The organism is Streptomyces sp. NPDC033229, assembly GCF_055576875.1.
Genome location: NZ_JBVIQR010000001.1, coordinates 313,572 through 486,794, shown reverse-complemented (window position 1 = coordinate 486,794; position 173,223 = coordinate 313,572). Strand labels below are relative to the sequence as shown.

Below are 173,223 nucleotides of genomic sequence, written 5' to 3'. Positions count from 1 at the left end.
ACGGCCGCGCTGAATGTCGCCACCGCGACGCCGCACCAACGCGACCAGCCTGGTGAACTGCGACTCGGTCAGACCGGAGAACGGCTCGATCCACTACGGATCATCCGCTGAGATCACCCCACCCATGCCCAACCAACGCACCAACCACCCCACCAGTTACGGGACAACCTCTAGCCCGGAGCGGGTTACCGTGGCGCGAGACCACACTTCGCGGCGGTCGGCACAGCTGGGCACGCAGACCACATCCGACAGCATGCCCTGGGCTGTGGCCGTGGGCTCTCCCCAACCGCTCCAGGTGAGGTCGTGAAGCGTGGTCTTGCCGTCCCCACAGGTGAGCGTCAGCGCAACGGGCTCGCTCAGCGGCTAGCCCCTGCAGTCGGCGATCGCGCCGGGCTTTCTACTCGGCTCCGTGGTGACCGGGGCCGGGGCCTGGCTGGTGGACGGCTCCACTTCCCCGGACTGCTCCAGAGCGGGCGGTTGTGACGCCTCACCGGGTGTGTCGTGGGTCGGATGCCACAGCGTCGGCCGGGTGGCCAGGGGCGCTTCGGCGGTGCGGGTGCCGTCGTGGTGACCCGGGACCAAGACTAGGGCCGTGACGATCGCGCTACCGACGGCTATGGCCACGGCGAAGACGGTGGCTAGAACGACACGCCGCAGCCGGCCACGCCCGGGCTCCGGTATCGCTGTCTCCTCGGCAGCAGGGGGCTGTTCGGCCGGTTCTTCCCGCTCGGTGGCGATCAACTCGGCCACCTCGGGCGGCCAGGCGTGTGGCCCGCGCGACAATGCGGGGATGGGGTCGGTGGCCGGGCTCCAGGCTCCGTGGCCAGGCACACGGCGACGACCTGGCGCAGCCGTACGGGGAGCGTACTAATGTCCGGGGTCCGACCACATGCCGGAGTTGCACTGGGTGGGCGGATACCCCTTCGCGATCGCCCTGATGGCGGTTGTCTGCACCAGTTTGTACTTCATCTTCAAGCGGCGTGACTGGCTCTGAGTAACCAGCCCAGGGGCAGAGTCCGCGCGCCCTCACGCGGCAGCTGCGGCACGTCCTGAACGGCAGATCCGGCCGCTGGGGAGAATCTGGGGAGAATCGAACGCGGCTCGGCACTCGTCGCCTCCCGGGCGGGGAACGTTGAGCACGCCGGCCGGGGCGCCGCACGCCACTGCCGACGACCGGATGACGTAACGGAGAGTGACAGCAGGCGGCATGAGCAACGGGTGGGGCGCTCCGTGCGGCCAGGAGAATCCCGAGCGCGCTTCCAGCCTCAGGGATCATCCCTGCCTGAACGGACTGCACGGCCGTCTCCAGTGGGAGCCACTTCACGGTCATGTCCACCTCGGTGGCGTCGCACCGTGGCCGGCTTTCGTTCAGGTCGCGCCGGGTGCGATAACGCCGCCAGGCAGAGGGGACAGGGCGTCCTTGAAGACAGCAGCCGTCCTCGACGAAGGCGATTTCGCCCTGGGTGTTGACGGCGACGACGCTGACGCCGTCCGCTACGGTCACATGCTCGTAGGTGCCCAGCTTCCCGTCAGGCTGGCTGACCCGACCGGAGTGGAGGGTGAGGAACGCTCAGGTACGCCTAAACCGCCTGGGCAGCGGCTGCGTGTTCCGCGTCGCTGCAAGGGCGGGGCCCCCTCGCGAGGCAGCTTGCCATATCGGCAGGTGCGCTCACGGGGTGCGGCTGGTCAGCTTGTACTGGCTGTCGAACGGCCGGGCCAGGTGGTTCGGGGGCCCACGGCGTGGGCGCGGGCCTCCAGCCAGAACGCGTACGCGACGGAGTCCAACTGTGGGTCGGTGAGGTGCAGCCGCCGGCCACTGCCCGAGCCGGCACGCTGTGCTGCCCGTACGGCATCGGCCAGGCCGGGCGGGGGAGGCCGGTGAAGGTCGTCGGTCAAGGCAAGGCAGAGATGCACCGCCTCCAGAGCCTCCGGGCGGAGTCCCACCTCCCGGGCCTTCTCTGGAACCTCGCGCCGGGGCGGGGCAAGGGGATCACGGACCGGCAGGCGGGGAGGTAGACGGGGGTGACGTCTTCCCCGAAGGCATCACCGACCACTGGGGGGTGGCAGGGCCCGGGAATTCCACTGGCCGCGGAAGAGACCAGCCACCGGGTGGAGCTGGCGGTGGCGGAGTGCACCTCCACGTGCTGCGGCGCTGTCTCAGTAACGTCAACGGCCCGGGGCTGAACCAGGCTCTCAGCGGCTACTGAGGATTCCGGTTCGGGGTGACGTTACGGCGGGGCCGGGATGAGGCCGGTCTCGGCGCTGAATCCGTCGAGCAGGCCGGGGCGGCACCGCATCCGTTCCAGGCGCGGGCGGGCCAGCGCGGCGTGTTCGTCGGTGCTGACTCTTCACAGGGCAATCCAAGGGACCCGGCAGGCATGGGGGGGCATTCCCCTCGGGGCACATCTCCCTGAGCATCGTCTTGCGCAGCGCCCGCCAGACCCGCAAGGAGCACACGACGCCGACGCGCAGCTCAACCGGCTCCCTCCCGCCGGGCGCGTCGCCGGGGTGCTCGTAGGCCCACTGTTGCGCGAGGAAGCCGTATGCCGGAGGTATCCCTCGAGGGGCCGGGGGTGAAGCCGCTCCCTTGCCAGCAGGGGCGGAGGCGGTTGGGGCCGAGGTGGGCGCTGATCTCGCGCATGCAGGCGCGGGTCTGTCCGCTGACAAGATCCGTGGGCATCTCTTGATCCTCGCGGGCCCAGCAAGGTTGCACCAGGGGCAGGGTCAGGACAACGCGCCAGGGTGATTGAGCCAGGAGGCGGGGGTCGGGAACACACAAGTCGCAATCTACCTGGCGGCGATGGCCGCCAGCGGATTGCTCGGCTGGACAGCGCCCAGCCTCAGGCCGGGGCTGGAGCACGCGATCAACCCGGTCCTCGTCGCGCTGCTGTTCGTCACCTTCCTCCGGGTCCCGGCCGCCGAGCTGGTCCGCTGCCTACGTGACGGCCGGTTCCTGTCCGCCGCAGTGGTGGTGAACTTCGTCGTGGTCCCGCTGGTGGTCGCCGCGATGTTCACCTCCCTGCTCGCCGCACGCGCGGCCAAACGTTCGGGGCGCCGCTTGCGGATCTTCCGGCTCACACCGGCCTGACCCCTCATCCGGCGAGTGCTGACGGGGACGCTGCGGCTGTGGTCACCGACATGGATGCTCAGCCGGGGTCGCTCCGACCGACACCGTGGTGGCCGGGTTCACCGTTCCCGCCGATGTCCACCGATTCGAAGACGACTTCCACCGACTCTGCGAACAGCTTCGCGCCCGGGCACCAGGACACAGCGACGACATCGCCGCGTACCTGGACGCCCTCAGATGGATGAGCGCCGGGAACCTCGAATGGTCCAACATCACTCCCCAGCACAACGGGAAGGGCCATCGCCTGGGCGGCCCCCTCGCCCCACCGTCATCCTCACATCCGATCGCACCCACTACGTTCCCGCAAGCATCGCCCCGGGCCAAGACCTCCCGTAGAAGGAGGTCCAGGAGGTCGTGTTCGCCTCCGCTCACCGGCCAGCGCCCGCATCCTCACCGGCAGTAGCCCAGGTCCGTGCTGTGGGCGCCCAGCGGTTCACCGACACGGAATATCTCGTGCTCCCCTGTGGCGCGAGGTGGCTGAGCCCGGCCGGTTGCCCTGATCAACAGGAGACCGAGGATCCCCCGGTCGCTGGCTGGGGAAACTACGTGGGGCGTTCACAGGGAAGGCACGCTGCGTCACTACTGTCGGCTGTTCGAGTGAGTTAACTCCAGGTCGTTACATCCCTTGGATGGATCAACACTGTGGGCAGTGCATCCTGAGCCCCTCCGGAGAAAGGGCTCCCATGCGTCGTCGTGCCGTGGTGCTTTCTGTATTCGCTTTCGGGGCTGCTGCTGTTGCGGCCGCGTCGATTGCCGGGGCCGTGGGAGTCGAGGTTCCTGTAAAGGGTGTTGCCACGTGGTGTCTGTCGCCTGCTGCTGCGGAGCAGTTGAAGGCGAGCGGAGTGGCGGTGTCGGCCGCTGCGCCGGCGAGCCTTGATTCCTCGCGGGCGACGCCCTGCGTGCGGATGCCGACCGCAGGGAGGATCAGTCTTGATGCGTCCTCGAGGAAGGGGACGTTCGACGGTGGTATCACCTTCACGCGGACATCGGACGGTCGGGCGCTGCGCATGACGAAGCTGGCGGGTGACCTGACCGCCCGCAGGTTCTCCGCCGACCTGGTAACGGGGGATGAAGTACTTCAGAACGTCAACATGACCACCTACACCATGAACGTAAGCGATTTCACCGTCATCCCTCCTTCACCCGGTTATGCCGGGGGTGTCGAGGGGCGGCCTTTCGACACACGGCTCACCGACGGCGGGGCGGCCGCTTTCACCCGGGCGTTCGGTGCTGCGCCGGTATCCAGCGGGAACGCTCTGGCCACACTCGAGGGCCGCGTCGATGCGACTTCGGTGCTTGGCTGAGGCGGAACGCAGCCCATGGATGACGGCGCAGTGTGCCCCCAGATGCCGAACAGCACCCTGAGACGGGGGTCGCCGGCGCACCGAGCTACCCCCGCCGCCGTCAGCACCGGCCGGGAAGCGGTGTACGCGGCCCTCACAAGCCGCTGACAGCCCCGCGCCGGCCCTCCGATTCCAATGGGCGGTGGTGGCGGACCGAGCCACTTGCATCTGCACAGGCCCGCGGCCTCACCTGCATCACTGCGGACGTGGGGCGGGCCTGATCCGGCCTGCTGTCCACGCTGGTTGAGCGCCCGGGTCAGCTCACGATCGGCTTCCCGGGCCGCCGCCAGATCGGCCTGGCTCTCCTGCAGAGCCCCAGTCAACTCGACGTTGCGCTGCTCGAGCCGAGTGATCGTTTGCTGAAGCTCCTCGATGTCGGTGGGCGCGCCGAGGCCCGACTACCGCCAGGCCTGCTCGCCCAGCTCGCGGGACAGGCGCTTCTCCAACTGACTGATTCCTAAGGCCGTCTGTCAAGCTGCGACAGCGATGGGCGGCGTGGGTTCGTAGCATCGGCCGTCGCGCAGGAGGGTTCAAACGTCTGGTGGTCGCGAAAGCGTTCTTCGATGCGTTTGTCGATCTCAGCAATCTGCTGGTTGAGGGCCATCACCTCCTTCGCCAACGTGTGCACCATCTGTGCGGTGAGCCTTTCGCCGGGCAGGCTTGTGTGCTGACGTCCGGCGGTCTGGACGGCTGTCTCGGCGATCCGATCGGCCCGGACGACCTGGCGGTGGCGGAGCCAGGTCTCAAGCCGCTTCTTTCCGATCCGGCGGATGGTCCAGGGGGTCTGGTAGCCGGTCAGCAAAACGAGAGGCCCGGTGTTGGTCAGGTCCAGCGAGCGCTCCAGGCCTGGAAAGATGCCGGTGAGCTGGGCGCGGAGGCGGTTGACGGTGCGAGTGCGCAGCAGGAACGAGGCGCGGGCGTGGGTGAAGACCGTTTCCCGGTCCAGTAGCCGGGATCGGGTGACGGCGGCCTGGCCGAGCGCGTCGAATTCGTAGGCAAGCAGGTCGGGTGCGGTGTCATGGCGCAATTCGCCCGCCCGGACCGCGTCCTGCACAAGAGGAACCAACGGGTCTGCCCATTCCCGAAGTTGGGCGCTCAGACAGTCCTGGACCGGGCCCGGCCGGTCGTCGAATTCGGTCTGTGCGGCGACGAAGAAACAGCCGCCGGGGAGAGTCCCCCTGGCGTAGAAGTCCAGCCTGTGTTCGTGCAGTGCCCACAGCGCGCGTACTCCGCCGCGTCCGCCGAGGGCGGGGCTCACCACGTGCTCGGCCCACTGCCTGCGGGCGCGGTCGATCACTGCCAGCTGGAGGGTTTCCTTGTCGGGCCAGTGGGCGAACAGCCCGGATTTGCTCACCCCCAGCCGGTCGGCGAGGCGCCCCAGCGTCAGCCCGTCCAGCCCATCAGTGGAGGCCATCTCGACGGCGGCGTCGAGCACCGGTGCGCTGACACGTTGCGTAACCGCTGGAGGGAGGATGCGGCGACGAAGCTTCTCCGTGTGTGCTGGGCCGAGTTCGCCGTGCCGGGCGTGACCCCGGAGCCGGCCGGGCGGCGCAACCGCTGCACGGTCAGATGGTTCCGAAAGAATCGGTCCAGGTCACAACCGCCGGCGGCAGCCGGACCGGCGGGGGCAGCGGCGGGAGGGCCGGCTCTGCCCGCAGGCCCTGGATCAGCAGCGCGGCGAAGCGCCGTGAGGCGGTCACTGCGGCGGCCGGTGAGGTGGTCCGGATGCCGCTGTTGGCCATGAGTACCATGACCAGGTCGTCCAGGAGGAAGTCCGGGCGCAGCCTGCCGGCCGCCTTGGCCCGGCGGGCGAGTTCGGCGGCCTTGCCCAGTGCCCGCTCCCGGTCCGCGGCGAAATCGATCGCGCGGGGGAAGGCCGAGGCGAACGCCGCGGTGAACCCCCGGTCCCGGGCACGCATTTCACACACCGCCTCGATCACCAGGCAGAAGCCGCGCCAAGGTTCAGGGTTGGCCAGTCCCACGTCGACGACGGCCGTGCAGGCCGTCATCTGCTCGCGGAAGGCCTCGGTGACCAGCCCCTCCTTGGTCGGAAAGTGCCGGTAGACGGTCGCGGGGCCGACCTCGGCACGCCGTGCGATCTCGCGCATCGCCACGTCCAGCCCCTGCTCCGCGAAGGTCGTGCGGGCCACAGCCAGGATGCGCTCCCGGTTGTCCCGGGCATCGGAGCGCAGGGGGCGAGGCAAAGGGGTCGTCACCGCTCTCACTTTAGCCAAACGGACGGGGGGTTCCGGATAGCGTCCGACGCCATGAGAGCGCTGATGAGAGCACTGACATTCTCCGAGTACGGCCCCGCGAACGTCCTGGAAGTCGCCGAAGTACCGAAACCACACCCGGGACCAGGCCACATCCGGGTGCGCGTACGGGTATCGGGCCTCACTCCCGCCGACTGCCGCCTCCGTTCAGGCCGGTTCCGCGACATGGTGCCGCTGCGCCTGCCCCACGTGCTCGGCATGGACGCCGCGGGGGTGGTCGACGAGGTCGGCACAGGGGTAACCGGTGTCCGGCCGGGCGACGAGGTCTTCGGCATCGTCGACGTCGCGGAGCTCGGCGGTGCGAACGCCGAGTACGCCGTCTTGGCGGCATGGGCGATGAAGCCGGACGCGCTGAGCTGGGAGCAGGCCGGCGGCGCGGCCGGGAACGTCGAGACCGCCACGCGGGCCCTCGACCGGCTGAAGGTCGACACAGGCACGACCTTGCTGATCGAGGGCGCTGCCGGCGGGGTCGGCACGGTCGCCGTCCAACTCGCGGCGGCCCGCGGCGCGACCGTCATCGGGACAGCCGGCGCGCACAACCACCAGTTCGTCGCGGGGCTGGGCGCGGCGCCGATCACCTACGGCCCCGGGCTGGGCGAGCGAATAACCACCGTGGCACGCAACGGAGTCGACGTCGCCCTGGACTGCGCCGGATCCGGCTCGCTGCCCGACCTGGTGGACCTGACCGGAAGTCCGGAGCGGGTGGTGACCATCGCCGACATGAACGCCGCCCAGTACGGAGTCCATCACTCGCGCTCGGCGGGCCCGGGAGCGGACCCGCAGGCGATCGAAGGACTTGCCGTGGCCGCCGCTCTCGCCGGTCAGGGCCGCTTTACCGTGCCGGTCGCGGCCACCTTCCCCATCGAGAACGCGGCTGCAGCACACCAGTTGAGCGAGACCGGCCACGCCCGGGGCAAGATCGTGCTCACCCTTTAGGGCCTGTATTGAGTCGTGATCAGTGAGTGGTTCGGGTGAGGTCTTCGATCCGATCATGGAGGCGCGGAGGTGGAGGCCGGCGAGGTAGCACTCGGGGGTCTTGTCGTAGCGGGTGGGTGCGCCACGATGCGCCATGGAGTCGAGTGAGGTGAGAGACCTTACCGCCGGGTTGTCGCAGCAATCCGGTTGAAGCAGGGAATAGTTCGCCTCGGGGGATACCGAGACGAGCGGTAAGCAGCCCCGACAACGTCGGGACGGGCTGGTACTGCCAGACGGCTCGGGTCCGGCTGGTGAGACGGGAAGGTGTACGCGAGGAACCAGCGCCTGACGCCCCGTAATTACGACACCGACTCCAACCTGGCGGATGCGGGTCGGACGCACTGCGCGACCACCGGCGTGCTCGGTGGTCGACTCCGAAGCCGACGCGGAACTGAAGCCGGTATAGCGTGAGAACTGCCGTCCGGAGGATGCAGCAACCGCCTGTCCGCTGGGGGGAATCCGGGGAGTTCCCGCAGGCGCTGGGGAGCGCGGTGCGGGCGGCCGCCACACCGGGTGGGTGCGGCGGCCGTGGGTGGGATCGGCTCGTGGTTCGAGTCGGTCGGCAGAGCGGCGGATCAGCCCGGCGTCACCGCACCCTCCGGCACTCCGAACCACTCCTCCAGCGCCTCCGCCAGCCCGGCCGTCGACGTCGGCCCTTGCGCCCCCGCGTCGGCCGCCCAGGCCGTGAAGCCATCCGGCCGGACGAGCACCGCCGCCAGTTCCGGGCGGGACGGGCAGCCGGCCGTCAGGGTGTCGACGCGGTCGGCGTACCCCGCGGCGAGGGCTCGGAGCTCCGGGTCGTCGGTCAGGTCGAGCAGGAGCGCCCGGCCGCCGTGGAGGTGGTCCGCGAGGCGGGTGCCGTCGGTGAATTCGAGGTCCGGAGCGCTACGGCCGGTCAGCGGGTGTTCGCCCGGCAGCTCGTACCGCACCCCGGCACTGTTGAGCCGCGCGGTGAGGTACGTGGTGCCCGTGACCGTCTCCGCCAGGTCGCTGACGATCTCGCGCAGGGCCCTCGACTGCGGGTCCGGGCGCATGGCCGCGACTTGGGAGCGGGTCCAGTCCAGGATCTGCGCGCCGACCGGGTGCCGCTCGGAGGTGTAGGTGTCCAGCAGCCCTTCCGGCATCCGGCCGGAGATCACCGCGGCGAGCTTCCAGCCGAGGTTCATCGCGTCCCCGATCCCCAGGCTCAGCCCCTGGCTCCCGAACGCGGAGTGCACGTGCGCCGCGTCGCCCGCCAGCAGCACCCGGCCCTTGCGGTAGTCGGTGACCTGGCGGGCGTGGTCGGTGAAGCGGGTCGCGGTCCGCACCTCGGTGATCGTGACGTCCACGCCGGATACGCGGCGCAGCCGCGCCTGAAGGTCCTCGGTCGTGATCGGCGCCTCCCGGTCGGCCGGCGGGCCCTCGAACTCCACGGTGACGATGCGGCCCGGCATCGGCCCGTGGGCGTACACCCCGGTGTCCGTGGCGGCCCAACCGACCTCCAGATCCTCGGCGCCGGTCATCTCCACGACTGCCTGATGACAGGTGATCTCCGGGTCCGTGCCGGGAAATTCGAATCCGGCAAGCTTGCGGACCGTGCTGCGGCCGCCGTCGCAGCCCACGAGCCAGCCGGCGCGCATGTCCCCATCGCTCGTCCGCACGGTGACGGCCCCGTCGTCCGCTTCGAAGCCGGTCAACTCCACTCCCCGGCGCACATCGACGCCGAGCTCGACCGCCCGCTCGCCGAGCAGCCGCTCGATGTCCTGCTGCGCCACGAGAGCGATATCGGCGGCGGGTCCGGCGTCGCCGAGGCCCGGCTCCGTACGGTCAACCAGGTCGGCGCGCAGCATGATCCCGGCGAAGTGTCCGACGAACCCCAGCCCTTGGTTCGCAGTCCTGCCTCCGTCCCCGCCGCTGCGCTCGCGCATGAACGCGTAAAAGCGGTCCATCGATTGCTGCTGCACCTCGGCCAGCGCGGGCAGCATGCCCCGGCGGTAGAGCGCCTCGGCGCTGGGCGTGGTGATCGCCCCGCCCTTGATCGTCGGATTCACTTCGGTGAGGCGCTCCAGGACGGCCACCCGCGCGCCTCCGAGCCGGAGCTCACAGGCCAGCATCAGTCCGACCGGGCCGCCGCCGGCCACCACTACGTCATAGTTCATGGCGCCCACTATGACGGAGGGTCAAAAAGGCCCTTCCACCGCCCTGACCAGCCACAACAGGCACCGCGATGTCAAGGGACCGGCCCCGCGAGGATGGACGGGAAACGGGCCGTCCGCGCCCTTGCTCGGCTACCTCACCCCGCCTCCCGCCGGTGTCCCGGCCGGTCCTCGATCCGCTCGGTCGTAACCGACAGGGTCCCGTCACTCCCCATGCCCGGGTGAGGGCGCCTTCGCCGTGGCAGCGTGGTGATAGAGGGTGCGGTGTGGCGTGAGGATGGCGGTGGCGGTCGTGTGGCCGGTCCAGATGTGACCGTGACCGTTGTAGCGGGGAGTGATGTAGGACCACTCGAGGTTCCCGGCGATCATCCATCGCAGTGCTTCCACGTACCGCGTCACCGCGGGATTCCGACTGGCTACCGTGCCCAGTAGGCGGGCGCTGAGGGCACAGAACGTGTCTTCGGTCTGTCTGACGGTGTCGGCGACGCGGTCGACCGCGGCTTGGAGGTTGCCGCCGTTGGCGGCGAGGGTGAGGGTGATCTCGTTGATGGTGTCGCCGCTGTAGAGCTCTTTGCGGTACGAGAAGATGTCGTTGATGCCGATCCAGTGGCGGGCCACCAGGTGGTTGAGCCGGCCCAGTTCGGGCATGGCGGCGAGGTGGGGCGTGAGGTCGATGTCGAGCCCGTACTCCAGGAGCGGGAAACAGCATTCGCCCACGCTCTTGATCCGCGATCCTTCGTAGGCGGCCAGGTCAACAGACGTGCCGTCCCGCAGCCAACCCCGCTCCGTGCGGCAGGCTGCGAAGAATCCCTTCATCTCATGAGCGAACCGGCCCCACAAGGCGGGTGACATGCCGGCACGGAGACGTTCCTTCAACGCTGCCAGCACTCGCGGGTAGACAGTCCGCGGAGCGGCCAGGTCATCGTCGAAGAGGACGTCCAGTTGGTGCAGGCCCAGGCGTTCCAGGCGGGAGTCGGGGGCATGGACGAAGAGGTCGTCGATGCTGAACAGGACGTCGATCCAGTGGCAAATGACCTTCGTGCGGGCAGTGCCGGTGGTGGCGTAGGCCAGCAGGTTCCACAGGGTGGTCCGCTGGCCGAGGAAGTGCTCGAAGGCGTGGGGGCAGTCGTCGTGGGCCTGGCGCAGGCTGTCGTCCAGCCAGGCGCGGCAGGAGGCTTCGAGGCGGTCGATGCCGGGGCGGTGCAGCGCGGGTTGGAAGCGGGGGAAGGAGGGCAGTAGGAAGCTGGGGTACGAGCCTGGTTCCGCGGCCTCGTCCGGGCCCCTGCCGGGGGCGGGGAGTGTGGTCAACGCCGGCTTCCTCGCGGCTGGCGCCGGTGCAGCAGGAGAGGTTGTTCGGCGGGAACGAGCAGGAACCGCGGAAGGGGGCGGACGGGACCCGGCTCGGTGGGGCGCAGTTGCCAGGTCTGGGCGATGGTGGCCAGGGCCAAGGTGGTTTCGGTCATGCCGAAGAACTCGCCCATGCACCGGCGGCGTCCGGCGCCGAAGGCCAGAAAGGACTGCCGCTGTGCGGTGGTGAGGCGTTCGGGCAGCCATCGGTCCGGGGCGAGCCGTCCGGGGTCGGGAAAGACCTCGGGGTTGCGCTGCAGGGCGTAGGGGCTGATGAGGACATCGGCGCCCTTGGGCAGGCGGTATCCGCGGACCTCGGTGGGCTCGACCACGATGCGGCTGAGCAGCCAGGTGGGCGGGTACAGGCGCAGGACCTCGGTCAGCACTCGCTTGGTGTACGGCAGCGAGGGCAGGTCGTCGAAGGTGACCGGGCGGTCGCCCAGAGCGCCGTCGACTTCTTCCCACAGCCTCGTCTCGATCTCGGGGTGGTGTGCGAGGAGTTGGAAGGTCCAGGCGAGCAGCGAGGCGGAGGTCTCGACGCCCGCGGCCAGCACCGACATGACCTGGTCGCGCACCTCGGCGTCATCGGGGCGGCGCCCGCTGTCCTCGTCACCGGCCATGATCTGCGACAACAGGTCCTGCCGGCTCTCCTCTTGCTGCCGGTACTGGGTGATGACCTGGTCGATGGCTTGGTTCAGGCGGGCGCGGGCCTGGTCGAAGCGCCGGTTCGCCGGGGTGGGGACGCGATGGACCCAGCCGACCGGGATCAGCATCCGGCGCAGCAGGCCGCGCAGCAGCTGCGGCAGGGCGCCCGCCATCACCTCCGCCGCCTGCTGCCCGGCCGGTGCCGACACCAGCGTCCGCGCGACCACCAGCGCAGCCACCTGGTACATCGCGGCACCGACATCGAGCACCTGACCCGCCCGCCACGGCGAGATGGCCTCCACCACGCACTCACGCATCACTTCCGCGTAGCCCGCGACCCGGCTGCGATGGAACGCCGGCTTCATCACCGGCCGCTGCACCTGGTGATCCTCGGCGTTGCAGGTGATCACACCGTTCCCGACCAGTTGCCGAGCCGCCTCCATGAACGGGCCGCCCTTGTCGAAACGCTCCTGTCGGGAGACCAGTACGTCCATCGCCGCCTCGGCACTGTTCACCAGGAAGCACTCCCGGCCCACCAATCGCAAAGCAACCACCGGATCCGAGGCGCGCTGCTGCTCCAGGAAACCCAGCGGATCCACCGCCAGCCGCCCCGCATGCCCGAGCAGCGGGAGCCCTACCGGGGACCTCCGGACCGTCTGCTGCATAGCCTTCTCCCCCGGTGATCGCCGATCATCATCGCGCGGAGAATACAACCATGAGTACCTGCTGCGCGACTCTCAGTGACGGGCGCGCCGGTCTCCGCCTGCTCGCGCACGCATGCCGCGCCGGACCAGGACAGGGGAAGAGCGCGGGAGGGGTGGGTGCGGGAGGGGCGTGCCCGGTGGCGGTGGGCGTCATCCATAGCCGTGTATGTAACAGGCACGTATGAGGCGGTGGTTGGGCGGAACGGTTCGCCGGGCCAGACGCATCCTGGTGATCGGAAACGTTCGCTCGTACCGACGCGTACCGAGCGGCCGGCGCCCCACCCCAACCGATATTGAGGCAGAAGCGATGCGCGTTCACAAGCTCCCCTTAACCGCCCTGGCCATTGCCGCGGGTCTTTCGCTCACGGCCTGCCAGAACGGCGATGCCGACACGGGTCGGAACGGCCCCTCGTCCGCGTCCTCCGTGTCTTCTTCGTCCGGCGGTTCGGGCTCGGGCGGTTCGGATCAAGGCGGCGGGAAGGACTCCGCCGGACAGGGCTCCCCTGGGAAGGGCTCTGCCGGGAAGGGCTCCGGCGGGCAGGGCGCGGCCGCCGGGGCCGGCTCCAAGGAGAGCGGCAAGGTTGCCAAGTGCCGCACTGATGAGCTGGCGATCACGGCGAAGGACGGCACCATCGACGGTGACCCCGATGGCACCGTCGTGGTGGAGCTGAAGAACAGGAGCGGCCGCAGCTGTGCGATATCCGGGTACGCGGGCGTCGACCTGAAGACCACCGCGGGGTCGCTGTCCGCGAAGCGCACTGGGGAGCAGGCCCCCTCGGCCATCCTCAGGAACGGGCAGTCGACGGCCTTCGGTATCAACTATCCGTTCAACAAGTCGGGTGGCTCCGGAGTCCGCGTCACGGGGCTTCTGGTGACCCCGCCGAGCGAGACGAAGACGGTCTCCCTCCCCTGGCCGGGCGCCGCCACGTTGCCCGTCACGGATGGCTCCGGCTCCCCGGTGAAGGTCGGCCCGATCGGAAGCGCCGGTCAGGGCGGCTGATCCGCACGCCCTTGAGGGATGGCGGCACGCGCTCCTTCGGACACGCCGGTTGGCACCCCTACCGGACCGGGGAACCAGGCCCGTCCGGAGGGAACTCGGCGCGGTGCGCGACAGCTCGCGTCGGCAAGCATCGTGTCCGAGGTGTGTCGCGTCCGCTCCGGGCGGCCGGGCGTACTGACCGCCGCCGCGCCCGCACCGGTGCTCGGCAGCGGCCTCCTGGAAGCGGCGCGTCGACGGCCTTGCGCGGCCTACGGCCGTCGCCGCGCCGACGCGCTCTGGCCCACGCCGATCACCCCGTGCTACGAAGAGTCATGCCCACAGCCGCATCGTTCAGCCGAGCTGTGTACGACGCCGTCATCGTCGGCGGTGGCCACAACGGACTGGTCGCCGCCGCCTACCTTGCCCGCGCAGGCCGCTCCGTCCTCGTCCTGGAGCGCCTCGGGGACACCGGAGGCGCCGCCGTCTCGACCCGCCCCTTCGCCGGGATCGACGCCCGGCTCTCCCGCTACTCGTACCTGGTGTCCTTGCTGCCCGACACGATCGTGCGCGACTTGGGGCTGCGCTTCGCCGTACGCAAGCGCACCGTCTCCAGCTACACGCCGACGGTCCGCGGGGGCAGGCACACCGGTCTACTGGTGGGCGGCGGACCTGACCGCACCCGTGCGTCGTTCGCCGGCCTCACGGGCTCGGAGCGCGAGTACGCGTCGTGGCAGCGCTTCCACGAGCGGACCCGCCGCACGGCCGAGCGCGTCTTCCCGACCCTGACCGAACCGCTGCCGACCCGCTCCGAGTTGCGCGCCAGAATCGGCGACGACGCGACCTGGCGGATGCTGTTCGAGGAGCCCATCGGCGTCGCCATCGAGGAGAACTTCACGGACGACCTGGTCCGTGGCGTCGTCCTCACGGACGCGCTGATCGGCACCTTCGCCGACGCCCACGACCCGTCCCTGGTGCAGAACCGGTGTTTCCTCTACCACGTGATCGGCGGCGGCACCGGAGACTGGGACGTGCCCGTGGGCGGGATGGGCGCGCTCACCGACGCCCTCGCGGACGCGGCACGCGCCGCCGGTGCGGAGATCGCCACCGGCCATGAGGCCATCCGCGTCGACACCGACGGGACGTCGGCCGAGGTCGCCTACCGCACCCCCTTCCGCGAAGGCACCGTCGCCGCCGGCAAGGTGCTGGTGAACGCCTCCCCGCACGCCCTCGCCGCGCTGCTCGGAGAGGAACCCCCGGCTTCCGCGGAGGGAGCGCAGCTCAAGATCAACATGCTGCTGCGACGCCTGCCGCGGTTGCGCGATCACACCGTCGATTCGCGCGAGGCGTTCGCGGGCACCTTCCACATCGCCGAGGGATACGGCCAACTGGCGACGGCCTACGCGCAGGCCGCCGCCGGACGACTGCCCGAGACACCGCCGTCCGAGATTTACTGCCACTCGCTGACCGACCCCTCCGTCCTCGGACCCGAACTCGCCGCCCAGGGCTTCCAGACGCTGACCCTCTTCGGCCTGCACGCCCCCGCGCGCCTCTTCACGAAGCACCACGAGGCGGCACGCGACGCCCTGCTGAGGGCCACGCTCACCGAGCTCGACGCCCACGTGGAAGAGCCGATCGAGGACTGCCTGGCCGTCGACGAGGAAGGCCGGCCCTGCATCGAGGTCAAGACCCCCCAGGACCTGGAACGCGACCTGAGACTGCCCGGTGGCCACATCTTCCACGGAGATATGGCCTACCCCCACGCAGACGGGACCACCGGCCGCTGGGGCGTCGAAACCGCCCACCCCAACGTGCTTCTGTGCGGGGCGGGCGCGATCCGAGGCGGCGGCGTCAGCGGAATCCCGGGCCACAACGCGGCAATGGCCGCACTGGGGCGGTGACCACCGTCAGGGTGCACTGTCTCCGACACCCCGCAGGTCCGGAACACAATGACGCGCCCGGAGCGCTGCCCCGCTCGTCGACGACCGGCAGGGCGATATGGCACGCATCAAGGAATTCTCGCGGAGGAGCAGCGCGGGGAATCACAAGAAGGGGACGAACGGAATACGAAGTGGGCTACGCCATGCGGGCAGGAAATCCAAGCCGCCGACGGGCTCGAATACAAAAAGGCCCGCATTCCAGGATATTCCTTGGGGGATTCCTGGAGCGGGATCCACAGATGACCTCGTCGGCCCGCGAGGGAATTCTCGGGGAATGCCCGCAGCTGGGGCCCGCACCCCGAGGGATGCGGGCCCCAGCTACGAAGCGCGCGTGAGCGATCAGGCGGGAACGATGTTCTCGGCCGTCGGGCCCTTCTGGCTCGGCACGATGTCGAAGGTGACCTGCTGACCTTCGAGCAGCTCACGGAAGCCCTGGGCGGCGATGTTCGAGAAGTGGGCGAACACGTCAGCGCCGCCACCGTCCTGCTCGATGAAGCCGAAACCCTTGGCCGCGTTGAACCACTTCACAGTGCCGGATGCCATGTCATATCTCCTTTGGGGCAGTACGCCGGACCCGCAATTCACGGCTACCGGTCGCCGCGATGATGCCCCGCCCGGAGAACGACCGGAAATACAGAACGCTTCCTGCGGCTGAAAATACCCACGAAGACGTCGAAGTTTTGGGAGCCACGACTGCAACTGAGACCGACAGTAGCATGCGGTGGCGACCTGTGTACGGTTAATAATTCTGCTCTGTTCATCGGGGTGAATACACTGCCCGCGCGGTGCATTAAACCCTCATCCAGCGGTCATAGATATTGATCCGCCCGGAGCGCGGCGTGCCGCACCTCAGGCCGTGGCCGGCGGGTTCGCCGATGCGGCGGCGCGGCGGTATTCGGCGTTGATGCGCTGGGCTTCTTCGAGCTGGTCCTCGAGGATGATGATGCGGCAGGCGGCCTCGATGGGGGTGCCCTGGTCTACGAGTTCCCGGGCCCGGGCGGCGATGCGCAGCTGGTAACGGGAGTAGCGGCGGTGGCCGCCCGCGGAGCGGAGCGGGGTGATGAGGCGGGCTTCGCCGATGGCGCGGAGGAAGCCCTGGGTGGTGCCGAGCATCTCGGCTGCCCTGCCCATGGTGTAGGCGGGGTAGTCGTCGTCGTCGAGACGGCCGTACGAGTCATCTGCTGTCATTTGCACCTCTCTGTGGAACGCATGGAGGGGCCCTGGTGCCGTATGGCACCAGGGCCCCGAAGGAACTACAACACCATCTGCCGACCTTACTGCGTCGGCCTTCTGTGTCCGCGGACCCGACCGGAATACTGTCGGGGGTGCGGGGATCGCGGTTGCCTGACCGGAGACCACCTCACTATCGATGTCCTGCGGTACCCGGGCTCATCGCTCCTGCCCGGGCGATCCTGATGGCGCCTGGCTCCTCCGTTTCTTCCCTCTGGGATTACTCACTTACCTACTGCTGGTGATGCGTACTGCTCTGCGGCCTGTGACAGCGCCGCTCTTCGGCAGCCAGCCCCGTCGCCCGTCCTGCGCTCTGCTCTGGCTTGGAACCCCACTGCCGAACCTCCCGGTGCGCGCGCCCGCAGCCGACGCCTTCACCGAGGTACTGCTCACCGACTTCACTGCTGTGCACTGCGAACTGCACTTACGGGTACTGCTACTGCGTGAACTGCGGTACTGCTCACGGCGGCCCCTGATCACTGCGGGCCCCCCGGTCCGGTCGTCAGTCCCGTCGCCGTCCTGCAAACAACGCTGGCTTCGAGACTCCACCACCGAACCGTCCTGCGCACTGCAACTTCGGGTACTGCTGCCCGGCAGTTCATCTCTGCCGGGCCTTGCTCGATCTCGGCTACGAGAGAAACCATAACCACACCACCGCCCAATGTCTACCCTGACCGACATAGATTTCCGTGAGCCAGGCAGGGAGATAGTCGACCTCGACCGCCGAATGGGTGTACGGCGCCCCCTCTGCCCACCTACCCATGGGCTTCAGCGGGCGCCCCGGGCGATGAGGTCATGCAGCGCAGGGGGCAGGCCCCCGTAGAGCCTGCCCAGAGGGGTCACCTCGCTGAACTCTCCGGACCCTCTGGGGCGGGGAGCGCACCCGGGGTGGCGTGCAGGGCCCCGTGCAGATGCACCAGGCTGCCCCCCGGGGAACCGATCCGTACGTGCTCCACGACGCAGACGACCAATTCGTGGTCACCGAGCCTGAGTTGGCGGTGGCGCGTGCCTACCAGCCACGCGGCACAGTCGTCGAGCAGCGGCACCCCGTGCGGGCCGGTGTGCCAGCGGGTGGGCGGCGCGAACCGGTCGACGCCGACGGCCGCGAACCGCTCGGCCACGTCGCGCTGGGCGGCACCGAGCAGCTGGATCCCGAACCTCTGGCAGTCCTTGATCCTGGCCCAGGTCGAGGACGTCTCGGCGAGCGCGAAGGACACCAGCGCCGGTTCGGCGCTCACCGAGGTGAACGAGGTGATCGTCACCCCGGCGGGGCCGGAGGGCGTGGCCGCGGTGAGCACCGCGACGCCGGATGCGTGCCCCCGCAGCGCGGTGCGCAGCTGATCGGCGCCGACCGTGGCCGCCACGGTGGTCACGAGCCCGCCTCTGAGGGCGTGGTGCCGATCAGCCGTTCGGGCCGGGGGGCCACGGCCGCGATGGAGCGCGGTGTGCCCGCCGCCGTGTCGGGTCGGGTCTTGATGGTGATCCGGGCGGCCAGTTCGTGGGCGAGGGCACGCGCTTCGTCGGCCGACTCGCCACGGACGATGAGCAGCCCGGACCGGTCGTACGACCAGGCGATGGGGGCCACCGTGTCACCGGGCGCGACGGAGAGCTGCAGGGTCACCACTCGCGGATCGGCGCGCACCTCGTCGGCTCCGGTGACGGACTCGACGATGCCCGGCTCCGCGGTCAGGAAACGGATGGCGCCGCCGCCCCTGGCCGGGCCCGGCGTGATGGGCGCGGTACGGTCCGCGTACCAGAGGAAGCCCAGCGCGTCGATGTCGGTCCCGTACACCTCGTGGGTCAGATCGGTGATGCGGTCGCCGCCGCGCCGGTTGTGGGACTCCACCAGGCGGGGGCCGTCGGAGGTGAGGATCACCTCGCTGTGCGAGGGGCCGTCCTTGACCCCCACGGCGTCCAGCATCCTGCTGACCAGCGAGTCGATCCGGGCCGTGGTGTCCGCGTCGAGGCCCGCCGGCTGTACGTGCCCGACCTCGACGAACGAGTCCAGCTTCTCCTTGGCCGTGCACGCGACGACCACGTGCTCGCCCGCGAAGCTGAACGCCTCCACGCTGAACTCGGGGCCCTGCAGATACTGCTCCATCAGGAACGTGTGCAGTCCGAACTCCGCTGCCCAGGCCGCGACGTCCGTGACCGCGTCGAGGCCCTCCACCAGCCGCACGCCGAGGCTGCCGGACCCGTACCTCGGCTTGATCACCGCGGGTCCGAACTCGGTGACGAAGGCGCGGATGTCGGCCTCGTCGTGCCCCAGGCGGGCGGCGACCCCTTCGATGCCCCGCTCGGCGAGCAGTTCCCGGAAGGCCAGCTTGTCCTGCAGCACGCGGACGGTCTCGAGGCCGGTGCCCGGCAGTCCGAGCGCCGTCGTCGCGGCCGCCGCCGACTCCAGGCCGTCTTCGATGATCGAGACGACCCGGGCCAGCGGCCGGTGCCGGTGCACGGCGGCGAGGAGATCGGCGACGGCCTGCGGGTCGCGGTAGTCCGTGAGGTGGGCCTCGGCCACCAGCTCCAGGCCCGACGGGTCGAGTTCGTGCGGGCCGTGCACCCAGACGATGTCGAAGCCGGCCTTCCGTGCCTTCTTCAGGGCGGCGACCTGGCCGCCGATGACCGCGATCCGCGGTGTGTTCTCGTGCGTCATGCGCGCAGCTCCCGTCCCGATGCGTTCTCCAGCCAGCGCACGACCTCGACGTTGTCGGCGCCCGCCGGCAGTTCGTCGTGCGCCTTCTCCCACAGCTCCCGGCAGGCGTGGCCGAAGGCGGCGGGGCCGCCCGCGGAGTCGAGCAGCGACGTGCCGATGCGGATGTCCTTGAGCATCAGGCGCAGCGCGAAGCCCGAGTCGAAGGTACCGGGCAGCACATGGTCGGGGAGCTTGGTCTGCGAGGCGTGGTTGCGGCCGGTGGACGCGTTGATCACCTCCAGCATCGCCGCGGGTTCGAGACCGAACGCCCGCCCGGCGAGCATGACCTCGGCGACCGCGGCGAGATTGATCGCGGAGAGCAGGTTGTTGAGCGCCTTCAGCGCGTGGCCCGCGCCCGCGGGACCTACCCGGTACACCGTGCCGAGTGCGCCGAGTACGTGCTCGGCCCGTGCCATGTGCTCGGGTGCGCCCGCGGCCATCAGCGTCAGCTCACCCGCGCGCGCGGCGGCCGGGGAGCCGGAGACCGGCGCGTCCACCACGAACACCTCGTGCGCGGCGGCCGCGCGGCCGAGGGCCAGCGTGTCCTCGGGTGCGGAGGAGCCCGTGTCGACGATCAAGGAGCCCGCGGCGAGGTGCGGGAGCAGCTCGTCGGCCACCTGCCGGACTGCCGCTCCGTCGGGGAGCATGGTGACCACCACCGGCGCGGCCAGGTCCGCGATGCCCTCCGCCGTGCGCACGCCCGGGTGCTCACCGGCCGCCGCGGCGACGCTCGGATCGGCGTCGTACGCGACCACGTCGAACCCGCGCTCCGCGAGGCGACGGCACATCCCTCCGCCCATGGACCCCAGTCCCGCAAATCCCACCCGCATGATCCGATCCGTTCCTTTCTCGGTACTTGTTGCTCGCGCGTCCCAGCGGACGCGCTCGTGCCGTTCCGGCGCGCTCATGCTGTTCCGGCGCGCTCGTGGCGTGGCGCCGCGCTCATCCCGTCACGATGGCGGCCAGCCCCCGGACGAGGAGGACGAGCGCCGCGACGACCGCGAGGGCGAGCACCGCGCCACGCATCCTGCCGCCGCCGTCCACCCGCCGCCGGAGGGGTCCCGACAGCGCGAACCCGGCCACCACCGCGGGCAGCAGCATGGCCCCGAAGGCCAGTTGCCGGCCCGGCAGACGGCCTACGGCGGTGAGGGATCCGAGCGAGAGCAGCGTCCCCGCCGTGTAGAAGACGCTGAGGGTGCCGCGGACCGTGGGCCCGGGCTCCCGGTGGTAGACGAGCGCGATGAACGGCCCGCCGATGGACGACGTCGTGCCGGTGAGTCCCGCCACGGCGCCGGAGGCGATCAGCGTGCCCCGGCTCCTGGGCAGCCTGGCCGGGTCGAAGGCGAGCAGCGAGACGACGGCCAGGGTGATGCCCGCGGAGAGCAGGTCGAGCGTCGGCACCGAGACCACGAGGATCACGTACGAGGCCGCCACGGTGCCCGCGATGCGTCCCGCCATTGCCCAGGAGACGCCGTACCAATCGGTGTGGGAGATCTCCCGGACCGCCCCGAGCGCGGCCAGGACGGCGGCGACCAGGAGCAGTGACCCCGGCATGAGGCTCGGCGCGGCGATCTGCACCACCGGCGCCGACACCAGGGCGAGACCCACTCCCAGGCTGCCCTGGACCAGCGCGCCGACGAACACCGCGACGGACGCGAAGGCCAGGACGGACAGGTCAGGCATGGGCGGGTGCCCCTGCTCGCATCCGCTCCCCGGCCGCGCGGGCGACCCGCTCGGCCGCGAAGCCCGCCACCACGAGCACCGCCGCGGCCACCACCCAGCCGAGCGAACCCGAGCCGAGCAACAGCCCGGTGACCATCACGGGGCCGAGGACCCGCTGTCCGGCCACGCTCAGATTGAAGACGGACAGATAGCGTCCGCGCTGCTCCTCCGGGGCGAGGGCGATGGACAGGTCCCACACCGCGGAGTTGGCGATCACCTCGGCCAGGGACAACGTCACCACGGCGGCGGCCAGCCACGCCACCGCGGGCCCGCCCGCGACGGAGCCGGACGCGGCGAAGCACAGACTGCTCACCGCGAGCACGGCACCCGTCCACGTCAGCATCCGGGTGGTGCGCCGCTGGCCGGTCGCCAGCTTGCTGACCGGGATCTGCAGCACCACGACGAGCACGGTGTTCAGCGCGAACAGCACGGACACGGTGGCCCGCGGGGCGTCCGTGTGCTCCAGGATCCACACGGGCATCGCGACCAGCAGCATCGTGTCGAAGAAGAACAGCAGGAAGTTGAGCCCGGTCAGCGTCAGATAGCGCGCGTCGGGCAGCACCCGGCCCTTGACCGGCCGGTTTGCCGCGCCCTCCGGGGCCTCGGTCATGGGCACGGCCAGCTCGGACACCCGCAGCACAAGCACCGCACCGCCGAGGAAGGCGAGCCCGATGGCGACCAGCGTGACCCGGTAGGCGGCCTGGGTGTCGCTGGCGAGCGCCACCCCGGCCGCCATCGCGCCGACCCCGAGTCCGCAGTTGCGTACGACATTGACCACCGCGAGCAGGCGAGTGCGCTCCTGGCGCTCGGGCACGGCCACGGCGACCAGTGCCTGGAGCACCGGGGGCCCCGCCCTGTCGCACGCCACCGCGCACAGCGTCACCACCATGAACTGCCAGAAGTCCGTGACGAAGACGTACGCCGCACAGCACACGCCCCGCCCCAGATACACCGCGGCGAGTACCCGACGTGCCCCGTACCGGTCGGCGAGGACCCCGCCGAGCAGCGAGATCCCCAGGGCCACGACACCGGCGAGGGCGAGCCCGGAGGCCACCTGGTTCGCCGAGAGGTCCACTTGCCGGGTGAAGTACGCCATGGAGCTCGCCATGAACAGGCCGATGCCGAGCGACTGGACGAGGGCTGCGGCGGCGAGCCTGCGCCCGCCCGCGGTGAGCTTCACGTCACTCGGTCCCGAAGTCGAAGTCGACCTGGTCCTCGAGCTCCATCTCGCGCACGATGCGCCGTACCCCGGAGAAGTCGCGCACCAGCAGGCCGGTGCCGGCCTGACGGCGGCAGTCCTCGACGATCTCGTCGGCCTGCTCGAACCCGGCCGCCCGCAGGATGCCGGGCCACACCGCGAAGTCCTGCTCCACGAAGGCATGCAGCGCCTTGGGCAGCGAGTCGACGAAGGTGCGGCGCTGTTCGGCGTTCATGTGCACGTACAGCGCCTTGGCGACCTCGACCATGACGGAGGAGTGCGCGGACTCGTCACGGGCGTGCAGCCGGGGCACCAGGGCGTGCAGCGGCTGTACGGTCTTGTCGCGGGAGAGCAGCTCCAGATAGGCGTTGACGCTGATCTCCGAGACGGTCGTCCACACCAGCTTCAGCAGGTCGCGCTCCCAGCGCTCCGACGCCTTCGCGTCGGCCTCGAGGAGCCGGCGGTAGGTGACCGTGTGCGGGTAGGCGGGCTCGCCGGTGATCTGCCGGACCTCGCGGGTGCGTTGCATCGCGATCATGTGCATGTAGGTGTGCCAGACCTCGTCCACATGCGTCTGCTGGACGGCGCGCTTGAGCTGGATGCCGTCGGCACCGGGAAAGGCGCCGTGCATGATCATGGCGAAGGTCGGGTTGGCGACGTACTCCTCGGCCGCGATGACCCGCTCGTTGTAGACCAGCCAGGCCATGGTGAGGACCTTCTGGCGCTGCTCGGGCGTGGCCGCGAGGTACAGGGGGTGCTCGGCGAACGGCAGCAGGTGCTCCGGGTAGTCCGGCAGCCGCTCGTCGTACTCCTCCGGCTCCGATATCTGGTCCAGATCGGTGCGGATCGTGGCGCGCCGCGGCCAGGAGTCGGCGATCCGGCGCAGCACGGTCTCGTCGATGCCGTGCGCGTGGCCGTCCTCGTGACCGTCTTCGGTGCCGCCCTCGATGGTCTGCTCGTGCTCGGCGATGCTCAACTCAAGTCCCCTTCGGATACGTGCTCGTGTGCGGCCGACGCGATGGAGTCGGCGAGGAGGGCGAGGCCGGGCGCCAGCTCTTCGGCGTCCGCCACGATCGGCGGCATGATCTTGAGGACCTGGCCGCGGGCGCCGGACGTCTCCACCAGGAGCCCGCGCGCGAAGGCGGCCCGTGACACCCGGTCCGCGAGCGTCGGGTCGGTGAAGCCGAGCCCGCGGATCAGGCCGCGCCCCAGCACGGCGGCGCCGAGGTCACCGAACGTGGCCGCCAGTTCGGTGAGTCGGTCCTCCAGGGCGGCGGCGTTGCGCCGCACCTGCTGGGCGAATTCCGGGTCCGCCCAGCGGTCCAGGCAGGCCGTGGCGGTGACGAAGGCCAGGTTGTTGCCGCGGAAGGTGCCGCTGTGCTCGCCGGGGCCCAGTTGGTCGAGCTCGGGGCGGACCAGGACGAGGGCCATCGGCAGGCCGAAGCCGCTGATGGACTTGGACAGGCAGATCAGGTCGGGGACGATGCCCGCCTCTTCGAAGCTGAAGAAGGTGCCGGTGCGCCCGCATCCCGCCTGGATGTCGTCGACGATCAGCAGGATGTCCCGCTCGCGCGCCACCTCGGCGAGCCTGCGCAGCCACGGCGCGCTCGCCGCCGCGAGGCCGCCCTCGCCCTGTACGGTCTCCACCACGAAGGCCGCGGGCAGGTCGATGCCGCTGCCCGGGTCGTCGAGCATGCGGGTGAGGTAGTCGATGGTGTCGACGCCTTCGCCCGCGTACCCCTCGTACGGCATCCGTGTGACGTGACCGAGCGGCACCCCGGCCGCCCCGCGCTTGAACGAGGTGGCGGACGCGGCGAGCGCGCCGAGCGAGAGCCCGTGGAAGCCGCCGGTGAAGGCGATGATGTCGGTGCGTCCGGTGACCCGGCGGGCCGTCTTGAACGCCGCCTCGACGGCGTTGGTGCCGGTCGGCCCGGTGAACTGCACCCGGTAGTCGAGCCCGCGCGGCGCGAGGACCACCTCGCGGAAGCGGTGCAGGAACGCGGCCTTGGCGCCGGTGTGCAGGTCGAGGCCGTGGACCGGCCCGTCGGCCTGCAGATACTCGATGAGGGCGGCGCGCACCTCGGGCGGGTTGTGGCCGTAGTTCAGCGCACCGGCGCCCGACAGGAAGTCGATGTACTCGCGGCCGTCCGCGTCCCACATGCGGTGTCCCGCCGCACGCGTGAAGACGGCGGGAAAGCGCCGGCAGTAGGTGCGTACGGCCGATTCGAGCTCGTCGAAGACGGCCGTGTCCGAGCCGGGGGCCGCCCGCTCCGCGGTGACCGGTTCAGCGGTGGTCATGAGGCACTCCAAGGGTCGATGCCGGTGATCTCGGCCGTCTCACGGGACGTCAGGGCGGTGCGTGGGGAGAGCGGGAACCAGCCGGCGACACTGAGCCGCAGCAGTTCGCGCATGCGGTCGGCGATCAGCTCCGGGGTGTACCGCTCGGGCACCTCGGCCGCGTCGATCACCGGGGTCGGCGGGAAGTAGCGGCCACCCGGAACGGGGCGTACGACGGCGTCCCACAGGTTGAGGCTCTGGCCGCCCCAGCGGGCCCGGCCACTGAAGACGGAGTACAGCGGGAGGCCTTCGGGGTGCGGCCGGCTGAGCGCCTGGTTCACGGCCTCGCTGACCATCTCGATGATCAGCCCGCAGCCGCCCGCGGCCCGGGCCCTGCGGGCCTGCGCGAAGAGCGCGAGCGCGCCGTCCAGGGCGTCGCCGTGCCGGGCCAGACCGCCGCTCTGCGGGGTGTAGCCGAGGTGCGCCAGGGTGGGCGTGCCGGTCGCGGCCACCGCCTCGATGCAGTCGAACTCGCGCTCGCCCGCCACCTCGATCTTGACGGCGTCCGCGCCGGCCGCGACGAACCGGTCGGCGGCGGCCCGGGCCGCGGCAGGGCTGCGCGTCGCCCCGTCCGGCAGGTCGGCGAGCAGGAACGGCCGCCTGGCGGCCGGGAATTCGGCGTCCAGCGCCGTGCGCACCTCGGCCACCAGGCCGGTGAGGGTGGCAAGGCCCCACTCCTGCTCGGCGTCGCCGCTCAGCGTGGTGCCGTCGCGGCCCAGGTGTGTCATGAAGTACGAGTCGCCGACCATCACGCATTCGACGGGGGCGTCGTGCAGGTCCGGTGCGCGCAGCGCCTCGGCGAGGCCCTCCACCTCGTAACCCCGATACGCGTTGATCTTGAGTCCGAGTTGTGCCGGGCTGTCGTACCGGTGCAGATACGGAGCCAGCGCGGCAGCCGCCGCCGGCCTGGCCACGGTGGTGTCAACGGTCACGGCCGCCCTCCCAGTAGATCTTGTTGATACGGCCGATGGCGTCCGTGACGACCTCTTCGGGTGCCGCGGTGAAGCAGAGCCGGGCCCTGCCGTCGCAGTGGGCGCCGAACACCCGGCCCGGCGCCAGTCCCACGCCCGCCTCGGCGCAGCGACGCACGAACTCCGCGCCGTCGCCGTACCGGCTCAGGTCGAGGAAGGTGTAGAGCCCGCCCTTGATGCGGGTGTGCGGGATCTCCAGGGCGGCGTCGGCGAGTCGCCATGCGCGCTCGGCCGCCGACCGGCGCCGCGCGAGCTCGTCGGCGGGTGTGGCGAGCGCCCGGAACGCGGTGTACTGCGCGGCCGTGGAGACCGAGTACAGCGTGTGCAGCGACCACTTGGTGAGGATCTCCTCCGCGCCGGGCGGCGAGATGAGGTGGCCCACGCGGGCGCCGGGCATCGCGTACGTCTTGCTGCAGCTGTGCACCGAGAAGGTGCGCTCCGCCGCGCCGGGGACGGTCGCCGTGTCGAGGAATCCGCCGCCGCTGAAGTCGTAGTTCTCGTACGCGTTGTCGGCGATCAGCCACAGGTCGTGCCGCTCGGCGAGCTCGGCGAGCGCGCCGAGGGCACGCTCGTCCAGGCGGAAGCCCGTCGGATTGTTGGGGTTGTTGAAGTAGATCGCCCGGGTACGCGGTCCCACGGCCCGCTCGATCACGGAGATGAAGTCGAAGTCGGGGTCCTCGCTGAGCTCCAGGAAGACCGGCACCTCGCGCGGCGTCCCGCCGGCCGCCCACACGAGGCCGGTCGCGAACAGCCACTGCGGGGACAGGATGAGGACCTCGTCGCCCGCGCCCAGGATGGCGTGCAGGGTCACCGCGATGGCGTGGGTGGCGCCGCTCGTCACCAGGACCTGCCCGGGGTCGACGGGGGTGCCCCGGCGTCGGCTCGCCGCTTCGGCAAACGCCGAGCGCAGCGCGGGGACTCCGGCGGGCGGCGCGTGTTCGTGGGCCGCGATCCCGAACTCGGCGCGCTCCCAGGTGGTCGGCCGCGCGCAGGGCTCGAAGACGGTCTTGCCCTGCTGCAACGGCACCGGTTCGGTGTGCGCGCCGGAGCGCAGCAGCCGGTCGACGGTCACCAGCGGGGAGGGCGGTATCTCGTTGAGGGGTCTGGCAAAGGAAGGCATGGGGGGTGCTCACTCCTGAACTTAAAACGTGCCCTTACTGAGCGGGAGTTCGGCTGCGGCGCCGCGGGCGGGCCGGTCGATGCCGAGGTTTCCGCGCAGGGTGGTGCTCTCGTACTCGGTGCGGAACAGGCCCCGGCGCTGCAGCTCGGGCACCACGAGGTCGACGAAGTCGTCCAGGCCCTCGGGGACCACGGGCGGCATGACGTTGAAGCCGTCGGCGGCCTCCCCGGTGAACCACTCCTCCATGAGGTCGGCGACGTCCTGGGGGGTGCCGATGACGACGCGGTGCCCGCGGCCCCCGGTCAGGGACTGGTACAGCTCCCTGACCGTCAGACCCTCGCGGCGCGCCTTGTCGTAGACGAGCTGCTGGCGGCTGGTGCTGCCCTGGGTGGGCGGCAGTTCGGGCAGCGGCTCGTCCAGTGGGAAGCCCGAGATGTCGATGTCGCCGAGGAGCTGGGTGAGCAGCCCCAGTCCGACCACCGGGTCGACCAGGTCCTGGAGCACCGCGTACTTGTCCTCGGCCTCGGCGCGGGTGCGGCCGATCACCGGGAAGAGACCGGGCATCACCTTCATCTGGTCGGCGTCGCGCCCGTAGGCGGCGGCCTGCTGCTTGATGCCGCGGTAGAACGTCCGGCCCTCGTCCAGGGTCTGGGCGGCGGTGAACACCACCTCCGCCCAGCGGGCGGCGAAGTCCTGACCGTCCGCGGAGGCGCCCGCCTGGATGAGCACGGGGTAGCCCTGAGGCGGGCGGGCCACGTTGAGCGGACCGCGCACCGAGAAGTGCTCGCCCTTGTGGTCGAGGATGTGCAGCCCGTCGGGATCGAAGTAGCGCCCGGACTCCTTGTCGTACGTGAACGCGTCGTCGTCCCAGCTGTCCCACAGGCCGGTGACGACCTCCATGAACTCCCTGGCCCGGTGGTAGCGCGACGCGTGGTCGGGCTGGGAGTCGCGGTTGAAGTTCTTCGCCTCGGCGTCCGTCACCGAGGTGACGATGTTCCAGGCGGACCGGCCGGCGCTGAGGTGGTCGATCGAGGCGAACTTCCGCGCGATGTGGAACGGTTCGTTATACGTTGTCGACGCGGTCGCCGCGAGGCCGATGTGCGTGGTGTGCACGGCGAGGGCGGACAGGAGCGTCAGCGGGTCGAACTGGAGGAAGCGGCCCCATCGGCTCAGCTCGTCGGCGTTGCGGTACGGGGTGCGGATGCCCACCCCGTCGGCGACGAAGAACATGTCGAACTTGCCACGCTCGGCGGTGTGCAGGAGATCGCGGTAGTGCGCGAAGTCCAGGCCGCCGTTCGCGCGGGCCGTGGGGTGACGCCAGGAGGCGACGTGGTAGCCGGGGGCCAGGAGAAAGGCTCCAAGACGGAGCGTACGGCGTGTCACGCCCATAGCAGGTCTCCGGTGTCCTTGCAGGTGAGGAACTTTGGATCAAGACGGACACTAGATCAGGCGCCGAGAGGGTGACACGTTTCTGCGGGCACTGTGGCTTTACTGCGGAAATCCCCTTCTGCTTCTTTTGCTTACCGTGCGGTAACGCCCCGATGACACCGGCGGAACGGCGCGGGCCCCGCACCTTTCGGGGTGGGGGCCCGGTGACACCCGGGGGGCGCCCTCGTGGAGTGCGCTCAGCGGGGTCGCGCGCGGGAGGCACCGTGCGCGGGCTCGTAGTGATGCTCGGGGCGGCCGGCGCCCCCGTATTTCAGGGCGAGTTGGATACTGCCGCGCTCCTGCAGGTGCTTGAGGTACCGCTGCGCGGTGGAGCGGCTCACCCCGGTGAGGTCGGCGACCTCCTGCGCGGACAGCGCCTTGCCGGCCCGGCGCAGCACGTCGCGGATGTGCTCGGTGGTCGCCGCCGAGTACCCCTTGGGCGGCGCTTCCGCCTGGACCGGTGCGTGGAGCGTACCGAAGATCTCGTCCACCTCGCCCTGGCCCAGGGAATCCAACCGGTCGAGGCGGTCACGCATCTGGGCGTAGGACGTCAACTTGGCCCGCAGGGCCGCGAAACTGAACGGTTTGACCAGGTACTGCAGGACGCCGTTGCGCAGCGCCGAGCTGACCTGCTCCGCACCGTGGGCGGCCGAGACCATGATGACGTCGGTCTCGTGGCCGAGCCGACGGAGCCTGCGCACTAACTGCAGCCCGTCCTCGTCGGGAAGGTAGTGGTCGAGCAGCACCAGATCGACGTTGCCGCGTTCGACGGCCATCAGCGCCTCGGCGGCCGTGCGGGCCCGGCCCGTGACGCGGAATCCCGGGACGCGGGATACCAAGCGGGAGTTGATGTCGGCGACGTAGAAGTCGTCGTCCACGACCAGCACGTCGATCACGGTGCCGCTCCCGCCGTCACGGGGGGATTCCGGGGCAGTCGGCCGGTCGACGCGGCACCACCGGGTGGCGCGTCGTCGTCGACAACGTTGTCGGCGAGATTGCCGAGGGGATTGCCGAGCACCGTCACCGGGGCGCGCGTAGCGACGGCGGGGCGGGGCGGTGGCGGCCTCTCGGTGAGCCGGAGAATGACACCCCGTTCGGCCGCGGGTGCCCGCTTACCGGCGAGAATTCGTTGAATGTTCAACTTCGCCCCAGTGTGTGTGCCAGATCAAAATCGTCGGTCCCCCCGGTTCTTCCTACACTGTCAGAATGAGCAGAACAATCTTTCCGGGGTAAAGCTGAGGTATCTACCAGGACGGCCCTGACCTGGGGTCACGCCCCTAGCGTTGAGGCCGCATGCAGCCGATGCGTGCTCTTTCGGAGTCCTGGGAGGTGCCGGTGAGATCTGGAGCAGAACGCAGTGTTCTGGCTTTCGTGGACAGCGACTATGCGGACACTCCGTACGACAAGTGGGCGGCCGATACGGGCGTACGGCCGCACCTCCTGGTCTCCGCGGCCAAGTTCCCGCAGTACAGCCACATTCCGGGCGCTGTGTCCCTCCCCGACTACCGCCAGGGCGGCGAGGCGGAGCGGACGGCCCTCGACCTCGCCGAGCGCACGCCACCCAGTGCGGTGATCGCGCGCATGGAGGGCGACTTGCTGCGCGCGGCGCGGCTGCGGGAGCTGCTCGGCGTGCCGGGCCAGGACTTCGCCAGCACCCTCGCGTTCCGCGACAAGGTCCATATGAAGTCCCTGGTGCGCCAAAGCGGCCTCGAGGTACCGGAGTTCGCCCCGGTACGCGTGGACTTCGACCTCTTCGGCTTCGTCCGCGAGCACGGCTACCCCGTGGTGGTGAAACCGGCCCTCGGTTCCGGCTCCACCGGCACCCAGGTACTGCGCGGCCCCGCTGACCTGGCCCGGCTCCTCGCCGAAGGCCTGCCCGAACACGCCGAGGTGGAGCGGTTCGTGGAGGGGCAGATGTATGTGGTGGACGGGCTGGTGGCGGCCGGCACACCGGTGGCTACGTTCGTCTCGCGCTACCTCAACGACTGTCTGTCCTTCCATGAGGGCCTCTACCTGGGTTCGGCACAGCTCAACCGTGACCACCCGCTGGCGGACCGGCTCATCGGCTATGCGCGAAAGGTCCTCGACGCGCTGCCCACCCCCGAGTGCGCCACCTTCCACCTGGAGGTCTTCCACACGCCCGACGACCGCCTCGTGCTGTGCGAGATCGGCAGCAGGACCGGCGGCGCGCTGACCGCCCCCGCCATCCACGCCGCCACCGGCTTCAACCTCGACGAACAGTGGTTCCGGGCCCAGGTCGCCCCACAGACCCTGACCGACGCCAGGATCCACGGCGTCGCGCCCGGACGGAGCGCGGGCTGGGTCGTCTTCTATCCCGAACGGGGCACACTCGCGGCCCTGCCCGAGGACCCCCCGCCCTTCGTGGTGGAGGAACGCCTGCGGGCCACGGTGGGCGCGGCCTACGAGGGGGGCGTGAAGTCCGCGCACTATCTGGCGGCCTACGTCCTGACCGGTGCCGACGACCAGGAGGTCGAGCGGCGCGCCGAGGAACTCGCCCAGTGGTACGCCGCGGGGGTCCGGTGGACCGGACGCCACGGCGAGGACGGCCAAATGTCACGCACGCGCCGGAGCTGACGTGGGTGTTCGGCTATCCGTTCGCTATCGCCCTGATGGCGATCGGCTACGTGCGCCTGTACTTCGTCGTGCGGGTGAGTCAGGCGAACATGCGAGCGTTGGCACCGCCGAGCCATGCCCTGACTGGCCGTCGGTAGCTGTGCGGGACTCCAGCGCGAGGTCAGGATGTAATCCGGGTTCGCAGGCTGTGGACGACGTACGTCATGTGCTGAACGCTACTGACCCACAACCAAGTGCTGAAGCTGCCGGTGCCAACGCTCCCGCTCCCCTGCGCGCAGTCACGGATCCACGCCTCACCGGCGCTCGTACTCGGCGCCCGAAAATCACCCGATTCGAACAACCTCCGCGCCATGGCCCGGTTATTGGCTGTTCGCTCCTCGCCGCGCGCAAGCATCTTCACGACGACAAAGGACCGTTCAGTGGTGTATCGCAGTACTCCCCAAGGCGGGCCGCCCCTGCCCGATGATGGAACGCGAGCCAGGTCGGACACAGCCTGAATCCCGTAGTCGCCGTAGGTCAACAGGCTGACGTAGGGCCGCCCGCTGTCGGCGGTCTCGCACCACACGGTCCAATCCGTGCGCGGTTCGTCGCGCAGGCCCTGAACCACCATGTCAGCAGTCATCGACGGCATCCCGCCACCAATTGTGGCGACAGTCCGCCACGGCGCGAGGGGTATGAGGGCATCCAGTGCCCTCAACGCCTCCTTGCTCGCTTCGGGACGGCTGGCCGGAACAGCGGCCAGGTCGAGGAGAAGATCCACCTGCACGCCGGAATCCGTACGTGCCAGCAGGGCGCGTACGCTTTCGGCAAGTCCACCACCCCACTCCTCCGCCATCCGCACCCGAATGCCGAGCCCGTCACCGGAACGCTGGGCCGTCTCCAGTGCGCATGCCTGCTGTGCCTTGGACCGCTCCGGCCCCGTTACAGGCCGCAGAGGAGCCACAGTGGCAACGCCCCGTAAAAGAGGTTCGAGCACCGGCAACTGGATCTCATCCGCGAAAGGTGCGTCCAGCCAGGCCGGGAAGTAGCGCTGGACTTTGGTCACCACGCCCAGATCGCCCCGCCATGCGGCGCCGAGCTCCGAAGATGGCAGGCCGGTACGGAGCGGGAGACTCCACAGGGGTGCCACAGCCCCCTGGATGTCGGGCCGCAGACGGCTATAGGCGTCCGCGGCATGAGGTCGAGCCGGAAGCGCTGGAACGTACAGCGGTTCGAACATAGCGGCTTTCCCCCTCTGCACCGCTTGCTCCTCGTCCCTGGTCACCAGGGTGAGCGGCACTGGTTCGCCAGGAAAGAGGGCGTTCTCGGCCATGTGGGCTGCGCCGAGCGTGCGACACGATGCAGGCCGCGGCCGAAGTCCTCGCCCTACGAGCCTCCGACGTCATCCTCGACACTCCCGACGGCCTTCTCGCGTCCAACTCTCCGCCAGTTTCACCCTGGAGGACGTCCCCGCTGCCCCATGCGCCGTCTTCGCTGACGTACGGACGATTCCCCTCTCGGGAGTCATCGAGGTGACCGACCCCGGGATCGAGCACCCCCGGAAAACTCCCCGCAGGACTTGTGTCGGCATGAGTCCTGGCGGTACGACGATCACATGCACCGTTGGTCACCCCTCAACGATCGCCAGTTCGCCCTGCTGACCCGTATCGGGGAGGGCGTCGAACCTGTCACGTCAGACAGCCCCGAACTCGCCGTCACCGCCAGGGCTCTGAAGGGGCGGGGGCATATCGCCATGCCCAAGGAGGGCGGGAAGTGGCGGGCGGAGATCACGGATATCGGGCGCTTCTATCTCCAGCACGGCCATCACCCAGACCGGCCCGAGGCGACACCGCGGAGGTCCCGACCAGCAGCGACGTCCGACCCCAAGAAGCCGGAATCGGACAGCCCTGAGCAGAAGGCACCTGCCGAGCAGAAGTCCCCTTCGCAACGCGTCGCCAAGGCCCCACTGCCCTCTCCTGCGGAAGTCGGCGCAGCCTTGATCGCAGAGGTCCAGCGGGCAGGGCGCTTCCTCCGCATTCCCGATCCGGACACAGCGGAGCGAGCCCGCTACCGTAGGGCCTTCGACGCGGCCCGCCAATGTGCGCCCGCCGGGTACCACCTGAAGTACAGCGGGCGGGCCAAAGGCGACTTCTTCCTGGGGCTGCTCCGGGTGACCGGTGAGGACGACACGGAGTGGAATCGGATCCGGCTGGCGCGAAGCCGGGTGATCACCGATGTGGACGATGTCCTCGCGGCCGTAACCGCAGACCCCAGCGCGTTCGAGATCTCCGATGAGGTGCTTCCTCGGGTGCTGTCGCTGATCAGGCTCATCGCCGAGCGGGCCCTCCCCCTCCACGGCGAGATCGCGGTGTCCAAGAAGCGCAAGCAGCCGAGACCACTGCTCACGGTCCACGGCAGTACGTACGAGATCAACTTCAAGGAACAGCAGAAGCAGGTCCGGTACGTGCCCAAGCAAGAGGGCCGCCGCACGTACGACTGGCAGCGGGTTGTCCCGGCACAGCGGTTCGAGCCGTCCGGGGAGCTGGAATTGCGCGTTACGCAGCAGCTCGGATACGCCCGCGCCTGGGAAAGAGAATGGGCCGACAGCTCCAGGAAGCTTCTTGAGGAGCAGATCGGTTCGATCTTCCGGGCGTTGCGGGAACGCGCTGATGATCAAGCGCGATTGCAGCGGGAACGTGAAGCGGAGCAGTGTCGGCAGCAGGAGGAGCGGAAACGGCAGGAAGCTGAGCGGCGTCGGTTGGAGGCCGAGCAGCGGGAGCGCACTCAACGGGAGTGGGAAGCCGCGGTCGGTGTGGCTTCGATCAAAGCCGTGGACGCCGCTCGGGCCGAGCACTTCGGGACGGCGCTGGAACAGTGGCGAGCCGCCGGAGAGATCCGGTCCTTCTGCACCGCGCTGGACGGGGCTGCTGCACAGGTGGAGGATCCCTTCGAGGCTGGCCGGCTTCGGGAGTGGTCGGCATGGGGCAGGGCGGAGGCCGACCGGCTGGACCCCACCTTGAACGGGAAGGGGCTCGGTGCCCGCAATTTCCACGCGGAGCCGACGGGAGACGACTTGCGGCCGTTCCTGGACGGCTGGCACCCGCACCGCCCGGAAAAGGTGAAGCCACCGGCGGAGCCCGCACCGCCCGAGCCGGAGCCTGGGCGGTGGCGTGACGGGTTCAACGACGTACGTCAGGACCAAGGGTGGAGATATGGACGCCAAGGCCGCGCTCAATGGTGGAGGCGATGACGCCATGTCCACGGTCACGGAGCGCCTTTACGGCCTGCTCGACCAGTTCACCGAGGCGCAGCACCTCGGCGCGTAGGGCCACGAGCTCGTCGTAGCGCTCGGTCTTCTCCTCCCCGCACCACTCCCGGACCGTGCGCAGAGCGGCCTCCTCCACATCCAGCTTGTGGTTGTCCAGGCGCTGGTACGAGTGCCAGGCGGGCCTGGCGCGCTCCTCGTCCATCGCATGCTGCCGCCGATCGACCTCCGGCAGGATCTCCTCGGCCAGGAGCTGAGCGGCGTGCCGCGCGATCCGCTCGGTGATCGGCCAGCCGGTCATGCAAAGGCCGTTGCGGTCCTCGTGAATCATGGCGTTGCCCCGTAGCTCGGCAGGGTCCATGCCCACCAGTGGCGCAGTCTCGTCGAGGTGGCCGAACTCCAGCACGCCCGCATCGGCCACCGCCTTGCGAAGACGCAGTCGCCCCTTGGGACGGACGAAGCCCAGGATCATCCGGGCCGCCTCGAACTCGGCGCTCCCCCGTACCTTCCTCGACGCGTCGGCCAGGGCGAGCTCCGCCGCGTCATCCGCACGGAAAGCTTCGACGTGATCCCAGAGCGCAACCAGACATCCGGCGCTCACCCACTCCTGTAGTCCGGCCTCGTCACCGTCCAGGAATCTCACGTGGGTCCTTCCGGACCTGCCGGAGGCACCCACCCGGACGATCTCGACCTGGCGCAGGGCGCCACCCAGCTCCTTCGGCTTGGCCCGATAGGCCCAGCACTCCCCGATCTCCATGCCCCCATTGAGCCAGGTCGACGGGGGTGTCGGATACCCATTTCCGTGATCGGCTGTGCATGGACGACGCCTTGGCCCGACGCCCCCCGGTGGCCCGCATCGCCTGGTCCCGAGCAAACCGTCCAGGTCCGATCCCGAATCACCTGCTTGGCCACGTTTCCCCTTCCCTTACCGGGTCACTCGGGTAGTTACGCGTCACATCCAGGCGCCGCCGCACAGTGAGTGGAAGGAAACGGACACCCCCATGGCCGATCCGAAGCAGGAGCAGCGGGACACCTTTCGCGCGGAGGACCCGGCAGCAGGCCCCTTGACCACCGATCAAGGTGTCGTCGTCGATCACACCGACGATTCACTCCAGGCCGGTGAGCGCGGGCCTACCCTCATGGAGGATTTCCACTTCCGGGAGAAGATCACCCGTTTCGACCACGAGCGCATCCCGGAGCGGGTGGTGCACGCCCGTGGCGCGGGCGCGTACGGCTATTTCGAGCCGTACGCGTCGTGCGCCGAGTTCACTCGGGCCGCGTTTTTGCAGGATCCGTCCGTCCGGACGCCCGTGTTCGTGCGGTTCTCCACCGTCCAGGGGCCGCGTGGGTCCGCCGATACCGTGCGTGACGTCCGCGGGTTCGCGACGAAGTTCTATACGACCGAGGGCAACTACGACCTGGTCGGCAACAACTTTCCCGTCTTCTTCATCCAGGACGGGATCAAGTTCCCCGACTTCGTGCACGCGGTGAAGCCCGAGCCGCACAACGAGATTCCCACCGGCGCCTCGGCCCACGACACCCTCTGGGATTTTGTCTCCCTCCAGCCCGAGACGCTGCACACCATCATGTGGCTGATGTCCGACCGGGCGATCCCCCGCAGCTACCGGACGATGCAGGGGTTCGGGGTCCACACCTTCCGGTTCGTCGACGCCGCGGGCAAGGGCACCTTTGTGAAGTTCCACTGGAAGCCCCTGCTCGGGGTGCATTCCCTGGTGTGGGACGAGGCGCAGGAGACGCAGGGGCGGGATCCGGACTTCAACCGGCGGGACCTGTGGGACTCGATCGAGGCCGGCAACTACCCGGAGTACGAGCTGGGGGTGCAGCTCGTGCCGGAGGAGGACGAGCATTCCTTCGACTTCGACCTGCTGGACGCCACGAAGATCATTCCGGAGGAGCGGGTGCCGGTCCGGCCCATCGGCAAGATGGTCCTCAACCGCAACCCCGACAACTTCTTCGCCGAGACCGAGCAGGTCGCCTTCCACACGGCGAATGTCGTGCCGGGCATCGACTTCACCAACGACCCGCTGCTCCAGGCCCGGAACTTCTCCTACCTGGACACCCAGCTCCTGCGCCTCGGCGGCCCGAACTTCTCCCAGATCCCGGTCAACCGGCCCGTCGCCCCGGTGCGCACCAATCAGCGGGACGGCTTCCACCAGAACCAGATCCACCGGGGCACCAGCTACAGCCCCAACTCGCTGGGCGGCGGCTGCCCGGCCCTCGCCGATCCGGACTCCCCCGCGTTCCGGCACCTGACCGAGCGCGTCGACGGGCAGAAGATCCGTCGGCGCAGCCCCAGCTTCGACGACCACTACACGCAGCCGGCGATGTTCTGGCACAGCATGTCCGCCTGGGAGCAGAAGCACATCGTCGATGCCTTCCGCTTCGAGTTGGGCAAGGTCGGGGCGCGAGCCGTGCGCGAGCGCACCGTGGAGCAGCTCGCGCGGGTGGATCACGAGCTCGCGGTGGCGGTCGCCCAGGGTGTCGGTGTCGCCGAACCGCGGCGGCAGGAGACCCCGCAGCCCACCCCGTCGCCGGCGCTGAGCCTGGAGAACAACAAGGGCGACGGTTCCATCAGTACCCGGCAGGTCGCGGTGCTGGTCTCCGACGGTGTGGACGCCGGACAGGCACGGGCGGTGCGGGACGCGCTGACGGAAGGTGGTGCGATCGTGGAGTTCATCGCGCCGCGCGACGGTGAGGTGCGGGCCGCCGACGGTGGCGCCCTCGCGGTGGACCGTGCGCTGCCGACGGTCGCCTCGGTGCTCTACGACGCCGTGGTGCTGCCCGGAGCCGGCCTGGGCGCCGGTGACCCCGTTTCCGACGACCTCGCGCGGCGGTTCGTACGCGGCGCCTACCGGCATGGCAAACCGATCGGCGCGCTCGGTGCGTCGGTGGCGGAGCTCGCCGCGCTCCTGCCCGACAGCGTGCGCATGGCCGGCGCCGACGGCGCCCCGGCCGTCGATCAGGGGGTGGTCACCGCCGACACCGTGAGCGATGACTTCCTGCGGGCTGTCACCGAGTCCCTCGGCGCGCACCGGCACTGGGAACGGACACCACTGAGCGGCTGACACGCCGTGAGAGGGAGCGATGCGCCCTCGCCAACTCCTCCATTCCTTCGGCGAAGCCGACCGGCGGAACGAATCCGAGGTCCCGCTGGGCGGCCGTGAGGTCGAACCAGTGCGGATGGACGAGTTCCGCCACCGGAAAGCGGCTCGGTTGCCGTGTGCCACCCCGGCCCGTGAGGCGGGCGGTCACGTCGCGGGCCGCATCCGGCTGTGAGCCGGGCCGGGGTCAGCTCAGCTGTCGCCGCACCAGTTCGTGGAACAGCCCGCCCTCGTCGGCGAGCAGTTCCGCCGGGGTTCCCTGTTGGACGACTCGGCCTTCCGACATGGCTATCACCCGGTCCGCGCCCATGACCGTGGACAGCCGGTGGGCTATCACCACGCGGGTGGCGCGCAGGGTGCGGGTGGATTCGATGACCACGCGCTGGGCTTCGTTGTCCAGCGCGCTGGTGGCCTCGTCGAAGAAGAGGACGCGTGGCTTGCGGATGAGGGCCTGGGCGATCATCAGGCGTTGGCGCTGGCCGCCTGAGACCGTGCCGCCGCCGTCGGAGAGCATGGTGTGCATGCCCATGGGCATGGCCTTGATGTCCTCGGCCAGGCCCGCCATCGTGGCCGCCTCCCACGCCTCCTCCAGCGGGTAGGTCTCGGCGCCGCAGATGCAGTCGAGGATCGAGCCGGAGAAGGGCTGGGCGTTCTGGAGGACGACGCCGCACTGGCGGCGGACGGCCGACTGGTCGAGGGCCGCCAGGTCCTGGCCGTCGTAGAGCACGCTGCCGGAGAGAGGCTTGTCGAAGCCGATGAGCAGGCGCAGCAGGGTCGACTTGCCGCAGCCGCTGGCGCCGACGATCGCGACGAACTCTCCCGGCCGCACCTGGAACGACACGTCGTCGAGGACCAGCGGGCCGTCGTCGGTGTACCGGTAGGAGACGTTTCTGGTCTCGACGGCGCCGGTCAGCTCGCCCGGTGGGGTGCTGGAGGCGCGTACTTCCGGGGTTTCCGCGAGGAGTGGTTTGAGCTGCTCGAACATCGGCTGTACGGCGGCGGCCGAGAGGAGCGCGCCGGTCAGCTGGGTGACGGAGGACAGCATCATCGTCACGGCGGTGCTGAAGGTGAGGAACTCGCCGACGGACATGGTGCCCCGGGCCGGGCCGGCCAGCAGCATGAACATCACGAGCGTGCACAGTGGCAGACAGACCGCGTTGAGCACCGTGATGACGTTCTTGACCCGGCCGATGCGCTGCTGCAGTTCGCGGGTGCGGGCGAACTCCCGGGCCCAGGCGGCGTAGGCGAAGCTCTCGGCCGCGGCGACGCGCAGCTTGGGCAGGCCCCGCAGGGTCTGGAACGCCTGGTTGTTGAGTTTGTTGCCGAGCTTGATCAGCTGCCGTTGATAGCGCAGTTGCCACAGTCCGAGGCCGAGGAAGACCGCGGCGATGACGAGCAGCATGGCGAGGGCAGCCATCGCCAGCGGCACGCTGTAGACGAGCAGCAGCACGAGGTTCATCGTGCCGACGGTGCCCGCCTGTACGGACACGGAGCCGATGCCGGACAACACGCGGCGGATGGCGCTGATGCCCATGGCGGCGCCGGCCAGTTCGCCGGTGGAGCGGCCGGCGAAGAACGTCGTCGGCAGCCGTAGCAGTCGGTCCCAGACGGCCGGCTGCAAGGTGGCCTCGATCCGGCCCTCCATGCGCAGGATGGAGATGTTCTGCAGCAGCATGAACGCGGCGGAGACGACGCTGGTCGCGATGAGCGCCAGGGTGGTCGCCACGATGAGGTCGTTCTCGGCGTTGGGCACGTACTCGCCGAGGACCCTGCCGGTGGCGATGGGGACGAGTGCGCCCAGGCCGACGGCGACCAGCCCGCCCAGGACGAGGCCGCGCAGCTCGCCACGGGTGCCGCGCACGCTGAAGCGCAGCAGCCTCAGCAAGCTCGGTTTTCCGTCGGGCAACGGGCGGTAGAGCATGACGGCGCGCGGGGCGAAGTCCTCCGCTTCGGCCTTGCCGATCCGCGTCGGCCTGCCGAGGGCGGGGTCCACCGCCTCGTACGCGCCCCGGCGCCACAGGAGCGCGACCGGAGCCCCGGTGTCGGCCCGGTGCCCGACCAGGGGCCCGCTGTTCTCCCTCCACCAGCGCCCGTCGAGCTTGACGACGCGGGTGCGGATCCGGGAGGCGAGGGCGATGCGTTCGACGGGGTCCAGGCGCGGGTTCGTGGCGGCCGTCCCGGCCGGTTCGGCCAGGGTGATGCCCGCGGCGTCGGCGACCAGGCGGCACACGGCGAAGGTCGCGTCGGCGCTCGCGCCGCGGCGGGAGGTCGTTCCGGTGCGGTCGATCGAGGCCAGCAGCGCCTGGTCCGCCTGGGTGCGGGCGGCCTCGCCCGCTTGGATGCCGGCGGCCGTGCGGTCCTCGTGGGCGCGCTCGAGCTGCTCGATCCAGTCGTCCAGGGCGTACAGCAGCCGGTACTGCTGGTCGACCATGCCCTGCCACATCACCGGGTCGATCAGGAGCGTGCCGATCGCCTCCGCCGCGTACGCGGCGCCGTACTGCACGCTGCCGGGAGTGATGTGCATCCACAGGATGTCGTCGTCGGCCCCGCCGTGGCCGGTGGTGGGGCGGCCGTCCAGCGGTGCCTGGTAGAGCACGCGCAGGCCGCGGCCGATGCCGCGCGCGAAGGCGTCCTCCAGGGGGCTCGGGGCGGCGTCGGCGGGGGTGTATCCCCACGGGTCGCCGTGGTCCGGCCGGTACAGCTCGCGCAGTTCGACGCGGCGCAGCAGGCAGCCCCGCAGCGGCCGGCCGACCAGGGTGTGTCCGGGGCCCTCGGCCGGGCCCAGCAGCAGGGTGCCCGCCTCCAGGCGGCCCAGGAAGTGCCAGTGCCCGGCCTGCGCGGCGTCGACCGCGAACAGGTCCAGCGCACCGTCCACGACGAGCCACAGCACGAGCGGGCCCTCCAGGGACAGGCTGCTGACGCCGGTGCAGTCCACCGCCGAGCCGAGTCCGCCGAGGGCCGCCACGACCGGGTCGGGGCTGCCGGAGGGATGAGGGATGGTGGTGTGGTGCGGGGTCGTCACCTCACGTCTCCTTGATCAATTCGGCGTACGCGCCCTGCGCGGCGGCCAGGTGCTCGTGGCGTCCGCGTTCCACGACAGTGCCGCGGTCGAGGACGACGATCTCGTCGCTGTCGCGCACCGTGCTCAGCCGGTGGGCGATGACGACGCAGGCGCAGCCGCGGCGGCGCAGGTTGTCGATGACGATCCGCTCGGTCACCGCGTCCAGGGCGCTGGTCACCTCGTCGAGGACCATGACGCTGGGGCGGCGCACCAGCGCGCGGGCGATCTCCAGGCGTTGGCGCTGACCGCCGGAGAAGTTACGGCCGTCCTGCTCGACGCGGCTGTGGATGCCGCCGGGGCGCCGGGCGACCACGTCGTGGACGGCGGCATCCTCCAGGGCGGCGACGACGGCCTCGTCGGTGATGGAGGGGTCCCACAGCGCGATGTTGTCGCGGACGGTGCCCTCGAAGAGGAAGACATCCTGGTCGACGAAGGAGACGGAGGCGGCCAGCGCGCCGCGCGGGATGTCCTCCAGACGCATCCCGTCGATGCGGATGGCACCTTCCCAGGGGGTGTAGAGGCCGGATATCAGCCGGGAGACGGTGGACTTGCCGCTGCCGGAGCCGCCGACGAGGGCGACCTGCTGCCCGGGGCCGACCGAGAGCGAGAAGCCCTTCAGCAGCGGGGCGTCCAGGGGGCTGTAGCCGAAGGTGATGTGGTCCAGCTCCACATGGCCCTTGAGGCGGCGGGTGCCGGCAGCGGGCTCGCGCCGTGAGTAGAGCGGATCGACGGGGAAGTTCTCGACGTCCTTGAGCCGGGCGACGTCGGCCGCGAAGTCCTGGATCCGGCCGGCCACGCCGTTGAGGCGGGTGATCGGCGCGGTGAAGCTGGTCACGAGGGCCTGGAAGGCGACGAGCAGACCGACCGACAGATGCCCCTCCACCGCCCGCAGTCCGCCGATCATCAGGATGAGGGCGCTGTTGAGCGCGGCCAGGGTGGGCGCGACGACGGCCAGCCACGCGCTGGGCACGCCGAGCCGCTGCTGTACGTCGAGGGTGATCGCGTGCTGTCCTGCCCAGCGGCGGAAGAAGCCGTTCTCGCCGCCGGTGGCCTTCATCGTCTCGATGAGCGTCAGACCGCTGTAGGAGGTGTTGGTGAGCCGGGCGCTCTCGGCGCGCAGCTGCTGGGTGCCGGTGGCCCTCAGCCGGATCACGATCCGCATGGCCGCCACGTTGAGCAGCGCGATGCCGATGCCGACGACGGTGAGCTGCGGGTCGTAGGTCCACAGCAGCAGCGCGTAGAGCACCACGACGACGGCGTCCACGCCCGCGGCGGCCAGGTCGCGGGCGAGGGTTTCCGCGACCGCGTCATTGGACTGCAGGCGTTGGACGAGGTCGGCCGGGTTGCGTTGGGAGAAGAACGTGACCGGGAGCCGGAGCAGGTGCCGCAGGAAGCGGGCGCTGCCCAGCGTGGAGGAGATGATGCGCCCGCGCAGCAGATTGGCCTGCTGCAGAGCGGTGAGCGTCGCGGTGAGCACCAAGGTGGCCGCCATCGACGCGAAGAGAACGCCCAGCAGGGACGTCTGCTCGCCGATCAGGAACATGTCGATGTACGTACGGCTCAGCGCGGGCACGGCCGCGCCGACGAGCACCAGCAGGAGGCTGGAGAGCACGGCGGCGAGCATGGTGCCCGAGGTGCCGCGCAGCCGGGCGGGCACGGCGCCCAGCACGCCGGGCTTACGGCCGGCGCGGCGGAAGCCCTCGTCGGGTTCGAAGGTGAGCACCACGCCGGTGAAGCTGGTGTCGAACTCGTCCATGGGGACGAACCGGCGGCCCTTGCCGGGGTCGTTGATGTACACGCCCCGGCGGCCGAGGTGGCGGCCCATGCCGTCGTGGACGACGTAGTGGTTGAACTCCCAGAAGAGGATGGCCGGGGGGCTCACCTCGGCGAGCGCGGCCAGGTCCATCTGCATGCCCTTGGCCTTGAGGCCGTAACCGCGGGCGGCCTTGAGGAGGTTGCCGGCGCGGGAGCCGTCGCGGGAGACGCCACAGGCGATGCGCAGCTCTTCGAGGGGGACGAAACGGCCGTAGTGGCCGAGCACCATGGCGAGCGCGGCGGCGCCGCACTCCACCGCCTCCATCTGCAGCACGGTGGGGGTGCGTACGGCCTTACGCGTTCTGCCCCGGGGGGCGGGCGCGGGCCTGCGGCGCCTGCTGTTCGCCCGCGCCGGTTCGGGGCGGCGGCGGCGCGCGCCGTGGGAGCCGGTGGAAACAGTCATGGGAGCAGCCAGTCGACGGGGTGCCGCGCGGAGAGGTGGACGGCGCCGGTGACCGGTGTCGCGGAGTCGACGGCGTAGGGGGGGCCGCTCGTTACGGACCACCGGTAGCCCGACTTGGTGGTGGCGGAGCGTTCCAGTTCCACGAGCACCGCGACGGGGTTGCCGTGCCGGGAGAACTCGGCGGCGAGCCGGTTGTCGCCGAGGAAGCCGCCGATCTGCTCCGGTGTCCGGGGTGCGCGGCCGACCGCCTTGACGTGGCCGCGCAGCACACCGAACTGCCGCTGGGGGGCGGACTGGACGGTCAGGTCGACGGGGGCTCCCACGGGAATCGTTCCGGCGCTGCCGGCGGGCACGTACAGCATGGCCACCAGCGGGTCGTTGGGGTCCTTCACGCGTTCCACGGTCGCCACGTCCGCGCCGGTGGTGAGGACCGCACCCGTCTTGGCGGCCAGGGTCGTCACCCGTCCCCCGGCCACCGCGCGCACGGTGCGGTCTCCGCGGTCCGTACTGAGCTTGAGCAGCGGGGCACCGGGGGGCAGCATTTGGCCCTCTTCGGCGTAGATTCCGGTGACCTGCCCGGCATAGGGGCTCTGCAGCAGGTAACTGCCCTCGGCGTGGGTGAGGACGCCGGGTGCGCTCTGCTTGGAGGACACGGATCCGGTGAATGCCCAGAAGCTCGACACGGCCATGACGAGTACCGTCACGGCCAGGACGAGTCGGCCCTGTGGGCGCGCGAAGCGTACGGGCAGATCGAGCTCTTCGGGCGATTGCAGCTTGGCCAGCGCCTTTTGGCGGAACTGCACGGACTATTCCTTCGACTGCATTCGTGGCAAGGGTGCTGAATTACGCGGCGAAGCCCGCCGCCCGGGCGGCGGGCAGGCCTGAACCCCGGAATGACGGAATTCCGGGGTTCGGGTGCCGGCTATCGCAATCAGAGACCGGCGACACCGACGTGCACGCCGGCGATGCCCTCGACCTGGCCGGGCAGGGCCTGGGCGGCCTGGACCGTCTGCAGGGAGGTGACGGTGCCGAGCACGGTGTTGACGTCGCCGGTCACGGCGCCGAGGAGGCCGCCGGAGATGGCGACACCGCCGGAAACGGCGTCCAGCTCGTTGTCGGCGATCTCACGGGTCTCGATGTTGTTACGCATGATGTGCGCACCCTTCCTTCATTTGTCCGGCTGTTTATCGATGACATGGTGCGGGCCGCAACAAAACGGTCCGACCGCTACCGCGGCGGCCCGGTCGAAATCGACCGCCGTTCTGAGAACCGCTGCGGTGCGCAGATAAAAGCACGTGAACGGGTGACGCGGCCAACCCGGCTGACGGTCACGAGCACGCGGAACGCCCCGCAGGGCATCAGGCTTTCAGATTCCTCCACTGAATCATTACAAGTCCTTCACAGGATCGAGTAACAGATATCGGGGGTCCGACTTCCTCGCTGGACATAGGTGGACACACGCCCATCAAGCGCTGCGGGCATAACCGGCATATCGAGGGGCGGCGAAAGGGAGTTACCCGCGGTCTTCCCGCGATGTGGAGATTTCCCGGAGCGACGCCCGGTGACGGATGGATCACGCCGGGTTGCGATCGGGCCCGCGCGGGTAGCGATCCCTGGATCGCGTGCCACTGCGAGGCTGAACGGGAGGCCCCTCATGGCGGATTCCGCGCACCGGTGGATCGTTCCCTTGGCCGACCGGCCGGCCGCGGGGATCAGGCTCTACCTCTTTCCCGTACCCGGCGCCGACGCATCCTTCTTCACGCCCTTGGTGCCCGAACTGCCCCCGCACATCGAGCCGTTGACCTTCGAACTGCCGGGGCGCGGGAGCCGTCGCCGGGAGCGGCCCGTCCATCTGTTCCGCACCTTGGTCCGGGAGACAACCGAAGGCATCCGCCGTACCACCGACGCGCGTCCCGCCGTGTTCTTCGGTCACTGCGTGGGCGGCATCGTCGCCTTCGAAACGGCCCGCGCCCTCGTCGCCGCCGGGCTGCCCGGGCCGCGGCTGCTCGTGGCGTCCGCGTCCCCCGCCCCTCCCGAGGCATGGCGGCTCCTGCGCCGCAAATCCCGCCCGGACCGCACGGTCACCAGCCTGTTGAGGGAGCGCCGGGAGACGTCCGACCTGTGGTTGCTGGCTCTGAGGCTCGCACGGGACGTCCCCCTGATCGTCTCCTACCGCTACCGCCCCGGCGGTCGGCTCGGTTGTCCCGTGTCCCTGTGCGTCGCGGACCGCGACCGCCTCATCCCGCGAGCGTGTGTGGAGGGCTGGCGGAGTTGCACCACCGCCACGACCGTGACGCGCGTGTACCCCGGGGGGCATATGTACCTTCGGCACCAATGGCCCGAGCTGGCACGGCACCTGACGACCGATACGGCGGGGCTCATTGGCTGAGAGTCACCCGTCGGCAGCTCCGTCGGGAGCGGTGGCGCGGGCCAGACAGGCGGCGGTGACCGGCGGGGGATCGGGAAGGCCGCCGACCGCCCGCAGAAGGTGCGCGCGGTCGTAGGTGCGGCGGTGGGAGCTGTAGGCCGGCAGGCCCCCCAGCCGCCCGGCCAGGTCGGCCTCGTCGGGGGTGGGCGTAAAGAGGTCCGGCACCAACTCCAGCACGACCCCGGGGTAGGGGGCGGCCAAGGCGCCCAGGAGCGTCTCCACGGGGGCGTTGTGGGGGTGCGTGACGTGCAGGGTCCAGACCCCGGGCGCGGGCGGGGCCGCGGCGGCACGCACCATGGCCGCGGCCGCGTAACCGGCCTGGAGCACATTGACGGTGCCGGCGGGGTCACCGGGCAGCCGGTACCGCTGGGTCAGGGAACCGCCGTTCAGCAACCGGGCAGCCGTGACGTCCTCCCGGGCCTTCGCCCGCAGCATCCCGGCGACCAGCCGGGACAGGACGCCGACCGGGTGATCGGGGAGCCCTTCGGGGACCCTGCGATCGGCGACGAGAAGGCTGGGGCGCAGGACGGTCGCGGTGCGCCCGGTACGCCGGGCCCAGGCGCGCACCAGGCGCTCGGCCGTGAACTTGCTCTCCTCGTACGGGACGTGGAACCCCCACGCGTCACTGAGATCGGTCTCCAGGACGTGGCCGGTGGAGCGGCGACCGGCGACGAAGGCGGTGCTGATGTGGATCGGACGGGCCCGCGGTGCCCGGTCCGCCAGCTCCAGAACGCCGCGGGTGCCCAGGACGTTGGCCCTGTACAGGGAGGCCGGATCGCCTTGGAGGTTCACCATGGCGGCGCAGTGCCAGAGTGAGGTCAGCCCGTCGGTCAACCGGTCGCATTCGTACGGGGTGAGCCCCAGCACGGGCCGGGCGAGGTCGACGGTGGCGTAGCGCAGCCGGTCGAGGGCACCGGGGGGAAGGGGCGGGCCTTCCAGCCAGCCCATCGCCGCCTCCACCCGGGTCCGCAGGGTCCCTGCGTCGCCGCGACCGAGCACCGTGACGACCTCGTCGGTGTCCCGCGCGAGGAGTTCACGCACGAGGCGACAGCCGAGGAATCCGGTGGCACCGGTGAACGCGACGGACATGACGGCTCCTTCGCGGATACGGAACGGACCCCCACCTGACCGGCGGTCCCTCCGGGGCAACAGCGCTCCCATGGTGGTCCGGCCCGGGGAACATGCGACCGGCCCCGCATCGACGTTCACCCTGATGAGTGACCTATCTTCAGATAGTTCACGGGTATACAAGAAGTATCACCGTGGGTGCCCTGATATCCGGACAGGGTCAGGCGCCGCCATCGAGGGGAGCCGACTCGCATGGGGACAAACGGGGTTCGAGGGCAGGGACAGGCGATCGCCATCGTCGGGATCTCCTGCCGACTACCGGGCGGCATCCACGACCTCGACGGGCTGTGGCACGCCCTCCGGGACGGCCGGGACATGGTCGGCCGGGTGCCGGAAGACCGCTTCGACATCGACCGGTTCGTCGACCCGGCGGGCCCTCGCATCGGGAAGAGCTATACGGCCGCGGGAGGGTTCCTCGACGACATCGCCCAATTCGACGCCGCATACTTCGGGATCTCCCCGAAGGAGGCGGCGCACATGGACCCGCAGCACCGGCTGCTGCTGGAGCTGGCCGCCGAGGCCCTGGACGACGCCGCCATCGCCCCGGCGGCCCTGGCCGGGTCCGACACCTCGGTCTACGTCGGTATCTCCGACGCCTCCTACGGCGCCCTGCAGATGACGTCCGTACGCAGCCTGGGTCCCTACACCCTGTCGGGCTTCGCCTCCTCGATCGCCGCGAACCGGCTGTCGTACGCCTTCGATCTGCGTGGACCCAGCATGGCCGTCGACACCGCCTGTTCCTCCTCTCTGGTCGCGCTGGACCGCGCGTGCCGGACCCTGTGGGAGGGCGGCTGCTCCATGGCGCTGTGCGGCGGCGTCAACATCCTGCTCAGCCCCTTCCATTACGTCGGCTTCTCCCAGGCGTCGATGCTGTCGGTGCGCGGGCACTGCGCCGCCTTCTCCGCGCACGCCGACGGTTTCGTCCGGGCCGAGGGTGGCGGTGTGGTGGTGCTCAAGCCGCTGGCCGGGGCCCTGGCCGACGGCGACCGGGTCCACGGGGTGATCCTGGGCACGGGCTCCAACTGCGACGGCCGGACCATGGGGCTGGCGCTGCCCAACCCGGAGGCGCAGGAGGAGCTGTTGCGTGCGGTGTACGCCGAAGCGGGCGTCGATCCTGACGAGTTGGTCTACTTCGAGGCACACGGGACCGGCACCCCGGCGGGCGACCCGGCGGAGGCGACCGCCATCGGCCGGGCCCTGGGCGTCCGCCGGATCAGCGGAGAGCTGCCCATCGGGTCGGTCAAGACCAACCTGGGGCATCTGGAGCCCGCTTCCGGCATGGCCGGGCTCTGCAAGGCACTGCTGGTGCTGAAGCACGGCGTGGTGCCCGCCTCGCTGCACGCCGATCCGCCCAGCCCGCACATCGACTTCACCGGCCTCGGCCTCGCCACGGTTCCCGAGAGCCGCCCGGTGGCACCCACCGAGCGGCCCGTCGTCGGCATCAATTCCTTCGGCTTCGGCGGCGCCAACGCGCACACCATCGTCTCCTGTGCCCCGCAGCCGACCGAAACCGGTGACGTCCCGCCGACCGGTTCGCCACTGCCGCTGATGGTCTCCGCCGGCTCATCCGCCGCGCTGGCACAGGCGGCGGGGCGGCTGGCCGAGCGGCTGGCCACGGCCGCCGACGGGGAGTTCTACGACCTCGCCTACACCTCGTGTGTACGACGGGGGCGGCACGAGCACCGCGCCGTAGTTCTGGCGCGCACGGCCAAGGAGGCGGCCGCCGAGTTCTCGGCACTGGCCGGAGTCGACTCCGTGGCGGGGGACGCGCCACCGGCCCCAAGCCCCGGGCCGGTGGCGGCGGCGGGGACGGGCCGGGCGGTGCGCAGGGGCCGGGTCGCCTTCGTCTTCTCCGGGAACGGCTCGCAGTGGGCGGGGATGGCCACCGATCTGCTGGGCCGTCCGGTCTTCCGGGAGACGGTGGCACGGGTGGACGCGGAGCTGGCGCCGAGGCTCGGATGGTCGGTCGTCGAGGCCCTGGCCGCGCCGCCCGAGCGGTGGCGGCTGGAGGCCACCGAGATCGCCCAGCCGCTGCTGTTCGCCGTGCAGCTCGGCGTGGTGGCCGAGCTGCGTGAGCACGGGATCGAGCCGTCGATGGTCCTCGGCCACAGCGTCGGCGAGGTCGCCGCCGCCCACGTCGGCGGGGCGCTGCCCCTGGACCGGGCGGCCCGTGTGATCGCCGCGCGCAGCCGGGCGCAGGGCGCGACGGCGGGCCGGGGGCGCATGGCCGCGGTCGGGCTGTCGCCGGACCGCGCGGCGAGGGAACTGGAGGCCTACGCGCCGTCGTTGGAGATCGCCGGCCTCAACAGCCCCCGTGACGTGACGGTCTCCGGCCCCGCCGAGGGCCTGGCCGCTCTGGGCCGCGAGCTCGGCCGGCGCGGGGTGTTCTTCCGTGACCTGGGGCTGGACTACGCCTTTCACAGCCGGGCGATGGACCCGCAGCGAGAGACCTTCACCGAGGCGCTGGAAGGGCTGCGACCCGCCACACTCGCCGTCCCGCTCCTGTCCACCGTCACCGGGGACCTGGTGAGCGGAGCCGAGCTGGACGCGACGTATTGGTGGCGCAACATGCGGGAGCCCGTACGGTTCGCTGCGGCCACCCGGCGGGCGATCGCCTCCGGCGCCGACATCCTCGTCGAGATCGGACCGCACCCGGTGCTGCGCACCTATCTGCGGCGGATCTCCGCCGACTGCGCGCACCATACCGTCGTCTGTGTCTCCACCCTCCGCCGCGACGGTAACGGTCCGCGCGACCTCACGGCCGCGCCGGCGACGGTGATCGCCTCGGATCCCGACACCCACTGCCGTCGCTACTTCCCGCGCCGCGGCCGGGTGGCCGAGCTGCCGGCTTATCCCTGGCAGCGGCAGCGGCACTGGGTCGGCAGCCCCGACTGGTGGGTGGTTTCCAGGGGAGCCGGCCGGATCGATCACCCCCTGCTGGGGGAGCGGGTGCCCGCTCCCCTGCCGGTCTGGGTGAACACCGTCGAGCCCGTTCTGGCCCCGTGGCTGCCCGACCACCGGATCGGCGGTTTGGTGGTCCTGCCCGCCACCGCGTTCGCCGAGATGGCGCTGGCGGCGGGCCGGTGCGCGCTGGGCAGCCCGGTGGAGGTCGAGTTCCTGGACATCCACAGCGCCCTGGTGGTGTCCCGTACGGACCCCGCCGCCGTCCGCACGCAGGTCTCGCTGAACCCGGCGGACGGCGCGGTGACGATCACCAGCACGGACGAGAACAGCGAGGGGCTGCGCACCCACGCCCGTGCCCGGGTGCGTACGCTGCTGCGCCCCCGACCGGGCCGGATCGACCTCGACGCGGTGCGCGCGCGGTGCCCCCGGCGGGTGGCGGCCGAGGACTTCTACCGGGCGTGTGCCGACGTCGGACTGGTGTACGGGCCGGGCTTCCACGTGTTGACGGAGCTCGCGGAGGGCGAGGACGAGGTGGTGGCCCGCTATCACCACGACGCCCCCGCAGACCCTTACGTGGTGCATCCGGCCCTGTTGGACGGGGCGTTGCAGGCGGGGGTGCAGTTGCTGGCCGGCCGCCTGGCGCAGGGCTCCACCCACCTGCCGGCGAGCATCGGCGCGGTCCGGGTCTGGGAGCCCCTGCCGCCGTCGGGCGTCATCCGGGCCCTCGAACGCTCCCGCACGGACGACGAGGTGTGCTGGGACCTCCTGTTCACCGACGAGCGGGGCTCCGTCATGGTCGAGCTCGAATCCTGCCGGCTGCGCCGGGTTCAGGTGGCCGGCCGGACGCAGGTGACCACGCACCACTGCGTGCTGCGTGCCGCCCCACGGGCCGGGGAGCCGTGCGCGCCTTCACCGCTGCCGGGCTCCGCCCGCCTCGTCGCGGCCGTCCAGGACCGGGTCGCCGCGTTGCGCCAGGCATGGCCGGGCGAGCCGTACGAGAGGCTGACATCGCTTCTCAAGCTGGGGATCGGGCGCGGCGTGGCCGGCGCGCTCGCCGCCGCACTGCCCGAGCCGACGGCTCCCTGGTCCCTCGACGACTTGGTCGCCGCGGGGGTGGGCGACCGGCTCCGCCGGCTGCTGATTCTGCTGACGCCCCTGATGGAACGGCACGGGCTGCTGACCTCCCAGGGTGTGGGCCGGGGGAGCCTGATGCCGGCGGACACCGACACGGACGCGTTGTTGCGTACGGCCCTCAACACCTCCCCCGCGTCGGTCGCCGAGATCGCTCTCAGCTCCCACACCCTCGCCTCTCTGACGAGGCAGGCAGGGGAGACAAAGGAGACGGAGGAAGCCCTCGACGAAGGCGGTACCGGGGCGCACCGGGCCCCGGGCGCCGCAGCATTGTTCCGGGCGCAGTTCTACGACACGTCCCCGGTGTGCCGCTTCCATCACCGGCTCGCCCAGGCGCTGCTGGCGGAGATGGTCCGTCTCTGGCCGGCCGGCCGCACCCTGAACGTCCTGGAGATCGGTGGTGGTGCCGGTGGCGCCGCGGCGGCGGTGCTGCCGCTGCTGCCCGCCGACCGGACCCGCTACTGCTTCACCGACGCCTTTGAGGGCTCGCTGCGGGCGGCCCGCAAGCGGTTCGCCGCGTACGACTTCGTCGACTACCGGCTCTTCGATCCGGACGCCGAACCGGCCGCCCAGGGCTACCACCCGCACGGCTTCGATCTGGTGATCGCCGCCCATAGCCTGCACACGGCCCGGGACCTGGAGCGTTCGCTACGCCAGGTGGCCACCCTGCTGGCACCGGGAGGCCGGCTGCTGGGTGTCGAGGCACACGACGCGGAGCTGGAGGCGGCGATCTTCGGGGCGTCGGGCGGCCTCTTCGGCCACACCGACACCGCACTGCGGCCCGCCTCCCGGTTGCTGCCCCGCGACGCGTGGGCCCGTCTGCTGGAAGGGTGCGGCTACACCGACGTCGTCCAGCTCGGCCACGATCGGGCACCGGCCCGGGATCACTATTCCCTCTTTCTCGCCACCGGCCCGGCCGGGTACGCCGAGGGGGAGGTGGGGCCGGACCCGCTGCCCGATGCCCGGGCCGGTGCGGTGTTCGTGGTGGCGAGCGAACTCCCCCAGGACCAGGCACTGGCACGCACCACGGCCGAACTCCTCGACCGGGCCGGGACCCGCTCGGCGAGGGCCGTGGTCGCGAGCACCTCGGCCGACGAGTGGGGTTCCCTGCTCGCCGCCGTGCCGGACGACGACAGGGCTTCCGTCGAGACGGTGACCCTCGCCCTCGTCCTCAGCGACACCCCCGACGGCTGCGACGTCCTGGTCACGCCGGAGACCGGCGCGGCCCGGGCCACCCGGCGGGCCGCGCTGCTCCGCGCGGCGGCCGCCACCTGCGAGCGGCTGCCCGAGGGCGTCCACGCCGACCTGTGGCTGGTGACGTCGCCCTGCGGGGCCGTGCCCACCCCCGACGCGATCACTCGTCCCGAGGACGCGGCCGCGTGGGGCGCGGCCAGGAGCCTGGCCAACGAGCGCCCCGAGTTCACCGGGCGCCGGGTGAGCCTGCACCGCGGCGACACAGCTCGTGACGCGTGGCGGCTGGCCCGTGAACTGCTGGAACCGACCGACGAGGACGAGGTCGTGCTCACCTCCGCCGGCCGGTTCGTGGCGCGGGAGAGGCACTGGAGCCCGGCGCGGCCGGCCGATGGCATGGGGACGTACACCCTGCGGGTACGGAACCCCGGGCTGTCCTACCAGCTGGTGTGGGAAGAGGTCGAACCACCGGAGCCCGGCCCGGAGGACGTCGTCGTCTCCGTAGGGGCCATCGCCTTGAACTACCGGGACACCGTGCAGGCCGCCGGGCTGCTGCCGACCGAGGCCTTCGAGGGCACACCGTCGGAGAAGGGGCCGGGCTTCGAGTGCGCCGGGGTCGTCACGGCCTGCGGCGCGAACGTGACCGGCTTCGCGCCGGGGGACAGGGTGGCGGGGTTCGCCCACGCCGCCCTCGCCTCGCACATCGTCGCCGAGGCGGCCCTCATCTGGCATATCCCGGAGCACGTCACCTTCGCCCAGGCCGCCTCGATGCCCATGGCTCTCGCCACCGCCTACTACGGCCTGAGCCATCTGGCACGGCTCCGGCCCGGCGAGACCGTGCTGGTGCACGGCGCGGCCGGTGGTGTGGGCCTGGCCGCTGTCCGGCACGCCCAGAGCCTCGGCGCGCGGGTCATCGCCACCGCCGGGAGCGAGCTGAAGCGGGACTTCGTCCGCGCCTGCGGCGTCCAGCACGTCCTGGACTCCCGGTCACTGGAGTTCACCACCCAGGTCATGGAGATCACGGACGGTCGCGGCGTCGACGTCGTGTTCAATTCCCTGGCCGGCGAGGCCATCGCGCGCGGTCTGGAGCTGCTCGCTTCCGGAGGCCGCTTCCTCGAACTCGGCAAGCGCGACATCTTCGCGAACAGTCCGCTGGCCTTGCGCCCCTTCGGCAACGACATCGCCTTCTTCGGGGTGGACGTCTCCAAGGTCCTCACCGACAGCCACCGTGTCGAGGCGGCGGAGGACGTGAGGCGCCGCCTGGTCCAGGGCGTCATCGACTGTGACGGTCTGCCGCACACCGTCTTCCCCGCGGCCCGGGTGGAGGAGGCCTTCCATCTGCTGCAGCACTCCCGCCACATCGGCAAGGTCGTCGTCGCCTTCGATCCGCTCGACGAACCCCCACTGGTCGAGCCGCTCCCCAGGCCCCCGCGGCTGGACGCCGAGGCCACCTATCTCGTCACCGGCGGCACCGGCGGTTTCGGAGCCGCGACCGCGCAGTGGTTCGCCTCGCTCGGAGCCCGCCATCTGGCCCTCGTCAGCCGCCGGGGCCCCGAGGCCCCGGGCGTCGCCGAGCTGGTGAAAGGGCTCACCGCCCAGGGGGTTCACGCCACCGTCTACGCGGCGGACGTCACCGACCCAGACTGCATGCGGGCCGTCGCCGAACGCATCGACGCCGGCGGCCGTCCGCTGCGCGGAGTGGCCCACTGCGCGATGCACCTCGACGACGCGTCCCTGGCCGAACTCGACGACGCCCGGTTCACGGCCGTCCTGGCACCCAAGATGACCGGGGCGATGGTACTCGACGCGCTGACCCGGGAGCGGGAGTGCGACGTGTTCCTGCTCCACTCCTCCATCACGGGACTGCTCGGGCAGATCCAGCAGACCCCGTACTCCGCCGGGAACGTCTTCCTCGAAGCGCTGGCACGCGAGCGGCGCCAGGCGGGCCTGCCGGGCGACGCCGTCCAGTGGGGTGTCATCGGCGAGGTCGGCTATGCCGCCCGCAACGACCTGCTCCGCTCCCTCACCGCGTTCGGCATCGAACCGCTGGCGCCTTCCGAGGCGTTCGCCGCCGCGGAAGCGCTGCTCACCGCCCGTGTCGGCGTCGCCGGCATCGCCCGGTGCAACTGGGCCAGGCTCGGCGGCATGCTGCCCTCCCTCGCCACACCGCGCTTCGGCATGCTCGTCCCGAGCCAGGGCAAGGGCGGTGCCACTCGCGAGGACCTGCTGCGGGAGCTGAGCCAGGTGTCCACGTCCGAGGCACTGGCCCGCATCACCGAGAGCCTGACCGGGCTCATCGCCCACGCATTGCACATGGATCCCGGGCAACTGGACCCCCACCGACGGCTCGACGAGTACGGCCTCGACTCCCTGATGGCCGCTGAATTCCTGGTTGCCCTCCAGCAGCGTTACGGCATCGACATCCCGCCGCTGGAGCTGTTGCGCAGCCAGCAGACCGTCGCCGACATCGCCCGCCTCACCCACCAGCGCCTCGGGCTCGGTTGAGCCGCCTCAGATCACGGCCGCCGCCGGCACCGGCCGGGAGTGCAGCCGGTGCAGAAACTCGTGGGCCCCCGGGAGGGTCTCCAGCAGGATCCGCTGCTGTCGTCGGATCCGGGAGAACTCGGCGTCCGCCGTGCGACGGGCCGCCGGCCGGTGGGCGAGGGCGGCGGGCGGCGCGGCCCGACGGGGGGCGAGCGCCGCGAGCAGGGCGTCGTACGGAGCCTCGCCGCTGCCCGGGGACAGGCCCGCGCGATGGCCGACGAGGTATTCCTCCAGCGTGTCCGAGAGCGGCAGTTCGCGCTGGGCACGCCAGAACGGCGTGTCCGCGCGGGGCGCCGCGAAGTACAACAACTGCGCGAAGTCCCGGGCCCGGGCGTAACGGGCCTGTGCGGCGCGGTTGAAGCGGGCCGCCGGTGCCTCCGCGTCGTCCCGCGACGGGAAGTCGCGCACCAGCCGGTCCACCATGTGCAAAACGTCCGCCAGGCCCTCGTCGGCCAGAGGCTCCACGAACGACGCGGCCGGTCCCAGTGCGACGCAGTTCTTCACCCAGGCGCGGCGGCTGCGCCCGGTGCGGTGGGCGAGGTGCCGCACGGTGGCGTGGTCCGGGCGCAGGCCCCAGAGCGCGCAGAGCCGGTCGGCGGCCTCCTGTGGATCCGTCAGGTCGCGCGCGTGGACGAGCCCCGCCCCGAACCGTCCGGGGAGCGGCATCCGCCAGGCCCAGCCGTCGGGCATGGCCGTAGCCGTGGTGAAGGGGTCGATGCCGTGCGCGGCGTCGTCGTGGGGGACGGTGACGGTCACCGCGCTGTCGCACAGCAGCCGGTCCCGGGCGGCGAGGAACGGCTCCTCTAGGACCCCGGCCAGCAGAAGGCTCTCGGCCCCCGTGCAGTCGAGGAAGAGGTCACCGACGACGGAGACGCCCTCCACGGTGTGCAGGGCGGTCAGCATTCCGCGTTCGTCCCGTTCGGCGCGGAGGAGTTCGCCGCGGACGGACCGTACGCCGAACTCCCGCATCGCGGTCTTCCGCAGGTACTGCGTGAACATGCGGACGTCGACGTGCCAGCCGTACGGGACGGCCGTGCGGCCGTCCAGCCAGCGCGGTGACTTCCTCGCGTCCAGCAGCGGCGGCTCGCGGAAGCACGCGTAGTCGTACGGCTCGGTGGTCCTCCCACCGTGCCTGCGGTGCCGCCAGAAGTCCGACAGCGGGAGATCCGCGCACCGCGGCATGTCCGCGCAGGGGCGGTAGAAGTGGTCCACGCCGCCGTTGCCGGTGATCCGCACCGCGGTTTCGGCCGCGCCTTCGGTACGCCAATTGACATATCGCACGGCAATTTTGAAGGACGCACAGCAGGCTCGCATCCATTCCTCTTCCGGAACGCCGATGCGGTCGAAGAGTCCCCGCTGCAATTCGGACGCGACGGCGGCCGTCTGCCCGGTCGCCGATACCGCGGCGGCTCGCTGCGGCGTTTCGAGTACGGCGACGGAAAGCGTGCCGTGGAAGGCGGATGCGAGCCGGGCAGCGGCGACCCAGCCGGAGGCCGTTCCGCCCACGACAACGACGCGCCTGACGTGACTGTCCATACGGGACACGGTGGACGCTTTCTCTGTACGCGGCCTATAACCGGTCTGTATTCCTCTGGATCGCCGCCCGGAGACGGCACGGGGAATTCCCATACGAGTGCGGCCGAACCTGTTGGTGCGGGGCCTGAGCGGGACCCGACTCACTGACAGGAGCAGAAGTGTTGAATGATCAGACTTCCCCGTCCCAGGTCCAGCACCCTCTGGAGGTTCTCGCGGAAATCGAGTGGGCGGGAACGGTGAATCAGGAAGTGGCGCCGCTGTCGGAGCCCGAGAGTTCCTGGGCGGGAATGGCCACCTTCGGCCTGGACGAAGGGCACGCGGGCGGCTGCGGCTGACCTTGTGAGCGAGGCCCACGGGGCCGCCGGGCCGCAGACGAGGTCGGCCCGCTGCTTCGCCTCGTGGGCGGAGAAGCGAACGATGGAGCAGGGCACCGGGAACGGCCTGGTGGGCCGGCCGCAGGACGGCAGGCCCACCAGGCCGGGAACCCGAAGACGTCGGGGAGCGGTAAGAGGAGGAGTCGTTCAGGAGACGAGGTCGGGTACGCGTTGCTCCTGGGCGAACAGCCGGACCAGCGGCATGAAGCGGTACCGCAGCCACGCGTCACCGTCCGCCCCGCACACCTCCACAAGCCGTGCGTCGGCGAGCCGTTCCAGCAGTTCCTCCGCGTCGTCGGGGCCGGTGTCGAGCAGCGCCGCCGCGTCGGACGCGGTCAGCGCGCGCATTCCGGCCGCCGCGAGCGTGCCGAAGCCGTTCCGCGCGGCGGGGTCGAGCTGGGCAAGTGCCGCGCTCAGCCCGGTCCGTATGTCGAGGCTGCCGATGCGCAGTTCGTCGAGCCGGCGGCCGGCGGGTGCCAGCCGGTCCGCGAACCGGGCCGCTGACCAGTGCGGACGCGCCGCCAGCCGGGTCGCGGCGATCCGCAGGGCGAGGGGCAGCCGGTCGCAGAGCTCCGCGATGCGCGAGAGCGCGTCGGGCGCCGCCGGGTCCGGCCGTGGGGGGCCCGCGATCGTGGTGAGCAGCCCGAGGGCCTCCTCCGCCGGCATGGGCCCGAGCCGCACCAGCCGGGTGCCTTCCAGCGAGGCCAGGGGGGACCGGACCCCGGTGACGACGGTCCGGCTCTCTCCACCGCCCGGCAGCAGGGGCCGTACCTGGCTGTCGTCGTGGGCGTTGTCGAGGACGACGAGCGCGCGACGCCCGGCCAGCAGCGTCCGGTAGAGCTGGACGCGCTCGTCGAGGGTGGCGGGCACCTGGTCGGGAGTGGTGCCGAGGGCGCGCAGGAACCAGCCGAGCACCTCCGCCGGGTCGCGCGGTGCCCCGTTGTCGGTCCGCAGATCGGCGTAGAGCCCGCCGTGGGGGAAGTCGGCACGGCAGCGTTCGGCCGCCCACAGGGCGAGCGCGGACTTCCCTGTGCCGGGGGCGCCGGTGATCACGGCGTCCTGGTGCGCGCGCAGGGCGGTCAGTACCTCGTCGGTCTCGGCCTGCCGGCCGGTGAAGTCGCCGGGGGCGGCGGGCAGCATCGCGGGGACGAGCCCCTGCCAGCCTCCAGGGGCCACGGGCTCCGGGTGCGGGGCCCGGACAGCGGTCGCCGCCGGGGGCGCGGACGGGGCGGCCGGGGTGACCCGCTCGCGTTCCGGTGCCGGTGGCGGCGGCAGGGTCCCGGTCAGCACGTCCTGGTGGAGGGCGCGCAGCCCCGGTCCCGGGTCGATGCCGAGGTCGTCGGCGAGGACCCGGCGTCCGGCCTCGTACACGGCGAGCGCGTCGGCCTGGCGGCCGCAGCGGAACAGCGCGGTCATCAGCTGGCCGCGCAACCGCTCCCGTACCGGATGCAGGGTCACCTGCCGGGTCAGGGCGGGGACCAGGTCGTTGTGACGGCCGAGGGCGAGTGCGGCCTCGGTGTGGTTCTCCAGTGCCGACAGCCGGGCCTCTTCCATGCGGGGGCCCTCGGCCCGCGCGAGGTGTTCGGTGACGTCGGTGAGGGCCGGGCCCCACCACAGCGCGAGGGCTCGGCCGAGCCGGTCCTCGGCGTCGGCGTAGCGGGCCGCGAGGAGGTCGGCGCGGCCCGCGTCGGCGAGGGAGCGGAAGGCGTCCCAGTCGAAGCCCGCGTCACCGATGTCCATGCGGTAGCCGGCGCCGCGGCGCTGCAGGCCGTGCCGGGGACCGAGGCGGGTGCGCAGCCTCGACACGTAGGTGTAGAGCTGGTTGGTGCTGGTGGCCGGTGGGTCCCAGCCCCACAGCAGGGTGGTCAGCCGTTCGTCGGTGACGATCTGGCCGTGGGCGAGCAGCAGGGTCGCGAGCGCGGTGCGCTGCTTGCCGCCGTCGAGTGCGACCGGGTGGCCGTCCCGCTCGGCCGACACCGGGCCGAGGATCTTGAAGTCCATGAGGTCCTCCCCCGTTCGCGGGCCCGCTCCGATCCCCCGGGCCGTCTGCCGCGAAACGCTACGGAGGTGGGGTTCCACACCGGCATCGGCTCGGTTTCACGGCTGGGAAAGCGATACGAAAGAGCCTTGAAAAGAGGTTCGCCTAGCGTGGGCGGCAGTGCCGCGGGGAAACGCTCCACGGCACGGTCACGGGCGCGGTGGAAGGCAGTTCAAGTTTTCCTATGGTCGCGCCCGTCGGCCTGTTTGCGCGGAACCGGACGACATCCCGGACCAAAGGCAGGAGGAAGACATCAAACATCATCCGCAGGTAGCCGGGCAGGTGGAGGACCCGCTGGACTTCATGGACCGGGTCGCGGACATGTCGGCGGCCGATCAGGAACTCATGCTGCAGCAGTCCGGAATCCCTTGGTCGGATTTGCTGGTCGCCTACGCGGACCGCTTGACGGAACAGGTGGCGCGAGGACCGGAAAACACCGGCCAGGCACCGCAGTAGGACATCGTCCGGCATCGGTCCGGCGTGCTGGTTTCCCGGCTCCATCGGGTCGATGTCGGGTCGATTTCGTGGCGGCGAAACAGATTCGAAAGGGCGTGAAAAGCAGGCGTCCCTAATGTTCTCGGCATACCGCAGGAAGCGGGCCGCGAAGGCCCCGGACACGAGGTCCGGCAGCCCGGCCCCGAGACGTCCGGGAGGACACCATGAACCGCGCCAAGCGCACCGCCTACACCGCCGTCGCCCTCGCTCCGCTCAGCCGGCTGGCGGTCGGCGGGACCATGGTCCTGGCGGCGCTCGGTGTCTTCGGGGTGGCGGCGCAGGCCCAGGGCGACGACCCGTGGGTCAAGATCGACGCGGTGGCCGCGGCCGACGCCCGGACGCCGGTCGCGGCGTCGAGTGCGGCAGCGATGGATGACCCGTGGGTGTGACGCGGGCCGCGTTCACCTCCGCTGCGCGGCGGTGCCCTCAAACGCCGGACAGGCTTGATTCGGCTGAGCTCAGCCGCCAAGCCCGTCCGGCGATTGAGGACACAGCACAGCAGCCCGTCCGGCGTTTGAGGACACGCCCGCAGGGCGCTAGCGCTGGAAGAGCGCGAACAACTCCCGGGAGTCCGGCTCCTCGCCCCGGTCGAGCACCGTCCGCAGGCGGTTCGTCCGCTCCTGCCAGGGCACCGCTCCCACCTCGGTGAACTGCCGGGCAGCGTCGGCGAAGAGGCCGGCCGCCCCGGCCCGGTCGGACCGGAGGGCGAGCAGGCACCCCAGGGCGAGACCCGCCCTGCCTTCGAGGAACCGGTCCTGGACCTTGACGGCCGTCGCCAGCGCGTCGCGCAGGACGGCCTCGGCGTCCTCCCACTGCTCCCGGCACCACAGTGCCTCGCCCAGCGCGCGCAGCGCGTGGGCCTCACCGCGGCGGTCACCACTGGTCCGCACGAGTTCGAGGGCCCGTCGGCAGACGTCCTCGGCGCCCGCCCCGTCCCCTTGGTGGACGAGGGCTCCGGCGAGCCGGACCATGCCTTGTGCCTCGCCTCTCACACTTCCCAGTTCGCGGGTCCTGGCGATCGCCTCGTGCGAGAGCTCGACGCACGTGCGGGCGTCACCCCGCTCCAGTTCGATCTGCGCCATCAGGCCCAGCATGTGGGCCTCCGCGTAGGGGTCACCGGCGGTGCGGAACCCCGCCAGCGACTGGTGACCGAGCTCCCTGGCCCGTTCCAGATCACCGCGGTGCCGTTCGCACAGCGCCAGGTTCCGGAGCACCAGGGCGCACCCCTCGACCTGGTGCTGCTCCTCGAACAGGCGCAGCGCCAGGCCGAGCCGGGTGAAGGCCTCGTCGTACTTCCACTGGATGATCTCCAGGGTGCCGAGCGAGTGCAGCATCGCCGCCTCCCCCAGCCGGTCGCCGGCGCGGCGGACGGCGGCGAGGGCCCGCTCGCCGCAGTGCCGCCAGTCCTCCAGGTAGTTGCGGTTCTGGAAGAGGGTGACGCTGGTCATCGTGAGGTCCCAGGCGTACGCGGCTTCGCCGTCCTGGGCGGCCTGGTCGACGATCCTGGTGATCGGGACGCGTTCGCTCTCGAACCATTCCATGGGGTTCTCCAGCAGATGGCCCACCAGGTGGGCCGGGAGCCGGTGCGGCGGCGCCTGGCTGTGGACGAGGGTGTAGTCACCGCCGTAGAGCCGGTGGTGGGCCTCCACGGCCAGCGCCAGCCAGGCGCCGTAGGCCCGGCGGGTGGCCTCGCGGCGCTCGGCCGCGTCCTCCTCGGCCAGGGCGCATTCGTGGGCGAAGAGCCGCAGGAGGTTCTGGAAGCGGTAGCGGACCGGTCCGAGGGTGGCGCTGAGCGGCTCCAGCAGTTGGGCATCGACCAGTTGCTCGATGAGGTCCTCGGCGTCGAGCGGATCGATGTCGAGGAGGGCGGCGCCCGCCCAGGCGGCGAAGTCCGGTGCGTCGACCATGGCGAGCAGCCGGAACATCCGGGCGGCGTCGGGTGACAGATCGCGGTAGCTGAGCCGCAGCCCGGCCCGTACGCCGCGTTCGTCCAGGCTCAGTTCGTCGAGCCTGCGGTGCTGGTCCTCGAGCCGGGCGACCAGGGTCCGTACCGACCAGTGCGGTTTGGCGGCGAGCCGGGCGGCGGCGATGCGCAGGGCGAGCGGCAGCCGGTCGCACAGTTCACCGAGCCGGGCGGCGCCGACCGGGTCGGCGGCGATCCGGTCGTCCCCGGCGACCCTGGACAGCAGTGCGGTGGCCTCGTCCTGCTGGAGCGCGCCGAGCACCAGCGGTACGTAGACGTAGTCGCCGGCGAGGGCGCCGCCCATGGGGTCGCGGCTGGTGACGAGGACGCAGCAGCGGCCGTCGCCGGGCAGCAGCGGCCGGATCTGCTGGAAGGACCGGGCGTTGTCCAGCACGATCAGGACCCGGCGGCCCTGCAGGGCGCCGCGGAGGAGGGCTGTGCGCTCGTGCTGGTCGGCGGGGATCTGGGGGCCCTTGATACCGAGGGCCCGCAGCAGGTGGTCCAGGACGGCGCCGGGCCGGCGGGGTGCCTCCTCGTCGTATCCGCGCATGTCGGCGAAGAACAGGCCGTCGGGGAAGCGGCTCGCGACCTGGCGGGCCCAGTGGACGGCCAGGGCGGTTTTGCCGACCCCTCCGATGCCGGTGATGGAACCCACGGGCAGCACGTCGCCGCCCACGTGCTCCAGCAGCCGGTCGAGGACGGCGAGTTCCTTCTTGCGGCCGGTGAAGGAGGCGACGTCGGGCGGGAACTGTTCCGGGACGGCCGGCGGGGCGGCGGGGGCCTCGGTGGCCTGGTGCGGGTTGAGTTCAGGGAGGTCGTTGAGCACGGCCTCGTGGAGGTCCCGCAGGACCGGGCCGGGGGAGATGCCGAGTTCGTCGGCGAGGATGCGGTGTCCCTCGCGGTAGGTCTCCAGAGCCTCGGCGCGCCGGCCCGAGCGGTAGTGGGCCAGCATGAGGTGGGCGATGGACTGCTCGCGCAGCGGGTTCTCCCGGATGAACGCGCTGAGTTCGCCGATGAGGTCCTGGTGGCGGCCCAGCTCCAGCCGCAGCCCCACGAACTCCTCGTACACGTCGAGGCGCGTTTCGGTGAGCCGGGCGGCGTCCTTCTCGATGCGCTCGGCCGTGATGCCTTCCAGGGCCGGGCCGCGCCACATGGCCAGGGCTTCCTCGAAGCACGCGCTGGCTTCCTCCAGCCGGCCGCTGCGGGCGGCCTGGCGTCCCTGGGCGACCCGTTCCTCGAACTCGACGGCGTCGATGCGGTGTTCGCCGGATGCCAGCAGATATCCGGGGTGGCTGGTGACGAGCAGGTTCTCGGCGCCGGCCGCCTTGAAGGTCTTGCGCAGCGCGGAGACGCAGATGGCGATCTGATTGCGGGCGGTGGCCGGGGGGCGGCCGTCCCAGACGGCGTCGGCGAGCGTGTCGACGGAGACCACGTGGTTCGGGGTGAGCAACAGCAGCGACATGATCGTGCGTTGGCGGGCGCCTTGCAGGGCGACGGGGCGGCCGTCCACGCTGATGTCCAACGGCCCCAGGATTCGGAACACTACCTGAAGCACGCTGCCTCCTGACGTCGGCCGCGGCCGCGTTTGCGGGCGGCCGGGCTTGTGCTGTTTTTACGTGGGTGGCGGGGCCTCCCACCACCCGGGACGAAGGTGGCAGGAAGCTGCCGGGCTCAGCTCCGGGGCACCCGGGCCCCGGGCGGGCGGCCGCGGGCCCCGGCGCGCTGCCACCGGGCGGCGGCGGGCGCGCCCGCCGCGGCCGGCTGACGCTCCTGGCGCGCGGACAGCGCGAGGAGTACGGCGGTGACCGCCGCGAGCTCCTCCTGGGTGGGGTTTCCGCCGATGACCTTCAGCAGAGAGGGCCCCAGGGGGCCTCGCAGTGCGGTCGGTGCCTTCTCCTGTGACACAGGGCTGCTCCTTCTCGCTTCTCGCGTCGGGGGGGCGTACTCACCGCGGGGTTTGCGCAGCGGGATCCGGTATCGAGGCCCGGCTTTGGGGTCCGGCCTCGGGGGTGTCGCTCACATCGGGGGGTTGCCGTGTTTGCGGTCCGGCAGCGAGGCGTGCTTCGTGCGCAGCATGGCCAGCGAGCCGATCAGCAGGGAGCGGGTGTCGGCGGGGTCGATGACGTCGTCGACGAGGCCCCGCTCGGCCGCGTAGTAGGGGTGCATCAGCTCCGCCTTGTACTCCTTGACCATGCGGGCGCGCATCGCCTCCGGGTCGTCGGCCGCCGCGATCTGCCGCCGGAAGACGACATTCGCGGCGCCCTCGGCGCCCATCACTGCGATCTCGTTGGCGGGCCAGGCGAAGGAGAGGTCCGCGCCGATGGAGCGGGAGTCCATGACGATGTAGGCGCCGCCGTACGCCTTGCGCAGGATCAGGGAGATCCGCGGGACGGTGGCGTTGCAGTACGCGTAGAGCAGCTTGGCGCCGTGGCGGATGATGCCGCCGTGCTCCTGGTCGACACCGGGCAGGAAGCCGGGCACGTCGACGAGGGTCACGAGGGGGATGTTGAAGGCGTCGCAGAGCTGGACGAAGCGCGCGGCCTTCTCCGAGGAGTGGATGTCGAGGACACCGGCCAGCGACTGGGGCTGGTTGGCGACGATGCCCACCACCTCGCCGCCGATCCGGGCGAGGGTGCAGATGACGCTGGTGGCCCAGCGCTCGTGCACCTCCATGTGCTCTCCGTCGTCGACGATCTCGGTGATGACGTCGTGCATGTCGTAGGGCCGGGTCCCGTCCGCGGGGACCATCTCGCGCAGCGCCTCGCAGGTGCGGTCGGCCGGATCGTCGGTGGCCGAACCGGGTGGCATCTCGCGGTTGTTCTGCGGGAGGAGGGAGAGGAGGTAGCGGACCTCTTCGAGGCAGGTCTCCTCGTCGTCGTAGGCGAAGTGCGCGACGCCGGAGGTCTCGGCGTGCACATCGGCGCCACCGAGGCCGTTCTGGGTGATCTCCTCGCCCGTCACGGCCCGCACCACATCGGGACCGGTGATGAACATCTGCGAGGTCTCACGGACCATGAACACGAAGTCCGTCAGCGCCGGACTGTAGGCCGCACCACCCGCGCACGGGCCGAGCATCACACTGATCTGCGGGATGACACCCGACGCCTTCGTATTGCGCTGGAAGATCCCGCCGTACCCGGCCAGCGCCGAAACGCCCTCCTGGATACGCGCACCCGCACCGTCGTTCAACGACACCAGCGGAGCACCCGCCGAGATCGCCATGTCCATAATCTTATGAATCTTCGTCGCATGGGCCTCACCCAACGCACCACCGAAGATCCGGAAATCATGCGCGTACACAAAAACCGTACGCCCGTGCACCGTCCCCCACCCGGTGATCACACCATCGGTATAGGGCTTCTTCGCCTCCAGCCCGAAGCCGGTCGCCCGGTGCCGCCTCAGTTGCTCCACTTCCGTGAACGACCCCTCATCGAGGAGGAGTTCGATGCGTTCACGGGCGGTCAGCTTGCCCTTGGCGTGTTGTGCCTCGGTGGCTCGGGGTTCTCCCCGGACCGCCTCCGCACGGACGCGGGACAGCTCTCCGATCCCGTCCATGACGGTCGGGTGTGCGGCCTGCTGCGGCACGGCCGGCTCCTTTCTGCTGCGGACTCGGCGGTCAGCCGGTCCGGTCGGCCACGAAGTCGCAGAGGGCTTCGAGGGCGGTGCGCGCGGGTATCGACGGCAGCACCGAGAGCGCGGCACGGGCGCGGGCGAGACGGTCGCGCATGATGGCCTCGGCCTCGGCGAAGGCCGGTGAGCGGGGGAAGAGTCGCAGGGCGCGGTGGTGCGCCGCTGGGGTCTGGATGGGGCCGTCCGCGAGCAGGCCGCGCAGTTCGGCGCCCTGCGGGCTGCGGTCCGCGCGGGCGAGGATCACGGGCAGGCTCGGCACCCCGGCCAGCAGGTCCTTGCCCTGTTCCTTGCCGGTCTGGTCGGCCGGCCCGGAGAGGTCCAGCAGATCGTCGGCGATCTGGAAGGCGGCACCGAGGTAGGCGCCGTACGCGCCCAGGGCGTCGGCGTACGGTTCCGGGGCGCCCGCCTGCCGGGCGCCGATGCTCAGCGCCATGGTCAGCAGTGACGCGGTCTTGCCCGCGGCCACCTGGAAGTAGTGCTCGACGGGGTCCTGGCCGGTCGCGGGGCCGACCAGTTCGCGCACCTGCCCGTCGACGAGCCTGCTCGCCGTATCGGCGTTGAGGCGCACGGCCTCGGGGCCGAGGTCGGCGGCGAGGTAGGCGGCGCGGGCGAGCAGCCAGTCGCCGCCACGGACGGTCTGCCGGTTGCCCCAGCGGACGTTGGCGCTGGGCACGCCATGCCGGGTGCTCGCCTCGTCCATCACGTCGTCGTGGTAGAGCGAGGCGACATGCACCAGTTCCACGATGACCGCGGCCTGCGCGACCCCCTCCCGCCACGGTTCGCCGAACTCGCCGGCGAGCAGCACCAGCAGGGGCCTCATCCGCTTTCCGCCGGCCGCGGTGACGTGCCCGGTGAGCTCGGCGACCCGGGGGTCGACGGCGTCCGTCGCGGTGTCCTGCAGCCGCTTCTCGACCTCTTCCAGGGTGGCGCGCAGCCGTGCCTCGGCGGCCGGGTCGTCGAGGCGGAACCGGAACTTCGGGGCGCCGCGGCGGGCGGCCGCCCCGGCTTCGCGGCCCCGGCCGGTGACGACCGCGCGGACGGCGCGGACGGCATCGGAGGCTTGGGCGGCGCGGGCGGCGCGGGCGGTCCGGACGAACGACGTGCCGTTACGGGTCATCGGAAGTCCCCGGCCGCCGTGCGTATCGACGGATCGAACACAGCCTTCTCGGCCATGGCTGAACCCCTTTTGGGCAAGGAATGAGGAGAATCTGAGGCTTTTCGAGGATGTCCAATGCCCCTGGGCCGGAACAACAACGGTGACAGGTTGCTGCCATCGGACCGGTCTTGCGCTTTCACCGGTGTCCGTGCTGGGACGCGCGGGACAATGGCGGAGCAGACGGGGCGATATACGACGGAAGCCCCGGCAATGGAGGTTGCGGGGGCTTCACTGCGTTCGAGGCGACAGAGACCGACGGACCGTTCAGGCTTCCGGGCGGCAGCGGCGCCGGTAGTAGCCGTACGTCAGGGCGAGCAACAACGGTCCCCACAGGGTCAACAGGCCACTGACAATCATCGCCAGGGTGTCCCACCCCTCGGCATAGGGGAATCCGGTCGAGCCGCCGAGGTGGAGGGCGGTGAGCAACCAGTGCACCATCAAACCGACGAATGCGAGACCGCCGAGTGTCGCGGGGACGATGGCCACCATGGGCGGGATGCGCTTGCCCGCCAATCGGGGTACCCACTCGGGTACGACCTCTCCCCAGTGGCGGACCAGGCCGAAGCTGAGCAGTGCGAACGCCTCGGAGACCACGCTGAGTCCGATGACATAGGGGGCGTTCCAGACCGACGGCGGCGAGGGCTCCCCGCCCATGCCGTAGCCGAATCCGATGGGCAGCCGCCAGATGCATACCGGTAAGGCCACCAAGGGGATGAGGTGGGCCACGATCTCCGCCCAGCGCGGCACCGGGCGCTCGGTCGTCGGAGTCGACTTGGTCACTGTCTGACGCACCGTGTTGATTGCCATGCCCTCATTGTTTCCGGTGTTCGACGGGTCGGGATCATGCATCGGCACGACTCCGCTCCCCCATATGGCGGAGGCGCGTCGCCGGAACGTCCTCCGTACGCCCGACCGTTGTCCGCGGGGCCGGTCGACGGTCCGGGCCCCGCGTTCCCGTCACCGGGTCACCCGCCGCAGGATCTCCTCGGTGATCCGCTCCGGTGCCTGCTCCGGCTGCCAGTGTGTGACGCCCTCCAGAAGCACGAAGCGGTACGGGCCGGTGACATGCCGCGCCGTCCGGTCGACGGCGACCCGGCCGGCCGCCATGTCACCGTCGCTCGATATGTAGGTGGTCGGCACCGGGACCGGTCCGAGCCCCTCGTGCTCGGCGAGGAGACTGCCGGACCGGTACCAGTTCAAGGTCGCGTCCAGCACGCCGGGCCGGGTGTGCAGGTCGAGGTAGTGCTTCACCTGGTCGGGCTCGACCGTGTCGCCGAACAAGGACCGGAGCTGCGCCGCGTCGTCGGCCAGCATCCCGGCCGTGCTGTCCGGCGACACGAAGTAGGCGATGTACTGCGAGAGTTCCCGCTGTCGCGGATCATGGCGCAGCGCGTACCAGTACGCCTCCAGGTGCGGGAAGGACACGGCGGTCAGGGTCCGGACCCGCTCGGAGTGGCGCGCGGCCAGGTACCAGGCCACCACCGATCCCCAGTCGTGTCCCACCACATGGGCGGACTCGATACCGAGGGCGTCCAGGATGCCCATGGCATCACTCGCCAACAGTGGCAGCGCGTACGCGTCGGCACCCGCGGGCCGAGCGCCGTCCGAGTATCCGCGCTGGTCGGGCGCGATGGTCCGCAGGCCCGCCGCGTTGAGGGCCGGTACGACCCCGTCCCAGGCTCTTCGGCTCTGCGGGAAGCCGTGCAGGAGCAGAACCGGATCGCCGTCCTGTGGGCCCGTCACCTCGACGTCGAATACCAGATCACCAGCCGGAACCCGCATACCTATTCCTTTTCACCGTTCGTGCCGGAAGTCAGCGCATCGGCAATGGGATTCCCGGGACCCATCACCCTGGCGCGGCGGACACCGGCCGGCTCCCGCACCGAACCGCCGCGCCCTTGGGACCGTATCGAACGGGCCTCGTTCCGGCAGCGCGTGTGACAGCCAACTGCTGCCCCCATCAGGGCCTGGAGCTCCGGCCGCCGGATCCTGGCAGCTTGTTGCAGCCTCGGTTGCCGCCCCACCGGGGCAACTGTTGAGTGGCCACTGAAATGCGCCGATATGAATCTGGGCGCGGACACCCTGTGCGTATATGGAGTGGGAGTAATTCACGTGAATAGCCGTGGGGTCGAGGACATTCTTCCGCTGTCGCCGCTGCAGCAGGGCCTTTTGTTCCACGCGGTGTATGACGAGGGTTCTGCCGACATTTACGCCGTTCAGTTGGTGCTCGAAATCGAAGGTCCGCTGAATGCCGAGTCGATGCGTCTGGCCGCGGCGGCCCTGCTGCGTCGGCACGCCAACCTCCGGGCGGCGTTCCTGCACGAGAAGTTCGACGAGCCGGTGCAGCTGATCCCTCGCGAAGTGACCTTGCCCTGGGCCGAGACGGACCTCAGCGGGCTGCCCGTCGACGAGCGCGAGGCCGCGTGGGAGCGCTGGCTGGCCACGGATCGCGCCCGGCGTTTCGATCTCGCCAAGCCGCCGCTGATCCGGTTCACCCTCGTCACCATGGCGCCCGGCCGCTACCGACTGGTGGTCTCCAACCACCACATCCTCCTCGACGGCTGGTCGATGCCCGTCCTGCTGCGCGAGCTGTTCGAGCTCTACGGCACCGAGGGCGACGCGACGGCGCTGCCCCGGGTGACCCCGTATCGCGACTATCTCGCCTGGCTCGCCAAGCAGGACCGGGCGGCCGCCGAGGCCGCCTGGTCGCGGGCGTTCAGCGGGCTGGAGGAACCGAGCCTCATTGCCCCCGTCGACCGGGGCCGCGGCCACGGGCTTCCGGAGCGGGTGTCCGTCGACCTGTCCGCCTCCCTCACCGAGGCTCTCGCTGGGCAGGCCCGCTCGGCCGGCCGCACCCTCAATTCCCTTCTCCAGGCCGTCTGGGCCTCCGTGCTCGGACAACTCACGGGGCGTTCCGACGTCGTGCTCGGCACCGTGGTCTCCGGCCGGCCCCCGCACATCGCCGGCATCGAGTCGATGGTGGGGCTCTTCATCAACACCCTGCCCGTGCGCGTGACCCTCGACCCCGCCGAAACGTTCGGTGCCCTCGTCGACCGGCTCCAGGCCGAGCAGGCCGCCCTGACGCAGTACCACCACATGGGCCTGACCGATTTGCAGCAGCTGGCAGGGGTGGGCGACCTGTTCGACAGCTGCGTCGTGGTGGAGAACTACCCCGTCGACACCCGTGACTTGAAGCTGCCGGGCGACGGGGTCCGCATCACCGGATTCGACGGCCGCGACGCCACGCACTATTCGGCGGTGCTCACCGCGATCCCGGGCGATCGTCTGCATCTGCGGCTGGACTACCAGACGGATGTCTTCGACCGTGCCACCGCCGAGTCGGTCCTGAGCCGGGTCCTCCTGGTGCTGGAGCAGATCGCCGTGGGAGACACCACCCCGGTCGGGCGGCTGGAGCTGCTGTCGGCGCGGGAGCGCGAGCAGGTCCTCGTCGAGTGGAACCCCGAGGCGCGGACCGCGCCCGAGGCGACGCTTGTGGCGTTGTTCGAGGCCCAGGCCGCACGGACTCCGCAGGCCGTCGCGGTCACCGGCGAGGAGGCCGCCCTCTCCTACGCGGAACTGGACGCGGCCTCGAACCGGCTGGCGCGCCGGCTGATCGCGCGAGGTGTGGGTCCGGAGCAGCTGGTCGCCCTGGCGCTGCCCCGGACCGAGCAGATGATCGTCGCCCTGCTCGCCGTCCTCAAGGCCGGTGCCGGCTACCTCCCGGTCGACCCCGACTACCCGGCCGACCGCATCGCCTACATGCTCCAGGACGCACGTCCGGTGCTCGTGCTGTCCTCCAAGGCGGCCGCCTCGGTCCTCGACTCGCTGGACGCCGACTCCACATCACGTCTGGTGCTGGACGATCCGGCCGTGGCCCGCGAGCTGGCTGGGCTGTCGGGTGAACCGGTATCCGACGCGGAGCGGGCCACACCGCTCTCACCGTGGCACCCGGCATACGTCATCTATACCTCGGGCTCCACCGGCCGTCCCAAGGGGGTGGTGATCCCGCACCAGAACGTCACCCGCCTCTTCGCCTCGACCGACCACTGGTTCGGCTTCGGTGCCGACGACGTGTGGACCATGTTCCACTCGTACGCCTTCGACTTCTCGGTCTGGGAGATCTGGGGTCCGCTGCTGCACGGCGGTCGGCTCGTCGTGGTCCCGTACGCCACCAGCCGCTCTCCGCAGGAGTTCCGCGCGCTGCTCGCGGAGAACGGGGTGACGGTCCTCAACCAGACACCGTCGGCGTTCTACCGGCTCATCCAGGAGGAGCGCGAGAACCCGGACGCCGGTCCGCTGGCGCTGCGTACCGTGATCTTCGGCGGTGAGGCACTGGATCTGCGCCGCCTGGAGGACTGGTACCGGATCCACCCGGACGACGCCCCCGCCCTGGTCAACATGTACGGCATCACCGAGACCACCGTGCATGTCACCTACCGCGCGCTGGACCGGCAGAGCGCCTCGGCACTCGGCGGCAGCGTCATCGGCGAAGCCATCCCCGACCTCGGGGTGTACGTCCTGGACGCGGGGCTGCGCCCGGTGCCGCCCGGCGTCCCCGGCGAGCTCTACGTCACCGGTGCCGGCCTGGCACGTGGCTATCTGGGCCGGCCGGGGCTGTCGGCCGAACGCTTCGTCGCCTCCCCCTTCGGTGCGCCCGGCACCCGCATGTACCGCACCGGCGATGTCGTGCGCTGGACCGCCGACGGCGAGCTGGAGTACCACGGCCGCGCCGACGACCAGGTCAAGATCCGCGGCTTCCGTATCGAGCTGGGCGAGATCGAGGCCGCGCTGACCGGCTGCGAGCCGGTCGCGGACGCCACCGTGCTGGTGCGCGAGGACGCGCCCGGCGACCAGCGCCTGGTGGCCTACGTCGTGCCGGTCACCGGCCGGACCGTCGACACGGACCTGCTGCGCGAGCACGTGGCCGAGGTCCTGCCGGACTACATGGTCCCCGCCGCGTTCGTCACCCTCCCGGGCCTGCCGCTGACCGCGAACGGCAAGCTCGATCGCAAGGCCCTGCCCGCACCCGACTTCAACAACCGGGTCGGCGGCCGAGGTCCCCGCAACGCACTCGAGAAATCCCTCTGCGCGCTGTTCGCCGGCGTTCTCGGCCTGGAGCAGATCGGCATCGAGGACAGCTTCTTCAACCTCGGCGGCCACTCCCTGACCGCCACGCGTCTGGTCAGCCGCATCCGTGCGGAGCTCGAGGTCGAACTGTCGGTACGGAACCTCTTCCAGGCGCCGACCGTGGCGGGAATCGCCGCGCTGATCGGCTCGGCCGATGAGGCCCGCACGCCGCTTCGCGCCGTGGAACGCCCCGCCGAGATCCCCCTGTCGCCGTCCCAGAACCGGCTCTGGTTCCTCAACCGGCTGGAGGACGCGGGCGGCAATTACAACCTGCCCGTGGCACTGCGGATCGACGGGGCCCTGAACGTGGCGGCTCTGCAGCTCGCCTTCACCGACGTGATCTCACGCCATGAGAGTCTGCGCACCGTCTTCCCGGAGACGGACGGCATGCCGCGCCAGGAGATCGTGCCCGGACCCGACGTCCGGCTCGAGCTGCACACCACAGCGGTCGCCGAGGAGGACCTGGAGCGGGAACTCACCCGGGCGGCGTCGGCCCCCTTCGACCTCGCCACGCACATCCCGATCCGCGTACACCTCTTCCGGATCGCGCCCGAGGCGCACGTTCTGCTGATGACGCTGCATCACATCGCGGGCGACGGCTGGTCGATGACCCCGCTCGCCCGTGACCTGTCCGCCGCGTACGCCGCCCGCTGCGCGGGGACGGCTCCCGAGTGGCAGCCGCTTCCGGTGCAGTACGCCGACTACACCCTGTGGCAGCGGGAGGTGCTCGGCGACGAGGACGACCCGGACAGCGTGGTGGCGCGGCAGATCGCCTATTGGCGGGAGAACCTCGCGGACTGCCCCGAGGAACTGCCGCTGCCGACCGACCGGGCCCGGTCGGCCCGGCCGACCCGTAGCGGCGCCGACGTGCCCGTCAGGCTCGACGCCGCCACGCACCAGCGACTGCTCACGATCTCCCAGGAGAGCGGCAGCAGTCTCTTCATGACGCTCCAGGCCGGCGTGGCGGCGCTGCTGACCCGCTATGGCGCGGGCACGGATGTCCCGATCGGCTCCCCCATCGCGGGGCGGACCGACGCGGCACTGGACGACCTGGTCGGCTTCTTCGTCAACACGCTGGTGCTGCGGACCGACACGTCCGGCGACCCGTCGTTCCGCGAACTGCTGGACCGGGTCCGGGAGACCGACCTCGCCGCCTACGCGCATCAGGACCTCGCCTTCGAGCGGCTGGTGGAACTCCTCAACCCGTCCCGGTCGCTGGCCCGCCACCCCCTGTTCCAGGTCTTCCTGTCGCTGCACAACGACGCGCGGTCCACGCTGGACCTCAACGGCGTGCGCGCCACCGACCATGCGGTGCCGCTCCACGACGCCCGGTTCGACCTCATGTTCGAGCTTGTCGAGACCGTGGACGACCGGGGCGCCCCCGCCGGCGTCGAGGGCCGCTTGGAGTACGCACGGGACCTGTTCGACGAGGTCACGGCGCGGCGGCTGGCGGAGGGGCTGGTGCGACTGCTGAAGGCGGCCGCGGACGATCCCGACGTGTCGATCAACACGGTCGCGGTGCAGTCGGCGGCTGACCGTGAGCGGCTGCTCCAGGGGTGGAACGACACCACGCGTGAGATCGCGGCAGGCACCTTGCCGGAGATGTTCGAGGCGCAGGTCGCCCGGACGCCGGACGCCACTGCGGTCGTGTTCGAAGGCCGGTCCCTGTCGTACGCGGAGCTCAACGCGCGGTCGAACCGGCTGGCGCACGCGCTCATCGAGCGCGGCGTGCGCACCGGTGACTTCGTGGCGGTGGCCGCGCCCCGTTCGCTGGAGCTGGTGACCGCTCTCCACGCCGTCCTCAAGGCGGGCGCGGCGTACGTTCCGGTCGATCCCGACTACCCGGCCGAGCGGATCTCCTGCATCCTCGAGGACGCCCGTCCGGCCATGGTCCTGACCACCACCGCCGTCGCGGACCGCCTCCCGGGCGGCCGGGCGCGGACCGTGCTGCTGGACACCCCAGAGGGCGCGGCCACCGGTCTGCCGGACACGAACCCCACCCGTGACCTGCCGACGAACGCGCCGGCCTACGTCATCTTCACCTCCGGCTCCACCGGCCGGCCCAAGGGTGTCGTGGTCGGGCACGAGGGCATCCACAACCGCCTCGCCTGGGGACAGGGCACCTTCCCCCTCGACGCCACCGACCGGGTGCTGCAGAAGACCCCGTCCGGGTTCGACATCTCGGTGTGGGAGTTCTTCTGGCCCCTGCGCACCGGTGCCACCCTCGTCCTCGCCCGCCCCGAGGGGCACAAGGACCCGGCCTACCTGGCGGACCTCATCCAGGACGAGCGCATCACCACCGCCCACTTCGTGCCTTCCATGCTGCAGGCATTCCTCGCCGAACCGGCAGCCGGTGACTGCACCGGTCTGCGCCGGGTCATCTGCTCCGGCGAGGCCCTGCCCGCGGACACCGTCCAGCGCTTCCACCGGCTGCTTCCCGGCGTGGAGCTGCACAACCTCTACGGGCCCACCGAAGCCTCCGTCGAGGTCACCGCACACACCTGCGCACCCGGTGGGATCAGCGCGTCGGTGCCGATCGGCCGACCCGTCTGGAACACCCGCGCCTACGTCCTGGACGCGGCCCTGCGCCCGGCACCTATCGGTGTGCCCGGTGAGCTGTACCTCGCGGGTGTTCAGCTCGCCCACGGCTACACCGGCCGCCCCGGCCTCACCGCGGAACGCTTCACCGCCGACCCCTACAGCACCACCGGCGAGCGCATGTACCGCACCGGTGACATCGTCCGCTGGACGGCCGACGGTGTCCTGGAGTACCAGGGCCGGGCCGACGACCAGGTCAAACTCCGCGGCTTCCGCATCGAGCTCGGCGAGATCGAGAACGCCCTCACCACGCACGGGAGCGTTGCCCAGGCCACCGTCATCGTCCGCGACGAACGTCTGGTCGCCTACGTGGTCCCGGCCGGTGACGGCCTCGACACCGACACCCTGCGCGCCCACGTCGCCGGTGCCCTGCCCGAGTACATGGTCCCGGCCGCGTTCGTCACCCTCACCGAACTCCCCCTGACCGCCAACGGCAAGCTCGACCGCAAGGCCCTCCCCGCCCCCGGCCTCGTCCACACCACCGGCCGTGCCCCCCGCAACAGGACCGAGGAGAGGCTTTGCGCCCTCTTCGCGGACATCCTCGGCGTCGACACCGTCGGCATCGACGACAGCTTCTTCGAACTCGGCGGGCACTCCCTCCTGGCGACCCGCCTCATCAGCCGTATCCGGACCGCCTTCAGCGCGGAACTGGCGGTGCGTGCGGTCTTCGAGGAGCCCACGGTCGCGGGTCTGGCGCTGCGGCTCACCGGCGCGACCGGCGCCCGGCAGGCACTGACCGTGAGGGAACGCCCGGAAGAGATCCCGCTGTCCGCGGCGCAACGCCGTCTGTGGTTCATCAACCGTCTCGACGGCCCCAACGCGACCTACAACATGCCGCTTTCCGTCCGTCTGCTGGGGACAGTCGACACTGCCGCCCTGCAGGCCGCCCTGGCCGACGTGGTGACCCGCCACGAGAGCCTGCGCACCGTCTTTCCCGACACCGACGGACGACCGCGGCAGGACATCCGCTCCGCCGAACAGGCGGTACCCGAGCTGGCCGTCGTGGATGTGACGGCAGACACTCTCGATGAGCACGTCAATGCCGTCGCGCAGCAGGGCTTCGACCTCGCGCACGATCTGCCGCTGCGTGCCCGGCTGTTCCGCGTCGATGCCGAGGACCACGTGCTGCTGCTCGTCGTCCACCACATCGCGGGTGACGGCTGGTCCATGGCGCCGCTGTCCCGGGACCTGTCCACCGCCTATGCCGCACGCAGCACCGGTACGGCTCCCGACTGGCAGCCGCTGCCGGTCCAGTACGCCGACTACACCCTCTGGCAACAAGACGTACTCGGCGACGAGAAGGACCCGGGCAGTGCCCTCGCCGGTCAGGTGGACTACTGGCGCGACACGCTGTCCGGCATCCCCGAAGAGCTCTCGCTGCCCACCGACCGGCCGCGCCCCACCGTCGCCTCCAATCTGGGCCGGACTCTTCCCCTGCATCTGTCGCCGAAGATCCACCAGCAGGCCTTGAACATGGCGCACGCCCATGGCGCGAGCGTGTTCATGGTGGTGCAGGCCGCGGTCGCGGCCCTGCTGGGCAAGCTCGACGCCGGCGAGGACATCCCCATCGGCACCGTGATCGCCGGACGCACCGACGAAGCCCTCGACGACCTCGTCGGCTTCTTCATCAACACCCTCGTCCTGCGCACCGACCTCTCCGGCAACCCCACCTTCCGCGAACTCCTCGAACGCGTGAAGGAAACCGACCTCGCCGCCTACGCCAACCAGGACGTCCCCTTCGAGCGCCTGGTCGACGAACTCAACCCGGCCCGGTCCATGGCCCGGCACCCCCTCTTCCAGGTCATGCTCTCCTTCCAGAACAACGCCGCGGAGGAGGCCGAGATCCCCGGTGCGCGGATGATCCCGTACCACGTGGGACTGGGCAGCTCGCAATTCGACCTCTCCTTCGAGCTGGGTGAACGCTTCGACGACGACGGCGCTCCCGCGGGTATCGAGGGCGGCATCGAGTTCGCCACCGACCTCTTCGACCAGCCCGGCATCGAGGCACTGGCGCGCCGGCTGGAGCAGCTCATGGAGGACGTGCTGGACGCCCCGGACACACCGGTGGGATCCATCGACGTCCTGTCGGCACTCGAACGTGAGCACATGCTCACCGAGTGGAGCCCCGACGTACCGCCGGTCCCCGATATGACGCTGGTGGACATCTTCGAGACGCAGGCCCTGCGGACGCCGGACAAGGTGGCCCTCAACGCGGCGGGCACCACGCTCTCGTACGCGGAGCTGGACACACGCGCGAACCGCCTGGCCCGGTACTTGATCGCCCAGGGTGTGGGGCCGGAGCAGCTGGTGGCGCTGGTTCTGCCGCGCACCGAGCACATGGTCATCGCGCTGTTGGCCGTGCTGAAGGCCGGGGCCGGGTACCTTCCGGTGGACCCGGAGTATCCGACGGACCGGATCGCCTACCTGCTCCAGGACGCACGGCCCGTGCTCGCCCTGTCCACCGTCGAAACCGCTTCGGCACTCGACGCCGTGGAACCGCTGGGTGAGACCCGTCTGGTGCTGGACTCCCCCGCGATGGTGGACGCCCTGTCCCGGCAGTCCGGTGACGCCGTCACCGACGAGGACCGCGGGAGCGCGCTCTCGCCCTGGCACCCCGCCTACGTCATCTACACCTCCGGCTCGACCGGGCGGCCCAAGGGCGTCGTGATCCCCCACCGCAATGGCGTTCAGCTCTTCCGCAGCCATGAGGTCGGCCTGTTCGGACCGGAGGAGCGGGCTGCCGGAGGGCGCCGGCTGCGGGTCGGGCTGGTGAGTTCCTTCACCTTCGACGCGTCGGTGGACGATCTCATGTGGATGCTGGCCGGGCACGAGCTGCATGTCATCAGTGACGACGTGCGGCGGGACGCCGAGCAGCTGACCCGGTACGTCGCACAGGAACTCATCGACGTCCTCGTCATCACTCCCACGCATCTCCGGCATGTGCTGGCCGCCGGGTTGATGCGGAACACCGAGCACCGGCCCCGGGTGCTGCAGGTCGGCGGTGAGGCGACCGGCGAGGCTCTGTGGAAGGAGCTGCGGGCCCTGCCGGGTACCACCTCGTACAACCAGTACGGGCCCACCGAGACCACCGTGGACGCACTGCAGTCCCGGTTCGCCGACAGCCCGCGGCCACTGGTCGGACGTCCGCTGCGGCATACACGGGCGTACGTCGTGGACGCGCGGCTGCGGCTGTTGCCGCCGGGTGTGGCGGGCGAGCTCTACCTCGCGGGCCCGAGTCTGGCCCGCGGCTACCTGGGCCGCCCCGATCTGACCGCCGAGCGGTTCGTCGCCGACCCGTTCGGTGGTCCGGGAGAGCGGATGTACCGCTCGGGCGACGTGGTGCGCTGGACCACCGAGGGTCAGCTCGAGTACCTGGGGCGCGCGGACGACCAGGTCAAGATCCGCGGCTTCCGTATCGAACTCGGCGAGATCGACGCGGTGCTGGCCGATCACGAGGCCGTCGTGCACAGCACGGTCGTGGTCCGCGAGGACCGGCCCGGCAACAAGCGCCTGGTCGCCTATTTCGTCCCGGCGGACGAGACCCCGGACATCGACGCGCTGCGCGAGCACATGGCCGCCGCCCTGCCCGAGTACATGGTCCCGGGAGCCTTCGTCCCCGTGGACGCCATTCCCCTGACCGCCAACGGCAAGCTCGATCACAAGGCCCTGCCCGCCCCCGACTTCAACGCCCAGGTCAGCGACAGCGGACCGCGCAACTCTCGCGAAGAGATCCTGTGCGGCCTCTTCGCCGACGTCCTCGACCTCGAAAGGGTCGGCGTCGCCGACAGCTTCTTCGAGCTCGGCGGCGACAGCATCGTCTCCATCCAGCTCGTCAGCCGGGCCCGCGCCGCGGGACTCCTACTCTCTCCCAAGGACGTTTTCCAGCACCGCACCGTGGAGGCCCTGGCGGCCATCGCACAGACCACCGGCGACGACGAGGGACGAGCACCGCACGACCCCGACGCCGGGATCGGCGACGTGCCCGCGACACCGATCATCCACTGGCTCGCCGGGACCGGTGGTCCCATCAACGGCTTCAACCAGGCCATGGCCGTCCAGACGCCGGGCAGCGCGACCCTGGAGACGCTGACCGCGGCCCTCCAGGCGATCCTCGACCACCACGACGTCCTACGCCTGCGGACCACCCGCCCCCAGAACTCCCCCTGGTCCCTCACCATCCGACCGCAGGGGGCGATCGACGCCGACGACATCCTCCGCCGCGTCGACACCGCCCACACCCACGGCGACGACCGGCGCGCCCTCATGGCCGACGAGACCCGTTCGGCACAGGGCGCGCTCGACCCCGACGCCGGCGTCATGCTGCAGGCCGTCTGGTTCGACGCCGGGCCCCACGAGCCCGGCCGCCTCCTCCTCATGGCCCACCACCTCGTCGTCGACGGCGTCTCCTGGCGCATCCTCCTCCCCGACCTCGCCACGGCCTACGCCGCGGCCGAGGCAGGAGAGCGGCCCCGGCTCGAAGCGGTCACCACCTCGTTCCGCACCTGGGCCGAGGGACTGGTGGCGGCGGCCACCTCCGAGGCCCGTACCGCCGAGCTGGACATCTGGACCTCCATGCTCCAGGTGGACGACCCGCACCTGGGCAACCACCCGCTCGCCCCGGAGCGTGACACCGCGGCCACCGCGCGGACCCTGTCCGTCAGCCTCCCCGCCCGGACAACCGACCCCCTGCTCCGGACCGTTCCCGCCGCGTTCCACGCGGGTGTCAACGACGTGCTCCTGACCGGCTTCGCACTCGCCGTCACCGACTGGAAACGCCGCCGCGGCCTCAACACCACCGGCACCCTCATCGACCTCGAAGGCCACGGCCGCGAAGAACTCGTCCCCGGCGCCGACATCTCCCGCACCATCGGCTGGTTCACCAGCCTCTTCCCCGTCAACCTCGACCCCGGCATCACCGACACCGACTGGCCCGACATCTGGACCGGCGGCCCCACCCTCGGCAACGCCATCAAAACCATCAAGGAACAACTCCGCGCCCTCCCCGACAACGGCGCCGGATACGGCCTCCTCCGCCACCTCAACCCCCGAACCGCCACCACCCTCGCCACCCTCCCCACCCCACAAATCAGCTTCAACTACCTCGGACGCTTCGATTTCGCGGACGCCGACGGCGCGAAGGCCGCGGACTGGGAGCTGTGCTCGGACGTGGCGACCGGCAATGGCCAGGACCCCGAGGGGCTGCTGAGCCACGCTCTGTCCGTGGACGCGGTGACGCTGGACAGCCCCGAAGGCGGTTCGCTCGTCGCCAACTGGACGTGGCCGGACGCCCTGTTCGACGAGGGCGAGGTGCGCGACCTGGCCGAGACCTGGTTCCGCGCCCTGGAGGCCATCGCCGCTCATGCCGAGGACTCCGGTGCCGGTGGCCACACCCCGTCCGACTTCCCTCTCGTGAAGCTGACGCAGGGCGACGTCGACGATCTGGTGGTTCGGCAACCGGACCTGGCGGACGTGCTGCCGCTGGCTCCGTTGCAGCAGGGCCTGCTCTTCCACGCCCTGTACGACAACCAGGACTCCGACATCTACACCGCTCAGACGTCCTTCGTGCTCCAGGGCCGCCTCGACACCGAGGCGATGAAGCAGGCCGTCGCCGGTCTGCTGGAGCGGCACGCCAACCTGCGGGCCGGTTTCCACCCGCTCAAGAGCGGTGAACCGGTCCAGGTGATCCACCGCCAGGTGGAGCTGCCGTGGACCGAGGTGGACCTCAGCGTCCTGCCCGAGGAGGAGCGCGAGCCGGCGCTGATTCTGCTCAGCGACGAAGAGCGCCTTCGTCGCTTCGATCTCACCGCCGCCCCGCTCATCCGGTTCACCCTGATCACCATGGGCGCGGACCGCTACCAGCTGCTCATCACCAACCATCACATCCTGCTGGACGGCTGGTCGACCCCGATCCTGACCAACGAACTGTTCACGCTGTACGCCGCGGGCCGCGACCACGCCGAGCTGCCCCGGGTGACGCCCTACCGCGACTACCTGGCCTGGCTCACCGAGCAGGACCGAACGGAGGCCGAGGCCGTCTGGGCGCGCGAGTTCGCGGGCCTGGAGGAGCCGACGCTGCTGACCGGTTCGACGAAGCGCCAGGAGTCCGCACTGCCGGACGGGTTGATGGTCGCGATGTCCGAGGAGGCCACGGCAAGACTCCTCACTCGGGCCCGCCGGATCGGCGTGACGGCCAACACGGTGGTGCAGGCGGCCTGGGCGATGCTGCTCGGGCACCTGACGGGACGAGACGATGTGGTGTTCGGCGCCACGGTCTCGGGCCGCCCGACAGAGATACCGGGTATCGAGTCCATGGTGGGCCTGTTCATCAACACCCTTCCGGTACGGATTCGTCTGAACTCCGCGGAGACCCTGAGCGATCTGCTGGTCCGAGTCCAGGAACAGCAGACCGGATTGCTGCCCTATCACCACACCAGGCTGAGCGATGTGCAGCGGATGGCCGGTCACAGCGAGCTGTTCGACACTCTCGTCGTCTACGAGAACTACCCGGACGCCGGACAGCCGCAAGAGGACGACGGCAACCGGGTGCGCGTTCTCTCCAGCATCGGCCGGGACGCCACCCACTACCCCATCAGCCTCGTCGCCGCGCAGACCAGCACCCAGTTGATGCTGCGCCTGGACTACCGCCCCGACGTCTTCACCTCGGACGACGTGGCGGCCATGGGTGAGCGACTGCGTCGGCTGCTGATCGCGCTGACCGATGAGAGCGACCTGCCTGCCGGCCGGGCGACGCCCATGCCCGAGGCGGAGCGGAACCTCGTGGTGTCGTCGTGGAACGCCACCACACGTGAGATGTCCGCGGGGTCGTTGCCGGATGTGTTCGAGGCGCAGGTGGGGCGGACGCCGGACGCGACGGCTGTGGTGTTCGAGGGTGAGTCGCTGTCGTATGCGGAGCTGGATGCGCGGGCGAACCGGTTGGCGCATGAGCTGGTGGCCCGTGGGGTTCGGGTTGGTGACTTCGTCGCCGTGGCCGCTCCGAGGTCGCTGGAACTCATCGTCGCGCTGTATGCGGTGGTGAAGGCGGGTGCGGCGTATGTGCCGGTGGACCCGGACTACCCGGCCGAGCGCATCGGCTGGATCCTCGAGGACGCCAAGCCGGCGTTGCTGCTGACGACGACGGCTGTTGCGGACCGACTGCCGGACAGGGGTGTCCCGGTGCTGCTGCTGGACTCCCCCGCGGGTGTGGCTGCGGAGCACCCGGACACGGCCCCCGTGCGGGTGTTGCCGGAGAACGCGGCGGCGTATGTCATCTTCACATCGGGTTCGACCGGGCGCCCGAAGGGTGTCGTGGTCGGACACGAAGGCATTCACAACCGGCTGGAGTGGATGCAGGACACCTACCAGCTCGATGCGAGCGACCGGGTGTTGCAGAAGACCCCGTCGGGGTTCGACGTATCGGTGTGGGAGTTCTTCTGGGCCCTGCGCACCGGCGCCACCCTGGTCCTCGCCCGCCCGGAGGGGCACAAGGACCCCGCCTACATGGCACGCCTGATCCAGGACGAGAACATCACCACCGTCCACTTCGTACCGTCGATGCTGCAGGCGTTCCTGGCCGACCCGGCAGCCGGTGAGTGCACTGGTCTGCGGCGGGTGATCTGCTCGGGTGAGGCCCTGCCCGCCGACGCGGTCCAGCGCTTCCATGCCCTTCTGCCGGGTGTGGAGCTGCACAACCTCTACGGGCCCACCGAGGCCTCCGTAGACGTCACCGCGCATGCCTGCACGCCGGACGCGGACAGCGCTTCGGTGCCGATCGGCCGCCCGATCTGGAACACCCGCACCTACGTCCTGGACGCGGCCCTGCGCCCGGCACCCATCGGTGTCCCCGGCGAGCTCTACCTCGCGGGTGTTCAGCTCGCTCACGGCTACACCGGCCGCCCCGGCCTCACCTCCGAACGCTTCACCGCCGACCCCTACAGCACCACCGGCGAACGCATGTACCGCACCGGCGACATCGCCCGCTGGACTGCGGACGGGGTCCTCGAATACCAGGGCCGCGCCGACGACCAGGTCAAGCTCCGCGGCTTCCGCATCGAACTCGGCGAAATCGAGCACACCCTCACCACCCACGACACCGTCGCCCAAGCCACCGTCATCGTCCGCGAGGACCAGCCCGGCACCAAGCGCCTCGTTGCCTACATCGTCCCCGCCCATGGCGAGACGGCGGACACGCAGGCAATACGCGAACACCTCACCGCGCAACTGCCCGAATACATGGTCCCTGCTGCCATCCTCACGCTCGACGACCTCCCTCTGACCGCGAACGGCAAGCTCGACCGCAAGGCCCTGCCCGCACCCGACTTCACCACCCAGGCCACCGGACGCGCACCTCGCAACGAGATCGAACGGACCCTCTGCGCTCTCTTCGCCGACGTCCTCGGCCTCGACACCATCGGCATCGACGACAGCTTCTTCAACCTCGGCGGCGACAGCATCGTCTCCATCCAGCTCGTCAGCCGCGCCCGCACCGCAGGGCTGCTCCTCACACCCAAGGACATCTTCCAGCACCGCACCGTCGAAGCCCTCGCGGGTGTCGCGCGGGCTGTCGACGCCACCGCCGGGACACTCCCCCACGACCCCGACGCGGGTATCGGTGACCTGCCGGCGACGCCGATCATCCACTGGCTCGCCGAGACCGGCGGCTCCATCGACGGCTTCCACCAGGCCATGGTCGTCCAGGCCCCGGCCACAGCGACCCTGGAAGCCCTCACCACCACCCTTCAGACGCTCCTCGACCACCACGACGTCCTGCGCCTGCGGACCACCCGAACCGACGACGGCGCACCCTGGGCCCTCACCATCCGGCCCAAGGGCTCCGTCGACGCCCGGGACATCCTGCGTCGCGTCGACACCACCGGCATCCACGGGGACGCGCTACGCACGCTGATGGCCGAAGAGACCCGGCCCGCGCAGAAGGCACTCGACCCCGACAACGGCGTCATGTTCCAAGCCGTATGGTTCGACGCCGGTCAGGGCTCCACCGGCCGACTGCTGCTCATGGCCCACCATCTCGTCGTCGACGGTGTCTCCTGGCGCATCCTGCTGCCCGACCTCGCCACCTCGTACGACGCGGCCGTCGCGGGCCGCGCGGCGGACTTCGGGCCGGCCGGGACGTCGTTCCGCGCCTGGGCGCAGGGACTGGTGGAGGCCGCCTCCTCCGAGGCCCGGTCCGCCGAACTGGACCTCTGGACCTCGATCCTGGAGGACGCGGATCCGCGACTCGGAGGCCGCCCGCTCGATCCCGGGCGCGACATCGCGGCCACCGCCCGCACGCTGGCCGTCAGCCTCCCGCCGCATATCACCGATCCCCTGCTCACCACCGTGCCGGCCGCGTTCCACGCCGGTGTCAACGACGTGCTGCTCTCCGGCTTCGCGCTCGCTGTCGCCGACTGGCGCAACCGTCGCGGGCAGCACGCCGGGCGCACCCTGGTGGATCTCGAGGGGCACGGTCGCGAGGAGCTCGTACGGGGGGCGGATATCTCCAGGACCGTCGGCTGGTTCACCAGTCTCTTCCCCGTCAGCCTCGACCCCGGTGTGGCCGAGGCCGAGTGGCCGGAGATCTGGGCGGGCGGCCCCGCGGTGGGCAACGCCATCAAGGCGGTCAAGGAACAACTGCGCGCCCTGCCGGACAACGGCGCCGGATACGGGCTGCTGCGCTACCTCAACGAGAAGACCGCGCCCGTCCTCGCCGCCCTCCCCACCCCGCAGATCAGCTTCAACTACCTCGGCCGGTTCGACCTCGCCGAGCAGGAGAACGCATCGGGTACGGCGTCCGCCTGGTCACCCGCGCCGGAGGCCGACAGCGGTGTGAGCGGCGGCAGCGACGACGACATGCGGCTCGGCTACGCGTTCGTGCTGAGCGCCGCGACGGTCGACGGGCCGGACGGGCCTTCACTGATGGCCGACTGGACGTGGCCCGGGGAGCTGTTCGACGAGGCCGAGGTCCGGGACCTGGCGGACACCTGGTTCCGCGCCCTCGCGGCCATCGCCGGCCACGCCGAAGGGCCGGGAGCGGGCGGCCACACACCCTCCGACCTGTCTCTCGGCGGGTTGTCGCAGGACGAAATCGACGAGTTCGAAGACGAGCTCGGGCTCTGAGCAGGAATCACGAGATGACGAAGGAAAACGCGATGAAGAAGTCAGGGCTCGAAGACGTCCTCCCGCTGTCGCCGATGCAGCAGGGTCTGCTGTTCCATTCGATGTACGACGACGAGGGCGCCTCCGACGTCTACACGATCCAGCTCAGTCTCACCATCGAGGGCAAGCTGGACCCGGAGACGCTTCGACACGCCGCCGCGGGTGTGCTCCGCCGACACGCCAATCTGAGGGCCGGCTTCCGGTCCCGCAAGAGCGGCGAGCCGGTCCAGGTGATCCCCCGCGAGGTGGAGCTGCCGTGGATCGATGTCGATCTCAGCGCCCTGCCCGACGCGGAGCGCGAGCGGGAGCTGGCCCGGCTGATCGCCGATGACCGTGCCCGCCGCTTCGACCTGGCCCGCCCCCCGCTCGTACGGTTCTCTCTCATCACCCTGGGGCCCGACCGCTACCGGTTCCTGATCACCCACCATCACATCCTGCTCGACGGCTGGTCCTTCACGCACGTGCTGGGTGAGCTGTTCGCGCTGTACGACACGAAGGGCGACGACTCGGCCCTGTCCCGGGTGACGCCCTACCGCGAGTACCTCGCCTGGCTGGACCGTCAGGACCGTCCGGCCGCCCAGGCGGCCTGGCGGCGATCGCTGGAAGGGCTCGCGGAACCCTCCTTGATCGCTTCCGCCGGCCGGCCGGCGTCGAACCGGCGCGGGCTGCACAAAGTACAGCTGTCCGCCCGGCAGACGGCGGAGCTCAACCAGGCCGCCAGGCGGGCGGGCGTGACGGTCAACACCGTGGTACAGGCCTCCTGGGCCATGGTGCTGAGCCAGCTCACGGGACGCGGCGACGTGGTGTTCGGCGCCACGGTCTCGGGTCGTCCGGCGGACATCCCGGGCATCGAGTCCATGGTCGGGCTGTTCATCAACACGTTGCCGGTGCGGGTCGCGCTCGACCCCGCCGAGAGCCTGAACGATCTGCTGACCCGACTGCAGCACGAGCAGTCCGAGCTCATGCAGCACCAGCATCTGGGCCTGAACGAGGTACAGCGGCTGGGCGGACACAGCGAACTGTTCGACACGATCGTCGTCTTCGAGAACTACCCGGTCGACGAGCAGAGCCTCCAGAAGTCGTCGGGCGCCCTGGGCATCGTCGCCAGCGAGACCGCCGACGAGACGCACTACCCGCTCACGATCGCCGTTCTCGTCGGCGACACCATGGAATTCCAGCTGGCCTATCAGCCGGACGTCCTCGAGCCGGCGCTGGCGGAGGCTGTCGCCGACAGCCTGGTGCGCCTGCTGACCACGGTCGACGAGGACGCCGATCGGGCCGTGGGGCTGCGTCAGCTGCTGACGCCGGAGGACACCGGACGTCTGCTCACCGCCGGCAAGGGTGCCGAGCTGGCGCTGCCGCGCGAGCAGACGCTGCACGACGCGCTGGAGCTGCAAGCCGCCCGCATCCCGGACGAGATCGCGCTGGTGTGCGGCGGGGAGCGGCTGACCTTCGCGGAGCTCAACGGCCGTGCCAACAAACTGGCCCGGCTGCTCGTCGAGCAGGGTGCGGGCCCGGACCGGCTCGTCGCCCTGGCACTGCCCCGCTCCGCGGACCTGGTCGTGGCGCTGTTCGCGGCGATCAAGTCCGGGGCCGGGTATCTGCCGCTGGACCCGGAGTACCCGGCCGAGCGGATGGCCTACCTCTTCGAGGACGCCTCCCCGGCGAGCGTGATCACCCTGGCCGGGATCGCGAAGGGACTGCCGGACGCGGTCGCCGACGTGCCCCGGATCGCCCTGGACGACCCCGAGGTGGAGCGGCGCCTCGCCGCCCTGCCCGACCGGGACCTGACCCAGTCCGAGCGCCGCGCCCCGGTGACGGCCGACAGCCTCGCATACGTGATCTACACCTCGGGTTCGACGGGCCGGCCCAAGGGCGTCATGGTCTCGCACCACAACGCCATGAGCCTCTTCTGCAGCCTGCAGGCGGATCTCTTCCGGCGAGGCCCGCAGGCTGTCGGCGGACGACGCCTGAAGGCCGCGCTCACCGCCGCGTTCACCTTCGACGCCTCGGTCGACGGAATGATGTGGATGCTGGACGGTCACGAGCTGCACGTCATAGGTGACGAGGTGCGGCGCGACCCCGAGCTGATGATCCGCTATGTCCGCGAGGAGTTGCTCGACTTCGTCTACTTCACACCGATCGCCATGGAGCAGCTCCTGGCTGCCGGGCTGATGCGGACCACCGGGCACCGTCCTCACATGCTGCAGTGCGGCGCCGAGGCCATAAGCGAGGCGCTGTGGCAGGAGATGCGCTCCATGCCCGACGTCATCGGGCACAACTTCTACGGGCCCACCGAGACCACCGTGGTGGCGATGTGCTGCCCGTTCGACAAGAGTCCGGTCCCCTCGATCGGCAAGCCGCTGGGGAACGTCCGGGCCTACGTTCTGGACGCACAGCTGCGCGTGCTGCCGCCCGGCGTGGCCGGCGAGCTCTACATCGCGGGGCCGTCCGTCACCCGCGGCTATCTGGGACGGCCGGCCCTGACCGCCGAGCGTTTCGTGGCCGACCCGTTCGGCGGCCCGGGCGAGCGGATGTACCGCACGGGTGACGTGGTGCGCCGGAACGCGGGCGGCCTGGTCGAATACCTGGGGCGCTCGGACGACCAGGTGAAGATCCGCGGCTTCCGTATCGAGCTGGGCGAGATCGGCGCGGTCCTGACGGATCACGAGTCGGTCGCACACGGTGTGGTGGTGGTCCGCGAGGACCGGCCCGGCAACAAGCGCCTGGTCGCCTATGTCGTCCCGGCGGCGGGCGGGGTCGCGGACCCCGACACCCTGCGCGAACACGTCGCGGGCCTGCTGCCGGACTACATGGTGCCGTCGGCGTTCGTGACCCTCGACGCGCTGCCGACGACCGTCAACGGAAAGCTGGACCGCAAGGCCCTGCCCGCCCCCGACCTGAACGGGCAGGTCTCCGGCCGCGGCCCGCGCAACTCGCGTGAGGAGGCCCTCTGCGCACTGTTCGCTGAGGTTCTCGGCCTGCAGCAGGTCGGCATCGACGACAGCTTCTTCGAGCTCGGTGGCGACAGCATCGTCTCCATCCAGCTCGTCAGCCGGGCCCGCCGCGCCGGGCTGGTGTTCACGCCGCGCGATGTCTTCCAGCAGCGGACCGTGGAGGCACTGGCGGCGACCATCCAGGACACCGACGGGACGGCAGACGCCGGACGGGTGACCTCGGACAGCGGCACCGGCACGGTACCGCTGACGCCGATCATCCACCATCTGCGGGAGACCGGCGGCCCTGTCGACGGCTTCAACCAGGCCATGGTGATGCAGGTGCCGGGGGACTACGACCTCGATGCCCTGACCAAGGCGCTGCAGGCCGTGCTGGACCACCACGACGCCCTGCGGCTGCGGCTGTCGCGGCCCGCGGGCGGCACCTGGGCGCTGGAGGTCACCCCGCCGGGTTCCGTTCACGCGCGGGACCTCGTGCACCGGATCGACGCGGCCACGACCCGGCTGGGCGAGGCGGCCCAGGCGGCCCAGGAGCGGCTGGCCCCGGAAGCGGGGGTCATGCTCCAGGCGGTGTGGCACGACGCCGGCCCGGACTCCCCGGGGCAGCTGGTGCTGATGGCACATCACCTCGTCGTGGACGGGGTGTCCTGGCGGATCCTGCTGCCGGATCTCTCCGCGGCCTACGAGGCGGTCGTCACCGGCCGCGAGCCGGACCTGGATCCGGTGGGTACCTCCTTCCGCACGTGGGCCGAGGGACTGGTGGCGGCAGCCACCTCCGAGGCCCGTACCGCCGAGCTGGACATCTGGACCTCCATGCTCCAGGTCGAGGACCCCCTGCTCGGCGCCCGCCCGCTGGACCCGCGGCGCGATGTGGTGGCGACGTCCGGGAGTCTGTCCGTCTCGCTGCCCGCCGATGTCACCGGGCCGCTGCTGGCGCGGGTGCCCGCCGCGTTCCACGCGGGTGTCAACGACGTGCTCCTGACCGGCTTCGCACTCGCCGTCACCGACTGGAAACGCCGCCGCGGCCTCAACACCACCGGCACCCTCATCGACCTCGAAGGCCACGGCCGCGAAGAACTCGTCCCCGGCGCCGACATCTCCCGCACCATCGGCTGGTTCACCAGCCTCTTCCCCGTCAACCTCGACCCCGGCATCACCGACACCGACTGGCCCGACATCTGGACCGGCGGCCCCACCCTCGGCAACGCCATCAAAACCATCAAGGAACAACTCCGCGCCCTCCCCGACAACGGCGCCGGATACGGCCTCCTCCGCCACCTCAACCCCCGAACCGCCACCACCCTCGCCACCCTCCCCACCCCACAAATCAGCTTCAACTACCTCGGACGGCTCGGTGGTTCGGCAGCCGACGAGGCCGGTGGGGACGAGGCGGACCTCGGTGGCGGTGCCGATCCGCAGATGCCTGCCACCCACGCCCTGGAGCTCAACTCGATAGCCCGGGAGACCCCCGAAGGCCCGTCCCTGGTGGCCACGTGGGCGTGGCCGCGGGAGCTGTTCGGCGAGGACGAGGTGCGGGATCTTGCGGAGACCTGGTTCCGTGCCCTGCGCGCCATCGTCACCCACGCCGAAGGTCCGGCCGCCGGGGGCCACACGCCCTCCGACCTGTCCCTGGTCAGGCTGGCGCAGAGCGAGATCGACGCGCTGGAGACCCGGCAGCCGCAGCTGGCGGACGTGCTGCCGCTGGCCCCGCTGCAGGAGGGTCTGCTCTTCCACGCGCTGTACGACCAGCAGGGCTATGACGTCTATACCGTCCAGTTCTGCTACGAGATCGAGGGCGATCTGGACAGCGCCGCGCTCCGGGCGTCCGTGACCACCCTGCTCAAGCGCCACGCCAATCTGCGGGCGGGCTTCCACACCCTGGACAACGGCGAGACCGTGCAGGTGATCCCGTCCGAGGTGACGGTGCCGTGGTCCGAGCTCGACCTCAGCGACTTGTCACCGGCCCGCCGCGAGGCCGAACTCGCCCGCCACCTGGACGAGGACCGCAACCGCCGCTTCGACCTGAGCGCTCCCCCGCTGATGCGGTTCGCCCTGGCCAAGCTCGGACCCGGCCGGCATGTCTTCACGATCACCAATCACCACATCCTGCTGGACGGGTGGTCGTTCCCGGTCCTCCTGGGTGAGCTGTTCGAGCTGTACAACCGTAAGGGCGACGACTCCGGCCTGCCCCGTGTCACTCCGTACCGCGACTACTTGGTCTGGTTGGCCCGGCAGGACCGCCCTGCGGCCAAGGCCGCATGGGCCCGGGCACTCGGTGGTCTCGAGGAGCCGACCTTGCTGGCACCGGTGGACCCCACACGCAAGCCCGTCGTGCCGGAGCGCGTCTCCGAGGAGTTGCCCGCGGAGTTCGCGGCGGCGCTGCGCGACCGGGCCCGGGAACACGGTGTCACCCTGAACACCCTGATGAGGCTGGCCTGGGCCATCACGCTGGGGCAGCTGACCGGCCGGGACGACGTGGTGTTCGGCACCACGGTGTCCGGCCGTCCCGCGGAGATCCCGGGCATCGAGTCCATGGTGGGCCTGTTCATCAACACCCTGCCGGTACGGGTCGAGCTCGACCCCACGGCGACCGTGGGCAGTCTGCTGACCCGGCTCCAGGACCGGCAGTCCGAGCTCATGCCACACGAGCACGTGGGTCTCACCGACCTTCGGGAGGTGACCGGGCTGGGCGAACTGTTCGACACGATCATGGTGTACGAGAACTACCCCGTCGACGAGGACGCGCTCGCGCAGTCGCTGGGCGATCTCTCCGTCATGGGCACCGAGCCCCTCGACGCCACCCACTATCCGATCGGCCTCACCGTGATCCCCCTCGGTGAACGGCTCCTGGTGCGAGCCGACTACCGGGGTGACGTGTTCGACCGTGCGGCGGCCGAGCGGATCGTCGGCCACCTGCTGCGGGTGGCGGCGGCGATGACGGACCCGTCACTGGTCGTCGGCGAACTGGACCCGCTCTCCGAGCAGGAGCGCCGACAGCAGCTCGTCGAGTGGAACGACACGGCGCACGAGGTGCCCGCGGCGACATTGCCGGAGCTCTTCGAGGCCCAGGCCGCCGCGACACCCGACGCCGACGCCGTGGTCGTCGACGACGCCCGCTTGTCGTACGCGGAACTGAACGAACGGGCGAACCGGCTGGCCCGTCGGCTGCTCACCCACGGGGTCGGCCCGGAGAGCTACGTGGGAGTGGCGCTGTCCCGGACCGTGGACCTCCCGGTGGCCCTTCTCGCGGTCAGCAAGGCCGGCGCCGCCTATGTGCCGGTCGATCCGGACTACCCCGCCGACCGCATCGCGTACATCCTCTCGAACACCGGGCCCGTCTGTGTGCTCGCCGACTCCGACACGCTGCCGAAGCTGCCCGTGGACGCCGCTTCCCTGGTGGTCGTCGACGACGCGGCCGTGCGGGACGCGGTGGCGACCTTGCCGGGCACGAACCTGACCGACGAGGACCGGGCGGCGCCCCTCTCGCCGGCCCACCCGGTGTATGTCATCTACACGTCGGGATCGACCGGCCGCCCCAAGGGCGTGGTGGTCGAGCACCGGTCGCTCAACCTCTACCTCGCGTGGACCCGCGCCCGCTTCCCGGCGGTTTCCGGCCGTGCCCTGGTCCACTCCCCCGTCTCCTTCGACCTGACCGTCACCGGTCTGCTCGGCACCCTCACCGCGGGCGGCTGCGTCCATCTGACCGCGCTGGACGAGGACGCCGCCCGGGAGGACTTCGAGCGGCCCGGCTTCGTCAAGGCGACCCCCTCCCACCTCGGCCTGCTCATGGCGCTGCCGGAGCGGTTCTCTCCCTCCGGGGAGCTCGTGCTGGGCGGCGAGGCGTTGCTGGGCGAGGTGCTGGACGAGTGGCGCCGCCACCACCCCGGTGTCACCGTCATCAACGAATACGGTCCTACCGAGGCCACCGTCGGGTGCACCGAGTACCGCGTCGAGCCCGGCGACAGCGCCCCTGCGGGCGCCGTGCCCATGGGACGCCCGATCTGGAACACCCAGCTGTACGTCCTGGACGCCCGGCTGCGCCCCGTCCCCGTGGGTGTCGGGGGCGAGCTCTACATCGGCGGCGACCTGCTGGCCCGTGGCTATCTGGGCCGCCCCGACCTCACCGCGGGTCGCTTCGTCGCCAACCCCTTCGGCGGCGCGGGCGGGCGCATGTACCGCACGGGTGACATCGTCAAGTGGCGTGCCGACGGGCAGTTGGAGTTCGTCAGCCGCGTCGACGACCAGGTGAAGGTGCGGGGCTTCAGGATCGAGCTGGGGGAGATCGAGGCCGCCGCGGCCTCGCACCCGGCCGTCGGCCAGGTGCTGGTCGTGGTCCGCGAGGACCGGCCGGGCGACAAGCGCATCGTGGCCTACGTCGTCCCGGGCGAGGGCGCCGACGGGCCGGACACGACCGAGCTGCGGCGTCACATGACGAGCGCGCTGCCGGAGTACATGGTGCCCTCCGCGTACGTGGTGCTGGAGTCCTTCCCGCTGACGCCCAACGGCAAGGTGGACCGCAAGGCGCTGCCCGCGCCCGACTTCGGCGGGCGGATCTCCGCCCGCGGCCCGCGCGACGCCCGGGAAGAGACCTTGTGTGCGCTGTTCGCCGAGGTCCTGGGCCTTGAGCGCATCGGTATCGACGACAGCTTCTTCGAGCTCGGTGGTCACTCGCTCCTGGCGACCCGGCTGGTCAGCCGTGTGCGGTCGGCCTTCGCCATCGAACTCGGGGTCCGCGCGGTCTTCGAGGAGCCCACGGTCGCGGGTCTGGCCGGCCGGCTGGACTCGGCCGGCGCCTCGCGTCAGGCCCTGAGCGTCATGGAGCGGCCGGCGGAGATCCCGCTGTCGTTCGCGCAGCGACGTCTGTGGTTCCTCAACCGTTTCGAGGGGCCGAACGCGACGTACAACATCCCGCTGTGCACCCGCATGCTGGGGACGCTGGACCTCGACGCCCTCGAGGCGGCGCTGGGCGACGTGGTGGCCCGGCACGAGAGCCTGCGCACGGTGTTCCCCGACACCGAGAGCCGGCCCCGGCAGCAGATCCTGCCGGTCGCCCGAGCCCTGCCACGTCTGTCGGTGACGGATGTGACCTCCGACGACGTGAACCGGGAAGTGAGCGCGGCGGCACAGCGGGGATTCGACCTCGCCCACGAGATCCCCTTGCGCGCACATGTTTTCCGGCTCTCCGCCGATGACCACGTGCTGTTGATCGTTATGCATCACATCGCCGGCGACGGCTGGTCGCTGGCCCCCCTGTCGCGGGACCTGTCCACCGCGTACGCCGCGCGTTGCGCCGGTGCGGCTCCCGACTGGCGGCCGCTGCCGGTCCAGTACGCCGACTACACCCTCTGGCAGCGTCAGGTGCTGGGGGACGAGAGCGACCCCGACAGTGCGATGGCGGCGCAGTTGGACTACTGGCGGACGGCGCTGGCAGGCATCCCGGAGGAGCTTCCGCTGCCGATGGACCGGCCGCGCCCCGCCGTGGCCGACTATCACGGCAGGACGGTTCCCCTGCGGTTCCCGCCCCGCGTCCACCAGCAGGTGCTGGACCTGTCGCACGCCTGCGGGTCGAGCGTGTTCATGGTGGTGCAGGCCGCGGTCGCGGCCCTGCTGGGCAAGCTCGGCGCCGGCGAGGACATCCCCATCGGCACCGTCATCGCCGGACGCACCGACGAAGCCCTCGACGACCTCGTCGGCTTCTTCATCAACACCCTCGTCCTGCGCACCGACCTCTCCGGCAACCCCACCTTCCGCGAACTCCTCGAACGCGTGAAGGAAACCGACCTCGCCGCCTACGCCAACCAGGACGTCCCCTTCGAGCGCCTGGTGGAAGAGATCAACCCGGCCCGGTCCATGGCCCGGCACCCGCTCTTCCAGGTCATGCTCTCCTTCCAGAACAACGCGGCCGAGAACACGGAGATCCCCGGTGCGCGGATGCTCCCGCATCCGGTGGGCATGGACGTCGCGAAGTTCGACCTGTCCTTCCATCTCGGTGAAAGCTTCGGCCCGAACGGCTCGCCGGCGGGTATCGAGGGCGGCATCGAGTTCGCCACCGATCTCTTCGACCCGTCCACGATCGAGAAGCTGGCGGTACGGCTGGAGCAGCTACTCGACGCGGTAACCGTCGACCCCGAGCGGGCGATCAGCACCATCGACGTGCTCACCGAACGGGAGCGGCAGCAGGTCCTCCGCGACTGGAACGACACCGAGCACGCCATCGAGCCGGTGACCCTCCCCGCGCTCTTCGAGACACAGGCAGCGCTCACGCCCGCGGCGACCGCCGTGGAGTCCGCCGGCCTGTCCCTCGACTACGCGGAACTCAACGCCCGGGCCAACCAGTTCGCGCATGCCCTCATCGCGAGGGGCGTGGGGCCCGAGCAGGTGGTGGCCCTCGCGCTGCCGCGCTCGGTGGATATCGCCGTCGCCCAGCTGGCCGTGGTCAAGGCCGGCGCCGCGTTCCTCCCGGTGGACCCGGACTATCCGGCCGACCGCATCAGCTACATCCTCGACGACTCCGCGCCCGCTCTGCTGGTGACGGACTCCGAGCACGCCGCCCGGCTGCCCCGGCACAGCGTGCCGCAGGTCCTGCTCGACACCGTCGATCTGTCCGCTCAGCGGCGGGACAACCCGGGTGTCCCGCTGTCCGTGGCGCACCCGGCCTACCTCATCTACACATCCGGCTCCACCGGCCGGCCCAAGGGCGTCGTGGTCACGCACCACGGTCTGGCGAGCTTCGCCGCGGTGGAGGTGGAACGGTTCGATGTGACCGCGGACAGCCGGGTGCTGCAGTACGCGTCGCCCAGCTTCGACGCCTCGGTGCTGGAGCTGTGCATGACGTACGCGGCGGGCGCCACGCTCGTGGTGCCGCCGCCGGGGCCGCTGGCCGGTGATGTGCTGGCCGAGGTCCTGCTCGGGCGCGGGGTGACGCACGCGCTGATTCCGCCCGCGGCGCTGGCGTCGGTGCCCTCCGGTGACTTCCCCGCCTTCCGTTCCCTGGTGGTCGGTGGTGACGCGACGTCGGCGGAACTGGTCGACCGCTGGGCCCCGGGCCGCCGGATGGTCAACGCCTACGGTCCGACCGAGTCGACCGTCGCCGCGACCATCAGCGACCCGCTGACGGCCGGGACGGGCACGCCGGCCATCGGCCGCCCCGTGCACAACTCCCGGGTGTACGTGCTGGATTCGGGGTTGCACCCGGTCCCGGCCGGCGTCGCGGGCGAGCTGTATGTCACCGGCGCCGGGCTGGCCCGTGGTTATCTGGGCCGGGCGGCTCTCACCTCCGAGCGATTCGTCGCCTGCCCCTTCGGCGGGCCGGGCGAGCGGATGTACCGCACCGGTGACATCGCCCGCTGGACCACCGACGGTCAGCTCTCCTACCTGGGGCGCGCGGACAACCAGGTGAAGGTCCGCGGCTTCCGTATCGAGCTGGGCGAGATCGAGTCCGCTCTGGTCTCCCATGACCAGGTCGCCCAGGTCGCGGTGGTCGTACGCGAGGAGAAGCCGGGTGAGCCCGCGCTCGTCGCGTATGTCGTACCGGAGGCCGGGGCCGAGGCCGGCCAGGCCGAGCTGCGCCGGCACGTGGCGGCCTCGCTGCCCTCCTACATGGTGCCGTCCGCCTTCGTCCGGCTCGACGCCCTTCCGGTGACGCCCAACGGCAAGCTGGACCGCAAGGCGCTGCCCGCCCCGGACCTCGGGGAGATGGCGGGGTCCCGCGGGCCGCGCACTCCGCAGGAGGAGATGCTCTGCGGCCTGTTCGCGGAGGTGCTCGGCCTGGAGCGGGTCGGTATCGACGGCAACTTCTTCGAGCTGGGCGGCGACAGCATCGTCTCCCTCCAGCTCATCAGCCGGATCCGCTCGGTCCTCGGCATCAAGGTCAGCAACCGGGCGGTCTTCGAGACGCCGACGGTCGCGGAGCTCGTCGAGAGCCTCGGTGCGGACTCCGGTCGGGACGGCTTCGAGGTGCTGCTGCCGCTGCGCACCGGCGGGGACAAGCCGCCGCTGTTCACCTTCCACGCCACCGGCGGACTCGCCTGGGGCTACGGGGAGTTCCTCAAGCAGATCCGGTCCGATTACCCCGTCTACGGACTGCAGGCACGCGGCTTCAAGCCGGGTGAGCCGCTCGCGGAGAACATGCGGGAGATGGCCGCGGACTACATCGAGCAGATACGTACGGTCCAGCCGCACGGCCCGTACCACCTGCTGGGCTGGTCGTTGGGGGCGCTGACCGCTCAGGAGGTCGCCACCCAGCTCCAGGAGCAGGGCGAGGAGATCGGTCTACTGGTCAACCTCGACCAGGGCCCGTTCGAGGAGTACTTGAGCGGTGGGCAGCCGGAGTACACCGAACAGATCGTCTTCCGGGCGCTGCTGCTCGTCGCCGGATTCGACACCGATGAGATCGGGGAGGACGTCGTACTCGAATACGCCCAGGTCATGGAGATGGTCAGCAGCCGGGACAGTGCGCTCGGGAACCTCGAACCGCATCACATCGACGCGTTCGCCCGGGTCATGGAGAACAACTACCGGGTGGTGACGGCTCATCGGCCCAGGGAGTTCAAGGGCGACATGATGGCCGTCGTATCGCTGGCCGAGCGCGGGGACGAGGCGGTGCCGGGCATGATCGAACGCTGGCGTCCCCACGTGACCGGCAGGATCGAGACCCACCCGGTCACCGCACCCCACCACGATCTGTTGTCGCCCGGGCCCGCGGCGGAGATCGGTCGCCTGGTCCACGACAAGCTCAGGTCTCTCGGCTGATCCGCCCCTCGGGGCCTGTCCGCCCATTACGGGCGGGCAGGCCCCTGGCCGTGACAGCTTGCTGCCTGTTCCCTTGTGGCGGCCCGCGGGCCGCCCCTTTGATGAGGCGAGAGCGCACGGAGGGACAGCCGCACCCGGACGGGACGCTTCGAGACCGTTCCACGCGTGCATGACGTGCTTGATCAGTGATCGACTTGGGAGTGAGTAGGCATGGAAACAGCGATCTCTGCGGAGGGGCTCCGCAAGAGGTACGCGGAGCATGACGTGCTGAGCGGCATCGATCTGACGGTGTCGGCGGGCGAGGTCCTGGGACTGCTCGGCCCGAACGGCGCGGGTAAGACCACCATCGTGCGCATCCTGGCCACGCTGCTGCCGTTCGACAGCGGGAAGGTCACCATCGCCGGATTCGACCTCTCCAAGGACAAGCGCGAGATCCGCCGGCGCATCGGTCTGACCGGACAGTACGCGGCGGTGGACGCCATCCTCACCGGCCGGGAGAATCTCCGGCTGATCGGCGTGCTCCTCGGTCTGGGACGGCGCAAGGCACAGCTCCGGGCCGATGAACTGCTGGAAGAGTTCGATCTGACGGCTGCCGCGAACCGGCCTGCCAAGTCCTACTCGGGTGGCATGCGGCGCCGGCTCGACCTCGCCGCGAGCCTGGTCACCACGCCCACGGTCCTCTTCCTCGACGAGCCGACGACCGGCCTGGACGTGACCAGCAGGATGCTGCTGTGGCGCATGGTCCGCGAACAGGTGGACAACGGGGTGTCCGTGCTGCTGACCACTCAGTATCTGGAGGAAGCCGACCAGCTCGCGGATCGCATCGTCGTCCTCGACAAGGGCGGGCTCATCGCGGAGGGTACTCCGGAAGAGCTCAAACGGAAGGTCGGCGGCGAGCGCCTGGAGGTGTCCGTGGCCACGCAGGAGGAGCTGCCCGCCGTGGCCCTGGCCATCGCCACCGCCACCACCGAGTCCCCGTCGGTGGACGAGAAGGCGAAGCTCGTGTCGATCCCGCTGGTCGGCGGTATGGAAACGCTCGCCTCGGTCACCGCCGAGCTGAAGGCCGCGGCAGTCGAGCCCGTTGACTTCGCGATCCGCCGCTCCTCCATGGACGACGTCTTCCTCGCACTCACCGGACAGACCGCATCGGCAGAGGCGGCCACGCCGGCCGGCGGACGGACCGCGGAGCGGCAGACACCACAGGGAGAAGCGGCATGACCGAGACCATCACCCACTCCTGCGCACTCATCGGCCGGCATATACGTCACCTGACGCGCACGCCGGAGCAGCTCTTGAGCGTCACGTTGATGCCGGTGGTCTTCGTCCTGGTCTTCGGCTACCTCTTCGGCAGCGCGATGAAGGTCCCGGGCGGCCAGTCGTACCAGGACTACATCATGGCCGGTATCTTCAGCCAGGTCGTACTGGGCAACATGGTGCTGAGCGCACTCGGCGTCATCAGCGATCTCGACAACGGGCTGATGGACCGCTTCCGTTCGCTGCCGATGTCCCGTGCCGCCGTGCTGATCGGTCGCACCACCAATGACCTGATCCTGACGGTCTGGAGCTTCGTCCTGATGTCCGGCATCGGATATCTCATCGGCTGGCGGGTGCACGAGGGCGTGCTCTCGATGCTCGGCGGCTTCGGCCTGATGCTCCTCCTGGGATTCGCCGCCTCGTGGGTCGGCGCCCTGATGGGCCTGACCCTGCGCAGCGCCGAGGCGGTGAACGCTCTCGGCTCCGTGGTCGTGATGCCCTTGTCGTTCCTCTCCAACGCGTTCATCCCGCTCGACGGGTTGCCCCGATGGATGCAGGCGATCGCCGAGTGGAATCCGGTGAGTTCCGTCATCCTCGCCTGCCGGAAGCTGTTCGGGAACGCGCCGCCCATTTCGGCCGACGCCGCGTTCCCCATGCAGCACCCCGTGCCCATGGCCGCGGTTCTCTCACTGACGCTGCTGGCCGCGGCGATCCCGCTGACCATCCGCGCCTATGAGCGGGCGGCCACCAAGCAGTAACTCCGCGCTGCGCGAAGAGCCGGGCCGCCCCCAGGAATGGGGGCGGCCCGGCTCTTCGTGTGCCCTCGCCCAGGGCCGGAAAACTTTGGCGGCAGCTTGTTGCAGAAAGGCTGGAAACCGCTGTCCGGTCAGGACAGACTCCCATTCCGACTCGACCCGACAATCAGATACGGTGGGTAATGGAAACGAATGTCGTAAGACCACAGGGGTCTCGGCTGGGTTCCCTCACGGGGGTACGGTTCCCGGCCATTTTTCTGGTGTTCCTGAACCATATCCATATCGGACTCGCCTTTGCCTCGCAGAGCGCCTCCGAAACGTACTACAAGTATTTCGGCTGGATCGGCCAGGCCGGACTGTCGCTCTTCTTCCTCATCAGCGGTTTCCTTCTCGTCTGGACCGCCCGTGAGAACGAATCACCGCTGCTCTTCTGGCGGCGGCGGCTCGTCAGGATCGTTCCCATGCACTGGGTGACATTCGGCCTGTCCATGTGGATCTTCGCTTCCCCGGTGGTCAGCGGCACGGCGGCCGTTCTCAACTTCCTGATGCTCTCGTCCTGGTCCCCGGACCCCGAGATCTTCGGCAGCATGAACGCGCCGAGCTGGTCCCTGACCCTGCTGCTCTTCTTCTACCTGCTGTTTCCCGCCCTCCAGTGGGCGGCGAAGCGAATCCCGGCCAAGTACCTGTGGTGGTGCGCCGGCGCGGTGGTCGCCGCGATTGTTTCGGTCACCGTCGTGGTGCGGGCCGTGGTGACCGCCGACCCCCTGGTCATGGCGCAGGCGCCGGCCTCCTCCGTGGAAGCCTTCTACGCCATTCAGATCTTCCCCGTGACGCGTCTGCTGGAATTCGTCCTGGGAATCCTCATGGCCCATATCGTCCTGTCCGGCCGGTGGATCAAGTCCGCCCGGCCCCTGCTGCTGACGGCGCTGCTCGCGGTCGGCTACGTCGTGGCGTTCAACTCCCCGAGGGAATACCGGCTCGTCGCCGTGATGATCGTTCCGGTGGCGCTGTTCGTCGCCGGGCTCGGCGCGTCGGACATCGCGGGAAGGAAGTCCCTTCTCGCCAGTCGACCGATGCAGTGGCTGGGCGACATCAGCTTCGCGTTCTTCCTCGTGCACTGGCCCGTGATCATGTTCTTCATCAAGACCTTCGGAGAGACGCGGGTCTACTCGGTTCCGGAGTTCATCGGGGCCGCGGCCCTCGACCTCGCGGTCAGCCTCGTCCTTGCCTGGCTGCTCACCATCGGGCTGGAACGGCCGCTCGTCCGTCTGCTGTCGGGCGGGAAGAAGGCCGGCCCGCACCCGGTCGCCGCTCCCTCGCCCGTGAGTGCCGCTCCGGTGCCTGTCTCCTCGTCCGCGGCCGACTGAGGCACTTCCGGTTGCTCCTCGAGTCCCACGCGGGGGCCACTGAGGCGCCTGTTTGCCGACCATCCGGTCGTCAGGCAGGCGCCTCAGTCGTGTGCGGCCACCCGTTCACCGCCCGTTCAGCTCCACCCGGTGCCGCGTCGAAACGACGAAGGAGCCGGGGCGGTGGCTCATCGCCACCGCCCCGGCTCCTTCGGGCCCGGGCCTAATCCGCGGGTCCGGGGTTCAGGCCGTCTGCGTCAGAATCCCCATTCCTCCGACAGCAGGTCCAGGTCCTTCTGGCTGAGGTTCACCAGCGGGAGGTCGGAGGGGGTGAACCCGCCGGCGTCCGGTGCTTCCGCGTGCGTGACGAGTGCGCCGAGTGCCCGGAACCACTTCTCCGCGAGTTCACGGACGGTGTCCTCCGTGAACAGCTCCCGAGGCCAGGACCAGGTGGCCATGAGCCGCGGCCCGTCGGGCTGGTCCTGCGTGACCGCGTTCAGCTCCAGGGCGTGGCCGAACGGCATGGCCGGGTCGTGTCCGTCACCCAGGTCGGCGTCCGACCGTACGGCCCAGTCCGCCACAGCGCCGCCCTGGGCGCCGTCGGTCATGTCGATGCGCCCCAGGTAGTTGAAGCTGATCTGCGGCGACGGCAGGGCGGACAGGGTGGCCGAGGTGTCCGGGCGGAGGTGGCGCAACAGCCCGTACCCGATGCCGTTGTCCGGTATCGCGCGCAGCTGCTCCTTGATCTCCTTCAGGGCCCGGCCCAGCGCGGGGCCGCCCGACCAGACCTCGGGCCACTCGCTGTCATCGAGCCGCGGGTCCAGCCGTACCGGGTACATGCTGGTGAACCAGCCCACGGTCCGGGAGATGTCGAGTCCGTCCGCGATCTCCTCGCGCCCGTGCCCCTCCAGATCGAGCACCACGGACCCGGCTCCGGCGGTGCGGTCCCGCCGCCAGTCGGCGACCGCGAGGGTGAAGGCCGTCAGGAGCACGTCGTTGATGCCCGCGTGGTAGATGGCCGGCAGCCGGGTCAGCAACGGCTCGGTCTCCTCGGCGGACAGGGTGAGCGTGAGCCGGCCCGACACCGCGGCGGTGTCCCGCCCGGGGTCCAGCGCGCGGGCGCCCAGCGGCGGCTCGGGCGCGCCCAGCATCTCGGTCCACAGCGGGAGTTCCGCCATCCGACGCGGCTCCTGGGACTCCTCGGCCAAGTACCGGGCCCAGCTCCGGAAGGAGGTGCCCACCGAGCCCAGGTCGGCCTCGCGCCCCTCGACCGCCGCCCGGTACAGCTCGGGCAGTTCCGGGAGCATGATGCGCCAGGAGATGCCGTCGACCACCAGGTGATGGACGGTCAGAAGCAGCTGTCCCGGAGCGTCGGGTCCCGCGTCGAACCACACGGCCTGCAGCATCACCCCGATCTCCGGGTCCAGCCGCCGCTGGGCGGCCCGGGCCTCCTCGGCGATGTCGGCACCGAACGCGTCGGTCCAGCGGAAGATCTCCTCCGCCCGGATGCTGCCGGGCGGCCGTACCTCCAGCTCCCAGTCACCACCGGCCGGCCGGGCCAGGCGGGAACGCAGTACGTCGTGCCGGTTCAGCAGCGCTCCCAGCGCGCCGGCCAGTGCCTTCGCGTCGCATCCGGGCGGAGTCTGTACCAGCATGGCCTGGTGGAAGCCGTCGACCGGCCCGCCGAGCTCCCGCAGCCAATGCATGATGGGGGTCAGCGGGACCGGGCCGAGGCCAGCTTCCCGCGGCTCCTGCGTCGACCCGGCGACCTCCTCGGCGACCTCCGCGAGCGCGGCGGGCGTCTGGTGGTCGAAGATGTCCCGGGTGCGGAGCAGCAGACCGGCCCGGTGGGCGCGGCTGACCAGCTGGATCGAGATGATGCTGTCGCCGCCCAGCTCGAAGAAGTTGTCGTCGATACCGACACGTTCGAGGCCCAGCAGATCGGCGAAGAGCGCACAGAGCGCACGTTCCCGAGCGTTGCGGGCGTCACGGCCGGTGGCCTGCTCGCCGAAGTCGGGTGCGGGCAGGGCCTTGCGGTCCAGCTTGCCGTTCGCGGTGAGCGGCAGCGAGTCGAGAGTCACGAACGCGGCCGGGACCATGTACTCCGGCAGCCGGTCCACCAGGTACCGGCGCAATGCCTCCTGGTCGATGCCCTCGTCCGCCGGCACGACGTACGCCACCAGTCGTTTGACACCCGGCCGGTCCTGACGGACGACGACGGCGCTGTACGCGACCAAGTCGTGACCGGCGAGTGCCGCCTCGATCTCGCCGAGTTCGATACGGAAGCCGCGCAGCTTGACCTGGTTGTCCGCCCGGCCGAGAAACTGGATCTGTCCGTCCGCGGTCCAGCGGGCCACGTCGCCGGTGCGGTACATCCGCTCCCCCGGCACGCCGTGCGGGGAGGCCACGAAGCGGTCGGCGGTCAGCCCCGGCCGGCCCAGATAGCCCCGGGCCAGACCGGTGCCCGCGATGTACAGCTCCCCCGGCACGCCGGGCGGCACCAACCGCAGATCACGGTCGAGGAGATGAACCCGCATGGAGTCCAGTGGCCGCCCGATCGGGACCGACGACGGAAGTTCCGTGTCCGGCCCGATCCTGAAGCAGGCGGCGAAAGTGGTGGTCTCGGTCGGACCGTAGCCGTCCACCACGACCAGCCCCGGGCACGCCTCACGCACGCGGCGCACCGCATCGGCCAGGACGACGTCACCGCCGGTCCACACCTCGCGCACACCGTTCAGGCAGCCGGGGTCGTCCTCGGCGAAGAGGTGGAACAGTGCGGCGGTCAGCCAGATCGCGGACACGCCGTGGCGTGCGATGACACCGCGGAGCAGTGCGGCCGACAGGTCGCCGGGCGGGGCGATCACGGCCCGGCCGCCGGCCAGCAGCGGTACCCACACCTCGTAGGTGGATGCGTCGAACGCCTGCGGCGAGTGCACCAGCACCGCCTCGTGGCCCGTGGCGAAACGGCCGTCGCCGGCCAGGGCGACGACGTCCCCGTGCGTGACCAGCACGCCCTTCGGCTTGCCGGTCGACCCGGAGGTGTACATCACATACGCGCCGGAGTCCGGGGTCAGGGCACCACCACGCTCGGCATCGGTGATGTCACCGTCGGGCAGTGCGGCCAGTTCCGCCGCCAGGCCCGGCTCGTCCCACACCAGCATCCGCCCGTCGTCCGCCATCAGCGGTTCCAACGTGCCGGACTGCTCCGCCGTGGTCAGCAGCAGCCGGGGCCGCGCGTCCCGCAGCATGTGGGCGATGCGGTCGGCCGGGTAGCCCGGATCGACCGGAAGATACCCGGCCCCGGCCTTCAGCACCGCGAGCAGCGCCACGATCACCTGCTCGGAGCGCGGCAACGCCAGCACCACCAGATGCTCCGGCTCCACTCCCCGCGCGATGAGATGACGCGCCAGCCGGTTCGACCGCGCGTTGAGCTCCGCATACGTCAGTGAGCCCGACTCCGACACCACCGCGACCGCGTCGGGGGTACGGGCGGCCTGGGCCTCGAACAGCTCCGGCAGCGTCGCGGCGGAAGGCTCGTACCCGGTGGGGTTCCACTCGGTCAGGATCCGCTCGCGCTCGCCCGGTGCCAGCAGGTCGAACCTTGCCGGCACCAGGTCCGGTTCGGCGGCCACCGCCGTCAGCAGCCGCTCCAGCCGCCTGGCCAGCTGCTCGACCGTGGCACGGTCGAAGAGGTCGGTGGCGAATTCGAGGCCGCCCTCGATGCCCGCGGGCGAGCCGTCGGCGGAGAAGACCTCACCGAGCTGGAAGGACAGGTCGAACTTCGCGGTGTCGATGTCCACCGGCAGCGGAGCCGCCGACACATCACCCAACCGCATCGTGGGGGCCGGGGTGTTCTGCATCGACAGCATGATCTGGAAGAGCGGGTGCCGGGCCAGGGAACGGACGGGGTTGAGGTCGTCGACCAACCGCTCGAACGGCACGTCCTGGTGGGCGTACGCGGCCAGGTCCGTGTCCCGGACGCGCTCGACGAGCTCACGGAAGGTGGGGCGGCCGCTGAGGTCGGTGCGCAGGACGAGGGTGTTGACGAAGAAGCCGACGAGGTCGTCGAGTGCTTCGTCGGTGCGCCCCGCGATGGCACTGCCGATCGGCACGTCCTCCACGCCGCCGAGCTTGCCCAGCAGTGCCGCGATCGCGGCCTGCATCACCATGAAGACGGTGGCACCCGACTCACGGGCCACGTCGGCCAGGTTCCGATGCAGCTCGGGGCCGAAGCGGAGCGGCACGGTCTCGCCGTGGTAGCTCATCCGGGCGGGCCGCGGGCGGTCGACGGGGAGCGGCAGCTCCTCCGGCAGATCGGCGAGCGCCGAGCGCCAGAAGTCGAGCTGGGCGGCGATGGGGCTGTCCGGGTCGTTCTCGTCGCCGAGTACGTCGCGCTGCCAGAGGGTGTAGTCGGCGTACTGGACCGGCAGCGGCTGCCAGTCGGGGGCCGAGCCGGTGCTGCGCGCGGCGTACGCGGTGGACAGGTCACGGGACAGCGGCGCATTGGACCAGCCGTCACTGGCGATGTGGTGGACGACGAGCAGCAGGACGGAGTCGGTGGGGCTCAGCACGAACAACTGGGCGCGCAGAGGCGGTTCGACCGACAGGTCGTAGTCGACGGAAGCGGCACGCGAGAGCGCCACGTCGAGATCGCTCGCGTCGACGGCTGTGACCGTCAGCTCCGGAACGGCCTGCTCGGGGGCGAGGATCAGCTGCCGCGGCTGCCCGTCGGTGTCGGGGAAGACGGTCCGCAGACTCTCGTGCCGCGCCACGACATCGGCCAGGGCCGCACGCAGCGCCCCCTTGTCCACCGCACCGGACAGCCGGAGAGAGAGACCGGTGTTGTAGTTACCGCCGGCGTCCTCCATGCGGTTGATGAACCACAGCCGCTGCTGCGCGGGCGACAGCGGGATGTGCTCCGGCCGCTCCCGAGCGGTCAGCGCCGACCGCGCACCGGAGGCACCGGCGAGCCGCGACGCCAGCGCCGAGACGGTGGGGGCCTCGAAGATGGTGCGGACGTCGACCTCTACGTCGAGTTCGGTGCGGATGCGGCTGATGAGCCGGGTGGCGAGGAGGGAGTGGCCGCCGAGGTTGAAGAAGCTGTCGTCGATACCGATGGTGTCGAGGCCGAGGACGTCGGCGAAGAGGGTGCAGAGGGTCTCTTCCCGGGTGTTGCGGGGAGCGCGGCTGCTCGCCTGTGCGGTGAAGTCGGGGTCGGGCAGGGCCTTGCGGTCGAGCTTGCCGTTGGCGGTCAGGGGGAGTTCGGCGAGGGTGACGAAGGCGGACGGGACCATGTACTCGGGCAGGACACCCGCGACGTGGGTGCGCAGGGTGTCGGTGTCCACGCTCTCGGCAGCCGGGACCACGTAGGCGACGAGGCGGTCGTCGCGGACGATGACGGTGGCCTGGCCGACCGTGTCGTGTGACGTCAGCGTGTTCTCGATCTCGCCGAGTTCGATGCGGAAGCCACGGAGTTTGACCTGGTCATCCGCCCGGCCCTGGTACTCCAGCACCCCGTCGGTGGTCCAGCGGGCGATGTCGCCGGTGCGGTACATGCGTTCGCCGGTGGTGCTGTAGGGGTCGGCGATGAAGCGTTCGGCTGTCAGGCCGGGGCGGCCGGTGTAGCCGTGAGCGAGCTGAACACCCGCGAGGTACAGCTCGCCGGGGACGCCGATGGGCGCGGGGCGCAGGGCGGCGTCCAGGACGTAGGTGCGGGTGTTCCAGATGGGCCGGCCGATCGGCACCGACGCGGTCGGGGAGCCGGGGCTGGTGGCGTGGGCGGTCACATCGACCGAGGCCTCGGTGGGCCCGTAGAGGTTGTGCAGCTCCACACCCGGAAGCAGCTGGTGGAAGCGGGTCACCGCGTCGGCAGGCAGTGCCTCGCCCGAGCAGATCACCCGGCGCAGGTTGGTGCACTCACCGGCGGCGGGGTCGGCGAGGAACGCCTGGAGCATGGAGGGCACGAAGTGGACGGTGGTGATGTTCTCGTCCTGGATCAGGCGTGCCATGTAGGCGGGGTCCTTGTGCCCCTCCGGACGCGCCAGCACCAGCGTGGCACCGGTGCGCAGGGCCCAGAAGAACTCCCACACCGACACATCGAACCCCGACGGCGTCTTCTGCAACACCCGGTCGCTCGCGTCCAGCCCGTAGGTGTCCTGCATCCACTCCAAGCGGTTGTGAATGCCCTCGTGCCCGACCACGACGCCCTTCGGACGCCCGGTCGAACCCGACGTGAAGATGACATACGCCGCCGCGTTCTCCGGCAGCACACGCTCGGGGGCGGTGTCGGGGTGTTCCGCAGCCACACCCGCGGGTGTGTCGAGCAGCAGCACCGGCACATCACCCTCGGGCAGCCGGCCGGCGACAGCGGTCGTGGTCAGGACCAGTGCAGGCTTGGCGTCCTCAAGGATCCATCCGATGCGCTCGGCCGGGTAGTCCGGGTCCACCGGCACATACGCCGCACCCGCCTTCACCACCGCATACAGCGCGACCATCAACTCCAGCGACCGAGGTGCGGCCACCGCGACGAAGTCACCACTGGCCACCCCACGGGCCACCAGCTCATGCGCCAACCGGTTCGCCCGCGCATCCAACTCCGCATACGACAACGACTCGTCCTCGAACACCACCGCCGTGGCATCCGGCGTCCGCGCGACCTGCGCCTCGAACACCCCCGGCAACGACCCCGCCGCCACCTCACGACCCGTCGCGTTCCAACCCTCCACGACCAGAGCACGCTCAGCCCCGGACTGCACCTCCACCGCACCGATCGACACACCAGGATCAGCCGCGACCGCCTCCAGCAGCCCCACCAACCCCTCAGCCAACCGCCGCGCCGAACCCTCATCGAACAGATCTCGCGCGAACTCCAAACGGCCGCCGATACCGGAGGCCGAACCGTCCGGGGCGTTCTCCTCGACCAGCCGGAAGAACAGGTCAAACCTGGCGCTACCGGTGTCCATCAGCTCGGAGTCCGCGTTCAGCCCGGCCAGCTCCAGCCGTGCTGTGTCGCCGCTCTGTACGTCGAGGGCGGTCTGGAACAGGGGGTGACGGGCCAGCGAGCGGGTCGGGTTGAGGGCCTCCACGAGGCGCTCGAAGGCCAGGTCCTGGTGGGCGTAGGCCGCGAGGTCCGTCTCCCGGACCCGGCCCAGCAGCTCGCGGAACGTCGGATCGCCCGAGGTGTCCGTGCGCAGCACCAGCGTATTGACGAAGAACCCGACCAGGTCGTCCAGCGCCGCGTCCGTACGACCCGCGATCAGTGAACCGATGGGGACGTCCGTGCCCGCCCCGAAACGGGTCAGCAGCGCGGCCACGCCCGCCTGCGCGAGCATGAACATGCTGGCGCCGTTCTCGGCGGCCAGTGCCCTGAGCTTCTCGTGTGTGTGCGGGGAGAGCCGGAACGCGACGCGTCCGCCCTCGTACGTCGCCGTGGCCGGCCGCTGCCGGTCGGTGGGCAGGGGGATCTCCTCGGGGAGCCCGGCGAGCGTTTCGCTCCAGTAGCGCAGTTGTCCGGCGAGCTCGCTGTCCCGGTCGTCGGCGTCGCCGAGCACCTCGCGCTGCCAGAGCACGTAGTCGGCGTACTGCACGGGCAGCGGCTGCCACCCCGGCATCTCGCCCGCTCGGCGTGCGGCGTAGGCGGTGGACAGGTCCCGGGTGAAGGGGGTGACCGACCAGCCGTCGCATGCGATGTGGTGGACGACCAGTTGGAGGACGTGCTCGTCCTCGGCGAGGGTCAGCAGCCGGGCGCGGACGGGGATCTCCGTGCCGAGGTCGAAGCCGTGCCGTGCCATCTCGGCGAGGGCGGTGGGCAGCGTGGCCGGGGTGACCGGCTCCACGGGCAGGGCCACGGTCGCGGCGCCGGGTGCGAGGATCAGCTGGCGTGCCTCACCGGCGAACTCGGGGTAGACCGTGCGCAGGCTCTCGTGGCGGGCCACCACGTCGTTGAGTGCCGCGTGCAGCGCCGGGACGTCCGGCCGGCCGTGCAGGCGGATGGCCACGGCCTCGTTGTAGACCGCGTCCTGACGGCCGAGCTGGTTGAGGAACCACAGCCGGTTCTGGGCGGCCGACAGCGGGATGATCTCCGGGCGTGCGGCGGCGGTCAGCGGCTGCCGGGCGCCTCGGGCCCCGCCGAGCTGCTCGGCGACGCCGGCCACGGTGGGGGCCTCGAAGACGCGGCGGAGGGGGAGTTCGGCCTGGAAGAGGGCGCGCACCCGGCTGACGATCTTGGTGATCTGGAGGGAGCGTCCGCCGAGCAGGAAGAAGTTGTCGTCGACGCCGATGTGGTCGACGCCGAGCACCTCGGCGGCGATCCGGCAGAGGATCTCCTCCTGCGGGGTGCGCGGGCGGCCTGTGACCGCCGCTTCGGCGGAGGCGGGGGCCGTGTCGGTTGCTTCGTCGGCGGCGGCGGAGGTCGCGGCGATCGCCCGCCGGTGGGTGCTGCGTGCCGCCTCGGGGGCGGCGAGGTCCTCGACGCGCCGGTCCGGGCCCGCCGTGGCGAGCTGCCGCAGGAACGCCAGGAAGCCATCCTGGTACGTGGTGAGTTCGTCCTCGCCGTAGAGCTCGGCGTTGGCGTCGCAGTCGATCTGCAGCCCGGGCTCGGTCGTGCGGTCGTAGATGAGGAACGACAGGTCGTCGACCGGGCCGGTGGCCAGGGTGCGCGGGCGGGAGCGGTGCTCGCCGAACGACAGCTTGTGGTCGAAGAGCATGAGGTTGACGTGCGGGCCGGTCAGCCGTCGCTCGTCGGCGAGCATGCCGAGATCCTGGCGGATGTCCTCGTAGGGGTAGCGCTGGTGGCGGGTGGCTCCGCGCAGTTCGCCCGAGACCTGGGCCAGCAGTTCGGCGACGGTCATGCCGGGGGTGAAGGTGATCCGCAGCGGCAGGACGTTGGAGACCATGGACGGCACGCTGAGGGCCGTACGGCCCAGCCGGTTGGACACCGGGAGCCCGAGGATCACCTCGTCCTCGCCGGTCAGCCGCTGGAGGTAGGCCGCGACCGCGCCGAACAGCACCGGGGGCCAGGAGACCCCGGCCGCGCGGCCGAGGCCGCGCAGGTCGTCGGTGTCCTGCTGGGGCAGGTGCGCGGTGCGGTGGATGAGCCTCTCGACGGTGCCCGGGTGGCGCCCGGACAGTCCGGCCGGCTCGGGCGCGTCGGCCATGTGCTCCGACCAGTACGCCCGGTCCTTCGCGCCGCGCTCGGAGCCGCGGTACGCGGTGTGTTCGGCGATCAGGTCGGCGAGCGGCGCGAAGGGGTTGTCGCCGACGGGCCGGCCTTCGACGAGTGCCGAGTAGATCTCCGGTACGCGCTGTGCGATGACGACGACGGTGTATCCGTCGGCCAGCAGGTGGTGGTAGCGGTAGAACCAGAAGTAGCGTTCGTCGGCGACCTTGAGCAGGGCGAACCGGAACAGGGGGTCGCTCATCGGGTCGACCGGGCGGTCGAGTTCGGCGGCCATCCAGGCGCGGGCCGCGGCCCGGGGGTCGCTCTCGGCGGTGAAGTCCAGCCGGTCCGGCGACCAGGTGAAGTCCGCCGTGGGCAGGACCCGCTGGAGGGGCTCGCCGTCGACGAGCTCGAAGCGGACGCGCAGGGTGTCGGCTTCCTCGACGACGCGGCGCAGGGCCCGCTCCAGCAGTTCCACGTCCACGGGCCCGTCGATGTCGAGGTACTCGCCGAGGTGGAAGATGGTGTTCTGCGGGTTCAGCTGCTGTGCGTACCAGATGCCGGCCTGGGCGGCGGTCAGCGGCAGCGGGGCGCCCTGGTGTTCGGACACGACTAATTACCTCCAGCGGAGTCGATGCCGCCCCGGAGTGTCCAAGGGCGCTCGTGAATACCTGCTGCCTCGTCGTCGGTGGACGGGCTCAGCCCTTGCCGCCGCCGACGAACGAAATGAACTGCGCCGCCACGGAGTTGCGGTAGAAGTCCTGGGTGGCGACGCGGGGCAGTCCGCGGTCGCGCATCTCCCGCAGGAGCCGGATGACCAGCAGGGAGTTCCCGCCCAGTTCGAAGAAGTTGTCGCCGGGCCCGACGTCGGTGCCCAGCACCTGGCTCCACAGGGCGAGGATGTCGGCGGCGAGCGGGTCCTCGGGGGCGGGGGGCCGTGCGGCGTCGGCGGGTGGGGCGGCGGGAGTCTCCCGGGTGGTGGTGGGTTCGGGGAGCGCGGCGGTGTCGACCTTGCCGTTGATGGTCAGCGGGATGGCCGCGACCGGGGTGAGGGTCGCCGGCATCATGTAGTCCGGCAGCACACCGCTCGCGTGGCCGAGCAGATCGGCCGTCTCGATCCCGGCCCCGCTCAGCGCGACGTACGCGTCGATGCGGGCCGTGGCGGTGTCGCCCGGTGTCTCCTGGCGGAGCACGACCGCCGCGCCGGTGACCTCCGGGTGGCTGAGCAGGACGTTGCGGATCTCGTCGAGTTCGATGCGGTGTCCACGGACCTTGACCTGGTTGTCCAGGCGGCCGAGGTGGTCGAGCCGGCCGTCGGGGCGCAGCCGGCCGCGGTCGCCGCTGCGGTAGACGCGGCCGCCGCCGTAGGGGTCCTCGATGAACCGCTCGGACGTCAACTCCGGCTGGTGCAGGTAGCCCTGTGCCACTCCGGCGCCGCCGACGTAGATCTCGCCGGGGGCCCCGGGGGGCAGCACCCGGCCCTGCGGGTCGCGGACCGACACGGACCAGCCGGGCATGGCACGGCCCACGGACCGGCCCTTGACGGCGACGTCGGCGGGGGTCACGGTCTGCTCGGTGACGTGGACGGTGGTCTCGGTGATGCCGAACATGTTGGACAGGCGGACGCGCGTGTGGGAGTGCCGGGCGAACCACGGGGTCAGCATGCCGACGTCCAGCGGTTCGCCGCCGAAGACGACGAGGCGCAGGGCGAGGGGGGACCGCAGCCGGCTGTCGGCTTCGATGAGCTGCGCGAAGGCGGACGGGGTCTGGTTGAGGACGGTGACGCCGCGGTCGACGAGCAGTTCGTAGAAGAGTTCGGTGTCGCGGGTCACCCAGTAGGGCACCACGACGAGCCGGCCGCCGGTCAGCAGGCAGCCCCAGATCTCCCAGACGGAGAAGTCGAAGGCACTGGAGTGGAAGAACGTCCACACGTCGGTGTCGCCGAGGGCGAAGTCCTCTTGGGTGGCGGCGATCAGCGCGGCGACGTTGCGGTGCGGGACCGCGACGCCCTTGGGGCGGCCGGTGGATCCCGAGGTGTAGATGACGTACGCGGCGGCCGCGCCGTTCTCGGTGAGCGGGGGCAGCTCGTCAAAGGTGCGCGCGGCGAGCGCGATCAGGTCGGCGGGGGCGGCCACGCGGACGTCGTCGATCGTGGGGAAGGTGTCGGCGGAGCCGATGACGATACGGGTGCCCGCGTTGCCGACGGTGTAGCGCAGCCGCTCCTCCGGGTAGCGGATGTCCATGGGCACGTACACGCAGCCCGCCTTGAGCACACCGAGCAGCGTCACGATGAGTTCGGCGGTGCGGTCCAGGGCCACGCCGACGATGTCGCCGGGGGTGGCGCCGAGCACCCGCAGGCCCCGGGCGAGGCGGTCCGCGCGCTCGTCGAGCTGGGCGTAGCTGAGGGTGGTGTCGCCGTCGACGACGGCGACGGCGTCCGGCTGCCGACGGGCGGTGTCCTCGAAGAGGCCGTGGATGGTGCGGTGCGAGGTGTCCGGACCGACGGCGGGCGTCGCCCCGGACGCGACGATCTCCAGGGCGTCGGCCCGGCTCATCAGATCGATGTCGGCGAGGGTGCGGTCCTGGTCGGCGGTCAGCTGATCGGCGACGTGGGCGACGTGGGCCGCGAAGCCTCGGGCGATCTCGGGGGCGACGTCGCCCTCGTCGTAGGCGAGGACGCCGTCCGTCGTGCCGTCGGCGGCCCGCCGCCAGTGCAGGACGAGGGGCAGCGCGGGGGCGAGGAACGGCCGGTGGTCGGACCCCGGGTGCAGCTCGCCGAAGACCACGCCCACGGCCGGTACGGGGCCGGGCGCGGTGGCCTCGTCGCCGTCGGTGGCGGCCCACTCGGCCACGTACGCGTCGGCCGTCAGCGTCTCGTCGGGGGCGACGGAGCGAACGAGGGGCCCGGTGTGGGCGCTCGTCGCGTCGAAGACGGCGACCGCGGTGCTCTCCCCCGCGGAATAGCGCGCGAGGACCAGGCCGACGGCCGCGAGCAGGGTCGCGTCGGACGGCTCCGGCTCCTTGAGCTCCACCGCCACCGTGCCGGACAGGCCGGCGCGCGACGGATCGCCGAGGCCCCACTCCGCGTCGGGGCGCGCACCGGCGGGGTACGTCGGCTGCCCGCCGAAGGCCGCGACGCGCGGCTCGGGGCCGGTGCCCTCCAGCAGGTACGCGGCCAGTCGCCGCAGTCCCTCCTCGCCGAGGGCTGCCCGCCGGGCGACGAGCACGAGGTCGGCCGGCCCGTCGGTGTAGCGCAGCAGCACCGCGCGGACCGGGGGGCCGGAGGGGGACAACGGGCGTCCGGCCTCGGCTTCCCGGCGGGCCAGGGCGAGCGGGGTGTCGGAGGCGGCGGGCACGGGCTCGTGCCAGAGGTGGACGCCTGCCACGGTCGCCGGTGCGACCGGGCCGCGGGCCCGGACGGTCAGGCTGTGGCAGGACCTTGCCTGGGCGGCCGGCAGTCGGCCCGGGCCGACGGGGACGGCCACGCGGTAACGGACGGCTGTCGCCATGTGCGCAACTCCTGCGGAACGAGGTGATCGAGGGCGGGGAATCGGGTGGAACGGCAAAAGAGCCGGCTCAACGTGCGGTGAAACCGCCGTCGACCGTGATCGTGCTGCCGGTCACCTGGCGCGAGTCGTCGCCGGCCAGCCAGAGGGCGGCGCCCGCGATGTCTTCGGGCTCGATGAGCCTGTTCATCGGCTGGGCCTGGACGAAGATCTGCTCGTGCTCCTCGACGGCGACGTCGAGGGAGCGGGCGATCTCGGCGAGCATGCGGCCCTCGACGAGCGGGTCGTCGCGGACGGAGCCGGGGCACAGGGCGTTGACGCGCACCCGGTGCGGCGCGTAGTCGAGTGCCGCCGCCTTGGTGAGGCCGATCAGGCCGTGCTTGGCCGCCACGTAGCCGGCGAAGTGGCGGTAACCGACGAGGCCCGCGGTCGAGGCGACGTTGATGACGCTGCCTTCGTTGCGGGCGACCATGTGGGCGCTGACCGCCTTCGTCATGCGCCACGCGCCGGACAGATCGGTGTCGATCATCAGGTCCCACTCGTCGTCGGTGATCTCGTGGACCGCCTTGCCCGAGGGGGCCGCGATGCCCGCGCCGTTGACCAGTACCTGCACCGAGCCGAACCGGTCGAGGGCCTGCCCGATCGCCGCCTCGCACTCCGCGGACCTGCGCACGTCGGCGGTCACCGTGAGGACGGCGGCACCGTGGGCGCGGCAGAGGTCCGCGGTGTGCTCCAACTGGCCGCCGGACCCGAGGGGGTAGGGCACGCCGTCGAGGTCCTGCCCGATGTCCAGCAGGACGAGGTCTGCGCCTTCCTCGGCGAACCGGGCGGCGCAGGCCCGGCCGAGGCCGCGGGCCGCGCCCGTGATGACGGCGGTCTTGCCTTGCAGCTGCATGGTGCGGCCTCTCTCAGCCAAGGGTCCGGGTGACGGCCGCCAGCAGCGGCGCCGGGTCGTCGGCCAGGTACATGTGACTGCCGGGGATCTCCACCAGCTCGAAGTCCGCGGCGGTCGCCGCCCGCCACTCGTCGGCCTGCTCGCGGGTGACCAGCTCGTCGTCGGTACCGCGCAGCGAGGTGACGGGGATGTGCAGCGGGTCCTTGGAGACGGGCTTGTAGTCCTCGTGCATCTCGACGTCGGCACGCAGCAGCGGCAGCAGCAGCTCCCGCATGTCGGGGTCCTCCAGCGCCTCGTGCTTGTAACCGGCGAACGACTCGACCTGGGCGAGGAAGCCGGCGTCGTCCAGGCCGGTGGCCCGGTCGCTGCGCCCGCTCCAGGGGCCGGGTGATCCGCTGACGAAGAGGTGGCAGGGGCGGCCGGAACCGGCCCCGTCGAGGTTGCGTGCGATCTCGTAGGCGAGCACGGCGCCGAGGCTGTGGCCGAACAGGGCGATACGGCCGTAGCGTCCGGCGATCTCGGCGACCTGCTCGGCGAGCCGCTCACCGGCCACCACGGCGTCCCGGAACGGCTCGTCGATGAAGAGTTCCTCGCGGCCGGGAAGTTGGAGCGGGACGACGGCCGGGCCGCCGGCCGGCAGGTCCTTCAGGTCCTTCCAGGCTCGGTAGAACCCCGCGCCGCCGCCCGCGAAGGGCAGGCAGATCAATGCGCAATCCGCCGGGGCCGCGGCGCCGTCGGCAAAGGGACCGGCAAAGGTATTGGTCGCCATCGTCAATGTCTTCCTTTTCCGGCGAAAGTACGAAGGAGGCTGCGGGCAGACCTGGGCCCGACCCGTGCCATCCTGCGGTCGGCCGGTATTTGCGGCAATCGGCCCTGCAACAAGCTGCCATCGGCGGCGGCGACCGGCACCGGACCCCATGGCAGCTTGTTGCAGGGGAACTTGAGGGGATTGCCGGGCGCCGGTCATGGTGAGGAAGACGATGCCCCCAGGCGCTGGTGCGGACTTCAGCCCACCGTAGGAATGCCTTCGGGAAATACCTGCGGGGCCCGAGCAGATTTCGGCAGGTCGCCGGCCGGCCCGGCCGGTGTATCGGCGACCGCGCGCCTCTCTTGGAAACCGGCCACATTGAATTCCTGACAAGGAGCATCATGACCGCGCATGACGTCGAGTACCTAGAGCTCTACGCAAGCGACCAGAAGACCACCGCCGACTATTTCGTCTCGTCGTTCGGTTTCACCGAGGCGGCCCGCGCCTCGGCGGACGGCAAGGACTCGGTGCTGCTGCGCCAGGGCGGTGTCCAGTTGGTGATCGCCTCGGGTCCGGCGACGGAGGACTTCCTCGCCGAGCACGGCGACGGCATCGCCGACATCGCGTTCGCCTGCGAGGACGCCGACGCCGCCCGGGCCGGGGCGCTCGCGGCCGGGGGCCGGTCGTACGACGACGGTGGTTCGGGAACGCCGGTGGTCTCCGGGTTCGGCGCGGTCCGCCACACCCTGGTCGAGCGCCCGGCGGGCACCGCGCCGGGGCTGCCCGGCGACCGGCCCTGGGTCGTGGGCGCGACGCCCGCCGCGGCCACCGGCCCCGGGGCGCCGGTGCTCCGCGCGCTCGACCACATCGCGGTGTGCCTCGACGCCGGTACGCTCCACGACGTCGTCCGCTACTACCTCGACGGCTTTCGATTCGACCAGTTCTACAGCGAGTACGTCGCCGTCGGCGAGCAGGCGATGGATTCGATCGTGGTGCGCAGCCCGTCCGGCGGCATCACCTTCACCATCATCGAGCCGGACGTCACGAAGAAGCCGGGACAGATCGACGAATTTCTGAAGCGGAACGGTGGCGGCGGTGCGCAGCACCTCGCTTTCCTCGTCGATGAGATCGTGCCCGCGGTGCTGGAATTCCAGCACCGGGGTGTGGAGTTCCTGCAGACGCCCGACACCTATTACGACGTGCTCGCGGACCGCATCCCGCGGCTCGAGGCGGAGATCGCGGACCTGCGCAAGACGAACGTCCTCGCCGACCGGGACGAGTGGGGATATCTGCTGCAGCTCTTCACCCGCTCCCCCTTCGAGCGGCGCACCCTGTTCTTCGAGCTGATTCAGCGGCAGGGCGCGCAGGGCTTCGGCAGCTCCAACATCCGCGCGCTGTACGAGGCCGTGGAGCGCGCGCGGTCGGTCGCCCCGTGACCGCCGTCGATCCCGCGATCGCGGCCAAGGAAGCACTGACCCTCGCCGACTGCGCCGAGCTGGCCCGTACCCGCCTGGACGCCGCGCACTGGGACTTCGTCGAGGGCGGTGCGGGCGAGGAGCGGACACTCGCCGCCAACTTGCGGGCGTTCGACCGGGTGCGGCTGCGCACCCGGGTGCTGTCGGGGGTGGCCGAAGCGGTCACCTCCACCCTGATCCTGGGCCGCCGCTGGGCTGCCCCGGTGGGCGTGGCCCCCATGGCGTATCACACGCTGGTTCACCCCGAGGGCGAGATCGCCACCGTGCGGGCGGCGGGCTCGGCCGGACTGCCGGTCGTCGTGAGCAGCTTCGCCGGGCGGACCTTCGAGGAGCTGGCGGCCGTCGCGACCTCGCCGCTGTGGCTTCAGGTGTACTGCTTCCGGGACCGTGACACGACCCGTCGGCTCATCGAGCGTGCGCGGGACGCGGGCTTCGAGGCCCTGGTCCTCACCGTCGACACTCCCAGGCTGGGCCGGCGGCTGCGCGACCTGCGCAATGACTTCCGGCTGCCCGAGGGCGTGGCCCCCGCCAACCTTCCCTCGCACGGCGTGGACTACTCCTCCCCCACGGACCACGGGCGTACGGAGCTGGATCCCGCCCTGGACTGGTCCGTCGTGGCCTGGCTCCGGTCGGTCAGCCCGCTGCCCGTCCTCCTCAAGGGCATCATGTCGGCCGAGGACGCGGCCCGTGCGGTGGCCGCGGGCGTGGACGGCATCGTTGTCTCCAACCACGGCGGGCGCCAACTGGACGGCGGGGCGGGAACGCTGGACGTCCTCCCCGGGATCACCGCGGCGGTCGCGGGCCGCTGCCCGGTGCTCGTCGACGGCGGGATCCGGCGGGGCACGGACGTCCTGGCGGCGCTCGCCCTGGGCGCCGACGCGGTGCTGCTGGGCCGGCCGGTACTGCACGGCCTGGCCGTCGAGGGCCAGGAGGGCGTCTCGCGCGTGCTCGGCATCGTCGTCGACGAACTGGCCGACGCGATGGTGCTCACCGGCACCCCGTCGACCGGTGCGGCCGGCCCCTCGCTGCTGGAGACGGGCGACGCGGCCCCACCCGCCCGCCCGGAGCCCGCGGCACCGGCACGGCCCGCGGCGCCCTCGTCCGACCTGCGGAAGGAGGAACTGCACCGCAGCGTCGGCGACCCCGTGCTGGACACCATGAACTTCCTCAACGAGATCACCGGGCGGTTTCCCGAGGCGGTGTCCTTCGCTCCCGGCCGCCCCTACGAGGGGTTCTTCGACACCGAGGACATCTTCACGCACATCCGCCGCTACCTCGACCACCAGGCCGAGCGCGGCCTCTCCCCCGAGGCCATCCGCACCTCCGTGTATCAGTACGGTCCCACCGCCGGGCTGATCCGGGAGCTGATCGCCGACTCGCTCCGCAAGGACGAGGGCATCGATGTCGCGCCCGAGTCGATCGTGGTCACGGTCGGCTGCCAGGAGGCCATGCTGCTCGCGCTGCGCGCCCTGTTCGCGAGCCCGCGGGACGTCCTGCTGGTCGCGAGCCCCTGCTACGTGGGGATCACCGGGGCGGCCCGACTGCTGGACATCCCGCTGACGGAGGTCGAGGAGCGCGACGGCGGCATCTCCTGCGCCGACCTGGAGGCCGCCGTACAGGCCGAACTGGCCCGTGGCAGGCGGCCGCGCGCCTTCTACGTGGTGCCCGACCACTCGAACCCGTCGGGTAACACCCTTTCGCTGCGGGCCCGTGCCGAGCTGCTGGAGCTGGCGGCCCGCCACGATCTCGTCATCCTGGAGGACAGCCCGTACCGGTTGGTCAGCGCCGGGGAGCAGCTGCCCACCCTCAAGTCGATGGACCGCGAGCGGCGGGTCGTGCACCTCGGCTCGTACTCCAAGACGGTCTTCCCCGGCGCCCGCATCGGCTTCGTCATCGCGGACCAGCGGGTCGAGGACGCCTCGGGGGCGACCAGCCTGCTCGCGGACGAACTCGCCAAGATCAAGAGCATGGTGACGGTGAACACCCCGCCCCTGAGCCAGGCGGCCGTCGCGGGGATGCTGCTGGCGTCGGACGGCCGTATCTCCCAGCTCAACGCCGCTCCCGCCGCGCACTACGGGGACGTCCTCCGGGTGACGCTGGAGCAGCTCGCCCGCCACTTCCCCGAGGCTCGCCGGGACGGGTCGGGGGTGAGCTGGAACGAGCCCAGCGGCGGTTTCTTCCTCACCATCCGGGTGCCGTTCACCGTCGACAACGCCGCTCTGCTGCGCTCCGCCCAGGAACACGGCGTCATCTGGACGCCCATGTCGTACTTCTATCCGGACGGCGGCGGGGAGCACACGATCCGGCTCTCCTTCAGCTACCTCTCGCCCGCGGACATCGAGGAGGGCGTCGCACGGCTGGCGCGCTTCATCGAGGCGGAGACACGGCGGTGGCGGTCGGAGGATCCGCGATGAGGACCGCCACGGTCATCGGAACCGGCCTGATCGGCACGTCCGTCGCGCTCGCCCTGACCCGGCGCGGGGTGACGGTGCACCTGGACGACGCGGACACCACCGCCGCCAGGACCGCGGAGGCCATGGGCGCGGGTTCGCTGCGGGCACCGGAGGGGCCGGTGGACCTCGCGGTGCTGGCCGTCCCGCCGGCGCACATCGGCACGGTGCTGGCGCGTGCCCAGCGGGCCGAGACCGCCCGGGCCTACACCGACGTCGCCAGTGTGAAGGCCCGGCCGCACCGGGAGATCCAGGCCGCCGGTGCCGATTCGTCGGGCTATATCGGCGGCCACCCGCTCGCCGGCGGGGAGCGCTCCGGTCCGCTGGCGGCCCGCGCCGACCTGTTCGAGGGCCGGTTGTGGGTACTGACCCCCTCCGAACGCACCGGCCGTGATGTCCTCAACCGGGCGCTGGAACTCGTGTCGCTGTGCGGCGGGGTGCCGGTCGTCATGGACACCGGCGCGCACGACCGCGCGGTCGCCCTCACCTCGCACGCCCCGCACCTGGTCTCCTCCCTCATGGCGGCCCGGCTGGAGCACGCGGCGGAGGACAGCGTCCGGGTCTCCGGGCAGGGGCTGCGGGACGTCACCCGGATCGCCGCGGGGGACCCCGGGCTCTGGCGGGACATCCTCGACGCCAACGCCGACGCGGTCGCGGACGTCCTCGACGCGTACGCCGCCGACCTCGACGAGGCCGTCCGTGCGCTGCGCGCTCTGGGCAGCCCGGATGCGGAAGTACGCGGCCGGGCCGAGGCCGGGCTGGAGGACTTGCTGCTGCGCGGCAACCGCGGCCATGCGCGCGTGGCGGCCAAGCCGGGCGCGCCGAGGGCCGACTTCGCGGCCGTCCCGGTGGTCATTCCCGACGAACCCGGCGCGCTGGCACGGCTGTTCGCGGCCGTCGGCGAGACCGGGGTCAACATCGAGGACGTCCGCATCGAGCACGCGCCGGAACAGCCGCGCGGGTTCGTCGAACTCCTGGTGGACCGGAACGCGGCCCCCGACCTCTCCCGGCTGCTGAGCGTGGGCGGCTGGAACGTGACGGCCGACGACACCCTGACCGTCAATCTTCGCTGAGCGAACCGAAGGAAAGCTATGTCTTCAACACGTCCTGGCAGTGCGCCGGAAAGGCACCGTGTGGTGCTCACCGGATTCGGCGTGGTGTCCAGCATCGGTATCGGTGCCGCCGAATTCACCGAGAGCCTCAAGGCGGGCCGCAGTGGTGCGAAGCCCATCTCGATATTCGACGTCGAGGGCTTCGCGCACAGCAACGGCTGTGAGGTCTCCTCGTTCGATCCCGAGCAGTGGGTGCACAACACCCCCATTTCCTCTCTCGGCCGCGCGAGCCGCTTCGCGGTCGGCGCGGCCCGGATGGCCCTCCAGGACGCCGGCCTGGAGCCCGCGCAGCTCGCCGACCGGCGCGGGCTGATCTCGCTGGGCACCACCGACGGCGAGTCCTACGAGCTCGACCAGCTGGTGGCCGTCGAACTCGCCGACGGGCCCGAGCGGATGGACCCCGAGGTCGTCCGCCGGGTGTCCCCCGTGCGGCTGTCGACGGCCATCGCCCAGGAGCTCGGGCTGACGAACGTGGAGGCGCAGACCATCGCGACGGCCTGCTCGGCGGGCAACTACGCGATCGGGTACGGCTTCGACGCGGTGAGTTCCGGCGAGGCGGAGTTCGCGCTGTGCGGCGGCGCCGACGCGATGTGCCGCAAGACCTTCACCGGCTTCTACCGGCTGGGCACCATCGCGCCGGAGTGCTGCCAGCCCTTCGACATCAACCGCAAGGGCATCCTCACCGGCGAGGGCGCGGGCGTCCTGGTCCTGGAGCGCCTGGACTCGGCGCTGGCGCGCGGCGCCACGATCTACGCCGAGGTGCTCGGCTACGGACTCAACTGCGACGCGTACCACCAGGTCGCCCCGAACGGCGCCAGCGTCGCGAGCTGCATGGACATCGCGCTGAAGAACGCCGGCGTGAAGCCCGAGGAGGTCGATCTGATCTCCGCGCACGGCACGGGCACCAAGGCCAACGACATCACCGAGGCGCGCGCCATCCGGGACGTCTTCGGCACCGCCCCGCCGCGCACGATCTCGCTGAAGTCGATGCTCGGCCACACGATGGGCGCCGCGAGCGCGCTCGGCGCGATCGCCAGCGGGCTCGCCATCGCCCACGGCTTCATCCCGCCGACCATCAACCACACCGAGACCGACCCCGAGTGCGAGATCGACTGCGTGCCGAACCACGCCGTCGAGGCGGACCTGCGGATCGTGCAGAACAACGGTCTGGCGTTCGGCGGCAACAACGCGATCGTCATCCTCGGCAAATACGAGGAAGGCCAGGAGAGCCGGGAGAACGCGGCATGAGTTTTCCGATCACCGGGGTCGGTGCGGTGGCGAGCATCGGGGACACCCCCGATGAGATCTTCGCCGGGCTGTGCGCGGGCGTCAGCGGGCTCGCCCCGCTGCGCGGCTTCGACCGGGAAAAGTTCAAGGCACAGCAGCTCTTCGAGATCGACGACCGGTCCGGTGAGGGCGACGAACCCGGCCGGGCCACCCGCTTCCTCGTCGAGGCCGTGCGGCAGGCCGCGGCGGACGCCGGGCTCGGCGAGGACCTCAGCGGCGTGCCGGTCCTGGTCGGCACGGGCCTTCGGGAGCTGCGGTCGCTGGAGCTGTGGTGGCGCGACGGCATCCCCTTCGACGCCGCGGACCTGGACTTCGGCCCCGCGCTGCGGGAGCGGTTCGGGGCGCTGGACACCCATACGTTCGCCGGCGCCTGCTCGGCCTCGCTGTACGCGCTGGCCCTGGGCTGGGACCTGCTGGAGCAGGGCGAGACCGACACGGTCATCGTGGCCGGCTGCGACGCGGTGACCGAGTCGATGTTCGGCCAGGCCGACCGGGTGCAGTTCGACCCGCCGCCCACCGTGCGCCCGTTCGACCGGGACCGGCAGGGCACCATCCTCGGCGAGGGCGCGGTCGCGGTCGTGCTGCGCCGGGAGGCGGCCCCGGGCCGTCCGGTGCGCGGCTGGCTGCGGTCGGTAGCCGTCAACTGCGACGCCGTGCACCCCACGGCGCCGGACCGAGAGGGCATCACGGCGTCCATCCGGCAGGCCCACGAGGCGGCGAAGGCCACCCCGGGCGATATCGATCTGGTGCTGCTGCACGCCACCGGGACCCCCGTCAACGACCTCATGGAGGCCAAGGTGACCGCCGAGGTCTTCGCCGGCGCGCGGCCCGCCCTGACCGGCATCAAGTCGCAGATCGGCCACACGTCCGGCTCGGCCGGACTGATGAGCCTGCTGGTGGCCCTGTCCGCCATCACGTCGGGGCGGATACCGCCGATCGCCAGCCTGGCCGACCCGCTGCCGGAGGCCGAGGGGCTGCGACTGGTCACCGACACCCCGCTGGCAGAGCCGGTGGGGGTCGCCCAGGTCAACGCTTTCGGGTTCGGCGGCGTCAACGCCGTGGCGATCGTGGCGGGTGCGGCATGAGCGTCGCGATCACCGGTGTGGGGCTGCTGCTGCCCGGACTCACCGACCCCCAGGGGCTGCTCGGGCCCCCCGTGCCCGGCGGGGACCCCGTCGACCCCGCCGCCCTGATCGGCAAGAAGGGGCTGCGCTACAAGGACCGGGCCACGCAGATCGGGCTGTGCCTGGCGTCGGCCGCGCTGACCGACGCGGGGCTGCTGGACGACGGCGGGCTCACCGTCCCCCGCGAGCGGGTCGGCATCGTCGTCAGCACCAACCTCGGCAACGCCGACACGGTCTGCCGGGCGGTCGCGACCATCGCGAAGGAGGGCACCACCGGGCTCAGCCCGATGGACACCCCGAACGCCTCCAGCAACATCACCGCCTCGGAGACCGCGATCCGCTTCGATCTGCGCGGCCCGAACCTGACGGTGTGCAACGGCGCCACCTCCGGTCTGGACGCGGTCCGCTGGGCGGCCCTGACCGTCCGGTCCGGGCGCGCCGACCACATGCTCGTCCTGGGCGTGGAGCCCGACAACGACGTGACGCGGACGCTCGTCGGCGGGCCCGTCGTGGACGGCGGCGCGGCCGTGGTCCTCGGGCGGGCCGCCGACAGCACCCGGGCCAAGGTCACGCTCGGTCCGGCGGTCCGTGCCACCTCGCTCGCCGCCTGCGCGGAGGAGCTCACGCGCACGGCCCCCGGGGGCGCCGGGTGGCTCACCGACGACCCGGCGCTCGTACCGGTCGGCGCGGAACACTTCGCTCTGCACGGCTGGGGCGAGTGCTCCGGCGCGCTGGGCGTCCTGCAGTGCGCGGCGGCCGCCGGCTGGGCCGCCACGGGCCGCACCGAGCCGGTGTACGCACTGCTCGGCGGTGCCGGTGCGCCCTCCGCCGGGCTCGTCCTCACCCCCCGCGGGCCGTCCTCATGAGACAGGTCGTGCTGCTGCACGGGCTCGGCAACAACGGTGCCATCTGGTCGCGCACCCACGAGCACTTTCCTGCCGATGTGCGGGTGCACGCCCCCGATCTGCCCTGGCGCAGCGACGGGATCGACGCCTGGCGCTTCGAGACCGACTCGGCGGGCCGGCTCGCGGAGATCCTTTCCGCCGTGCCCGGCGGCCCGGATCTGGTGGTCGCCCACTCGTTCACCGCGCTGCCCCTGCTGGAGCTGCTCGCCCGCCGTGCGCTGGCGGGCGAGCGGCCCGGGATGGCGGGGGTGGTCGTGGTGACGCCGTTCTACCGGCGGGATCCGGGCGACTTCCACTGGAACATGATCGCGCCGCTGCTGGACAGCTTCCCCGAGACCATGTCGGAGGCCATCCGGCTGCAGGCCGGGGACCGGCCCGTGCAGCCGGACCTGCGGGCCGACATGGCGCGCAGGCTCTGCGAGTGGATCGGCCCCTACGGGTGGCTGCGGTTCTTCGACGCCTATCTCAACTCGCCGCGGCTGCGGCTGGATCTGATCACCGTGCCCGCTCTGGTGATCGGCGCGGAGCAGGACGTCACCGCGCCCGTCGCCGAGGCCCGGCAGCTGGCCGCGGACCTGCCCGCGGGCGAGGCGCTGATCTGGCCCGAGGGCGGCCACTTCCCGATGCTCGACCGGCCGCGCGCCTTCGTCGAGGCGGTGCACGCGTTCCTCGACCGCGTACCGGCCCGGCTCAGCCCGGCCGCCTGAACACGAACCCGAAGAAATCACCGAGAAAACCGAACCGACCATGACCGAACTGAAGGAGTCAGCGATGAGCCCGGTGCTCGATCCCGCTGTGGCGGCGCTGCTGGACAACCCGACCACGACCCGGCTGCGCCCCGTCTTCGAGGGCAACAACATCAGCTTCGCGATCGGCTTCAAGCACATCAACTACGTCGCGGAAGCGGCCGTCCTGAGCCACTTCCGCGCGGCGGGGCTGTCCGTCGGCTCGATGTACAAGCGCTTCGGCCTGGGCTTCGAGGTCGTGGAGCTGCGCTCCCGGCTCGGTGCGCTGCTGGACGTCGACGACGAGGTGGAGGCGGAGGTCACCCCGGCGACGAAGGACGGCGCCACCGAGTTCACCTTCAAGGTCGCGCAGTTCGTCGAGCGGGACGGGGAGCGCCTGAAGTGCGCCACGTCCACGGTGCGGGTGGCGCTGCGGATCGACGACCACATCGCCGCTTCCGAGGCCTACCCGGCAGGTCTGGAGCGGTTCGCCGTGCGCACCCTGGGCACCGGGGACCGGCTGGAGCTGGCCGCGACCCCGAGCCCGTACGGGAGTCTGGTCGAGGGCCGCGGCACCGTCGGTTCGGACCCGGTGCTCGACGAGCTGATCGGTGAGGACAACGCCTTCGGCTGGCGCTGGCGGATGCCCTACTTCTACTGCCACTTCAACGACCGGGTGCAGATGTCGGGCTTCCTGCGGGTGATGGAGGAGGTCGAGGACCTCTTCCTCGCCTCCCGGGGCCTCGCCATCAAGGAGGTTCTGGACACCCGGAACTGGATCCCGGTCGTCACCCAGTCGGAGCTGCGGCTGCTCGACGAGACGCTGATGGAGGAGGAGCTCTACACCGTCTACACCATCGAGAACGTCTTCAAGAGCCTTCTCTACACCGCGCGGATGGACTGCTACGTCATCCGTGACGGCGAGCTGGTGCGGACCGTGACCGGCACCATCACCCACGGCTATCTCACCGAGCACGCCCCCAACGAGTGGTCGATGGCGACGTTCGACGAGGCGACGGTCTCCGCGCTGAGCACCCCGAAGCGGGTGGACGCATGAGCGCCGTGACCACGTCCCGGCCGGTGATCTCGGCATGGTCGGCCGTCTCCCCGTACGGCATCGGCGCCCGCGCCCTGACCGAGGGGCTGCGGGAGGGGCGGGCGACGTCCGCGCCGGTGGACACCGAGCGCTGGCGGGTGCCGGCGGGTGACGCCCATCTGGTGCCGGGCTTCGAGGTCCGCGAGGTGCTGGGGAAGAAGGGCACCCGTTCCATGGACCGGGTGACCGGGCTCGCGGTGACCACCGTGGGCGCCCTGCTGGAGCAGCCGCAGGCCGACCGGGACCGGGAGACCGGGGACCGGGCCGCGCTGGTGCTGGGCACCACGACGGGCAGCGTCGCCAGCATGATGGACTTCACCCGCAGCTCTCTGGTGGGGGCGCGGCCGTTCGACGTCGACCCGGCGCAGATGCCGAACGCGGTGATGAACTGCGCGGCGGGCCAGTGCGCGATCTGGTACGGCATGCGTGGGCCCAACACCACCCTCGCGGGCGGCCGGACGGCCAGCCTGTCGGCGGTGAACTACGCGACGCGGCTGCTGTCGTCCGGGCGGGCCGAGTCGGTGCTGTGCGGCGCGGCGGAGGAGTTCTCCTCGGCCCGCTACTGGCTGGAGCGGCACAGCAGGGAGTCCGGTGGAGAGGATCCGGCGCTCGGCGAGGGCTGCGCGATGCTGCTGATCCAGCCCGCCGACGCGTGCAGCCCGGAGCGTCCCGCGCTCGCCGAGATCCTGGCGGTCGAGTCGCGGGTGGCGTTCGGGGACGATCTGCGGGTGACGCTGGAGGCCTGTGTACGGTCCGCTCTCGCCGCGTCCGGCGGCGCGGCCGAGGAGGTGTGGGCGGCCAGTCACAGCGAGGCCCCCGGCGCGGCCGGTGTGGTGGAGCGCGAGGTGCTGGCCTCCGTCGTGGGCGACCGGGCCCTGGAGCGGGTGCCGGGCGTGGGCACGCTCGGCGATGTCTCGGCCGCCTCCGGCGCGTTCCAGATCGCGATGCTGCTGGCCACCGCCGACGGTGACGCCGAGGCGGCCGGCCGGCTCGCGGTGGCGACCTCCGTCGACCGGGACGGCTCGCTGTCCTGCGCGGTGCTGCGGCTGGCGGCGTCATGACCGCCACCCTGACCCGGGACTCCGGCATCAGCCCGGTGGCCGGACGGGTGTCCGTCGTCTCCCCCCGGGGGGGCGACGGGAGCGCGGCGACACGGTTCACCGTCTCCCCCGACGAGCCGGTGTTCGCCGGCCACTACCCGGACTTCCCGATCTTCCCCGGGGTGTGCGTGGTCGACTGCGCGCACCGCGGCGCGCTGGCCACGGCCCCGGAGCCGGTCGAGCTGGTGGCCGTGGAGTCGGCCCGGTTCACCGGGCCGGCGTTCCCCGGCGACGTCCTGGACTTCGCGCTGAAGTGGCGCCGGAAGGACGGCGACTGGCGGCTGTCGGCCACCGCCACCACCGAGCGCGGCGCCGCCGCGTCCGTCCGGCTGCGGTACCGCGCCGCGGGCAGTGCCCCGCAGCCGCCGGACGCCGGCGCTGGTGCTCCTCCCGTGGCCACCCGGGCGGGCGGGGAAGCGGAGCTGCCCGAGGTGGCGAGCCTGCTGCCGCACCGGTATCCGATGCTGCTGGTCGACCGGATCACCGCACTTGTCCCGGGCGAGCGGATCACCGTGGTCAAGACCGTCACGCACAACGAGCCCTGGTACGCGGGGCTCGCCCCCGGCCAGGACCTCGCCTACCCGGCCTCGCTGCTGGTGGAGTCCTGGGGCCAGGCCGCCGGGCTGCTCGCCTCGGCGGCCGCGCCGGACGCCCGCAGCCAGGTGATGCTGTTCGGCTCCGTGTCGCAGGCGGTCTTCCACCGCCCTGTACTCCCCGGCGACGTGGTGGAACACCGCATCACACTGTCCCGGTCGCTCGGCGACTCGGTGATCTTCGAGGGCGAGAGCCGCAGCGGCGCGGGCCCGGTGATGTCCGTCGGGCAGATGGTGATGGCCTTCCGCCCCGGCGATCACCTACGGCCGGCCTGACCCTCCGACGAGCGAACCCCGGTCGAGAAGGAAGACATGACGCAACAGCCGAAACTCTCCAAGTACTGGATGCTCACCGATGACTTCACCCAGAACCCGTATCCGGTTCTGGAGCGGGTCCGTACGGAGCAGCCGGTCTGCAAACTCTCCATCCCCGGAGCGGGCCATGCCTGGGTGGTGACCCGGCACGAGGACGCCAAGGCCGCTCTCGCCGATCCGCGGCTCAGCCGCGACATCCACACCCACTACAAGCTGCTTTCCAAGCTGACCGGGACCGCGCTCACGCCTCCGCCGGAGCACGCCAACCATCTGGCGAACCTGGAACCGCCGCGGCACACACCGCTGCGCAAGGCCATCAGCTCGGCCTTCACTCCGCGCCGGGCGGACGCCCTGCGCCCGCACATCGAGGCGGTCGCGGACGAGCTCCTGGACCAGCTGGCCGGGAAGGCGGGCGCCGATCTCATCGCCGACTACGCCGATCCGCTGCCGGTGATCGTCATCGCCACGCTGATGGGTGTGCCGGCCACCGCCTGGCCGGACTTCCTGCGCTGGTCGACGGAGTTGCGGGCGACCGACCCGACCGACCCCGCCGCGGACCGCACGGTGAAGGAGCTGTCCGCCTATATGTCGGCGCTCATCGCGGAGAAGGAGCGGGAGCCGGGCGACGACTTGATCTCCGCCCTCCTCCAGGCGGAGCCCGACCGCCGGTTGTCCGGTACGGAGATCCTCTCCACCAGCTTCGCGCTGATGACGGGCGGCAACGACACCACCGCCAGCCTGATCGGCGGAGTGCTGCGCACGCTCCTCACCCACCCGGCGGAGCGCGCCGAGCTGCTGGCGGCACCCGGCCGGTGGATGGCGGAGATGGACGAGCTGATCCGCTACGTCAGCCCCATCGCCAATACGCTCCAGCGGGTCACCCTGGAGCCGGTGGAGATCGGCGGGGTCACCATTCCCGCCGACGAGATCGTGATCATTTCCGCTATGTCGACCAACCGGGACCGGTGCCCGTTCCCGGAACGCCCCGACGAGCTGGACCTCAAGCGCCCCAAGCCCGCCCACCTCAGCTTCGGCCACGGCATCCACTACTGCTCGGGCGCGCATCTGGCCAAGCTGATGACGGAGGTGGCGGCGCGCCGCTTCTTCGAGCGGTTCCCGGACGCCCGGCCGGCCGTGGATCCCTCCGAACTGCGCTATGTGCAGAACATGGTGGTGCGCCCGCTGGAGTCCCTGCCCGTGGTGTGGTGACGCCGAACACCTCCGCGACACCTCGCGCCCCCGGTCCGGATGCGGCCGGGGGCGCGAGGTCGTGTCCGACGGGGCGTAGAGACGCACCACCGCTGTGCCCAAACCAGCCCGTCCGGCGTTTGAGGACACAGCACAGCAGCCCGTCCGGCGCTTGAGGACGCGCCCGCAGGGCGCTCGCCGGCGCAGGGGGCACAGCGGTCGGCAGTCGAAGGCCCGCCGGTCAGGCGAGAGGCGGCAACGACGGACCCGCAGCCGAAGATCCGCCGGACAGGCCGTAGGCCTCGCGCTCAGCGTTGGGCCCGGAAGATGGCGAAGACGATCCGCAGGCACAGCACACCGCTGATGACCAGCAGGTGGTAGCCGAGCATCTCGAAGAGCCGGATCGACCGGGTGACCATCGGCCCGCCGGTGGTGTGGAGCAGGATCACCGCCATCAGACCGAGGGTCGCCGCGAGACAGGTGAGCAGGATCTCGTGGACGAGCGCACGGAAGTAGCGGCGGTCACGGCTGTCGGCGAACAGCCGTACGTTGACCGCGAGCCGCCCGGCCTCCAGCGCGCTGGTGACCCGGTCCAGCCGGCGTGGCAGCCGGCGCAGCACGGAGAGCGCGGAGTACAGCTCGTTCTGGGTCGCGGACCCGGCGGACGCGTAACCGGTCTGGCCCGTGAACTGCCGCACGGCCCAGCCGCGTGACTCCGCCACGATGTCGAAGCCCGGTGACAGCCGGGCCAGGGTGCCCTCCAGGGTCGCCAGCGCCCGGAAGACCGCGGCCACCTCGGGCGGGATGCCCAGGCCGTGCTGGGACACGACCCGGAACAGATCCACGAAGACCTTGACGTCCGGTACGGCGCCGGGCGTGAAGTGGCGGGCCATGAAGCGGCCCAGTGACCGCTCCAGGCCTTGTTCGTCGATTTCCTCCGGCCGGGTCACCAGGTCCAGCAGGGCATCGCACAGGGCCGCCGAGTCGGCGTGGTCCACCGCCATGAGGAAGCGCCGCAGTGCGGTCCGCACCTGGCCGTCGAGTCGGCCGACGGAGCCGAAGTCGACCAGGCCCACCCGGCCGTCGTCGAGCAGCAGGATGTTGCCGGGGTGCGGGTCCGCGTGGAAGGTGCCGTCGGAGAGTATCTGGGTCAGCAGATTGCCGAGCAGTGCCCGCGCCAGGTCGGCCTGAGCGGCCGGCGAGGCGTCGGCGAGGGCGTCGTCGGCACTGATGGGCTTGCCGGGCAACTCCTCGAGCACCAGGACCAGTTCGCCGCTCAGTTCCTCATGGGTGTCCGGGATGACCACCGAGGTGTCGGCCTTGCGCTGTTCCCACGCGGCCCGGACGGTGGTCAGGTTCCGTGCCTCGATCCGGAAGTCGAGCTCTTCCCGTACGGACGCCGAGAACCCTTCGGCCAGCTCGATCACGCCCAGGGTGCGGGCCCAGTGCGCGCGGGTCTCCAGCAGTCGCGCGATCCGTCGGATGATGTCCAGGTCCCGCTCGACACCGGGCCGCACGCCGGGGCGCTGGACCTTGACCACGACCCGCTCCCCGGAGTGGAGCCGGGCCAGGTGGACCTGCGCGATGGAGGCCGCGGCCAACGGCTCGGGGTCGTACGAGGCGAACACCTCCTCCGGCGGCCTCCCGAACTCGGCGTGCAGCTGCTGGGCTATGCGCTCCGCGGGCTCCGGCGGCACCTGGTAGTGCAGCCGGCTCAGCTCGCTGATGAAGGCGGGCGGCAGCAGGTCGTGGCGGGTCGCCAGCACCTGGCCGAGCTTGACGAAGGTCGGGCCGCCCTCTTCCAGCGCCAGCCGCAGCGGCCTGGCCAGCAGGGCGGTGGCACGGCCGGCGCCCGCGGCCTCACTGCCGCCGCGGTCGATGCCCCGCCCGCGCAAATACGGTCGCAGCCCGTGCCGCACCACAATGCCGCTGATCTGCGCGTATCTACGGGCCCTGGCGACACGGGAGCGCAGCGCGCGCAACCACCCGACGGCCGGTCCGGCCGCGTCGCTGGGAAAGACCATGTCCGTCACGGCCAGGAATCCCATGCCGAGCAGCAGGGCGCAGCCCATCTGTACGCCCATCAGCAGCCCGCCGCGCTCCGGCGTCCGGATGACGGTGCTGAACACCAGGACTCCGCCGAAGGTGACGGCTCCGGTCAGGAAGGTGCGGATGACTCCCACCCGCACCCCGAGCAGCCGCCGCGCCAGCACCGGGAAGACGATCAGGAACAGCGCGAAACTGGCCGCCGCGAGGACGACGGTCGCTATCGTCATGCATATTCCTCAATGGATGCGGATGGTGTTCTTGAATTCTTCTGAATTCTTCTAACAGCCCGCTGGAACCAGGAACAAGACGGGTAGCAGCAAGCTGCCAAAAACGGTGCGGGGCCCGGCGTCGTCGGGGGTTTCGACGCGGGGCCCCGCAGCTTGGGGGTGGACGATCAGCCCATGGCCCGGGCGAGGCTCTTCGGGCGCATGTCGGTCCAGTTCTGCTCGACGTACTCCAGGCAGGCGGCGCGCGTGTCCTGGCCGAAGACGGTCGTCCAGCCGGCCGGGATCTCGGCGAAGGCGGGCCACAGGGAGTGCTGGTTCTCGTCGTTGACCAGAACGAAGTAGCTGGCGTTGTCGTCCTCGAAGGGGTTGCTCATGATTCGGTTCCTTCCGTGCGGGTCGTAGAGGTGGTTGCGGCGACGGCCCGGGCGGCACGGACCGTCTCGACAAAGGCGGGGAGCCGGTCGATTCCCCAGAACTTGTCGCGTCGGTGGATGAAGAAAGGCACGCCGAACACCCCGTCCCGCTCCATCTCGCGGAGGATGTCGAGACCGCGTGCCCGCAGCCGCTCGTCGTCCACCGCGTTCGCCACCCGGTCCGGGTCCAGGCCCAGCTCCTCGGCGACGGCGGCGATGACCTTGCGGTCCGCGATGTCGAGGCCCAGCTCCCAGCGGGCCCTGCTGACCGCCGCGATGTAGTCGCGGCCTCGGCCCTCGTCCTCCGCCACCAGATAACCGAGGTGGGAGACCGCCCAGTTGGGGTCCTTGTCGATGGGCCAGGCGACCTGCAGACCCCGTTCGGTGCTCAGCCGCTTGACGTCCTGGAGGATGTAGAAGTGCTTCTCCTTGGACATGGGGACGTACGGAAGCTGGACGCCCTCCTGTTCGAGCAGCCGGTTGCTGACCTCGTCCGGCTCCCAGTACGGACGCCATTCGATGGCGTCCGCGACATCCGGGTACCGTTCGGTGAGGTCACGGAACGCGAGCCATGAGTACGGGCTGCGCAGTGAGAAATACCAGCGGGGTGGCTTGATGGCCATCGAATGCCTCCTGGAATACCGGGCCCGGTGCATCCGGTGTGTCCGGGCGTAGCTAGATGGTGATGCCGCCGTCGATCTGCAGGACCGACCCGGTGACATAGCCGGCCCGGTCGGAGGCGAGATATCCGACGAGGTCGGCGACCTCTTCGGCGGTTCCCAGCCGGCCGAGCGGCACCTGCTCCAGTGCCTTGTCCTTGACGGCGCCGGTGAGCACGGAGGTCATGTCCGTGTCGATGAAGCCCGGTGCCACCACATTGACGCGGATGCCGTACCGGCCCACTTCCTTGGCGAGGGCCCGCGAGAATCCGATGATCCCCGCCTTGGAGGCGGAGTAATTCGTCTGGGTCGCGTTCCCGTACACCCCGGCCACGGAGGAGAGATTGACGATCGCTCCCGACTTCCGCTTCATCATCGAGAACACCACGGCACGGCACAGGTTGTAGACGCCGTCGAGATTGACGTCCAGCACCTGGTGCCACTGGTCCTCGGTCATCATCACCAGCGGGTTGTCCCGGGTGATGCCCGCCGCCGTCACCGCCACGTCGACGGGTCCGAGCAGGTCCTCGGTCTCGGCGACCAGGGCCTTGACCGCCTCGCCGTCCGTCACATCGGCCTTGCGGGCCAGGACGCGGACACCGATCTCGGTGACCTGCTTCTCCAGCTCGCGGGCGGCCTCGTCATTGGACTGGTAGCAGAAGGCGACATCGAAGCCGTCCTGCGCCAGTCGCAGCACCGTCGCCCGCCCGATGCCACGCGAACCGCCCGTGACAAGGGCGACCCGGGTGTCCTTGCTCGTCATTGCTCTCCCTCAACCTTTGCGCCGGCCGCACCGGCCTGTGCTGCCCGTGGCGGCGGTGATGCCCTGGCGAGAATCAGCAGGGCATCGACCGACCCCCGCTACCAGCCGGCGGACTCCGCGACGACCTCGTAGACACCCTTGAGATGGACCATGCGGGACAGTTCCGACTGGTCGATGACGATGCCGAACTGCTTCTCCAGCGCGGCCAGGATCTCGATGGCCCGCAGCGAGTCCGCGCCGTGGTCCTCCTTGAAGAGGCTGGTCTCGGTGACCTCGTCCTCCTCGAGCTCGAGAATGTCGCAGATGATTTCGCTGATCTTGGCCAGGCGCTCTTCGTACGTACCGCTCACGACGGATTCAGCCCTTTCGGTATGCCGATTCATTTCAGCCACAATGACGAAACTCGGTCGGACACATTTCTAGGAGCCGCGGCCGACCACCGGCAAGCCGGGTTTCAGCAAGCTGCCACTCACCGCCGCCCCAGCAGCGGCGGAGCCCGGCGGCGGGGCTTTGACCGGCCGTGCTGTCAACAAGCGGACACCCTTCACGCGCGTGGCCTCCGCTGCCCCTGCCCGGTGGGAACCTGATGCCTATTCGTGGGGCGGAGCGCGGGCTTCCGTGTCGGTCTTCCCCATCGAGCACATACCGCTGGCCGGAGTCGGAAGTCCGGACAGTGGCGAAGCCTTTTCCTTTAAGGAGCCCCATGTTCGGACGAGTCGGACGGTTCTGTGTCAACCGCCCGTGGCTGACCATCGTGGCTTGGATTGTCGCGGCGATAGCGCTCAGTGCGCTCGCGCCTTCACTCAAGCCCACCGATGACCAAGCCGACTTCCTGCCTTCGCACTATCAATCGGTGCAGGCGGCGAAGCTGCAGGAGAAGGCCTTCCCGCAGCGGGACCAGCCGGCGGCCATCATCGTCTTCCAGCGGTCCGACGGCGGAAAGCTGACGGCTTCCGACAAGGAGGCCGTGGGCAAGGTCGCGAGGAATCTGCAGGACCGGAAGTACAGCAAGATCAAGCAGGTGCTGGCGAACCCCGCTGCGGTTTCGGCGGACGGCACGATCGCCCTGGCGAACGTCCTCGCCGACACGAAGAACGTCTACGACGAAGACGTGGTCGACGCGGTCAAGCAGATGCGGGCGGACGCCAAGTCCCCGCTGGGCGGCACCGCGCTGAAGATGGGCATCACCGGCTCGGCGGCCACGGCCCTCGACACCCGGGAGTCGTCCGGTGACACCGACGCCATGATCATGATGGCCACCCTGGTCCTGATCATCGTGCTGCTGGGTGTCATCTTCCGCAGTCCCCTCATCGCGTTCCTGCCGGTGCTCACGATCCTCGTGGTCTTCACCGTGGCCAACGGCCTCATCGCGACGGCCAGCGAGCTGGGCGGCCTCAAGGCGGACCAGAGCGTCTCGGCCCTGCTGATCGTCGTCCTCTTCGGTGTCGGCACCGACTACATCCTGTTCCTGCTGTTCCGGTACCGGGAGGCGCTGCGGGCGGGTGAGCAGCCCAAGAACGCGCTGGTCAACGCCGTGAGTTCGGTGGGCGAGACCGTCGCCTCGGCGGCCGGAGCGGTCATCGTGGCGTTCCTGGCCCTGCTGCTGTCGACGATGGGCAGCATGCGGTCCCTCGGCCCGTCCCTGGCGATCGCGGTCGCGGTGACCCTGGTGGCCGCCCTCACGCTCGTCCCCGCCGTCTTCTCCCTGCTGGGCACGAAGGCCTTCTGGCCGTCCAAGTCGTGGCAGAAGCAGCCGAGGAACACCACTGCCAACCGCATCGGCTCGCTGGTCAGCCGGCGTCCGGCGGCCGTGGCCGTGGTGTCGGCGGGTGTCCTGGCGGTGCTCGCGGTCGGTGTCTTCGGCTTCAAGGCCGAGTTCGACTCGGAGAGTTCGCTGCCCAAGGACCTGGAGTCGGTCCAGGCCATGGAGGTGCTGCAGAAGGGCTTCGCCGCGGGCGGCGCCGACCCGACGCTGGTGTACCTGGAGGCGAAGGACGGCGGCAAGCTGGACAAGCCCGAGCTGAAGGCGTTCCACGACGCGCTCGCGGGTGTGCCGGGGGTGGGCCAGGTCTCCGAGGCCGTGCCCAGCCCCAAGGGTGACGTCGCGCAGTTCAGTGTGGTGCTGAAGTACCGGCCCGCCGAGGACAAGGCGATCTCCCTGGTCTCGGGCCCGCTCCGCGACGCGGTCGACAAGGCGGCGCCGGAGGGCAGCAAGGCCCTCGTGGGCGGCACGACCGCCGTGCTGGCGGACATCGAGACCGCGGTCAACCACGACTACAAGGTGGTCTTCCCGGTCGCGGGCATCGCCATCATGGTCATCCTCGGTCTGCTGCTGCGCAGCGTCGTGGCCCCGCTCTATCTGATGGTGTCGGTGGGCCTGGGCTTCGCCGCGACGCTGGGCTCCACGGTGTGGCTGTTCCAGGGGGCGCAGGGTGAGAAGGGGCTGCTGTTCATGCTCCCGGTCATCGTGTACCTCTTCGTGGTGGCGATCGGCACCGACTACAACATCCTGATGGTGGCCCGGCTGCGCGAGGAGATCCGCAAGGGCACCGCGCCCCGGGAGGCCGTCCGGCTCGCCGTCGCCCAGTCCGTGCCGACCATCAGCGCGGCGGCGATCATTCTCGCCGGTACGTTCGGTGTGCTGATGCTCGCCGACAACAGCATGCTCCAGCAGATGGGCTTCGCGGTGTCGTTCGGCATCCTGCTGACCGCGTTCATCATGGCGCTGCTGCTGGTGCCGACGCTGACGACCCTGCTGGGGGAGAAGGCGTGGTGGCCCGGGCACCAGGCGCCGGACGCCGCGGCGCCGACGGACACGTTCCGGGAGCCCGGGGACCGTGCGGTCTCCGGATCCGCCTCCAGGTGACGTCCCTCGTCACCCTGGTGTGACGACGGCCGGCGGCCGGCACGACCGGGATTCCCGGTGGTGCCGGCCGTCGGCCTTTTCGCCCGGCAGCGGGCAGCACGGAGCCCCGACGGCATGGTTGCCGCCGGGGCTCGTGCGGTCGCGGTCAGGGCCGTACGGACTCCAGTCGCGCACGGATGTCGGTGATGAGTTCCGTCCGCCGGTCGATCAGATAGAAGTGGTCCCCGGGCAGTACCGCCATGTCGAATCCCCCGGGGGCGAGGTCGGACCAGCCGGAGACGGACACGGGGTCCACATCGGGATCGCTGTCGCCGACGTAGGCGACGACGGGACACGGCAGCGGAACCCCGGGCCTGGCCGGGTAGTCGGCGACGATCCGGAAGTCCGTCCGGATGGCGGGGAGTACGAGCTCACGCAGGTCGGGGTCCGCCAGCAGGGCGGCATCGGTGCCACCGAGCCGGCCGACCTCGGCGACGATGCTGTCGTCGTCGTCGAGATCGGTCGTGCGGGGGGTGAGCAGGTGCGGCGGCTTGCGGCCGGACACCAGCAGGACGGCCGGCGCCACCCCGTACCGCTCGCGCAGCCGCAGGGTCAGCTCGTATCCGATGGAGGCACCCATGCTGTGGCCGAAGAGGGCCAACGGCGTGTCGGTGTACGGCCCGAGCTCCTCGGCGAGCGCATCGGCCATCCCCTCCATGGTGGTGACGAACGGATCGGCGATGCGCTCCTGGCGCCCGGGGTAGCGGGCGACCATCACCTCCACGTCGTCCTCGAAGGCGCGCCCCCAGGGGTGGAAGAAGCTCGCGGAGCCCCCGGCGTGCGGGAGGCAGAGCAGGCGCAGCCGGGGCTGCGCCTGCGTGGTGAACCGGCGCAGCCAGGTGCTTCGGATGTCTACTGCCATGGTGCTTCGGGTCTCCTCGCTCGGGGTGGGGTCAGCCCAGCACGTCTGGGCTGTTGACGGACACCACCGGGGTGTCCGGGGAGATCCGGCGGACCAGCCCGGCCAGGGTCTTGCCCGGGCCCAGCTCGATCAGCCGGCGGCAGCCCAGCCGGTCGACGAGGGTGCGTACGCTCTCCTCCCACAGCACGGGGGAGGTCAGCTGCCGGGCGCCGAGCGCGGGCCAGTCGCCCATGCCGGCGTACGGCTCGGCGTCGACGTTGGCGACCACCGGTAGCTGGGCGGGGGCGAACAGGGTGTTCTTGAGCGCCCTGGACAGGACGTCCGCGGCGGGCTCCATGAGCGGGCTGTGGAAGGCGCCGCCGACCTGCAGCCGGATCATCTTGGCGCCGATGGAGGGCGCCGCCTCGGCGGCACGTTCGACGCCTTCGACGGTGCCGGAGACCACGGTCTGGCCGGGGGCGTTGATGTTGGCCACCCACACCTCGGCTCCCGACTCACGCAGCCCGTCGACGAGTTGACGCACGTCGGGCAGGGGCGCGGCCACGAGGACTCCCATGGTGCCCGCGCGCTGCCGTGCCGCCTCCCGCATGGCGCGGCCGCGTGCGGCGACCAGCGCCGCGGCCTCGCGGACGGTCAGGACACCGGCCGCGGTCAGCGCGGTGTACTCGCCGAGGCTGTGTCCCGCGCAGGCGACCACGGTGCCGTCGATCGCACCGCGGCGCACCGCCTCGGCGTGGGTCATCACGGAGACGGTGAAGACGGCGAGTTGGGCGAGATCCGTTCTGCGCAGATCCTCGTCGGAGGTGCGCAGCAGGATTTCGGACAGGTCCTCGCCCGTTGCCTCGGATACCTCGGCGGTGACGCACCAGGAAGCGGTCTCCCGCCAGGGTTCACCCATCCCTTGGCGCTGAGTTCCCTGTCCGGGAAATACCAGGGCGATCGGCATCGGATTCATCGAATCACCTTACGAACAGAGGTCATGGGACGGCATGGAGCCCGGAAGCCGCATTAGCGGCTCCGGGCCCATGCGACGACGGCTCACGAAGGGGTAGGGCCGTCGGACAAGAGGCATTCCCTGTGGGGTGAAATGCCTTCCTCACATCCCATGGAACTGTGCGTACGGGGGCCTCGGCAACGACCCGTTCAGGAAGCTGCCACATAGCCGGCCGATGCCGGCCGTCCGGCCCCGGGGCCCGAGGGGCCGGTCGTCCAGGACGGTGGCAGCAGCCTCAGCTCCGCTGCCCGGACGCCTGCCTGGAAGCGGGAGCGGGCGCCCAGCAGGGTCATGATCTCGGCCACGTAGCGCCGGTAGGTACGGACCGAGACGGTCAGCTCCCTGGCGGCCACCTCGTCGGTCACGCCGGCGCGCAGCGCGCCCAGGATCTGCCGGGCGAGGTCGGCCCGTGACTGGTCGCCGAAGAAGATGCGGTCGTTCACCGGCACCGCTCCCCGCCACACGCCCTCGACCAGGGTGTGCAGCGCGTGGAGGATCTCCGGCGCCTGGACCACCGAGGCCCTGCGGCCGAGCGCGGACTCGGCGACCACCAGGCCACGGGAGCCGTCAACGATCAGCGCCTGGATCGGCGGCAGTCCGGCCACCCTGATCGACACCGGACGGTCGCGTCCGGCCTGTTCGCGGACGAAGTACTCGTCCAGCAGGGCGGGTGAGCTGAGCAGCCGCACCCGGACGGCGTCGGAGGCGTCGGAGAGCAGATCGCGTTCGGCCTCCCGCGGGTGGCCCTCATGTCCGACGCTGCGGCCGTGGATGATGTCCACGCTCTCCACGGCCCCGTTGATCAGCTCCTGGGCGGTGTCGAGGATCTCGCGGTACCCGCCGTCGACCGTGTCGATCAGCCGGCTGCCGGTCAGCTGGCTGCGGTGCTGGCTGACGGCCGTCTCGATCAGCGCACGGATCTCCCGGAGCGCGTGCTCCAGGTCGCCTTCGCCGGCTGCCCGGGCGCTCATCGGCCCGCCCCGCTCGCCGGATGTCTTCGGTCTCCGCGTCTCGCGCCGAGTCGGCTTCTGTTCAGTGGCATGTGTCCGCCTCTCCCCCGTAGTTGACCGGCCTGTGGTCCGAGTGTGCCCGCTCGGTTCATCGCGCCGTTCTTCGCCTAGACGGTCCTGTCCGGCAGCAGCCCCAGTTCCACGGCGCGTACACCCGCCTGGAAACGTGAGGTCGCGTCGAGTTCACGCATGATTTCCGCGACGTGCCGGCGGTAGGTGCGCAGCGAGACGCCCACCTCACCCGCCGCCTCCTCGTCGGTGTAGCCGGCGCGGAGCTTCTCGAGGATCCTGCGTGCCATGTCGGTGCGCAGTCGCGTGCCCAGCCCGAGGTGCACGGAAAGCGGGCGGGCGCCGGACCAGGCACCGGCGAAAAGAAGTTCAAGTGCGCGGACGGCGGCGGGGTCCTTCACGATCGCGGCGTGCCCATCGGGGACGGCGGCCTTGGAGTGCACCAGCGCCACGGCCCCGTCGACGACGAGCAGCTCGCGCATCTCCCCCTCGGCGACCCGGATTTCCATGCGTACGTCACGCATGCGATCGGCCAGGGAGAGCAGTTCGGGTACGGCGTTCGCCGCCCACAGCATCCGCACCGCGACCCGCGGCGGAAGGCTCGGAGCGCTGCGGGCGGCGCCGTCCGGCGCCCGCTCCGCGAGGCCCTTGGTGACCGCCTCGACGAATGCCCCGGTCCCGGTCACGGTGACGCTCACCGAGTGCCGTATGTCCTCGAGGAACTGGTCCACCGCGTCCGCGATGAGGTTGCCGTCCAGCCGCGAGAGCAGCACCGGGGCCTCGAACCGCTCCTGGTGCAGCGAGAGTGTGGATTCGATCAAGGCATCGGCTTCCAGCAGGGCCTGCTCCACGCGCGTGGCGTGATCCCCCTGGTTCGCCCGATCTGCTCCGTCAGCCCCCACTGGACCGACCGGCGTACCAGCCATTTCCGTATACCCCCGATTGCCGAACCCTGTCGGCCGACACAGCCACCCGGCCCGACCAATTACGGATCCGGTGGCCCCACCGCAGGCACAACAAACCGGCTGGTCGGCGCGCGTCCCTCATTGTCACCGGGCCTGCCCGAACACGCAAGGAACGCAGTTGATCACCGAGACGATAGTTCGCACCCTCCGGTCGGTCAATGCGACGGAATCCGGCACGCAACGGCGAGCGAACCGGCCGGGGCCCATTCCCATTCCGGGGCCGACCTGGGCCGGGGCGGCCCACTGTCAGCAAGCTGCACCCCTCTTGGTGCAACCGGAATTCAATCTTTCCGGTTTCCGCACTCTAAATCACGAACTCCTCACCGTCCGTAGCCCAGCTGTCCTCTACTGGCCATCCCCCCGCGTGTCACTCCGCCGCCGAACTACGGTCACCGTGTGACCACAAGCTGCACATCGGCACCACAGACACCACGGGAACCGCAGCCGCAGCTACCGCGTCACCGTTAAACCATCAGCGAGCGCGTACATAATTCGGCCTTCAAGCAACGTGTACCGGCCGCGAAAACGCGTGATAGCTTCCACTCGGCTCGAAGCCCTATTCGATCCGAACTCGACAACATTCACTCCGGGGGGATGAGTGTGTCCGCATATCGGCATACCCGACGCGTGGCATGGAATTGCCATTCACAGTCGATGGCGCGCCTGATCTGAGGCCCATCCGGCCGGCCCGCCCCTTCTGGTCACCCGGCCCCCGTAATGCCCATCTCGCGCACGACATCCATGTGAACTCAGAGAAGGCAATCAGATAACACCATGGCCATCCTCGCGCTCGAAACCACCGTGCCCGAAAACGCCGCGGCCGCATATCCCACGGCCGAACGCCCCACAACCGGCGCCGGCGCCGGCACTCCCACGGACACCCACTCCATCGCGGACCTCCTCCTGCGAGCCGCCCGCGAGCATCCCGACTCCGGCCTGCGTCACTGCCAGGGCGGTGCCGCCGCCCCCTCGCACTTCCAGACCTACCCGGAACTGCTGGACCAGGCCCGCCGCGTCCTGGCCGCGCTGCGCGCCCGGGGGGTGCGCCCCCGGCAGAACGTGGTGCTGCTGCTGGACCGTCCGCAGGAATTCCTCACCGCCTTCTGGGCCTGCGTGCTCGGTGGTTTCGTGCCCTGCCCCATGGCCCCGCTCGCCGGTGACCCGGAGCGCTGGGCAGCCCAACTGGCCCACGTCGACGCCCTCCTGGGCAGGCCGCTGCTGATCGCCGGCGAGTCGGCACACGCCGAGCTCCCGCAGGCAGCCGACATCACCGTCACCACCCTCACCTCCCTCTACGGCGAGCAGCCCGCGGAGCGCTTCCACGAGGCGGAGCCGCAGGACACCGCGGTGCTGATGCTGACCTCCGGCTCCACCGGCAACTCCAAGGCGGTGCGGCTCACGCACGCCAATCTGCTGGCGTCCATGGCCGGCAAGAACGGCTACCACCGGCTCACCGCCACGGACACCACACTGAACTGGGTCTCCTTCGACCATGTGGCGGCGCTGCTGGAGTGCCATCTGCTGCCGCTGTACGCCGGGAGCCGGCAGCTGCACGTCGAACCCGGGGTCGTCATCGGCGAACCCGCCGAGTTCCTGCGGCTCGTCTCCCGGCACGGCGTCACCATGACGTTCACCCCCAACTTCCTGCTGGGGATGCTGAACGCGGCCGCCGACCTGATCACCGAGGAGCCGCTCGACCTGTCGCGGTTGCGGCACGTCATCAGCGGCGGCGAGGCCGTCCCCCGCGCGACCGGCGAGGCGTTCCTCGCCCGCTTCGCACCCCTCGGCCTGGCGCCCGACACGCTGTGGCCCGCCTTCGGGATGACCGAGACGTGCGCGGGCAGCGTCTACTCCCGTCGCTTCCCCGCGGCGGACCGGGAGCGGGAGTTCGCCAATCTGGGCACCCCCGTCAAGGGCCTGCGCATGAGGGTCGCGGACGAGCGGGACCGCGCCCTGCCCGAGGGCGAGATCGGTGAACTCCAGCTGTCCGGGCCCATGATCACCCCCGGTTACTACAACGACGTCCGGGCCACCGCCGACGCCTTCACCGCCGACGGCTGGTTCCGCAGCGGTGACCTCGGACGGATCGACGAGGGGCGGCTCAGCCTCGTCGGGCGGAGCAAGGACTGCGTCATCGTCAACGGCGTCAACTACTTCAGCCACGAGATCGAGACCGCGCTGGAACAGCTCGACGGAGTCGCGAGGTCCTACGTCGCCGCGTTCCCGATCCGCCCGGCCGGCAGCGACACCGAGCAGTTGGTGATCGCCTTCCACTGCGAGACCCCCGCCGACGACGAGGCCGCGCTGTACCGCGTTCTGACCGCCGTGCGCTCCACCGTGGTGATGCACTGGGGATTCCGCCCCGCCCTGGTCCTCCCGCTGCCCAAGGCCGCCTTCCCGAAGACCAGCCTGGGCAAGACGCAGCGCGCGGTGATGCGCCGTCGGCTGGAGGACGGACGGTACGACGCGGCCGTCGAGCGCGTCGCCGAGCTCACCCTGCGCCGCCTCGGCGGCTACACCGCGCCCGAGGGGGAGACCGAGCGGGTCCTGACGGAGATCTACGCCGAGATGTTCGACACCGAGCCGTCGCGCATCAGCGTCACGGCGAGCTTCTTCGACCTCGGCGGGACCTCCCTGGACATCCTGCGGCTGCGCCACCAGGTTGCCCGGCGGCTCGGGGTGACGGACCTGGAGGTCGTCACGCTGCTCACGGCCCCCACGGTCCGCGCGCTGGCGGCCCGGCTCGCGCGGCGCGGCGAGCCCGACGGGCAGGCGTACGACCCGATCGTGCCGCTGCAGACGAGCGGCGACAAGACACCGCTGTTCTGTGTGCACCCCGGGGTGGGCGAGGTGCTGGTCTTCGTCAACCTCGCGAAGTACTTCGTGGGCGACCGCCCGTTCTACGCCCTGCGCGCCCGCGGCTTCAACGAGCACGAGAAGCCGTTCGCCTCCTTCGCGGAGATGGTCGACACCTATGTGGCGGCCATCAGGAGCAGACAGCCGCACGGCCCGTACGCCGTCGCCGGGTACTCCTACGGCGGGGCGGTGGCCTTCGAGATCGCCAAGGTCCTGGAGTCCGAGGGCGAGCGCGTGGACTTCGTCGGCAGCTTCAATCTGCCGCCCCACATCAAATACCGCATGGAGGAGCTCGACTTCGTCGAGACGGCGGCCAACCTCGCGTTCTTCCTCGCCCTGATCGACAAGAAGCAGTCGCTGGAGCTGCCCGGCCGGCTCCGGGGCCTGCCCCGCGAGGAGCAGCTCGCCCACATCATCGACCTGGCACCCAAGCGCCGACTGGCCGAACTCGACCTGGACCTGGGTAAGTTCAGCGACTGGGCCGAGCTGGCCGACGGCCTCACCGACCTCGGCCGCAGCTATGAGCCCAGCGGCACGGTCCGCTCGATGTCGGTCTTCTACGCCGTCCCGCTGCGCGGCACCAAGGAGGACTGGCTGCGCCACGAACTCCGCCGCTGGGACGAACACACCACCGGGACGGCCCGCTACCTCGACGTACCCGGCGAGCACTACACACTGATGGGCCCACGGCACGTGGCCACGTTCCAGGCGATCCTGCGCCGCGAGCTCGACCGTGCCCTGGGTGACGGCGAAGGGGGAACGGCATGACGGGCATGACGGGCAAAAAGATCCTGGTCACCGGGGGCACCGGGCAGGTCGCCCGGCCGGTCGCGGAGGCACTGGCCGCGGACAACGACGTGTGGTGCCTCGGCCGGTTCGGCACGCCGGGCGTGGAGCGGGAGCTGCGCGAGCGGGGCATCACCACCTGGCGCTGGGACATGGACGACACCAGTGAGTACGCGCTGAAGGGCCTGCCCGAGGACTTCACGCACGTCATCCACTCCGCCGTGCGCCGCGGCGAGGACGGTGACTTCAACGCGGCCGTCGAGGTCAACTCGGTCGCGGCCGGCCGGCTGATGACGCACTGCCGTACCTCGGAGGCGTTTCTCTACGTCTCCACGGGCGCCCTCTACGCCCGGCAGACCCTGGACCACGCGTACACCGAGTCCGACCCGGTGGACGGGGTGGCCGACTGGCTGCCCGCGTACCCCGTCGGCAAGATCGCGACCGAGGGCGCGGTACGGGCCTTCGCCCGGGTGCTCGGGCTGCCCACCACCATCGCCCGGCTCAACATCGCGTACGGCCCCGGCGGGTACGGCGGGGTGCCGATGCTGTACTTCGAGCGGATGCTGGCCGGCGAGCCGATCGCGGTACCCCGCTCGGGCCAGAACTGGTGCTCCCTGCTGTACACCGACGACCTGGTCGCCCAGGTCCCCCGGCTGTGGGACGCCGCGTCGGTGCCGTCCACCCTGGTCAACTGGGGTGGTGACGAGTCCGTCGGGATCACCGACTGCGTGCGTCACATCGAGGAGCTCACGGGGGTGCCGGCGCGTCTGGTGCCGAGCGACGTCACCCGGGAGACCTACCGGTTCGACCCGACCCTGCGCCGCTCCCTGACCGGGCCGTGCGAGGTGACCTGGCGGGACGGTATCCGCCGCACTCTCGAGGCGCTGTACCCCGCATACACATCCGTTGACCACCGCTGAGGAAGGACCCTGACATGCCTCGTCACACCGAAAACCTCGAAGCGATCCACGCCGCGTACCGTGCCTTCCGCGCGCGGGACCTGGGAGGACTGCTGGAGGTCCTGGACCCCGGGATCGAGTGGGTGCATCCGCTGGGGATGGCCGAGTTCGGCCTGGGCGGCACCAAGTCGGGCCACGCCGGCGTCAAGGAGTTCCTGGCACGGGTTCCCCTGGTACTGGGCGGCATGAGACTGGAACCCCAGGAGTTCATCGAGTCCGGCGACCGGGTGGTGGTGTTCGGTGTTCGGCAGGTCACCTCCGCCACCGGTCACACCGAGACGCTCGACTTCATCCACTCCTGGACGATGCGCGACGGCCGGGCCGTCCGCATGGAGGACGTCTTCGACACCGTCCTGTTCCACCGGCTGATCCGGGCCGAGGGCCCTACGGCGGACGCGCTGGTGGACGGGCTGGTGGGCGGGCTGGTGGGATCCGCCGCCTGACGAAGAGGGCCGCCGCCGATGTCATCGGCGGCGGCCCTTCCGGCAATACGGCACCCGTACCTCAGACCTCGCACACGTCCTTCATGCTGTCGATGAGCGTGAGCACGGCCCGCGCCGACGGCAGGATCATGCGGCCTTCGGCCGTCAGCCGGGCTCCGGCCGAGCCCCGGACGAACAGCTTGGCGCCCAGTGTCTGCTCCAGGCACCTGATCTGATAGCTGACGGCCGGCTGGGAGTACCCCAGCATCTTCGCCGCCCTGTCCATCCGCCCGATCTCCGCGGTCGAGATGAAAGCGCGGAGCTCCCGCTCGAGCATGTTTGCCCCCTACTTCTCCAGTGGGCCGCGACCGGCCGCGCTGAATTCCGGTTCCCCGTGAGCCGGACTGTCGAGATCTGCAGCCCATACCAACGGACGGCGGCAGCGCGGGGCAATGGGCGGTGCAGGAAGCTGCACGGCACCCGGCCGGGGCCCGGCCCACGCCACGCGAGGCCGGACACGCCCCCGGACGAGCCGACGGCACCACCGGCGCCATGGCCGGAGGTGTCACCTTCCTGCCAACCATCGAAGATCCACAACTCACCCCGCTCTCCCCTGGTTACGCTCCACCGGGAATTCACGAAGGGTATGCAAAATGCGCAAGAAGCTGTCCGTCCTCACCACCGTCGCCGCCGCACTCGCGGCCGGTCTGATGCCGCTCACCGCCTCCGCCGCCGCGGCCGACACTCCGGCCCGGGACACCTCGAAGGACTGCGGAAGCCTTCAGCTCTCCGGCGAGCTGCCGGCCCCGCCGGCCGGCCAGACGGTCAGCCAGGTGGTGACCATCGGCCCCGACTGCAAGCCGCAGCTCGGCACGGTGCAGTACACCCCGGCCCCCGCCGCCCGGCAGCAGAGCCTGGCCGCCGCGGACGGACAGCGCCACCAGGTGAAGTCCGCCTCCGAGATGTTCGACTGCTGCAAGATCCGGATGACCGGTCTGTACAGCACCTCGGAGTGGAACACCGCGGGCGGCCGCATCACGGACGCGAAGACGACGGTCACGCAGGGCTGGAACCGGGAGCCGTGGGACGCCGGCTGGTCGCTGAAGACCACCGGCCAGAGCGAGGACTGCCTGAAGGACTGCGCGACCTCCACCACGAAGGCGCACGCCGACTTCACCTACAAGGGCATCTTCGACGTGACGGGCGCCTGGTACGCCAACTCCCACGACACGTCGGTCGAGCTGCGCGCGGACGGCACGTCCGCCTGCACCTTCGACGTGCAGCTCAAGCACAGCTTCATCGGCTGGAACTGGGTGCGCAGCTGCTCCTGACCCCCCGGCACCGGCGAACGCCCCGCTCCTCCACGGTCTCTCGCGTGGACGAGCGGGGCGTCTGCGTCCGTACGGGGGATTCGGGGCACGCGGCGTTTCCACGGTCGGTGACCGGTCACTCCTCACACAGTGGTGCGGTGCACCGCCCGCCGCGAGGTGACCGCCTCGCGCCTGTGCGAGAAGGGCCTCGATGACCTGATGCCGGACCCCGATGACTACGACGCCGGACCCTTCGTGCCCGAGGCCGCGGATCTCGCCGCGCTGCGGGAGGCCGCGGCGGGCTGCGCGGGCTGCCCGCTGTTCCGGGAGGCCACGCAGACGGTCTTCGGCTCCGGTGCCACGACGGCGCGGCTGATGCTCGTGGGCGAGCAGCCCGGCGACCAGGAGGACCGGCGGGGAGAGCCCTTCGTCGGGCCTGCGGGAGGCGTGCTGACCCGGGCCATCGCCGAGGCGGGCATCGACCCGGCGCAGACGTATGTGACCAACGCCGTCAAGCACTTCAAGTTCGAGCGGCCGGCAGGGGGAAAGCGCCGCATCCACAAGCCGCCGAGCCTGCGGGAGATCAGCGCGTGCAAGCCCTGGCTCACCTCCGAACTGCACCTGGTCGCCCCCGAGGTGGTCGTCGCCCTCGGTGCCACGGCGGGGAAGTCGCTGCTCGGCTCCTCGTTCCGCGTCAGCCAACAGCGGGGGGTGCCCTTGGCACTGCCTTCCCCGGACGGGGAAGGGGAGGAGATGGGGACGCTCGTGGCCACCATCCACCCCTCCGCCGTGCTGCGCGCGGGCGACCAGGCCCGGAAGGACGCGTACGCGGGCCTGGTGTCGGATCTCGAGGTGGCTGCCCGGCTGCTGCGCTGAGGGTGCACGCGAAAGCCCCACCGGGTGATCCCGGTGGGGCTTTCGCACACCCGCGCGGCTATGCCTCGGGGGTGGGGCGTTCCACTGTCCCTTCCTCATCCGGCCGGGGCAGGGCCCCCGAGACGCGGAGGTGGAGGAGGGTGCTTTCGAGGGCGTCCCGCAGATACGGACGCGCGTCGCCGGCGTCCGCCTTCTCCAGCAGGACCGGGAGGAACTCCGCGTCCGGGTATCCCGACGCGGTCTCCGGCTCCCGGGTGGCCCATAGCTGCGACCAGACGACGATCATCATCTCGTTGCAGGCACGGGCGGCCCGCAGGCTGCCGCCGCCCTCCTCGCCGTCCTCGACGAAGACCACGCGGGTCGAGGTGCCGAGCCGGTGACCGAGGGCCAGCAGGAACGTCTCCCGGGACTCGGACGCCAGGATCGACCGGACTTCCGCCCGTACGTTCACTGCTCCATCGCCCACATCTCCTCGTCGGTCATCCCCGTCTTCTCGTACCGCTCACGGGGAAGCGAATCGACATCGCAGCCGCGCTCCTTCAGGACGCCGAAGCGGCCCACCGGAAAACCGGCAGGCCGCCTCGGAACCACTGGATCAGGGCTGTTCCCCGACCCACGAGGCCGTCTTCCGCAGAGCATCCTCCAGGTCCGCTCCAGAGCGGATGTCGCGGTGCTCGGGCACCTCGGTCCTGGACTCGAAGTCGTAGAACACGAGCTCGGCGTTCCCGTCCTCCCAGACCATGATCTCGGCGGCCTTGAGAGAAACCTCGAAGGTCAGCTGAACGGCCCCGGGGCCAGGGCCCTCACACCATTCCTTGACCTCGATCCCGACACCGGCACTACGCATCCCCGCCGCCTTCCCGGCGAGCCAGGACCGCACGGCGTCCATCAAGTCGGACCCACTCAGCACGACGGGCCACCCTCGAGGGAAATGTTCAGCGCCGCCGGCAGCTCGGGAATGGGACGCCCCAGCTTCGCGGCGTACTTCGCGTCATTGGAGTTCGCACCGGCCATCTTGAAGTCGGTCGGCCGACCACCCGGGTAGAGGGACGACTTCGGCACATCGAACTCCACGTACACGGAGCCCTTGTACGTAGGCTTGTAGGTGTTCCGGTCCGGCGGGTGCACCACGTACGTCCGGTCACCCGCGCCCGGCTGAACCATGCCGCTCTTCATCATCTTCTCGTACTCGTTCTGGCCCATCCAGCGGCCGACCCGTACCAGCTCGCCTTCGCCGCCCGAGTTGTGAACGAGGACGTTCACCGCTCCGACGCCGACATGGTACGTGTGAAGGCCGCTCACGGAGAGGTTGAACACCTGCTGGGCAGCGGTCCACGCACGGGTCGCCGTGACCTTGACCCACGTACCGGACGAGGTGCGCAGCAGCGCACCCGGCCTGATGACGCCGGCGTCCACCCACGTGTGCTGGTCCTCGACCCAGAACGGGTGGTTCTCGGTCGCCGTGATCGTGCTGGTGGCGTTGCCCTTGGCACCGTCGGTGTCGACGGTCAGCTCGACCAGGTGCTTCTGGCCGTGACCGACGATGACGGCGTCGACCGGGCGCGGCGCCGACTTCCCGGTCAGGGGGTCCGCGGCCAGGACCTTGTCACCTGCTTTGACACTCTTGATCGCCTTCGTGGAGCCGCCCGCCATCAGCACCCGGGTCTCCGGGGTGAAGCTGTTCGCGGTGCGCCCGAGGGTCCTTGGGACGACCTTGCACGCCTTCCTGGCGCCCTCTTCCGCGCGGCCGAGCCGGCCGGCCGAGCTCTTGTAGAGCGATTCGAGCAGCTCTGCGCCCTTCTTGCCGTCCTTCCCGAGCTTGATCGCGGTAGCGCCCTCACCTGCGATCGGAATGGCGGCGAGGCAGGACAGGCCCGCGTTGATGTAGTCGCCTTCCGCGCCGTACCAGGCGCAGTTGATGCCATTGGTCACCGTGCCCAGGACGGGCACGGCACCGGCGACATCGAGCAGGAAGTGGCCGAACTCGCCCCAAGCCTTCTCCTTCGCCTTCTGGCGCTCTTCTTCCTGCTTCTCGAGCTCGGCCCGCTGCTTACGGGCTTCCTCCTTGCGCCGTTCGATCTCCTCTCGGAGCTTGGTGACGGCGGCGTCGTAAGCCTCCTTCGCGGCCTTGCCTGCCGCCTCGGAGTCCTTGCCCGCCGCCTTCGCGTAGGCGCGTGCGTCGGTCGACGCCGCGTAGGCGTCGTCCGCGGACACCCGCGCCGCCGAAGCGGACGCCTGGGCGTAGGCCGCGGAGTTGTCCGCGTCGCGGGCGTCACGGTCGGCTGCCGCGGCGGCGTCGCGTGCGGTCTTCGCCGACCTGGCGGCCTCGGCCGCCGAAGCCTCGGCCTGCTTGGCCGAGGTGCGGGCCTGCTCCGCGTAGCCCTTGGCCTGGTCGGCCGACTCCTCGGCCTGCTTGGCGTAGCCCTTCGCCTCTTCCGCGGCCTTGCGCGCGATGGCGGCCACCCGACCGGCCTCCGCCGCGTTCCGCTGGGCGGTCGCCGCGACGCCGGACGCCTCGGCGATGATCCGCTTCACGTCCGCCACGTGCGTGGCGGTCAGCAGGTCCTTGCGGGCCGCCTTGTACTGACCGGACTGGATGAACCCGTGCAGCAGCTGCGCCGTGCCCTCCAGGGCAACCTTGGCGGCGGCCTTCGTCTCGGCGCCACCGCTGGTCACCAGCTGTACGGCCCGGACCCGCTCGTCAGTCTCCCGGGCTGAGTACTGACCGGTGTTGAGGAACTCACGGAGCTTGTCCGTCGAACCGTCCTTCAGTGCCGCCTGGGCGCCTTCCTTGACGCTCCGGTCGCTGCCGTTCGCGATCTGGACGACGCGCACGCGGTAGTCGTCCGCCGCGGCCTTGTGCTGACCGGTACGCAGGAAGTCACCGATCTTGGCGGCGTCGCCCTTGAGCGCTTCTTCGGCGGCCTTGCGTACGGCCTCGGAATCGGCCTCGTCGGCCAAGCGCTCGACGCGGGCGCGCTCGTCCTGCTCCGCGGCGTCCTTCCACCCCGTCCGCACGTACTCGACGACAGCGTCGTCGGCACCGGCCAGCGCCACCTCGGCCGCGGACCGGCTCCACGGGCCGCGGGTCTTCATGGCCAGGACCGCTACGCGGCGGCCCTTCTCGGCGACATCCTTCGCGTCCGTACCCGGCTTGCCGGCCTCCGCGGCCAGGCGGGCCGCCTCGTCGTCGAGGTCCTTGGCTTCCTTGACGGCACGGGCCGCCTTGGCCTTGCGCTCCTCGTCCGCCGCCTTGAGGTCCTTGGCCTGCTCGACGGCGGCCGCCGTACGAGCCTTGAGCTCTTCAGCCTCGATCTTGCTCGCGAGCTCGTGGACCTTGCGCGCCTTGTCGACCGCCGCGCTCGCCACGTCGGCGGCCTTCTTGGCCGCCCCGGCGTGCTCCGTCGACTCCTTGGCCGCCTTGACGGCGTCGCCGGCGTGCTTCGCTGCCTCCTCGGCCTTCTCCGCCGCGTTCTCGGCGTGCTCGGCGGCCGAATTGGCCGCGTCCCGCGCCTCGTACGCCGCGCTCGCCGCCTCACCGGCCAGCGACTGGGCAGCACCCGCCGCGCGGTTCGCCTCACGGGCGTGCCGGTGCGCGGCCGCTGCCGCGTTCCTGGCACGGGCCGACTGGGCACCGGCCTGATCGGCGTAGCCACCGGCCTCATCGGCGGCGTCGGCCGCCGCGTCGGCGTTGGCACCGGCGTTGGACGCCGCGGCCGCCGCCGCGCCGGCCGCCGTCGCGGCGTTGCCCGCCTGCTCGGCGGCCTTGGCCACCTCGCGTGCGGCCTTCGCCGCGGTCCGCGCGTCCTCAGCCGCCTTGCGCGCCGCCGCTGCCTGACCCGCGTCGGTCGCCGCCGCCGACGCCGCACCGCGTGCCCTGGACGCCGCCTCCGCGGCACCCGCCGCGGCGGAGGCCGCCTGGGAGGCGGCACTCGCCGCTATTCGGGCCGACGAGTTGGCCGCCCGGGCCGCGTCGATGGCTTGCTGAGCGGCCTCGGCCGCGCCCTCCGCCGCCTCGGCGGCCCGGCCCGCGGCGTTCGCGGCCCTGCCCGCGTCCTTCCTCGCGGCAGCGGTCTCGGCCGCCGCCTTCTGCGCGGCTTCCTTGGCCAGCTTCGACGCCAGTACGGCGCGCTCGGAAGCCTCCTCCGCGGCCAGCGTCTCCCGCTTGGCCGTCTTGCCGGCCTCCTTGACCTGCTCGGCCAACTGCTCGACCGTGGCCCGCTCCTGGTCCCGCGCGCGAGCCACGTGCTGGCCCACGTTCAGGAACTCCCGGACGTCCTCAGCCGAACCGTTCAACGCGACCTTGGCAGCCGCCTTGGTGGCCGGACCACCGGCGCTCATGACCTGCATGAGCTGTACCCGGTCGTCCGCCTCCCGGGCGGGGTACTGGTCTTCGTCGAGGAACTTCCGGACGTCCTCGGCCGAGCCCTTCAGTGCGGCCTTGCCGGCCTCCTGGACTCCGCTGCCGCCTTCGCCGACGACCTGCACGGCCTGCACACGCTGGTCCTGCTCAAGCGGAGACTGCCAGCCGGACTTGAAGAACTGCCGCAGGTCGCCCGCGGAGCCGGCCAGGGCCTTGCGCGCGGCCTCGCGTACCCCTCGGCCGCCCACGCTGACCATCTGTACCGCCGCGATGCGGTCGTCGTGCAGTTCGGCGAGTTCCCTCTCACTGTCGAGGAAGCGACGCACATCCTCGTCAGTGCCCAGGAAAGCGGCTTCCGCCGCCGCCTTGATGGCTGGGCCACCGGTCTTCCACAACTCGACCACACGGCCACGGTCGGTGGCCGGAATCGGATTAAATGGAATACCGCCGTCCGGCGTCGCGTCCGCGACGGCCGGAGTCGTGCCCAGCAAACTCGCGACGAGCGCCATGGGAAGCACACTCAAACATGCCACGCGCGTACCGAGGTGCTGTTTCTTCCTCGATCTCGCCCGGTAGAGCTTTCTTCTCACTACTTGGACCGTTCTTGTTGATTGAACGCCTGGAGACACCGGCGCGCCGTGAGCATAACCGGCTTGATCCACCGTCACATAGGGCCGTGTGACGCGAATCCGCGCAGGTCACATGCGTTTGACTGTCATGCCCACGACCACATCACTACCGGCGGTACGGGCTTGAATACGGGCTTCGGAGCACTCCGGGAATCACCAAAGAACTGCAAAGTCGGAACGGGTGATAGGTTCTCGGCCACAGGCCTTTATCTCGCCATTACGTGCACGAGGGAGGCTTGTTCGGCACGCCTCGAAACCGGAATTGAACTCGCCGAACATTCGATCCGACCGGTTGCCCGGACGCCCCATCACAAGATGCGGATGGCGCTATTCCGTATTCCGTTACGAAGCTCTTCGGCCACCGGCCGGCCGGGGAACCCGACAGCCGAGCCGACCCCGCGGATCCGGTGACGCGAACCCCCCGCCCGTACCAGGATGTCCCCATGCCACAGACCTCCAACGGCGCGCTGCCCCGCCAGGTGGCCGACGCCCACGTCGACGCCCTCATCGCCCTCGACCCGATCACCGGCACATACCTGGGAGTTGGGGAGAGCTCCCCCCGGCTCCCCGACTTCTCCCCCGCCGGACAGGAAGCCGTCGCCGACCTCTTCCGCGCGACGCTGAGCCGACTCGCCGACGCGGAACGGCTGCCGGGCGCCGAGGCCGACGTCGAGCGGCGGTGCGGGCGGCTGTTGCGGGAGCGGCTCACGGCGCAGCTCGCCGTGCACGAGGCCGAGGAGGGGTTGCGTTCGGTCAGCAATCTCAGCTCACCCGTGCACAGCGTGCGGAAGATCTTCACGGTCACCCCCACGGAGACCGAGGAGGACTGGGCCGCCGTCGCCGAGCGGCTGCGCGCCGTGCCCGAGGCCCTCGCCGGGTACCGGGAATCGCTCGCTCTCGGCCTCGACCGGAAGCTGCCGGGCGGACCGCGCGCGACACGGACCGTCGTCGGGCAGCTGACGGAGTGGGTGGACGAGGGGCGCGGCTGGTTCCAGGAGTTCGCCGCGGCGGGGCCGGACCCCCTGCGCCGTGAACTCGACGCAGCCGCCGCCAAGGCCACGGCGGCGGTGGCCGGGCTGCGCGACTGGATGCGTGACGTCTACGCCCCCGCGATCGAGGGCGCCCCGGACACCGTGGGACGGGAGCGGTACGCGCGGTGGGCGCGCTACTTCAACGGCACCGACCTCGATCTGGACGAGGCGTACGCGTACGGCTGGTCCGAATACCACCGGCTGCTCGCCGAGATGACGACCGAGGCGGGGAAGATCCTGCCCGGCGCGGGTCCCTGGGAGGCACTGGCGCACCTCGACGCGCACGGCAGCCACATCGAGGGCGTCGAGGAGACCCGGGTCTGGTTGCAGCAGCTGATGGACGAGGCGATCGAGGCGCTGGACGGCACCCACTTCGAACTCGCCACCCCGCTCAGGGCGGTGGAGTCCCGCATCGCCCCTGCGGGCTCGGCCGCCGCCCCGTACTACACCGGCCCGTCGGAGGACTTCTCCCGCCCCGGCCGCACCTGGCTGCCGACCATGGGCGCGACCCGTTTCCCCGTCTACGACCTGGTGTCCACCTGGTACCACGAGGGCGTCCCCGGCCATCACCTCCAGATCGCCCAGTGGGTACACGTCGCCGACCGCCTCTCCCGCTACCAGGCGACGATCGGCAAGGTCAGCGCGAACCTGGAGGGCTGGGCGCTGTACGCGGAGCGGCTCATGGACGAGCTGGGCTTCCTGCCGGACCCGGAGCGCCGCCTCGGCTATCTGGACGCGCAGATGATGCGCGCCTGCCGCGTCATCGTGGACATCGGCATGCACCTGGAACTGCGGATCCCGGCGGACTCCCCCTTCCACCCCGGCGAGCGCTGGACCCCCGAGCTCGCGCAGGACTTCTTCGGCCGGCACAGCAGCCGCCCGGCGGCGTTCGTCGAGAGCGAGCTGACCCGCTACCTCTCCCTGCCGGCCCAGGCCATCGGGTACAAACTGGGTGAGCGGGCGTGGCTGCGCGGCCGGGAGAACGCCCGCGCGGCGCGGGGAGCGTCCTTCGATGCCAAGGCCTGGCACATGGCGGCCCTGTCCCAGGGCCCGCTGGGCCTCGACGACCTGGTGGACGAGCTGTCCCGGCTCTGAGACCCGGCCGACGCCGATTGCGGCTTGCGGTTGCCGTTGCGTCAACTTCTACGGTCTTGTGTGTGGCCGGAAACACCGGCCCGGCGATGGAGGAGCAGGGCTATGGCCTGGTCGATCGCGGATGTGGCCCGGATGTCCGGGGTGACGTCCCGGACGCTGCGGCACTACGACGAGATCGGCCTGCTGCCGCCGGCGTGGACCGGGGCGAACGGGCACCGCTACTACGAGGAGGCCGATCTGCTGCGTCTGCAGCAGATCCTGCTGATGCGGGAGCTGGACCTCGGCCTTCGCGAGATCCAGGCGGTCCTGGACAGCCAGGTCGATCAGGTGGCCGTGCTCCGCGAGCACCACCAGCGGCTGCTGGCGGAGCGGAACCGGCTGGAGACGCTCGCCCGCACGGTCGGCCGCACCATCGCCGAACTGGAAGAAGGCAAGGACAACAACGCCATGACGAAGATCAACAGGCCGGAGAACCTTTTCGAGGGCTTCGAGCCCTCCTCCGCCGAGGAAGATGCCGAGGTACGGGAGCGGTGGCCCGAGGCCTGGGCAGAGTCCCGGCAGGCCGTCGAGACGATGACCGACGAGGACACGGAGCAGTGGCAGCGGGAGGTGACGGCGCAGATGATCCGCCTGGCGGAGTTCATGGTGGCCGGCACACCGGTCGACGATCCCGCGGTGCAGGCCGAAGTGGACGCCCACTACCAGGGCGTCTCCCGCTTCTGGGCCCCGAACGCGTGCGGGTACAAGGGCCTGGGCCAGACGTATGTCGACGACCCGCGGTTCCGTGCGAATTACGACAAGATCGCCGACGGGCTGGCCGTCTACCAGCGTGACGCGATGGTTGTCTACGCCGACGCCCGGCTGAGCTGACCGACACCTCACATCGCCGGGGGCTGCGGATCGGGGGACCGCAGCGCCCGGCGCCCACCCCTTCGGTACAGCCCAGGCATCAACCTGAGAATCAGCTGTCACAGTCGTACGGCAGGATGACCCCCCGTGATCGACTACCAGCGCCAGCAGCACCCGAACCAGCCGTACGCTCCCCAGCCGCCGTACGCACAGCCGCACCCGTACGCTCAGCCCGACCCGTACGCTCAGCCGCACGCGTATCCGCACCCGTACGCTCAGCAGCACCCGCAGCCGTACCCGCAGCCTCCCGTCGTCCCCGAGCCGATCAGTGATGAACGCCGCATGCTCTCCGCGACGATCGACGGGGCCATCACGCTCTTCGCCGGCTTCGGCCTCGCCCACCAGCTGGCGGACGACAAGACGGTCGGTGTCTTCTGGGCCTACGTCGCCGCGTGCTTCTTCGGAGTGTCCTTCGTCCACCATGTGCTGGGTGCCGTGATATTCCGGACGACCGTGGGCAAGTTCCTGCTCGTGACGCGCGTGGTGCGCGAGGCCGACGCCGGGCGACCGCGTTTCTGGCAGACGGTAGGGCGCTGGCTTCTCGGCCTGACCTGGCTCCCGCTGCAGCCGCTGTGGAGCCTGTTCGGCGCGGAGGGCGAACTGTACGAGGATGCGTGCGGGCTGCGGAACGTACGCAGCAAGGAACTGCGCTGACGGAGCGCGGCCCGCGGCCTCATCTCTCCTGTGGAGAGAGAACGTCCAGTGCGTGGTGCCATGGATGCGACCTGCGCCCTTCGTCCCCCGTCCCACGTACGTCGGGCTGCCACTCCCCCTCGCGGGCGAACGGACAGATGTATGTCAACCGTCCCACCGCCGTCAATCCACGACCGGGGTCCGTGGCGGCTGCTTATGCAGCCGATGCGGTATCGGCCTTTCGCGGCGGTAGTGGGCCACCGTGCCCATTCAGCCAGGCCCCTGCGTTGGTTAGGCCGGCCTCGGGCATGGTGACCGTGAAGGCGTCGAGGACAGGGGCCAGGGACCGCTGGAACGCTGGCCAGCAGGGGTCGGCCCCGTAGTGCTGTTGGAGCACGCGGGCGATCCGTTGCCGGGACCGGACCGGGTCGGCCATCACCGCTTGCCAGCGTGGCGAGGCGGGGGAAACGGTTGGGCTGGTGGATGGCGCACAGGCCGCCCGGCGTGGTTCAGGAGGTGAGCAGGCGGCTGTCGAAGCTGTCGTCAAGCAGGCATCGGTAGGCGGCATGTACGTCCTCCGGGACGTCCTGCTCGATGGCGAAGCCGAGCTTGGGGTACTCGATCACCCGTTGCAGGTCGCCGACGAGCTGGTCGACGACGAGCTTCTCGTCGCCGATGGTCTTCAGGTAGTCGTCGAACTCCAGTGGTGCCGAGGCGCAGATCACCTCGGCCTCGGGCCAGACCTTGCGGGCGGTGGCGAAGGCGCGTCGCTCCATGTAGGGCATGGAGACGAGCAGGACGGTCTGCACCGCGATTCCGGTCGCGGCCAGGACCTCGCGGGAGAAGGTGATGTTCTGGCCGGTGTTGCGCGCGTTCGGCTCCAGCAGCACCGCGTTGTCGGGCACGCCGAGGGCGAGAGCGTGCTCGCGGAAGTGCACAGCCTCTCCGCGAGGGAAGCGGCCGGGGTGGGTGGGGTTGGGGCCGCCGGAGAAGACGAGGGCCGGGAAGAGCCCGGCCCGGTACAGCTCGGCGCAGAAGGCGGGGACGCCCAGGTCGTGGCTGCCCAGACCAATGGCTGCGTCCGCCGGCCGGAGCTGGTGGCCCATCTGGTGGTAGTCCCAGATCAGCTTGGCCCGCTGGCGCTGGTCGTCGGTGATGTTTCGCTGGATGTCCGTCGTCACTGGCGTCCCTCTCCCTGCTCACCGCCGCGAGGGGCTGTTGGCCCCGCGGTCTTCCGGATGCTCTCGATGCTGGCGAGCTGGTGGCTCATGCCGTACTGAGCGGCCAGCTTCGCGGCCTGATCGAGGGCCGTCAGGCCATCATCCCGGGTGGCGGGGTCGGACAGCAGGATGTGTCCGTGTGCGGTGTCCAGACGCACCCGCTGCATCGGTGCGTCGGTGGCTCCGGTTCTGCGGGCGATGCTGATGAAGTGCAGGGCTTTGTTCAAATCGCCGGTCCCCCGGTGGGCGAGGGCGAGTTTTTGGTGGGCGACGGACCAGTCGTCGGGTTCGCCGAGGTCTTCGAAGTCGCGTGTCGCGGCGAGCATGACACGGGCCGCGTAGTCGTGTTCGCCTTCCTTGCTCAGTGCGGTCCCGACCCACAGGCGTGCCTCGCGCGGTCGCGGCGGGCGAGCCGGTCGTCGACGGCCAGGTGTGCGTAGTGACGGGCAGCGGCATCCAGACGGCCGGACATCTCCGCGACGACGGCCAGGGAGAGGTCGAGCTGGGCCGCACGGCGGGGAATGTCGAGCTGGGTGAAGATGGAGCGGGCGCCGGTATACGCGTGCTGGGCTGAGAGCGGCCCCACCACAGCCCCTTGGTCGCGCTTGAGATCGCCGAGGAGAGCGGTGGAACGGGCGAGGAGGTACAGGCCCTTGTCGTCCAGCTCGGGCGGCTGGAAGCGGTTCAGCCACCGGCCCAGCAGGTTGTCGGCGAAGGTGAAGTTCTGGCGGCTTAAGGCGGCAACGACCCGGTCGAGGTCATCGGTCCAGGATTCGTATTCCCAGGCTCTGGGGCCGGCTGAGGTGACACGGCGGGTGACCTCGGGCGGTCCGCCGGCCTCGGAGAGGAAGGTCTCGAACCGCAAGTGCACCGCTGCATCCGCGCGCGCGAGAGCGGTGTCCAAGATCGCCTGAGTGTCCGGGCGGGGCTCCGTCGCGGACAGATGCTTGTCCCAGTTGGAGACGGTCCGCACGGCGACGCCGAGGTGCTGGGCGAACGCACGAACGCTCATCCGAAGGGCAAGCCGCAGCGCTCTGGCCTCAAGGCCGGTCCAGTGGTGCACGGTCGCCACGCGTCGCTCCCTTCCGAGAGCCCATGCAAGCACGGCACACGCATGCGGGGGGACGGAAGTGCAACGCAAGTGCAACACCGCGTCATTTCGCTGCCGTCCGCCAGGGAGGACGATTCAACACGCAGGTCAGAGCCTTCTGTTCACCGGGCGGCCTGCCAATGTCGTCGCCCCCCTGGTCTTTGGACGGCCACCTCCATGGAACCTCTTACCGAGCACCGCCGTGTCAGCGGCCCGGTCGTCTACGGCTTCCTGCGGCTGGTCAACATCCCCGCGGCGCGCGAGGCAGCCCTGGAGCAGTCGCTGGCCGAGTACTGCCGCCAGCACGAGCTGATCTTGTCCGGGCTCTTCACCGAACGCGTCACCGAGGTCACCTCGGCGGCGTTCACCGGACTGATGGACACCCTGGAGGTGCCCGGCGTCTACGGAGTCGTGCTGCCCTCCGCCTCTCACCTGGGCCCCAAGGCCATAGCCCAAGTGAGGGGCAAACTCATCACGGAGACGGGCAGCCATCTCCTGATGGCCCGCAAGCGCACCCCAGGCCCGGCCCGCCGGAGGCCCCCCGGCTCCAGCGGCTGCCGACAGCGCGGACACGGTCCCGTACCGGCCCTGGAGACCGACTCATGAGCCCACGCACACTGGCGGGCGCGAAGCGGGAGCCAGGGCGGAAGAGCCCACCTGCTCGGACCATGCGCCTCATTTTCCGCGCGCACCCCCCGGGCCGGGGTACGGAGGGCGGTAGGGCGCCTCTTGGTTCCGCCTGCGGCTGGGGGCGACCAGTAGTTCTCCGGCATTTGCGTGGGCCACACTGGTTGGCTGGCCTGGCCGCGCGTCCCGAATTCGGCGAACCACGGGGCGATGTCGATGACCGGGGTGCCGTCGATGGCATCCAGGCCGGTCACGTGCAGGTCGAGGCCGTCAACCCCGGTTTCCTCTCCAGAAGCACGGGCGGGGGTGCGGCATGAGCGTCGCGACCGCCCCGCGTGCCTCCGCGCCCCAGGCGTCCCAGACGGTTCCCGCGCTGCGGAAACGCCCCCGGCTCCGGGCCGTCCACCTCCAGGCGATGGGCGTGCCCCGCCAGGAGGCGGCAATCAGCGAAGCCCGCCGCACCGTACGGCGGCTGCTGCTCCGGTGGGGAGTGGCTCCGGAGGAGGCGTTCGAGGCGGAGCTGTTCGCCGCCGAGCTGCTGACCAACGCATACCGTCACAGCCGGCCCGCCACCCGGGGGACGGAGATCGGGCTGTGTATCGCCGAGGGCGGCGGGGCGGTCCTGATCGAGGTCGAGGACCCCGGCGGACCAGGCAGGCCGACCGCCCGGCGACAGACCGACGATGCGGCCGAGCACGGCCGCGGACTCGACCTGGTGGAGAACCTGGGCCGCTGGGGCTATCGCACCCTGCCCGACGGCCACCTGTCCACCTGGGCCTACGTACGCCCCGCAGCGCACGGCCGCGCGCGGTGAGCGCCTACCGGGGCCCGGCCGGCGAAGCCCCGCTCATGCCCCCGGCACCCCCGCCGAGACGCGCCTTCGCCGGGGCTCCGGTAGGGCGGCAGCCGCCGGGGCGGCACGCCGGAAGGCGCTGCCCGTGGTGCCCACCGCATGGCCGGCCCGAGGCAGGCAACCCGCTTCCCGTGGGGGCTGTGCTTCTGCTGGTGGTCATCGTGCCCACGGGGTGGGTGGTGGCCCGCCGCCCCCAGGGCCCCGCAGCCCACCCGCCAGAGACCACCCCGCTGGTCCGGCTCCCATCACCCGTTCGAAAGGTAGGTCCATGAGCAGCCCTGTACGCGCCATTACCTCCTCCCCGGCCCGGCGCCGTTTACCTGTGCACCGGGCGGAGGGCGCGGTGGACGAGTTGGTCGTCTCTGTTCCGGCCAGCTGGCAGGTCACCGACGGCCGCCCCATCGCCGACGCCCGTCGGCACGGGGTGGACCATGCCCGGCTGGTCACCTACAACATCCGCACGGGCAGCATCGACTCCGACGGGGGCGAGTGACGGTGACCGACATGACCCAGTGGCTCAGTCAAGCCGCCACCGACCCCCGAACCGCCACAGCCCACTGGAAAGCCGCCCGGCCCACACCGCTCACCGTCGGCACCCGATGGGACCTCGCGCAGATCACGTTCGGCCTGGCATGCGCCGCCCTCACCCAACTCAGGGCGGACGGCCATCACATCGGCCCGTACCTCATGAGCGGCGCCGAGCGGACCGTGTGGTTTCCGCTCCCCCTCGGCACCGCCTACCGCCTCGCCGGGACGCGCGGTGTCACCGTGCAGCCCCCCGGCTGGGAACTCCTCGCGCCCTCCCCGGGCAGATACCTCGGCAACCGCTTGTGGATCATCCCTCACACCATCCACGCGCCGACGACCCTCACCTCCACGGACAACCTGTGCGACGCCCTCGGCACCGCGCGACGGCGCCTGGCCGGGAAGGCGACGCGGTTGCGCGTGTGACCACCCGCAGCCATCGGCCGCGCCCACCTCACCGCCCCGTGAAGAAGTCCCGCACCCGCCGGGCCCGGCGGCCGTTCTCATACGTGTCATCCGGCTCGTCCGCGTCGTCTGGGCCGTGCAGGACCGTCCAGCTCACCGCCGAGACCGTGGGTTCCAGGGAGAGGCGGCTGACCGCTTCCTCCAGGAGGCTGTCGTCGCGGCGCTCGGTGGTGAGCTCGGCGGCGACGGTGACCTTGCCGGCGGCCTCCGCGTCGACGCTGTGGACCGAGCGGAGGCGGAAGCCGGGGCGGGCCAGGGACTGGACGACGAGAGTGCGGACGTGGGCCTCCTCGGGTGCGGTGCAGACCACCTCGAAGTAGTAGTCGGTGGCCACTTCCGAGCCGGCGCGCGGCTTGCGGTCGAGGCCGCGGGCCAAGGGGCGCAGCAGGGTGTTGGCGCCGACGACGCCCGCCGTGCCGAGCCCCGCGACCACGTACAGGCCCGTTCCGGCGAGGGCGCCGACCGCGGCCGAACACCACAGCGTGGCCGCGGTGTTGAGACCGCGGACGCTCAGCCCGTCGCGCATGATGACGCCGGCGCCGAGGAAGCCGATACCGGAGACGATCTGTGCGGCGACCCGCGAGCCGTCGTAGCCCGTGGTGCTCGTCGCGGCGGCGAAGCCGTACTGGGAGAGCAGCACGAAGAGGGCTGAGCCGGCCGCGACCAGCGCGTTCGTACGCAGACCCGCCATCCTGGAGCGCCACTGGCGCTCCAGGCCGATGACCGCGCCGAATCCCAGTCCGGCCGCGATGTTGGCCGCGAGGTGCCACTCGTTGACGATGACCATGTTCCGCCCTCCTCTTCACTGTCCTATCGGCTGCTCACAGCCAGGTGCTGAACCGCCGGATGCACCACGTCTTCACCACTGCGTGAGCGCGCCGTACGTCAGTCCGCCCTCTCTCCCGCATACGGGCACGACGGCACGGCAAATTCGCGACATGACGCAGCCCGGCCGTGGCACGGAAAAGCGCGGGCGAACGCACAGCGGAATACGCGGAAGGATTTCCGGCACGGTGATGCGCAATTACCCCGGAGTGCTGGATAAAAGGAGAAAGCGACGCGCCGGAAAAGCCGGGGAGGGAGCTACCACGTGACAGCGCCCGCGGCCACGGCCGAAGGGCCATCGGTTCACCGAAGCCCGGGCGGCCGGGCCGGTCCGCACGGTCGGTGCTGAAGTCAGCGGGTCCGAAGTCAGCGGTTCGGGGACGCGAACGGCATTCTGTGGCGAGGACTTCCCTCGGGACTCCGACTGGTCATCCCGATCACCTCCTCGCTCGCACGGACACAGCGCAGGTGCCGCGGCGGATATCCACGCGAATTGCGGCCGGGGGCGGCACCTTCGTGACCCAGCTTGCCATACGTGACGGGTGTTCTGTCCATGGGGAGGCAATAGGAGGGCAAATTCCGGCTGAACGGCGGAGGGCTGCCGAGGGATAGGGACCGGGGAATGCGACGGGGCGGCACCGGCCGCCGCCGTGGCGGTGACCGATGCCGCCCCTGGGGCAGGAAGGACCGGGCTCAGGGAGTGAGCAGCGGGTTCCAGGTGCCGAGGGCCACGCCCGTGGTGTTGTCGTAGAGCGAGGACTCGCCGTCGGACCAGCGGACGACGAGGTCGTCCCGGCGGCCGCCGGTCGTGAAGTCACCGGCCACCATGACGGCGGGCTGCCAGGAGGCGTTGGGTGCCTGGAGGCGGGTGCCCGAGAGCGCGGAGCCGGAGAGGGCGAAGCTGCCCAGCGAGCCGTCGGCCCAGCGGACCATCAGGTTCGAGCGGTCCTGGCCCGCGGGCTGGGCGGTCGTGAGGGCGATGGAGTTCTTCCAGAACGAGTCCTTCGCCGCGAGGCGGCGCTCGGTGCCGAGACCGGAGGAGCTCACGCCCGCGTAGAGGCTGAGTCCGCCGTCGGCCCAGCGGACCACGAGGTCCGAGGCCTTGTCCGTGGAGTTGAACTTGCCCGCGGTGATCTGAGTGGCGTACTTCCAGGGCGAGGAGCCGGCCGCGGCGAGGGTGTACTCCTTGCCGAAGCCCGCCGGGTCGCCGTCCGCGAAGAGGCTGACCTTGCCGTTGCTCCAGCGCACCACCAGATCGGAGCGGTTCGAGCCGGTGAAGTCGCCGGCGGTGACGGCCTCGGCGCGGCTCCAGAAGCTGCCCGCCTTGGCGAGCGTCTTCTCCGAGCCGAAGCCCCCCTTGCCGTCGCCGGGGTAGAGGCTGACCTCGCCGTCGCTCCACAGCGTCAGCAGGTCGTCGCGCCCGTCGCCGGTGTAGTCGCCGGAGGCGAGGTGCTTGGCGTGCCGCCAGGTGGAGGCGGCACCGGGCAGCCGGTTGGCCGTGGACTGCGGCCGGTAGGCACCCCCGTCGCGGACGGGCGTACGGTCGGCGACCGCGTCCTGGTAGAGGTCCTGGACCTGGCGGTCGTAGACCGGGGAGTAGTTCACCCAGTCGTCGCCCTTGGTGTTGCCACCGCCGTTGTAGCCACCGAGGTTGCCGATGACATCGCCGGTACGGGACTTGGCGTCGTAGTTGGCGATCCACGGGCTGCCGGAGACGCCGCCGTAGTAGCCGCCGCACCGCATCTCGACCTGGCGGTAGCCCGCGAGCCGCTTGGTCGGCACGGTGCAGCTGATGGCCTGCTGGTCGGGGTTGTTCGAGACGGGGTAGCCGGTGACGGTGACCGTGCTGTTCCAGCGGGGCGTGGGGGTCAGCCGGAGGGAGCCGGTGAGATCCTGCACCCGTGCGCCCTTGGCGTTGGTGCCGACGCGGATGAGGCCGAAGTCGAGGTCGGAGTCGGCGCCGGTGCTGTTACGGCTGTAGCGCGGGTCGGTGAAGATGCGCTCCACCGGGAAGACGCCGAACGGCTGGTGGGCGGCGTCCTTCCCCTTGCGGTACTGCGGGACGAAGATGCTCTTGCCCCGCACCGTGCTCCCCAGGGCGCAGTGCCCCGCGGTCAGGACGAGGTTGCGGCCGGCGCTCTGGACGACGCTCGCGGTGCAGTAGGTGTTGCCGCTCGGGCCACCGGCGGCGAAGAACGTGCCGACCATGGGTATGCCGTCGCCGTACTTGCCCTGGGGGGTGCCGGAGGGTGCCGCGGCCGTGAGGCCGGGCGCGCCGAGCGCGGGGGCGGAGGACCGGGGGGCGCCCGCGATCTTGCCGGCGGACCCTGCCGCCTTGCGTCCGGTCTCGACGGGCTGGGCGGCGGCCAGCCGCTCGGCGGTCCAGTAGTTCTCGACGCTCGTGTCACGAGGGGCCGGAGCCGCGGTCGCGGTGGTCGCGATGGCGGTCGTTCCGCACGCGGCCATGCACAGGGCCACGGCGAGGGTCCGGGACCATCTGGAAGATGACAAAGTGACTCTCTGGGATAGAGGAACGAAAGGTGTGGGGCATGTTTTCACACGTCCCACACACACCGCTCCGCCGGTCCCGGAACCCTCAATTCCGATCCAGGAACCGGCCGGGGGCGCCTTTCGGCCACGTGTGATCCACGGGTGTGATCCACGCGAGATACACGCATGATCCGCCGTCAGTTCCGTTGCGCCCGCGGCGGTCAAGCCACCGACCCCAGCCGCTCCGGCCCGCTCCGCGTCTCGTGGTGGATGGGCGTGTGCGCGCCGGTGAGGGGCACGCCGGAACCGCCCCGGCGGCTCGCGACGATCTCGGCGGCGATGGACAGGGCCGTCTCCTCGGGAGTACGCGCCCCGAGGTCGAGCCCGATCGGCGAGCGCAGCCGGTCCAGCTCCCGCTCACTCATCCCCACCGCGCGCAGCCGGTCGAGCCGCTCCTCGTGGGTGCGCCGCGACCCCATCGCCCCGACGTAGGCGACGGGGAGCCGGAGCGCCCGCTCCAGCAGCGGTACGTCGAACTTCGCGTCGTGCGTCAGGACGCACAGGACGGTACGGGCGTCGAGCTCCTGCGCGTCGAGGTAGCGGTGCGGCCATTCGACGACGACCTCGTCCGCCGCCGGGAACCGCCCGGCCGTGGCGAAAACCGGTCGGGCGTCGCACACCGTGACGTGATATCCGAGGAATTTTCCGATTCCGGCCAGGGCGGCGGCGAAGTCGATGGCCCCGAAGACGATCATGCGGGGCGGCGGCACGCTGGACTCGACCAGCAGGACCACCGGTTCCCCGCAGCGCGAGCCGTCCGTGCCGATCTCGACGGTTCCGGTGCGGCCCGCGTCGAGCAGGGCGGCCGCCTCCTCGGCGGCGGTGCGGTCCAGGACCCGGTGATCGCCGAGGGTGCCGGTGCGGGTGCCGTCTGGCCGTACGAGCAGCGCCCGGCCGACCATCGCGGCCGGGCCCGCGACCACGCGCGCGAGAGCAGCCGTCTCACCACGGGCGGCGGCGGCCAACGCGACGCCGAGCGTACCGACGAGACTCTCTCCAGCACTCCCCCCTTCACCACACACGCCGGACGACCGGACCGGGGTGACGAGGATGTCGATGACACCACCGCAGGTCAGGCCCACGGCGAAGGCGTCCTCATCCGAATAGCCGAAGCTGCTGAGGACGCTCTCACCGCTCACCAGCGCCTCTTGGCACAGCTCGTAGACCGCGCCCTCCACGCACCCGCCGGAGACCGACCCGATCGCCTCGCCGTCGGCGTCGACGGCGAGGGCGGCGCCGGGCGGCCGGGGGGCGCTGCCGTGGGTGGCGACCACGGTGGCGACGGCGAAGTCGCGGCCCTGTTCGCACCACCGGTGCAGCTCCTCGGCGATGTCCAGCATGGCGGTCTCCTTACGGGGTGCGGGCCTCGGGCGTTATTTCACACCCAGCCAGTGCTCGATGGGGTGGAGGGCGAAGTAGGCGACGAAGACGGCGGTCAGTGCCCACATGAAGGCACCGGGCTCGCGCCACTTGCCCTGGGCTGCCTTGATGGCGGTGTAGGCGATGACTCCCGCCCCGACCCCGGCGGTGATGGAGTAGGTGAAGGGCATCAGCACCACAGTGAGGAAGACCGGGACCGCCACCGCCCGGTCGTTCCAGTCGATGTGTCGGGCGTTGCTCATCATCATCGCCCCGATGACCACCAGAGCGGCGGCAGCGACTTCACCGGGAACCACGCGCGTCACCGGTGTGAAGAACAGGCAGGCGGCGAAGAACAGGCCGGTCACCACGGACGACAGCCCGGTCCGGGCGCCCTCGCCGACCCCGGTGGCCGACTCGATGAAGACGGTCTGGCCCGACGCCCCGGAGACCCCGCCGATCGCGCCGCCCGCGCCGTCGACGAACAGCGCCCTGCTGAGACCCGGCATCCGGCCCCGGTCGTCGGCGAGCTTCGCCTCGGTGCCGACACCGATGATGGTGGCCATCGCGTCGAAGAAGCCGGCCAGCACCAGCGTGAAGACGACCATGGTGACGGTCACGGCGCCCGCCGAACCCCAGCCGCCGAACTCCACCCGCCCGAAGAGGGAGAAGTCCGGCATGGACACCGCGCTGCCCTTCAGCTCGGGCGGGCCGCTCCGCCAGGCCTTGGGGCCGAGGTCCACGGCGGCGTTGACGACGACCGCGAGGACCGTGCCGGAGACGATGCCGATGAGGATCGCGCCGGGCACCTCGCGGGCCTGCAGCATGAAGACGATCAGGAGCGTGACGCAGAAGATCAGCACGGGCCAGCCCGCGAGCTCTCCGGCCGGGCCGAGGGTGACCGGCCCGCCGCCCGTGGAAGCGTGCACGAAACCGGCTTTGACCAGGCCGATCAGGGCGATGAACATGCCGATGCCCATGGTGATGGCGTGCTTGAGCGCCAACGGGATGGCGTTCATGATCAGCTCACGCAGACCGGTGAGGACCAGGAGCACGATCACCACGCCGTACATCACACACATGCCCATCGCCTGCGGCCACGTCATGTGGGGCGCGACCTGGGTGGAGAGCACGCCGGACACACCGAGCCCGGCGGCCAGCGCGAGCGGCACCTTGCCCACGAAACCCATGAGCAGGGTGGACAGCGCCGCGGCGAAGGCGGTGGCGGTGATGAGGCCCGCGTGGCTCAGCGTGTGGTTCGCGGCGTCCGGGCCGGAGAGGATCAGCGGGTTGAGCAGCAGGATGTAACACATCGCCATGAAGGTCGTGATGCCGCCGCGTATCTCACGGGCGACGGTGGACCCCCGATGGCTGATGTGGAAGTACCGGTCGAGCCAGGACCGCCCGGCGGAGGGCCGCGAGCCCGCGCCCGCGTCCTCCGCCGTCGTCACCGGCTCCAGGGATGACTGGGTCATGAATGCCTACTCCCAAACTGCGGGGGTCTGGGGGTCGCCCCCCAGACGGTGCTGTAAAGGGGCACCCACGTGCGCGTGGGATTTGGGATGTGTCATGGCTGCACGACCCGGGGGACGGCCCGAGACGAACGGGGCACCGCGGCGGCTCCTGGGGGGCACGGGGCCGAGGCGGTGGTGGGACGAGTGCCGTACGCGCCACACCTCGATGCGCGGCGCGTACGGCGGGTCTCAGGTCCCGGTGAGGTGTTCCGGACGCACCGGGACCCGGTTCAACGCCAGGCCCGTCGCCGCGCGGATGGCGGAAACGACGGCCGGTGTCGAGGACAGGGTGGGCGCCTCGCCGACGCCGCGCAGCCCGTAGGGGGCGTGGTCGTCGGCCAGTTCGAGCATGTCGACCGGGATGGTCGGGGTGTCGAGGATGGTGGGGATCAGATAGTCGGTGAAGGAGGGGTTGCGTACCCTCCCGTCCTTCGAGACGACGATCTCCTCCATGACCGCGAGCCCGAGGCCCTGGGTGGTGCCGCCCTGGATCTGGCCGACGACGGACTGCGGGTTGAGCGCCTTGCCGACGTCCTGGGCGCAGGCCAGCTCGACGACCTTGACCAGGCCGAGCTCGGTGTCGACCTCGACGACCGCGCGGTGGGCGGCGAACGAGTACTGCACATGGCCGAAGCCCTGCCCGGTGACCAGGTCGAAGGGCTGGGTGGGGCGGTGGCGCCATTCGAGCTCGATGTCGACGGCCTCGTCCCCGAGGACGTCGGCGAGGTCGGCGAGGACCTCGCCGCCGTCGGTGACGACCTTGCCGCCCTCCAGGAGGAGTTCGGCGGAGGCCCACGCCGGGTGGTACGTACCGAACTTGGCCCTGCCCAGCTCCAGGGCGCGGGCCCGCACCGCCTCGCAGGCGTGTTTGACCGCGCCACCGGTGACGTACGTCTGGCGGGAGGCGGAGGTGGAGCCCGCCGAGCCGACGCGGGTGTCGGCCGGCTGGATGGTCACCTGGCTGACGCCCAGTTCGGTACGGGCGATCTGGGCGTGCACGGTGACGCCGCCCTGGCCGACCTCGGCCATCGCGGTGTGCACGACCGCGACGGGCACTCCGGCGACGACCTCCAGGCGGACCCGGGCGGTGGAGTAGTCGTCGAAGCCCTCCGAGAAGCCGACGTTCTTTATGCCGACGGCGTAGCCGACACCCCGCACGACGCCCTCGCCGTGCGTGGTGTTGGACAGCCCGCCGGGCAGGGCCCGTACATCGACGGATCCGGTCGGGGAACCCGCGCTGAGCCATTGCCGCTCGGGCGGCAGCGGCATCGCCTTGACCCGGCGCAGCAGTTCGGCGACCGGGGCCGGGGAGTCGACGATCTGGCCGGTGGGCATGACGGCCCCTTGCGCCATGGCGTTGCGGCGGCGGAACTCGACCGGGTCCAGGCCCAGTTCGGCGGCCAGCTTGTCCATCTGCGCCTCGTAGGCGAAGCACGCCTGGACCGCCCCGAAGCCGCGCATCGCCCCGCAGGGCGGGTTGTTGGTGTAGAGCGCCAGGGCCTCGATGTCGACGTTGTCCACGACGTACGGGCCGACGGAGAGCGAGGCGGCGTTGCCGACGACGGCCGGGGAGGAGGAGGCGTACGCGCCCCCGTCCAGCACGATGCGGCAGGTCATGTAGAGGAGCTTGCCGTCCTTGGTCGCCCCGTGCTCGTAGTGCAGCTTGGCGGGGTGGCGGTGGACGTGGCCGAAGAAGGACTCGAAGCGGTTGTAGACGATCTTGACGGGTTTGCCGGTGCGCAGCGCGAGCAGGCAGGCGTGGGCCTGCATGGACAGGTCCTCGCGGCCGCCGAAGGCGCCACCGACCCCGGAGAGCGTCATGCGCACCTTGTCCTCGGGCAGGCCGAGGACGGGGGCGAGTTGGCGGAGGTCGGCGTGCAGCCACTGGGTGGCGATGTAGAGGTCGACGCCGCCGTCCTCGGCAGGCACGGCGAGCCCGGACTCGGGGCCGAGGAACGCCTGGTCCTGCATGCCCACCTCGTAGTCGCCGGAGACGACGACGTCCGCGCGGGCCTTCGCGGCGGCGACGTCGCCGCGGACGATGGGCTGCCGGTGGACGATGTTGGGGTGCGGGACGTGACCGGCGTGGTCGTCGTGGCGGCCGGGGTGGAGCAGTGGGGCGCCGGGGCCGGTGGCGCTCTCCTCGTCGAAGACGACGGGGAGTTCGGCGTACTCGACCTTGATCTTGGCGGCGGCGCGGCGGGCGGTCTCGGGGTGGTCGGCGGCGACGAGGGCGACGGGCTCCCCGTGGTAGCGGACGACGCCGTCGGCGAGGACGGGGGTGTCCTTGATCTCCAGGCCGTAGCGGGTCCCGGCGGGCAGGTCGGCGTGGGTCATGACGGTCTCGACACCGGCGGTGGCCAGCGCTTCGGCGATGTCGACGGAGACGATCCGGGCGTGGGCGTGCGGGCTGCGGAGGGTGAAACCCCAGAGCATGTCCTCGTGCCACAGGTCGGAGGCGTAGGCGAACTCGCCGGTCACCTTGAGGGTGCCGTCGGGGCGGAGGGTGGATTCGCCGATGCCGCCTTTGGTGCGGCTGCCCTGGGTGAGGCTGGTGGGGGTGCGGGTGACGGACATCCTCAGACCGCCTCTTCGGCGCGGTCCGCGCGGGCCGCCGCGAGGCGTACCGCGTCGAGGATCTTCTCGTAGCCGGTGCAGCGGCACAGATTGCCCGAGAGTGCCTCGCGGATGTCCGCGTCGGAGGGCTCGGTGTTGCGTTCGAGCAGTTCGTCGGCGGCAATGAGGAGACCCGGGGTACAGAACCCGCACTGGACCGCGCCCGCGTCGATGAAGGCCTGCTGTACGGGCGAGAGTTCGGCGGTGCGCGCGCCCGGCGGCCGGGCCTGCCAGCGCTGGGCCTCGTCGATGCTGGTGCCCTGGGCGGTGCCCGTCCGGTCCCCTGCCGAGCGCCGCTCGGCGTAGCCGGCGAGCCCTTCGACGGTGTCGACGGTGCGGCCCTCCACCTGGCCGGCCGCCACCAGACACGCGCAGACCGGGACGTCGTCGAGGCGGACCGTACAGGACCCGCACTCACCCTGCTCGCAGGCGTTCTTGGAGCCCGGCAGGCCCAGCCGCTCGCGCAGGACGTACAGGAGGCTCTCGCCCTCCCAGACGTCGTCGGCCTGCTGCGGTCGGCCGTTGACCGTGAAATTCACGCGCATGATGCGCTCCTCTCGTTTCCACGGTACGCGTCCCAGGTCCAGCCGAGGGTGCGGCGGGCCATGACGGTCACCGCGTGCCTGCGGTACTCGGCGGTGCCGCGCACGTCGTCGATCGGGTTGCAGGCGCCGGCGGCGAGTCGGGCGAACTCCCGGGCGAGGGAAGGGGTGATGAGACGCCCGGAGTCCCAGAAGCCGCCCTCGGTGAGGGCCGCCTGGAGGAAGTCCTCCGCCACCCGGGCCCGGACGGGTGTGGGCGCGGCCGAGCCGATGCCGGTCCTGACCGTGCGGGTCTCGGGGTGCAGGGCGAGGCCGAAGGCGCAGACGGCGATGACCATGGCGTTGCGGGTGCCGACCTTGGAGAACGCCTGCGGTCCGTCGGCCTTGCGGATGCGTACGGCCCGGATCAGTTCGTCGGGCTCCAGAGCGTTGCGCTTGACCCCGGTGTAGAACTCCTCGACCGGGATGAGACGGGTGCCGCGCACGGACGCCACCTCGACGTCGGCGCCCGCCGCCAGCAGCGCGGGGTGCGCGTCGCCCGCCGGGGAGGCGGCGCCGAGATTGCCGCCGACGCTGCCGCGGTTGCGGATCTGCGGGGAGCCGACGGTGTGCGAGGCGAGCGCGAGGCCGGGCAGCTCCGTCCGCAGGTGGTCCATGATCTGCGTGTAGGGCACGGCGGCGCCGAGGCGGACGTCGCGCTCGTCGGTCTGCCATTCGTGGAGTTCGCCGATGCGGTTGAGGTCCAGCAGGTACTCCGGCCGGCGGTGGTCGAAGTTGATCTCGACCATCACGTCCGTACCACCCGCGATGGGCACAGCCGTGGGGTGCTCCGCCTTCGCGGCGAGAGCGTCCTCCCAGCTGGCAGGGCGCAGGAAGTCCATGGATGTTCTCTTCTCGAGTCTCGAGGGCGCTGCGAGGGGGGTGGGGCGGGGCGGTTCACGTCCTGTTCACGCGGAGTGGGCCAAGTACACAGAGGTGCGGGGGCCCGGGTGCAGTCACCGAAACCATGAAGCGGTTGGCTGGCCGTGGCCCATGTCTTGTAGATTCGAACGAAAGACGGGGTTCGGAAACCTCACGGCATTCCACTGGATACAACAAGACAGATCGGCGGCGACCACGATGCGGCTGCGCGCACTGCTGGAGACGGATGCGCTGGGCCTTCGGCTGCTCGGCGGCGAGGACGAGCTGGACCGCACCGTGCGCGGCGTGATGACCACCGACCTGCGGGACCCGAGCCGGTATCTGTCCGGTGGCGAGCTGGTGCTCACCGGGCTGGCCTGGCGACGCGAGCCGGAGGACTCCGAGCGGTTCGTCCGGATCCTGGCGGCGGCCGGGGTGGCGGGGCTCGCGGCGGGCGAGGCGGAGATGGCCTCCACCCCCGACGACCTGGTGCTGGCGTGCGCGCGGCACCGGATGCCGCTGTTCTCCGTCGACGAGGACGTGTCCTTCGCGTCCATCACCGAGCACGTCGTGCGGCAGGTCTCCGGCGAGCGGGCCGGCGACCTCGCTGCGGTCGTGGACCGGCACCGCCGGCTGATGACCGCGGGCCCGGCGGGCGGCGGCCCCGAGGTGGTCCTCGATCTGCTCGGCTCCGACCTGGACCTGCGGGCCTGGGTGCTCTCCCCCAGCGGCCGCCCCATCGCGGGCTCCTCGCTGGCGGGGGCCGGTCCCGCGCTGCCGGCCGCGGTCAGCGCCACCCTCGCGGGCGAGCACCTGGCCGCCTCGCGCACGGGCCGGCGCGGCCCGCACCGCCTCACCGCCGCCGGTGCCACGTACTCGCTGTTCCCCATTCGCAGCAGCGGCCGCGATCTGCGCGAGACGGTCCTCTCCGACTGGCTGCTGGCCGTCGAGGCGGACGCCGGGGACTGGCCGGAGGAGCGGCTGGACCTGCTGCACGGCGTCACCCAGCTGATCGCCGTCGAGCGCGACCGGCGGGAGGCGGCCCGTACGGTACGGCGCCGGCTCGCCCAGGAAGTGCTCGAACTGGTCCAGACGGGTGCCGCCCCGGCGGAGATCGCGGCCCGGCTGCGGGTGGCCGCGCCGGTGCTGCTGCCCGGGCTGGGCACGGCCCCGCACTGGCAGATCGTCGTGGCCCGGGTCGAGTGGGAAGGCGGCGACATCCCCGGCGGGCCGGTCGCCCAGGCCCTGCTGGAGGAGATGCTGGTCGACCCCGACGCGATCGGCCCCGACCCCTCCGACCGCATCGCCGTAGCCCACACGGGCGACGAGGCGGTCGCCCTGGTGCCTCTTCCCTCGGTCCCCCCGGTGCCGTCCGTGTCCTCGGGTGCCGACGCGGAGGGCACGGCGGCCGTCACCGGTCTGCACGCCGACGCGCTCCTCGCCGCGATCCGCGAACCCCTCTCCCGGGGCCTCGCCGACGACGGCCGTCTGACGCTGGGCGTCAGCGCGGCCGTGCACTCCGCGGAGGGGCTGCGCGGCGCCCTGGAGGAGGCCCGTCACGCCCGCCGCGTGGCGGCGGCCCGCCCCGGCCGCGTCTGCGCCGCCGGACACCAGGAGCTGGCCTCCCACGTCCTGCTCCTCCCCTTCGTCCCCGACGACGTCCGCCGCGCCTTCACCGCCCGTCTGCTGGACCCGCTGCGCGACTACGACCGCCGTCACCGCGCCGAGCTGATCCCGACCCTGGAGGCGTTCCTCGACTGCGACGGCTCCTGGACCCGCTGCGCGACGCGCCTGCACCTGCATGTGAACACCCTGCGCTACCGGGTGGGCCGGATCGAGCAACTGACGGGCCGCGATCTGTCGCGCCTGGAGGACAAGCTGGACTTCTTCCTGGCCCTGCGGATGAGCTGACGCGGGTCGGGGCGACACGGCTTCGGCCAGTGGTACCGCGCTCCGCGCGGGGGGGCTTCGCTCTCCCCCGGCTGCCGCTGGGAGATGCCCCCGGAGGGCTGCCGTTGAGCCCGTCCGGCGACCGGGGACACGGCACAGCGGCCGGTGCGGCGATCGAGGACCGGGCCCGGGGCGGAGCCCCGGTCACCGCCATCACCCCCGGCCGAGGTGCCGCAGGTACTCCGCTCGGTTGAGGGGGTCGGCACCGGTGCGGGCGCGTGCCGGAGGTTCACCCGGGTGGGGACGGTCGGTGGCGGGAGCCGCCCACCAGGTGGCCTCGCTCCGGGTGAGGGCCGGCAGGCGGCGTTCGACCTCGGCCGCGCGCGCCGCCGGGACGACGCCCGTCACCAGCCAGGACCGGAATCGAGGCATTTTCCGTCCGGCCCGGCCGGAACCCGCCACGGCGGCGGGTGCCCGCCCGCACGGCCGTCGTCGACTGCTCGCCCGGCATTCGAACACCCCGCCGCCGCGCCCGCGGCGGGGCCATGGCCTGCGATCTCTTCGGTAATCTGCCGCTACCGCTGGGAGTCGCGGGACACGGGGGTGCGACAACCCTCTTCGGACGCAACGGACTTCGGCCGCCGCGCGACCGCGCAGGACAGCCGTGGACCGTCCATGGGTTTGTGAACTGATTCACACCTGACCCTTGGCCGCGCCCGGGTCCCCGTGCTGAGATGCGGGCACGGCTTCCAGCTCGACGGCGCGCTTGGGGAGGGCACTGTGGCGGATACCGCCATGCGGAATTCTGGGTTGTCGGAGCCATGGGGACCACAAGGACCGGATCCGCAAGGGAACGATCCACTCGAACGAGCCGTGTGGCGGCTGCGGTCACGCGCCTGCTGGGAGGACGCCGCCGCGCTCCTCGCCCCGCGCGCGGCGGCGGAGGCGGGGGTGGCGCTGCGGCGCACGGCGGTGCTGATCGAGCGGTGCGTGTTCACGGCGAAGGGATGGGAGGACGCCGAGGACGCGCTGCGGTCGGCGGAAGCCCTGGCCACGGACGACGAGGAACGCGGGGCGGCGGCCTGCGAGCGGGGTCATCTCGCGTACGCGTCCACCCTTTTGGGGGTACGTGACCGGGCCGACGAGGCACGCGCCGCGCTGGGACGGGCGGCCGCGCTGCTCGGGCCCGGCTCGCCGACCCGACCGCAGCTGGACTTCCGCCGGGGACTCATCGCCCAGCACCTGTCCGACAACCCCTCGGACGCCACGGCCGCCTTCCAGCGCGCACACGCGGGGGCGACCGCGCACGGCCACCGGCTGCTGCTCTCCTTCACCTGGCGGCACGTGGCGGCGATGGCCGAGCACGACGGCAAGCTCACCGAGGCACGGCACGGGTTCACCGAATCACTGCGTATCCGGGAGGAGTTGGGCTACCTGGTCGGCATCGCCCCGGCGCTGACCTCCCTGGCCGCAGTGGTCCCCGACGCGGGCGAGGCGGACCGGCTGCGCGCGGAGGCCACCCGGCTGGTCCACCTCCTGGGCGGCGTCCCAACCTGGCTGGCGGACCGCCTCACGCCTGCGCGTGCCGCGACCGTACCCGCCCAGGGCAGACCGGACCCGGCCTAGGAGTGACCGGCGGATCGCCCTCAAGCGCCGGACGAGCTGGTTGCTGGGCTCAGCCAATGCAGCCCGTCCGGCGTTTGAGGACGCGCCCGCAGGGCGCCCGCCGCCACGGGCGGCAACGACGGCCCGCAGCCGAACGCCCGCCGGACAGAGCCTGGGACCTAGCCTCGAACCGCGCCGGCGAAGTGCCGGGTCACCAACGACTCGACGCCGGCGAGGTCCTGGGCGGCGAGGGCGTCGAGGAGCGTCAGGTGCTCGGCCGCGTCGGCGACGAGGTCGGCGGTGCGGCGCACCGGGCCATGGGGGGTCGGCCACTGGGCGCGGCGGTGCAGTTCGTCGGCGACCATGACCAGTTGGCGGTTGCCCGTGAGGCCGAGGAGGGCACGGTGGAAGGCCCGGTCGGCCTCGGCGTAGCCGGCGCGGTCGCCGCTCGCCGCCACGGCGGCGGCCGTCTCGGCCAGTGGCAGCAGCTCGGACCAGGTCCGCGCCGGGAGCGTGCGGGCGAGCCCCAGCATGGCGGGGACTTCGAGGAGGGCCCTCACCTCGGCGAGCTCGGCGAGGTCGCGTGCGGTGCGGCTGGCGACCCGGAAGCCGCGGTTGGGCACGACCTCGACCGCGCCTTCGAGCACGAGCTGCTGCATGGCCTCCCGGACGGGCGTCGCGGACACCCCGAACCGCTCGCCGAGCGCGGGGCCGGAGTAGACCTCGCCGGGGATCAGCTCACCGCTGACCAGCGCCTTGCGGAGCGCGTCGAGCACCTGGCCCCGGACGGAGTAGCGCTGCGGCATCCTGCGCGCGGGGCGCTCCCCGCACGCGGGCTCCTCGGTGCGCTCGGGCCGCGCCGGTCGGGCGGTGTCCCGGCGGGCGCCGGGCACAGGGTGGCCGTAGCCGTGCTCCCGCTCGTCGTGGACGTGCTCACCGCGCGCAGCGGGCCCGGCCTGCGCCGGCACGGCGGCGCTCGGAAGCGGCGCCGCGGTACGGGGTCTGCCCTGCTCCATGGGGGTCCTCCTGGGTGTCCATACCGAACCATAGGCGGCACCTGCGACAGTTCAAACCCCGAATGATTACCGGTAAGGTAAGGCTTACCTGACATCGATCGCGATTCGGTGGTCTCCGCATGGTCCCCGCCTCGGCCGTCCCGCCCCCGCGGGCTCCCCTCCCCTCCTCTCTCCCCGCCCCCTCCCCTTCCATGGGCCCCCGGACCACCCGGGTCTCCCCCATGGCCGACGCGTATGCCCGTCTGACCGAGGTCTTTCCCTCCCTGACCGTCCTGACGGAGGCCCCGCGCCACGGCGACGGCTGGGTCACGGCCGCCGGGCTCGCGGCGGGCGGCGCGGACCTCGACGCCTATCTCGCATGGGACGACGAACAGATCCGGCGCGACTACGGGCAGCCGGCCCGCCCGGACGTGGTGGCCGGCTTCGGCCTGCACCGCTACGCCTGGCCGGTCTGCTTGCTGGTCACCGTTCCCTGGTTCCTGCACCGCCGCGTGCCGCGGCTGCCGGTCGAAGCCGTCTCCTTCCACCGGGTGCTGGGGCGCATGACGGCCGAGGTCACCCGGTTCGCCTGCCTGCCGGACGATCCGGCCGCCACCGACCCGGGCGCACGGGTCGTCCCGGACGAGGAAGCGCTGCGCGCGCAGGTGCGGGCGGCTGTCGCCGAGCATCTGGGGCCGGTGCTGGACGGCTTCCGGCCGCGCATGCGGCGCGGGCCGCGCGCCCTGTGGGGCATGGCGACCGACGAGGTGACCGAGGGACTCTGGCACCTGGGCCGGCTGCTCGGCGAGGAACCTCGGGTACTGCGGGAGCTGGCACTGCTGCTGCCGGGGGCCACGGCGCCGTACGTCGGCGGCTCGGACTTCCGCGAGCTGGCCGTGCCGTCGGCCCACGGGTCGGGGTCGTTGCCGACCCGGGACCGGGTGAGTTGCTGCTTCTTCTACACCCTGCGCCCCGACAACACCTGTCTCACCTGTCCACGCACCTGCGATGCGGACCGAATCGATCGACTTTCCGCAAGCTGATGGGCTTCATTCCACCCGGTCGAGTGGTTTGACGGGAACACAATTCCCGTTCACCTGAACGGTGTTCGACTCACTTCGCACCTATCCGTATTCCCTTGGCCTCCATTGGCGTTCTCTTGCTCCAAAACCCTTGGGGGAACGGTCCGATTCCGACAGGATGGCGCGCGAAACGCAGTACCGCAAAGCAAGGGAAGCAAGATGAGAGTGACCGACATACCGCTGAATTGGGTGCTGCCCTGTGGGGTGGCGCTCACGGGGGCCCTGGTGGCGGTGGCGGTGCTCACGCGCGGGCGGCGGGGCAGCCCGGAGGACGCGGCGGGCACCACGGATTCCTGGGAACGC

Annotated in this window: 107 protein-coding genes and 8 pseudogenes (1 of these 115 cut by a window edge); 49 read left to right on the top strand and 66 right to left on the bottom strand. The window is 70.9% G+C overall.

What is annotated here, in order from left to right:
* A pseudogene (locus ACZ53N_RS01895) lies at positions 1-90 on the bottom strand (IS5/IS1182 family transposase); the annotation flags it as partial.
* A 273-nt stretch (positions 91-363) separates the two neighbouring features.
* Positions 364-783 carry a hypothetical protein gene (locus ACZ53N_RS01890; RefSeq protein WP_469139016.1) on the bottom strand — a complete coding sequence of 140 codons (420 nt, stop codon included), beginning with the start codon at positions 781-783 and terminating at the stop codon, positions 364-366.
* 100 nt (positions 784-883) lie between these two features.
* On the opposite strand from ACZ53N_RS01890, the pseudogene ACZ53N_RS01885 reads away from it, so the two are divergent.
* A pseudogene (locus ACZ53N_RS01885) lies at positions 884-994 on the top strand (transporter); the annotation flags it as partial.
* Positions 995-1,686: 692 nt separating this feature from the next.
* Here ACZ53N_RS01885 and ACZ53N_RS01880 read toward each other — a convergent pair.
* Positions 1,687-1,944, bottom strand: coding sequence for a hypothetical protein (locus ACZ53N_RS01880; RefSeq protein WP_469139015.1), 258 nt, complete (start codon positions 1,942-1,944; stop codon positions 1,687-1,689).
* 284 nt (positions 1,945-2,228) lie between these two features.
* Positions 2,229-2,342, bottom strand: a pseudogene (locus ACZ53N_RS01875) (IS630 family transposase); the annotation flags it as partial.
* Between the two features lie 458 nt (positions 2,343-2,800).
* Between ACZ53N_RS01875 and ACZ53N_RS01870 the strand changes: the two are divergent.
* Together ACZ53N_RS01870 and ACZ53N_RS01865 are read left to right on the top strand one after the other, a co-directional pair.
* A pseudogene (locus tag ACZ53N_RS01870) lies at positions 2,801-3,043 on the top strand (arsenic resistance protein); the annotation flags it as partial.
* A gap of 767 nt (positions 3,044-3,810) precedes the next feature.
* Positions 3,811-4,431 carry a hypothetical protein gene (locus ACZ53N_RS01865; RefSeq protein ID WP_469139014.1) on the top strand — a complete coding sequence of 207 codons (621 nt, stop codon included), beginning with the start codon at positions 3,811-3,813 and terminating at the stop codon, positions 4,429-4,431.
* A 571-nt stretch (positions 4,432-5,002) separates the two neighbouring features.
* Here the strand turns inward: ACZ53N_RS01865 and ACZ53N_RS01860 are convergent.
* From ACZ53N_RS01860 to ACZ53N_RS01850, 3 genes and pseudogenes are all read right to left on the bottom strand, one after another.
* Positions 5,003-5,368 (bottom strand): annotated as a pseudogene (locus ACZ53N_RS01860) (IS110 family transposase); the annotation flags it as partial.
* Between the two features lie 18 nt (positions 5,369-5,386).
* Positions 5,387-5,905, bottom strand: a pseudogene (locus tag ACZ53N_RS01855) (TetR/AcrR family transcriptional regulator); the annotation flags it as partial.
* A 130-nt stretch (positions 5,906-6,035) separates the two neighbouring features.
* Positions 6,036-6,686, bottom strand: a complete 651-nt coding sequence (locus ACZ53N_RS01850) for a TetR/AcrR family transcriptional regulator (protein ID WP_469139013.1) — start codon at positions 6,684-6,686, stop codon at positions 6,036-6,038.
* Between the two features lie 63 nt (positions 6,687-6,749).
* Between ACZ53N_RS01850 and ACZ53N_RS01845 the strand changes: the two genes are divergently transcribed.
* On the top strand, positions 6,750-7,679 hold the full coding sequence (locus tag ACZ53N_RS01845; protein WP_469139012.1) for an NADP-dependent oxidoreductase: 930 nt from the start codon (positions 6,750-6,752) through the stop codon (positions 7,677-7,679).
* Positions 7,680-8,293: 614 nt separating this feature from the next.
* On the opposite strand, the gene ACZ53N_RS01840 is transcribed toward ACZ53N_RS01845, so the two are convergent.
* From ACZ53N_RS01840 to ACZ53N_RS01830, 3 genes are all read right to left on the bottom strand, one after another.
* A complete protein-coding gene (locus tag ACZ53N_RS01840; RefSeq protein ID WP_469139011.1) occupies positions 8,294-9,856 on the bottom strand; it encodes an FAD-dependent monooxygenase in 1,563 nt (520 codons plus the stop codon).
* Between the two features lie 201 nt (positions 9,857-10,057).
* The gene (locus ACZ53N_RS01835) at positions 10,058-11,161 is read right to left on the bottom strand and encodes a terpene synthase family protein (RefSeq protein WP_469139010.1); all 1,104 of its coding nucleotides are present in this window, start codon (positions 11,159-11,161) and stop codon (positions 10,058-10,060) included.
* Positions 11,158-12,510, bottom strand: coding sequence for a cytochrome P450 (locus ACZ53N_RS01830; RefSeq protein WP_469139009.1), 1,353 nt, complete (start codon positions 12,508-12,510; stop codon positions 11,158-11,160). The genes ACZ53N_RS01835 and ACZ53N_RS01830 overlap by 4 nt, the downstream gene beginning before the upstream one ends.
* Before the next feature lie 346 nt (positions 12,511-12,856).
* On the opposite strand from ACZ53N_RS01830, the gene ACZ53N_RS01825 reads away from it, so the two are divergent.
* A complete protein-coding gene (locus ACZ53N_RS01825; protein ID WP_469139008.1) occupies positions 12,857-13,549 on the top strand; it encodes a DUF4232 domain-containing protein in 693 nt (230 codons plus the stop codon).
* A gap of 311 nt (positions 13,550-13,860) precedes the next feature.
* Positions 13,861-15,426: a phytoene desaturase family protein gene (locus ACZ53N_RS01820; protein ID WP_469139007.1), complete on the top strand. Its 1,566-nt coding sequence runs from the start codon at positions 13,861-13,863 to the stop codon at positions 15,424-15,426.
* A 378-nt stretch (positions 15,427-15,804) separates the two neighbouring features.
* On the opposite strand, the gene ACZ53N_RS01815 is transcribed toward ACZ53N_RS01820, so the two are convergent.
* From ACZ53N_RS01815 to ACZ53N_RS01755, 13 genes are all read right to left on the bottom strand, one after another.
* Positions 15,805-16,008: a cold-shock protein gene (locus ACZ53N_RS01815; RefSeq protein WP_469139006.1), complete on the bottom strand. Its 204-nt coding sequence runs from the start codon at positions 16,006-16,008 to the stop codon at positions 15,805-15,807.
* Between the two features lie 306 nt (positions 16,009-16,314).
* The gene (locus ACZ53N_RS01810) at positions 16,315-16,653 is read right to left on the bottom strand and encodes a MerR family transcriptional regulator (RefSeq protein ID WP_469139005.1); all 339 of its coding nucleotides are present in this window, start codon (positions 16,651-16,653) and stop codon (positions 16,315-16,317) included.
* A gap of 881 nt (positions 16,654-17,534) precedes the next feature.
* Positions 17,535-18,068 carry a flavin reductase family protein gene (locus ACZ53N_RS01805; RefSeq protein WP_469139004.1) on the bottom strand — a complete coding sequence of 178 codons (534 nt, stop codon included), beginning with the start codon at positions 18,066-18,068 and terminating at the stop codon, positions 17,535-17,537.
* Entirely contained in the window at positions 18,065-19,348 is a 1,284-nt protein-coding gene (locus ACZ53N_RS01800; protein ID WP_469139003.1) for an ATP-grasp domain-containing protein, read from the bottom strand. Before ACZ53N_RS01800 ends, ACZ53N_RS01805 begins: the two co-directional genes overlap by 4 nt.
* The gene (locus ACZ53N_RS01795; RefSeq protein ID WP_469139002.1) at positions 19,345-20,217 is read right to left on the bottom strand and encodes an NAD(P)-dependent oxidoreductase; all 873 of its coding nucleotides are present in this window, start codon (positions 20,215-20,217) and stop codon (positions 19,345-19,347) included. Before ACZ53N_RS01795 ends, ACZ53N_RS01800 begins: the two co-directional genes overlap by 4 nt.
* A 112-nt stretch (positions 20,218-20,329) precedes the next feature.
* Entirely contained in the window at positions 20,330-21,070 is a 741-nt protein-coding gene (locus tag ACZ53N_RS01790; protein ID WP_469139001.1) for a TSUP family transporter, read from the bottom strand.
* The gene (locus ACZ53N_RS01785) at positions 21,063-22,289 is read right to left on the bottom strand and encodes an MFS transporter (RefSeq protein ID WP_469139000.1); all 1,227 of its coding nucleotides are present in this window, start codon (positions 22,287-22,289) and stop codon (positions 21,063-21,065) included. The genes ACZ53N_RS01790 and ACZ53N_RS01785 overlap by 8 nt, the downstream gene beginning before the upstream one ends.
* Position 22,290: 1 nt before the next feature.
* Positions 22,291-23,283: a diiron oxygenase gene (locus ACZ53N_RS01780; RefSeq protein WP_469138999.1), complete on the bottom strand. Its 993-nt coding sequence runs from the start codon at positions 23,281-23,283 to the stop codon at positions 22,291-22,293.
* The gene (gene ectB, locus ACZ53N_RS01775; RefSeq protein ID WP_469138998.1) at positions 23,280-24,605 is read right to left on the bottom strand and encodes a diaminobutyrate--2-oxoglutarate transaminase; all 1,326 of its coding nucleotides are present in this window, start codon (positions 24,603-24,605) and stop codon (positions 23,280-23,282) included. Before ectB ends, ACZ53N_RS01780 begins: the two co-directional genes overlap by 4 nt.
* Entirely contained in the window at positions 24,602-25,576 is a 975-nt protein-coding gene (locus ACZ53N_RS01770) for a 3-methyl-2-oxobutanoate hydroxymethyltransferase (protein WP_469138997.1), read from the bottom strand. Before ACZ53N_RS01770 ends, ectB begins: the two co-directional genes overlap by 4 nt.
* Complete coding sequence (locus tag ACZ53N_RS01765; protein WP_469138996.1) at positions 25,566-26,735, bottom strand: pyridoxal phosphate-dependent aminotransferase; 1,170 nt, start codon at positions 26,733-26,735, stop codon at positions 25,566-25,568. The genes ACZ53N_RS01770 and ACZ53N_RS01765 overlap by 11 nt, the downstream gene beginning before the upstream one ends.
* A 21-nt stretch (positions 26,736-26,756) precedes the next feature.
* Entirely contained in the window at positions 26,757-28,118 is a 1,362-nt protein-coding gene (locus tag ACZ53N_RS01760; RefSeq protein WP_469138995.1) for an LLM class flavin-dependent oxidoreductase, read from the bottom strand.
* A gap of 242 nt (positions 28,119-28,360) precedes the next feature.
* Complete coding sequence (locus ACZ53N_RS01755; protein WP_469138994.1) at positions 28,361-29,059, bottom strand: response regulator; 699 nt, start codon at positions 29,057-29,059, stop codon at positions 28,361-28,363.
* A gap of 475 nt (positions 29,060-29,534) precedes the next feature.
* On the opposite strand from ACZ53N_RS01755, the gene ACZ53N_RS01750 reads away from it, so the two are divergent.
* Positions 29,535-30,758 carry an ATP-grasp domain-containing protein gene (locus ACZ53N_RS01750; RefSeq protein WP_469138993.1) on the top strand — a complete coding sequence of 408 codons (1,224 nt, stop codon included), beginning with the start codon at positions 29,535-29,537 and terminating at the stop codon, positions 30,756-30,758.
* A 160-nt stretch (positions 30,759-30,918) separates the two neighbouring features.
* Here the strand turns inward: ACZ53N_RS01750 and ACZ53N_RS01745 are convergent, their stop codons facing one another.
* A complete protein-coding gene (locus ACZ53N_RS01745) occupies positions 30,919-32,070 on the bottom strand; it encodes a beta family protein (RefSeq protein ID WP_469138992.1) in 1,152 nt (383 codons plus the stop codon).
* Positions 32,071-32,352: 282 nt separating this feature from the next.
* Between ACZ53N_RS01745 and ACZ53N_RS01740 the strand changes: the two genes are divergently transcribed.
* A complete protein-coding gene (locus ACZ53N_RS01740; protein ID WP_469138991.1) occupies positions 32,353-33,987 on the top strand; it encodes a PE-PGRS family protein in 1,635 nt (544 codons plus the stop codon).
* Here ACZ53N_RS01740 and ACZ53N_RS01735 read toward each other — a convergent pair.
* A complete protein-coding gene (locus tag ACZ53N_RS01735) occupies positions 33,917-34,759 on the bottom strand; it encodes a PE-PGRS family protein (protein WP_469138990.1) in 843 nt (280 codons plus the stop codon). The two genes, ACZ53N_RS01740 and ACZ53N_RS01735, sit on opposite strands and share 71 nt — an antisense overlap.
* A 244-nt stretch (positions 34,760-35,003) precedes the next feature.
* On the opposite strand from ACZ53N_RS01735, the gene ACZ53N_RS01730 reads away from it, so the two are divergent.
* Together ACZ53N_RS01730 and ACZ53N_RS01725 are read left to right on the top strand one after the other, a co-directional pair.
* The gene (locus tag ACZ53N_RS01730; protein WP_469138989.1) at positions 35,004-37,088 is read left to right on the top strand and encodes a catalase; all 2,085 of its coding nucleotides are present in this window, start codon (positions 35,004-35,006) and stop codon (positions 37,086-37,088) included.
* Positions 37,089-37,107: 19 nt separating this feature from the next.
* Positions 37,108-37,299 carry a hypothetical protein gene (locus ACZ53N_RS01725; RefSeq protein WP_469138988.1) on the top strand — a complete coding sequence of 64 codons (192 nt, stop codon included), beginning with the start codon at positions 37,108-37,110 and terminating at the stop codon, positions 37,297-37,299.
* Between the two features lie 12 nt (positions 37,300-37,311).
* Here ACZ53N_RS01725 and ACZ53N_RS01720 read toward each other — a convergent pair whose 3' ends face one another.
* The 4 genes from ACZ53N_RS01720 to ACZ53N_RS01705 form a co-directional block, all read right to left on the bottom strand.
* Entirely contained in the window at positions 37,312-40,146 is a 2,835-nt protein-coding gene (locus ACZ53N_RS01720; protein WP_469138987.1) for an NHLP bacteriocin export ABC transporter permease/ATPase subunit, read from the bottom strand.
* 1 nt (position 40,147) lies between these two features.
* Positions 40,148-42,403, bottom strand: a complete 2,256-nt coding sequence (locus ACZ53N_RS01715) for an NHLP family bacteriocin export ABC transporter peptidase/permease/ATPase subunit (RefSeq protein ID WP_469138986.1) — start codon at positions 42,401-42,403, stop codon at positions 40,148-40,150.
* The gene (locus ACZ53N_RS01710) at positions 42,400-43,206 is read right to left on the bottom strand and encodes a hypothetical protein (RefSeq protein WP_469138985.1); all 807 of its coding nucleotides are present in this window, start codon (positions 43,204-43,206) and stop codon (positions 42,400-42,402) included. The genes ACZ53N_RS01715 and ACZ53N_RS01710 overlap by 4 nt, the downstream gene beginning before the upstream one ends.
* 128 nt (positions 43,207-43,334) lie before the next feature.
* Entirely contained in the window at positions 43,335-43,553 is a 219-nt protein-coding gene (locus tag ACZ53N_RS01705) for a hypothetical protein (protein ID WP_469138984.1), read from the bottom strand.
* A 504-nt stretch (positions 43,554-44,057) separates the two neighbouring features.
* Between ACZ53N_RS01705 and ACZ53N_RS01700 the strand changes: the two genes are divergently transcribed.
* Positions 44,058-44,792, top strand: a complete 735-nt coding sequence (locus tag ACZ53N_RS01700) for a thioesterase II family protein (protein ID WP_469138983.1) — start codon at positions 44,058-44,060, stop codon at positions 44,790-44,792.
* Positions 44,793-44,795: 3 nt separating this feature from the next.
* Here ACZ53N_RS01700 and ACZ53N_RS01695 read toward each other — a convergent pair whose 3' ends face one another.
* Positions 44,796-45,920, bottom strand: a complete 1,125-nt coding sequence (locus ACZ53N_RS01695) for an SDR family oxidoreductase (RefSeq protein WP_469138982.1) — start codon at positions 45,918-45,920, stop codon at positions 44,796-44,798.
* Between the two features lie 231 nt (positions 45,921-46,151).
* Here ACZ53N_RS01695 and ACZ53N_RS01690 point away from each other — a divergent pair, with 231 nt between their 5' ends.
* Positions 46,152-53,690, top strand: coding sequence for an SDR family NAD(P)-dependent oxidoreductase (locus ACZ53N_RS01690; RefSeq protein WP_469138981.1), 7,539 nt, complete (start codon positions 46,152-46,154; stop codon positions 53,688-53,690).
* Between the two features lie 6 nt (positions 53,691-53,696).
* On the opposite strand, the gene ACZ53N_RS01685 is transcribed toward ACZ53N_RS01690, so the two are convergent.
* A complete protein-coding gene (locus tag ACZ53N_RS01685) occupies positions 53,697-55,265 on the bottom strand; it encodes a tryptophan 7-halogenase (protein ID WP_469138980.1) in 1,569 nt (522 codons plus the stop codon).
* A gap of 161 nt (positions 55,266-55,426) precedes the next feature.
* Here ACZ53N_RS01685 and ACZ53N_RS01680 point away from each other — a divergent pair, with 161 nt between their 5' ends.
* Positions 55,427-55,600 (top strand): DUF6269 family protein, encoded by a 174-nt coding sequence (locus ACZ53N_RS01680; protein WP_165451679.1) that lies wholly within the window; start codon positions 55,427-55,429, stop codon positions 55,598-55,600.
* A gap of 186 nt (positions 55,601-55,786) precedes the next feature.
* Here the strand turns inward: ACZ53N_RS01680 and ACZ53N_RS01675 are convergent, their stop codons facing one another.
* The gene (locus ACZ53N_RS01675) at positions 55,787-57,640 is read right to left on the bottom strand and encodes an AfsR/SARP family transcriptional regulator (protein ID WP_469138979.1); all 1,854 of its coding nucleotides are present in this window, start codon (positions 57,638-57,640) and stop codon (positions 55,787-55,789) included.
* A 319-nt stretch (positions 57,641-57,959) separates the two neighbouring features.
* Between ACZ53N_RS01675 and ACZ53N_RS01670 the strand changes: the two genes are divergently transcribed.
* Both ACZ53N_RS01670 and ACZ53N_RS01665 read left to right on the top strand, forming a co-directional pair.
* Positions 57,960-58,133, top strand: coding sequence for a DUF6269 family protein (locus tag ACZ53N_RS01670; RefSeq protein ID WP_469138978.1), 174 nt, complete (start codon positions 57,960-57,962; stop codon positions 58,131-58,133).
* A gap of 203 nt (positions 58,134-58,336) precedes the next feature.
* Positions 58,337-58,561, top strand: coding sequence for a hypothetical protein (locus ACZ53N_RS01665; RefSeq protein WP_469138977.1), 225 nt, complete (start codon positions 58,337-58,339; stop codon positions 58,559-58,561).
* Positions 58,562-58,708: 147 nt separating this feature from the next.
* Here ACZ53N_RS01665 and ACZ53N_RS01660 read toward each other — a convergent pair whose 3' ends face one another.
* From ACZ53N_RS01660 to ACZ53N_RS01635, 6 genes are all read right to left on the bottom strand, one after another.
* Positions 58,709-61,690: an AfsR/SARP family transcriptional regulator gene (locus ACZ53N_RS01660; RefSeq protein WP_469138976.1), complete on the bottom strand. Its 2,982-nt coding sequence runs from the start codon at positions 61,688-61,690 to the stop codon at positions 58,709-58,711.
* A gap of 116 nt (positions 61,691-61,806) precedes the next feature.
* Positions 61,807-62,040, bottom strand: coding sequence for an acyl-CoA carboxylase subunit epsilon (locus tag ACZ53N_RS01655; RefSeq protein ID WP_469138975.1), 234 nt, complete (start codon positions 62,038-62,040; stop codon positions 61,807-61,809).
* A 111-nt stretch (positions 62,041-62,151) separates the two neighbouring features.
* The gene (locus tag ACZ53N_RS01650; protein WP_469139035.1) at positions 62,152-63,690 is read right to left on the bottom strand and encodes an acyl-CoA carboxylase subunit beta; all 1,539 of its coding nucleotides are present in this window, start codon (positions 63,688-63,690) and stop codon (positions 62,152-62,154) included.
* Positions 63,691-63,751: 61 nt separating this feature from the next.
* On the bottom strand, positions 63,752-64,882 hold the full coding sequence (locus ACZ53N_RS01645; RefSeq protein ID WP_469138974.1) for a polyprenyl synthetase family protein: 1,131 nt from the start codon (positions 64,880-64,882) through the stop codon (positions 63,752-63,754).
* A gap of 303 nt (positions 64,883-65,185) precedes the next feature.
* Positions 65,186-65,728, bottom strand: coding sequence for a hypothetical protein (locus tag ACZ53N_RS01640; RefSeq protein ID WP_469138973.1), 543 nt, complete (start codon positions 65,726-65,728; stop codon positions 65,186-65,188).
* Between the two features lie 150 nt (positions 65,729-65,878).
* Positions 65,879-66,703 (bottom strand): alpha/beta fold hydrolase, encoded by an 825-nt coding sequence (locus tag ACZ53N_RS01635; RefSeq protein ID WP_469138972.1) that lies wholly within the window; start codon positions 66,701-66,703, stop codon positions 65,879-65,881.
* A 330-nt stretch (positions 66,704-67,033) separates the two neighbouring features.
* Between ACZ53N_RS01635 and ACZ53N_RS01630 the strand changes: the two genes are divergently transcribed.
* The 5 genes from ACZ53N_RS01630 to ACZ53N_RS01610 all read left to right on the top strand — a co-directional run bounded on the left by ACZ53N_RS01630 (position 67,034) and on the right by ACZ53N_RS01610 (position 97,882).
* Positions 67,034-82,759: a non-ribosomal peptide synthase/polyketide synthase gene (locus tag ACZ53N_RS01630; protein ID WP_469138971.1), complete on the top strand. Its 15,726-nt coding sequence runs from the start codon at positions 67,034-67,036 to the stop codon at positions 82,757-82,759.
* Positions 82,760-82,791: 32 nt separating this feature from the next.
* Complete coding sequence (locus tag ACZ53N_RS01625) at positions 82,792-94,506, top strand: amino acid adenylation domain-containing protein (RefSeq protein WP_469138970.1); 11,715 nt, start codon at positions 82,792-82,794, stop codon at positions 94,504-94,506.
* 210 nt (positions 94,507-94,716) lie between these two features.
* A complete protein-coding gene (locus ACZ53N_RS01620) occupies positions 94,717-95,724 on the top strand; it encodes an ATP-binding cassette domain-containing protein (protein ID WP_469138969.1) in 1,008 nt (335 codons plus the stop codon).
* A complete protein-coding gene (locus tag ACZ53N_RS01615; protein WP_469138968.1) occupies positions 95,721-96,518 on the top strand; it encodes an ABC transporter permease in 798 nt (265 codons plus the stop codon). Before ACZ53N_RS01620 ends, ACZ53N_RS01615 begins: the two co-directional genes overlap by 4 nt.
* A 179-nt stretch (positions 96,519-96,697) precedes the next feature.
* Positions 96,698-97,882, top strand: a complete 1,185-nt coding sequence (locus tag ACZ53N_RS01610; protein ID WP_469138967.1) for an acyltransferase family protein — start codon at positions 96,698-96,700, stop codon at positions 97,880-97,882.
* Between the two features lie 236 nt (positions 97,883-98,118).
* Here the strand turns inward: ACZ53N_RS01610 and ACZ53N_RS01605 are convergent, their stop codons facing one another.
* The 4 genes from ACZ53N_RS01605 to ACZ53N_RS01590 form a co-directional block, all read right to left on the bottom strand.
* The gene (locus tag ACZ53N_RS01605) at positions 98,119-107,628 is read right to left on the bottom strand and encodes an amino acid adenylation domain-containing protein (RefSeq protein ID WP_469138966.1); all 9,510 of its coding nucleotides are present in this window, start codon (positions 107,626-107,628) and stop codon (positions 98,119-98,121) included.
* 88 nt (positions 107,629-107,716) lie between these two features.
* Entirely contained in the window at positions 107,717-110,527 is a 2,811-nt protein-coding gene (locus ACZ53N_RS01600; protein WP_469138965.1) for an amino acid adenylation domain-containing protein, read from the bottom strand.
* Between the two features lie 67 nt (positions 110,528-110,594).
* Entirely contained in the window at positions 110,595-111,419 is an 825-nt protein-coding gene (locus ACZ53N_RS01595) for an SDR family oxidoreductase (RefSeq protein WP_469138964.1), read from the bottom strand.
* 13 nt (positions 111,420-111,432) lie between these two features.
* On the bottom strand, positions 111,433-112,188 hold the full coding sequence (locus ACZ53N_RS01590) for a thioesterase II family protein (RefSeq protein WP_469138963.1): 756 nt from the start codon (positions 112,186-112,188) through the stop codon (positions 111,433-111,435).
* A gap of 380 nt (positions 112,189-112,568) precedes the next feature.
* Here ACZ53N_RS01590 and hppD point away from each other — a divergent pair, with 380 nt between their 5' ends.
* The 12 genes and pseudogenes from hppD to ACZ53N_RS01530 all read left to right on the top strand — a co-directional run bounded on the left by hppD (position 112,569) and on the right by ACZ53N_RS01530 (position 125,558).
* A complete protein-coding gene (gene hppD / locus ACZ53N_RS01585; protein WP_469138962.1) occupies positions 112,569-113,603 on the top strand; it encodes a 4-hydroxyphenylpyruvate dioxygenase in 1,035 nt (344 codons plus the stop codon).
* A pseudogene (locus ACZ53N_RS01580) lies at positions 113,600-114,616 on the top strand (alpha-hydroxy acid oxidase); the annotation flags it as partial. The gene hppD and the pseudogene ACZ53N_RS01580, both read left to right, overlap by 4 nt.
* Before the next feature lie 6 nt (positions 114,617-114,622).
* The gene (locus ACZ53N_RS01575; protein ID WP_469139034.1) at positions 114,623-116,056 is read left to right on the top strand and encodes an aminotransferase-like domain-containing protein; all 1,434 of its coding nucleotides are present in this window, start codon (positions 114,623-114,625) and stop codon (positions 116,054-116,056) included.
* The gene (locus tag ACZ53N_RS01570; RefSeq protein WP_469138961.1) at positions 116,053-117,165 is read left to right on the top strand and encodes a prephenate dehydrogenase; all 1,113 of its coding nucleotides are present in this window, start codon (positions 116,053-116,055) and stop codon (positions 117,163-117,165) included. Before ACZ53N_RS01575 ends, ACZ53N_RS01570 begins: the two co-directional genes overlap by 4 nt.
* Before the next feature lie 18 nt (positions 117,166-117,183).
* Complete coding sequence (locus ACZ53N_RS01565; RefSeq protein WP_469138960.1) at positions 117,184-118,452, top strand: beta-ketoacyl-[acyl-carrier-protein] synthase family protein; 1,269 nt, start codon at positions 117,184-117,186, stop codon at positions 118,450-118,452.
* Positions 118,449-119,576, top strand: a complete 1,128-nt coding sequence (locus ACZ53N_RS01560) for a beta-ketoacyl synthase N-terminal-like domain-containing protein (protein ID WP_469138959.1) — start codon at positions 118,449-118,451, stop codon at positions 119,574-119,576. Before ACZ53N_RS01565 ends, ACZ53N_RS01560 begins: the two co-directional genes overlap by 4 nt.
* Positions 119,573-120,481: a beta-ketoacyl synthase N-terminal-like domain-containing protein gene (locus tag ACZ53N_RS01555; protein WP_469138958.1), complete on the top strand. Its 909-nt coding sequence runs from the start codon at positions 119,573-119,575 to the stop codon at positions 120,479-120,481. The genes ACZ53N_RS01560 and ACZ53N_RS01555 overlap by 4 nt, the downstream gene beginning before the upstream one ends.
* Positions 120,478-121,227, top strand: a complete 750-nt coding sequence (locus ACZ53N_RS01550; protein WP_469138957.1) for an alpha/beta fold hydrolase — start codon at positions 120,478-120,480, stop codon at positions 121,225-121,227. The genes ACZ53N_RS01555 and ACZ53N_RS01550 overlap by 4 nt, the downstream gene beginning before the upstream one ends.
* 40 nt (positions 121,228-121,267) lie before the next feature.
* Positions 121,268-122,302 carry a hypothetical protein gene (locus tag ACZ53N_RS01545; protein ID WP_469138956.1) on the top strand — a complete coding sequence of 345 codons (1,035 nt, stop codon included), beginning with the start codon at positions 121,268-121,270 and terminating at the stop codon, positions 122,300-122,302.
* Positions 122,299-123,402: a beta-ketoacyl synthase N-terminal-like domain-containing protein gene (locus ACZ53N_RS01540; RefSeq protein WP_469138955.1), complete on the top strand. Its 1,104-nt coding sequence runs from the start codon at positions 122,299-122,301 to the stop codon at positions 123,400-123,402. The genes ACZ53N_RS01545 and ACZ53N_RS01540 overlap by 4 nt, the downstream gene beginning before the upstream one ends.
* Positions 123,399-124,310, top strand: coding sequence for a 3-hydroxyacyl-ACP dehydratase FabZ family protein (locus tag ACZ53N_RS01535; protein ID WP_469138954.1), 912 nt, complete (start codon positions 123,399-123,401; stop codon positions 124,308-124,310). Before ACZ53N_RS01540 ends, ACZ53N_RS01535 begins: the two co-directional genes overlap by 4 nt.
* A 36-nt stretch (positions 124,311-124,346) precedes the next feature.
* Positions 124,347-125,558, top strand: coding sequence for a cytochrome P450 family protein (locus ACZ53N_RS01530; RefSeq protein ID WP_469138953.1), 1,212 nt, complete (start codon positions 124,347-124,349; stop codon positions 125,556-125,558).
* Between the two features lie 287 nt (positions 125,559-125,845).
* Here the strand turns inward: ACZ53N_RS01530 and ACZ53N_RS01525 are convergent, their stop codons facing one another.
* From ACZ53N_RS01525 to ACZ53N_RS01505, 5 genes are all read right to left on the bottom strand, one after another.
* Positions 125,846-127,813, bottom strand: coding sequence for an ABC1 kinase family protein (locus ACZ53N_RS01525; protein WP_469138952.1), 1,968 nt, complete (start codon positions 127,811-127,813; stop codon positions 125,846-125,848).
* A gap of 167 nt (positions 127,814-127,980) precedes the next feature.
* A complete protein-coding gene (locus tag ACZ53N_RS01520; RefSeq protein ID WP_469138951.1) occupies positions 127,981-128,187 on the bottom strand; it encodes an MbtH family protein in 207 nt (68 codons plus the stop codon).
* Complete coding sequence (locus tag ACZ53N_RS01515; protein ID WP_469138950.1) at positions 128,184-128,849, bottom strand: DsbA family protein; 666 nt, start codon at positions 128,847-128,849, stop codon at positions 128,184-128,186. Before ACZ53N_RS01515 ends, ACZ53N_RS01520 begins: the two co-directional genes overlap by 4 nt.
* Before the next feature lie 52 nt (positions 128,850-128,901).
* On the bottom strand, positions 128,902-129,648 hold the full coding sequence (gene fabG, locus ACZ53N_RS01510) for a 3-oxoacyl-[acyl-carrier-protein] reductase (RefSeq protein WP_469138949.1): 747 nt from the start codon (positions 129,646-129,648) through the stop codon (positions 128,902-128,904).
* Positions 129,649-129,746: 98 nt separating this feature from the next.
* On the bottom strand, positions 129,747-130,031 hold the full coding sequence (locus ACZ53N_RS01505) for an acyl carrier protein (protein ID WP_130881606.1): 285 nt from the start codon (positions 130,029-130,031) through the stop codon (positions 129,747-129,749).
* A 320-nt stretch (positions 130,032-130,351) separates the two neighbouring features.
* Here ACZ53N_RS01505 and ACZ53N_RS01500 point away from each other — a divergent pair, with 320 nt between their 5' ends.
* Entirely contained in the window at positions 130,352-132,514 is a 2,163-nt protein-coding gene (locus ACZ53N_RS01500; RefSeq protein ID WP_469138948.1) for an MMPL family transporter, read from the top strand.
* Between the two features lie 145 nt (positions 132,515-132,659).
* Here the strand turns inward: ACZ53N_RS01500 and ACZ53N_RS01495 are convergent, their stop codons facing one another.
* The 4 genes from ACZ53N_RS01495 to ACZ53N_RS01480 all read right to left on the bottom strand — a co-directional run bounded on the left by ACZ53N_RS01495 (position 132,660) and on the right by ACZ53N_RS01480 (position 136,279).
* Positions 132,660-133,415 carry a thioesterase II family protein gene (locus tag ACZ53N_RS01495; RefSeq protein WP_469138947.1) on the bottom strand — a complete coding sequence of 252 codons (756 nt, stop codon included), beginning with the start codon at positions 133,413-133,415 and terminating at the stop codon, positions 132,660-132,662.
* Positions 133,416-133,446: 31 nt separating this feature from the next.
* Entirely contained in the window at positions 133,447-134,370 is a 924-nt protein-coding gene (locus ACZ53N_RS01490) for an ACP S-malonyltransferase (RefSeq protein WP_469138946.1), read from the bottom strand.
* A gap of 188 nt (positions 134,371-134,558) precedes the next feature.
* Entirely contained in the window at positions 134,559-135,380 is an 822-nt protein-coding gene (locus ACZ53N_RS01485) for a LuxR family transcriptional regulator (protein WP_469138945.1), read from the bottom strand.
* 146 nt (positions 135,381-135,526) lie between these two features.
* Positions 135,527-136,279 (bottom strand): DNA-binding response regulator, encoded by a 753-nt coding sequence (locus ACZ53N_RS01480; RefSeq protein WP_469138944.1) that lies wholly within the window; start codon positions 136,277-136,279, stop codon positions 135,527-135,529.
* Between the two features lie 888 nt (positions 136,280-137,167).
* On the opposite strand from ACZ53N_RS01480, the gene ACZ53N_RS01475 reads away from it, so the two are divergent.
* From ACZ53N_RS01475 to ACZ53N_RS01465, 3 genes are read left to right on the top strand one after another with little or no spacing between them, the layout of a single operon-like run.
* On the top strand, positions 137,168-140,017 hold the full coding sequence (locus tag ACZ53N_RS01475) for an AMP-binding protein (RefSeq protein ID WP_469138943.1): 2,850 nt from the start codon (positions 137,168-137,170) through the stop codon (positions 140,015-140,017).
* A 5-nt stretch (positions 140,018-140,022) separates the two neighbouring features.
* Entirely contained in the window at positions 140,023-140,955 is a 933-nt protein-coding gene (locus ACZ53N_RS01470) for an NAD-dependent epimerase/dehydratase family protein (protein ID WP_469139033.1), read from the top strand.
* A gap of 14 nt (positions 140,956-140,969) precedes the next feature.
* Complete coding sequence (locus ACZ53N_RS01465; protein WP_469138942.1) at positions 140,970-141,437, top strand: nuclear transport factor 2 family protein; 468 nt, start codon at positions 140,970-140,972, stop codon at positions 141,435-141,437.
* Positions 141,438-141,498: 61 nt separating this feature from the next.
* On the opposite strand, the gene ACZ53N_RS01460 is transcribed toward ACZ53N_RS01465, so the two are convergent.
* Positions 141,499-141,753 (bottom strand): helix-turn-helix domain-containing protein, encoded by a 255-nt coding sequence (locus tag ACZ53N_RS01460; RefSeq protein ID WP_184738967.1) that lies wholly within the window; start codon positions 141,751-141,753, stop codon positions 141,499-141,501.
* Between the two features lie 316 nt (positions 141,754-142,069).
* Here ACZ53N_RS01460 and ACZ53N_RS01455 point away from each other — a divergent pair, with 316 nt between their 5' ends.
* Together ACZ53N_RS01455 and ACZ53N_RS01450 are read left to right on the top strand one after the other, a co-directional pair.
* Positions 142,070-142,747 (top strand): hypothetical protein, encoded by a 678-nt coding sequence (locus ACZ53N_RS01455; protein WP_469138941.1) that lies wholly within the window; start codon positions 142,070-142,072, stop codon positions 142,745-142,747.
* Between the two features lie 198 nt (positions 142,748-142,945).
* Entirely contained in the window at positions 142,946-143,602 is a 657-nt protein-coding gene (locus tag ACZ53N_RS01450; protein ID WP_469139032.1) for a UdgX family uracil-DNA binding protein, read from the top strand.
* 58 nt (positions 143,603-143,660) lie between these two features.
* Here ACZ53N_RS01450 and ACZ53N_RS01445 read toward each other — a convergent pair whose 3' ends face one another.
* The 3 genes from ACZ53N_RS01445 to ACZ53N_RS01435 all read right to left on the bottom strand — a co-directional run bounded on the left by ACZ53N_RS01445 (position 143,661) and on the right by ACZ53N_RS01435 (position 148,474).
* Positions 143,661-144,068 carry a hypothetical protein gene (locus ACZ53N_RS01445; protein WP_469138940.1) on the bottom strand — a complete coding sequence of 136 codons (408 nt, stop codon included), beginning with the start codon at positions 144,066-144,068 and terminating at the stop codon, positions 143,661-143,663.
* Positions 144,069-144,197: 129 nt separating this feature from the next.
* Positions 144,198-144,512, bottom strand: a complete 315-nt coding sequence (locus tag ACZ53N_RS01440) for a hypothetical protein (protein ID WP_469138939.1) — start codon at positions 144,510-144,512, stop codon at positions 144,198-144,200.
* Entirely contained in the window at positions 144,506-148,474 is a 3,969-nt protein-coding gene (locus tag ACZ53N_RS01435; RefSeq protein ID WP_469138938.1) for a TreTu family toxin, read from the bottom strand. Before ACZ53N_RS01435 ends, ACZ53N_RS01440 begins: the two co-directional genes overlap by 7 nt.
* Before the next feature lie 563 nt (positions 148,475-149,037).
* On the opposite strand from ACZ53N_RS01435, the gene ACZ53N_RS01430 reads away from it, so the two are divergent.
* From ACZ53N_RS01430 to ACZ53N_RS01420, 3 genes are all read left to right on the top strand, one after another.
* Positions 149,038-150,720, top strand: coding sequence for a DUF885 domain-containing protein (locus ACZ53N_RS01430; RefSeq protein ID WP_469138937.1), 1,683 nt, complete (start codon positions 149,038-149,040; stop codon positions 150,718-150,720).
* Positions 150,721-150,822: 102 nt separating this feature from the next.
* Positions 150,823-151,590: a MerR family transcriptional regulator gene (locus tag ACZ53N_RS01425; protein ID WP_469138936.1), complete on the top strand. Its 768-nt coding sequence runs from the start codon at positions 150,823-150,825 to the stop codon at positions 151,588-151,590.
* 126 nt (positions 151,591-151,716) lie between these two features.
* Entirely contained in the window at positions 151,717-152,283 is a 567-nt protein-coding gene (locus tag ACZ53N_RS01420) for an RDD family protein (protein ID WP_469138935.1), read from the top strand.
* A 488-nt stretch (positions 152,284-152,771) separates the two neighbouring features.
* Here ACZ53N_RS01420 and ACZ53N_RS01415 read toward each other — a convergent pair whose 3' ends face one another.
* Entirely contained in the window at positions 152,772-153,443 is a 672-nt protein-coding gene (locus ACZ53N_RS01415) for a YdcF family protein (protein ID WP_469138934.1), read from the bottom strand.
* Positions 153,440-154,554 (bottom strand): annotated as a pseudogene (locus ACZ53N_RS01410) (helix-turn-helix domain-containing protein). Before ACZ53N_RS01410 ends, ACZ53N_RS01415 begins: the two are co-directional and overlap by 4 nt.
* Positions 154,555-154,749: 195 nt before the next feature.
* Here ACZ53N_RS01410 and ACZ53N_RS01405 point away from each other — a divergent pair.
* The 4 genes from ACZ53N_RS01405 to ACZ53N_RS01390 all read left to right on the top strand — a co-directional run bounded on the left by ACZ53N_RS01405 (position 154,750) and on the right by ACZ53N_RS01390 (position 157,003).
* The gene (locus ACZ53N_RS01405; protein ID WP_469138933.1) at positions 154,750-155,178 is read left to right on the top strand and encodes a hypothetical protein; all 429 of its coding nucleotides are present in this window, start codon (positions 154,750-154,752) and stop codon (positions 155,176-155,178) included.
* Between the two features lie 334 nt (positions 155,179-155,512).
* Positions 155,513-156,013, top strand: coding sequence for an ATP-binding protein (locus ACZ53N_RS01400; protein ID WP_469138932.1), 501 nt, complete (start codon positions 155,513-155,515; stop codon positions 156,011-156,013).
* A gap of 307 nt (positions 156,014-156,320) precedes the next feature.
* Positions 156,321-156,545 (top strand): hypothetical protein, encoded by a 225-nt coding sequence (locus ACZ53N_RS01395; RefSeq protein WP_469138931.1) that lies wholly within the window; start codon positions 156,321-156,323, stop codon positions 156,543-156,545.
* Positions 156,546-156,556: 11 nt separating this feature from the next.
* Positions 156,557-157,003, top strand: coding sequence for a hypothetical protein (locus ACZ53N_RS01390; protein ID WP_469138930.1), 447 nt, complete (start codon positions 156,557-156,559; stop codon positions 157,001-157,003).
* A gap of 28 nt (positions 157,004-157,031) precedes the next feature.
* Here the strand turns inward: ACZ53N_RS01390 and ACZ53N_RS01385 are convergent, their stop codons facing one another.
* The 7 genes from ACZ53N_RS01385 to ACZ53N_RS01355 form a co-directional block, all read right to left on the bottom strand.
* Positions 157,032-157,829: an MgtC/SapB family protein gene (locus tag ACZ53N_RS01385; protein WP_469138929.1), complete on the bottom strand. Its 798-nt coding sequence runs from the start codon at positions 157,827-157,829 to the stop codon at positions 157,032-157,034.
* A gap of 731 nt (positions 157,830-158,560) precedes the next feature.
* Complete coding sequence (locus ACZ53N_RS01380) at positions 158,561-160,378, bottom strand: trypsin-like serine protease (RefSeq protein WP_469138928.1); 1,818 nt, start codon at positions 160,376-160,378, stop codon at positions 158,561-158,563.
* 200 nt (positions 160,379-160,578) lie between these two features.
* Positions 160,579-161,757 carry an XdhC family protein gene (locus tag ACZ53N_RS01375; RefSeq protein WP_469138927.1) on the bottom strand — a complete coding sequence of 393 codons (1,179 nt, stop codon included), beginning with the start codon at positions 161,755-161,757 and terminating at the stop codon, positions 160,579-160,581.
* A gap of 33 nt (positions 161,758-161,790) precedes the next feature.
* Positions 161,791-163,251, bottom strand: coding sequence for an NCS2 family permease (locus ACZ53N_RS01370; protein WP_469138926.1), 1,461 nt, complete (start codon positions 163,249-163,251; stop codon positions 161,791-161,793).
* 228 nt (positions 163,252-163,479) lie between these two features.
* Positions 163,480-165,867 (bottom strand): xanthine dehydrogenase subunit D, encoded by a 2,388-nt coding sequence (pucD, locus tag ACZ53N_RS01365; RefSeq protein ID WP_469138925.1) that lies wholly within the window; start codon positions 165,865-165,867, stop codon positions 163,480-163,482.
* 2 nt (positions 165,868-165,869) lie between these two features.
* Positions 165,870-166,451: a (2Fe-2S)-binding protein gene (locus tag ACZ53N_RS01360; RefSeq protein ID WP_469138924.1), complete on the bottom strand. Its 582-nt coding sequence runs from the start codon at positions 166,449-166,451 to the stop codon at positions 165,870-165,872.
* A complete protein-coding gene (locus tag ACZ53N_RS01355; RefSeq protein WP_469138923.1) occupies positions 166,442-167,329 on the bottom strand; it encodes an FAD binding domain-containing protein in 888 nt (295 codons plus the stop codon). Before ACZ53N_RS01355 ends, ACZ53N_RS01360 begins: the two co-directional genes overlap by 10 nt.
* A gap of 238 nt (positions 167,330-167,567) precedes the next feature.
* Between ACZ53N_RS01355 and ACZ53N_RS01350 the strand changes: the two genes are divergently transcribed.
* Positions 167,568-169,259 (top strand): PucR family transcriptional regulator, encoded by a 1,692-nt coding sequence (locus ACZ53N_RS01350; protein ID WP_469138922.1) that lies wholly within the window; start codon positions 167,568-167,570, stop codon positions 169,257-169,259.
* 192 nt (positions 169,260-169,451) lie between these two features.
* On the opposite strand, the gene ACZ53N_RS01345 is transcribed toward ACZ53N_RS01350, so the two are convergent.
* Positions 169,452-169,670: a hypothetical protein gene (locus ACZ53N_RS01345; protein ID WP_469138921.1), complete on the bottom strand. Its 219-nt coding sequence runs from the start codon at positions 169,668-169,670 to the stop codon at positions 169,452-169,454.
* A gap of 363 nt (positions 169,671-170,033) precedes the next feature.
* On the opposite strand from ACZ53N_RS01345, the gene ACZ53N_RS01340 reads away from it, so the two are divergent.
* Complete coding sequence (locus tag ACZ53N_RS01340; RefSeq protein WP_469138920.1) at positions 170,034-170,864, top strand: hypothetical protein; 831 nt, start codon at positions 170,034-170,036, stop codon at positions 170,862-170,864.
* Between the two features lie 158 nt (positions 170,865-171,022).
* On the opposite strand, the gene ACZ53N_RS01335 is transcribed toward ACZ53N_RS01340, so the two are convergent.
* Complete coding sequence (locus ACZ53N_RS01335) at positions 171,023-171,859, bottom strand: GntR family transcriptional regulator (RefSeq protein WP_469138919.1); 837 nt, start codon at positions 171,857-171,859, stop codon at positions 171,023-171,025.
* A 191-nt stretch (positions 171,860-172,050) separates the two neighbouring features.
* On the opposite strand from ACZ53N_RS01335, the gene ACZ53N_RS01330 reads away from it, so the two are divergent.
* The gene (locus ACZ53N_RS01330; RefSeq protein WP_469138918.1) at positions 172,051-172,881 is read left to right on the top strand and encodes a (2Fe-2S)-binding protein; all 831 of its coding nucleotides are present in this window, start codon (positions 172,051-172,053) and stop codon (positions 172,879-172,881) included.
* A 198-nt stretch (positions 172,882-173,079) separates the two neighbouring features.
* A protein-coding gene (locus ACZ53N_RS01325; RefSeq protein WP_469138917.1) for a DUF2637 domain-containing protein crosses the window boundary here: on the top strand, positions 173,080-173,223 show its 5' end (the start). It continues 927 nt past the right edge of the window; 144 of the gene's 1,071 nt are visible here — the first part of the coding sequence; its start codon is at positions 173,080-173,082; its stop codon lies off the right edge, out of view.

Excerpts from the sequence above, each read along its gene's own strand:
- ACZ53N_RS01865 (WP_469139014.1), top strand. The coding sequence starts at position 3,811 with ATGCGTCGTCGTGCCGTGGTGCTTTCTGTATTCGCTTTCGGGGCTGCT.
- ACZ53N_RS01845 (WP_469139012.1), top strand. The coding sequence starts at position 6,750 with ATGAGAGCACTGACATTCTCCGAGTACGGCCCCGCGAACGTCCTGGAA.
- ACZ53N_RS01840 (WP_469139011.1), bottom strand. The coding sequence starts at position 9,856 with ATGAACTATGACGTAGTGGTGGCCGGCGGCGGCCCGGTCGGACTGATG.
- ACZ53N_RS01830 (WP_469139009.1), bottom strand. The coding sequence starts at position 12,510 with ATGCAGCAGACGGTCCGGAGGTCCCCGGTAGGGCTCCCGCTGCTCGGG.
- ACZ53N_RS01825 (WP_469139008.1), top strand. The coding sequence starts at position 12,857 with ATGCGCGTTCACAAGCTCCCCTTAACCGCCCTGGCCATTGCCGCGGGT.
- ACZ53N_RS01820 (WP_469139007.1), top strand. The coding sequence starts at position 13,861 with ATGCCCACAGCCGCATCGTTCAGCCGAGCTGTGTACGACGCCGTCATC.
- ACZ53N_RS01815 (WP_469139006.1), bottom strand. The coding sequence starts at position 16,008 with ATGGCATCCGGCACTGTGAAGTGGTTCAACGCGGCCAAGGGTTTCGGC.
- ACZ53N_RS01810 (WP_469139005.1), bottom strand. The coding sequence starts at position 16,653 with ATGACAGCAGATGACTCGTACGGCCGTCTCGACGACGACGACTACCCC.
- ACZ53N_RS01800 (WP_469139003.1), bottom strand. The coding sequence starts at position 19,348 with ATGACGCACGAGAACACACCGCGGATCGCGGTCATCGGCGGCCAGGTC.
- ACZ53N_RS01795 (WP_469139002.1), bottom strand. The coding sequence starts at position 20,217 with ATGCGGGTGGGATTTGCGGGACTGGGGTCCATGGGCGGAGGGATGTGC.
- ACZ53N_RS01790 (WP_469139001.1), bottom strand. The coding sequence starts at position 21,070 with ATGCCTGACCTGTCCGTCCTGGCCTTCGCGTCCGTCGCGGTGTTCGTC.
- ectB (WP_469138998.1), bottom strand. The coding sequence starts at position 24,605 with ATGACCACCGCTGAACCGGTCACCGCGGAGCGGGCGGCCCCCGGCTCG.
- ACZ53N_RS01765 (WP_469138996.1), bottom strand. The coding sequence starts at position 26,735 with ATGCCTTCCTTTGCCAGACCCCTCAACGAGATACCGCCCTCCCCGCTG.
- ACZ53N_RS01745 (WP_469138992.1), bottom strand. The coding sequence starts at position 32,070 with ATGGCCGAGAACGCCCTCTTTCCTGGCGAACCAGTGCCGCTCACCCTG.
- ACZ53N_RS01740 (WP_469138991.1), top strand. The coding sequence starts at position 32,353 with ATGCACCGTTGGTCACCCCTCAACGATCGCCAGTTCGCCCTGCTGACC.
- ACZ53N_RS01735 (WP_469138990.1), bottom strand. The coding sequence starts at position 34,759 with ATGGAGATCGGGGAGTGCTGGGCCTATCGGGCCAAGCCGAAGGAGCTG.
- ACZ53N_RS01730 (WP_469138989.1), top strand. The coding sequence starts at position 35,004 with ATGGCCGATCCGAAGCAGGAGCAGCGGGACACCTTTCGCGCGGAGGAC.
- ACZ53N_RS01725 (WP_469138988.1), top strand. The coding sequence starts at position 37,108 with ATGCGCCCTCGCCAACTCCTCCATTCCTTCGGCGAAGCCGACCGGCGG.
- ACZ53N_RS01715 (WP_469138986.1), bottom strand. The coding sequence starts at position 42,403 with ATGACTGTTTCCACCGGCTCCCACGGCGCGCGCCGCCGCCGCCCCGAA.
- ACZ53N_RS01705 (WP_469138984.1), bottom strand. The coding sequence starts at position 43,553 with ATGCGTAACAACATCGAGACCCGTGAGATCGCCGACAACGAGCTGGAC.
- ACZ53N_RS01700 (WP_469138983.1), top strand. The coding sequence starts at position 44,058 with ATGGCGGATTCCGCGCACCGGTGGATCGTTCCCTTGGCCGACCGGCCG.
- ACZ53N_RS01695 (WP_469138982.1), bottom strand. The coding sequence starts at position 45,920 with ATGTCCGTCGCGTTCACCGGTGCCACCGGATTCCTCGGCTGTCGCCTC.
- ACZ53N_RS01690 (WP_469138981.1), top strand. The coding sequence starts at position 46,152 with ATGGGGACAAACGGGGTTCGAGGGCAGGGACAGGCGATCGCCATCGTC.
- ACZ53N_RS01685 (WP_469138980.1), bottom strand. The coding sequence starts at position 55,265 with ATGGACAGTCACGTCAGGCGCGTCGTTGTCGTGGGCGGAACGGCCTCC.
- ACZ53N_RS01675 (WP_469138979.1), bottom strand. The coding sequence starts at position 57,640 with ATGGACTTCAAGATCCTCGGCCCGGTGTCGGCCGAGCGGGACGGCCAC.
- ACZ53N_RS01665 (WP_469138977.1), top strand. The coding sequence starts at position 58,337 with ATGAACCGCGCCAAGCGCACCGCCTACACCGCCGTCGCCCTCGCTCCG.
- ACZ53N_RS01650 (WP_469139035.1), bottom strand. The coding sequence starts at position 63,690 with ATGGACGGGATCGGAGAGCTGTCCCGCGTCCGTGCGGAGGCGGTCCGG.
- ACZ53N_RS01645 (WP_469138974.1), bottom strand. The coding sequence starts at position 64,882 with ATGACCCGTAACGGCACGTCGTTCGTCCGGACCGCCCGCGCCGCCCGC.
- ACZ53N_RS01640 (WP_469138973.1), bottom strand. The coding sequence starts at position 65,728 with ATGGCAATCAACACGGTGCGTCAGACAGTGACCAAGTCGACTCCGACG.
- ACZ53N_RS01635 (WP_469138972.1), bottom strand. The coding sequence starts at position 66,703 with ATGCGGGTTCCGGCTGGTGATCTGGTATTCGACGTCGAGGTGACGGGC.
- ACZ53N_RS01625 (WP_469138970.1), top strand. The coding sequence starts at position 82,792 with ATGAAGAAGTCAGGGCTCGAAGACGTCCTCCCGCTGTCGCCGATGCAG.
- ACZ53N_RS01620 (WP_469138969.1), top strand. The coding sequence starts at position 94,717 with ATGGAAACAGCGATCTCTGCGGAGGGGCTCCGCAAGAGGTACGCGGAG.
- ACZ53N_RS01615 (WP_469138968.1), top strand. The coding sequence starts at position 95,721 with ATGACCGAGACCATCACCCACTCCTGCGCACTCATCGGCCGGCATATA.
- ACZ53N_RS01610 (WP_469138967.1), top strand. The coding sequence starts at position 96,698 with ATGGAAACGAATGTCGTAAGACCACAGGGGTCTCGGCTGGGTTCCCTC.
- ACZ53N_RS01600 (WP_469138965.1), bottom strand. The coding sequence starts at position 110,527 with ATGGCGACAGCCGTCCGTTACCGCGTGGCCGTCCCCGTCGGCCCGGGC.
- ACZ53N_RS01595 (WP_469138964.1), bottom strand. The coding sequence starts at position 111,419 with ATGCAGCTGCAAGGCAAGACCGCCGTCATCACGGGCGCGGCCCGCGGC.
- ACZ53N_RS01590 (WP_469138963.1), bottom strand. The coding sequence starts at position 112,188 with ATGGCGACCAATACCTTTGCCGGTCCCTTTGCCGACGGCGCCGCGGCC.
- hppD (WP_469138962.1), top strand. The coding sequence starts at position 112,569 with ATGACCGCGCATGACGTCGAGTACCTAGAGCTCTACGCAAGCGACCAG.
- ACZ53N_RS01575 (WP_469139034.1), top strand. The coding sequence starts at position 114,623 with ATGGTGCTCACCGGCACCCCGTCGACCGGTGCGGCCGGCCCCTCGCTG.
- ACZ53N_RS01570 (WP_469138961.1), top strand. The coding sequence starts at position 116,053 with ATGAGGACCGCCACGGTCATCGGAACCGGCCTGATCGGCACGTCCGTC.
- ACZ53N_RS01565 (WP_469138960.1), top strand. The coding sequence starts at position 117,184 with ATGTCTTCAACACGTCCTGGCAGTGCGCCGGAAAGGCACCGTGTGGTG.
- ACZ53N_RS01560 (WP_469138959.1), top strand. The coding sequence starts at position 118,449 with ATGAGTTTTCCGATCACCGGGGTCGGTGCGGTGGCGAGCATCGGGGAC.
- ACZ53N_RS01555 (WP_469138958.1), top strand. The coding sequence starts at position 119,573 with ATGAGCGTCGCGATCACCGGTGTGGGGCTGCTGCTGCCCGGACTCACC.
- ACZ53N_RS01550 (WP_469138957.1), top strand. The coding sequence starts at position 120,478 with ATGAGACAGGTCGTGCTGCTGCACGGGCTCGGCAACAACGGTGCCATC.
- ACZ53N_RS01545 (WP_469138956.1), top strand. The coding sequence starts at position 121,268 with ATGACCGAACTGAAGGAGTCAGCGATGAGCCCGGTGCTCGATCCCGCT.
- ACZ53N_RS01540 (WP_469138955.1), top strand. The coding sequence starts at position 122,299 with ATGAGCGCCGTGACCACGTCCCGGCCGGTGATCTCGGCATGGTCGGCC.
- ACZ53N_RS01535 (WP_469138954.1), top strand. The coding sequence starts at position 123,399 with ATGACCGCCACCCTGACCCGGGACTCCGGCATCAGCCCGGTGGCCGGA.
- ACZ53N_RS01530 (WP_469138953.1), top strand. The coding sequence starts at position 124,347 with ATGACGCAACAGCCGAAACTCTCCAAGTACTGGATGCTCACCGATGAC.
- ACZ53N_RS01525 (WP_469138952.1), bottom strand. The coding sequence starts at position 127,813 with ATGACGATAGCGACCGTCGTCCTCGCGGCGGCCAGTTTCGCGCTGTTC.
- ACZ53N_RS01520 (WP_469138951.1), bottom strand. The coding sequence starts at position 128,187 with ATGAGCAACCCCTTCGAGGACGACAACGCCAGCTACTTCGTTCTGGTC.
- ACZ53N_RS01515 (WP_469138950.1), bottom strand. The coding sequence starts at position 128,849 with ATGGCCATCAAGCCACCCCGCTGGTATTTCTCACTGCGCAGCCCGTAC.
- fabG (WP_469138949.1), bottom strand. The coding sequence starts at position 129,648 with ATGACGAGCAAGGACACCCGGGTCGCCCTTGTCACGGGCGGTTCGCGT.
- ACZ53N_RS01505 (WP_130881606.1), bottom strand. The coding sequence starts at position 130,031 with ATGAATCGGCATACCGAAAGGGCTGAATCCGTCGTGAGCGGTACGTAC.
- ACZ53N_RS01500 (WP_469138948.1), top strand. The coding sequence starts at position 130,352 with ATGTTCGGACGAGTCGGACGGTTCTGTGTCAACCGCCCGTGGCTGACC.
- ACZ53N_RS01495 (WP_469138947.1), bottom strand. The coding sequence starts at position 133,415 with ATGGCAGTAGACATCCGAAGCACCTGGCTGCGCCGGTTCACCACGCAG.
- ACZ53N_RS01490 (WP_469138946.1), bottom strand. The coding sequence starts at position 134,370 with ATGAATCCGATGCCGATCGCCCTGGTATTTCCCGGACAGGGAACTCAG.
- ACZ53N_RS01485 (WP_469138945.1), bottom strand. The coding sequence starts at position 135,380 with ATGAGCGCCCGGGCAGCCGGCGAAGGCGACCTGGAGCACGCGCTCCGG.
- ACZ53N_RS01475 (WP_469138943.1), top strand. The coding sequence starts at position 137,168 with ATGGCCATCCTCGCGCTCGAAACCACCGTGCCCGAAAACGCCGCGGCC.
- ACZ53N_RS01470 (WP_469139033.1), top strand. The coding sequence starts at position 140,023 with ATGACGGGCAAAAAGATCCTGGTCACCGGGGGCACCGGGCAGGTCGCC.
- ACZ53N_RS01465 (WP_469138942.1), top strand. The coding sequence starts at position 140,970 with ATGCCTCGTCACACCGAAAACCTCGAAGCGATCCACGCCGCGTACCGT.
- ACZ53N_RS01460 (WP_184738967.1), bottom strand. The coding sequence starts at position 141,753 with ATGCTCGAGCGGGAGCTCCGCGCTTTCATCTCGACCGCGGAGATCGGG.
- ACZ53N_RS01455 (WP_469138941.1), top strand. The coding sequence starts at position 142,070 with ATGCGCAAGAAGCTGTCCGTCCTCACCACCGTCGCCGCCGCACTCGCG.
- ACZ53N_RS01450 (WP_469139032.1), top strand. The coding sequence starts at position 142,946 with ATGCCGGACCCCGATGACTACGACGCCGGACCCTTCGTGCCCGAGGCC.
- ACZ53N_RS01435 (WP_469138938.1), bottom strand. The coding sequence starts at position 148,474 with ATGGCGCTCGTCGCGAGTTTGCTGGGCACGACTCCGGCCGTCGCGGAC.
- ACZ53N_RS01430 (WP_469138937.1), top strand. The coding sequence starts at position 149,038 with ATGCCACAGACCTCCAACGGCGCGCTGCCCCGCCAGGTGGCCGACGCC.
- ACZ53N_RS01425 (WP_469138936.1), top strand. The coding sequence starts at position 150,823 with ATGGCCTGGTCGATCGCGGATGTGGCCCGGATGTCCGGGGTGACGTCC.
- ACZ53N_RS01405 (WP_469138933.1), top strand. The coding sequence starts at position 154,750 with ATGGAACCTCTTACCGAGCACCGCCGTGTCAGCGGCCCGGTCGTCTAC.
- ACZ53N_RS01400 (WP_469138932.1), top strand. The coding sequence starts at position 155,513 with ATGAGCGTCGCGACCGCCCCGCGTGCCTCCGCGCCCCAGGCGTCCCAG.
- ACZ53N_RS01395 (WP_469138931.1), top strand. The coding sequence starts at position 156,321 with ATGAGCAGCCCTGTACGCGCCATTACCTCCTCCCCGGCCCGGCGCCGT.
- ACZ53N_RS01390 (WP_469138930.1), top strand. The coding sequence starts at position 156,557 with ATGACCCAGTGGCTCAGTCAAGCCGCCACCGACCCCCGAACCGCCACA.
- ACZ53N_RS01385 (WP_469138929.1), bottom strand. The coding sequence starts at position 157,829 with ATGGTCATCGTCAACGAGTGGCACCTCGCGGCCAACATCGCGGCCGGA.
- ACZ53N_RS01375 (WP_469138927.1), bottom strand. The coding sequence starts at position 161,757 with ATGCTGGACATCGCCGAGGAGCTGCACCGGTGGTGCGAACAGGGCCGC.
- ACZ53N_RS01370 (WP_469138926.1), bottom strand. The coding sequence starts at position 163,251 with ATGACCCAGTCATCCCTGGAGCCGGTGACGACGGCGGAGGACGCGGGC.
- pucD (WP_469138925.1), bottom strand. The coding sequence starts at position 165,867 with ATGTCCGTCACCCGCACCCCCACCAGCCTCACCCAGGGCAGCCGCACC.
- ACZ53N_RS01360 (WP_469138924.1), bottom strand. The coding sequence starts at position 166,451 with ATGCGCGTGAATTTCACGGTCAACGGCCGACCGCAGCAGGCCGACGAC.
- ACZ53N_RS01355 (WP_469138923.1), bottom strand. The coding sequence starts at position 167,329 with ATGGACTTCCTGCGCCCTGCCAGCTGGGAGGACGCTCTCGCCGCGAAG.
- ACZ53N_RS01350 (WP_469138922.1), top strand. The coding sequence starts at position 167,568 with ATGCGGCTGCGCGCACTGCTGGAGACGGATGCGCTGGGCCTTCGGCTG.
- ACZ53N_RS01345 (WP_469138921.1), bottom strand. The coding sequence starts at position 169,670 with ATGCCTCGATTCCGGTCCTGGCTGGTGACGGGCGTCGTCCCGGCGGCG.
- ACZ53N_RS01340 (WP_469138920.1), top strand. The coding sequence starts at position 170,034 with ATGCGGAATTCTGGGTTGTCGGAGCCATGGGGACCACAAGGACCGGAT.
- ACZ53N_RS01335 (WP_469138919.1), bottom strand. The coding sequence starts at position 171,859 with ATGGAGCAGGGCAGACCCCGTACCGCGGCGCCGCTTCCGAGCGCCGCC.
- ACZ53N_RS01330 (WP_469138918.1), top strand. The coding sequence starts at position 172,051 with ATGGGCCCCCGGACCACCCGGGTCTCCCCCATGGCCGACGCGTATGCC.